The organism is Cyclobacterium sp. SOCE241 (genome assembly GCF_056867545.1).
Genome location: NZ_CP149779.1, coordinates 1,211,100 through 1,441,785, shown reverse-complemented (window position 1 = coordinate 1,441,785; position 230,686 = coordinate 1,211,100). Strand labels below are relative to the sequence as shown.

Annotated in this window: 225 protein-coding genes and 24 pseudogenes (2 of these 249 only partly in view); 210 read left to right on the top strand and 39 right to left on the bottom strand. The window is 39.2% G+C overall.

The annotated features are described in order from the left end of the window. The 57 genes and pseudogenes from WG932_RS07075 to WG932_RS06795 form a co-directional block, all read left to right on the top strand. Nucleotides 1–84: the 3' end of a DUF4221 family protein gene (locus WG932_RS07075; RefSeq protein WP_482893843.1), read on the top strand. It extends 150 nt beyond the left edge of the window; the window shows 84 of its 234 coding nt (coding positions 151–234); the start codon falls outside the window, past its left edge; it ends in the stop codon at nt 82–84. A 35-nt stretch (nt 85–119) separates the two neighbouring features. Continuing rightward, nucleotides 120–419 (top strand): hypothetical protein, encoded by a 300-nt coding sequence (locus WG932_RS07070; protein ID WP_483087455.1) that lies wholly within the window; start codon nt 120–122, stop codon nt 417–419. Between the two features lie 1,045 nt (nt 420–1,464). Beyond that, complete coding sequence (locus tag WG932_RS07065) at nt 1,465–1,839, top strand: ArsR/SmtB family transcription factor (protein ID WP_482893846.1); 375 nt, start codon at nt 1,465–1,467, stop codon at nt 1,837–1,839. Next, a complete protein-coding gene (gene merTP, locus WG932_RS07060; protein ID WP_482893847.1) occupies nt 1,836–2,750 on the top strand; it encodes a mercuric transport protein MerTP in 915 nt (304 codons plus the stop codon). The genes WG932_RS07065 and merTP (WG932_RS07060) overlap by 4 nt, the downstream gene beginning before the upstream one ends. A 1-nt stretch (nt 2,751) precedes the next feature. Further along, nucleotides 2,752–2,973 carry a GDCCVxC domain-containing (seleno)protein gene (locus WG932_RS07055; RefSeq protein WP_482893848.1) on the top strand — a complete coding sequence of 74 codons (222 nt, stop codon included), beginning with the start codon at nt 2,752–2,754 and terminating at the stop codon, nt 2,971–2,973. Continuing rightward, nucleotides 2,970–4,031 (top strand): dihydrolipoyl dehydrogenase family protein, encoded by a 1,062-nt coding sequence (locus WG932_RS07050; RefSeq protein ID WP_483087454.1) that lies wholly within the window; start codon nt 2,970–2,972, stop codon nt 4,029–4,031. The genes WG932_RS07055 and WG932_RS07050 overlap by 4 nt, the downstream gene beginning before the upstream one ends. Beyond that, complete coding sequence (locus WG932_RS07045; protein WP_483087453.1) at nt 3,983–4,312, top strand: hypothetical protein; 330 nt, start codon at nt 3,983–3,985, stop codon at nt 4,310–4,312. The genes WG932_RS07050 and WG932_RS07045 overlap by 49 nt, the downstream gene beginning before the upstream one ends. A 76-nt stretch (nt 4,313–4,388) precedes the next feature. Next, complete coding sequence (locus tag WG932_RS07040; RefSeq protein WP_482893850.1) at nt 4,389–4,760, top strand: metal-sensitive transcriptional regulator; 372 nt, start codon at nt 4,389–4,391, stop codon at nt 4,758–4,760. Between the two features lie 216 nt (nt 4,761–4,976). After that, a complete protein-coding gene (locus tag WG932_RS07035) occupies nt 4,977–5,246 on the top strand; it encodes a thioredoxin family protein (protein ID WP_482893851.1) in 270 nt (89 codons plus the stop codon). An 84-nt stretch (nt 5,247–5,330) separates the two neighbouring features. After that, a complete protein-coding gene (locus WG932_RS07030) occupies nt 5,331–5,657 on the top strand; it encodes a four-helix bundle copper-binding protein (protein ID WP_482893852.1) in 327 nt (108 codons plus the stop codon). Nucleotides 5,658–5,751: 94 nt separating this feature from the next. Next, a complete protein-coding gene (locus tag WG932_RS07025; protein WP_482893853.1) occupies nt 5,752–6,063 on the top strand; it encodes a hypothetical protein in 312 nt (103 codons plus the stop codon). Nucleotides 6,064–6,072: 9 nt separating this feature from the next. Continuing rightward, nucleotides 6,073–6,852 carry a hypothetical protein gene (locus WG932_RS07020; protein ID WP_483087452.1) on the top strand — a complete coding sequence of 260 codons (780 nt, stop codon included), beginning with the start codon at nt 6,073–6,075 and terminating at the stop codon, nt 6,850–6,852. Between the two features lie 74 nt (nt 6,853–6,926). Continuing rightward, nucleotides 6,927–7,409, top strand: a complete 483-nt coding sequence (locus tag WG932_RS07015; protein ID WP_482893855.1) for a heavy-metal-associated domain-containing protein — start codon at nt 6,927–6,929, stop codon at nt 7,407–7,409. 16 nt (nt 7,410–7,425) lie between these two features. After that, nucleotides 7,426–7,764, top strand: a complete 339-nt coding sequence (locus tag WG932_RS07010; protein WP_482893856.1) for a mercuric transporter MerT family protein — start codon at nt 7,426–7,428, stop codon at nt 7,762–7,764. 327 nt (nt 7,765–8,091) lie between these two features. Further along, complete coding sequence (locus WG932_RS07005; protein ID WP_482893857.1) at nt 8,092–8,634, top strand: YceI family protein; 543 nt, start codon at nt 8,092–8,094, stop codon at nt 8,632–8,634. Between the two features lie 13 nt (nt 8,635–8,647). After that, nucleotides 8,648–9,915 (top strand): annotated as a pseudogene (locus WG932_RS07000) (hypothetical protein). A 14-nt stretch (nt 9,916–9,929) separates the two neighbouring features. Then, the gene (locus WG932_RS06995; RefSeq protein WP_483087451.1) at nt 9,930–10,163 is read left to right on the top strand and encodes a hypothetical protein; all 234 of its coding nucleotides are present in this window, start codon (nt 9,930–9,932) and stop codon (nt 10,161–10,163) included. Between the two features lie 6 nt (nt 10,164–10,169). Further along, nucleotides 10,170–10,703: a hypothetical protein gene (locus WG932_RS06990; protein WP_483087450.1), complete on the top strand. Its 534-nt coding sequence runs from the start codon at nt 10,170–10,172 to the stop codon at nt 10,701–10,703. Between the two features lie 211 nt (nt 10,704–10,914). Then, nucleotides 10,915–11,333: pseudogene (locus WG932_RS06985) on the top strand (HYC_CC_PP family protein). Between the two features lie 102 nt (nt 11,334–11,435). Next, nucleotides 11,436–15,259, top strand: a pseudogene (locus WG932_RS06980) (efflux RND transporter permease subunit). Beyond that, nucleotides 15,256–16,503: a TolC family protein gene (locus WG932_RS06975; protein WP_014022567.1), complete on the top strand. Its 1,248-nt coding sequence runs from the start codon at nt 15,256–15,258 to the stop codon at nt 16,501–16,503. Before WG932_RS06980 ends, WG932_RS06975 begins: the two are co-directional and overlap by 4 nt. A 1-nt stretch (nt 16,504) precedes the next feature. Continuing rightward, nucleotides 16,505–18,303, top strand: a pseudogene (locus WG932_RS06970) (efflux RND transporter periplasmic adaptor subunit). Between the two features lie 140 nt (nt 18,304–18,443). Next, a complete protein-coding gene (locus tag WG932_RS06965; protein ID WP_483087449.1) occupies nt 18,444–19,022 on the top strand; it encodes a DUF3347 domain-containing protein in 579 nt (192 codons plus the stop codon). Between the two features lie 3 nt (nt 19,023–19,025). After that, complete coding sequence (locus WG932_RS06960) at nt 19,026–19,436, top strand: heme-binding domain-containing protein (protein WP_483087448.1); 411 nt, start codon at nt 19,026–19,028, stop codon at nt 19,434–19,436. A 236-nt stretch (nt 19,437–19,672) separates the two neighbouring features. Beyond that, complete coding sequence (locus WG932_RS06955) at nt 19,673–20,200, top strand: DUF3347 domain-containing protein (protein WP_483087447.1); 528 nt, start codon at nt 19,673–19,675, stop codon at nt 20,198–20,200. An 89-nt stretch (nt 20,201–20,289) separates the two neighbouring features. Next, nucleotides 20,290–20,958, top strand: coding sequence for a hypothetical protein (locus WG932_RS06950; protein WP_483087446.1), 669 nt, complete (start codon nt 20,290–20,292; stop codon nt 20,956–20,958). Between the two features lie 56 nt (nt 20,959–21,014). Then, nucleotides 21,015–21,275 carry a helix-turn-helix domain-containing protein gene (locus tag WG932_RS06945; RefSeq protein ID WP_483087445.1) on the top strand — a complete coding sequence of 87 codons (261 nt, stop codon included), beginning with the start codon at nt 21,015–21,017 and terminating at the stop codon, nt 21,273–21,275. Nucleotides 21,276–21,415: 140 nt separating this feature from the next. Further along, nucleotides 21,416–23,743 (top strand): multicopper oxidase domain-containing protein, encoded by a 2,328-nt coding sequence (locus tag WG932_RS06940; RefSeq protein ID WP_483087444.1) that lies wholly within the window; start codon nt 21,416–21,418, stop codon nt 23,741–23,743. 47 nt (nt 23,744–23,790) lie between these two features. Beyond that, nucleotides 23,791–24,354, top strand: coding sequence for a DUF305 domain-containing protein (locus WG932_RS06935; protein ID WP_339674976.1), 564 nt, complete (start codon nt 23,791–23,793; stop codon nt 24,352–24,354). Nucleotides 24,355–24,510: 156 nt separating this feature from the next. Beyond that, the gene (locus WG932_RS06930; RefSeq protein WP_014022560.1) at nt 24,511–24,879 is read left to right on the top strand and encodes a DUF302 domain-containing protein; all 369 of its coding nucleotides are present in this window, start codon (nt 24,511–24,513) and stop codon (nt 24,877–24,879) included. A 27-nt stretch (nt 24,880–24,906) separates the two neighbouring features. Next, on the top strand, nt 24,907–25,371 hold the full coding sequence (locus WG932_RS06925; protein WP_339674973.1) for a DUF302 domain-containing protein: 465 nt from the start codon (nt 24,907–24,909) through the stop codon (nt 25,369–25,371). A gap of 45 nt (nt 25,372–25,416) precedes the next feature. Then, on the top strand, nt 25,417–25,653 hold the full coding sequence (locus WG932_RS06920; RefSeq protein ID WP_014022558.1) for a hypothetical protein: 237 nt from the start codon (nt 25,417–25,419) through the stop codon (nt 25,651–25,653). A gap of 20 nt (nt 25,654–25,673) precedes the next feature. Continuing rightward, a complete protein-coding gene (locus tag WG932_RS06915) occupies nt 25,674–26,267 on the top strand; it encodes a hypothetical protein (protein WP_014022557.1) in 594 nt (197 codons plus the stop codon). Between the two features lie 80 nt (nt 26,268–26,347). Further along, entirely contained in the window at nt 26,348–26,557 is a 210-nt protein-coding gene (locus WG932_RS06910) for an SHOCT domain-containing protein (RefSeq protein ID WP_014022556.1), read from the top strand. A gap of 82 nt (nt 26,558–26,639) precedes the next feature. Next, a complete protein-coding gene (locus tag WG932_RS06905) occupies nt 26,640–26,993 on the top strand; it encodes a rhodanese-like domain-containing protein (RefSeq protein ID WP_483087443.1) in 354 nt (117 codons plus the stop codon). Between the two features lie 141 nt (nt 26,994–27,134). Next, the gene (locus tag WG932_RS06900) at nt 27,135–28,409 is read left to right on the top strand and encodes an APC family permease (protein ID WP_014022554.1); all 1,275 of its coding nucleotides are present in this window, start codon (nt 27,135–27,137) and stop codon (nt 28,407–28,409) included. Nucleotides 28,410–28,779: 370 nt separating this feature from the next. Further along, nucleotides 28,780–29,937: pseudogene (locus WG932_RS06895) on the top strand (glutamate synthase-related protein). A 220-nt stretch (nt 29,938–30,157) separates the two neighbouring features. Then, a complete protein-coding gene (locus WG932_RS06890; protein ID WP_483087442.1) occupies nt 30,158–30,916 on the top strand; it encodes an ion channel in 759 nt (252 codons plus the stop codon). 250 nt (nt 30,917–31,166) lie between these two features. After that, the gene (locus tag WG932_RS06885) at nt 31,167–31,349 is read left to right on the top strand and encodes a hypothetical protein (protein ID WP_483087441.1); all 183 of its coding nucleotides are present in this window, start codon (nt 31,167–31,169) and stop codon (nt 31,347–31,349) included. A gap of 120 nt (nt 31,350–31,469) precedes the next feature. Next, nucleotides 31,470–31,763 (top strand): hypothetical protein, encoded by a 294-nt coding sequence (locus WG932_RS06880; RefSeq protein ID WP_483087440.1) that lies wholly within the window; start codon nt 31,470–31,472, stop codon nt 31,761–31,763. Nucleotides 31,764–31,949: 186 nt separating this feature from the next. Next, the gene (locus tag WG932_RS06875) at nt 31,950–32,405 is read left to right on the top strand and encodes a hypothetical protein (protein ID WP_483087439.1); all 456 of its coding nucleotides are present in this window, start codon (nt 31,950–31,952) and stop codon (nt 32,403–32,405) included. A gap of 383 nt (nt 32,406–32,788) precedes the next feature. Beyond that, nucleotides 32,789–33,652: a helix-turn-helix domain-containing protein gene (locus WG932_RS06870; RefSeq protein WP_339902986.1), complete on the top strand. Its 864-nt coding sequence runs from the start codon at nt 32,789–32,791 to the stop codon at nt 33,650–33,652. Between the two features lie 405 nt (nt 33,653–34,057). Then, nucleotides 34,058–34,366 (top strand): hypothetical protein, encoded by a 309-nt coding sequence (locus tag WG932_RS06865; RefSeq protein WP_014022548.1) that lies wholly within the window; start codon nt 34,058–34,060, stop codon nt 34,364–34,366. 16 nt (nt 34,367–34,382) lie between these two features. After that, complete coding sequence (locus tag WG932_RS06860) at nt 34,383–34,772, top strand: DUF302 domain-containing protein (RefSeq protein WP_014022547.1); 390 nt, start codon at nt 34,383–34,385, stop codon at nt 34,770–34,772. Between the two features lie 51 nt (nt 34,773–34,823). Further along, nucleotides 34,824–35,051: a YHS domain-containing protein gene (locus tag WG932_RS06855; protein ID WP_157466845.1), complete on the top strand. Its 228-nt coding sequence runs from the start codon at nt 34,824–34,826 to the stop codon at nt 35,049–35,051. Nucleotides 35,052–35,320: 269 nt separating this feature from the next. Then, nucleotides 35,321–35,488 (top strand): SHOCT domain-containing protein, encoded by a 168-nt coding sequence (locus tag WG932_RS06850; protein ID WP_483087438.1) that lies wholly within the window; start codon nt 35,321–35,323, stop codon nt 35,486–35,488. Between the two features lie 53 nt (nt 35,489–35,541). After that, complete coding sequence (locus WG932_RS06845) at nt 35,542–35,829, top strand: P-II family nitrogen regulator (RefSeq protein ID WP_244874477.1); 288 nt, start codon at nt 35,542–35,544, stop codon at nt 35,827–35,829. Then, a complete protein-coding gene (locus WG932_RS06840; protein WP_483087437.1) occupies nt 35,826–36,002 on the top strand; it encodes a universal stress protein in 177 nt (58 codons plus the stop codon). Before WG932_RS06845 ends, WG932_RS06840 begins: the two co-directional genes overlap by 4 nt. Then, nucleotides 35,948–36,658: a universal stress protein gene (locus WG932_RS06835; RefSeq protein WP_483087436.1), complete on the top strand. Its 711-nt coding sequence runs from the start codon at nt 35,948–35,950 to the stop codon at nt 36,656–36,658. Before WG932_RS06840 ends, WG932_RS06835 begins: the two co-directional genes overlap by 55 nt. A gap of 4 nt (nt 36,659–36,662) precedes the next feature. Continuing rightward, complete coding sequence (locus WG932_RS06830) at nt 36,663–37,157, top strand: hypothetical protein (protein WP_483087435.1); 495 nt, start codon at nt 36,663–36,665, stop codon at nt 37,155–37,157. A 157-nt stretch (nt 37,158–37,314) separates the two neighbouring features. After that, nucleotides 37,315–37,656: a DUF5676 family membrane protein gene (locus tag WG932_RS06825; RefSeq protein ID WP_244874476.1), complete on the top strand. Its 342-nt coding sequence runs from the start codon at nt 37,315–37,317 to the stop codon at nt 37,654–37,656. 10 nt (nt 37,657–37,666) lie between these two features. Continuing rightward, a complete protein-coding gene (locus tag WG932_RS06820; RefSeq protein ID WP_014022539.1) occupies nt 37,667–38,386 on the top strand; it encodes a lycopene cyclase domain-containing protein in 720 nt (239 codons plus the stop codon). Further along, nucleotides 38,379–39,707 (top strand): NAD(P)/FAD-dependent oxidoreductase, encoded by a 1,329-nt coding sequence (locus WG932_RS06815; RefSeq protein WP_014022538.1) that lies wholly within the window; start codon nt 38,379–38,381, stop codon nt 39,705–39,707. The genes WG932_RS06820 and WG932_RS06815 overlap by 8 nt, the downstream gene beginning before the upstream one ends. Nucleotides 39,708–39,727: 20 nt before the next feature. Then, complete coding sequence (gene nhaA / locus WG932_RS06810; RefSeq protein ID WP_483087434.1) at nt 39,728–41,017, top strand: Na+/H+ antiporter NhaA; 1,290 nt, start codon at nt 39,728–39,730, stop codon at nt 41,015–41,017. 6 nt (nt 41,018–41,023) lie between these two features. Beyond that, nucleotides 41,024–41,584 (top strand): ion channel, encoded by a 561-nt coding sequence (locus WG932_RS06805; RefSeq protein WP_339905789.1) that lies wholly within the window; start codon nt 41,024–41,026, stop codon nt 41,582–41,584. A gap of 103 nt (nt 41,585–41,687) precedes the next feature. Further along, on the top strand, nt 41,688–41,990 hold the full coding sequence (locus WG932_RS06800; RefSeq protein ID WP_483087433.1) for a hypothetical protein: 303 nt from the start codon (nt 41,688–41,690) through the stop codon (nt 41,988–41,990). A 495-nt stretch (nt 41,991–42,485) separates the two neighbouring features. Then, nucleotides 42,486–42,692 carry a hypothetical protein gene (locus WG932_RS06795; protein ID WP_483087432.1) on the top strand — a complete coding sequence of 69 codons (207 nt, stop codon included), beginning with the start codon at nt 42,486–42,488 and terminating at the stop codon, nt 42,690–42,692. Between the two features lie 575 nt (nt 42,693–43,267). Here the strand turns inward: WG932_RS06795 and WG932_RS06790 are convergent. Both WG932_RS06790 and WG932_RS06785 read right to left on the bottom strand, forming a co-directional pair. After that, nucleotides 43,268–44,302: pseudogene (locus tag WG932_RS06790) on the bottom strand (IS256 family transposase). A gap of 385 nt (nt 44,303–44,687) precedes the next feature. Next, nucleotides 44,688–44,942: a hypothetical protein gene (locus WG932_RS06785; protein ID WP_041934829.1), complete on the bottom strand. Its 255-nt coding sequence runs from the start codon at nt 44,940–44,942 to the stop codon at nt 44,688–44,690. Nucleotides 44,943–45,269: 327 nt separating this feature from the next. Between WG932_RS06785 and WG932_RS06780 the strand changes: the two genes are divergently transcribed. The 11 genes and pseudogenes from WG932_RS06780 to WG932_RS06730 all read left to right on the top strand — a co-directional run bounded on the left by WG932_RS06780 (nt 45,270) and on the right by WG932_RS06730 (nt 55,064). After that, on the top strand, nt 45,270–46,028 hold the full coding sequence (locus tag WG932_RS06780; protein WP_483087431.1) for a type II glyceraldehyde-3-phosphate dehydrogenase: 759 nt from the start codon (nt 45,270–45,272) through the stop codon (nt 46,026–46,028). Further along, entirely contained in the window at nt 46,025–46,297 is a 273-nt protein-coding gene (locus WG932_RS06775; RefSeq protein ID WP_483087430.1) for a hypothetical protein, read from the top strand. The genes WG932_RS06780 and WG932_RS06775 overlap by 4 nt, the downstream gene beginning before the upstream one ends. 128 nt (nt 46,298–46,425) lie before the next feature. Beyond that, nucleotides 46,426–46,695, top strand: a pseudogene (locus tag WG932_RS06770) (class I fructose-bisphosphate aldolase); the annotation flags it as partial. Continuing rightward, nucleotides 46,688–48,037 (top strand): dicarboxylate/amino acid:cation symporter, encoded by a 1,350-nt coding sequence (locus WG932_RS06765; protein ID WP_014022533.1) that lies wholly within the window; start codon nt 46,688–46,690, stop codon nt 48,035–48,037. The pseudogene WG932_RS06770 and the gene WG932_RS06765, both read left to right, overlap by 8 nt. 31 nt (nt 48,038–48,068) lie before the next feature. Next, nucleotides 48,069–49,682, top strand: coding sequence for an alpha-amylase family glycosyl hydrolase (locus tag WG932_RS06760; RefSeq protein ID WP_483087429.1), 1,614 nt, complete (start codon nt 48,069–48,071; stop codon nt 49,680–49,682). Nucleotides 49,683–49,766: 84 nt separating this feature from the next. Continuing rightward, nucleotides 49,767–50,486, top strand: coding sequence for a DUF3347 domain-containing protein (locus WG932_RS06755; RefSeq protein WP_014022531.1), 720 nt, complete (start codon nt 49,767–49,769; stop codon nt 50,484–50,486). A gap of 4 nt (nt 50,487–50,490) precedes the next feature. Then, a pseudogene (locus tag WG932_RS06750) lies at nt 50,491–51,410 on the top strand (alpha/beta fold hydrolase). Between the two features lie 20 nt (nt 51,411–51,430). After that, nucleotides 51,431–52,261: an alpha-glucan family phosphorylase gene (gene glgP, locus WG932_RS06745; RefSeq protein WP_483087428.1), complete on the top strand. Its 831-nt coding sequence runs from the start codon at nt 51,431–51,433 to the stop codon at nt 52,259–52,261. A 183-nt stretch (nt 52,262–52,444) separates the two neighbouring features. Then, complete coding sequence (locus tag WG932_RS06740; RefSeq protein ID WP_483087427.1) at nt 52,445–52,879, top strand: hypothetical protein; 435 nt, start codon at nt 52,445–52,447, stop codon at nt 52,877–52,879. Next, entirely contained in the window at nt 52,854–53,987 is a 1,134-nt protein-coding gene (gene glgP, locus WG932_RS06735; RefSeq protein ID WP_483087426.1) for an alpha-glucan family phosphorylase, read from the top strand. The genes WG932_RS06740 and glgP (WG932_RS06735) overlap by 26 nt, the downstream gene beginning before the upstream one ends. 66 nt (nt 53,988–54,053) lie before the next feature. Further along, complete coding sequence (locus tag WG932_RS06730; RefSeq protein ID WP_483087425.1) at nt 54,054–55,064, top strand: 6-phosphofructokinase; 1,011 nt, start codon at nt 54,054–54,056, stop codon at nt 55,062–55,064. A gap of 171 nt (nt 55,065–55,235) precedes the next feature. Here WG932_RS06730 and WG932_RS06725 read toward each other — a convergent pair whose 3' ends face one another. Then, complete coding sequence (locus WG932_RS06725) at nt 55,236–55,388, bottom strand: hypothetical protein (protein ID WP_483087424.1); 153 nt, start codon at nt 55,386–55,388, stop codon at nt 55,236–55,238. A 123-nt stretch (nt 55,389–55,511) separates the two neighbouring features. Here WG932_RS06725 and WG932_RS06720 point away from each other — a divergent pair, with 123 nt between their 5' ends. The 34 genes and pseudogenes from WG932_RS06720 to WG932_RS06555 all read left to right on the top strand — a co-directional run bounded on the left by WG932_RS06720 (nt 55,512) and on the right by WG932_RS06555 (nt 84,291). Next, on the top strand, nt 55,512–56,423 hold the full coding sequence (locus tag WG932_RS06720) for a hypothetical protein (protein WP_483087423.1): 912 nt from the start codon (nt 55,512–55,514) through the stop codon (nt 56,421–56,423). 14 nt (nt 56,424–56,437) lie between these two features. Beyond that, the gene (locus tag WG932_RS06715) at nt 56,438–57,061 is read left to right on the top strand and encodes a hypothetical protein (protein ID WP_483087422.1); all 624 of its coding nucleotides are present in this window, start codon (nt 56,438–56,440) and stop codon (nt 57,059–57,061) included. A 134-nt stretch (nt 57,062–57,195) separates the two neighbouring features. Further along, nucleotides 57,196–57,399, top strand: coding sequence for a hypothetical protein (locus WG932_RS06710; RefSeq protein ID WP_483087421.1), 204 nt, complete (start codon nt 57,196–57,198; stop codon nt 57,397–57,399). Beyond that, on the top strand, nt 57,396–58,148 hold the full coding sequence (locus tag WG932_RS06705) for a site-2 protease family protein (protein WP_483087420.1): 753 nt from the start codon (nt 57,396–57,398) through the stop codon (nt 58,146–58,148). The genes WG932_RS06710 and WG932_RS06705 overlap by 4 nt, the downstream gene beginning before the upstream one ends. After that, entirely contained in the window at nt 58,043–58,561 is a 519-nt protein-coding gene (locus WG932_RS06700; RefSeq protein ID WP_483087419.1) for a CBS domain-containing protein, read from the top strand. Before WG932_RS06705 ends, WG932_RS06700 begins: the two co-directional genes overlap by 106 nt. Continuing rightward, entirely contained in the window at nt 58,537–58,734 is a 198-nt protein-coding gene (locus WG932_RS06695; RefSeq protein WP_483087418.1) for a hypothetical protein, read from the top strand. The genes WG932_RS06700 and WG932_RS06695 overlap by 25 nt, the downstream gene beginning before the upstream one ends. Further along, entirely contained in the window at nt 58,677–59,213 is a 537-nt protein-coding gene (locus tag WG932_RS06690; protein WP_483088591.1) for an FAD-dependent oxidoreductase, read from the top strand. Before WG932_RS06695 ends, WG932_RS06690 begins: the two co-directional genes overlap by 58 nt. Nucleotides 59,214–59,223: 10 nt before the next feature. Further along, nucleotides 59,224–59,742 (top strand): FAD-dependent oxidoreductase, encoded by a 519-nt coding sequence (locus WG932_RS06685; RefSeq protein ID WP_483087417.1) that lies wholly within the window; start codon nt 59,224–59,226, stop codon nt 59,740–59,742. Beyond that, nucleotides 59,718–60,182 (top strand): 4Fe-4S dicluster domain-containing protein, encoded by a 465-nt coding sequence (locus tag WG932_RS06680; protein WP_483087416.1) that lies wholly within the window; start codon nt 59,718–59,720, stop codon nt 60,180–60,182. Before WG932_RS06685 ends, WG932_RS06680 begins: the two co-directional genes overlap by 25 nt. Beyond that, nucleotides 60,173–62,029 carry a pyruvate:ferredoxin (flavodoxin) oxidoreductase gene (gene nifJ, locus WG932_RS06675; protein WP_483087415.1) on the top strand — a complete coding sequence of 619 codons (1,857 nt, stop codon included), beginning with the start codon at nt 60,173–60,175 and terminating at the stop codon, nt 62,027–62,029. The genes WG932_RS06680 and nifJ overlap by 10 nt, the downstream gene beginning before the upstream one ends. Then, the gene (locus WG932_RS06670; protein WP_483087414.1) at nt 62,007–63,170 is read left to right on the top strand and encodes a 4Fe-4S binding protein; all 1,164 of its coding nucleotides are present in this window, start codon (nt 62,007–62,009) and stop codon (nt 63,168–63,170) included. Before nifJ ends, WG932_RS06670 begins: the two co-directional genes overlap by 23 nt. Nucleotides 63,171–63,217: 47 nt before the next feature. Continuing rightward, complete coding sequence (locus WG932_RS06665) at nt 63,218–63,577, top strand: hypothetical protein (RefSeq protein ID WP_483087413.1); 360 nt, start codon at nt 63,218–63,220, stop codon at nt 63,575–63,577. Nucleotides 63,578–63,885: 308 nt separating this feature from the next. Further along, nucleotides 63,886–64,253, top strand: a pseudogene (locus tag WG932_RS06660) (PEP/pyruvate-binding domain-containing protein); the annotation flags it as partial. Between the two features lie 150 nt (nt 64,254–64,403). After that, nucleotides 64,404–65,459, top strand: coding sequence for a putative PEP-binding protein (locus WG932_RS06655; protein ID WP_483088590.1), 1,056 nt, complete (start codon nt 64,404–64,406; stop codon nt 65,457–65,459). A 903-nt stretch (nt 65,460–66,362) separates the two neighbouring features. After that, nucleotides 66,363–66,905 carry an ATP cone domain-containing protein gene (locus WG932_RS06650; RefSeq protein ID WP_483087412.1) on the top strand — a complete coding sequence of 181 codons (543 nt, stop codon included), beginning with the start codon at nt 66,363–66,365 and terminating at the stop codon, nt 66,903–66,905. Then, entirely contained in the window at nt 66,857–67,222 is a 366-nt protein-coding gene (locus tag WG932_RS06645; protein ID WP_483087411.1) for a PDDEXK family nuclease, read from the top strand. The genes WG932_RS06650 and WG932_RS06645 overlap by 49 nt, the downstream gene beginning before the upstream one ends. A 102-nt stretch (nt 67,223–67,324) precedes the next feature. Further along, entirely contained in the window at nt 67,325–68,032 is a 708-nt protein-coding gene (locus WG932_RS06640; RefSeq protein ID WP_483087410.1) for an MBL fold metallo-hydrolase, read from the top strand. Continuing rightward, nucleotides 67,942–68,694 (top strand): MBL fold metallo-hydrolase RNA specificity domain-containing protein, encoded by a 753-nt coding sequence (locus WG932_RS06635; protein WP_483087409.1) that lies wholly within the window; start codon nt 67,942–67,944, stop codon nt 68,692–68,694. The genes WG932_RS06640 and WG932_RS06635 overlap by 91 nt, the downstream gene beginning before the upstream one ends. Further along, nucleotides 68,694–70,214, top strand: a complete 1,521-nt coding sequence (locus tag WG932_RS06630) for a thymidine phosphorylase family protein (RefSeq protein WP_483088589.1) — start codon at nt 68,694–68,696, stop codon at nt 70,212–70,214. The genes WG932_RS06635 and WG932_RS06630 overlap by 1 nt, the downstream gene beginning before the upstream one ends. Before the next feature lie 4 nt (nt 70,215–70,218). Next, nucleotides 70,219–71,022 carry a ribose-phosphate pyrophosphokinase gene (locus WG932_RS06625; protein WP_483087408.1) on the top strand — a complete coding sequence of 268 codons (804 nt, stop codon included), beginning with the start codon at nt 70,219–70,221 and terminating at the stop codon, nt 71,020–71,022. Between the two features lie 84 nt (nt 71,023–71,106). After that, on the top strand, nt 71,107–71,784 hold the full coding sequence (locus tag WG932_RS06620) for a hypothetical protein (RefSeq protein ID WP_339904637.1): 678 nt from the start codon (nt 71,107–71,109) through the stop codon (nt 71,782–71,784). A 25-nt stretch (nt 71,785–71,809) separates the two neighbouring features. Next, nucleotides 71,810–73,112: pseudogene (locus WG932_RS06615) on the top strand (APC family permease). A gap of 37 nt (nt 73,113–73,149) precedes the next feature. Next, nucleotides 73,150–73,794 carry a rhodanese-like domain-containing protein gene (locus WG932_RS06610; protein WP_483087407.1) on the top strand — a complete coding sequence of 215 codons (645 nt, stop codon included), beginning with the start codon at nt 73,150–73,152 and terminating at the stop codon, nt 73,792–73,794. 94 nt (nt 73,795–73,888) lie between these two features. Next, nucleotides 73,889–74,080: a hypothetical protein gene (locus WG932_RS06605; RefSeq protein ID WP_187770983.1), complete on the top strand. Its 192-nt coding sequence runs from the start codon at nt 73,889–73,891 to the stop codon at nt 74,078–74,080. Next, complete coding sequence (locus WG932_RS06600; RefSeq protein WP_339674915.1) at nt 74,077–74,808, top strand: PPK2 family polyphosphate kinase; 732 nt, start codon at nt 74,077–74,079, stop codon at nt 74,806–74,808. Before WG932_RS06605 ends, WG932_RS06600 begins: the two co-directional genes overlap by 4 nt. Before the next feature lie 12 nt (nt 74,809–74,820). Beyond that, nucleotides 74,821–76,917: a copper-translocating P-type ATPase gene (locus tag WG932_RS06595; protein ID WP_149394702.1), complete on the top strand. Its 2,097-nt coding sequence runs from the start codon at nt 74,821–74,823 to the stop codon at nt 76,915–76,917. Further along, a complete protein-coding gene (locus WG932_RS06590; RefSeq protein WP_483087406.1) occupies nt 76,917–78,143 on the top strand; it encodes an MFS transporter in 1,227 nt (408 codons plus the stop codon). Before WG932_RS06595 ends, WG932_RS06590 begins: the two co-directional genes overlap by 1 nt. 25 nt (nt 78,144–78,168) lie before the next feature. Continuing rightward, entirely contained in the window at nt 78,169–79,218 is a 1,050-nt protein-coding gene (locus WG932_RS06585; protein ID WP_483087405.1) for a class I fructose-bisphosphate aldolase, read from the top strand. A gap of 183 nt (nt 79,219–79,401) precedes the next feature. Continuing rightward, on the top strand, nt 79,402–79,941 hold the full coding sequence (locus tag WG932_RS06580; protein WP_483087404.1) for a helix-turn-helix domain-containing protein: 540 nt from the start codon (nt 79,402–79,404) through the stop codon (nt 79,939–79,941). Between the two features lie 138 nt (nt 79,942–80,079). Then, nucleotides 80,080–82,347 (top strand): heavy metal translocating P-type ATPase, encoded by a 2,268-nt coding sequence (locus WG932_RS06575; protein WP_483087403.1) that lies wholly within the window; start codon nt 80,080–80,082, stop codon nt 82,345–82,347. A 33-nt stretch (nt 82,348–82,380) separates the two neighbouring features. Next, nucleotides 82,381–82,590 (top strand): heavy-metal-associated domain-containing protein, encoded by a 210-nt coding sequence (locus tag WG932_RS06570; protein WP_014022508.1) that lies wholly within the window; start codon nt 82,381–82,383, stop codon nt 82,588–82,590. 1,023 nt (nt 82,591–83,613) lie between these two features. Beyond that, nucleotides 83,614–83,751 (top strand): hypothetical protein, encoded by a 138-nt coding sequence (locus WG932_RS06565; RefSeq protein WP_244874475.1) that lies wholly within the window; start codon nt 83,614–83,616, stop codon nt 83,749–83,751. Between the two features lie 35 nt (nt 83,752–83,786). After that, nucleotides 83,787–83,999, top strand: a pseudogene (locus WG932_RS06560) (hypothetical protein); the annotation flags it as partial. A 130-nt stretch (nt 84,000–84,129) separates the two neighbouring features. Beyond that, nucleotides 84,130–84,291 carry an efflux RND transporter permease subunit gene (locus tag WG932_RS06555; RefSeq protein ID WP_316928104.1) on the top strand — a complete coding sequence of 54 codons (162 nt, stop codon included), beginning with the start codon at nt 84,130–84,132 and terminating at the stop codon, nt 84,289–84,291. Nucleotides 84,292–84,477: 186 nt separating this feature from the next. Here WG932_RS06555 and WG932_RS06550 read toward each other — a convergent pair whose 3' ends face one another. From WG932_RS06550 to WG932_RS06515, 8 genes are all read right to left on the bottom strand, one after another. Continuing rightward, nucleotides 84,478–85,620 (bottom strand): dihydrolipoyl dehydrogenase family protein, encoded by a 1,143-nt coding sequence (locus WG932_RS06550; protein ID WP_483087402.1) that lies wholly within the window; start codon nt 85,618–85,620, stop codon nt 84,478–84,480. Then, nucleotides 85,578–86,129, bottom strand: coding sequence for a cation transporter (locus WG932_RS06545; protein ID WP_483087401.1), 552 nt, complete (start codon nt 86,127–86,129; stop codon nt 85,578–85,580). Before WG932_RS06545 ends, WG932_RS06550 begins: the two co-directional genes overlap by 43 nt. Before the next feature lie 33 nt (nt 86,130–86,162). Further along, entirely contained in the window at nt 86,163–86,309 is a 147-nt protein-coding gene (locus tag WG932_RS06540) for a hypothetical protein (RefSeq protein ID WP_483088588.1), read from the bottom strand. Nucleotides 86,310–86,332: 23 nt separating this feature from the next. Beyond that, nucleotides 86,333–87,355 carry a dihydrolipoyl dehydrogenase family protein gene (locus tag WG932_RS06535; protein ID WP_483087400.1) on the bottom strand — a complete coding sequence of 341 codons (1,023 nt, stop codon included), beginning with the start codon at nt 87,353–87,355 and terminating at the stop codon, nt 86,333–86,335. Then, complete coding sequence (locus tag WG932_RS06530) at nt 87,355–87,507, bottom strand: hypothetical protein (RefSeq protein ID WP_483087399.1); 153 nt, start codon at nt 87,505–87,507, stop codon at nt 87,355–87,357. The genes WG932_RS06535 and WG932_RS06530 overlap by 1 nt, the downstream gene beginning before the upstream one ends. Before the next feature lie 406 nt (nt 87,508–87,913). Further along, the gene (gene merTP, locus WG932_RS06525; protein WP_014022504.1) at nt 87,914–88,540 is read right to left on the bottom strand and encodes a mercuric transport protein MerTP; all 627 of its coding nucleotides are present in this window, start codon (nt 88,538–88,540) and stop codon (nt 87,914–87,916) included. Further along, entirely contained in the window at nt 88,524–88,913 is a 390-nt protein-coding gene (locus WG932_RS06520) for an ArsR/SmtB family transcription factor (RefSeq protein ID WP_483087398.1), read from the bottom strand. The genes merTP (WG932_RS06525) and WG932_RS06520 overlap by 17 nt, the downstream gene beginning before the upstream one ends. Before the next feature lie 86 nt (nt 88,914–88,999). Continuing rightward, entirely contained in the window at nt 89,000–89,356 is a 357-nt protein-coding gene (locus tag WG932_RS06515) for a P-type ATPase actuator domain-containing protein (RefSeq protein ID WP_483087397.1), read from the bottom strand. 305 nt (nt 89,357–89,661) lie between these two features. Here WG932_RS06515 and WG932_RS06510 point away from each other — a divergent pair, with 305 nt between their 5' ends. The 50 genes and pseudogenes from WG932_RS06510 to WG932_RS06265 all read left to right on the top strand — a co-directional run bounded on the left by WG932_RS06510 (nt 89,662) and on the right by WG932_RS06265 (nt 134,588). Next, nucleotides 89,662–90,519, top strand: coding sequence for a QcrA and Rieske domain-containing protein (locus WG932_RS06510; RefSeq protein WP_483087396.1), 858 nt, complete (start codon nt 89,662–89,664; stop codon nt 90,517–90,519). A gap of 225 nt (nt 90,520–90,744) precedes the next feature. Further along, complete coding sequence (locus tag WG932_RS06505) at nt 90,745–91,188, top strand: hypothetical protein (protein WP_483087395.1); 444 nt, start codon at nt 90,745–90,747, stop codon at nt 91,186–91,188. Nucleotides 91,189–91,304: 116 nt separating this feature from the next. After that, nucleotides 91,305–91,625 (top strand): DUF6660 family protein, encoded by a 321-nt coding sequence (locus WG932_RS06500; protein WP_483087394.1) that lies wholly within the window; start codon nt 91,305–91,307, stop codon nt 91,623–91,625. 327 nt (nt 91,626–91,952) lie between these two features. Then, on the top strand, nt 91,953–96,365 hold the full coding sequence (locus tag WG932_RS06495; RefSeq protein WP_339902256.1) for a CusA/CzcA family heavy metal efflux RND transporter: 4,413 nt from the start codon (nt 91,953–91,955) through the stop codon (nt 96,363–96,365). After that, nucleotides 96,365–97,648 (top strand): efflux RND transporter periplasmic adaptor subunit, encoded by a 1,284-nt coding sequence (locus WG932_RS06490; RefSeq protein WP_483087393.1) that lies wholly within the window; start codon nt 96,365–96,367, stop codon nt 97,646–97,648. Before WG932_RS06495 ends, WG932_RS06490 begins: the two co-directional genes overlap by 1 nt. Before the next feature lie 180 nt (nt 97,649–97,828). Further along, nucleotides 97,829–98,170, top strand: coding sequence for a P-II family nitrogen regulator (locus WG932_RS06485; RefSeq protein ID WP_343856871.1), 342 nt, complete (start codon nt 97,829–97,831; stop codon nt 98,168–98,170). Between the two features lie 2 nt (nt 98,171–98,172). Further along, on the top strand, nt 98,173–98,532 hold the full coding sequence (locus WG932_RS06480; RefSeq protein WP_483087392.1) for a zinc-ribbon domain-containing protein: 360 nt from the start codon (nt 98,173–98,175) through the stop codon (nt 98,530–98,532). Nucleotides 98,533–98,558: 26 nt separating this feature from the next. Then, nucleotides 98,559–98,777 carry an SHOCT domain-containing protein gene (locus WG932_RS06475; protein ID WP_137404429.1) on the top strand — a complete coding sequence of 73 codons (219 nt, stop codon included), beginning with the start codon at nt 98,559–98,561 and terminating at the stop codon, nt 98,775–98,777. 63 nt (nt 98,778–98,840) lie between these two features. Beyond that, nucleotides 98,841–99,371, top strand: a complete 531-nt coding sequence (locus WG932_RS06470; protein WP_483087391.1) for an AlbA family DNA-binding domain-containing protein — start codon at nt 98,841–98,843, stop codon at nt 99,369–99,371. Continuing rightward, nucleotides 99,371–99,604, top strand: coding sequence for a hypothetical protein (locus WG932_RS06465; RefSeq protein ID WP_483087390.1), 234 nt, complete (start codon nt 99,371–99,373; stop codon nt 99,602–99,604). Before WG932_RS06470 ends, WG932_RS06465 begins: the two co-directional genes overlap by 1 nt. 2 nt (nt 99,605–99,606) lie before the next feature. Further along, on the top strand, nt 99,607–100,155 hold the full coding sequence (locus WG932_RS06460; RefSeq protein ID WP_375580157.1) for a hypothetical protein: 549 nt from the start codon (nt 99,607–99,609) through the stop codon (nt 100,153–100,155). Continuing rightward, complete coding sequence (locus WG932_RS06455; RefSeq protein ID WP_375580156.1) at nt 100,152–100,574, top strand: Fur family transcriptional regulator; 423 nt, start codon at nt 100,152–100,154, stop codon at nt 100,572–100,574. Before WG932_RS06460 ends, WG932_RS06455 begins: the two co-directional genes overlap by 4 nt. Before the next feature lie 78 nt (nt 100,575–100,652). Further along, nucleotides 100,653–103,159, top strand: a pseudogene (locus WG932_RS06450) (heavy metal translocating P-type ATPase). A 51-nt stretch (nt 103,160–103,210) separates the two neighbouring features. Continuing rightward, nucleotides 103,211–103,603, top strand: a complete 393-nt coding sequence (locus WG932_RS06445) for a DUF3703 domain-containing protein (RefSeq protein ID WP_483087389.1) — start codon at nt 103,211–103,213, stop codon at nt 103,601–103,603. After that, complete coding sequence (locus WG932_RS06440; protein ID WP_483087388.1) at nt 103,596–104,387, top strand: cation efflux transmembrane domain-containing protein; 792 nt, start codon at nt 103,596–103,598, stop codon at nt 104,385–104,387. The genes WG932_RS06445 and WG932_RS06440 overlap by 8 nt, the downstream gene beginning before the upstream one ends. A 43-nt stretch (nt 104,388–104,430) precedes the next feature. Next, complete coding sequence (locus WG932_RS06435) at nt 104,431–105,135, top strand: sodium:calcium antiporter (protein ID WP_483087387.1); 705 nt, start codon at nt 104,431–104,433, stop codon at nt 105,133–105,135. Next, complete coding sequence (locus WG932_RS06430; protein ID WP_483087386.1) at nt 105,113–105,403, top strand: hypothetical protein; 291 nt, start codon at nt 105,113–105,115, stop codon at nt 105,401–105,403. The genes WG932_RS06435 and WG932_RS06430 overlap by 23 nt, the downstream gene beginning before the upstream one ends. A 3-nt stretch (nt 105,404–105,406) precedes the next feature. Further along, nucleotides 105,407–105,580, top strand: a complete 174-nt coding sequence (locus WG932_RS06425) for a hypothetical protein (protein WP_188463346.1) — start codon at nt 105,407–105,409, stop codon at nt 105,578–105,580. A gap of 18 nt (nt 105,581–105,598) precedes the next feature. Continuing rightward, complete coding sequence (locus WG932_RS06420) at nt 105,599–105,955, top strand: SpoIIAA family protein (RefSeq protein ID WP_188463344.1); 357 nt, start codon at nt 105,599–105,601, stop codon at nt 105,953–105,955. Further along, nucleotides 105,940–107,282, top strand: a pseudogene (gene nhaA, locus WG932_RS06415) (Na+/H+ antiporter NhaA). Before WG932_RS06420 ends, nhaA (WG932_RS06415) begins: the two are co-directional and overlap by 16 nt. A gap of 634 nt (nt 107,283–107,916) precedes the next feature. Beyond that, entirely contained in the window at nt 107,917–108,360 is a 444-nt protein-coding gene (locus WG932_RS06410; protein ID WP_483087385.1) for a hypothetical protein, read from the top strand. 81 nt (nt 108,361–108,441) lie between these two features. Beyond that, entirely contained in the window at nt 108,442–109,587 is a 1,146-nt protein-coding gene (locus tag WG932_RS06405; RefSeq protein WP_483087384.1) for a TolC family protein, read from the top strand. Nucleotides 109,588–109,694: 107 nt separating this feature from the next. Then, the gene (locus WG932_RS06400) at nt 109,695–109,865 is read left to right on the top strand and encodes a hypothetical protein (RefSeq protein WP_483087383.1); all 171 of its coding nucleotides are present in this window, start codon (nt 109,695–109,697) and stop codon (nt 109,863–109,865) included. Between the two features lie 21 nt (nt 109,866–109,886). Beyond that, nucleotides 109,887–110,561 carry a hypothetical protein gene (locus WG932_RS06395; protein ID WP_483087382.1) on the top strand — a complete coding sequence of 225 codons (675 nt, stop codon included), beginning with the start codon at nt 109,887–109,889 and terminating at the stop codon, nt 110,559–110,561. Further along, nucleotides 110,558–111,397 (top strand): efflux RND transporter periplasmic adaptor subunit, encoded by an 840-nt coding sequence (locus WG932_RS06390; RefSeq protein WP_483087381.1) that lies wholly within the window; start codon nt 110,558–110,560, stop codon nt 111,395–111,397. Before WG932_RS06395 ends, WG932_RS06390 begins: the two co-directional genes overlap by 4 nt. Nucleotides 111,398–111,409: 12 nt before the next feature. Continuing rightward, nucleotides 111,410–114,499: an efflux RND transporter permease subunit gene (locus tag WG932_RS06385; RefSeq protein WP_483087380.1), complete on the top strand. Its 3,090-nt coding sequence runs from the start codon at nt 111,410–111,412 to the stop codon at nt 114,497–114,499. A 231-nt stretch (nt 114,500–114,730) separates the two neighbouring features. After that, nucleotides 114,731–115,228: a transposase gene (locus WG932_RS06380; protein WP_483087379.1), complete on the top strand. Its 498-nt coding sequence runs from the start codon at nt 114,731–114,733 to the stop codon at nt 115,226–115,228. A 360-nt stretch (nt 115,229–115,588) separates the two neighbouring features. After that, nucleotides 115,589–115,966 carry a hypothetical protein gene (locus WG932_RS06375; protein WP_014022475.1) on the top strand — a complete coding sequence of 126 codons (378 nt, stop codon included), beginning with the start codon at nt 115,589–115,591 and terminating at the stop codon, nt 115,964–115,966. Between the two features lie 179 nt (nt 115,967–116,145). Next, nucleotides 116,146–116,826, top strand: a pseudogene (locus WG932_RS06370) (matrixin family metalloprotease). Between the two features lie 12 nt (nt 116,827–116,838). Next, the gene (locus WG932_RS06365) at nt 116,839–117,417 is read left to right on the top strand and encodes a T9SS type A sorting domain-containing protein (protein ID WP_483087378.1); all 579 of its coding nucleotides are present in this window, start codon (nt 116,839–116,841) and stop codon (nt 117,415–117,417) included. Between the two features lie 493 nt (nt 117,418–117,910). Continuing rightward, nucleotides 117,911–118,072: a transposase domain-containing protein gene (locus WG932_RS06360; protein WP_483087377.1), complete on the top strand. Its 162-nt coding sequence runs from the start codon at nt 117,911–117,913 to the stop codon at nt 118,070–118,072. A gap of 134 nt (nt 118,073–118,206) precedes the next feature. After that, entirely contained in the window at nt 118,207–118,470 is a 264-nt protein-coding gene (locus tag WG932_RS06355; protein ID WP_483087376.1) for a hypothetical protein, read from the top strand. Between the two features lie 130 nt (nt 118,471–118,600). Beyond that, nucleotides 118,601–118,981, top strand: coding sequence for a plasmid mobilization protein (locus WG932_RS06350; protein ID WP_483087375.1), 381 nt, complete (start codon nt 118,601–118,603; stop codon nt 118,979–118,981). Further along, on the top strand, nt 118,981–119,718 hold the full coding sequence (locus WG932_RS06345; protein WP_483087374.1) for a relaxase/mobilization nuclease domain-containing protein: 738 nt from the start codon (nt 118,981–118,983) through the stop codon (nt 119,716–119,718). Before WG932_RS06350 ends, WG932_RS06345 begins: the two co-directional genes overlap by 1 nt. A gap of 41 nt (nt 119,719–119,759) precedes the next feature. Next, complete coding sequence (locus WG932_RS06340; RefSeq protein ID WP_483087373.1) at nt 119,760–120,482, top strand: hypothetical protein; 723 nt, start codon at nt 119,760–119,762, stop codon at nt 120,480–120,482. A 12-nt stretch (nt 120,483–120,494) separates the two neighbouring features. Next, entirely contained in the window at nt 120,495–120,878 is a 384-nt protein-coding gene (locus WG932_RS06335) for a ParA family protein (protein ID WP_483087372.1), read from the top strand. A 73-nt stretch (nt 120,879–120,951) separates the two neighbouring features. Continuing rightward, nucleotides 120,952–121,143, top strand: coding sequence for a hypothetical protein (locus WG932_RS06330; protein ID WP_483087371.1), 192 nt, complete (start codon nt 120,952–120,954; stop codon nt 121,141–121,143). 381 nt (nt 121,144–121,524) lie between these two features. Continuing rightward, nucleotides 121,525–121,677, top strand: a pseudogene (locus WG932_RS06325) (type II toxin-antitoxin system HicA family toxin); the annotation flags it as partial. Then, nucleotides 121,674–122,015, top strand: a complete 342-nt coding sequence (locus tag WG932_RS06320) for a type II toxin-antitoxin system HicB family antitoxin (protein WP_149395041.1) — start codon at nt 121,674–121,676, stop codon at nt 122,013–122,015. The pseudogene WG932_RS06325 and the gene WG932_RS06320, both read left to right, overlap by 4 nt. 654 nt (nt 122,016–122,669) lie before the next feature. Next, nucleotides 122,670–123,308 carry an RHS repeat domain-containing protein gene (locus WG932_RS06315; protein ID WP_483087370.1) on the top strand — a complete coding sequence of 213 codons (639 nt, stop codon included), beginning with the start codon at nt 122,670–122,672 and terminating at the stop codon, nt 123,306–123,308. Nucleotides 123,309–123,541: 233 nt separating this feature from the next. After that, nucleotides 123,542–124,057: an Imm26 family immunity protein gene (locus tag WG932_RS06310; protein WP_483087369.1), complete on the top strand. Its 516-nt coding sequence runs from the start codon at nt 123,542–123,544 to the stop codon at nt 124,055–124,057. Between the two features lies 1 nt (nt 124,058). Further along, nucleotides 124,059–124,313, top strand: a complete 255-nt coding sequence (locus WG932_RS06305) for a hypothetical protein (protein ID WP_483087368.1) — start codon at nt 124,059–124,061, stop codon at nt 124,311–124,313. A 637-nt stretch (nt 124,314–124,950) separates the two neighbouring features. Next, nucleotides 124,951–126,315, top strand: a complete 1,365-nt coding sequence (locus tag WG932_RS06300; RefSeq protein ID WP_483087367.1) for a DNA topoisomerase — start codon at nt 124,951–124,953, stop codon at nt 126,313–126,315. Nucleotides 126,316–126,356: 41 nt separating this feature from the next. Beyond that, a complete protein-coding gene (locus WG932_RS06295) occupies nt 126,357–127,253 on the top strand; it encodes a DNA topoisomerase (protein ID WP_483087366.1) in 897 nt (298 codons plus the stop codon). Nucleotides 127,254–127,485: 232 nt separating this feature from the next. Further along, complete coding sequence (locus WG932_RS06290; protein ID WP_483087365.1) at nt 127,486–127,719, top strand: hypothetical protein; 234 nt, start codon at nt 127,486–127,488, stop codon at nt 127,717–127,719. A 1,261-nt stretch (nt 127,720–128,980) separates the two neighbouring features. Next, nucleotides 128,981–129,876, top strand: a pseudogene (locus WG932_RS06285) (IS982 family transposase). A 416-nt stretch (nt 129,877–130,292) separates the two neighbouring features. Further along, nucleotides 130,293–131,993: a carboxypeptidase regulatory-like domain-containing protein gene (locus WG932_RS06280; protein ID WP_483087364.1), complete on the top strand. Its 1,701-nt coding sequence runs from the start codon at nt 130,293–130,295 to the stop codon at nt 131,991–131,993. Next, entirely contained in the window at nt 131,966–133,105 is a 1,140-nt protein-coding gene (locus WG932_RS06275) for an outer membrane beta-barrel protein (protein ID WP_483087363.1), read from the top strand. The genes WG932_RS06280 and WG932_RS06275 overlap by 28 nt, the downstream gene beginning before the upstream one ends. Before the next feature lie 482 nt (nt 133,106–133,587). After that, entirely contained in the window at nt 133,588–134,118 is a 531-nt protein-coding gene (locus WG932_RS06270; RefSeq protein ID WP_483087362.1) for a GLPGLI family protein, read from the top strand. 272 nt (nt 134,119–134,390) lie between these two features. Continuing rightward, the gene (locus WG932_RS06265; protein ID WP_149395036.1) at nt 134,391–134,588 is read left to right on the top strand and encodes a hypothetical protein; all 198 of its coding nucleotides are present in this window, start codon (nt 134,391–134,393) and stop codon (nt 134,586–134,588) included. Nucleotides 134,589–135,195: 607 nt separating this feature from the next. Here the strand turns inward: WG932_RS06265 and WG932_RS06260 are convergent. Together WG932_RS06260 and WG932_RS06255 are read right to left on the bottom strand one after the other, a co-directional pair. Next, nucleotides 135,196–135,684 (bottom strand): two-component regulator propeller domain-containing protein, encoded by a 489-nt coding sequence (locus tag WG932_RS06260; protein ID WP_483088587.1) that lies wholly within the window; start codon nt 135,682–135,684, stop codon nt 135,196–135,198. Next, nucleotides 135,603–136,253 (bottom strand): ligand-binding sensor domain-containing protein, encoded by a 651-nt coding sequence (locus WG932_RS06255; protein WP_483087361.1) that lies wholly within the window; start codon nt 136,251–136,253, stop codon nt 135,603–135,605. Before WG932_RS06255 ends, WG932_RS06260 begins: the two co-directional genes overlap by 82 nt. Nucleotides 136,254–136,378: 125 nt before the next feature. Here WG932_RS06255 and WG932_RS06250 point away from each other — a divergent pair, with 125 nt between their 5' ends. After that, nucleotides 136,379–137,248, top strand: a complete 870-nt coding sequence (locus tag WG932_RS06250; RefSeq protein ID WP_483087360.1) for a winged helix-turn-helix domain-containing protein — start codon at nt 136,379–136,381, stop codon at nt 137,246–137,248. Here WG932_RS06250 and WG932_RS06245 read toward each other — a convergent pair. Both WG932_RS06245 and WG932_RS06240 read right to left on the bottom strand, forming a co-directional pair. Beyond that, nucleotides 137,205–137,984 carry a LytR/AlgR family response regulator transcription factor gene (locus WG932_RS06245; RefSeq protein WP_483087359.1) on the bottom strand — a complete coding sequence of 260 codons (780 nt, stop codon included), beginning with the start codon at nt 137,982–137,984 and terminating at the stop codon, nt 137,205–137,207. The genes WG932_RS06250 and WG932_RS06245 overlap by 44 nt on opposite strands. Further along, entirely contained in the window at nt 137,981–138,751 is a 771-nt protein-coding gene (locus tag WG932_RS06240; RefSeq protein ID WP_483087358.1) for a sensor histidine kinase, read from the bottom strand. Before WG932_RS06240 ends, WG932_RS06245 begins: the two co-directional genes overlap by 4 nt. Before the next feature lie 513 nt (nt 138,752–139,264). On the opposite strand from WG932_RS06240, the pseudogene WG932_RS06235 reads away from it, so the two are divergent. From WG932_RS06235 to WG932_RS06210, 6 genes and pseudogenes are all read left to right on the top strand, one after another. Continuing rightward, nucleotides 139,265–139,713 (top strand): annotated as a pseudogene (locus tag WG932_RS06235) (nuclear transport factor 2 family protein). Nucleotides 139,714–139,730: 17 nt separating this feature from the next. Next, nucleotides 139,731–140,156 carry a nuclear transport factor 2 family protein gene (locus tag WG932_RS06230; RefSeq protein ID WP_483087357.1) on the top strand — a complete coding sequence of 142 codons (426 nt, stop codon included), beginning with the start codon at nt 139,731–139,733 and terminating at the stop codon, nt 140,154–140,156. A 187-nt stretch (nt 140,157–140,343) separates the two neighbouring features. After that, complete coding sequence (locus tag WG932_RS06225) at nt 140,344–140,826, top strand: flavodoxin (protein WP_483087356.1); 483 nt, start codon at nt 140,344–140,346, stop codon at nt 140,824–140,826. An 85-nt stretch (nt 140,827–140,911) separates the two neighbouring features. Further along, nucleotides 140,912–143,151, top strand: a pseudogene (locus tag WG932_RS06220) (xanthine dehydrogenase family protein molybdopterin-binding subunit). 107 nt (nt 143,152–143,258) lie between these two features. Continuing rightward, entirely contained in the window at nt 143,259–143,717 is a 459-nt protein-coding gene (locus WG932_RS06215; protein ID WP_014022453.1) for a (2Fe-2S)-binding protein, read from the top strand. A 12-nt stretch (nt 143,718–143,729) separates the two neighbouring features. Beyond that, nucleotides 143,730–145,998 (top strand): annotated as a pseudogene (locus WG932_RS06210) (xanthine dehydrogenase family protein molybdopterin-binding subunit). A gap of 81 nt (nt 145,999–146,079) precedes the next feature. On the opposite strand, the gene WG932_RS06205 reads toward WG932_RS06210, so the two are convergent. The 3 genes from WG932_RS06205 to WG932_RS06195 all read right to left on the bottom strand — a co-directional run bounded on the left by WG932_RS06205 (nt 146,080) and on the right by WG932_RS06195 (nt 148,342). Then, nucleotides 146,080–147,147 (bottom strand): hypothetical protein, encoded by a 1,068-nt coding sequence (locus tag WG932_RS06205; protein ID WP_483087355.1) that lies wholly within the window; start codon nt 147,145–147,147, stop codon nt 146,080–146,082. Between the two features lie 62 nt (nt 147,148–147,209). Next, nucleotides 147,210–147,452 (bottom strand): hypothetical protein, encoded by a 243-nt coding sequence (locus tag WG932_RS06200; protein ID WP_483087354.1) that lies wholly within the window; start codon nt 147,450–147,452, stop codon nt 147,210–147,212. After that, nucleotides 147,449–148,342 carry a hypothetical protein gene (locus WG932_RS06195; RefSeq protein ID WP_483087353.1) on the bottom strand — a complete coding sequence of 298 codons (894 nt, stop codon included), beginning with the start codon at nt 148,340–148,342 and terminating at the stop codon, nt 147,449–147,451. Before WG932_RS06195 ends, WG932_RS06200 begins: the two co-directional genes overlap by 4 nt. Nucleotides 148,343–148,733: 391 nt before the next feature. Here WG932_RS06195 and WG932_RS06190 point away from each other — a divergent pair, with 391 nt between their 5' ends. The 7 genes from WG932_RS06190 (at nt 148,734) to WG932_RS06160 (ending at nt 155,570) form a co-directional block, all read left to right on the top strand. Further along, nucleotides 148,734–148,916, top strand: a complete 183-nt coding sequence (locus WG932_RS06190) for a hypothetical protein (protein ID WP_483087352.1) — start codon at nt 148,734–148,736, stop codon at nt 148,914–148,916. A 416-nt stretch (nt 148,917–149,332) separates the two neighbouring features. Then, nucleotides 149,333–149,515 carry a hypothetical protein gene (locus WG932_RS06185; RefSeq protein WP_483087351.1) on the top strand — a complete coding sequence of 61 codons (183 nt, stop codon included), beginning with the start codon at nt 149,333–149,335 and terminating at the stop codon, nt 149,513–149,515. A 1,404-nt stretch (nt 149,516–150,919) separates the two neighbouring features. Next, nucleotides 150,920–151,045, top strand: coding sequence for a hypothetical protein (locus WG932_RS06180; RefSeq protein ID WP_483087350.1), 126 nt, complete (start codon nt 150,920–150,922; stop codon nt 151,043–151,045). A gap of 122 nt (nt 151,046–151,167) precedes the next feature. Next, complete coding sequence (locus WG932_RS06175) at nt 151,168–152,250, top strand: restriction endonuclease subunit S (RefSeq protein WP_483087349.1); 1,083 nt, start codon at nt 151,168–151,170, stop codon at nt 152,248–152,250. Nucleotides 152,251–152,514: 264 nt separating this feature from the next. Beyond that, the gene (locus WG932_RS06170) at nt 152,515–153,177 is read left to right on the top strand and encodes a hypothetical protein (RefSeq protein WP_483087348.1); all 663 of its coding nucleotides are present in this window, start codon (nt 152,515–152,517) and stop codon (nt 153,175–153,177) included. A gap of 1,021 nt (nt 153,178–154,198) precedes the next feature. Further along, nucleotides 154,199–154,507, top strand: coding sequence for a hypothetical protein (locus WG932_RS06165; protein ID WP_483087347.1), 309 nt, complete (start codon nt 154,199–154,201; stop codon nt 154,505–154,507). Continuing rightward, a complete protein-coding gene (locus tag WG932_RS06160) occupies nt 154,491–155,570 on the top strand; it encodes a restriction endonuclease subunit S (protein ID WP_149394172.1) in 1,080 nt (359 codons plus the stop codon). The genes WG932_RS06165 and WG932_RS06160 overlap by 17 nt, the downstream gene beginning before the upstream one ends. A gap of 187 nt (nt 155,571–155,757) precedes the next feature. On the opposite strand, the gene WG932_RS06155 is transcribed toward WG932_RS06160, so the two are convergent. After that, nucleotides 155,758–156,459, bottom strand: a complete 702-nt coding sequence (locus WG932_RS06155) for a LytR/AlgR family response regulator transcription factor (protein WP_014022442.1) — start codon at nt 156,457–156,459, stop codon at nt 155,758–155,760. Continuing rightward, nucleotides 156,446–157,492: a sensor histidine kinase gene (locus WG932_RS06150; protein WP_014022441.1), complete on the bottom strand. Its 1,047-nt coding sequence runs from the start codon at nt 157,490–157,492 to the stop codon at nt 156,446–156,448. Before WG932_RS06150 ends, WG932_RS06155 begins: the two co-directional genes overlap by 14 nt. Nucleotides 157,493–157,653: 161 nt before the next feature. Between WG932_RS06150 and WG932_RS06145 the strand changes: the two genes are divergently transcribed. From WG932_RS06145 to WG932_RS06130, 4 genes are read left to right on the top strand one after another with little or no spacing between them, the layout of a single operon-like run. After that, nucleotides 157,654–159,039, top strand: a complete 1,386-nt coding sequence (locus tag WG932_RS06145) for a TolC family protein (protein WP_483087346.1) — start codon at nt 157,654–157,656, stop codon at nt 159,037–159,039. A gap of 9 nt (nt 159,040–159,048) precedes the next feature. Further along, on the top strand, nt 159,049–162,333 hold the full coding sequence (locus tag WG932_RS06140; RefSeq protein ID WP_483087345.1) for an efflux RND transporter permease subunit: 3,285 nt from the start codon (nt 159,049–159,051) through the stop codon (nt 162,331–162,333). After that, nucleotides 162,323–162,817, top strand: coding sequence for a hypothetical protein (locus tag WG932_RS06135; protein WP_483087344.1), 495 nt, complete (start codon nt 162,323–162,325; stop codon nt 162,815–162,817). The genes WG932_RS06140 and WG932_RS06135 overlap by 11 nt, the downstream gene beginning before the upstream one ends. Next, nucleotides 162,796–163,410 (top strand): efflux RND transporter periplasmic adaptor subunit, encoded by a 615-nt coding sequence (locus tag WG932_RS06130; protein WP_483087343.1) that lies wholly within the window; start codon nt 162,796–162,798, stop codon nt 163,408–163,410. The genes WG932_RS06135 and WG932_RS06130 overlap by 22 nt, the downstream gene beginning before the upstream one ends. Before the next feature lie 383 nt (nt 163,411–163,793). Here WG932_RS06130 and WG932_RS06125 read toward each other — a convergent pair whose 3' ends face one another. From WG932_RS06125 to WG932_RS06110, 4 genes are all read right to left on the bottom strand, one after another. After that, the gene (locus tag WG932_RS06125) at nt 163,794–164,537 is read right to left on the bottom strand and encodes a LytR/AlgR family response regulator transcription factor (protein ID WP_483087342.1); all 744 of its coding nucleotides are present in this window, start codon (nt 164,535–164,537) and stop codon (nt 163,794–163,796) included. Continuing rightward, nucleotides 164,534–165,199, bottom strand: a complete 666-nt coding sequence (locus tag WG932_RS06120) for a sensor histidine kinase (RefSeq protein WP_242067707.1) — start codon at nt 165,197–165,199, stop codon at nt 164,534–164,536. Before WG932_RS06120 ends, WG932_RS06125 begins: the two co-directional genes overlap by 4 nt. Before the next feature lie 377 nt (nt 165,200–165,576). Beyond that, the gene (locus tag WG932_RS06115; protein ID WP_483087341.1) at nt 165,577–166,575 is read right to left on the bottom strand and encodes a Kelch repeat-containing protein; all 999 of its coding nucleotides are present in this window, start codon (nt 166,573–166,575) and stop codon (nt 165,577–165,579) included. A 6-nt stretch (nt 166,576–166,581) separates the two neighbouring features. Next, nucleotides 166,582–167,868 (bottom strand): DUF4270 family protein, encoded by a 1,287-nt coding sequence (locus tag WG932_RS06110; RefSeq protein ID WP_483087340.1) that lies wholly within the window; start codon nt 167,866–167,868, stop codon nt 166,582–166,584. 239 nt (nt 167,869–168,107) lie between these two features. Here WG932_RS06110 and bamG point away from each other — a divergent pair, with 239 nt between their 5' ends. From bamG to WG932_RS06095, 3 genes are all read left to right on the top strand, one after another. Continuing rightward, the gene (gene bamG / locus WG932_RS06105) at nt 168,108–169,349 is read left to right on the top strand and encodes a BamG family beta-barrel-assembly machinery protein (protein WP_149394168.1); all 1,242 of its coding nucleotides are present in this window, start codon (nt 168,108–168,110) and stop codon (nt 169,347–169,349) included. 42 nt (nt 169,350–169,391) lie between these two features. Then, nucleotides 169,392–169,820 carry a DUF2141 domain-containing protein gene (locus tag WG932_RS06100; RefSeq protein ID WP_149394167.1) on the top strand — a complete coding sequence of 143 codons (429 nt, stop codon included), beginning with the start codon at nt 169,392–169,394 and terminating at the stop codon, nt 169,818–169,820. A 302-nt stretch (nt 169,821–170,122) separates the two neighbouring features. Then, nucleotides 170,123–171,262, top strand: coding sequence for a bile acid:sodium symporter family protein (locus tag WG932_RS06095; protein WP_483087339.1), 1,140 nt, complete (start codon nt 170,123–170,125; stop codon nt 171,260–171,262). Between the two features lie 340 nt (nt 171,263–171,602). Here the strand turns inward: WG932_RS06095 and WG932_RS06090 are convergent, their stop codons facing one another. Next, nucleotides 171,603–173,180, bottom strand: a complete 1,578-nt coding sequence (locus WG932_RS06090) for a M81 family metallopeptidase (RefSeq protein WP_483087338.1) — start codon at nt 173,178–173,180, stop codon at nt 171,603–171,605. Between the two features lie 507 nt (nt 173,181–173,687). On the opposite strand from WG932_RS06090, the gene WG932_RS06085 reads away from it, so the two are divergent. Beyond that, complete coding sequence (locus tag WG932_RS06085; protein ID WP_483087337.1) at nt 173,688–174,464, top strand: carbohydrate-binding family 9-like protein; 777 nt, start codon at nt 173,688–173,690, stop codon at nt 174,462–174,464. 97 nt (nt 174,465–174,561) lie between these two features. Next, the gene (locus WG932_RS06080) at nt 174,562–175,854 is read left to right on the top strand and encodes a hypothetical protein (RefSeq protein ID WP_149394164.1); all 1,293 of its coding nucleotides are present in this window, start codon (nt 174,562–174,564) and stop codon (nt 175,852–175,854) included. Between the two features lie 416 nt (nt 175,855–176,270). On the opposite strand, the pseudogene WG932_RS06075 reads toward WG932_RS06080, so the two are convergent. Then, nucleotides 176,271–177,163, bottom strand: a pseudogene (locus tag WG932_RS06075) (DUF2652 domain-containing protein). 481 nt (nt 177,164–177,644) lie between these two features. On the opposite strand from WG932_RS06075, the gene WG932_RS06070 reads away from it, so the two are divergent. Further along, on the top strand, nt 177,645–178,064 hold the full coding sequence (locus tag WG932_RS06070; RefSeq protein WP_483087336.1) for a DUF983 domain-containing protein: 420 nt from the start codon (nt 177,645–177,647) through the stop codon (nt 178,062–178,064). Between the two features lie 26 nt (nt 178,065–178,090). On the opposite strand, the gene WG932_RS06065 is transcribed toward WG932_RS06070, so the two are convergent. Continuing rightward, entirely contained in the window at nt 178,091–179,092 is a 1,002-nt protein-coding gene (locus tag WG932_RS06065) for a hypothetical protein (protein WP_483087335.1), read from the bottom strand. Nucleotides 179,093–179,520: 428 nt separating this feature from the next. On the opposite strand from WG932_RS06065, the gene WG932_RS06060 reads away from it, so the two are divergent. Further along, nucleotides 179,521–180,360, top strand: a complete 840-nt coding sequence (locus WG932_RS06060; protein WP_483087334.1) for a hypothetical protein — start codon at nt 179,521–179,523, stop codon at nt 180,358–180,360. A 23-nt stretch (nt 180,361–180,383) separates the two neighbouring features. Continuing rightward, entirely contained in the window at nt 180,384–182,384 is a 2,001-nt protein-coding gene (locus WG932_RS06055; protein ID WP_483087333.1) for an NAD-binding protein, read from the top strand. Nucleotides 182,385–182,707: 323 nt separating this feature from the next. Here WG932_RS06055 and WG932_RS06050 read toward each other — a convergent pair whose 3' ends face one another. Further along, a complete protein-coding gene (locus WG932_RS06050; protein WP_483087332.1) occupies nt 182,708–183,784 on the bottom strand; it encodes an STING domain-containing protein in 1,077 nt (358 codons plus the stop codon). 559 nt (nt 183,785–184,343) lie between these two features. Here WG932_RS06050 and WG932_RS06045 point away from each other — a divergent pair. The 13 genes from WG932_RS06045 to WG932_RS05985 all read left to right on the top strand — a co-directional run bounded on the left by WG932_RS06045 (nt 184,344) and on the right by WG932_RS05985 (nt 198,362). Beyond that, complete coding sequence (locus WG932_RS06045; protein WP_483087331.1) at nt 184,344–185,876, top strand: arylsulfatase; 1,533 nt, start codon at nt 184,344–184,346, stop codon at nt 185,874–185,876. A 186-nt stretch (nt 185,877–186,062) separates the two neighbouring features. Further along, nucleotides 186,063–186,266 (top strand): hypothetical protein, encoded by a 204-nt coding sequence (locus WG932_RS06040; protein ID WP_483087330.1) that lies wholly within the window; start codon nt 186,063–186,065, stop codon nt 186,264–186,266. A gap of 550 nt (nt 186,267–186,816) precedes the next feature. Next, a complete protein-coding gene (locus WG932_RS06035; RefSeq protein ID WP_339678067.1) occupies nt 186,817–188,361 on the top strand; it encodes an SDR family oxidoreductase in 1,545 nt (514 codons plus the stop codon). 791 nt (nt 188,362–189,152) lie between these two features. Further along, nucleotides 189,153–191,774 (top strand): SusC/RagA family TonB-linked outer membrane protein, encoded by a 2,622-nt coding sequence (locus WG932_RS06030; protein ID WP_483087329.1) that lies wholly within the window; start codon nt 189,153–189,155, stop codon nt 191,772–191,774. Next, nucleotides 191,747–192,274 (top strand): hypothetical protein, encoded by a 528-nt coding sequence (locus WG932_RS06025; protein ID WP_483087328.1) that lies wholly within the window; start codon nt 191,747–191,749, stop codon nt 192,272–192,274. The genes WG932_RS06030 and WG932_RS06025 overlap by 28 nt, the downstream gene beginning before the upstream one ends. 44 nt (nt 192,275–192,318) lie before the next feature. Next, on the top strand, nt 192,319–193,470 hold the full coding sequence (locus WG932_RS06020) for a RagB/SusD family nutrient uptake outer membrane protein (RefSeq protein ID WP_483087327.1): 1,152 nt from the start codon (nt 192,319–192,321) through the stop codon (nt 193,468–193,470). Next, nucleotides 193,368–194,036 carry a RagB/SusD family nutrient uptake outer membrane protein gene (locus WG932_RS06015; protein WP_483088586.1) on the top strand — a complete coding sequence of 223 codons (669 nt, stop codon included), beginning with the start codon at nt 193,368–193,370 and terminating at the stop codon, nt 194,034–194,036. The genes WG932_RS06020 and WG932_RS06015 overlap by 103 nt, the downstream gene beginning before the upstream one ends. A gap of 205 nt (nt 194,037–194,241) precedes the next feature. Further along, nucleotides 194,242–195,675 (top strand): hypothetical protein, encoded by a 1,434-nt coding sequence (locus tag WG932_RS06010; RefSeq protein WP_483087326.1) that lies wholly within the window; start codon nt 194,242–194,244, stop codon nt 195,673–195,675. A 392-nt stretch (nt 195,676–196,067) separates the two neighbouring features. Beyond that, nucleotides 196,068–196,454: a hypothetical protein gene (locus WG932_RS06005; RefSeq protein ID WP_483087325.1), complete on the top strand. Its 387-nt coding sequence runs from the start codon at nt 196,068–196,070 to the stop codon at nt 196,452–196,454. A gap of 11 nt (nt 196,455–196,465) precedes the next feature. Continuing rightward, nucleotides 196,466–196,843, top strand: coding sequence for a hypothetical protein (locus WG932_RS06000; protein WP_483087324.1), 378 nt, complete (start codon nt 196,466–196,468; stop codon nt 196,841–196,843). A gap of 5 nt (nt 196,844–196,848) precedes the next feature. Beyond that, nucleotides 196,849–197,403 carry a hypothetical protein gene (locus WG932_RS05995; RefSeq protein WP_483087323.1) on the top strand — a complete coding sequence of 185 codons (555 nt, stop codon included), beginning with the start codon at nt 196,849–196,851 and terminating at the stop codon, nt 197,401–197,403. 44 nt (nt 197,404–197,447) lie between these two features. Further along, a complete protein-coding gene (locus WG932_RS05990; protein ID WP_483087322.1) occupies nt 197,448–197,966 on the top strand; it encodes a S41 family peptidase in 519 nt (172 codons plus the stop codon). A 105-nt stretch (nt 197,967–198,071) separates the two neighbouring features. Further along, a complete protein-coding gene (locus WG932_RS05985; protein ID WP_339678056.1) occupies nt 198,072–198,362 on the top strand; it encodes a DUF6958 family protein in 291 nt (96 codons plus the stop codon). A gap of 4 nt (nt 198,363–198,366) precedes the next feature. Here WG932_RS05985 and ggt read toward each other — a convergent pair. From ggt to WG932_RS05965, 4 genes and pseudogenes are all read right to left on the bottom strand, one after another. Then, nucleotides 198,367–199,640 (bottom strand): annotated as a pseudogene (ggt, locus tag WG932_RS05980) (gamma-glutamyltransferase). A 5-nt stretch (nt 199,641–199,645) separates the two neighbouring features. Beyond that, on the bottom strand, nt 199,646–199,858 hold the full coding sequence (locus WG932_RS05975) for a gamma-glutamyltransferase (RefSeq protein WP_483087321.1): 213 nt from the start codon (nt 199,856–199,858) through the stop codon (nt 199,646–199,648). 20 nt (nt 199,859–199,878) lie between these two features. Next, entirely contained in the window at nt 199,879–200,067 is a 189-nt protein-coding gene (locus tag WG932_RS05970; protein ID WP_483087320.1) for a hypothetical protein, read from the bottom strand. A gap of 67 nt (nt 200,068–200,134) precedes the next feature. Further along, nucleotides 200,135–200,473, bottom strand: coding sequence for a hypothetical protein (locus tag WG932_RS05965; RefSeq protein ID WP_149394150.1), 339 nt, complete (start codon nt 200,471–200,473; stop codon nt 200,135–200,137). A 459-nt stretch (nt 200,474–200,932) separates the two neighbouring features. Here WG932_RS05965 and WG932_RS05960 point away from each other — a divergent pair, with 459 nt between their 5' ends. Beyond that, entirely contained in the window at nt 200,933–201,577 is a 645-nt protein-coding gene (locus WG932_RS05960; protein WP_014022410.1) for a DUF7255 family protein, read from the top strand. Here WG932_RS05960 and WG932_RS05955 read toward each other — a convergent pair. Further along, complete coding sequence (locus tag WG932_RS05955; RefSeq protein ID WP_014022409.1) at nt 201,574–202,191, bottom strand: deoxynucleoside kinase; 618 nt, start codon at nt 202,189–202,191, stop codon at nt 201,574–201,576. The two genes, WG932_RS05960 and WG932_RS05955, sit on opposite strands and share 4 nt — an antisense overlap. A 478-nt stretch (nt 202,192–202,669) precedes the next feature. On the opposite strand from WG932_RS05955, the gene eat reads away from it, so the two are divergent. From eat to WG932_RS05915, 8 genes and pseudogenes are all read left to right on the top strand, one after another. After that, nucleotides 202,670–204,004, top strand: a complete 1,335-nt coding sequence (eat, locus tag WG932_RS05950) for an ethanolamine permease (protein ID WP_149394149.1) — start codon at nt 202,670–202,672, stop codon at nt 204,002–204,004. Further along, nucleotides 204,001–205,364, top strand: a pseudogene (locus WG932_RS05945) (glutamine synthetase family protein). The gene eat and the pseudogene WG932_RS05945 overlap by 4 nt, the downstream one beginning before the upstream one ends. A gap of 215 nt (nt 205,365–205,579) precedes the next feature. Further along, entirely contained in the window at nt 205,580–206,557 is a 978-nt protein-coding gene (locus WG932_RS05940; RefSeq protein WP_483087319.1) for an iron-containing alcohol dehydrogenase, read from the top strand. 3 nt (nt 206,558–206,560) lie between these two features. Next, a pseudogene (locus WG932_RS05935) lies at nt 206,561–207,303 on the top strand (gamma-glutamyl-gamma-aminobutyrate hydrolase family protein). Nucleotides 207,304–207,305: 2 nt separating this feature from the next. Beyond that, complete coding sequence (locus WG932_RS05930) at nt 207,306–207,431, top strand: hypothetical protein (RefSeq protein WP_483087318.1); 126 nt, start codon at nt 207,306–207,308, stop codon at nt 207,429–207,431. Further along, complete coding sequence (locus tag WG932_RS05925) at nt 207,422–208,669, top strand: aldehyde dehydrogenase family protein (protein ID WP_483087317.1); 1,248 nt, start codon at nt 207,422–207,424, stop codon at nt 208,667–208,669. The genes WG932_RS05930 and WG932_RS05925 overlap by 10 nt, the downstream gene beginning before the upstream one ends. Before the next feature lie 323 nt (nt 208,670–208,992). Then, entirely contained in the window at nt 208,993–211,353 is a 2,361-nt protein-coding gene (locus tag WG932_RS05920; RefSeq protein WP_483087316.1) for a phosphocholine-specific phospholipase C, read from the top strand. After that, nucleotides 211,341–211,496, top strand: a complete 156-nt coding sequence (locus tag WG932_RS05915) for a hypothetical protein (protein ID WP_483087315.1) — start codon at nt 211,341–211,343, stop codon at nt 211,494–211,496. Before WG932_RS05920 ends, WG932_RS05915 begins: the two co-directional genes overlap by 13 nt. A gap of 394 nt (nt 211,497–211,890) precedes the next feature. Here the strand turns inward: WG932_RS05915 and WG932_RS05910 are convergent, their stop codons facing one another. From WG932_RS05910 to WG932_RS05885, 6 genes are read right to left on the bottom strand one after another with little or no spacing between them, the layout of a single operon-like run. Then, entirely contained in the window at nt 211,891–212,394 is a 504-nt protein-coding gene (locus WG932_RS05910) for a hypothetical protein (RefSeq protein WP_483087314.1), read from the bottom strand. A gap of 15 nt (nt 212,395–212,409) precedes the next feature. Next, nucleotides 212,410–213,564, bottom strand: a complete 1,155-nt coding sequence (locus WG932_RS05905; RefSeq protein ID WP_483088585.1) for a RagB/SusD family nutrient uptake outer membrane protein — start codon at nt 213,562–213,564, stop codon at nt 212,410–212,412. After that, nucleotides 213,555–213,890 (bottom strand): hypothetical protein, encoded by a 336-nt coding sequence (locus WG932_RS05900; RefSeq protein WP_483087313.1) that lies wholly within the window; start codon nt 213,888–213,890, stop codon nt 213,555–213,557. Before WG932_RS05900 ends, WG932_RS05905 begins: the two co-directional genes overlap by 10 nt. 13 nt (nt 213,891–213,903) lie before the next feature. After that, entirely contained in the window at nt 213,904–214,296 is a 393-nt protein-coding gene (locus WG932_RS05895; RefSeq protein ID WP_483087312.1) for a hypothetical protein, read from the bottom strand. Then, nucleotides 214,263–216,371 (bottom strand): SusC/RagA family TonB-linked outer membrane protein, encoded by a 2,109-nt coding sequence (locus WG932_RS05890; RefSeq protein WP_483087311.1) that lies wholly within the window; start codon nt 216,369–216,371, stop codon nt 214,263–214,265. The genes WG932_RS05895 and WG932_RS05890 overlap by 34 nt, the downstream gene beginning before the upstream one ends. Continuing rightward, the gene (locus tag WG932_RS05885) at nt 216,356–217,240 is read right to left on the bottom strand and encodes a TonB-dependent receptor plug domain-containing protein (RefSeq protein ID WP_483087310.1); all 885 of its coding nucleotides are present in this window, start codon (nt 217,238–217,240) and stop codon (nt 216,356–216,358) included. Before WG932_RS05885 ends, WG932_RS05890 begins: the two co-directional genes overlap by 16 nt. Before the next feature lie 761 nt (nt 217,241–218,001). Between WG932_RS05885 and WG932_RS05880 the strand changes: the two genes are divergently transcribed. The 10 genes and pseudogenes from WG932_RS05880 to WG932_RS05835 all read left to right on the top strand — a co-directional run. Then, a complete protein-coding gene (locus WG932_RS05880) occupies nt 218,002–218,796 on the top strand; it encodes a hypothetical protein (RefSeq protein WP_483087309.1) in 795 nt (264 codons plus the stop codon). A 23-nt stretch (nt 218,797–218,819) separates the two neighbouring features. Beyond that, on the top strand, nt 218,820–219,125 hold the full coding sequence (locus WG932_RS05875; protein WP_483087308.1) for a hypothetical protein: 306 nt from the start codon (nt 218,820–218,822) through the stop codon (nt 219,123–219,125). A 357-nt stretch (nt 219,126–219,482) separates the two neighbouring features. Next, the gene (locus WG932_RS05870; RefSeq protein WP_483087307.1) at nt 219,483–220,472 is read left to right on the top strand and encodes a 2-dehydro-3-deoxygalactonokinase; all 990 of its coding nucleotides are present in this window, start codon (nt 219,483–219,485) and stop codon (nt 220,470–220,472) included. Beyond that, nucleotides 220,441–221,082, top strand: a complete 642-nt coding sequence (locus WG932_RS05865; protein WP_483087306.1) for a bifunctional 4-hydroxy-2-oxoglutarate aldolase/2-dehydro-3-deoxy-phosphogluconate aldolase — start codon at nt 220,441–220,443, stop codon at nt 221,080–221,082. The genes WG932_RS05870 and WG932_RS05865 overlap by 32 nt, the downstream gene beginning before the upstream one ends. Nucleotides 221,083–221,150: 68 nt before the next feature. Further along, nucleotides 221,151–222,515, top strand: coding sequence for a GntT/GntP/DsdX family permease (locus WG932_RS05860; protein WP_483087305.1), 1,365 nt, complete (start codon nt 221,151–221,153; stop codon nt 222,513–222,515). A gap of 1,019 nt (nt 222,516–223,534) precedes the next feature. Then, nucleotides 223,535–224,744: pseudogene (locus WG932_RS05855) on the top strand (IgGFc-binding protein); the annotation flags it as partial. 51 nt (nt 224,745–224,795) lie between these two features. Beyond that, a complete protein-coding gene (locus WG932_RS05850) occupies nt 224,796–227,999 on the top strand; it encodes a T9SS type A sorting domain-containing protein (RefSeq protein ID WP_483088584.1) in 3,204 nt (1,067 codons plus the stop codon). A 636-nt stretch (nt 228,000–228,635) separates the two neighbouring features. After that, on the top strand, nt 228,636–228,956 hold the full coding sequence (locus tag WG932_RS05845) for a hypothetical protein (protein WP_483087304.1): 321 nt from the start codon (nt 228,636–228,638) through the stop codon (nt 228,954–228,956). Continuing rightward, nucleotides 228,953–229,762, top strand: a complete 810-nt coding sequence (locus WG932_RS05840; RefSeq protein ID WP_483087303.1) for an IgGFc-binding protein — start codon at nt 228,953–228,955, stop codon at nt 229,760–229,762. Before WG932_RS05845 ends, WG932_RS05840 begins: the two co-directional genes overlap by 4 nt. Further along, nucleotides 229,753–230,686, top strand: partial view of a T9SS type A sorting domain-containing protein gene (locus tag WG932_RS05835; protein WP_483087302.1) — the 5' end (the start) only. It continues 1,241 nt past the right edge of the window; 934 of the gene's 2,175 nt are visible here — the first part of the coding sequence; it begins with the start codon at nt 229,753–229,755; the stop codon falls past the right edge of the window. The genes WG932_RS05840 and WG932_RS05835 overlap by 10 nt, the downstream gene beginning before the upstream one ends.

Here is a 230,686-nt window from a genome sequence, read left to right as displayed (position 1 = left end):
TCCGTGAATGATAGCTTATTTTTCATCAAATCAAATATACGCTCTTCATTAATCGATAAAAGTGGTCAGATTGTTATAGGATAGATTGGGATGATGCTAGGGATTCCAATGGAAGTGAATTGATGCAATTCTATAGAGACAAAGAGGTGTTGTCCGGTACCGATTATTTAAAGGTGTTCGGGGAAAATTTTGACCTTAAAAATGGTAATGTGTTTTTATATGTTCTTTCTGTTAGTGATAACAAAATTAATAGGTTTGATATTGATCCTGAAAACTCTTATCATGATTTTATATTCAGGTGGGATGATAATATAGCACCTCCCGAAGTCAACCTCAGTTCGGACAAGAAATATATTCGAATAAGTCATGAGTTTTCAAATGAAATAATTCTTTTTAACAACCAAGGAGAATTTGTGTAAGTAGTCCAATACGAGCCACAAAAGACACCTAAACGGGCTAAAATCCCGAGTGGCCCTTAGATAAAATTCAGGGATCAGGCAGGAAAGGATTACCAGCGTATTTTGGAGCAAGTCCGGTTTGAATTTCCAGTGTGGGATAGTGTGAAAAAGCGCTATTTGCGTTTGTCTTCTAAAAAATATTCACGGAAACTTATATTGATAATAATTTTGTCCCAGAAATCAAGAAAACCTTAGTATTTTTGCCAATTTTTGATGCCGAGTTTAATCTGATCTCTGAGATTGAAATTGGTGAGTTGAATAATGAACGTGTAAAGTATTTTGCCAAAGAAGGAAAGCTTTGGATATGCCAGAATTTCTCAGATGAACTTGGATTTATTGTTATTGATATTTAAGCCCTGACCATAGCCCTAATTTATAAGAAGATGGTCTTGGAAGTACTTATTAAGTAGATTAAGCAAAACTTTGAGCTTAAATATTTTTTGTCGGACAGTGAGAACGGGATCAAAATCCAGATTTGGGTGGTTTTAATACTAAATCTGCTGTTTACAGTCCTCCATAAGAGGATTAAGGAGGCAGAGGATTTTCCCCAAATGGTGATGGCGGCAGCGAAAAATTTATGCTCTTATATTAGTCTTGAAAAGTTTTTGGTTTACTCCGAAGCTTACTTTAATAAAATATTTCAAAAAGCTCAATATTATCCAAACTGATTTGAAATTCTGAGGGTAGGGCACTTTTTAAAAACCATAAACTAAGCCCTCTTAAATTCAGAAGGAAGACATTATTTTAAACTTTGTAGTTTAGTCCGAGGACAGTAATTTTTTTTAACTAAAAATTTCTCACATACCTCTTTTCTCTAGCTAAATGTCGTACTTTACTACTTCTTTATTATCAATAATTTTAAATTTCTTTTTACAGCAATTTTTATTTATGTGCTGGCTTACCAAATAAGTGATGAAGAAGATTTTTAAAACATATAATTTAAGCATTTGCTTAAACTTTTGTTTCTTACCCTCGTTATTTAATTAACTGCTTAAATAATTAAAGTATGACGAAATCATGTATCCGTGTATTTGCTGATGTAGCACAAATCCAGCAATGCAAAACCGAAATAGACCGGGTAGAGCCAACCATTGGCAGCATCGCCAGGGCCTTGAGCCTGTCAGGCAATGAAGTCCGGCTCAAAATCCTTTATCTGCTTAGTAAGGAATCCCAACTGTGCCCTTGTGACCTAAGTGACATTTTGGGTATGACCGTACCAGCCATTTCGCAGCATTTGAAAAAACTGCGTGAGGGAGGACTTGTAGTGAGCGAAAAAGTAGGACAAACCATATTCTATTCACTTCAAAAAGAGAACCTGAAAGTTATCAATCCCATTTTAGAGAGCCTTGCAATTACAGAACAAAAATCTACTGTGTCATGAGTACAAGTAGCCAACATTCTAAACAGTTTACTACGTCAACAAAAAGCGTGGGTGCCGGATTGCTGGCTGCTATAGTAGCTTCGCTGTGTTGTATCACCCCGGTATTTTCGCTGTTGGCGGGAATTGGTGGTATCGCAGCTACTTTTTCATGGATGGAGCCATTTAGGCCGTACTTAATTGTGCTGACAATTGGTGTATTAGCTTTCGCCTGGTATCAGAAACTCAAGCCATCCCGAATGCTTTCGGGACAAGAAGAAATTGACTGTGCTTGTGAAACAGACGAAGAACCTTCATTCTGGCAATCAAAGAAGTTCCTGGGAATAGTTACAGTGTTTGCGGCCCTAATGCTCGCTTTTCCTACCTATTCGCATATATTCTATCCAAAAAATGATAGTACCGGTCTTATTGCCGACAATGATCAGACGCAAATCAAGTTAGCCGATTTCAAAATCAAAGGAATGACCTGCACAGGCTGTGAGGAGCATGTAAAGCATGCGGTATCCTCTTTAAATGGTGTACAAGAAGTATCTGTTTCCTATAAAGACGCCAGCGCTCAGGTAAAATACGATGCGTTAATAGTCGGTTTAGACAAAATTACGGAAGCGATCAATGGCACAGGATACACTGTGATAGATTCAAAAATAAGCGATTGGCGGGGACAGTCTGATATTTTCCAAACAGTAGAATTTCAAACCATAGAATTACCCGTCAAAGGGATGACCTGCTCGGGATGTGAGTCTCACGTGACCCATGCAGTCAGTGAACTTGCCGGAGTGAAAGAGGTAAAAACATCCTACGAGAAGGGTAATGCCATTGTCAAATATGATCCGGATAAAGTAGAAAAAGACAAAATCATAGAAACGATCAATAAGACCGGATACAAAGTAGTAGAAAAGCCTAACAATCAATAACATGGAAAAAGAAATCGTATTACAATCCACCATCACCTGCCCAAACTGTAGTCATCAGAAAGAAGAAACCATGCCTACGGACGCATGTCAGTACTTCTACGAATGTGAAAATTGCAAAGAAGTGATCAAGCCCAAAGATGGTGATTGCTGTGTGTATTGCTCTTATGGGACAGTCGCCTGTCCTCCGATTCAGGAAGGTGGAAAAAATAGCTGCTGCGTATGAAAAAATATGATGTAATCGTCATCGGATCCGGTATGGCCGGAATGACCATCGCCAAGAAATGCGCCAAGAAAGGATTAAAAACAGCCATCACTGACTCACGACCTTACGGTGGTACTTGTGCCCTTCGTGGTTGCGATCCTAAGAAAATTCTGGTTGGAGCAGCGGAGATTATTGACCGGGCCAATAAAATGAGTGGTACAGGCATCTCAGGAGATATTTTCATCAATTGGCAAGACTTAATGGCTTACAAAAATGAACTCGTCTCCAAAATGCCCAAAGGCGTTGAGAAAGGATATGAAAACGCAGGTGTGAAGATGTACCATGGAGCAGCCAGCTTTGAGTCTGAAAACACTGTCCGCATTGGGAACGATTTGCTGGAAGGTGATAAAATCGTGATTGTCACAGGTGCAAGACCGGTAATCCTGGACATTCCAGGAGGTGATTTACCCATAGATAGTACCGATTTTCTAAATCTGGAGAAGTTACCTGAACATATCACTTTTATTGGAGGTGGTTATATTGCGATGGAGTTTGCCCACATTGCAGCCAGGGCTGGTAGTAAGGTCACTATATTCCATCGGGGCAAACGTCCTTTGGAAAATTTTGATGAGGATATTGTCAAGCACCTCGTTGATGCAACCAGAGCATTGGAGATTGAATTGCATCTTGAAACTGAAGTAGTAGGCATTAAAGAAGATGACGATCAATTCAAAGTCATCACCAAATCTCCGAATAGCACAGAGACATATAAGACCAATCTTGTAGTAAATGCTGCTGGAAGAGTACCAGAATTGGATGATATGAATCTGGAAAAAGCCAATATAGCTTCCAATAAAAAAGGAATCAAGGTAAATGAATATCTGCAAAGTGAGAGTAACCCTGCAGTTTATGCAGCAGGTGATGCAGCTGATAGCAATGGGCTAAACCTCACGCCTGTAGCCGTAATGGAAGGTCATGCTGTGGCGGCCAATATCATTCGGGGCAATAGCAAAAACCAGATTACTCCGAAATGCCAAGTGCAGTATTCACCTTACCTACACTGGCTGCTGTGGGTATGACTGAAGAGCAAGCGAAAGGGTCAGGGAAAGAACATCAGGTGAAAAGTGCTTCTGCCTCCAACGGGTATAATGCCAAACGGATTAATGAATCCACTTATGCCTACAAAGTGATTTCGGATAAAGATGGCCACATTTTAGGCGCTCATATCATCGGCCCTCATGCGGAAGAAATGATCAACCTTTTTGCGATGGCTATTCGGGCTAAACTAAAAGTTGCCGATATAAGGAACATGGTCTATTCCTATCCCTCTATGGGGTCGGATATCGGGTCTATGGTTTAATTGAAATTAAAAAACATACACACTTTTTGTTCACCACCCCGGACGGAAACGTACCTTTAATAAAATCTGAAGGATTATGATACCCAAGGACCTAACAAAAGATATAAAGACACGCTTGCAGAGCATCAAAGGCCAGGTGGATGGCTTGATAAAAATGCTGGATGAAGGAAAAGATCCGGAAAAAATTTTACTACAGTTCAAAGCAGCACAAAAAGGGTTGGACAAAGCCCATTATTTATTATTGGATGAAGCTTACCGGAAAGCTCTTGCCATTAAGATTTCAGAAACCGTTGAAGCCTGCCCAGGAAATTGCGGTAATGAAGATCGTATAGAATTTATCCGCCAGCAGTTTCCCCACCTGGAGTTGGATAGCCTTACTCAAAAAATGAAGGAAATAGCAGAGCTAAAGGAACGAATAGGCAATGTAAATGAAAAAAGCGGTTCATAAACCGTTGCTCTGTATTGCAAGTGTCGGATTTCCGCTCAGTATGATCCGGTAAAATCTCCGTTTTTCATCATCACTTTTCTTATATCAAGAAAAATAAATCAAATTTTGTAGTCATCGCCTCTTGGCGACCACCCCTCCCTAAGCTTACCTTTGAATTGTTCTTATCCGGAAAGAATCTCAAAATCATTTTACAGAACAATTCAAAAGGAGGAAAATATGAAACGTCAAGTAGAAATATTTACGGCTAATTGCCCGGTTTGTGATCCGGTAGTCAGCATGGTAAAAGACTTAGCCTGTGATCAATGTGAAATAACAGTCTATGATCTGGTTAAGCAATGTGAAGACAAAACTTGTCTGAGCAAACTGAAAGAATACCAGATTAAAAAAGTGCCGGCCATAGCAGTAAACGGATCGCTTTTATCCTGCTGTAAAAGCCAGGGAGTCACCAAAGAAGAACTGATCAAAGCAGGGATAGGACAAGGATAAAAAAAGAAGTAAGGTACGGCTTACAAAATATATTTCCCCCATGCTGCCGTGCTGGCGAGGGAATTCACTTAAACCAACACAGTTATGAAACCATTGAACAACGAAATTCAACAATGTATTGACAATTGTAACGAATGCATAACCGCTACGCGAATCTGTCTGGACCAGCATATGGGTGAACCCGATATGAAAAAATGCCATCAGCTTTGTCTGGATTGCCTTGCCCTTTGTACCGCCTGTGTCCAAATGCTGGCATCTCAGTCCGATTATGCCGACAGAGTATGCGCCATTTGTGCTGATCTGTGTAAAGCTTGTGCAGAAGAGTGCGGCAAATTTGACAGTGAAGTGTGCAAGCAGTGTGCAGAAAAGTGTGAAGCTTGTGCGGAAAGTTGTGCTAAAATGGCGGCATAAAATGAGAGTCTTAAAATCTCTGAAGCAGGATTTCGTCAGCATAGCGTCCCTGTTTACTTCTGTCTCAACGCTGCTCTGCTGTGCACTGCCCTCATTGCTCGTAGCTGTTGGGATGGGAGCGGTAGTGGCTGGATTAGTTTCGGACTTCCCTGCACTGATATGGTTGAGCAAGTATAAGGAGTGGACATTTCTGGTAGCCAGTATTTTGATCGGGTTCAACTTCTGGCTGTTTTACGGTCGCAAGAGTAATCAGGCATGTGAAATAGACGAATATGGAAATGAAACGGCCTGTGATACAGCCGCTCGGTGGAGTAAGATTATCCTTTGGATATCTTTTGGGCTTTACGTGGTTGGCTTATTCTCTGCTTATTTGCTGCTTCCGCTTCAACAATTTTTAGGGATTTAAAAAGTAAAGATGAAACAAACAGTATTAATTGTAATAGTTGCCATGATGGCACTTTCAAAAACCTACGCTCAGGGACACGGCCCGCTCTTCGGACTACAAACCCCTACTTTAGCCAAGGGAGGAGTTGATTTTAATGCGGTTGCCATGAGCCTGGCTACAGAAGATGATCAGTCTTTTATGCTGCGATATATCTGGTCTTATGGTGTTACGGAAGACCTACAGTTAAACATCACTACACCTACAATGATCAACCGGCTTTCAGATCCTCCAAGGACGAGAGGAAACAGCAATATGCCCGCTAATGGCGATATTGAAGCTTCGGTCTGGTATCGTTTCTTTTCCAATGCATTTGGCGTGGGGAAAAGATTTGAATCTACTGCAATATTAAGTGTTTCAACGCCTACCGAAGAAACAAGAGGAGGCATCAACTTAAGCAACTCCATTCATGGAGCGATCTCTACCGGGTATGCTTCCCGAACCTGGTACGCCTGGGTAGGTGGCGGCTATCAGTATTATTTTGAGAAGGGTAATGATCAATTAGGTGACCTTCCATATGCCAGCTTGGTAGTTGGCTATCAGCCCAACATCTTCATGGGAGACTATCCAAAGCCAGACTGGAGAATATTTGTTGAGTCGCTGGCGGAGTTTCCTGGAAGCAACACTTTTGAAGGCCAACTGTCTCCAATGGATCAAAGAGGAAAAAAGTTATGCTCGGGCCGTCATTTCTCGGTCTCTATGGAGCCTGGGGAATATCTTTTGGGGCATTATTTCCGGTCTATCAGAATGTAGTGCAAGGCCCTCAAGAGCGATACAGACTCTCAATGAATATAAGTTATTGGTTATAAATATTAAAACAGAAGAAAATGGAAAAGTTAGGAATAATAGCATTGTTGACAATTATTAGCCTGAGCAGTGCAATGGCTCAATTGATCCAAGTAGATCAGGAAGTATTTGGAATGGATTGTGCGCCCTGTGCATATGGCCTGGAACGCGGGCTCAAGAAAATGGATGGGCTTCAAAGTGTTAAAGTAAGTCTTAACGATGGTAAAGCATATCTTGAGCTAGCTGCTGACAATGATTTGACCTTACAAAAAATTCAGAAAGAAGTTAAGAATAACGGATTTTCAGCCAGAAATGCAGTAGTAACGTTAAATGGTGAATTGGTGAAGAAGGATAATGAGTGGAGTATAAGCGTAAACGGAGAGACATTCAAAATCAGCTCAGATACTCCTGATGACATACTTGCAAAACTTAAGTCCGGAAGGATTAAGCTGAAAGGATGGGTAGAAGATAAAGAGGATGATGAGTTAAATAGTAAATGGAATATTAGGATAACCGAAATCTAATAATTTTAAAATATTTATGAAGAAAAGTGTTTTATTAGGTCTAAGTCTGACTTCTGCGGTAGCCCCCTTCTTTTGTTGCTGGGGGCCGGCTATTGTTGTTGGTATTGCCGGTTTTTCGGGCACGGTTACGTGGTTTTCGTGGCTACACCCGATGCGGCCCTATTTATACACACTGGCCTTTTTATCATTAGGTTTTTCATTTTACCAGGCGTATGGTAATAAAAAGAACAATCAAAGGTGTGAGAATTGTAAAAAGGCAAAAAATAAAAGTATGGCGAGTCAGGTGTTTTTGTGGATTACTGCTTTGGTTGTATTTTCCATGTTTGTGTTGAACTATAGTTCCAATCTATTCTGATGAAAACACACCCAATTTTTTTCCAAAATAGTAGTTTCGGAATAAAATTCCTTAGATATAATCAGTCAGTATGTAAAGTTATTGTACCTGCTCGTCCTCTTTCACGCCTACCGTTTTTTATTTGGCTAATTCGTCCGAAATAGCTTCAATAGACATTTCATTCAACAAAGTGCTCTCAAAACAAGAATTCATACATAAAAGCCATAATACTGTACAGATCACCCCAGCCTCTCTCAATACTTTTGGATTCAATATTTCAAAAAGAGAGGATATATGTATATACAGAGTCAGGTAAAACCAAAAAGTTAACTAAAGTGGGCGTTGTTATTGGCCATATTATTAATAGTTGGTGGAGAAACAGTTGCCCAAAATGCCTATACACTCATCATTAATCAAGAATTTAAAGTATCAGGCACCTCTACTCTTCACGATTGGGATATGGTATCGGATGATGCCACTGGAGAGGGGCAAATAACCATTGAAAACCAAAAAATCACTCGCATCAATTCACTTGTAGTCACCTTGCCTACTAAATCATTAAAGAGTGGAAAAGGCAGCATGGATGACAATGCCTATGAAGCACTTGTTGCAAAAAAATACCCCGAAATACAATTTGAGCTGATAGAAATTGAGACGATTACCGATCAGTCGTTACGGGCAAAGGGTAATCTGATTATTGTCGGTACTAAAAGTTTGGTTTCCCTTCAAGTGGATTATGTAATTACCGGGAATACTGTACAGTTTTCCGGATCATTCCCTATCACCTTTACACAATTTAATATAGAGCCTCCCAAAGCCTTATTAGGCACAATTAAAACGGGGGACAAACTACAAATTTCTTTTGAAACAACTTTTAAGTTAATAAACTAAAACGCTTATAAATATGAAAACAAGAAACAATGGGTATAGAATTACCATACTATCACTAATACTTCTGACATCAAGTATAGTGTATGCACAGCAACCTGCCCTGCAGTATTTTCGGCCTAATGACAAAGCCGGTCTTAACGTATTTGAACCATCCAAGCAAGACACCGTGGAGTTTGATGGAGTGAAAGTACGTATAGGAGGTGATTTTGCTATGCAATTTCAAAGTATCAATCAAACCAATTCGCTAGACAGTTTGGTAGAATTAGGAACAAACTTCAATCTTCCCACAGCTAACCTCAACATTGATGTTCAGCTGTATGATGGGTTGAGAATGCACCTGAGGACTTATCTTTCATCCCAAAATCACAGGGAAGCATGGGTGAAAGGTGGTTATCTTCAAATTGACAAATTGGACTTTATAAAACCGGGTTTTATGCAGGGCTTTATGGATGTAGCCCGTATAACTATTGGCTTAGATGAGTTTAATTATGGAGATGCCCACTTCAGAAGAAGCGATAATGCAAGGGCTATTTTTAACCCATTTGTGGGCAATTATATTATGGATGCTTTTTCAACGGAGGCTTTCGGTGAGCTTACTATAATGAAAAATGGTTTTTAGGAGTAATTGGAATTACGAATGGGAAACTTAATCAGAGCGTAGTGGTCAACGATAATTCTGACAACAAGGCATCTTTCTATGGAAAACTCGGTTATGACAATCAACTAAGTGATGACTTCAGATTACGTTTAACAGGTTCCTGGTATATCAATAAAGGTACTACGACAGGCTCCTGGATTTACGGTGGAGATCGGGCAGGATCGCGGTATTACAATGTCATGCAAACGCTGGACGGTGATGGAGGCCCCTTTGAAGGACGGTTCAACCCAAGATTCAGAGAACTAACAGCCATTCAAATCAACCCATTCATAAAATATAAAGGACTGGAGTTTTTCGGGATTTACGAAGTAGCCTCAAGCAGTGACGATCAAGGTGGAGGGGCTTTTACACAGTTAGCAGGGGAACTTCTCTATCGTTTTGGCAATACTGAACAATTTTATCTAGGTGGAAGGTATAACACTGTTTCAGGAGAGATGCTTGAAAATGCTTTAACACAAGAAATTAATCGGGTGAATATTGGTGGTGGTTGGTACATGACTAAAAATGTAATGGCCAAGCTGGAATATGTATCTCAAAAGTATGAAGGCGAAGGCTGGACAGGCACCAAATACAATGGAGGTGAATTTGATGGCATAAACATAGAAGCAGTAATAAGTTTTTAAACAAAAGTATTTTTGTGCCGGAACATTTATCCGGCACTTTTCTGAGTATTAAAGTAAAAATGGACAAACTGCAGTATTGCAAAAAAATTCTTGAAAAAGTAAGCTTTGATAAAGAGCTTTTAAGGAAGGAATATGAAAAAGCATTGAAATTGCTGTCAGGTGAGGAAGCCGATGCACTGGACCTTTGGTACAACGAAAAGTTTAGGAATAATAACGGTCAGCAATCAGACAACAGCAAGAAAAAGTAATAAACAATGGCGTTTTGCTTACTCATGGTAGTCATAAATTTCAACCCAATTCTTTCCTGTAGTGCCGAGACATGCAAAGAAACACAATGGCGGGTTACAGGTAAAAGTCGGGTGGAGATATCAGGAACAACTAATATCAATCAGTTTCACTGCCTTTCAGTGAATTATGAAGGAGAGGATACCATGATGGAAAACTATCCTCAAGGTGCTGAAAACCCTTCATTTAATGGTGAGATTTTTATGAAGGCAGCTGGCTTTGATTGCCATAACTCTATGATGACCCGGGACTTTGCCAAGACCCTCAGGGCTAATGAGTTTCCGGAGATAAGTATTAGGTTTATTGAGTTGAAGGAGAGTTCCTCCCACGAAAACGGACTATTCGGCAAAGTAGAAATCACCCTGGCAGGAAAGTCTAATGTCTACACAGTTTCATGCATAGTAAAAGAAGAAGGTGAGAATCATAAGCATTTGGAGGGCAGCCGGACTTTTCTTTTTCAGATTTTGGTCTGCAACCTCCTCAAAAGCTATTTGGAACGATAAAAGTGAGAGATGAAGTATCTGTGGATTTTCACTTGAAATTGAAAAAATGTAATACTTGATTAATTGCTTAAAATGCTTAAAACAAGGGGAATTTACCTTTGCTACCTGAAAGGAAGAGAAATTTCATACATTTAAAACAAGATATTGAACAGGAACAGGAATCATTTTGGTTTACTTTGCGTATATCAAAATTACTGAGGAAGATAATTTATTGAAAAGAATAATTTCCATATCGCTACTTTTAATTTTTCTGGTTGGCAATTCCGGCTTTGCAATGGTAACACACTATTGTGGAGGAATGGCAATGGAAACGCAAATAGTAGTTGGCCATACAGAATTACATTGTGGTATGTCCAATATGGAAAGCGGTTGTGAAACCGAAACGTCAAAAGAAAATCAATTCAAGAAAAAACCCTGCTGTGAAAATGAGTATCAATCTCTTGAGGTAGAAGATGAATTTCAAGCTCAGGTTATTGGTAGTTCGTTAAGCTTAGAATTTGTAGCCGCATTTTTTGCAACCTTTATCGGCATAACATATTCTTCTGAAGCAGACAAAACAGAATATAAAAACTATTCCCTCCTTTGATTGAACGCGATATACCTATACTCGTTCAGTCCTTCCTTATTTAAGCATTTCATTCAATTAATCGTGATCAAGGGCATAGCTCGCTAAGGCCTGGAGGCATTATTTCTATGCCTTTTAAATCAATTTAAAAATTGAATGTAAATAATATGCTTAATAAAATTATAAGATATTTTCTTGAGAACAAGTTGGTTACCGTTCTCATATTAATTGGCTTTATTGCCTGGGGCATTGTTACCGCCCCTTTCGGCTGGCAAATAGGGGCATTGCCTTCCGACCCCGTCCCCGTGGATGCCATACCAGATATTGGGGAGAATCAGCAAATTGTATTTACCCAATGGCAAGGCCGGTCTCCACAGGATATTGAGGATCAGATTTCTTATCCATTGACTACATATCTATTGGGTATACCGGGCGTAAAATCTATAAGGAGTTCTTCCATATTTGGCTTCTCCAGTATCTTCATCATTTTCAGTGAAGATGTAGAGTTTTACTGGTCTCGCTCCCGTATCCTTGAGAAACTCAGTTCCTTGCCTTCAGGCTTATTGCCGGAAGGGGTACAGCCGGCACTCGGGCCTGATGCCACTGCCCTGGGCCAGGTGTATTGGTATACCATTGAGGGCAGAGATAAAGATGGAAACCCTACTGGGGGTTGGGATTTGCACGAAATCCGTACCGTACAGGACTTCTACGTCAAATATGGACTAAATGCAACGGAAGGCGTTTCGGAAGTAGCTTCCATAGGAGGCTTTGTACAGGAATATCAGATTGATGTTAATCCCGATGCCCTAAAAGCTTATGATATCCCCTTGCATAAAGTAATGCAGGCAGTACAGAAATCAAATAAAGACGTAGGGGCTAAAACCATTGAGATCAACCAGGCAGAATACCTGGTGCGTGGTTTGGGTTACATCAAAAAAGTGGAAGACATTGAAAAGGCCGTAGTTGCTGTTCAGGAAAATGTTCCCGTCCGTATTAAAGACATTGGTGTAGTTACCCTGGGCCCATCCACCCGAAGAGGACTGCTGGATAAAGATGGTGCTGAAGTGGTAGGTGGAGTAGTGGTGGCCCGCTATGGTGCTAACCCCTTACAGGTCATTAACAACGTCAAGGATAAGATTAAAGAAATTGCCCCAGGCCTGCCTAAAAAAACGTTGGAAAATGGAAGGGAAAGCCAGTTGACTATCGTTCCATTTTATGACCGCTCCGAACTCATTTATGAAACATTGGGAACCCTGGAAGAAGCTATTTCGCTTCAAGTGCTCATTACCATTTTGGTAGTGATCGTGATGGTGTATAATCTTAGGGCTTCATTTCTCATTTCAAGTATCTTGCCTATCGCGGTCTTGATGGTGTTTATAGCAATGCGCTACTTTGGCGTGGATGCCAATATAGTGGCCTTGTCAGGAATTGCCATTGCAATTGGTACAATGGTGGACTTGGGCGTTATACTTTCCGAAAATATTATCAAGCATATAGATGAAGCTCCTCCCGGTCAAAGACTGATAGAAACCATTTACAATGGAGCTTCAGAAGTGGGTACTGCTATTCTCACTGCTGTTTCTACCACCATTGTCAGCTTCATTCCGGTCTTTACCATGCAAGCTGCCGAAGGAAAGCTCTTTGGGCCTTTGGCATTCACTAAAACCTTTGCCTTGATAGCTGCCCTGTTGGTGAGTTCATTGATCATGCCTACTTTGGCACATTGGTTCTTTGGGTTCAAAATCAATAATAAATTTGTAAAGAAATATGGCGGCTACGCTTTAGTAGTACTGGGAATTATAGGACTTGTTATCGGTCAGATATGGGGTGGCGTATTGCTGGTACTATTTGGTACAATCGGAATTTTAAAGAATATTTTTGACACTAAAAAGCAAACTTTTCTAAACCTGTATTATTTCTCTACAATTATGCCGAGCTGATCATTGTACTCATTGGTGCAACATGGCTTTTAGCCAAATATTGGCTACCACTAGGAGCCTCAAAGTCTCTATTACTCAACTTTATATTTGTGACCTTGTTGGTAGGATTTATCCTGGGGTCGTTTACGCTTTTAGAGTATTATTATAAATCTATATTAAAATGGTGCCTGGATAATAAAGTTAAGTTTCTATTAATACCTACTTTCTTGATTTTGCTTGGCGCTAATGTCTGGTTGGGTTTTAATACTGTTTTTGGGTTTATACCTAAAGCGTTTGATAAGCTCGGCTGGGATCTTCAGACTACTACAGTCTGGTCTGGCCTGACCCATACCTTCCCGGGTGTGGGCAAAGAATTTATGCCTTCTTTGGACGAAGGAAGTTTCCTACTTATGCCTACTTCCATGCCTCATTCCGGCATTGAGTATAACCGCAAAGTGGTTGGACAACTTGATATGTTACTGACTAATATTCCCGAGGTAGATCTCACGGTGGGAAAACTTGGACGTGTAGAATCTGCTTTGGATCCGGCACCCATTTCCATGTATGAAAATATTATCAACTATAAACCGGAGTACATGCTCAGTGAAAAAGGGCATCGGGTAAGGTTTAAAGTTGATAAGGAAGATCGCTTCATACTAAACAGCGGTGATAGTCTTTCTAATGAGGAAGCCATTAACCGAGGGGTTATCTTGGAGGAACTCATACCTGATGATAACGGGAATTATTTCCGCAACTGGCGGCCACAGATAAAGTCCCCGGATGATATCTGGAATGAAATCGTGAAGGTCACCAAAATACCGGGAGTAACTTCAGCACCTAAGCTGCAGCCTATTGAAACCCGACTGGTCATGCTTCAAACAGGTATGAGAGCCCCAATGGGAATCAAAGTGTACGGCCCTGACCTGAAAACCATTGAAGATTTCGGGCTACAACTGGAAGAAGTACTTAAGAATGTTCCTTCGGTAAAAGCAGAGGCCGTATTTGCCGACCGGATTGTAGGTAAACCCTACCTTCATTTGAATATTAACCGTGATGAAATATCTCGCTATGGATTGAATGTGGAAGATGTACAGCAAACCATTGAAACTGCTATCGGAGGAATGAAGATTACTTCTACCGTGGAAGGACGCGAGCGTTTTCCAGTGAGGGTACGCTACCCCCGTGAACTCAGGGACGACCCTGAGTCATTAGGTAAAATCCTGCTGCCTACACCTACAGGAGCACAAATACCGATCAGCCAGGTAGTGGACTTTGAGTATGTGAGGGGGCCACAGGCGATCAAAAGTGAGGAAACCTTTTTGGTAGGCTATGTACTGTTTGATAAAAGGGATGGATACTCTGAAGTTGGGGTAGTCAATGACGCGCAAGCGGCTATCCAGGCCAAGATAGATTCAGGGGAATTAATTGTTCCTGCCGGGATCAGCTATAAGTTCTCTGGGAGCTATGAAAATCAGGTGCGGGCAGAGAAAAGGCTGACTATTATAGTACCGCTCGTTCTAGGTATTGTGTTCCTTATTCTCTACTTCCAATTCAAATCTGTAGCCACTTCATTGATGGTATTTACTGGTATTGCCATGGCATTTAGCGGGGGCTTTATCATGTTATGGCTGTATGGCCAGACCTGGTTTGCGGACTTCTCCATATTCGGCACCAATTTCCGTGACCTGTTCCAGATACACACTATCAATTTGAGCGTGGCTGTTTGGGTAGGCTTTATTGCCTTGTTTGGCATTGCTACAGATGATGGTGTGTTAATGGCAACTTATTTAGATCAAAGTTTTGATAGAAATAAAACAGATAATCTGAAAGGAATAAGAGCGGCAACAGTGGAAGCTGGTCAACGAAGAATAAAACCAGCTGTGATGACGTCTGCCACAACCATCATTGCTTTGCTTCCTATACTAACCTCAACAGGACGTGGTGCGGACATCATGATCCCGATGGCTATTCCCGCATTTGGAGGTATGTTCTTCGCTGCGGTCACCTACTTTATAGTGCCGGTTTTATACTGTATGAGAGAGGAAAGAAAACTTAATAAGATACAATCATGAAGATCATTGTAAATATCATAATACTTGTTTTTTTCGGAACCAGCGTGAGTGAAGCGCAGACCCTGGATGACTATTTAAAAATAGCAGCAGAAAACAATCCCGGTCTACAAGCGAAATACCGGGAATTTGAAGCGGCTATTCAGAAAGTGGAACAGGTAAATACTTTGCCGGATCCTAATTTCTCTTTTGGCTATTTCATTTCACCGGTAGAAACGAGGGTGGGACCGCAACGGGCCAGGTTTTCTTTAACACAGATGTTTCCCTGGTTTGGTACCTTGAAAGCACAGGGTGATGCTGCGGCTTTGATGGCTGAAGCTAAATACCAGTCTTTTCTGGATGCCAGGAACCGCTTGTATTATCAGGTCGCAGCAGCATACTATCCGCTTTATGAGCTCAATCAATGGAAAGAGATTGAGCGGGAGAATATTGAAATACTGGAGTCTTATAAAACCATTACCAATAAGAAGTTTGAAAATGGAGCGGGTACTATGGTTGACTTCTTGCGTGTTGATATTATGTTGAAAGATGCCAAAACCAACCTTTCCATTCTGAACGATAAGGAAGTTCCTCTGCTGACCCGGTTTAATAAACTGCTCAACAGAGAGGAAGACGCATTGGTAATTGTAGAGGACTCTCTCTTTGCTCAAGCCTTGCCTGATAATTTTAGAAAGGACTCTTTGCTTACGAACAACCCTATGTTGGAAGAATTGGACTTAAAAATAGCCTCCAGTGAGGCAAGTGAGGAGGTAGCCTATAAGCAAGGGCTTCCAAAGTTTGGAGTAGGGCTGGATTATGTAATGGTCGGAGAACGTACAGATCTGGCTTCTGATATGGCAGCTCCCCAAGACAATGGTAAAAATGCCTTGATGCCGATGGTTTCTGTCAGCATTCCCATTTTCCGAAGCAAATATAAAGCGGCTGTAAAAGAAGCACAGCTCATGCAGGAAAGCTTTGCGCTCCAAAAAGAGGATTTTGCCAATACCCTTACGTCAAACTATGAAATGTCTTGGTTTGAAATTCAACAACAGCAAGAGTTGCTTGAGCTGTATGATCAGCAAATTCAGGAATCCAATCAAGCACTTAACCTGCTTTTTACTGCATATGGCAATTCGGGAAAGGAGTTTGAAGAAGTGCTGCGTATGCAGCAACAGTTACTAAAATATGAAAAGATGAAGGCAACGGCCGAAACACAGTATCAAATTGCCCTGGCCAGACTCAATTACTTAACTGCAAAAACATATTAAGATGAATACGAATAAAAAAATAATAATCATAGCACTGTCAACACTGGCAATAGGGTTATTGCTGGGTTGGTTGATTTTTGGTGGTTCATCATCTGAGAGTAAAATGGATGATGAGCACCAGCACACGACAGAAATAGCCGGAGAGACCGTATGGACCTGCTCTATGCACCCACAGATCCGTCAGAGTGAACCCGGAGACTGTCCTATTTGTGGAATGGACCTCATTCCTTTGGAGGATGATCAGGATGAAGTACTTGACCCAATGGCAGTAAGTATGTCGCCTACCGCCATGCAACTAGCTGATATTAGAACTGCCACTGTGGGTACCATGGATCCAGTGAAAACAGTTAGATTAAACGGGAAGGTACAGGAAGATGAGCGGCTTGTTTCCTCTCAATCCAGTCACATTCCAGGTAGAATTGAACGACTGAATGTTAACTTCACAGGTGAATATGTGCGCAGGGGACAGGTAATTGCCTATATCTATTCGCCTGATTTAGTTACTGCTCAGGAGGAATTGTTTGAAGCGCAAAAAATCAAAGATACACAACCACAATTATTTAAATCAGCCCGGGCAAAACTCAAAAACTGGAAGCTTTCAGACGGTCAGATAGATAAAATATTAGAAAGTGGTACCCCTTCCGATGAATTTCCAATTACGGCAGACATTTCAGGCTATGTGTTGAGCAAAAATGTTAATGTGGGTGACTACATCAAGCGAGGGGAACCTATTTATGAGATTGCAAATTTATCACGCGTATGGGTGCTGTTTGATGTGTATGAGTCGGATATGCCCTGGATAAATAAGGGAGACCAGGTGCGGTTTACAGTTCAATCACTCCCGGGCCAAACGTTTGAAAGCAAGATAAGCTTTTAGATCCGGTAATTAATCCAAAAACCCGGGTAGCCAAGGCCCGGGTGGAAGTACCCAATAAAGACAATCAGCTAAAACCTGAAATGTTTGCATCCGGTACGGTAGAAGCTACATTGCCGAAAAAGTCCAACAATGTTATCGTTCCGAAAACAGCCGTAATGTGGACGGGTAAACGCTCTGTAGTCTATGTGAAAAATACCTCCGGCAGTGGAGTAAGTTTCATGATGCGTGATGTAACGCTTGGGCCGGGTTTAGGTGACAGCTTTATTGTGGAGAGTGGCCTGGAGGAAGGTGAGGAAATAGCCGTGAATGGTACCTTCAGTATAGACGCAGCGGCTCAACTGGCAGGGAAACCGAGCATGATGAACCCTGAAGGTGGCCCGGCCATGACAGGCCATAATCATGGGGGTATGGAGATGTCGGCTTCTTCTTCAACCTCCACACCTGGAAAAAAAGCGGAAGTAAAATCTGTTTCAATCAACCAAAAAGCTAAAGATGCATTAAAGCCTCTTTATGAGGAATACCTGAATTTCAAGGATGCACTAGTGGCTGATAATTTAGCTGAGGCTCAGAGTGCGGCTAATGAGTTGAAAGCAAAACTGGATGCAGTGAATATGTCAATTTTTACCGGAGCATCACATAATGCGTGGATGGACCATAGCAGTGATTTGAAAAATGCCTTGCAACACGTACAGCATTTGAAAGATATTGAGGCTGTGCGTAAAGCATTCCAACAGGTGTCTGAAGGGATGATTGATTTGACCAAAGCTTTCAACCCATTGGACCAAACCCTATATGTCCAGTTTTGTCCTATGGCGGATAATAATAAAGGAGCTAACTGGCTAAGCACCGAAGAGGAGATTCGCAATCCGTATTTCGGAGAGGCCATGCTTACTTGTGGTGAAGTGAAATCAACAATTAAATGAAAGAATGTTGTAAAACGGAGGATGAAAAGCCCCCATCAAAATTAAAAATATGGTTTTCTCGGATCATCTGGGGGATTGTGATTCTCCTGGTAATCGGTGTGGCCATCATTCAAATGTTTAATCTTTAAAAATCAATTATTATGAAAAATGTAATCTTAACACTTGGTATCGCAGCAGTTCTTGCAAGCTGTGGATCATCCAACAAATCAGAAGAAAAAGCCGAGCAAACAACCACTGCAAAATCTGAACAGACAGCGATGGAGGAAGAAGCATCTTCGGCAGACAAAAACGCAGATGTAAGCGCGGTAATTGAGGCTTACCTCTCCATCAAAGACGCACTGGTCAATGACGATCAGGAAACAGCCGCTTCCGCAGGTAAAACACTTGCCAATGCTTTGGGCGAAATGAACATGAGCCAGGTGGCAGAAGATCAAACGGCAGAAGCCAAGGAGATCATAGACGTGGCAAAAAATCATGGTGAGCACATAGCTGAAAGCGAAATTGATCACCAGCGAGAGCATTTAGAAGCACTTGGTAAAGACATGAAAGATCTCATCGCCTTTACCGGAACCGATCGCAAGCTTTACCAGCAATATTGCCCAATGTACAATGACCACAAAGGAGGAATGTGGCTGAGCGCATCGGAAGAAATCAGAAATCCATTGTTTGGCTCAAAGATGCTCAAGTGTGGTAAGGTAGAAGAGGTCATCAACCTTTAAACCATGCTGAAAAAAGTATTAATAGCCATTTTGATAGTGGGTGTGGGAATGCAGTTTATTCCCGTGCCCAAAAATCAAAGTGATGAACTACCAGAAACGGACTTTTGCCAGTCAGTAGGAGCTCCTGTTGACATCCGAAATATGATAAGGGCTTCTTGCTATGACTGTCATAGCAAGAATACCGATTATCCTTGGTATGGCAGGGTTCGTCCTTTGGCTTGGTTCCTTCAAAAGCACATAGATGAAGGTAAGGAAGAGCTCAACTTTTCCACCTTTCAGGAGTATTCTGACCGGATGAAAAGAGAAAAGATCCGCTCTATGATTTCGCAAATACGAGATGGAGAGATGCCTCTGAAGGAATACCTTTGGATGCACCCTGAGGCATACCTGAATGAACAAGAAAAAAGCAATTGACAGAATTTTTGACTCAGATCAACAATGATGGAAACGACTAATAACCTAAAAATCATACTCTGGAAACTACTGCTCGCCACTAGTTCTATACATATCAACAAAACCAGACGAAAAAATCAAATGAATGTTGCAAAACGGAAAGAAAATTAGGGTTTTCGGATCATCTGGGGAATCGTCATTCTTATAGTGGTCGGGATAGCCATTCTACAAATGTTTAACCTTTAAAAATTAATAATATGAAAAATGTAATGAGAAAAAAGGCAGTTCTAATGATGGTTCTGGCTTTCGCAACCTTCGGGGCCTTGGCACAACACGATCATGCAGGGCATGGTAAACAATCCGGTGGACAACAGATGGATCCAATGTTCAAAGATGAAGCGATGAGCAAAGCTTACGGCCATTATATTCACCTCAAAGAAGCATTGGTAGCATCTCATCCGGATGAAGCTAAAGGGGCTGCTGATAAGCTTCAAAAGTCTTTGGCTTCCTTAGGGAATACTAAATCTGCACAGGCCGAAGCAGGTAAGGTAGCTTCAGCTTCTATCCTGGATGAGCAGCGAAAAGCCTTTGCCGTGTTAAGTAATGAAATGACAACATTGGTTAAAGCCAGTACACTCTCAATGGGTGAAATATACCTGGAGTATTGCCCGATGGCCAATGGAAACACCGGTGCTTTTTGGTTATCAAATGAGAAGGAGATCAAAAATCCTTATTTCGGTGACAAAATGTTGAAATGTGGAAGTGTGAAGGAAACGATCAATTAAATCTCAAACCCTGTGGGAAAGGTTGCAGTTATTTCATCAATCAGATGATGGTCATTGCATTCCCACAGATACCATAAATCTTTTCAATTATGGACAGACAATCAATAATAATACTTTCTGGATTTGGCCTTTTAATCATGGGAGGCCTTTTCTGGCAATTTTCAAATGCGTTTAATCAAATTCCGGTGGGTGTGAATGAAAATGAGCAAATACCTAGGGAACTGGTTTGCATGGTGAATGATGCCTTTATGGGAGTAGAACAAATTCCTGTTGAAGCAGAAGGTAAAACTTACTATGGCTGCTGCCAAATGTGTATAAGTAAAATCCAAGAGAACTCCGATAATGTTCGGTACGCTACAGATCCTTTTTCGGGTGAAAAAGTAAATAAAGCAAATGCATTTATAACACTAAGGCCTGGTCAGGATAAAGGGGTTTACTATTTCATTTCTGAAAAAACATGCGGTCTTATTTTAAATAATATGATAACCAAGCTCCATATAAAAAATATGGTTTCTCCAAGCTGCATTTTGGTTGTCGAAAATGAATTGAAGGTTTGTGGTGTTGATATACAGTCTGTTAGGTTGGGTTGTGCCGAAGTGATAATATCGGCTACCATCTCACTGGAAGAAATCGATTTAAGAATAAAAAAGTTCGGATTTGAACTTATTTATGACAAAAAGACAATTTTAATAGAGCAGATCAAAATCGCAGTATTGGATTACCTGAAGTTCGTGCAAAAAAACCTAAAAATAATATAAAATTATCAGCATACATTTCATCAAGAATTGATAAGAATTACAATTACCTCAGCAAAGTGTTCTCTAAAGAAACAGGAGAAACCCTAGAGAAATATTACATCCATATTCGCATTGAAAAAGTAAAAGAGTTTCTGGAATATGGTCAGCTTAATGTTTCCGAAATTGCCATAAAATTGGGGTACAGCAGCGTTCATTATTTATCTAACCAATTCAAAAAGGTTACTGGTTTTTCCATTAGTGCGTATAAAAAAGAGGAGGAACTGATTCTAATTCTCAGGAAGGTTTGCCAAAAATCTAATTTTTTTAAAAAAAGTTAAAATTTTATACATTTTAATCAAAATATCATAAACAATATAAGGATAGATTGATTGTTTTACATCCTTAAAATTGAATAAAGGAATGATTATTGATTTACTGAAAACCTTATTGTATAACTAAAAGAATTAAAAATTAACTTATGCCATTACAACGCAGCCTTGCTTTAACAATTTTACTCTTACTATTAGGGGTAGCAGTAACAGCACAATCAGATACTTCAGTTTATAACCTGACTATTAAACAGGAGCTAGTGAATAAGGCTGGAAAGGAAACCATGGGAATGACTGTCAATGGCAGCATTCCAGGACCCACTATTCGGTTTAAAGAAGGTGATTATGCCGTAATATATGTAAAAAATGAGATGGATGTGGAAACCTCTGTTCATTGGCATGGATTACTACTACCCAACTTTTATGACGGTGTGCCCTATTTAACTACTCCGCCTATAGAACCTGGTCAAACTCAAAAATACGAGTTCCCACTGATACAATCCGGTACTTACTGGTACCACTCCCATACCATGTTGCAAGAGCAAAGTGGAGTGTATGGTTCTATCATAATAGACCCGAAAGAAGGGGAAACTCTGGAATATGATAAGGAGTTAGTGATGGTGCTTTCTGACTGGACTAATCAAAAACCAAGAAATGTGCTGCGCAATTTAAAGCGGGGTAACGAGTGGTATAACATCAAGAAAGGTACGGCAACTCCGCTCAATCAGGTCATTGCCCGTGGGGCCTTTGGTGCACAGTTAAATTTCTGGAGACAAAGGATGGAAAGTGCTGACATTGCCGACATCTATTACCCTGCCTTTCTTAACAACGGGGAGGAAGTGCAGGAATACCCACAATTTGAGCCGGGAGAGAAGGTGCGTCTACGCATTATCAACGGAGCAGCCTCTTCGCAATTCTGGATGACCTTTGGTGGGGAAGCCCCCTTATTGGTAGCTGCCGATGGACTAAATGTAGTACCAGTGAGGCGTAATAAGACTTTTATTGGCATAGCTGAAACATATGATTTTATCGTCACTATTCCGAACGAGGGTAAGATTGAATTTAGAGCAATGGCCCAGGATGGGTCTGGTCATTCCCAGGCTTATCTCGGCAAAGGAAAAATTTTAGCTGCTCCCGTGGTAGAAAGGCCGGATAAGATCAAGATGATGCAACAAATGGCCAAAATGAATATGCGAATGGGAGCACCCGCTATGAAATTCAACCCCAGTAATGAAGAACCCGATGAGATGATGAACAACTGGGGTATGCAGATGGATAGTGACATGAAAATGGAGGGTATGGATCATTCCAAAATGAATCATGGCATGAACAATCAGCAGGAAACCCAAATGGAGGGCATTAAGCAAAACATGGATCATTCACAAATGGGCCATGAACAAGACATGGAAATGAAAGTATCAAAATCGGAAGACCAAATGGCTGGTATGAATATGTTCTCCGAATACAATTATGATTATTTGAAAGCTCCTGCCAACACTGTAATTGATGACAATCAGCCCGTAAGAGACATATTGCTCAACCTGACAGGTAACATGTGGCGGTACATTTGGAGCATGAACGGTGTCCCTCTGTCTGAGGCGGACATGATCAAGATTTCAAAAGGGGAAAAAGTGCGAATCACTTTCAATAACCTGACGATGATGCATCACCCTATGCACTTTCATGGTCATTTTTTTAGGGTTATCAACAAGCATGGTGAATACTCGCCCTTAAAACACACTGTAAATGTGCCTCCCATGCAGAAAACGGTAATTGAATTTGACGCTATTGAAGATAGTGATTGGTTTTTGCACTGCCATGTGCTTTATCACATGATTGGTGGTATGGCCAGGGCAGTGAGCTACGATACAGAGCGCGATCCACGTTTGGCAAAATACCCGGCCAAAATCTTATTTAAAGAAGGCAACCGCTTTTATAACTGGGGGATGGCTGATGTCGCTTCACACATGACTGAGCTGAACCTCGTATCCTCCAATATAAGAAACCAATTCAACCTGAATGCCGAGGTTGGTTACAATGAAAACATGGAGGCTGAATTTACCTATGAACGATATTTATATGATTACTTCCGGGTATTTGCCGGGGTGAACCTGGAAAATGAAACAAAGAATAGCCTGGATGAAATTTCAGCAACCGCTATTGCGGGTATTCGGTTCTTTACACCTTATATGTTCAACCTGGATGTAAGGATGGATAATAAATTAAGGCCTGAAATCCGAGTAAGCCGGGAGATCATGATTTTTCCACGTACAGCCATTTTTGGTAATTATGAATATCAGGCCGATTTCGGCTGGGTAAATACTTTGACGGAAGAAGGTACCAATGAGCCGATTGACTACAAAGGAGAAACAACATGGTCTGCCGGCGTGGAATATTTTCTATCCAGAAATTTCTCACTTATGGGTAGTTATGACAATCGCTTTGGTGCTGGTGGAGGCTTATCTATGAGATTTTGATCAATCTATTTAATTTTAAACCAATTAAACTATATAAACTTAAAAAGATGGAAAATAACCAAAAACACAGCAACAATTATATTAAATTTTTTGCGATGATTGCCACATCAATGTTGGCGATGTTCTTTTTAATGTACACCCATTCTTACCAAATTATTGATCATTTCTGGTTTAGCGAAACAAGGCTTTTTATGACCCTGATAATGGCTGGAGCTATGATCATCATAATGCTCCTGTATATGTTGAATATGTATCAAAACCGAGGGGCAAACATCGCAATAATCGGGTTGGGTATTGTATTTATTGTCGGTGGTATAGGATTGGTAAGAAGTCAGGTCACCGTCACTGGGGTAGACTATATGGAAGGTATGATTCCACATCATTCAATTGCAATTTTGACAAGTGAGCGCGCGCAAATAAAGGATGTACGGGTAAGGAAACTCGCTAACGAAATTATTAAAGCCCAACGTAGGGAAATTATGGAAATGCAATGGTTGATCAACGACATCAGAGAAAATGGTGTGGTGGAGACAGAAGAGGAAAAGAAAAACAGACCCTTACCTGAGTTTGAAGGTAAGTTAGATGAAGAAACACGAAACATTAATGACTAGCTAGCTGATCTAAAGGTTGGAAGGTAGCAATTGATCGTCTCAAAGCGATAGACAACGTTTTAAGGGAGTAGCTAAACAGTTATGTAACAATTGTTACATCATTTTACGATTTAAATCACTACAATCCCATTGGATAGAAAACTAAAAAATTGAAAGATGAAATACTATCACGAAAAAACATTGAAAGACGCAAGCTTCGAGGAAGCGATCCAAAAAGTAACGGACGCCCTGAAAGAAGAAGGGTTCGGAATCCTTACCGAGATCGATGTAAAAGAAACCCTGAAGAAAAAGCTGGATAAAGATTTTCGGCCTTACAAGATTCTGGGTGCATGCAATCCGCCTTTCGCTCATATAGCATTATTAGCTGAAGATAAAATTGGAGCGATGCTGCCCTGCAATGTAATTGTACAGCAAGTTAATAATGGCGTTGAAGTCGCGGCAGTGGACCCGGTAGCCTCCATGCAGGCGGTAGAAAACGAGGGTCTCTCTGAAATAGCCAAGGAAATTCAAGCCAGGTTGAAGTAAGTCATTGAAAGTCTATAACCCCCTGTCATGAGCGATAAAAATAAAATAGCTGAGGAAAATTATAAGGAAAGCATGCATACGCCCTACGCTTTAAGCAGAAGGTACGGCTCGCTAACCTTTGAAGTTGCCGTGCAAAATGTAAGAGATGCATTGAATCAGATGGAGCTTAAGGTTGTCAATCACTTTAATCTTCATGATCATATTCAGGAAAATCTAGGAAAAGAAATAAATCGATACACAATATTGGGTGCTTGCAATGCCGAACTCGCCTTGGAAGCATTATCTACCGAAAATAAGGCTGGAATAATGCTACCGTGCAATGTTATTGTGCAGGAAATGGACAATGAAGGAATTATAGAGGTGTCAGTGGCAGATCCAACCGTGACTTTTTCATTGGCTAAAAATGAAAAGCTTACCACGATGGGTACCAAGGCCAAGGAAAGGCTGCATCAAATATTAGATCACATAGAAAAATCAAATGTCAAATTATGAAAAAGCCAAACATAATAATCATCAATTATTTTTACTCTTTTAATAATGGTAGCTCTTAGCAGTTCCTGTAGAAATCATAGTCAAAATGCGGATCAGAATCATGGCGACATGATGAATGATGAACAAACTGAAACGATGGAAGCTGATAATGATCACATGCATGAGGATGGGCAGTCTGACGAACACATGATGAGCGATACCACTTCGATGGACATGAACGAAGAAATGGGACAATATTGCAGGCTCAGGTACAATCCATCCCAGATTAAAAATAAATTATAGACCATTAAACAATAAAAATTATGAATACTAAAATATTAGCCATTGCTACCCTGCTCTTATTTTCATTAAGCTCCGCTTTGCAAGCGCAAAACGTAGAGAAAATGATGAAAAAGGAAAACAAGCAGGAAGAGGTCTTTGCTGCCATCATGAATGATGAGCAGATGATGAACAAATTTATGCATAAACTCTCCGGCAACCCTGAAGCGATGAAGGCCATGCATCAGCAAATGATGCAAAATCAGGAGCACCGAAAGATGATGATGAAAGATATGATGGGCAATAAGGAGGAAGGCCGGATGATGATGCAACAGATGATGGCTGACAAAGAAAAGAAGCAGATGATGATGGAAAAAATGATGGGTGACAAGGAGGCTAAAAAGCAAATGATGGAACAGATGATGGAAGACCAGTCCATGAAAAAGATGATGATGAAGGAAATGATGGAAAAGCATCACGACCAGATGATGGAGAAAATGACGGATAACCCGGACATGATGAAGAAGATGATGCAAAAGATGCACGACAAAGGTATTATGGATAAGAATTCAATGATGAAAGGGCATGAAATGATGGATAAAAAGAAAAAAGGAAAATCTGATAATCCTAATCAATAGGGTTTTATATCTATTTCAATCGGGAAGCCTGTCATTCACTCAGGTTTCCCTGTATTACTTACACTTAAAACACACAAATTATGATGTACGGATGGATCATCGGGACAATACTCGTGGTAGTTTTAATTGTGGCGCTGGGCAAAGGTGGCATATTTCAAAGGAATACTGGCACTACTGATGACGGTAACACTAATAATAATTCAGCGATGGAGACACTCAAAAACCGCTATGCCAAAGGAGAAATTGACAAAGCGGAGTTTGAAGAAAGAAAAACAGAACTGGAAAAATAAGTGCCTGGCATGAAATGATGAACAGCAATAAACCATAGTCATGTTCTGAATAGAATTAATTAATAAAAGCATTAAGAGAAAAATGGACATAACAGAAATAAGAACTCCTAAAAGGTCAAAAAATCATATGATTCCCAATAAGATAGGTACGGAACCTGATTTAGTAGAAGTTGATACTACATGGTGCAGTATTCAGCCAATGCAGGTTGCCCAGGGTGTGCTTACCGTTGGGGAACTGGAAGTACATCATCACCAAAAAAAGGATCTGCCCGTTATTGATGTCCGAAAACCGGATACTACCGGTGCGGTGAGCATTTCGGGTTCAAAATACATTCCTTATGACGAGTTAGTGGAAAGAATGGATGAGTTAGATGAAAATAATCCCACTATATTTTTTGTAATGGTCCGCAATGCCCACAATCATCGACAGCCATAAAGAACCTTTTAAGCGCAGGTTATCCAGCTAACAAGATTTTGTACTACAGAGGAGGAATGCATGACTGGATTACTTTAGGGTTGCCTGTACAAGGAAGCCTTCAAGGAAAGTGATACTCATGAAAAGATTTTTATTTCTATAATGGGTAAATATAAGAATAACAGCCTATCACTCACAGGCGCTATCTCGCTTGGAACTGGGGTTATGATTGGAGCAGCCATTTTTGCCTTATTGGGGCAGGTGGCGGAACTCTCCGGTGCATTGTTCCCCTTCATATTTTTGGTAGGCGCAATTATTTCGGGTTTAAGTGCTTATGGGTATATTAAATTGTCAAACGCCTATCCCTCAGCTGGTGGAATCGCCATGTACCTCAATAAAGCCTATGGGAAAGGATTAACAACTGCATTTGCTGCTCTTTTAATGGCATTTGCAATGATTATCAACCAAAGCTTGGTAGCTAGAACTTTCGGTTCTTACACACTTCAGTTATTTGATGTGGGTAAAAATAGCCTATGGATCCCTACCTTAGGGGTTTCCTTGTTAGTGATTGTATTTATTATCAATATATTAGGTAATAAAGTAGTCGATAGGGTCTCCTTCATTCTGGCCATTGTTAAAATTGGTGGTATCGTTATTTTTGCTGTTGGGGGATTATGGGTAGCAGGCTTTTCACTCTCAGAAGCTGTACCAAAAGGTGTTTCAAACGATTATTCAACGATTAACTACTTGGGTGCATTGGCCTTAGCCATTCTTGCCTATGCAGGTTTTACCACCATTACCAATAGTGGAGAAGAAATTGTAAAACCCCACAAAAATGTAGGTAGGGCCATAGTGATTTCACTCATAATTTGCACAGTGGTTTATTTGTTGGTAGCCTTTGCAGTATCCATAAACCTTTCGGTTCCTAAAATAATTGAGGCGAAAGATTACTCTTTGGCGGAAGCATCAAAACCTGCATTTGGAAAGTATGGCTTGTGGTTTACCGTGGGGATTGCCATTATCGCTATTTCCAGGATGACAGCAATGTTAACAAGCATGAAACTGATTCCTCATCGTCACTTTGGGATGCCTGGTAACGTCCAGCAACACATGTTGGTTTATACTGTGGTAATAGCTATCGTGCTCACTATCTTTTTTGATCTGAGTCGTATTGCCTCTTTAGGGGCAATTTTGTACCTGATTATGGATGTAATTATTCAATGGGGCGTATTTAAACACTTAAGGAAAGAAATTAAAGCAAATGGAGCCATTCTTTTAACAACAATAGTCTTGGACTTTGTGGTGTTAAGTGCTTTTTTATGGAACAAAGGTAATACCGATTTATTTTTAATTGCTGTAGCTGTGATTTTCCTACTTTTAGTTTTCTTTTATGAGAAATGGCTTTTAAAAACGAATAGCAATAATAGAGAAAATTGATAATTTGACCCATGAGAAAATATTTTATTCCTACAACTATTATCTTCCTGCTGATTATCGTCCTGTTAATCATTTGGAAGCCCTATCATTGGTGGCTCGCACTTTTAATTGTTCCCCTTATTATTTTGGGTACTATTGATTTTTTCAAAGGGGCGATACCATTCGAAGAACTTATCCATTGTTCGGAAGACTATCTAATTTCCTCGAAAAACAAAGACATGTATTGCAGGAAGTACTGCTTCTAAATAGAACTGAAGGAAAACCCTTTAATTGGATTCAGAAGGAAATAGTTTACAAGCGTGCATCCAATGAATTGATAAGTCAACCTTTTGGTACACAAAGTTCATATAAGAGATTTGGGCGAGAGTGGATGCTTCATGCACAATATCCAGAACAAAATGTTGAAGAGAATTTTAGAATAAATGTAGGCAGTTCACTGTGTAAAAAACCTTATCTATGCAGTATTCTAAACATAGGAGGGATGAGCTTTGGCTCCATAAGCAAGAACGCAACGCTTGCCTTAAATGGTGGGGCAAAGATTGGTGGTTTCGCTCAAAACACTGGAGAGGGAGGCCTAACAGCCTATCATAACGAATATGGGGCAGACCTCATCTTCCAGTTTGGTACTGGTTATTTTGGCTGCCGGGGTGAAAATGGAGATTTTGAAGATTTAAAGTTTGAACAGATTTGTCAAAATGAATTTGTTAAAATGATTGAAGTAAAAATCTCACAGGGTGCTAAGCCCGGTTTCGGTGCAATTTTACCAGCAAAAAGAATACTGATGAGATAGCTAAATACCGGGGAATTAAAGCACATACAGAAATTCATTCTCCTGCCTACCATAGTTCTTTTTCAACAAACGATGAGTTAATTAGCTTTTTGGATAAACTCCGCCAATTATCTAAGGGAAAACCTGTAGGAATTAAGCTCTGCATAGGAAGAGAATCTGATTTCAATTCTATGATAGAAGCCTTTTCTTATCAAAATAAATTTCCTGATTTTATTTCTATAGATGGAGGGAGGGGGATCAGGAGCAGCAAATGTGGACTCATTACATTGGGTTGGTTCCCCGTTAGATGGAGCCCTTCATTTGGCGAACCAAACATTGATTAGGTATGGTCTAAGAAAAGAAATAAAATTATTTGCCAGTGGGAAGATTATTTCATCATTTGATATATTTAAAGTTTTGGCACTAGGTGCGGATGCTTGCTACAGTGCAAGAGGAATGATGTTCGCCCTTGGATGTGTACAGTCATTGAAGTGTAATCTCAATACCTGCCCTACGGGTATCACTACAATGAAGGCTGATCGTGTTGCTTCACTCGTAATCAGTGATAAAAAGCAAAAAGTGGCAAATTATCATAAAAATACAATTAATGGATTGAAGGAATTATTGGGAGCCTCAGGAATCAAAAATATAAAACAAATTTCCAAAGCTATGATTGCTAGGAAGGTGAATGAGCGAGAAACGGTTTTGTTAAGCAAATTATATCCTTTTGATAGTGATATTTTACATAAAAAGTTATAAACGCAACTTTTGAAACTAATGGGAACATTCCTTAACTATTTGTTTAACTAAAATTTAGAATTAAACGAAGATGAATATAATTATACTGTTTTTTGCAATATTGCTTCTATTAATAATTATATGGGATTTTTTCATTACAGTTCTATCCATAAGTGGAGCAGGTTTTGTTTCATCGATGATATCAGCCCTAATATCGACAGTATTTCTAAAATTAAGCCGTTTGCTGAAGAATAGGGAAGTGCTTAATTATTCTGGGGTTTCGGTAATTCTCTCTCTTATTATATGGTGGATTGGTGGGTTGTGGCTTGGTTTTTTACTTCTTGTAAGCGATAGCGATTCAGTTGTAAACACTTCTACTCATGAAATGGCTTCTATTTCAGATAAATTTTACTACAGTGGGTACGTACTTTCTACTATGGGCAATGGAGACTTTAAGCCTGGTTCGTCTACTTGGCAAATAGTTATTGCATTCTTTCCTTTTTCCGGATTTATTTTTATCACCACTGCTATGACCTATCTTATCTCTGTGTCTTCTGCTGTTATTTTTAAAAGGTCACTTGCACATTCTATTACCGACATAATGGGGCTTGATAATTATGATGAAAGGATAAACTGCTTATATGAAAACACAGATAACATAAGAAATAGGATCAACCAACATAATCAGAATCATTTGGCCTACCCTGTGGTGCATTACTTTTATAGTTTAGATAAAAAAGCTTCTTTTTCGGTTGGCTTGTGGGAGCTAAATGCAATGCTTACCTCCCTTCAAAATGATCCTACTCAACCATTAAATAAACTGAAACCTCTCAATCAGGCTATTGATAATTATTTAAGTTCAATGGGGGAGGCATTTATTCCTAAAGTTCAAAGCAATAGTGAAAATGAAGGAGAAGATTCGGTAAAGAAACGTAGAAAACAACTTCAGAATTTATTAAAAAGTGATGGTTGGCATCTTAATCAAATAGAAATGTATTGAAAATTACAGCTTTCTTCTCAAATTGTCCTTTTAAAGGGGCCTAGACCAGTAGTATAAAAGAGGGTAATTTAAATGGATTGAGAGTGGATCAAGGAGCTTATATTGAAGAAATTTTAAGATGGGCAAGTGAATCCAAATAAATGCCAGGTAGTCGTAGATAGGTAGTAATATTATACATTTTAAATGGGATTTTGTAAAGGGCTTACTTATAAAAAAGGGTATATTTATAAGTAAATAAAATACAACAGATATGAAGAAGTTTTGGACCATAATATTTTTAACTTTTACGCTTTTTACAGTTTTGGCCCATGATGGCGAGCAGCATGAGGAAAATGCTCATCAAGACACCATCAACGCTGAAAGGCTAGTAAACGATTCACATTCTATAGATACACCAGAGGAGAGGACTATCCTAAATGAGGAAAAAAACTAACTGCGAGTTTGAATGATTTCCCAAATCTGCATCCGCTCATGGTTCATTTTCCTATAGTATTATTATTAATTGGTGCTATTTTGGCCTTTGTGAATGTTTTTTTCTAAAAATAGAAATAGATTGGGTAATCACCGGGCTTGTTTTTTTGGTGCACTGGGAGCCTATCTTTCGGGAAGAACTTTTCACCCACATACCCATGATTTAACCTTGCATGCCAAGCAAGTGCTCGCACAGCATGATTTATGGGCCGATTGGACCATATACTTAAGTATAATTGGTTTTGTGACACAAATCATCAGTCAGTTTATCTTCAAACAAAAACGCTGGGCCGTTGTAGTGGTTGCCTTTTTCTTATTGTATCTGGCTATTCTGTGTCACGTGCAGGTCATTATGGGGCTCAATTGGTACATATAGAAGCGGTAGGACCCCAAGGCAATTTCCTTGATTTAGAAGAAAGTCATAGTCATTGAAGGATAATGCTTCGAAACAGTGACAATAATCATGTTTTTACATAATTTTCATCTTTTGATTTATACCTGATTTTCACGATCTTTATGCTATAATTATTTAATGCCCAACGGTTTTGTTTTGATAAAGAAATTGCATAATATAAAACAAATTGTGATAACCCTGCTTCTTGCTGGGTTTATAAGTGTGTTTGTTTGCGATGCCCTTTGTGATTTTGGATTAATTTCTTGGGGAAATTACCCTACTTTTGTTAAAGAAGCGGATCATCATTCTATAAAAGACCAGGAGCATGAGCAATATGATGTGGCTAATGATCATCATCACGAAGATAGTCAGCCAGATGATGGTAGCGAGGAAGACGAGTGCTGTGACGAAGAAGTGAAAAACCTATATGCTTCGTTGATCAAATATGAGATAAGAGAACTGCCTGTGGAGACTCCTGTCTTTCACATGTTTTATCAGGTTTTTGCAATAAATTTTAAAGAAAAAACCTTTAATCAACAATTACTTCCATTTTTATTTACGAATCTGCCCCCACCTTTAAGTGGTATCCATATTCGTATTTTTATTCAATCCTTCCTCAATTAGCATTCATCTGTTAAGTAGGTGGTGAAGTCTGCGTTATCCTGTTTCGGAAACTTTGCCGTCATTTTTAAATTTATTCAATTATTCTTAACCGTTTTTTCTATGCAGAGCAAAGTATTTTCGGCCTTAAGTTATCGTTAAAAACATTCATTTGTGAATGAAAAATATAATTTTGACCGGTTATAGACTTTCGCGATCACTGGATTCTATTCAGAATTAGAAAAAGATTAACTCGAATTATGCAATCGTATTCGTAATAGCCTTCCTAGTATTGAATGGAGCGGCATTGCAATCACAGGAAAACAGCAAGGAATTTGTTGATTTAATGTGATTTAAGCACGAGTAATATTGGCGATTGCATATTTTCAGTTTAACCCATTGAACAGATGAAAACATTAATTCTTAATATAAAAAATATGGTATGCCCAAGATGTATTTTGGTTGTACAAAATGAATTAGAGGAACTTGGAGCATTAATTTCAACGATACGGCTTGGGTATGTTGCTATCCAAGTGCCAGATAATCTTAGCAAGGAAAAAATAGCCAGCAGATTAAATTCGTATGGATTTGAACTAATTGAAGACAAAGAAGAAGTCCTGATGGAACAGATTAAGCTTGGAATTCAACACTATATAGAAATCCTTGAAAAATCTACCAAAGAGGTGATGTTGTCTGATTTTCTGGCACACGAAATAGGTAAAAACTACAATTTTCTTAGCAAGCTTTTTTCAAAAATTGAGGGGCTTACGATAGAGACCTACTACATAAACAAAAGAGTGGACAGGGTGAAAGAACTGATAAAGTATGATGAACTGAACTTAAGTGAGATTGCTGTTAAGCTCGGATACAGTTCCGTCCATTACCTATCCAGTCAATTTAAGCGTGTTACCGGTCTTTCTGTATCTGATTATAAAGAAGTAATGAAAAACGAGAACCGGTACTACAAGAACTTATCTGAAGCACTGGGCGACTTAAGAGAAAAAGGCTACACCTATAATTTCAACAGGAAGGAAGATTGCCTGGAATGTAAGGATCTGTGTGCCAGCTTTCAAATTGAGGAATTGAATATTTCAGAGTTCTACCGGTTTGATGAAAATGAAGATGCAGCAGGTAAGTCTGTTATTTATGGGATCGAAACAAAAGATGGTTTGAAAGGACTACTCATTGACAAAAGCAACCTTCAAAACAGGGCCTTGTTCAGGAGACTTTCTGACAAGTTGAGAGATGGGTCTGGCGAAAAAATGGGTTGAAAATGATAACCTTAATCTCATACAATAAAGACAAGATTTCGAAAAAGGATCCTGCATTAATCCACTTATTTTTGATAAAGACTGAATAAAAAGAAAAGCTATGAATCAAACCAATTTTAACATTTCGGTCATAAAGGGGAAATGACTCTTTTACAAGGAATATACTTTACACATTGGCTATTATATGTATGATTTTCTTTAGCGTAAATATGGCAAAAGCTCAGGATTTATATCATACAGCTAATGGCCGTGTGTTGCTGATTGTTCCAGTTGGTGACTCTGTAATCAACCTGCATTCTCAAGAACTATTGCAGAACTGGGTTACAAAGAGGCTTGTTTTAAAATGACCCTTCCCGCCAATTCTTTGTATTCCGGTGTAGATTCTCTGGACGCGTCATTTCCTCTATGGAGGATGCTAAAATTATATTGGCGGGGCAGCTGAACATCACAAAAAGTGGTGAAGGTGAAGATAAGATAGATACAGGCAAGCATTCACCTAAAACTTTTGAGTTTAGGGCAACCCTTAACTATAAAACGTCAGATCTGCCAATAAGTGGAATAGGTTCCCTGGAACATATTGAAGGAGGGTCACACCTCAAATGTGTGCTTGGGTTAACATTTGAGGTTAGTGCAGAATTTCTTCAAAACAGGCTTTCGGAAAGCAAAAATATTAAAGTACATATTCACCAGTTGGTATTAGATCTAACACTATAATTTATTAAAATTTTTCATGGAGTATTATCACAGTAAACTTGTTAAAAACAGTTCTTTTCAGGATGTAGTAGATCATGTGGTTAAAGAATTGGGCAGAGAGGGTTTTGGAGTATTAACCGAGATCGATGTTCAGGAAACTATGAAACACAAACTTAACATTGATTTTAATACCTACAAGATATTAGGGACATGTAATCCCGAGTACGCATTTAAAGCATTAAAGGCCGAAGATAAAATAGGCACCATGTTACCCTGTAATGTGTTTGTGCAGGATCTTATGGATGGTCATATCGAGGTGTCAGTTGTAGACCCGATAAGCTCTATGCAGGCAATTGCCAATGAAGAACTTGAAATAGTGGCTTTGAATACTCGCCAGAAATTACTCGATGTCTTACAAAATGTATAGGTCATGTTAACCTTAAGAAAAGCAATATTATATACTTTGGCGTGGTTTACAATGATCATAAATACCTCCTGCTCGGTGGGTCATCATCACCAGACATCTAAGAAACATGCTGATCCTGTTTGTGAGAATAGCGTTGACGTAAATGCAGCACTTCTGTATTCAAATAATGATGAGATGTATTACTTCAACAGTGAAGAATGTCTCCAGGTATTTAAGAAGAATCCTGAAAAATTCAGTATGGCTCTAGGGGGCAGACCCGGACTTTTTCGTGGTAAATGAAGGGTTCCTGTAATGGCCGGATTGAGGGTAGTAGGTATGGGTACAGTTATGATCCTGGGTGATTATAACCACTAAGCTATTGATGTTTTGATAGCAGAATATCATACATCAAAGTCAAGATTTCAAAAAAGAGAGCGGGGCAATATGCTAAATTTGAATAAGTGCAAGTCCTTAGTGGCTTGATACTGTAATTTTAAAAGTTAATAAAATTTAAAAATAAATATTATGCATTGGTTTGAAGGACATTATGGCGGTATGCACATCATCTGGTGGGTGATTTGGGTGATTTTTATCGTTTGGATTTTGCAACGCCCTGGGAAATACCAGGGCAAAAAACGAAAAAGGAAACTCCATTGGATCTTTTGAAAAAGAGGTACGCTAAAGGAGAAATCAGTAAAGAAGAATATGAAGACATAAAAAAGACCTTGTTAAAATGAAGGAAATAAAAGCTTTCGTCAGGCCGAATCGATTACCTGATATTGTAAATCATTTGCGTCAAGAAGGAATTTGTTGCCTAACCGTCTTTGAAGGAGAGGGAACAGGGCACTACACGGATGAGCGCAAGGATTTTCCGTCTTTGAGGCACCCATTTTCACATGCTAAAATAGCAAAACTGGAAGTTGTTTTACCAGATAAGGAAGTGAAGACAGCACTAGAGATTATACATCAAAATGGAAAAACAGCCCACTCAGGGGACGGCATTATTTATATCACAGAGGTTAGTGAGATGGTCAAAGTAAAATCATTAGAACCCGACTTGGAGAACAGAGACTTATGAAAAATATTTTAGTACCTACCGACTTTTCAGAAACAGCTAATCGAGCGGCAGATATTGCCATTGCCATAGCAGAAAAATCAGGTGCGGAAATTATTTTTTGCACCTACAAATCACGCCTGTGCCGTGGGTTAAACTTGATAAGGAGAAGGAGCAGCGATTTCCCGAAACATTAAAGGAAATCGGGCATGCGAAGAGCGAGCTTAATAAGCTGGTAAATAAAGTGGAAACCAAAGGTTTGAAGGGCAAACAGTTTCTCGTATTTGATGTGGGTAGAGAGGAAATTCTCAAACATATCCCATTCCACCATCATGATTTTGTCGTCATGGGTTCGCATGGTGCATCGGGTGCAAAAGAAATGTTTATCGGATCGAATGCGCAAAAGGTACTAAGAGATGCTACTGTACCCGTTTTGATCATCAAAGAAAAGTCTAAGTGGCCCGTTAACAATGTGGTTTTTGCATCCAATTTTGAAGAAGATGTCAAAGAACCTTTCAAGACAGTGGTGAAGTTCGCTGATCTCAACGAATCCAATATGCATCTTCTTTATGTCAATGTGCCGTTTTCATTTGAGGAGACGGACAGGAGCCTTGAGAAAATGCATGCTTTTCATGAAACCTGTCCTCGCGGAGGAACCTGCACCACCAACATCTACAATTCGCTAAATGAAGAACGCGGCATTCTAAAGTTTTCCGAATCTGTAAATGCTGACCTTATTGCATTAACTACACATGGGAGGACCGGCTTTTTTAACCTGATAGGAAAGAGCATTACCGAAAACCTGGCAAACCATGCCGATATACCTATACTAAGTATTAACCTTAACCGATAACGATATGAAAAATATGTTAAAAACAGTGGTGACACTCACTTTACTGATAGCGGCTTTATCTGCCTGTCAGCAACAGAAGGATGTAAGCACAATGTTAGAGAATGATGACACCCGAAATGAAATATTTAATACCATCATTTCCGATCATGAATACGCTGAACAATTGATGACCAAAATGATGGAGGATGATCATACCCAAATGATGATGAAAGGCAATGAGCAGATGATGAATGCGATGATGTCGGACAATGATCAAATGACGACTATGATGAAAGATAAGCCTGATATGATGCATAGTATGATGACCAAAATGATGAACATGGCTGACTCGGATTCGTCCATGTGTGCCCACATGATGACCACGATGAAAGGTAAACCCAATATGATGGGACAGATGATGGACATGATGCACAAAGAAGGCATGATGGACAAAGAAACAATGATGAGAAATAAAAAATATGGGAGTAGATATTCATCCTGGTCACCACTAAAATACTAAACTATGAGAAATAATCATATGATATGGATGCTGGTTGGATGCCTGGGCATCTTCCTGCTGCTCTTCTTATTGCCGGTTTTCGGCTTTAATGGAACTAACTCGCTATTTATTTTCATCATTGTATTTTTTGTGGGCCACCTATTTATGTTGGGAAGTCATGGAGACCATTCTGGACATGACGGAAGCCAGCAAAATCAATCCAAAAACGAAAACGATCATGCAACACATCAACATTAAAAAATTCGCATTGGCTTGGGGGGTAGCAGGTGTGGTATTCTACCTGGGCTGTATTATACTGATGGCCACTGTAGGCCGTGAAGGTACCATCCTGTTTTTTAACAGTTTGCTCCACGGACTTGACACCAGCCCCATCATCAGAATGGACGTACCCTGGACCGAAGCACTCATCGGACTGGTAGAAATGTTCATACTGGGCTGGTTATTTGGCGCACTCATAGCTACGGTCTACAATATATCTTTTAATAAAAAATACCGATGATTTAGTAAGGATGATAGACTATGTATGGCTGATTTGGTCTTTGATCATTCTTGCAGTATGGGGAATGATCTTTTTATTTAGAAAAGATTATAGAAAGGTGATGCTCAAAATGAGCCTCATCACTATGCCTTTTGGCCTGACAGAACCATTATTTGTTCCTCAATATTGGAATCCTCCTTCACTTTTTGATTTAGCTAAAAGCACAGGTTTTGATATTGAAAGCCTGATCTTTTCGTTTGCGATTGGGGGCATAGGGTCAGTGCTATATCAGTTGGTTTTTAAAAAAGTAACCGTTGAAATGCACCCATCAGAACGCACGCATAGACGCCATCGGATGCATCGGTATATCTTGTTTGTTCCTCCGGTAGTATTTCTCATCCTGGCTTATTTCACCAGCTTAAACCATATTTATTGTGGCATTATAGCCATGTTTACCGGTGCAATTGCCACCTTATACTGTCGCCCTGATCTTAAAGGCAAGATATGGATCGGTGGTTTTCTATTTACCCTGTTGTACTTTATTTATTTCGGTAGTATCTTACCATTTTTCCCCGAGTATGTGAACCTCTACTGGAACCTGGATGCTTTGACGCATATACTCATATTGGGAGTACCCCTGGAAGAACTTCTATTTGCTTTCACCTTTGGCATGTATTTGTCAAGCCTGTTTGAGCATCTGTACTGGCAAAAATTGCAAGAACACCCTTTAAAAATGCATGTTTATGAATGAATATTGTAATACAGATGAGATGGTTTGCTTACCGGAAACCAATATGCCCCGGCTTGTCATTATTGGAGGAGGCTTTGCGGGACTTGCTCTTGCTAAGGCATTAAAGAGAAGTAGGATACAGGTTGTGCTGGTTGATAGACATAACTTTCATCAATTCCAGCCACTATTTTATCAGGTGGCTACCAGTGGCCTGGAGCCGGATAGCATCGTATTCCCATTTCGCAAACAAATCAGTGGTAATAAAAATACAATATTCAGGTACGCCACAGTTCAGCAAATAGAAGCAAAACAAAACCGGGTATTAACCAATAAAGGTATCATTGACTATGATTTCCTGGTTATAGCCACTGGGACTAAAACCAATTTTTTTGGCTTGACCGATATTGAAAAGTGGAGCTTGGGCATGAAAAGCATTCAGGATTCCCTGAATATTCGCCATACCATGATCCAGAACCTGGAGCAGGCAGCTATCACCTGTGATGAACATGAAAAAGACATTCTCACCAATTTTATTATAGTGGGTGGAGGCCCTGCCGGGGTTGAAATGGCAGGTGCCCTTGCAGAATTCAAGAAATATATATTACCGGGAGATTATCCGGAATACTCCTCCGAAATAATGGATATCTATCTGCTGGAGGCAGGTGATCAATTGCTGGCATCCATGTCTGACAAAGCTTCAGAAAAGGCACTGAAATATTTGACCCGGCTGGGCGTACAGGTTATGCTTGAGGAAGCAGTAGAACATTATGATGGATCGGCTGTCTCAACAAATTCAGGAAAGAAACTCTACGCTAGGAATCTGATCTGGACTGCCGGGGTAACAGGAGATTTTCCTGAAGGTATTGGAGAAGAAAGTATTGTTCGGGGAAACAGGCTTCAAGTGAATAACACCCTGCTGGTAAAAGGATACACCAATATTTTTGCCATTGGCGATATAGCTGCAGTAGTCAGCCAAAGAACACCCAAAGGCCATCCTCAGGTGGCACAGGTGGCCATCCAACAGGGTAAGTATCTGGGTGAAGTGATTAAGTACAGAATTGCGGGTAGAGAATATTCAAAACCATTTCGTTATCTGGATAAAGGGTCACTGGCCACTGTCGGTAAAAGAAGGGCGGTAGCCGATCTGGGTAAATTTCGGTTTGGTGGGTATATCGCCTGGTTGTTATGGTCGGTAGTACATCTTTTTTCCATTAGCGGTTTCCGAAATAAGCTGATGGTAGCACTGAACTGGGTGTGGAATTATTTCACCTATGACAAAGGCAATCGGCTAATCATCCAGGAGTACAAAAACAAGGACTTAGAAAAGGAGGAGTCCAAATGATTACCCGCCTAAACAACTCTTTGAATAATCTGGTAAAGAACCAATCAGCTTCAGGGATTGCCATTTTTCTGGCTGTACTGGTAGCCATGATCTGGGCTAATTCCCCATTCGGGGAAGTATATCAAAACTTTATTCACACTGAAATCTCGCTCTTGGTTGGGGAATTTGCTTTGTCAGAGTCACTATTACTTTGGGTAAATGATGGCTTAATGGCGATCTTCTTCTTACAGGTAGGCCTGGAGTTGAAAAGGGAAATTATAGGAGGAAAACTGTCTTCTTTCAGAAAAGCTATTTTGCCTATCGGAGCAGCTATTGGCGGCATGGTCGTTCCGGCACTCATTTACCTCATCTTCAATTTAAATACCCCTACAGAGCACGGCTGGGGTATCCCCATGGCTACAGACATTGCTTTTGCCATTGGAGTGCTTTCATTATTGGGAGATCGTGTACCGGCAGGGCTCAAAGTTTTTTTGGTAGCACTAGCCATAGTTGATGACCTTGGTGCCGTACTCATCATTGCTATTTTCTATACTTCCGGTATTTCTTATGTGGATTTACTTCACGGTGTACTGTTCATACTGCTATTGGTTGGCGGTAATTATATTGGAGTTCGTAAAGCCTGGTTTTATGCACTTATCGGGATTGGAGGTGTTTGGCTGGCATTTTTCTTCTCAGGAGTACATCCTACGATTGCAGGTATTCTCACTGCTTTTACGATTCCCGGCAGGGTCAAAATCAAGGAAGAGGATTACCTGAAAAACCTTCAAAAGCTTCATCTAAAATTTTTAGAAACAAAAGCCATCAAGGGCAATTTCATCTCGGAAGAACAACTTGGGATTTTGGAAGAAATCAAACAAAAATCAGATGACGCGGAAACTCCTTTGCAAAAGATAGAGCATCACCTGGCGCCCATAGTAGGGTTTTTCATTCTACCAATATTTGCCCTGGTCAATACCGGTATTCATATCCATGGGGATATAATTGAAATTTTGAGTCACCCGGTAAGCATGGGTATTACGTTTGGCCTTTTGGTAGGGAAATTTACCGGGATTTTAGGAGCCGGTTGGCTTTTAGTCAAGCTTGGGCTGGCAGAGTTGCAGCAAGAGGTTTCCTGGAGACACATTTCCGGAGTAGCCATGATAGCAGGCATTGGCTTTACCATGTCACTGTTTATCACGGAATTGGCCTTTCAAAAAGAGGAATATACATTCATTGCCAAACTGACCATTTTATTTGCTTCAGTACTTGCCGGTGTGATAGGTGTAATTATTCTTCGACAATCAGGAAAAGCAGCTCAGGTGATTAACTGACGATACATGATGACTTATAAAATAAACACGGGTAATTTCTTAAAACAACTGCTTAAACGAATGCGTCCGGCTCTTTTGTTGGTTGCGATAGTAGCGCTTGTGTACGTGTATCTTATGCAGTTTGTAGATCATGCACTAAGTTGGGTGCCTTATATTGTTATCTTTCTCACTTTTATTAAGAGCGGTTACTTTACATTTTTCACCTTCAGGCAGGTCAATAAGTCCATTAAACAATGTCATTCTTTCGGGCAACTTCTCTGGATTTTCGGGCTGCTGGTTATGCTCATTATTTTCTCCTATGCTGCAGACTTTACCTGTCTGGTCGCTGCCAATCCATCTTCTTTTAAGGGCTTTAAACCTTTTGAAAGCTTCAATTACTTCGAGTATTTATTCGAGACGTTTTATTTCAGCGTGGTAACATTTGCGGCCATCGGTTATGGTGACATTGTGCCAATAACTACCCCTGCCAAAATTTTAGTGATGATGGAGATAGGTCAAAGTTTTGTAGTGGTGGTATTCGGTTTTTCAAATCTGAAAAATATTCAAAACTCAAATAAATCTCAATAGTGATGAAATTCACCTTGGGAATTCGGAACCCATTTTATCACCAATCAAGTGAGCGTTTCTAACCCAAAATAACAAGTGATAAATTAAAATTTATTATAGACCCATGAAAAAAATAGCACTTTTAGGATATGGTGTAATAGGCAAAAGAGTAGCGGATGCCACTGCACTTCAAGATGACATGGAATTGATTGGGGTTTGTGATGTGATTAGCGATTGGCGTATTAAAGCCGCGGTAAACAAAGGATTTGCTATTTATGCGGCCACAAATGAAGCTAAATCTTACATGGAACATGCAGGAATTCCGCTATCTGGTAACAGGGAAGACCTTTTAAATGAAGCTGATTTAGTTGTTGATTGTACACCTAAAAAACAGCAACTAAAAATGCGAAAATCTATAAAGCCATGAAAGTCAAATTTATTCTTCAGGGGGAGAGAAGCATGAGACTACAGACCATTCTTTTAACGCTGAAAGCAATTACAGTTCTGCTTTAAACCGAGAAAGTACTAGGATTGTGTCCTGCAACGCAACCTCTATAATCAGAACACTTTCTGCTTTAAAAAAAGTGAAACTATTGAAAAATGCAAGCGGAATTTTACTTCGTAGATCTACTGATCGATGGGATAGTCATTTAGGAGGAGTCATGAATACACTTATACCTGAAAAAAATTCCAAGCCTTCAGGGACATGATGCCCAAACCGTAGATCCCGAATTGAATGTAGTAACGATGGCAGTGAGAGTACCAAAAAATCACAGCCACATGCATTATTGGAATATACGCCTTACCAAAAAAGTTGAAAAAAAGAGATAATAGAAACGTTTCAATCCTCATCAAGGATCACATTTATAAACTATAATGATGGGTTGGTTTCCAATAATACGATCAAAAAAAGTATCTCGATATGGGCAGACCATGGGGAGATATGTATGAAGTGGCTATTTGGAAGGATTTACTAAAGGTAGAAGGTAAAGGACTTTATTGTGCTTACATGGTAAATAACCAAGCCATTGTTATCCCTGAGACCATAGATGCTATCAGGGCCTTAACTGGAATCGAAGAAAATGCTGAAAAATCAATAAAAAACAAACCAGAGCTTGGGAATCAATAATGACATAATGAACTGATGAAATAACAAATTGTGACAATATTAAATTTATCCTTACAATATCAATAATTCACAAGTATTCAAAGCACCTGGTTTTTTTGATTAACAAATTTCAGGTAGTTTTCGAGCTGATACGTTGAATTTTAATGGGTGATTCTGACAAGCTTTTTTGGATAATAAGCTTTAGAAACTGTCAAATTAAAGGCTATGCGTTTTAACTCAAGGAATAGGAATGTATAAACGAATAATTTGGACGATTTTGAATTCTGGTTACATATATTCAAGCTTCTTGCGAGCAAGGCAGAATGCCGTTTTAGAGACTGCGTTTATAGGTGTTTCTTTATTTAAAAGGACTTTAAACATGCTATCCAATACTGTCTGAAGGGATTTAGTCAAAAAATTATAGAGTAGTAGGAACACTTAGTGGAAGGGGAGGCTTCTTTCTCTGTTGGTATAGGGAGTGTTAGCAACTCAAGTCTGGCTTCCCTTCGGGGGGCTAGCCCCCCGAAGGGGAAGATTCACTATTTTTTAGGTCTCTGTGTTCAGATCCAGTTCTAATCGTCCCTCAAATCTAATAGCTAATTGCTGGACTGGCTAAGCCCCAATTCTGCAAAGGTGATGTCCACTTTTTTCTCAATCCGCCTAGTGACCAGATATACAAGCTTCATTAAGGCCATATCAGTGAAACCTTTGGTCTTGGTTACCTTCCGTACTTGTCTGTGGCCTTCTACGGTATTTGTGGTATAGATCAGTCGTCTTATGGGCTGACTATACTCAAAGTAGGTACTCAATCGGTCCCAGTTATCATTCCAGGAACGAATCACCACTGGATATTTCTTTCCCATTTTCCTCCAAGTCCAATAGAGAGCTGTTTCTGCCTGATCTTTAGTATCAGCCTGGTAGGCATAGGCTGAATCCCTTCCGCAAGACCTTTGCTCTTTACTGGCCACATACCCAGGGCTATTACGGATCTGGTGGACCACACAGAGTTGGATGTCGGCTTTGGGAAAATTGAATGAATGGCCTGAGTAAAGCCGGTCAAGTTGTCGGTACAGGCTATTAAGATGTCTTTGACACCACGATTATTTAGGTCTGTAAGTACCTGTAGCCAGAAATTGGCTCCTTCGCTTTCAAAATATACATTCCCTAAGATCTCCTTCCTGCTTCTTGGTGATACCCAACACATTGTACAGCGCCTTGTGTTGGACCTTTCCCTCTTCCCGGACCGCCGTACATCGCGTCAAGCCAAACAATACAATATACCGAATCAGAGGACGGCTCTGCCACTGCTTTACCTTTGGTACAACCCGGTCAGTGATCTCGCTGAGAACATGGGTGAGATCCGTATCGTACATCTCAGAAATATGATCCTGAATATCCCGTAGGCTGTTACCTAAACCATTTTGTAGCAATGATTTGCTTCTCAGGTTGTCTGCCAGGATACGTTGTCGCTTTTCAATAATCTGGGGCTGGAAGCTTTGCTAACATAGCCGATCTTGAGGTGTCTCGATATCAACTTCACCATGACTGCTCTTGACAGTCTTCCTACCGCTACCATTACGCTTATTTCCAGCCTCACGGCCAGATTCATCGCTGCTAAGATGACCTTCCATCTCCGCTTCAAGAGCTGCTTCGAAAACTCTTTCAGCATGGGAGCAAACGCTCCATCTTTACCAAAATAGGAGCTCTCCGTTTTTAAATTGTCTTAATGCTTTTCTTTTAGGCTTTCTTTTTCTTGTGTACTCATGTCTTATACTTATAAAATTTAAAACTAAATTCCAAGCTTTAGAACTTGGAGTTTGAGATTACAGTCTCTTGGTATATGTTTTGTACTGGTCTTATTTAAACTTTTTAACCTTAATAATATTCATACCTCAATTATAAAGCGGTAAAACCCTGTCAGTTACTTAAAAAAATAGTACCAACAGGGCTTTTTTTAAAAGATGGATTCTCTAGAATATTGGTTTACTAGCCGTGAAAGGCTTAAATCATTGGCAACTACATGCTTTTGCAGCAGCTCCCATGGCCATTTTCTTTAGGTCTTCTTTCTCTTTCCAATTGTCTTGATAAATACGAAGTTTCGAAAATTTTGTCAAGAACTTTTTCCCTAAAAACAAGATCTCGATCACTTACGTCAAGTATTGTTTCCAGTATTTCAAGCATCAATTCATCATTGTCTTCCAATAACTCTAATAACTGATCTTTTGCAAATGCATTATCCTTTATCTCTTTAATTAACACATCTTTTTCCATAATGAAAATGTTTAGTTTTTTAAATTAATTCCTTTGTTATAGTATACGGAAGTGAGCCTAAGAGGTAGGTATAAGATATTGTTTAAAATGTATGAAATAATTTCCAAAATAATTGATATATAAGTTGAAATTTTTGGATTGCAGCACTTATGTCTTAAAGCAACTATATAATCTAAAGCGATGGATTATCCATAGAATAGATTATAACTAATCTATTCATCTTCAATATTTAGATCAACTCTACAATTTCATACATCTTAGACATAATTCCATAACGAAAGCCAAAGCTGTATTTTTAACTTTGGATATGAAATAAAATAATAGACAATGGATAAGATGAAAAAGAAAATAGCACTTATAGGATATGGCGTAATCGGCAAAAGAGTGGCGGATGCCATCGCACTGCAAAATGACATGGAATTAGTCGGAGTATGTGATGTAATTAGTGATTGGAGGATACAAACTGCTGTAAAGAAGGGGTATCTGGTTTATGCTGCTTCTGATGAGGCAAAAGTTAGTATGGAGCAGGTGGGAATTCCTCTGGCAGGTGGCATGGGCGAGCTATTGGATATTAGTGATCTGGTAGTTGATTGCACACCAAAGAAGGTTGCAGCTAAAAACGTGGAGACATATAAAGCACGTAAAATCAAATTTATTCTTCAAGGAGGTGAAAAGCATGAAACCACAGGCCATTCATTTAGTGCAGAAAATAATTATGCTTCAGGTTTAAATCGAGAGAGCACACGGGTAGTTTCTTGCAATACAACCTCCATTTTACGTTCACTCACTGCTCTCAAAAAAGCAGATTTGTTAGAAAATGCTCGCGGAACTTTGCTACGCAGAGCTACCGACCCTTGGGAAAGCCACCTCGGCGGTATTATGAATACGATGGTACCGGAAAAAGACATTCCCAGTCATCAGGGACCGGATGCTCAAAGTGTAGATCCAGAGCTGGACGTAATTACCATGGCGGTAAAGGTACCGGAAACGCTTAGCCATATGCATTATTGGACCGTTAAGTTAAAGAAAAAGCGTCTAAGGAAGAAGTGCTCAAGGCCTTTAAAACTTCGAGCCGAATCAAATTGATACACTATGACCAAGGCTTGGTATCTAACAACACCATCAAGGAAATGTTCATGGATATGGGCAGACCTTGGGGTGATATGTACGAGGTAGCCCTTTGGGAAGATATGCTAAAGGTTGTGGGCGATGAACTTTTTTACGCCTATGTGGTCGATAACCAAGCGATTGTAATCCCCGAGACCATAGATGCCATTCGCGCACTTACAGGAATCGAGACTGATGGTAATAAATCCATCTCAATGACCAATAAAAGTCTAGGTATTAATCAATAGCAACATAATTTTGATCCGGTAAATATTATAAAACTGGCCTCGGTGCAGGATGTAACGGGTTGGCCTTAACTTTTGGATTAATGGAAAGTAATCGACAGATAAGAGGGGTTTTGTGAGTTTTTGCCGAAGCCCATGGCCTCGGTATGGGCACGATTTTGTGGTGCTACACCCATAACGATGCTTTCAAAACGGATAAGGAAGACTATCACACCGCTGCGGATTTAACGGGACAGGCCAATCACTTTGGGGTCACAATTCAGGCGGATATCATCAAACAGAAATTACCAGCCACAAATTATGGGTTCAAAGCCCTAAAATTTGGTGAATATGACGATGCAATGTATGAAAGTCTGGCGACAGAGCACCCTATAGATTTATGCAGATATAAGAATGCTTGATACGGAAATAAAATCATTAAAATCCCTAAACCACTACCTGCGAAAACTAGTAGAAAATAGGCTGTGGCTCAAGGTTATCATTGCTTTGTTTCTAGGAGTTGGTGTTGGCTTATTGTTAAGCCCTCAAAATGGTTGGGTCAATAAAAGCACTGCCGATGTTTTAGGGAACTGGTTGGCCCTACCCGGTATGCTCTTTCTTAAATTGGTGCAGATGATCATGATTCCTTTGATCGTGGCCTCGATCATTACGGGCATCGCCAGTAACGATAAAGAAAATCTGAAAAGATTGGGCGGCGGGGTACTCTTATATTTTATTTCAACAACAATTATTTCAGTTACAATAGGCACCCTACTGGCGTTACTTTTTAGACCGGGAAAGTTTCTGCACCAACAGGCGGAGGTCGATCATGCAAATGCATTGGCCGATACCGCCAAAAGTACTGAACTTTCCTTTGGAATAAACGATATTCCGAATGCGATAACGGATTTACTACCCGAAAACCCATTGGCATCAATGGTAAGCGGTGATATGTTGAGTATCGTTATTTTCACCATTATAATAGGTGTTGCCGTGTTATCGCTTACCGACGACCTGCTCAAACCGGTAAAGTTACTCTTAGGGGCCATTCAGGAAATCTGTATGACGGTGGTCAAATGGGCCATGTTATTGGTTCCGATCGCCGTATTCGGTTTAATGGCACAGCTAACTTCGAGCATTGGGCTAAACTCCCTTTCAAGTTTGGGCTTTTATGTACTTGTGGTGCTTATAGGTTTGTTAATGTTGATCGGTTTTTACCTTGCAGTGGTAAGCATACTTGGCCGGAGCAACCCTCTTAAATTTTTACGTAAAATCACTGATGTCCAGCTATTGGCATTCTCTACAACAAGCTCGGCGGCAGTTATGCCCTTGTCGCTAAAAACAGCAGAGGAAGAACTCAAAGTGGATGCCACTATAAGTAATTTTATAATTCCAATTGGGGCTACTGTGAATATGGATGGGACGGCACTCTATCAGACCATAACGACTTTGTTCATAGCACAGGCTTATGGACTTGAAATGGGCCTCCTAAATATTGTTTTGGTCATTGTTACCATAGTTGCGGCTTCCATTGGAACCCCTGCCATACCGGGAGGTGGCGTTGTAATTTTGGCTTCGGTGCTATCCAGCGCAGGAATTCCCGCCGAAGGAGTTATCATAATAATAGGAGTTGAGCGCTTGCTTGGGATGTTCCGAACAGCAGTCAATGTTACCGGTGACCTAACAGCCTGTATGGTTTTCAATCGTTTTTATGGGAATGAAATGGAAGGAACTAAAGAGAGTGGTATAAAAGCAAATACGTAATATTTCACTGTTTAAATGTATAAAGAACTGGATGATGATAAAATCGATCAACGAAATAGATCTTTCCCCGAAACCGGGTAAGGCCTACTGGGTAAACTGTCACAGGGAATGGCGAGAGGAAATCATTTATTTTCTGATGGTCGACCGGTTTCATGATAGCGAGGCGCGACATTCGAAGAATTTCGATATCCGTCATCCAGGTTTCGGTAATGAAGATCAACTGCAAAAGCCCTTTGGGGGCACCATTAAGGGCATCATAAACAACATCGATTATATAAAAAATTTGGGTTGTACTGCCCTTTGGCTGAGTCCTGTGTTTGAAAATAATCCTGGATCCTACCATGGCTACGCCATACAGAATTATATGGATGTTGACAAACGCTGGGGTACCAAGGAAGAACTGGAACAACTGGTGGACAAAGCCCACGCGCTGGATATACGGGTGTTTTTGGATATCGTTCTGCACCATTCGGGAGATAATTGGTCCTATCCCTTTGATTACGACTATTTCTATGCGGAAGGGCAACGGTTTCCACTGGGAAGTTGGCGCGAGAAAGACAGGCCGCTTCCAGTCGAACTCAAAGATCAGGAGGTTTATAACCGAAAAGGGCAGATCAGGAATTTCGATGCGTATCCCGAGACCCAAGAAGGAGACTTCTGTACCTTAAAAACATTTAGGAACGATGGTTCCCCTGCTAGTGAAGATTTACAGGCGATATTGGCAAAGATACATTGTTACTGGATACGTGAGACGGATGTGGACGGTTTTCGTTTGGATGCCGTCAAACATATGAAAGGTGGCGATATCAGCCGTTTTTGTTCTAATATAAGGGAATATGCCTATTCGCTGGGAAAGAGAAACTTCTTTTTGTTTGGCGAAATTATCGGTAATGATGAGATGGGCAATCCGTATATAGGCCCCAAAATGCTGCCGGAGGATCGGAATGTATATTATGGGCTCGATTCCATTTTAGATCATCCGTTGCACAGTGTTCTTGCAGAAGTGATAAAGGGAAATTCTTCCCCGAATAAATTGATACAGCGGTATTCGGACTTACAAAGGAATGCCCTAAGCCGCGGTGAGTATGGGGATTTCCTGGTCACCTATATCGATGATCATGATCAAGTAGGAATGGACTTTAAACACCGCTTTGGCCATAATGCTACTCCTGAACAAATTGTTGCGGGCATGGGCTTTCTTATTTGTGCCCTAGGCGCTCCATGTATTTATTACGGTACTGAACAAGGTTTTGAAGGCAACGGCATGGATGACCGATATATTAGGGAAGGAATGTTCGATCCTGATGATAAGGAGACAAACGTATTGAACCAAGAATCATGGATATACAAGAACATTGCGGTCTTGGCGCATCTTAGACAAAAGGAAGCCATTTTAAAGTTCGGCAGGATGTATTTCAGGGAAACTTCAGAAAACGGACTTGATTTTCAATTTCCCAATTGTGAGGAATGTCTTTTGGCATTTTCAAGGATCCTGTATCAGGGAGAAATTCTTATAGTCTATAATTCTTCCCCAAAGGATACCAAAGAGGAATATATAGTGGTCGATAGCATTATCAATAAAGAGGTTATTCGTATGGAATGCATCTATGGCAACACGAAAAAATCCCGATCGAAAAAAATATAGATCAACAAGATGGCCGCCTTTTTATCAAGGTAAAGTTAAAACCCATGGAGTTTTTGATATTCAAAAACAGTTAAACAAGAATAAATGAAAACGAAAAAAACAATTTTTAGCCTATTGGCATTGCTGCTTTTTTTAATACTCGTGGCGTGCAAAAATGAAAATAAGACAAATAGGAATTCAACCCCTGAGATGCAAAGCCATGAAGAAATGGATGTTGAAAGCAATACGGGCCAATCATCGAAGGAAGTTTTAAACGGCGACACGGATACCGGCAGTGGAATGCATGCCCAACATAAATCATTAAAGGACAATTTTGCCCATCAGGACATTATCATCCTAGAAAATCCATTTCAGCCGGAGAAAAGCACCAAGGACGATTTGCAAGAAGTCGTACAGGCCTATCTCCTTCTTAAAGATGCCTTTGTCAAGGGCGATCTTAAAAGAATTGACGATGCCTCGGCCACTATGGAACAAAAGGTAGCTGACGTGGTGGCAAATAGCCTAAAGGAAGACGGATTGGTAGCGTGGGATCAACATAGCAAGCTGTACACCGGAAAACTAAAGGAACTACGGCATGTTACAAGCCTAGAAGAAAAACGCTCTTACTTCAGCCATATTTCCGAAGTGGTCTACTGTACTGTCAAAAGTTTTGATCTGAAAGACAAGATGGCGCTTTATGCGGCTTTTTGTCCCATGGCATTTGATGGCAAGGGAGCTTATTGGATTTCCGAAAATAAAGAAATTCGCAATCCCTATAATGGGGATAAAATGTTGAAGTGCGGTAAAATAGAAGAAGTTCTATAAAGATATGAATACACAAAAACGGGGATATAAAATTTTTAAAATGACATTGGGCATCTTAATATTAGTAGTGCTTCCGATAGCTATAATTGCCGGTTATCAATATCTCCAGGTAGTACTGGCACCACCCTATACTTTTGAGGCCATGCCCTCGAATTTTGAAATATTAGGGTCGGGGGAAAAGAACCTCGTCTTTATCCATGGCCTAACAGGCTCTAAAAACTATTGGAAAAGGGATTTGGATGCCATTACGAACACGCATAAAATTTTATTGGTCGACTTGCTTGGTTTTGGCGACTCCCCAAGCCCAATAGCGATTATAGACTGGAGATGCAGGTGGGCGCTTTGGAGGCAACTATTTCAAGGGAAGGTTTTGATCGCAGCAAAACAGTGCTTGTCGCACACTCCATGGGTACTGTGATAGCATTAGCGCTTCTTGCAAAGCACCCCGATTGGTTTAAAGGTGCAATAACGATAGGCACCCCTGTGTACAAAAATATGGACGAGTTCAAGAAAATAATGTCAAAACATTCACTTTTCGACAGACTTGCGACAAACAAATATTCCAAATACCTCTGTTTGCTGCATCCCATTTTTATGACCCGACCATTCAAGCCAGATAACCTGTCAGATGAAGTATTTGCAGACGCTAAAAAACATAATTGGCAGAGTTATAATAATTCGTTGAACGAAATAATCCTAGAAACGGACCTATATGCCATTGTCAGAAAAATCGGAGACAAAAAAGTTGTTTTTATCCACGGGAATCAAGATACGACTGCGCCCATGGATAATGCGATTAAATTGGCCGATACCATTTTAAATTCGAAGTTTCTGACCATCAACGGTGGCGACCACCAACTTTTTTTAAAGGACCCAAACATTGTCTGGAAAGCTGTAGGGATTTTTTTTGATAAAAAATCATAATACCAAGGACTGAATAAAAATTGAAAAACAACAGAAAAATGAAAGAACAAAAAATCAACGCAAATCAACTCTACGGGTTGATGCACACGGACATCGAGGGAATCGATGGCCTTATAGAACTGGCCCTGAACATCCGTTGGTCATGGAACCATGCCTCTGATGAATTATGGCGACAACTAGATTCAGAGCTATGGGAATTCACACGCAATCCATGGGTCATTTTGCAAATGATTTCACGGGATCGACTTGAAGGGCATTTGGCAGATCCGGCTTTTCGGATAAAGCTCGATGGCCTGTTAAAGAAAAACGATCAGGCGATTTCCATGCCTTCGTGGTTTCAGCACAACCACCCGAAGGCAGCACTTACGACCATTGCCTATTTCAGTATGGAATATATGCTCAACGAGGCCCTGCCTATTTATGCAGGTGGTCTGGGCAATGTGGCGGGCGACCAATTGAAATCGGCCAGCGATCTGGGTGTACCGGTTGTTGCCGTTGGGATACTTTATGCCAAAGGATATTTCCGTCAGGAAATCGATAAATACGGCACTCAAAATGCCTTGTTCCCCTATAATGACCCGGGGCAATTGCCCGTTACGCCCTTGCGTCTACCGAATGGGGAATGGTTGCGAATAAAAGTGTCGATGCCCGGTCATCCGGTATGGCTCCGTGCATGGCAGGTACAGGTAGGTAGGTCTAAGCTCTATCTCTTGGATAGCAACGACGCCGCCAACTTGCCCACACATCGTGGAATAACGGATGAGTTGTATGGCGGAGGGACTGATCTGCGTATAAAACAGGAAATCATATTGGGAGTGGGGGTTATAAATTGCTCCGGGCCTTGGATATAATGCCCGAAGTATGTCACTTGAACGAAGGACATGCTGCGTTTCTGGTTCTGGAACGCGCCAACGATTTTATGAAGGAGAACGGAACTTCATTTGCCGAGGCGCTTGCTGTTACACGGGCGGGCAACTTATTTACGACACACGCAGGTGCAGCCGGCCGGTTTTGACCATTTTAGCCCCTCGTCCATGGAATACCATTTAGGTACTTATGCAAAAGAACAACTGGGCCTGGACTTTAATGAACTCATGGCCCTGGGGCGGGCAAACACAAATAACCATTCAGAGAGTTTTAACATGGCCTATCTGGCCATCCGTGGTAGTGGGGCGGTAAATGGAGTTAGCCAATTGCACGGAGAGGTAAGTAGAAATCTTTTTAACAATCTTTTCCCGCGCTGGCCGGTAGCGGAAGTCCCGGTAGGCCATGTGACCAATGGAGTGCACATGCCATGTTGGGATTCCAAATATGCCGATGAAATCTGGACTGAATCCTGTGGAAAAGATCGCTGGAGGGGTGAACTAGATGACCATTCGGCACATATTTCTAAGCTATCCGACGAAAAACTCTGGGAATTTAGGGACCGATCTAGAAATCGTCTTGTCGATTTTAAAGGGAAGGTTTGAGAGGCAGGCCCTAGTCTCTGGCCTACCAGCAGAAGTGGTCGAGATCGCAAACCAAGTTTTTGACCCGGGCACCTTGACATTGGGATTTGCTCGTCGATTTGTGCCTTACAAAAGACCGGACCTCTTATTGTACGATCCCGAACGGCTTGTCCGAATTCTTACCCATCCGGAACATCCTGTACAATTGGTATTGGCAGGTAAAGCTCCCCCAGTTGATGAAGCAGGAAAAGGATTGATACGAAAATGGGTACGGTTTATTCAACAACATAATTTGTACAAACATGTCCTATTTCTAAGTGATTATGACATGATGTTGGCAGAAAATTTGGTTCAAGGCGTTGATGTGTGGCTAAATACACCGAGAAGACCATGGGAAGCCAGCGGGACCAGTGGTATGAAAGTACTTGTAAATGGTGGCCTCAACTTGTCGGAATTGGACGGTTGGTGGGCCGAGGCATATACTCCGGAGGTGGGTTGGGCATTGGGTGATGGCCAAGAACATGGCAATGATCCCGCATGGGACGCGCAGGAGGCAGCAACACTATATGAAATACTGGAGCAGCAGGTCGTCCCCGAATTCTATGCACGTAACAAAAAAGGAGTGTCGGAAATTTGGGTGGGACGCATGCGAAAAAGTATGGCAACCCTAACGCCTCGTTTTTCCGCCAACCGAACGGTTCGCGAATATACAGAGGACTATTATCTGCCCGCAGCAATCAACTATAAAAAATCCGCAGCTAGAAAAGGAGCTAAAGGGAAAAGAATTGTTAGCGCAGGACATGAGCTCAAAAATAAATGGGATGCCATAAAATTCGATCAAGTTGAAATTGAAAGTGTACGCCAAAAACACCACCTTAAAGTACCGATTTGGTTGAATGGAATAAACCCCAAACATATTCAGGTAGAACTATTCGCCGAAGGTATCAACGGTGAAACGTCTGAAAACCTCAAGATGAAATTTGATTGGATAGGAGAGGATGGGGCACATAACTTTTATGTACAGGTAAATTCTTCCCGACCTATCGATCACTATACAGTACGTATTGTACCCAGCTACGAAGGAGTTTCTGTGCCGTTGGAGGATAACTTGATAGTATGGCAGCGTTAAAAATCGAAATTAGAAACTGGAAATGAAAAAACTGAGAATTTTTTCTAAGAGGTTCAATAGTTAAAAATGCAAGAAGATGAAGAACATAAAACAGCAACATATAGCAGTATTTACCTCGGGAGGCGATTCCCCAGGGATGAATGCCGCATTATTCGGAATTGCAAAAAAGCAGAACAAAGTGGCATGAGGTTAAGCGGCATCCGAAAAGGATATGAGGGTTTAATAGATGGCGATTTGGTTCCTCTGGACACCCATAAATTGCAAAAGATGGCACATCGCGGAGGAACAATACTAAAAACGGCTCGAAGCAAACGTTTTTTAATGCTAGAAGGAAGACAGCGGGCTTTGGAAAATCTTAAAAAAAATGACGTTGATGCGCTGATCGCTATAGGTGGCGATGGCACTTTTAAAGGTTTGTTGGCTTTTTCGGAAATATGTGACCTCCCTTTTATAGGTATCCCCGGCACCATCGACAACGATATTTCCGGCACCGATTATACCCTCGGCTTTGATTCCGCAGTAAATACAGCTATTGAAAACATCGATAAAATACAAGATACCGCTGAATCGCATAACCGGGTGTTCATAGTGGAAGTAATGGGTAGGGATTCAGGGTACATCGCCATTCACTCAGGATTGATGGTAGGTGCCGATGCCATACTTATTCCTGAGAGTGGTGCAGATTTTATTTACCTATTGGATAAGATTAAAAATTACGATAGTGAAGATGCCTTTCTTATCGTGATTTCCGAAGGTGATGAAATAGGAGCTGAACTTGTTGCATCCAAAATAAAAGAAATCAATGCAAATATCGATTTACGGATTACGAGGATGGGCCACGTACAGCGAGGTGGCAATCCTTCTGCTTTGGATAGAATGTTGGGCATTCGGCTTGGAGTGGCAGCTGTAGATGCACTTTTAAAAGGTAGAAAGAACATAATGGTTGGTGTTTTAAACAATCGATTACATTCTACCCCCTTTGAAGAAGTGGTTAAACAACATCAAATAAATGATGAATTACAGGGACTTTTGGAACTATTTGGGAATGAAAAATACAATGAAAGGATCGGCAACTAACATAGCGATTATTTTCTTGCTGACTGCGGCGACCATAATCTTCGAGATAAGTCTGTCCCGACTGTTCTCGTACCTTCTTAGTTTTCATTTCGTGCTCCTTATCATTGCTTTTTCCATACTGGGTCTTGGCGTTGGGCAGATAACATATGCCAAGTATTCAGAGAAGATAGATCATTCATTGCTTTGGTGGATAGCACTACCGTCGATTTCGATGTTTCTGAGTTTTGCCCTTTTGCTTGGCCTTTCACAAATAGGCGTTTCATCATCCACAGATTTTGGCCTGCCCATTATTATACTCTTGTCAACTGTTCCATTTATAGCCATCGGAATTGTTTATGCCCACATATTTGAGGTAGATAAACGAAATGTGTCAACCCTATACGCCATAGATCTCATAGGGGCGGCACGGGCGCACTCGCCTCCGTTTTTTTGCTCAATACATTTGGTTTGGTACAGGTGGTGGTGATTGCCATAGGGTTACTGCTGCTGGCCCTCGTAATAGGGCTGATAGCTGTTAAGAACCGTTTTTTAAAAATACTGGTCCCCTTAGTGCTGGTAATTATTTTTCTGATGGGCTTTGCCAAAGATGCCCTGAACTTTGATATTCCCGTTGCTAAAGACCCTTCAAAGGATATGTACCGGTTAATAGCCAACCCTTCTTTTAAAAGCGAAAAACTGGAAAGCCGTTGGAGCGCTTTTGGGAAGACTGATCTGATCAAGTTTACATATCCTGACGGTACAGTGTCCAAATCAATGTTTATCGATGCCGCTGCGGGCACCAATGTCGTCAATATCGACGAGCTTGCCAAGGATACTGTTGAAATGGGAAAGGTGTTATCCGGATTTCCGGGCGTATTTGCTTTGAGCTTTTTAAGCGAAAAGGAGAAGGATTCCGTGCTGATAATAGGTCCTGGTGGTGGAATAGATATTGCTGCAACATACTTCATGGGCTTTAAATATATTGAAGCGGCAGAGGTCAATCCTTCCTTTGTAGCATTAATGAAAAAGCACAATCCCTCTACCTTCTTTGATAAGGAGAACATAAAAGTACATGTGAACGAGGGAAGAAATTTTGTGGTTGAAAACAAGGGGAAATACGATGCCATTATGTTGACCATCCCTGTAACCAAAAGTTCAAGGGGCACAGATTTTTACGGACTTACCGAAAACTATCTGTTTACCATGGAGGCACTTGCAGATTATCTAGATGGTTTAACGAAAGAAGGGGCTATCTATTTTACGATGCATGCAAGGCAGGAAGTCTATAAAATGCTCGCCAACTTTTTGGAGCTCCAGGATCAGATGGGGGTCAGTCAAATAGAGGCGTTAAAAAAGTTTATATCTACTCCAATGTTATGAACCCCGTATTGGTCATGAAAAAGCACCCTTTTGAGCAGAAAATGATGGAGAAGGTCCATGCTACGGCACACTATGAGGAATTGGATCGAGACCTGATTTATTTTCCATATATCCAACAAGAAGGTTTGGACACCACCGTACAAAACGTAAATTATAAGTGGTATATGTTCGACGATCTGTTGTATGATATCTCCAAAGGCTCCTATGCCTATGACAAGCTATGGAAAGCAGCATCCATAAATTTGAGCCCGGTTTCCGATGATTCCCCCTATTTTTTTAATTATAACAACGGCATACCCGATGCCATGACAACCCCCTTATTGCTTGGTCTGTTCATCGTCGGATGGTTCATATTCAACCATTTCAAAGGATGGAAATCGGTTTCTTTTTCAGAAAACACCACTATGGACATGCAAAGAAAATTTAAAGCCTGGGCACTCATGTCCTTTTTGTTGGGATTCTCGTACATACTCATACAGGGGTATCTTTTTCAGGTACTCAACTTAAAGCTCTCCAATCCTTCCCAGTCTTTTTCATTGTTGCTTTTTACATTTTTATTGGGCAATGGGGTGGGTAGCCTTTTGACGGGAACTTTCAAAAAAATCTTTCCCGCAAGCTCATCATATACACGGCCTTGATCATTTTGGTTTCTTTATTGACCGTATATGTACTGCTCCCAATATGGTATAAACAACTATCCGAATTCTGGATTGCCCTATTTTTGCTGCTTCCGTCTTTCTTTATAGGAATCCCTTTTCCAGTACTGCTAAAAATGGCTTCCTCCCTGAAAGAAAAGAAAAGCATCCCCTATTTATTAGGAATATCAAGCGTGGCGGGCGTGGCGGCCTCGATCTTTGCCATTGTCATCTCCATCCTTTATGGGTATAGGTTTGTATTCCTTCTCGGCTTGTTCGGATACGGTGTAGTGATAGTACTGGCCAACAGATTAAAAACCCTTAAAATCGTACAATCATGAAAAAATGGTCATTATATATGGGAAGCTACTCTGGTATCAAGGTATTTATCCATTGGACCTTCTGGATCATTATTGGATGGATATTCATGATGCACTTTCAAATGGGACACGGATGGGCCGAAGGCTTGGCAGGTGCCCTCTTTATCCTAGCTTTGTTTGGCTGTGTGGTACTGCATGAGTTTGGCCATGCACTAATGGCCAAAAAATACGGCATCCCAACACGTGATATTACCCTTTACCCGATCGGGGGCGTGGCCAGTCTCAATAGAATGCCCGAAAAACCTTCCCAAGAACTGGCCGTAGCACTGGCCGGCCCAGCGGTAAATGTCGTAATTGCCGGAATCCTCTATATTTTTCTGTTGTCAAACGATCAATTATTGCCCATCTCGGAAATAGACCACGTAGCTGGGGAAAATTTCTGGTTCAACCTCATGACTGCCAATGTGATCCTAGCGGTTTTTAATCTGATACCGGCATTCCCTATGGATGGCGGAAGGGTGCTAAGGGCAGTATTGGCGTTCAACTTGGACAAGCTTCGGGCCACCACAATCGCCGTACAGGTAGGGCAATTGCTGGCCATCGTATTTGTTTTCCTGGGGTTCTTTACAAATTTTTGGCTGGTGTTCATCGGTCTGTTTATTTTTTGGGGGCTGGGGCTGAGGCGGTACATGAAAGTGCCAAATCTGCACTTGTCGGATACACGGCAAGTGACGTTTTGGTCCAACAGTATACCCGCCTATCGCCCTTAGAAACCTTTGAAAAAGCAGTACAAATGTTGCGGAATACTCAGGAACAAGGATTTGTGGTGGTAGAGAACGATCAGGCAAAAGGTGTCCTGACACGAAAGGAACTAATTAAGGGTTTGTCCGAATATGGAAATACTTCTCCGGTATACAAAGTGATGCGAAAGGATCCTATCATAATCGCCCTCGATATGCCCTTGCAGGAGGTTTATCAAAATCTTGCGGCCAACAACCTTTCACTTGCTCTGGTAGTGGAGGACGGACAGCTTTTGGGCATTGTGGACATTAAGGGTATCAACGAACTGATTGCAGTAAAAAAGGACTCAAATTACCAAAATTCTCATAGTCAAAATGTACATTCAAAAATTTCAGCAAATTCAAAAACCTTAAAATTATGGAACGGAAATATAAGGATTTGACCTCGCCTGCGGACCTTAAAAGCCATGATACCGGCACCGGACCGGATAGGCAGCAGCGCCCGGACTATGTAGATTTACTTCCCCTTGTAACCATGCCTGCCCTGCCGGAGAAAACATACAGGCATGGCTGGCACTGGCACAGGACAAAAAGTTTGAAGAAGCCTGGCAGGTAATTATAGAGGATAACCCTATGCCTGCCGTGATGGGGCGTGCATGTTACCACCCTTGTGAAGATGGCTGTAACCGCACCTTTATAGACAGTCCGGTAAGCATTCATGCTATTGAACGTTTTCTGGGCGATGAGGCCATCAGGAAAAATTGGAAAGTAGAATTTGATAAAAAACCTGGGGGCAAACGGGTGCTGGTGGTTGGAGCGGGACCAAGCGGACTGTCCACAGCCTACCATCTTACCCGATTGGGGCATAGCGTTGAAATCCATGAGGCTGGGCCCATAGCAGGTGGTATGATGCACTTTGGGATCCCTGCCTACCGGCTTCCGCGAAGTATTTTGGACCATGAGGTAGAGCGTATTTTGGCCATGGGGGTAAAGATTGTACTGGACCATAAAGTTGAAAATGTACTGAAAGAAAAAAAGGCTGGTGGTTTTGATGCCGTCTTCATCGCCGTTGGTGCCCATCTCTCAAAAAATTGATATCCCTGGCATGGATACTGGAAAATTTTTGGATGCTATTGCCTTTTTAAAACAGGTGGAAGAGGGCGAAAAGCCTAAAATAGGTAGAAGGGTGGCCATTTATGGTGGGGGCAATACAGCCATGGATGCCGCGCGAACGGCAAAACGGATGGGGGCAACCGAGGCGACCATCATCTACAGGCGAGACCAAAAACATATGCCAGCCCATGAATTTGAAGCGGAAGAAGCCCTGGAAGAAGGTGTAAAGATCAACTGGCTACGCACTATAAAAGCGATGGACGAAGAAGCATTCACCGTTGAGGTGATGCGCTTAGAAGAAGGAAGACCCGTACCCACCGGGCAGTTTGAAACTCTGGAAGCCGATACGCTCATATTGGCCGTGGGACAGGATACCGATACAGGGTTTTTAAAAAACGTGCCCGGCATTGGTTTCAACAAAGATGGGACCGTAATTGTTGGGCCCGATATGATGACCGGCCATGAAGGAATTTTTGCGGGGGCGATATGGTACCCAGCCAGCGCAGCGTAACAGTAGCAATAGGACATGGTAAAAAAGCAGCACGCCATATAGATGGATTTTTGCGGAGTGCCTCCTATAATAAACCGCCTAAACATCCAATCGTAGGCCATGAACGACTGCAACTTTGGTATAATACAACTGCCCCACAAAAGGAGCAGGCTTCCCTTTCCGTTCAAAAGCGTATCGAAAGCTTTGATGAAATAAAGGCTGGATTAAGCGAAGAAGAAGCACTTTTTGAATCACAACGCTGCCTCTCCTGTGGCAATTGCTTTGAATGTGATGGTTGCTATGCTGCCTGCCCGGAAGACGCCATAATAAAGCTGGGGGCAGGCAATAGATATGAGTATGACTTTGATCGCTGTACAGGTTGTGCGATATGTTATGAACAATGCCCCTGCCATGCCATAGAAATGATTCCAGAACCTAAAAACTTAAGGCTATGCCCCTAAAGGATCAATCAAAAAAAGTAACCATTGACGGCAATGAAGCCGTTGCATTCGTCGCTTACCGAGTTAATGAAGTATGTGGGATCTATCCCATCACACCTGCCTCCCCAATGGCCGAGCATGCCGATGAATGGTCCGTAAAAGGAGTGAAAAACATTTGGGGCAATATTCCGGACGTCATAGAAATGCAAAGTGAAGGTGGCGCTGCAGGTGTTATTCATGGTGCGCTTCAAACCGGGGCGTTGGCCACAACCTTTACCGCTTCGCAGGGTTTGATGCTTATGTTGCCCAATATGTACAAGATCGCGGGGGAACTCACGGCAACGGTCTTTCATGTGGCGGCACGGTCGCTTGCTGCACAGGCACTGTCTATTTTTGGCGACCACAGCGACGTGATGGCAGCCAGGACCACAGGTTTTGCCATGATCGCTTCGGCATCTGTGCAGGAAGCCCATGACATGGCCCTTATCTGCCAGGCGGCAACATTGAGATCAAGGGTACCCTTTATTCATTTTTTCGATGGGTTCCGTACTTCTCATGAAGTGAACAAGATCAGCCTTTTAACAGACGGGCAAATCAGGGCTATGATAGATGATGATCTGGTTTACGCCCATCGCCAGCGCAGCTTAAACCCCGATAATCCCTTTATCAGGGGAACAGCCCAAAATCCCGATGTGTACTTTCAGGCAAGGGAAACTGTTAACCCTTACTATTCGGATATTCCGGGAATTGTTCAAAAAGCGATGGATGATTTTGGCAAGCTCACCGGCCGGCATTATACCCTATATGAATACTTTGGTGATATGGATGCCGAAAGAATGATCGTAATCATGGCTTCCGGTGCTGAAGTGGTCCGCGAAACGGTCAAAACTATGGCCCTGTCCGGGGAAAAAGTGGGAGTGCTGCAAGTAAGGCTTTTCCGTCCTTTTTCCCTAAAACATTTTCTGGAGGCCCTCCCACCTTCGGTAAAAAAAATAGCGGTACTGGACCGGACAAAGGAGCCTGGTGCTGCCGGGGAACCCCTTTACCAGGATGTAGTTACAGTTTTGGCGGAAGCTTACCGCTTGGGGCAGATTACTTCTTTCCCGAATATTGTAGGTGGGCGGTACGGGCTTTCTTCCAAAGAATTTACCCCGGCTATGGCCAAAGGCATCTTTGATGAACTGAAAAAGCCCCTTCCCAAAAATGGTTTTACGGTAGGCATCAAGGACAATGTTTCACATACCAGTATTGAATATGATCCTGCTTTCGATATTATTCCCAAAGGTACCATAAGCGCGCTCTTCTTCGGGCTGGGGTCCGACGGGACGGTAGGCGCCAATAAAAACAGTATTAAGATCATCGGGGAGGGAACAAATCTAAATACCCAGGGCTATTTTGTGTACGACTCCAAAAAATCCGGAACGCAGACGGTTTCCCATTTGCGTTTTGGCAAAGAGCCTGTCAACGCCCCTTACCTGATTCGGGAGGCCGGTTTTATTGCCTGCCATAAATTCAACTATATCGAAAAAGTCCAGATGCTCCGTTTTGCGGCGCAGGGAGCCACTTTTTTATTGAACAGCCCCTATAGTGCTGACGAAGTTTGGGACCGCCTTCCCCGCCCTGTTCAGGAACAGATCGTAGAAAGGGAACTCAAATTTTATGTAATCAATGGGTCTGGGGTGGCAGAATCCGCCGGACTGGGAGAGAAAATAAATACCGTTATGCAGGCTTGCTTTTTCGCGCTTTCGGGTGTACTGCCGAAGGAGGAAGCCATAGACAGGATCAAAGAATCCATAAAAAAACCTACTCCAAAAAGGAAAAGCCGTAATCGAGCAGAATTTCCGTGTGGTAGATGCGGCCCTGGATAATTTGGTTGAGGTAAAGGTGCCGACGAAAGCCTCGGGCCATCTTCCACTCCCTCCGACCGTACTGCCCGAAGCACCTGAATTTGTGCAGCAGGTTACCGCCATGATGATGCGTGGCGACGGCGATGAACTTACTGTTGGCCAACTGCCTGTTGATGGCACCTATCCGAGTGCGACCACCCGTTGGGAAAAGCGCAATCTATCCGATATGGTGGCCCAATGGGATAAAGATTTATGTATTCAATGTGGCAATTGTAGTTTTGTATGCCCGCATAGCGTTATACGATCTAAATTCTATAACGAGGCCTATCTGGAACCGGCCCATGAGGAATTTCCTTCCGCGCCTATCAATGCACGCGGATTTCCCGAGACACGCTATACCCTGCAGGTATATGTGGAAGATTGTACCGGCTGCAACCTCTGTGTGGAAGTCTGCCCGGTTACCGACCCTGATGATGAAAACATCAAGGCCATCAACCTGAGGCCCAGGGTACCTGTTCTGGAAAAGGAAAGAGAAAATATTAGTTTCTTTGAAAGCCTTCCCATAAACAATCGGGCAAAAATGGATTTTTCCTCGGTACGGGGCGCGCAATTCCTTGAGCCTTTATTCGAGTTTTCGGGAGCATGTGCCGGCTGTGGCGAAACACCCTATATCAAAGTGCTTACCCAGTTGTTTGGGGAGCAGCTCATTGTGGCCAATGCTACCGGTTGCTCCTCTATTTATGGAGGCAACCAGCCTACAACGCCCTGGGCTGTAAATAAAGAAGGCCGGGGGCCGGCCTGGTCGAACTCGTTGTTCGAGGACAATGCCGAATTTGGCCTGGGCATGCGGATTGCGGCCGATAACCATCTGGCTATGGCGAGGGGGTTGTTGCAGCATTTAAGCCCTGAGATAGGCGAAGAATTGACAAGCAGCCTGCTTGACAATGATCAGCTTTACGAATCGGAAATAAGCAGGCAAAGGGAAGCGGTAGCCAAACTGAAGAAAAAATTGGCCCAAATGGATCGGGACGAAGCTGAAAAACTGCTGTCGGTGGCAGACCACCTCGTCAGGCGAAGTGTGTGGGCGGTGGGCGGTGACGGCTGGGCCTATGACATAGGCTCGGGGGGCTGGATCATGTACTTTCCACAGGTAGGAATGTAAACATACTTGTTCTGGATACCGAAGTATATTCCAATACGGGAGGGCAAATGTCTAAAGCTACCCCGACCGCAGCTACAGCGAAATTTGCGGCAGGAGGGAAAAAAGTTGGCAAAAAGGACCTTGCTCTTCAGGCTATTTCCTATGGGAATGTTTATGTGGCGCAGGTGGCCATGGGTGCCAACGCACAACAAACTCTGCTCGCCATGCGTGAGGCAGAGGCCTATCCCGGTCCATCTATTATATTAGCCTACAGTCAATGTATAGCACATGGAATTGATATGCGAAAAGGGATGACCCAGCAAAAACTGGCCGTAGATTGTGGGCATTGGCCCCTGATCCGTTACAACCCAACCTTGCGGCAAATGGGCAAAAGCCCGTTTGTGCTTGACTCCCAAGGCCCACTATAAAATTAAAGGACTATGCTTACAATGAACTGCGCTATAGCATTTTGGCACGTACCAACCCTCTAGAGGCGGAACGCCTGCTTGACGGGGCACAGGAACTGATTAATTTACGATGGAAAACCTACGAAGATATGTCGGGATGGGAGGCAAATAAATTTTGCCCAGTGGTTTGATCAAGTCTCATAAAAAAAGATCTTGATAGAAAACATCTATTAATTATAAAACAAAACGAAAACATACATCAAATATTTTAATGAAATAGGGATCAAAAACATCCCACAGGTAGGGGTAAAAATGCTTCCCTTGGCGAAATGTACCATAACTTGTCAGATAAAGGTATTGGCGAAAATGTAGTGCAGGGAAGCGTGAACACCGGTGAGTTTTTAGTGTTCAAGCCATTTCTTGGCAAAGTGAACCAGGCCATTATTTCACGAAATTTTGGCACAAAGATAAAAACCATGATCTATTCGGAGAAATCGGTACTTGATATCGTAAGACCGGAAGATGCGATTATTAACATTAACACCCCTTTAGATCGGCAACAGGTCTTTAAATTGAGCGATGAGGAAGTGGCCAAATTGGCACAATGGATAATATTATAGAGCAACATCAAAAGGGGCACATGGATATAGAATGGGCAAAAGATGGTGAGAGTGGCGAACTCTTCATTGTCCAGGCAAGGCCTGAAACGGTCCATAGCCAAAAGGTAAAAACGGCATCCTTTAAGGAATATAAGATCAAAGAGAAAGGTAAACTGATCTGGGAGGGGATCGGCCTTGGCAATAGTATTCTCTCGGGGAAGGCTCGATTGCTGAAGTCACCTTCTCAAATGGACAAACTGGCCAAAGGGGAGATACTGGTAACGGGCTGGACCGATCCCGACTGGGAACCGGCATTTAAAAAAGCGGGCGCTATTATAACGGACCAGGGTGGAAGGACTTCGCATGCGGCCATCAAGGCCCGGGAAGTGGGCGCAACCGCTACCGTTGGCACCGGCGATGCCACCCTTACGATAAGGGACGGGCAGCTTATCACGGTTTCCACCGCTGAAGGCAATACCGGCTTTATCTATGACGGGGAAGCCAGATGGGATGAAAAGGAAATTGACCTTTCCCAAATAGAAATACCAAAAACCGATGTGATGCTCATTCTCAACCACCCCGATAAAGCTTTCAAATACTCTGCTCTCCCCAACAAGGGTATAGGACTGATGCGTATGGAGTTCATTATCAATAATACGATTCGGGTTCACCCAATGGCACTGCGCCATTCTGAAAAAATTTCGTATAAAAAGGTACGGCGGGAAATAGAAGAACTGACGCAGCATTGCCCCAACAAGCAGGATTATTTCATCCTCCGGCTGGAAGAGGCTACGGCCACTATAGCCGCAGCGTTCCACCCAAAGGATGTGATCGTGAGAATGAGCGATTTCAAATCCAACGAATATGCCAATCTTAATGGGGGCTGCGCTTTTAAACCAAAGGAAGAAAACCCTATGATCGGTTTTCGGGGAGCCTCCCTCTACTACTATCCCTTGTACCAAAAGGCTTTTGAAATGGAATGTGAGGCCATGAAGTTGGTTAGGGAAGATATGGGCTTAACTAATGTAAAATTGATGCTTCCTTTTGTCAGGAATGTGGCAGAAGCACAGAAAGTCATCCAATTAATGGGCAATAAAGGATTTAAAAGAGGCATTGACGGACTGCAACTGTACATGATGCTCGAAATTCCAAGTAACGCCCTATTGGAAGAGGAGTTTGCCAAGTATTTTGACGGTTTTTCAATCGGATCCAATGACCTTACACAACTCACCTTGGGTGCTGACCGAGACTCCGAATTGTTGCGCGAGGTATTCGCCCCTTCGATCAGGCTGTTAAACTATTAATTATAATGGCCATTGAAAAGGCAAATGCACTAGGGGTAAAATTGGACTTTGCAAGCAGGCTCCCAGTGATTATCCGGGATATGCCAAATTTTTGGTGGAGTGCGGGATAGATGGCATTTCTTATAACCCAGATGCGCTTATAAAGGGAATTGAAAACATTATTAATGCCGAAAAGAACTAAAAAAAATAAATCACTAGTGGCTAAAAACAAATGGGTAATTTTATATCTAATGATTAAACTATCAGGATGTTATAACCAGATGATACAATGGTGTACTCAGGGATTTGGGAACCTGTTTTTAGCCAGTATCGAATAACTATCAATTTTAGTTTATTTCTGCTTTTGTTTAGACTAAATTAACTTATTAACCTATCATATAACTAAACGGTTAATTTTCTGATAATCAGACAGTAGATTTTTGTTCTTCTATTTTTCTCTTTCAAATTGGTTATCAAAATCGCCAATAGGAGCATCACTCATTGATGAACTGGGTTCGATCCAATTTCATAACAAGAATGTCATCGGGAGGATTAGAGAGGGGTTTAAGTGTAGAAAGCCGTGGGAATCCCCAGTAAGGGAGGGACTCCCACACCCTTCCCTAGCCCAATCCCTCCCAAAAGGGTTCAAAGCTACAATTTAGTTGCTTTTTAACGCGATCTTATCCCTAACTCAGGTTATTAAACAAGAAGATATAAAAAGAGACTTCAGTATTCCGTACCAAGCTTATGAAAATCTGAGACTAGTCTGCATTTGATGCCTTTTTAATAATGGGATTAGAGTGATTTATGTCCTAAATCAAAAGATTCAAATAGAGGCACAATTTCATACATTGAAAGTGGGATATCATAAATAACTCCTAGGTTAAAATTCTAACTTTAACATTGGATCATAAAGAAATTTGAATGTCAGAAAAGATCGTTTTTATAACCAAAGCCTCAGGAGAAGAAGCACCGTTTTCTGTAATAAAACTCCAGCAATCTCTTGAAAGAGCTGGAGCTAGTTTGGATATGATAGACAAAATCGTTTTCAAGATAAAAGGGCAACTCTTTGATGGTATGTCGACAAAGAAAATCTATAACGAGGCATATTCATTACTGCGAAAGCACTCAAAACCTATAGCAGGAAGGTATAAAATTAAACAAGCCATTTTAGAACTGGGGCCTTCAGGTTATCCCTTTGAAAAGTTTGTAGGTGCAATTCTCAAACATCAGGGATACCGCACTAAAGTCGGAGTAATCATTCTGGGCCATTGTGTGTCTCACGAAATAGATGTGGAAGCAGAGAAAGATGATAAGCATTTTATGGTGGAGTGCAAGTTTCATAATCGGCAGGGTTACAAATGCAACGTGAAAATACCACTCTATATCAAATCTCGGTTTGAGGATGTGAAAAAGCAATGGGAGAAACGTACAGAGCATTCAAAAAGTTTCATCAGGGCTGGGTAGTAACCAATACTCGATTTACTAAAGATGCCATTCAGTATGGTGAATGTTCTGGTTTGGTACTTATAAGCTGGGATTATCCCAAAAACGAAAGTTTAAATGATAGGATCAATTTATATGGTTTGCACCCTGTTACTTGCCTTACAAGTCTCACAAAGGCTGAGAAGCAAAAACTGATTGATAAGATGATTGTGCTTTGTAAGGAACTATGTGAGAAACCCCAATTGCTTGAAGAAATAGGAATTTCTCAGACCCGGGTCAAAAAGATCATTAAAGAAGGGAAGGAGATTTGTTCAAGAAATACTTCACTCCATAAATGATTTGTATTTAGTACCTAAGACAGGCAAGATTAATAAACCCAGACCTTTGATATTTTATAACCCATGTGAATTCCATAGGAAGATAAAAATTAGACTTTACCCATGAAAGGAAAAATAAGCATAAAATTTTTAGGCGCAGCTGGTACGGTTACGGGCTCCAAATATTTACTTGATAACGGAGATAAAAAGCTGATGGTGGATTGTGGTATGTTCCAAGGATTAAAGGAATTGCGTTTACTCAATTGGGAACCACCTGAATATGATCCACAATCTATTGGTGCTGTTCTACTTACTCACGGGCATCTTGACCATACAGGGTATTTAGCTCGATTAGTTAAACTTGGTTTTAAAGGCAAAATATATGGTAGTATGCCTACTTTAAAAATTGCTGAAATTATTCTTAAAGACAGCGCAAAAATCCAGGAAGAAGAGGCAGCAAGGGCAAATAAAGAAGGGTATAGTAAGCATAGTCCGGCAGAAGCTTTTTATGACTTAAAAGACGTAGAAAATACCATTCCGCTATTCAATCCTGTTTCTGAAGGTAACTGGCATTTAATTGAAGAGGATTTTAAGGTAAGGTGGCAATACAATGGCCACATCATTGGATCCACTTTTATAGAAGTTGAGAGCAGCGGCAAACGTGTGGTTTTTTCCGGGGATCTTGGTAGAAAAAAGGATTTGCTTTTGTATACGCCAAAAAGCCTGAAAAAGCGGATGTATTGCTTATTGAATCCACCTATGGAGGAAGGGTTCATCCAGAAGAAGAGACTATTATTCCTGATTTGGAGCGGGTTGTCAATGAAACGATAGCTCGAGGTGGAAGTCTTTTCATCCCGAGCTTTGCGGTCGAACGCACCCAACTAATGATGCTCATGCTGTGGAGGCTATTAAAAGAAAAAAGAATTCCTAACCTACCAATGATCATGGATAGCCCTATGGGTGCTAATGTACTCCAACTGTTTCATATGTCCAGGGATTGGCACAAACTAAAACCCAATGAATGCGATGAGATGTGTGCCCACTTTCAGGTAGTGAGTAATTACCGGGAAACCCTGGCACTGCGGGCCGACAATAAATCTAAGATCGTCATTGCGGGAAGTGGTATGATGACGGGCGGACGAATATTGAACTACATGGAAACAAGGTCAGATAATAGTAACGATACCCTGCTTTTTGTTGGTTATCAGGCAGAAGGAACCAGGGGAAGAAAGTTGTTGGAAGGTGCGAAAGAAATCAAAGTCTATGGTAAATGGCTGCCGTTCAAAATGCACATGGAACACATTGAAGGACTGAGTGCGCATGGTGACCAAAACGATTTGATTGACTGGCTCTCTGAAATTAAAAAACAACCCGAAAAGGTGTTTATTATTCATGGGGAAGCAGAGCAGGCAGAAGCTTTGTCAAAAGCCCTGGAAGATAATAAAGGATGGCAAACAGATATCCCACAACTTAATCAAAAGGTAGAATTGTGATGGAAGCAAAGGATACCCGGCATAACGTATTAAAACTAGTAAGATTAGGCATAGATGCTCGAAACGAATATATGGTATTTATGCGTAAGGACTGCCCGGTTTGTATATCGGAAGGGTTTGAGGCTTTAAATCGTATAAAAGTTACAAAAGGAGAAAAAACTATCGTAGCATCTCTTATCGTTTGGGATGATGAGTCACAATTAAGTCACGATCAATTGGGCCTTTCTGATGCCGCCATTGAAGCCCTGGATACTAAAGAAGGTGACTTGCTTAGGCTGAGCCATTTAGATGCTATGAGTTCTATGAGTTATGTTCGAAAGAAAATTTATGGACACCGGTTGAATCTGGGAGAGTTTGATACAATTGTAAAAGACATTGTCAATCGGAACCTTTCAAACCTTCAACTTTCAGCATTCCTTGCCTCCTGTACTGGTGATTCGCTTGATAAAGAGGAAGTAATTGCGCTCACAAAATCAATGATCAATATTGGATACAAATTGGAATGGGATGAATTGAATATATATGACAAACATTGCATTGGAGGGCTTCCTGGTAATAGAACAACGCCAATAGTAGTCGCCATCGTAGCGGCTGCGGGACTCATTATCCCTAAAACCTCATCCAGGGCCATAACATCACCAGCAGGTACGGCAGATACCATGGAAGTGATGACCAATGTAAACCTTACCATAGCGCAAATGAAAAAAGTGGTAAAGCAGGAAGGTGGTTGCCTGGCCTGGGGCGGATCAGTACAGCTTAGTCCAGCTGATGATATACTTATCCGTGTAGAAAAAGCATTAGATATTGATAGCGAAGGGCAGATGATCGCTTCTGTGCTTTCTAAAAAGGCAGCAGCTGGTTCTACCGATGTAGTCATTGATATTCCCGTTGGGCCTACTGCCAAAGTTCGTTCTCAGTTAGCTGCTGAGCATTTATCAGAAAAAATGATTGCAGTAGGTAAAGCCATAGGGCTGAATATAGAAATTGTGTTGTCTGATGGTTTTCAGCCCGTAGGACGAGGTATCGGCCCTTCACTTGAGGCCAAAGATGTTTTGGCCGTATTGAGGAATGAGAAGAATGCTCCAGCTGATCTTAGGGAAAGAGCTGTAATCCTAGCTGGCGAATTATTGGAAATGGCCGGTATGGCCGTGGTAGGCACTGGGGAATTTAAAGCCTTGAAAATAATAAGAAACGGAACTGCTTACGACAAATTTCTGGCAATATGTAAGGCACAAGGGCATTTTAAGGAGCCCGGAATTGCTACTCTTAAACATCCTGTTTATTCCAATCAGAAAGGGAGGGTTTTTGAAATTGATAACCGCAGACTGGCTAAAGTTGCCAAGCTAGCAGGAGCACCGAGTGTTAAGACCGCCGGAGTTCTACTCTATATCTCTTTAGGTAGTGCTGTTAAAAAGAATGACATTATATTTGAAATTCACGCAGAGTCAAAGGGGGAGCTTGAGTACGCTCTTTCTTACCTAAACACCCAAAAGGAAATTATTAAAATCAAAGAATCATGATATTATGGATATGATAGTTTTTGCTTTGCCGGGCAACGAAAGCCTTACAGATAAAATAGCCAAAAATCTCAAGGCTGAAAAAGGAGAAGCTACCATCCGGAAATTCCCAGATGGAGAAAGCTATATTCAGATACATTCGGATGTTAAAGATAAATGTGTAGTGATGGTCTGTACCTTATACATGCCGGATGCAAAATTACTATCCTTGTATTTTTTTAGTAAGACGGCCAAAGAGCTCGGTGCTTCATGTACGTGTCTTGTAGCGCCTTATTTAGCCTATATGCGTCAGGATAAACAGTTCAATCCGGGAGAAGGAGTTACATCTACTTATTTTGCTCAATTGATATCAGGCTTTGCCGATACATTGACCACCGTTGATCCCCACCTGCACCGTAGAAGTGCTTTGAGTGAAATTTACAGTATACCTAATAAACTGATTCATGCTGCATCCCATATTTCAAAATGGATCAGCTCCAATATTGAAAACCCTGTTTTGATTGGACCAGATAGCGAAAGTGAGCAGTGGGTTTCTCAGGTAGCAAAAGAAGCCGACGCACCTTTTACAGTGTTAGAGAAGGTAAGACATGGTGACCGGGATGTTGAAGTGTCCGTCCCAGATGTAACAAAATACAAAGATCACACTCCTGTACTTGTGGATGATATCATTTCTACGGCCAGAACAATGATAGAGACAGTAGGTCATTTAAAAACAGCAGGCATGCGTCCACCGGTTTGTGTTGGAGTCCATGCCGTATTTGCAGGCTCAGCCTATGTTGACCTAAAAATGCAGGGGTGCGCCAGGTCGTAACATGCAACACCATACCGCATGAAAGTAACCAAATAGATCTTTCAGATATTCTGGCAAAAAATATTCACAAACTAATGAAAAATCATGCGTAGTGTTTTGCTCACCTTAATTGCATTTCTACAACTTTCCCCTGTAATATTGTTTGGACAGGAGAAAGAAATGTTCATCGAGCAAATAGCAAATAAAAGAATAGTTCGTGAAAACTTTGATCAAAATGGTGGCCTGTTAGGTAAGCAGGTGTTTTTTACAGGAGAGTTAGAGCAGGAGGGCAAAAATTATCTGATAAAGGTAATAACCGAGCTTTATGACGCAAGCAGCCAGCTTACAGAAAAGTACACGACCACCTATCAGTGTAAACGCAATGAGTTTGAGGTGTTGTTAAATGTATTTCCCTTTACTGATCCTAATGACGAAAAGATAAGAGTGGATGTCACTTCAGAAGATTTTCAGCGACTGTATGAATTGGGTAAAGGAGTAGCATTAATAGATATTCAATTGAAGATGAGTGTTGAATCCGGGATGTTAAGTTTTTTCGGATCTAAAAGCCTGGTCACCATAAAAAACAGGAAAAAGGAGGTAGAGGACCAATCGATAAAAATAAGTAGTGAAGCTGTTATTGAAGCATACATAATGGGAATCCGTATTAAAACGATAATCTATGTCGTGGAAGAATACCTGACTGAAAATTTTGTATTGCAACGTCAGAAATTCACTGAGGACAATGGAGCTTACTTTACTATGAAATATTACGATAACTATTGATATCTAAATCGGCTCAATGACAGATATGAATAACTACAAAAAGAATAGCCTAAGTTTAACCGGAGCAGTGGCGCTAGGCACGGGAGTGATGATAGGTGCCGGTATATTTGCTTTACTTGGTCAGGTGGCGGATCTTTCAGGGACTTTGTTTCCCTTAGCTTTTTTGGTAGGAGCCGTCATCTCTTATTTCAGTGCTTATACCTACATAAAGTTGTCCAATGCTTACCCATCAGCAGGTGGTATCGCCATGTATCTCAAAAAAGCCTATGGACCAGGTACGATCACTGCTGCGGGATCACTTTTAATGGCATTTTCAATGGTGATTGGTCAAAGCTTGGTTGCCCGGACATTTGGAGCATATACCTTACAACTTTTTGATGTGCAGAAAAATAGTATTTGGGTGCCTATTTTGGGCGTTTTATTGTTGGTAGTTGCCTTTTTAATCAATATTTCTGGTAATAAGGTAATTGGCCGGTCTTCCTTGATGATGGCAGTTATCAAAATAGGAGGTCTTGCTATATTCGCCATTGGGGGTCTGTGGGCAGCAGGCTTCTCATTTGCTGAAGCCTTACCTTCCTCTGTTTCTGGTGACTATACGGCAACCAGTTATATAGCAGCTTTGGCTTTTACCATTCTGGCTTATAAAGGCTTTACAACTATTACAAACAGCGGTGGTGAGATTGTAAACCCTAATAAGAATGTAGGGCGCGCCATTATGATTTCGCTCTTTATTTGCACGTTGGTGTATTTACTCGTGGCTTTGGCAGTTTCAGCCAATTTGTCAATCCCAGAGATTTTAGCCGCAAAAGATTTTTCGTTAGCAGAAGCTTCTAAACCTGCATTTGGAAAGTACGGTTTATGGTTTACTGTGGGTATTGCTATTGTAGCTACTATTTCAGGGGTCATTGCCAGCATGTTTGCCGTTTCAAGGATGACCGCCATGCTTACGGAAATAAATCTAATCCCACACAAACATTTCGGAATGCCGGGGCGATTGCAAAAGCACATGCTGATTTATACGATGATTATTGCCATTACCCTCACGGCATTCTTCGATCTAACCCGTATTGCCTCTCTGGGAGCTATTTTTTACCTAACAATGGATGTAATACTCCAATGGGGTGTATTAAAAAATCTTAGAAAAAATAAATGTCAATGTTGCCATTGTTATTGCCGCCATTTTACTTGACCTTATTGTATTAGGCGCATTCCTCTGGATAAAGGTATCCAATGATTTTTTGGTAATTATGGTTTCCATAGTACTGATGTTTTTAGTATTTGTTGGAGAAAGGAGGTTTTTACAATGGAAAACGGATGAACCAGAATAATTTATATAACACTAAATAACTAAAAAATAAAATTGTTATGGAAATTTTAATTGTAGCAACAAAAGATTGTCAACACAGGCCAATACTTGAAAAAGAATTGCAAAATGCAGACTTACCCTATACGGTCAAATATTTTGAAGAACATCCAGATCTAGTTGAAAAATATCAATTCAAGCATTCACCGTTGCTAATTGTGAACGAAAGGGTAGCGTCAATTGGCATGCCTGATTTGGATATGATAAATAAATTGAAAATGAAAAACGTGAACATTTCGGAAATAAGGACAGGGAAGAGGGACCATAACCATATGATAGCCAAAAATATTGAGGAAGGACTGGTGGAAGTGGACACGACCTGGGGCCGTATTCAGCCAATACAGGCTGCCGTGGGGGTAAGAACAGTCGGGGAATTGGAGGTGTACCAACACCAAAAAGAGGGGAGGCCCATTGTTGATGCCAGAAAACCTGATTCTACCAATGGGGTAACCATTCTTGGCGCTGAAAACATCCCATACGATGAATTAGTGACCAGAAAAGAGGAGTTAGATGAAAAAAGCATACTATCTTCTTTTGCAATGGCCCGCAATGCCCCCAATCTGCTACAGGCATCAAGAACCTCGTGGAAGCGGGGTATCCGGCCGATAGGATTTTATATTATCGAGGCGGAATGCATGACTGGATAACATTGGGGTTGATAGTGGGAAAAATATGAGAAAATGCATAATTTATATCTGTTAAAAAATTTGACATATAATTCATACAAAAGAGGAACTACAATTGCATCCGGAAGATTTTGAAGTGGATGCTTTTTATTGGTTTGAAGGCATGAGAAACCCTGACGATAATAGTATTGTGTATGCCACTAGTGGCAAGGATGGTATTAAAGGTGTATTGGTTAATGCTTATGAGGTATACAGTAGCAGCATCAGGGGAGCAATTGTTCAAAAACTTAAAACGAACGACATATGATTGAGTTAGATAACATATCCACGTTACCACCTAAAGAAGCGATCAAAATGGAAACTAAAAATGCACTGAAAAAAATCCGAAAAGAGCTTTTTCACCTGCAAAATAAGTTTTATGCCGATGGAAGGTACAGCATGCTAATTGTTCTTCAGGGGCTTGATACCTCGGGAAAGGATGGGGTCATCCGTCATGCTTTTAGTGGAATGAACCCACAAGGTGTGCAGGTTACTTCTTTTAAAAAGCCTTCGGCTGACGAGCTTAAACATGATTTTTTGTGGCGCATTTATCCTCATTTTCCTGAGAAAGGAAAGATCAGGGTCTTTAATCGATCCTACTATGAAGATGTTTTGGTGCCTTCCGTCAATAAAAGTCTATCAGGCGATGTATTGGATCACCGCATCAATTTGATCAATGAATTGGAACATCACCTGCTAGCCAATAATACTTTGATCTTGAAATACTACTTACATATATCTGCTGATGAGCAGGTAGAGCGTATTGAAGAGCGTAAAACGAAACCACACAAACGCTGGAAGTATACGAAAGAAGATGAACTGGTACCCAACCAATGGGATGATTTCCGGGATGCTTACGATACCCTACTTAATGCATGTGATCACTTGCCTTGGCACATCATCCCTGCAGATAAGCGTTGGTTTCGCAACTATACTGCTGCTAAAATATTAGCCGAACAGCTTGAAAAACTTAATTTGGATTACCCAAACAAATAAAAAATAGACATTATGGAAAATCATAAAGAGCATAATCACACCCACCATAGGCACGAAGAAAGTAAAAAGCATGAAGATCATTCGGGGCATGAAGGTCATCAACATGGTGGACAAAGCAGTCATTCAGGTCATAGCCCTGGACATGGTGAAATGGGACATGATCACCATAAAATGATGATTGAGGATTTTAAAAAGCGCTTTTGGATCGCCCTGATTCTCACCATCCCAATTCTTGTATTCTCTCCAATGATACAGAGATTCTTGGGCTATGAATGGTTATTGCCCGGAAATGCTTACATCCTTTTTGGCCTTTCAACCATCGTTTATTTTTACGGAGGATGGCCTTTCTTGAAAGGACTAAAGAATGAGCTGAAAGAAGGTGCCCCAGGCATGATGACTTTAATTTCAATGGCCATTAGTGTGGCCTATTTTTATAGCTCTGCGACTGTATTTGGCCTTGTAGGTGAGGATTTCTTCTGGGAGTTGGCTACCCTAATTGACATCATGCTTTTAGGCCATTGGCTGGAAATGAAGTCAGTTCTTGGAGCTTCAAAAGCTTTGCAACTTTTGGTAAGTATGATGCCTTCGGAAGCACATAGAGTAAAAGGGGATAGTGTGGAAGATGTAAAATTGGAAGACTTACAGAAAGATGATATTATCCTCATCAAGCCTGGTGAAAAAGTCCCTGCTGATGGAATTATTGTAGAAGGGGAAAGCTATCTGAACGAATCCATGCTTACGGGTGAATCCAAACCTGTAAAAAAGGGAATGGAAAATAAAGTGATTGGCGGGTCACTCAATGGAAACGGTTCTCTAAAAGTAAAAGTAGAGCATACGGGCAAAGACAGCTACCTCAATAAGGTGATTACGCTGGTTCAAGAAGCACAAAAATCCAAATCCAAGATGCAGAATCTCTCTGACCGTGCGGCTAAGTGGCTTACTTATATCGCATTGGCGATAGGCTTTGGTACACTGGCCATCTGGTTATTTTTAGGATTTCCTTTTGTGTATGCCCTAGAGAGAATGGTTACCGTAATGGTGATTGCCTGCCCACATGCTTTAGGACTGGCAATTCCATTAGTGGTAGCTATATCTACCGCTGTGTCTGCGCAGAACGGTTTATTAATTCGAAACCGAACTGCTTTTGAAGAATCGCGTAAAATCTCAGTCTTACTCTTTGATAAAACAGGAACATTGACCAAAGGGGACTTTGGAGTTACCCGGATTGAATCCGTAGATAAGAACTATGACTCAAACGAAGTGTTAAGACTTGCGAGTGCCTTAGAGCAAAGTTCCGAGCATCCGATTGCTGTAGGAATTATTAAAAAGGTTAAGGAAGAAAATGTCACAATACCTAAGCTTGAAAATTTCAATGCGATTACGGGCAAAGGAGTTGAGGCCAATGTGGATGGCAAAAAAGTCAAGGTGGTAAGTCCTGGGTATTTAAGAGATGAAAAAATTTCTATTCCTGAAGATGCTTATAGTGATGCCGCTGAAACAGTTGTTTTTGTTTTAATTGAGGGAAAATTGGCAGGGTACATTGCCCTTGCGGATGAAATTAGACCTGAATCAGCAGAGGCTATTAAAGTATTTAAAAAGAACAACATTAAAGTGTTGATGGCAACCGGAGACAATGAAAAGACCGCCAAAGCAGTAAGTGATAAACTGGGATTAGACGGTTACTATTCAGAAGTGCTACCCCATCAGAAAGTAGAGATTGTAAAGGAGTTACAAGCCAAGGGAGAGTTTGTCGCAATGACAGGTGACGGAGTAAATGATGCACCGGCACTTGCGCAAGCCAACGTTGGAATCGCGGTGGGTTCAGGTACCGATGTGGCGGCCGAAACGGCTGATATTATTCTTGTCAACAGCAATCCACATGATATTGCCAGTCTGATTTTATTTGGTAAAGCCACTTATAACAAAATGATCCAAAACCTGATATGGGCTACTGGCTACAATGTCATTGCCATTCCTCTCGCGGCAGGGGTGCTCTATTCTTCGGGCTTTGTATTGGGGCCAGCAGTGGGAGCTGTATTTATGAGTTTGAGTACCATCATCGTAGCTATCAATGCACAGCTGCTCAAAAAGAAAATAGGTAACAAGTAATGGGTAATCGGGAAATGCTTGGCAGGATAATAATTGTCCTGTTGAGTATTTTTGTGGTTATGAGCGGGTATGGCGTACTGCTGCCCGTTTTACCCTACTATACGGAAAGACTTGCTTTAAAGTCCGGTGTAGTGGCGGATGAGGATATCAACTATCACATTGGTATCCTTACCAGCATATACCCATTTTTTCAACTATTATTTGCGGTAGTTTGGGGTAAGTTATCCGACCGTTTCGGTCGCAAAGGACTGATCATTATGGGGTTGTCAGGCTTTGTCATTATGCAGGTTATGACGGGGCTATCAACTTCATTAGCCATGCTATATGTAGCCCGTATTTTAGGTGGTATATTTTCATCGTCTGTTATACCGGTGAGCAATGCTTACCTGAGTGACCTTACCAGTAGTAAGCAACGAAGAAAAATACTTGCATGGTCAGGAGTGGCTGTCAGTGCAGGTGTCATTGCTGGGCCTATGATTGGTGGTTATTTGGCTCAAACCAATCTACATTTTAATAACAGATTGGGGCACTTGTTATTGGATAAATTTAGTGTGCCTTTCCTTGCAGTTGCATTGTTAGGAATCGTTGCTTTAGTGGGGGTTGTGCTGTGGCTCAAAAAACCAAAGAAGCAATATACCAATAACCCTCAAGGAAAACCCATAATGATGGGGATGCTGGCGAATCCTGTTTTTCTAAGGCTCTTACTATTATCGTTGGTGATACAATTGGCCGTCACGCTATTTGAAACTGTTTTTTCCGTGTATGCCAAAGATATCCTTGTCTTTGATACCGCACAAGTTGGTCTTGGGTTTATGCTCTGTGGTTTGATCATGGCTGTTTTACAACCCATCTTTGCCAGTTTCAATGAAAATATCCTGCCTATGAGGCTGCAACTGATTATAGGGTTTTTACTGGCTGCCGCATCAATGGGTATTTTCACCCTAATGACTACTGACTTCTATGTATTCACGATGATCATAATTTTTGCCACAGGCGGGGCGATGGTGACACCAAACCTGATCGCCTCGATCTCGTTTATTGATGAAAACAATACCGGGACTTATTTGTCCACTCAAACCTCTACCAATAGTATCGGTCAGGTATTGGGGCCGTTGTTAGGTATGTGGATTTATTCTTTTGGCAGCTCATGGCCATTTCTGATTATCGGGATAATCCTGCTGCTAGTAACTCTTTTTACCATGCCGGGATTAAAATTTATTAAATGATAGCTCAACATTAAATATAACTGAAATGAAAAAAATAGCGGAATACTTAGGCGATCAGACAGAACACTTGCTGCTACATACTTGTGACACGATTGATAAAACAAGGCTTACCCTACCAGGGCCAAACTATCTGGATCAGGTTTTTCTGAATTCCAATAGAAGCCCACAGGTACTCAATGCACTAGCCCGGTTATATAACAGTGGCAACCTTGCCGGAACAGGTTATTTATCCATTCTTCCGGTTGATCAGGGTATTGAGCATACGGCAGGGAGTGCCTTTGGGCCTAATCCCGACTATTTTAATCCGGAGAACATTGTACAACTGGCCTTAGAGGCGGGTTGCAATGGAGTAGCCTCAACATTTGGCGTACTTGGATTGACTTCTCGGAAATATGCCCATAAGATTCCCTACATCGTCAAGATTAACCACAATGAGTTACTTACATATCCAAACAAGCATGACCAGATCTTATTTGGGTCTGTAAAAGATGCCTGGAATATGGGTGCATGCGCTATTGGAGCCACTGTCTATTTTGGGTCAGCCGAATCAAATAAGCAGATTCGTGAAATTTCAGAAGCATTTGCTTATGCCCATGAACTGGGATTGGCCACTATCCTATGGTGCTACACCCGAAATGAGGCTTTTAAAACGAATGATAAGGACTACCATGCTGCTGCTGATCTGACAGGTCAGGCCAATCATCTAGGAGTAACCATTCAGGCAGATATCATCAAACAAAAACTACCTGATACAAACGGAGGTTTTAGAGATTTAAAGTTCGGCAAAACGTCTGAAGAAATGTATGCCAAATACACTTCAGATCATCCCATTGATATGTGCCGTTATCAAGTAGCAAATTGCTACATGGGTAAGATAGGATTGATTAACTCTGGTGGAGCATCCGGAGAATCCGACTATGAAGATGCAGTAAAGACAGCCGTGATCAATAAAAGAGCAGGTGGCATGGGCTTGATTTCAGGAAGAAAGGCATTCCAGCGACCGCGAAAAGAAGGTGTTGAACTGCTCAACCTGATCCAACAAGTGTACCTGGATCGAGAAATTACGATTGCTTAAAGCAATGTTTCAAGTTTTGTTGAAATGGTCGTTTATATATTGGGTCCATACATCCAAAGAAGCCTATAATTTCATACATCAAATACTGGATTTTTAAATCATAATGCAGGGAATAGCGTTTATTTACTGAAGTGTTAATACAATTTTAAGATGGCGGAGAGTATAAAATTACATGTTAAAAATATGGTATGCCCACGGTGTCTAACAGCAGTTGAGCAAATAGTGGAAAGGCTTGAAATACCATACGCGAATGTAGCGTTGGGAGAGATTGATCTTAAGCATGCTATAGATGATGAATCGAAAAAACGGCTAAGTGAAGCCTTGGAAAAAATCGGTTTTTCGCTCATAGATGATCGTAAAAGCCGATTGATCGGGCAGATGAAAAATTTGATTGTTCAAAAAATCCATCATTCTCAGGACGTTTTGGAGGTAAAGTGGGCTGATTTTATTGCAGATCAACTCAACTATGACTATAAATACCTGGGTATGCTTTTTTCTTCCGTAGAAAGCATTACCCTAGAGCAGTATATCATTCGCCAGAAAATCGAGCGCATTAAAGAATTGCTGATATATGATGAACTTTCACTAAGCCAAATTGCCTATCAGTTAGGATACAGTAGTGTGGCACATTTGAGTAGCCAGTTTAAAAAGGTAAACGGCATGACACCTTCTAATTTTAAAGGTACTATTGATAAAAAAAGAAACACATTAGATAATATCTAATTATTCAAGATTTTGATTTGTTCACCCCTGCTACTGAAAATTTTATAAAAACTTCAGTAAATCCTATAGTACTTATTTCTCCTTAACTTCCGAATTTTGTAATGTTCTATTACGAACAATTAGATTTAAAAAGGATATATGGAAGCCATAAATAATACAAAACCCAAAGAAAAACCATCTCAGAAGATGGGCAAGACACAAAAACAATCCTTTCCGGTAACGGGTATGACTTGTGCATCCTGTGCTTCCAGCGTGGAATCCATTCTTACCCATACTGAAGGAGTGGCCAAGGCAAGTGTTAATTTTGCCAATAGTTCAGTTTTGGTAGAATATAAGGATTCACTCAGCTCAGAGAAACTTCGTAAAGCCTTACAGTCAGTAGGATACGATTTGATTATCGATGCTGAGAACCCAGCCGAAGCACAGCAGGAACTTCAAGAAAAGCATTATCAGGAAGTAAAAAGTCGTACCATCTGGGCTGCGAATTTTACACTACCGGTATTTACTTTGGGCATGTTTTACATGGACTGGGTGCCGGGCAAATGGATTTCTCTGGCTTTCACCTTTCCAGTCTTATTCTGGTTTGGTCGAAGCTTTTTCATCAACGCCTTCAAACAAGCTAAATATGGAAAGGCCAATATGGATACCCTTGTTGCCCTGAGTACAGGGATTGCCTTCATTTTTAGTTTGTTCAACACCTTATACCCTGAATTCTGGTACAATCGTGGCGTTCATCCACATGTATATTATGAAGCGGCTACTGTAATTATCACGTTTATTTCATTGGGAAAAGTTTTGGAAGAAAAAGCAAAATCCAATACTTCCTCCGCCATTAAAAAACTAATGGGCCTTCAACCCAAGACTTTGAAGGTGATTATGGATGGTGAAGAAGTGGAGATGCCTATCTCATCTGTGCAAAAAGGTTATACCATATTGGTTCGTCCTGGGGAAAAAATCCCTGTAGATGGTGAAGTGGCTGAGGGAAGTTCTTTTGTAGATGAAAGCATGATCACAGGAGAACCCATACCGGTAGAGAAAACGAAGGGTGAAAAAGTATTTGCCGGAACGGTGAATCAAAAAGGTAGCATTCGCTTTAAGGCTGAGAAGGTGGCCGGAGAAACCCTATTGGCTCAAATCATCAAAATGGTGCAGGAGGCCCAGGGCAGTAAGGCCCCTGTTCAAAAGCTGGTTGATAAAATAGCTGGAATATTTGTCCCTGTAGTCATGGGCATTTCCATCGTCACATTTATCACCTGGATGTTGGTAGGCGGGGACAATGCCTTTACCCAAGCTTTGCTTACTTCAGTGGCCGTGCTCGTTATTGCCTGTCCCTGTGCTTTAGGATTGGCCACCCCTACTGCCATTATGGTAGGTGTTGGAAAAGGGGCTGAGAACAATATCCTGATCAAAGATGCGGAAAGTCTGGAATTAGGACATAAGGTCAATGCGGTCGTATTGGATAAAACAGGTACCATCACAGAAGGTAAACCCGTAGTGACGGATATTTTATGGGAGGAGGATCATCAATCTGAAAAACTCAAATCTATACTGATGGCCATGGAGTCACAATCCGAACACCCTTTGGCAGAGGCTGTGGTTCAAAAACTGAAAGAAGAAGGTGTTAAATCAGCTTCCGTTTCTCAGTTCAATAGCATTACGGGGCGTGGAGTTGAAGCAATGGATGCTGATAGTATCATCATGTACTACGTTGGTAATCAAAAATTGATAAAAGAGAACAATATAACCATCAGCGATGATTTGAATGAAAAGGCAAAATTTCTGCGGGAAGAAGCCAAAACGGTTATCTTTTTTGCCAATCAGGATCAGGCTTTGGCTGTGTTGGCGATTGCCGATAAGATAAAAGAAACGTCTAAAAAAGCGATTGAAACGCTTCAGAGTCGAAACATTGATGTGTATATGCTTACTGGAGATAATAAGCAGACGGCTGCTGCGGTAGCAAAACAGGTAGGACTTCAGCACTTCAAAGCAGAAGTTTTGCCTTCGGACAAAGCTGATTTTGTAAAGGAGTTACAAGCCAAAGGAATGATTGTGGCAATGGTTGGAGATGGTATCAATGACTCACACGCCCTGGCTCAAGCCGATGTGAGTATCGCAATGGGCCATGGATCTGATATTGCAATGGATGTGGCTAAAATAACCTTAATCACTTCAGACCTGCAGTCCATACCTAAAGCGTTGAACCTCTCTAGAAAGACGGTTTTGGGAATACGTCAAAACCTTTTTTGGGCGTTTATCTACAACATCATTGGCATCCCAATTGCTGCCGGTCTTTTATACCCTATCAACGGCTTTTTACTTGACCCTATGATTGCCGGTATGGCCATGGCCTTCAGTTCGGTATCGGTAGTAGCCAATAGCCTACGACTGAAAACAACTAAAATTTAAAATTTAAATTTTCAAACTTTAAATAGACAAATCATGAATACTTTAAAATTTAAAACTAATATCAATTGCGGTGGGTGTTTGTCAAAAGTGACCCCATTTCTGAATGAGGAAAAGGACATTGAAAAATGGGACGTTAACCTTAAGAGTGAAAACCGTGTGCTTACAGTGGAGACGTCAAAATTGAATGCCGAAGAAGTAAAGAAAACAGTGCAGAAAGCGGGTTTTAATGCTGAGGCTATATAGGGCAACTTAAAGACTCATCTGCCACTAATTCTCAATATCCTCCCAGAAAGGCTTTTAGGCGGGCATCGATAATTCATTAAGTTTATATTCATTATGTTTTAATTTATAAACGTGTATAGCAGCTCGATTTCCATACTGAAAAATCAGACAAAGTTGTGTTATCGCGGCTAATTTTAATAGGACGATCTAGGCCAACCATTACTGGCTGGTGTTTCTGAGTTTTGCCTTGATTCTTGATGTAGAATTATTAGCTTGCCAAAAGTGACTTCTTTTGGATTTTTTTCCGAAAATCTAACATCCCTCCATTGAAAGAGCTATTCATATAATTTTTCAAAATGACTAGTCCTGAATAGATGTTACAGATTTTAAGAATAAATTTAGATAGCATCGGGTTACGACTCGGTGCTATTTTTGTTTCTAATGAAGAAACTAGAAAAATAGAGAGTGCTTTAATATTGCTGTATTGAAAATACTGATGTTGACTCCTCCAACGGTGATATTGCCCCCACTTATATTTTTGTAACGAAAAAAGGCCAGTTTGACAAAATTCCTTTAATTTTTTAAGACTTTCACTTTTGAGTTCAATTCTTTGAGAGAAATGTATCAACCGATACAAAATTGCATCAGCAATAGTGGCTTCACTTTATGTGAATCAAACAAACTTCCTAATGGTAATTGACTCACTATATATTGTAGGATTTTGTATATGCCTTTCTTCTATTATTTCCTTCAGATCCATTTGGTGTTGTTCATCCATATGGGTCAACCCAGAATTTTATAGGACAAGCAAATAGGTTTAGGGTATTTTGTTTAGAAGCTGGTATATGGTTTCTTTCAAGCGTGCCATTTTTGTATGTTAAATAAGTTTCTGACCATTAAAGAAGATGACTTTATTCCCCTATCACAAGCCTGATGTCCCAATTCTGAAGCAATAAAGCTTTTCCACAACCAGTGGCTTCATTTATCAATACAGACTCTTCGTTGTTAATATAACTGTCGATAGCTAAAGAATCTATTAGCCCTTTGTCAAGAAGCCAAGAAAACGTTCACTGTGAAATTGTAATTGCCGCAAATGTACAAGGTAGAGACCTTAGAAGTGTTGTCAATGATATTCAACAAATCATAGGAGATCAAATCCAGTTCCTGATAGGTATCGTGTAGAATATGACGGACAATTTAAGAGTGAGCATAAAGCTTCTCAATTACTATTAACCAATGCAGGTATGGCCGTTTTAATAATTGTCCTGTTGCTGTATTACGAGTTTCAAGAGATCAAGCTTCTCTTGGTGGTGTTGCTTAGTTTACCTTTAGCACTCATTGGTGGAATTCTGATTGTCTACTTTACTTTAGGTGTCATCAGTATTGCTACTACCATTAGTTTTATCAGCGTATTTGATATTGCAACTTGAAATGGAAAACTTCTCGTATCTAGATATGAAGACCTGAAAGGATGGGGAAGAGGGTTCTGAACCCTTGCTTAAAGGGGCAATGGATCGTCTCAATCCTATTCTAACGAGAGCATTAACTATCTAGCAGGCATTGATTCCCTTGGCACTAAAAGATGGAGAGGCTGGAAATGAGATTCAGAGCCCAATGGCTATTGTTATATTAGGAGGCTTACTTGCAAAAACCTTGCTAAATCTGATCGTAATTCTATGTCTGTATGAGTTGGTAAACAAGCGAAAATCTATTGTTCAATAATTCAATAATTTCTTTAATCAAAATACCTCAGGGAAATTCGCTGGAGTTTATTTTATAAATCATCTAGTAATTAATTTTCCATAAAATACTGGTGAGATGTTGTTTTTAGAAAAGACAGATTTTCTGATAAGATTGGTTAAGCAGTTAGCTTTCGCTGCTTTTTTAAATCAGGTTCTTCGGGTCGGACTAACTGGTACAGCAACTTAATTTAGATACGTCTTTTCCAAAAGTTATTGCTGCTAATTTGATACCTTCTCCCAAAGTCAGGTAAGGGTAAAAACTGTCTGCCAAATCTTTCACGGTAATTCCGTATTTGATTGCCATACTCAATTGTTGAATCAATTCTCCGCCTTCGGGAGCGACTATTCTTGCCCCAATCAATTTATCAGTTTCGCTGTTGCGAATGAGTTTGATAAATCCCCTAGTGTCATTCGCTGCTATTGCTCTTGGTACGTCTTTGAGTTCCAATTTAGAAACTTCAAATGGAATACCGTTCGCTTTGGCCTGAGCTTCGTCCATACCCGCACCTGCCACCTGTGGATCGGTAAATACCACCCATGGCAAGGAAGAATAATCTGCTTTATTCTCTGTTCCTGTGAAAGCGTTTTCAACGGCAATTTTTCCTTCAAAGGCAGCGGTATAAACAAATGTGGGCGTATTGGCTACGTCTCCTGCTGCATAGATGTTGGATAGATTGGTTTCCATTTTTTCATTTACTGCGATATGTCCATGTTTGGTGAGGTCCAAACCAATATTGTCTAACCCTAATTGGCTTGAATGGGGGTTGGTTCCTGTTGCAATTACTACCTTTCCTTTTTCAACAAATTTAGTGAATGAACCGTCAGGACATTTGCAATGTATTGTGGTTACGTTGCCTTGTTTTTCAAACTTTACCGCTCTGAAATTGGGTAACATTTCAATGCCTTCTTTTCGCATTTGGCTTTCCAATGCTTCGCTGATGTCTGGTGTTTGTGTTCGCAATACTCTGTCGGTGAATTCTATGACACGAACTTTTACCCCTAATCGATTGTAAGCCATTGCAATTTCCAAACCGATATAACCTGCTCCCATGATGGTCAGACTTACTGGTTTCTCTTCCAAGTCAAAAAGGGAAACATTGGTCAAATAGTCGATTTTGTCCAATCCTTCAATATTAGGAATGTTGGTAGTAGCGCCTGTGGCAATTAAAAATTTGATTGCTTTGTACCTTTCCCCATCCACTTCAATTGTTTGGTTGTCTATGAACCTTGCCCAACCTTTTAACATGGTCAGGTTTTTAAAATCGCTCACCACATCCAAATATTTTTTCTCTTGCAGTGTAGCAACCATTTTTTCTTGTCCTTGATGACTTGAGCAAAATCAATATTCACTCCTTTCGGCCGAATGCCTTCAAAGTTAGAATGAGTAGCATGATAAGCCGTTTCGCCTGCACGAATTAGATTTTTGGAAGGCACACAGCCCACATTTACGCAAGTACCTCCAAAGTCCAAACCGTCATTTACCATTAAGGTTGAAAGTCCTAAACTTTCAGCTTTTATAGCAGCTGAAAAGGCTGCCGAGCCACCACCGATTATTATGAGGTCAAATTGGGTGTAACTACTATTTTCATTTTCTAGTATTTCAACTTTTACTCCGTAGTTTTTAGTACTGTTGATGATATTGATTATTTTTTCCTTAGTCGTTTTTGAAGGATCAAAAGAGCATTCACAAGTAGCTTTAGAATAGCTTACTTTGGCTTCTTGTACCCCTTTGTTTTCAGCAAGTAGCTTTTCAATGCTTGTGGCACATTGGTCGCAGGTCATGCCTGTGATATCCAGTTTTATGTTTTCTTCGTTCATAATTATTACCTAAGCTTTTGAAATTTTTAATGGCTAAACCATATAAACGATATCAGAACTTGCTGACGGATAAGTAAATATCATCGTTTTAATATCTCTGGAAGTTAATCCTGTTTTTATGGCTATGGCAAAAAGATTAATCACCTCTTCAGAGTGCGGTCCAATGATATGTGCCCCCAGGATTTTTCCGGTTTCCTTTTCTATTAAGGTTTTATACGCATAGGTTTTCTCATTAATTCTTTTGCCTGTAAACCAATCCGGAACTGCTTTTTCTTCACCGTAAAGTTGATGCCTTGTTCCGTTGCTCTTTCCTCAGACAACCCCACAGATGCCATCGTGGGTAAGGTAAATACCACAGTGGGAATACCTGTATAATTTGGCTTTTTGGTGTTACCCTTTATTATGTTAGAAGCAATTATATGACCTTCCATGACAGCTACAGGGGTAAGAGGAATTCCCTCGGTATTGGCAGCATCACCGGCAGCGTATATCTTAGGATTGGTATTGCTTTGCAAATACTCATTTACTTCAATCCCTTTTCTACTGAAAGCGATATTTGCTTTTTCCAGATCCAGATCAAAAATTGCCGGTGGTCGTCCGGCTGAATTGATCACTGCTTCCGCCTCCCAGTTTTGTTCTCCGTTTTCATTCTTGCCTGTTACCAAATAAGAATTTCCCGATTTTTCAACGGCTGTTACATTGGTATTCAACACCACCCTAATGTTTAATTTTTTGGTGGCCTCCGTCAATTGCTCCACAATAAATGGATCAAAGTTTTCTAAAGGACGTTCACTACGATGCAGGATGATGACTTCGCTACCAAAGCGGGCCGCCATATGCGCAAATTCAAAGGCGATATAGCCACCACCTATAAAAACTATCGATTTGGGAAGTTTATCAAAATCCAGAAAGTCGGTACTGGTCAGCGTGTGCTCCTCGCCCGGGATTCCCAATACCTTTGGCTTTGCGCCTGTAGCTATCACGATTTTTTCTGCCTCTATTGTTTCATCACCTACTTGCAGTTGATTTTCTGAAATAAATTTAGCCGATTTGTGAAAGGTTTCAATTCCATTGTGTTTATAGCCTTTTTCAATTTTAGGGGGCATTGCATCTACAAACTCCTGTTTAGATTTCATCGCTGCTTCCCAATGTTTAGCGGGCACTTCAGCAATTTGTTTTTCGTGAAGGCGTTGTGCAAAATCCTTAGCTTCAGTAGCACCAAGCATTATTTTTTTGGGTCACAACCTCGGAGAGCACAAGTTCCTCCATAAGGCAGTTCATCCGTGATACCAACTTTCAGTCCTTTTCCGGCACAAATGTTGGCAATGTTCATGCCTGCCATTCCCGACCCTAATACAAATACATCAAACTTCTTCATAGCTGTTTCTCCTGTTTTTGATTTTTCCTCATGATTTAGACCTTATATCCAGTTTTCTCTATCACTTTAATGATAGCATCAGAGCTGGTTTTTCCGAGTCGTATTGGAAAGTCGCCAAATCGCTTGGGTATTCCGACTTATGTTCCAAAATACCCTCAACTTCTTAGATGGCATTTGAAATGTGGCTGGATAAACCCGCACAGGTCATTTCCGTGATCTTGATTTTCACTGTTTTACCTTCTTGTTGTGTTGCATTTTCGGTTTGTGCTTTACTGGCAGTTGATTGGCAACATTAAGCTTTGATCTGAGCAATTCCAATGAGGAACAAAACGCTCCATAAAATCAAATTCATTGTTCATTATGTAATTATTTAATTAAATTCTTAAATACAGTGCACAAAAAAACACTATTTCTTGCCGACCACTTTATAACCTGTGCCATTGATGACTTCTTCAATTTGAACCAAACTTACTTTTGATTTATCAAATTCTACTTTGGCAGTTGCTTCTTCATAAACTACATCTACATTTAAAATACCTGGTAGCCTGTTAACATCATTTTCTACGTGCGAAGCACATCCGTTGCAAGTCATTCCTTTTACCTCCAAAGTCACCGTTTGAATGTCTGAAGCATTGACCATTACAACTTCCTTGTTGTCATTTAAAGGATAGAAAATATGTGCATAGCTTGGAAAAGTGAGCATTAAAGCTGCAAACACCGTTACAATTCCTAAAAATGTTTTGGTCTGCATAAAAGGTTTTTTCTCCTCTTTGTCGCCTGCGGAACGGGTAGTTTCGCAATCGCATTGAATTCCTTCGGCGGTTCGCGGTTTGAGTTTCTGATACCAAGCAAAACCCAATACCAAAACGGTAATGCCAATAAGATAAGGTCTTGCTGGTTCCATCCACGAAAATGTAGACGCTACACCTGATGCTCCTGAAATCAGAGCCAAAACAGGTGTTATGCAGCAAAGTGATGCTGCTACTGCCGAAAGCACTCCAGCTCCAACAAGTCCGTTATTTTTCTTTTTCATACTGTTTCTTTTTTGAGTTATTGATAATATGTTTAAAAAATGGTTGTAGTAAAGGCAGTTGCTCTTGTCTTAAAGAATAGAAAATAGTTTGTCCATCTCTTCTTCCTTCAATTACATTTTTGTCTTTTAGTTTTCTGAGATGTTGAGAAACGGCGGGGATACTCATTCCGAGAATGTCTGAAAGGTCGCAAGGGCAAAGTTCTTTTTCTTCTTCCAAAAGAAATAAGATTTTCAACCTCACTTCGTTTCCTGCCAAGGCCAATAGCCCACTCAATTGACTGAATACTTTGTCGTTTGTTTGAAGCATTTCCCGACAATTGTCTATTTGCACCTTGTCGGCAAACACTCTGATACACGATTGGTTGTTTTCCATAGTTTTCCTGTTTTCGGATTAATAACGCATTACAATTAAGAATAGTTTTCTTATTTAAGCAAATACTTAAATTTATTAATGAATTTTTAGAATACAGCGGGCCCGAAATTGTTCATTAGCTTATCGGCCAGTAATTCAACAGGTGGTTTCTTCTCGGCAATACGGCTCATTAAACTAACTACCTGGTTCATGAAACTATCTTCCCCGATTTTGGAAACTTTAATTTGCAATGCACCGTCAAGATTTAAAGTACCACCACTTACAGTTGCACCAACTTCTTTATTTGCAGGTGTGCTTTCACCTGTAAAACTTGCTTCATCAACACTTCCAGCACCATCCAAAACCTCACCATCCAAAGGTATCCTTTTACCTGGCCTAACTTCTACAACTTCACCAACCAATATGTCTTTGGTCAATACATCAACAAATTGTTCGCCTCTCATAACCCTTTCATTTTGTCAATGCATACTTTAGAGTCACATTGCTCAATGGTATTATATACTGTTATTTCGCAAGACTCGCAAGACATTTCTTTTACCATTTTTACTACTGGTTCACATATTGGACATCCAGCTGTAAATACTTCAATTTGTCGGTTCATCTTTTTAAGATTTTAATGATTAAAATTGATTACTCTACAAAGATGGGGTCGGTATAGGGGTGGTCTCCAAATTTATTTTCAATTATTTTTGTTTTCGCTTGACCATAGGAGTTTTCAGGCTGCACTTCCATTTGTAAAGTGAGTGCCGTGATAAGTGATAATAAGTTAAGGTTTTCAATGAATGAATTTACCAGTGATCGGGGAATACCTCTGGAAGTGGTGCTTGTAACGGCAGCATCATTGGCCTTTCCCATAGCCTTGTACAAAATCAACCCGGATGAATATATCGCACTCTGGATGGAATGTACCCACAAGGGGTGTGAAGTCAATGCGCAACCTAATTACTTGGTATGCCCATGCCATGGTAGTGAGTATGATGCAAAAGGAAATGTAGTAGAAGGCCCGGCAGAAACTAATCTTAAAACATTTAACATAACCACAGATCATGAATACATCTACGCCATTTATAAAAATCTCAATCCACTATTACTTCTTATTCTCATGGGAATAGGAGCTTCCGTTATGGCACAGCGGGTAAATAATGATACTACTGCCATCCAAATGAACATGGATGCGGTCTATAATCGTCCGTTTTTGCAGGCTGGCAGCTTTCCGGTTGCCTTGGGTGGCTATATTGAAGCACACGCCCAGTATTTTGTGACAGATGGTATTACGGAAGGTGTCTCTTTCAAAATTCCAAGAATAACCCTGTTTATATCCTCCACCATCAAAGAACGGATCAAATTCCTTTCTGAAATTGAGTTTGAAGAAGGTACCAAGGAGATCAACATTGAGTTTGCCGCCCTGGATTTTGAACTCCATCCTGTGCTGAACCTAAGAGGCGGAATTATCATTAACCCAATAGGCGCATTTAACCAAAACCATGACGGGCCGAAGTGGGAATTTGTAGATCGGCCTATAATGGCTACTACCATCATCCCGGCTACTTTCAGCAATGTAGGCTTTGGTTTGCACGGTAAGCCCCATCAGAAACAATGGGTTTAGGCTTATGAGGCTTATGTTACCAATGGTTTCAATGCTCAAATAATTGCCAACAGTGTAGGCCGTACCTGGCTTCCCGCTGCCAAGGAAAATGTAGATCGTTTTGAAGAAAACTTCAATGCTGTTCCCCTAATTACACTAAAAACCGCAATTCGTCATCGGAAAATCGGGGAAATAGGTCTGTCATGGATGGGTGATGTATATAATAAATAGGAAGAAGACGGACTTGTGCTAGATGAAAAGAGGCGATTGGATGTGGTAGCTGTAGATTTCAATACTTCCGCTATCAAAAGAGTCAATATCACAGGGGAATGGGTATGGGCATTCATCGAAGTTCCCGAATCCTATTCACAGCAGTTTGGCACTCAGCAGCAAGGCGGGTTTGTCGACTTTGTTTACACCATTTTAAAGCGGAAAATACTTGGATGGGACCATGCGATACTCAACCTGGCTTTGCGGCTGGAGCATGTGGATTATAATGTCGGCTCATTTGTGGAAACCGGAGGAAATATACATGATGATGTACAGGCCATAGTGCCTGCCATTACCTTCAGACCCTCATCTCAAACTGTAATCCGTGCCAATTATCGGTATAAGTGGGAGACAGACTTGTTGGGCAATCCGGCAGCCAAAACAGCAGGCTTACTGATAGGAATATCCAGCTATTTTTAGTCGGTCTGCTATCGTATTAACTATTTAAGTACTAACAATCCTGAGAAAACATGCGTTAATATGAAGATACAACTTTGCAATACCCTTGCATTGCATTAATCCGTATATTTGCAATAGTGAAAATTGCGTGCTACATATTAAGCTTTTACTTTATCGTCCTTTCAGGGATGGCCTGTGCGGATACAGTGCCACTTAAGGATAGCGAGAATAGTATTACAGTAGTCAAAGCTGCGGATAATAATCATGACCATGACCACAATCAGGGTTGGGACGGTTGTTCTCCATTTTGCGTATGCCATTGTTGCCATGTGCATTTTTTATCAACAGCAGGGGTTGATTTCACACACCTCGTGAAACTTTCTGCGGTTTACACTTCTTATTTTCAGGATTTCAGAAGCATTGAAATCTCTGGATTTATCAAGCCCCCCAAATCATAATTCTTCTTGTCTTGCAGGATAAGTATGCCCTGACGATAAGTCCTTTTAACAGGACTGAGTAAGCATTTTATTGATCCGTCAGGCATTTTCTTTTAATGGGCCTTTAGTACTCAAAGGCAAAAATTAATTGTATTCAACCCTATTCAGAAAGTTGAAAAAATTGAATAAAAACAAAACGAAAAAAAGGAAAAAGAGAACGAAGAAAATCACTGTCAAAATTCTACTGAAATGGTTTTTTATTGTGCTGATTAGTGCCATTCTCATTATAGCAACCATTGCCAGGCTTCTTCACTTCTTTGTTTTCCATGTAAAATAATTTAAAATCATATGATCAATAAAATCATTTCTTTTTCAATAAAGAATAAATTCATCGTGGGCCTGCTTACATTGGCGCTCATCGGGGTGGGGATCTACTCCATGTCCACAATCAATCTGGGTTCAGTACCTGATATAACAAATAACCAGGTACAGGTAATGACTGTGTCTCAAAACCTGGCCACAGAAGATATAGAACAATTCGTCACCTACCCTGTGGAATTAGCCATGGGGAATCTGCCGGGCGTTACAGAAATTCGTTCCGTATCCCGTTTTGGGTTATCTGTAGTTACCATCGTATTTGAAGACGAGATGGGGATATACAAACCCCGGCAATTGGTACAGGAAAAGCTTAATGAGGTTAGGGATAAAATCCCCGAGAAATTTGGTAGTCCATCTATGGGGCCTATAACCACCGGACTGGGTGAAATATACCAATATACTATCAAGCCTAAGCCTGGTTATGAAGACAAATACTCTCCTACTGAGCTTAGAACAATCCAGGATTGGATTGTAAAACGCCAGATGACACTGGTAGATGGTGTGGTGGATGTCAATGCCTTCGGGGGTAAAATAAAGCAATATGAAATCGCTATCAATCCTGAAAAACTTAACGCACTGAATGTATCCATCTCAGAAGTTTTTGAAGCCCTTCAGCGCAATAATGTAAATACAGGAGGTGCATATATAGAGAAGAACAACATGGCCAATTTCATCCGTGGAGAAGGTCTTGTGCGTTCGCTTGACGACATCCGGGAAATAGTAGTACGGAATGAAAACAACATTCCTGTCACGATTGGTGATGTAGCAGAGAAAGTACATTTCGGAAGTCAGGTTCGTTATGGAGCATTCACCCAGGATGGGCAGGAAGCTGTAGGCGGCATGATACTTATGCTCAAAGGCTCTAACCCCAATTCTGTCATTCAGAATGTGCAGGAGCGCATGAAAAAAGTGCAGAAGTCTTTACCGGAAGGCTTGGAAATAAAACCATTTCTTGATCGTAGTTCCCTGATTGAAAGAACTACCAGCACCGTAAAAACAAATCTTTTGGAAGGAGCCCTCATTGTGATATTCGCCCTGGTAATATTGTTGGGAAGTGTTCGTGGGGGTATTATTACTGCTACCACTATTCCACTTTCCCTATTATTTGCCTTCATACTCATGAAGCAATTCAATGTATGGGCCAACCTGATGAGCCTTGGTGCTATAGACTTTGGAATTATTATAGATGGTGCGGTGATCATCATAGAAGGAACGGTCTATGAAATACAGAAACGGATCCGATCAGGGAAAATTAAGTTTAACCAGGGTGTGATGGATGAGGTGGCTTATGATGCCGGCAGTACAATGATGGGCTCTGCATTTTTCGGACAGATTATAATTCTTATTGTATTTGCCCCAATTCTTTTCCTCACTGGGGTTGAAGGCAAGATGTTCCAGCCCATGGCCTACACCTTTGGCTTTGCCATGATTGGTGCCATTTTCTTATGTCTGACTTATGTTCCGATGATGTCGGCATTATTCATGAAACCTATCCAAAACAAGAAAAACTGGTTTGGGAAGTTTGAACGCTGGCTGGAAAAGGTAAGTGACAAAATTATAGATGGCATTCAATGGGCTTATGTACCATTACTTAAAGGTGCTTTAAGGTTCAAAACCATTGTCATCATTGTGGCGATCGTATTACTCGGACTGTCAGGGTTCATTTTTTCACGTATGGGAGGAGAATTTGTCCCGCAGTTGGATGAAGGGGATTTAGCTATGCAGGCATTGATTCGGCCGGGAAGCGGATTGAGTGAAGCAATTGATGTATCTACCAAGATTGAAAATATTTTACTTGACAATTTCCCTGAGATCAAAACAGCTGTGGCCCGAATAGGTGTAGCTGATATTCCTACTGACCCTATGCCCATGGACATAGCCGATATGTTCATTATTCTTGAAAAGGATATGGATAAATGGACAACAGTAGAAACTAAAGAAGAGCTCATTGCAGAGATAAAGGAAATACTGGATGAAAAACTGACGGGTGTCAACCTTGTTTTCAGCCAACCGGTAGAGTTACGGTTCAATGAGCTGTTGACCGGTGTAAGAGAAGATGTGGCCGTGAAACTCTATGGTGAAGATCTGGATGTGCTGGCGCAAAAAGCTGAGGAAATGGGTGAGATCATTCAAACTATTCCGGGAGTAGGTGATGTAAACCCTGAACGTACTTCCGGCTTGCCACAGATGACTGTGCGCTACAATCGCAAAAAGATTGCACAATACGGGTTGGATATTGAAAAGCTGAATGAATATGTGAGTGCAGCTTTTGCCGGAGGTGTTGCAGGTGTCATTTTTGAAGGGGAAAAACGGTTCGATATGGTGATCCGGTTTGATGAAAATCACCGGAGAAGCATAGAAGATTTGCGCACCTTGTACATTGACCTGCCGGACGGTACACAAGTGCCCATCAAAGAAGTAGCGGATATCAACTATGTGCCGGGACCGATGCAGATTTCCCGCGACAATACTTTCCGCAGGACCTACGTGGGTGTTAATACCAGGGGCCGTGATGTAGAGTCTGTTGTAACGGATATACAGGAAAAACTGGATGCGGAATTGGATTTACCACCGGGCTACTACATTACTTATGGTGGTGAATTTGAAAACCTGCAAAGGGCGAAGGGACGATTAATGATCGTAGTGCCAATAGCCTTATTTCTGATTTTTGTGTTGCTTTATTTTGCCCTGCAGTCATTCTCTCAGTCTATTATGATCTACATGGCGATTCCCCTGGCAGCTATTGGGGGCGTAATTGCGCTTTGGATGCGAGACATGCCCTTTAGCATATCAGCTGGTGTGGGCTTTATTGTGCTTTTCGGGGTGGCTGTATTGAACGGGCTGGTCTTGATCAATCGCTTTAATTCATTGAAAGAAGAAGGCGTAACCAGCATTCGCGAAAGAATTCTAACAGGAACTAAAGAACGAATCAGACCTATTATGTTGACTGCAACTACAGACATTTTCGGATTTCTACCCATGGCATTTTCAGCATCTGCAGGAGCAGAAGTGCAGCGGCCTTTGGCTACTGTGGTAATTGGTGGTATGCTTACAGCCACATTGCTTACTCTGGTAGTGCTCCCAGTGCTATACACTCTTGTAGAAGGAAGAAATGATAGAAGAAAAAGCCTGAAAGCACCGAATGCCAATGTGATCATCATATTGATTATTTGTGGTGGATTGTTTGGTTTACCGGCTGTGGCAAATGCACAACAGCAAGAACAAGAGAAAGACAGCCTTTCAACGATTACATTAGAACAAGCAAGAAAGCGTGCAGTAGAAAATTATCCTAAAATTCAATCGGCACGTTTGGAAATTGAAAGCCAACAGGCCTTAAAGAAAACAGCATGGGACTTTGGTAATACCCAGGTATTTACCGGAAAAGAGGAAGTGGGTAACGGCTCGGATGGAGTTTACACCCAGTTTGGTATTCAACAGCAAAATATTGATGTTTTTGGTATAGCATCCCGTTTGAAATTGCAAAAAGAACGAGTGGCACTGGCCGAATCTGCCCTTGACCTTTCCGTGATAGAACTGGAAAGGGAAGTGAGCCAGGCCTGGGCGATGGTGTATGCCACCAAAAACAACTACCAGGTGTATGAGCAGTTGGATTCGATTTTTACCGATATTGAAAGAGCCGCACGAATTCGTTTGGAAACTGAAGCTACTTCTAAACTGGAATACCTGGCTACCTCCAATCAGGCCAATCAGGTACAGATACAAAAAGAGCAGGCTTATCGGGATTACCTCAGTGCCTTGCAGCGGCTCAACTTGTGGTTTGCCAATGATACCCTCTTTACGGTACCGGATGTTCCAGCTACCCAACTGGATGAACCGCTGAATTATGTGGCTGATTCTTTGATGAACCACCCGTTGCTGAATGTGTCAAAACAGCGTGTAGATGTAGCGGACGCCACCATAAAAGAGAGGCGTTCACAGTTTTTACCTCAATTGCAAGGGCAGTATGGTCGGCAGCAGATAGCCGGACAATCCGGTTTTTATCAATACCAGGTAGGGATAAGGATTCCTCTGTTTTTCGGGCCAGAACTCGGGCGGACACAGTCGGCCAAAATCCAGCGGGATATAGCCGGACAAAACCTTCGACAAAACCAGTTGGAATTGAACGCGGCCTATCAGGGAATGAAGGAACAGTACCTGAAATGGCTCAATTCATGGAATTACTACCGCGATGAAGCGCTACCCCTGGCTCGGGAACAACGAACAGGAGCTGTAACGGCCTATAGAGAAGGTGCTATTGATTATGTGACCTTCCTGCAAAACATCAGGGATGCCATTCGCATAGAGGTAGACTCCTGGAATGCCTTTGGCAGTTACCTGGACAGTCGCTACCAACTGGAGTACTACTTAAAAACAACAAACTAATGATGGAATTGAAAGTCAATAATAAAGTCAGACAAATAATAGAAGAAATGAAAAAGCAAATTATATATATAGTAGCACTGGTACTGATGGTATCAGTATTTACGGGTTGCGGCAACAAGTCGGCTGATAACTCAGGTGAAGCTTCTCACGAAGAACACAGTGAGGGCGAGGCTGGGCACGAAGGTGAAGAAGAAGGTCATAGTGAAGAAGGAATGGCCGAGCTCCATCTTTCTGATATGAAATTTGCAAGTTTGGGTATTAAGGTAGATACTCTGCCCACCCGGGCACTCTCCGGAGTGGTTGAGGCCAACGGACAGTTAGAAGTTCCTCCTCAGCATGAGGCCACTGTTACCGCTATTCTGGGAGCCAATGTTACTTCCATCAAAGTGATAGAAGGAGATCAGGTGAGTAAGGGGCAGGTATTGGCCTATCTCTCTCACCCCAACCTGACCCGGTTACAGACGGACTATGTAAGGGCTTATAGCCAATTACAGTTTCTGGAAAAAGAAAATCAACGGCAGAAAAGGTTATACGAAGAGGAAGTAGGTTCCGGAAAAACTTATCAGCAAATACAGGCAGACTACCAGGCCATGAAAGGAGAGGTGAAAGGCTATGAAGCCCAATTGAAGCAGCTCAGTCTGAATGTGAAAAAAGTACAGGACGGTGATATTTACCAGTACGTACCTGTGGTAAGCCCTATAGATGGATACATTGAAAAAGTAGAGGTTCAGGTTGGCCAATATGTAGATCCTCAGACCGAGATGTTTATGATCGTCAATACCGACCACATCCATGCCGATCTGATGGTATTTGAAAAGGATGTTCACAAAGTGAAGAAAGGACAAAAGTTGTCTTTTACTGTGGAATCTGTTCCGGGAAATACGCTAACAGCCAAAATTTATTCGGTAGGCAAACAGTTTGAGCAAAATCCGAAAGCGGTACATGTGCACGCAGAGATAGATCAAAAGGAAGATTTTCTGATCCCGGGCATGTATATCAATGGTAAAATACGTACCGGAAATAATCAGGTAAAAGCCTTACCTGAAAGTGCCATTATAGAAGAAGAAGGCAAGCCTTATATTTTTATGGCAGAAGCGCATGAAGAAGATGGAAAGACCGAATGGGCATTTAAAGCAGTGGAAGTGCGAACAGGCATGACAGAAGATGGATGGGTAGAGATCAAATTATTGGAGCCACTTCCTGACGGTGCTCAGGTGGCATGGAATAACGCCTACTATCTGATCTCTGAAATGAAGAAAAGCCAGACTTCTCATAGTCATTGATTTAGTTGATTAGGCAAGGGCAGTTGGTAAATGTCATTTGCTAACTGCCAACTCTCAAATATTAAATTATAAAAAACAAACACATGAAATGAGCATAAACTTAGAGTCCTTAACATACCAACCAAGTATGAATAAGTTTATCGCGAATTCCATGTGACCGTTGGAATTAAACACATACACATGAAAGAAATAAAAGCATTTATAAAACCTAAAAAAGTACAGATAGTAGTTAAATCGCTGCGAGATGCAGGATTTGAAAGTGTAACCCTATCCAAAGGAGAAGGTACCGGAGCTCATAAAGATTCTGGTGCATCTCCATCATTGGATTTTCATTTTACCGATAGCCCGATTGTTAAGCTGGAACTGGTCTGCCAAAATGAGGAAACGGATAAAGCCATTCAACTGATCTGTGGCAAGGCTCAAACACCTGAACCGGGCGATGGCATTATTTACGTTTCAGAAATAGATGATGCTTATCGGATCAAGACTGGAAAATCTATTAAAAGATTTGATATGAAGTAGATATGTCAAGTCCAATTGAAGAAATGCAATATCTGGCCCGAAAAAGAGGAGGGCTTTGTCTATCCGATTTGTACATAAACAGCAAATCAAAACTGTGGTGGCAATGTGCTGAAGGCCATCGCTGGCAGGCTACTCCCTTCAGTGTAAGAATAAGAAAAAGCTGGTGCCCATTCTGTGCTAACAATAGGCCTCACGGGATAGAAAGGGTGAAAGCACTGGCTGCTACAAAGGGCGGTACTTGTCTTTCTGAAGAATATATAAATTCCAAAACGCCACTCAGATGGCAATGTAAAAACGGCCATCGTTTTCTGGCTACTGCAAACAGTGTGGTACAGGGGAAGTGGTGTAAAAAGTGTAAATAAATGTTAAACCTTAAACCCTCATAGTTATGATGCATGATTGGTATTTCGGAGGAATGCACTGGATTTGGTGGATCCTATGGCTGATCCTCATATTTTGGATATTTCTGATTCCATACCCTACACCCGGGCAAAGAAGAAGCAAGGATAAAGCCATGGAGGCGCTAAGAGAGCGCTATGCCCGAGGGGAGCTCAGCGATGAAGAATTTGAGCAAAAGAAGAAAGTTCTTCAAAACAGGATGAAATAGGTATAGGGTCGCAGGTGTCTTCACATCAAATGTGGCACCTGTGGCTCCAAAACTGACAAGAAGATGAAAAGCAAGTTACTTCTATACATCGCTATTGGGTTTACCCTCGGTATTTTCTTACTACAGCCTTTGGTTATTTCACTGCACATGTACGATATGCAGGGAGACCAGGGAAATTGGTGGGCCTGGCTACTTACTTCCTACCAGCAGGTTGTTGGATCGTGGGATGTGGATCAGGCGGTTACCAAATTGCTCTTTGGATTGTTAGGTGTTACCCTCGCACTTCTTTTTATGGTCAGGCAAAAAATATTTCAGCTTACCACGAAAAGGAATAAGCTAGAGGAGATCAGGGAGCTGATTGCGGCAGGAGAAAACCAGCAAGTAGAATTCAAATCTACCTTAAGGTGGGATTTGAGGCAGTTTAAGCCGAATAAGACTTTGGAAGACGTAGTAGCAAAAACCATTGCCGGATTTATGAATACCCAAGGTGGGCACCTATTCATAGGTATTGATGATGATGGTGAACCACTGGGTCTGATCGAGGACTACCGTTGTTTAAAAAACCGGGAAGAGATGGTTTTGAGCAGTATATAATGCAACTGGTCTCCACCAAATTAGGGACAAATTATTGCGCTCTGGTCCATGTGTCTTTTTACCAAATAGAAAGGCTTGATGTTTGTCATCTTGAAATTAAAGTTGCAGGTACTCCAGTATATATGCATAAAGATGACCGGTCTCATTTTTACATTCGCACAGGAAATGGCACTCGTGAGCTTGATATACCCGAAGCGCTAAATTATATCGAAGAAAACTTAAATAGCCGTTAACCATGAAAATTATATTTATTACACTGCTATTTTTTGCGCAAACATGGGTGGCTGTTGGGCAATCCCTTTACCGGACTACCGAGGGGCATATCGTGATGGTGGCCGAAATAATAGATGAACAAGTAATTGCAGAAAGCCATAAGCTGTTTCTTTTTTTGGATTACAATACCAAAGAGATTTCAGGAAAGCTAGATCTAAAAACCATAGATACCGGTATTGATTATTTAAATGAGGAAATTAGCAAAGCAGAAGATGAGGAAATGACGGTCTCTTTTTCAGGTTTTATCCCTGTAGATGATTTTATAAGTAAGCCACATGCTCCGATTTCGTTTAACTGGCCTTTAAAAGTAACGGCAGGTGAAAGAACATTTCAGATTATTCTTTCTGGCAACTTGAAACACTTTAACGGAGGTGAAGCCATAGCCTGTATGCTAAGCGCTACCGGAGATGTTGACACAAACGAAGTCGGCCTGAAATCAATTTTGCCGGAAATAGGTAAAACACTAAAGATTCATTTTACACAAGTAATACTTAGAAAAAATAAGTTATGAGCGTTATAAAAGAACTAGAAGAAAACCTATTGCAACACAAAATAAAACCTACAGCCATGCGGCTGCTTGTGCTAGAGTACTTGTTGGGCCACGAGATAGCAGTAAGTCTTACTGATCTATACAGGGACTTTGTGAAATCGGATCGAACTACCATCTACAGAACGCTAAAAGCATTTGAAGATAATGGACTGGTACACAGTATTGATGATGGAACAGGCGTGCCTAAATATGCACTTTGTTCAGATGCCTGTGATGTAGGTAAGCATGATGATGCCCATATTCATTTTCATTGTGACAAATGTGGAAAGACCTACTGTCTTCCAAAGTTCAGGATACCCGGCTTTGAGCTACCTGAAAAATTTAACAAGAGGGAAGTAAACCTAATGGTAAAAGGAAATTGTGCTGATTGTGCGAATTGAAAAATGCAATTCCTATGCATTAGTAATTGACATAACTTCACGAGAGCATTATGTAAAATAGAATTAAAAAAAAATAATGTGAAAAAACTACAAATAAAAATTCCTCTTCTCCTGCCTGAAGTACCGGACGAAAAAGATCAGTGTGTACATAAACTGATCAGTCGTCTTCAAGATACTGAAGGTTTGGAAAAAGTGCATGTGGCTGATGAAAAAGACAATGGTGTACCACAGCTCTGCTTCCATTACAACCCTGAGAAGATTTCTCTTGATCGTATTCAAACACTTGCAAAGCGTGCAGGTGCCTCTATTCTTGATAAATATGGGCACAAGCTAATAGAAGTGGAAGGACTTCGCCATACCAGGCATGCACGTAAAGTGGAAAATTCACTTATCAGACTTAAAGGAGTTTTACAAGGAGCCGTTTCAGCCTCAGGTATGATCGGTCTGGAGTATGAAACAGCAAAAATTGATGAGGCAGAGATTCTGACATTTCTTCGTAAAGAAGGACTTGATATTCTCAATACGGAAGTTAATGTGGAACGCTATATTAGAGCGACCTCTGAAGATAGCACGTCTCCTACTGATGTCAATCAACACGACCATGACCATAAGGAAAGTGGAGATCACGACCACTCACACGGTGGTATTTTTGGCAAAAATACAGAGATGATCTTTTCCATCATCTGCGGAGTGTTGTTGGGAATAGGTTTTGGACTTTCATTTATAGAAACAGTCCCTTCATGGGTAAGCTTGGCACTCTACATCGGGGCGTACTTCTTTGGTGGTTTTTATACCGCGAAAGAAGCTATAGAAACGGTTTCTAAAGGAGGTTTTGAGATTGACTTCCTTATGTTAGTAGCAGCTATTGGCGCAGCTATTTTGGGCGAATGGGCAGAAGGTGCACTGTTGCTGTTCCTGTTCAGTATGGGCCATGCCCTGGAGCATTATGCCATGAACAAGGCCCGTAAATCTATTGCTGCTTTGGCAGAACTGGCCCCCAAAACGGCCTTGCTCAAGAGAAATGGAAAAACAGAAGAAGTAGGTATAGAAGAACTGAGCATTGGAGACATCATCGTAGTGAAGCCTAATAGCAAAATTTCAGCCGATGGTGTGGTAGTAGATGGTCGGAGTAGCGTAAATCAAGCACCTATTACTGGGGAAAGTGTGCCCGTAGATAAAGAACCTGTGGATGATCCCAAAAAGACTGGTCACAGGAAAAAGACATCAAAGACGAGAACCGCGCTTTTTCCGGTACAATCAATGGTAACAATACATTGGAAATCAAAGTGATCAAAGTAGCGAAGGACTCTACACTCTCTCGCCTGGTGAAACTGGTCAATGAAGCCCAGACCCAGAAATCGCCTACACAGCGGCTCACCGACAAATTTGAGAAGTATTTTGTGCCTGCTGTATTGGTATTGGTGGTGTTGCTCCATTTCGCTTTTTTAGTTATTGACGAAACTTTTAGCGAAAGCTTCTACCGCGCCATGGCCGTGCTGGTAGCGGCCAGCCCTTGCGCTTTGGCTATCGCCACCCCGAGTGCGGTGCTCAGTGGAGTAGCCCGGGCTGCCAAAAGTGGGGTGCTTATCAAAGGTGGCCGTCCACTGGAAGATTTAGGCGTACTTACTGCCCTTGCTTTTGACAAGACCGGAACACTAACAGAAGGTAAGCCTATGTTAACGGAGGTGGTAGCCCTGGGTGATGTGAAAGAAGAAGAACTACTGAAAATAGCAATTGCAGTAGAGGGTCTTAGTGATCACCCACTGGCAAAGGCCGTAGTGCGTGACGGGAAAGAACGACTGAAGGGTGCTGATATACCAGAGGCGAAAGACCTGGAGGCAGTGCTTGGGAAAGGGATCAAAGCCACATTGGGAAGTGACAAAGTCTACATTGGCAACCTGGACCTGTTTGAGTCGCTGGATGATAAGAAGCCATCAAAGGAAACAGAAGAAAAAGTAAAGTCCTTGGAGTCTGATGGCAATACCACCATGCTCATCCGGCAGAATGACGATTACATAGGCATCATCGCCCTGATGGATACGCCAAGAGAAGAAGCGAAAAATACCCTGGAGCGGTTGAAAAAGATCGGTATCAAACGCATGATCATGCTTACCGGAGACAATCAGAAAGTGGCCGATGCTGTAGCAAAAGAAATCGGTCTCACGGATGCCTGGGGCAGTTTGCTGCCGGAAGAAAAAGTAGAAGCCATTAAAGAGCTTAGACAAAAAGAAGACAAAGTAGCCATGGTTGGCGATGGTGTGAATGATGCCCCGGCCATGGCCAACAGCACCGTAGGCATTGCCATGGGAGCCGCTGGCAGTGATGTAGCCCTGGAAACTGCCGATATTGCATTAATGGCCGACAAGCTGGAAACCTTGCCTTTTGCTATCGGTTTAAGTAGAAAGGCCAAAGGCATAATTAGGCAAAACCTATGGATGAGTTTAGGAATAGTGGCTTTACTGATACCAGCCACCGTTTTTGGGTTTGCAAATATTGGTATTGCAGTGCTCATTCATGAAGGTTCTACTTTGGTAGTAGTGTTTAATGCATTGAGGTTGTTGGCTTATAAGAGAGATAATAATTAAGCCTTTGATTCTTATGATAAAAAGCCTTTTGAAATACCTAATCGGATTGATATGAAATTAAACACCATCATGCCTAAAAAGCTTCAGCCTTATTTTAAACGAGAACTGAATGAATATGATCAGCAATTTAAAGCAGGTAATCTTCAGGGAGCCTGGCACCATCTTGAGCGAGCTCATATAATAGGTCAGGCATATCCCTGGCATCACAGCTATGTTCACTGGAAAATGCTGCTGTTTGGGGTTCATATAAAAAGTGCGAAAGAAATACTTGGTCAAATTCCCAGATTACTTCTTGGGGGTGTTAAGTCTTTTGTTGGGAAGATTCCGGTTGGAAACACCGGAGGAGCCAACGTGCCGCCCCTCAAGCCAATGAAAATAGAGAGTGGTCTTATGACCATATTCAAAAGTGCTGGTATTCATCCAAACACACAATTTCATGAATAAAAGCACATTCAAAATAACCAAAATGGACTGCCCCTCGGAGGAGCAAATGATCCGCATGAAGCTGGAACCTCTCAGCCAGGTAAAGCACCTGGAGTTTGACATTGCGGCACGTAAGCTGGAAGTATTTCATCAGGATGAAGTACTGCCTATACAAAATGCCATCAGTGAACTAAACCTCAACGATCAACTCCAAGGTACTTCTGAGGCAGAAATGCCCATTGCCGAAGACGAGACCAAGCACAGGAAAATACTGTGGTGGGTGCTGGGCATCAATTTTGGATTTTTTGTAGTTGAAATGACCACCGGATGGATTTCCAGATCCATGGGTTTGGTAGCCGACTCGCTGGATATGCTGGCAGATTCCATTGTTTATGGTCTTAGCCTTTTTGCCGTGGGGGCAGCTATTTCCCGTAAGAAAAAAGTAGCAAAGATCAGTGGTTATTTTCAGATGGGGCTGGCACTGCTTGGCTTTTCGGAAGTATTACGCAGGTTTTTCACCCAAAGCGAAACGCCCCTTTTCCAGTGGATGATTATCGTTTCCCTGCTGGCTTTAGTGGGTAACCTCGTCTCATTATGGCTGATCAACAAGGCAAAAAGCAAAGAGGCCCACATGCAGGCCAGTGCAATTTTCACTTCTAATGACATCATCGTCAACGGAGGGGTAATACTGGCTGGTGTACTGGTTTATTTTCTGGAAAGTAAGTGGCCCGACCTGGCGATTGGGGGCATTGTTTTCGCCTTTGTAATGCGAGGAGCAGTAAGGATTTTAAAGTTGGCAAAATGATACCCAAACAACTGAATATATGAATGCATGGTTATGGGCAGGCGTGTTAGTACTGGCCGCATGGGCGGCTCATTGGGGGGCAGATCAACTGCTGACCCCTTTAAAATTGCTTCGTAAACAATGGGGGCTTACCGCCTCGGCAGGAGCGGCATTTCTGGCCATTGTCACGGCCAGCCCGGAGGTGGCCATCAATATTACCAGTGCGGCAAGGGAAGTATCCGATATTGGTCTGGGTAACCTGCTGGGGTCTAATATTATTTCTATTCCTTTGATGATTACCATAGCCTATTTCGCCTCACGTAAGCAATTCAAAAACAATCCTAAGCATCAGGAACATTTGGATGCCAATATGCTGGCACTCAATAAGCGCTCTGTACCCGTTCTGTCATTGCCCTATTTAGGGATAATCGCTTTAGTAGCCATTTTGACTATACCCAAAGCGTGGCGCGGGTTACAACCGGTGGATGGCTGGATTATGCTGGGGGCTTATGCCGCTTTTTTGGCGCATGCCATTATCAGGGGGAGAAAAGAAGGAGAAAAAGTAAAGTGGACTCAAAAGAAAATATGGCTTTCCATAGCAGGTGCAATTGCTATAGCAGCCGGGGCTTTTTTCATTGTAAAAGCGACAGAAAACATCGTTTCGGCTTTGGGTATATCCCAGATTGTGGGAGGGCTGTTCATTACAGGTATCATGACCACCGCACCGGAAGTGTTTAAGACCTGGAGTGTGGTCAAAGGGGAGAGGTGACCGCAGGTACCACCAGCGTGATAGCCGACAATGCCATTACCATGACGGTTGCATTCTTCCCCTGGCACTGGTCAGCACTCCGGTACAGGATTTTCAATTGTATTGGGTTAACCTGGCCTTTGTTGGCTTGATGCCACTGCTTTACAGCCTGTTTGTTCATCAAAGCAAAGACCTGCATGGTTTCAGTAGATGGCAGGTATTCGTTTTTGATGGAGCTTATTTGGCCTATTTGTTTGTTATGGCATTTTTTGTCTTAAAACTTTTTTAACCGATGAAGGAAGAACTATTCAAAGACTACCAAAAACGCCTCAATGCCCTGGAAGAAGGCATCAGGGATGCAGTCCTGAAATATGCCGAAGAGCTCTACCTGAATCAAAAATGCTCTAAAGATGAAGCCATTGATCGGGCCATTGCTAAGGTTGAAATGGAAAGAAGAAAATTGTAACTAATAATATAAACCAACATGCTAACAATATTAGAATTTACCAAAAACAATGTAATAGCTACGAAAGCTCAGGAAAACCTGACTGAAGCTGACATTCAAAAAATTCACCCGCTGATTCATAACATCGTGAACCGTGGACAGAAAGTACGGTGGTACTTTGAGATGGAAAATTTTTCCGGATGGAAATTCAATGCCTTCTGGAAAGATTTAAAAATGGATATGTCTCACGCTGACGATTATGAAAAGATTGCTATGGTGGGCGACAAAAAATGGCAGGATTGGATCACTCAGTTCATGAAGCCATTCACCAATGCTGAAATCCGATACTTTGATAGTGAACAAAAAGAAGAAGCAAAGGAATGGATCAATCAGTAGATAGGAATAATACCGGGTTAGCATACATCAGAGAGACTGCCCGCAAGTTTCTGGATAGGGAAACCTCAGGTGGTTTGCTTTTAATTGCAGCTACTATTTTCGCTTTGGTTTTGGGCAATTCCCAATGGGCCGATGCATATCACCACTACCTCACTGACGAATTTATTTTTGAGTTTTCAGAGCATTTCAGTTTTGGACTGACCATAGAAGAATGGATCAATGACGGGCTGATGGCCATATTCTTTTTAGTAGCCGGTATGGAGCTGAAGCGGGAAATTATGGTGGGTGAATTGTCTTCCTTCAAAAAGCTTCAATGCCACTTTTGGCTGCCTTAGGTGGTATGACCATACCGGCTTTGATTTTTGTCAGTCTCAATACTGGAACAGAGAATATTAGCGGTTGGGGAATACCTATGGCTACCGATATTGCCTATTCCTTGGGTATCATCGGTTTATTGGGCAAAAGAGTGCCGTCACAGCTTAAAATCTTTCTGGTTGCTCTCGCTATAGCTGATGACTTGGGAGCCATATTGGTCATAGCCCTGTTTTACAGCAATGAGCTGAGTTGGTTATTCCTTGGTACTGGGGTCGGCATATTTATATTATTAATGCTGTGCAATCGGTTTGGTGTAAAAAGCTTAATCTGGTATATTTTAGGAGGCTTGGCCTTGTGGTACTGCTTTCTCAATTCCGGGGTGCATCCTACAATAGCAGGGGTACTCTTCGCCATCACCATTCCAGTAAAACCCAAACTGGACAGCAAAATCCTGAAAGAGCGTACCGCTAAGAATGTGGCCGCACTTGAAGAAACGGACATTGAGAACCGCGACCCCATGCAAGACACTCGTCAAAGCAAAATCCTTAAAGCCATGAAAAAGGACACGCAAAACTCAAGGCCACCTTTGCTTAAATTGGAAAACGCTTTGATTGACTTTAATGCTTTTTTCATTATTCCGATCTTCGCCATTGCCAATGCCGGAGTAAAGCTGAATGTGGGAATTTTAGAGGTGGTTTCCAGTTCTTTAGGCTTGGGTATTGTATTAGGCTTGGTTATCGGTAAAGTGCTCGGTATTAGTCTTTTTACTTTTGTTGGTGAAAAGCTCGGCATCTCAGAACTACATACCTCCCTACGTTGGAAACATATTATCGGCATGGGTATGATAGCTGGCATAGGCTTTACCATGTCACTGTTTATTACAAATCTTGCGTTTATTGATCCTGAGTTTATCAAGATCTCCAAGATCAGTATTTTAATAGCCTCACTAGTTGCTGCATTGGGTGGGATCATTACATTGTTATTTACCAAACCCAAAATTGAAAATATATGATACATCTGAGAATATTACTTTTGATGTTTTTCTGCTTTGGCCGATAACAAATAAGACTTCATCATTTCTGAATAAAAACAATAGGGATTTTAATGTATAACTAACGAGTTGGTTAATTGTTTTTCATTCTGAATTTGGTAGTCCCAGAGCCTGATTTTCTAAAAATAGGGCATATTACTCAGAAAAATCCAAAAATGATAGGGGTTTGGTAAGCTAACAGGTTATTGAATTATGCTAGAGCAGATATAAAGATATTACGACTAATGGACTAAATATTAATACCACCGGGTTAGTCCATATTCCAGTATAAACTAAAAAATAGGTGATAGTACACTACAACAATCTATAGCAGTCTCAAAAAAGGATCAGGAAATCACCTTACTAGAATATTCCGAAATTTTACTAGTAGTAAATACGATTTGTTGAAACTCCGTTTATAGATTAATATCTAGAACTTCTGATACAATGCCCTTTATCTATGAACCTATTTGGTTTAAATCGGCTTTTCCCATTCCAGTTTAACTGGATTTCACCAAAATTAAAAAATCAACATAATAATTTTCCAAAACTAGTACTTTCCGTAAAATTCTGAAAAATATGAATTGCCATTCGAAATTCATACTTTTGATTATTGATGAAAAAACTAAGAAAAATAGGGGGTGCTTTTATGTTGCTCATTATGCTAGTCATGATGATGCACAACTCATTCCCACATTTTCATCATCATCATGAGTCTCATAGTCATGATTTGAATAAAGGCAAGCATCATTCACATCAAGAAGAAGGTCAACACCATAACAACCAAAATCCCTCCAAACACAATCCTTTCGATTTTATTTCTTTTTTATTAACCAACCACGCCCACGCACATCAATTGGTTGACAATAATTTGGTAGTTGAGAAATGTGTAAAGGAGCAAAATCAAAGCAAGAAAACTAACTTTTTTATTGCAAAACAGGACGGGCAGAAAATTCCGCTTGATATTATACTCACAAAAAAACGGGTATTCCTTTTTTACCTGATTTCAATAACTTTTATTACTATACTTCCTCACCGCTTCGAGGGCCTCCAACTTTAGGATAAATCAATCTTTGATAACCTATCAAAGTCAATGAACTGATTTCATTGAGAACTATTGATTCATTCTAAATTCAACTTCATGTTAAAAAATAATGTACTCGCTTTTTGCGTGTGCTTATTTTCGTTTGTTGCTGCAGCTCAGTCTCCCAGTACAATGGATGCTTTACAGCAAATTGAACAGAATAATGCCACGCTTAAGGCTTTTTCTTCCTTTTTGGAAAGTAAAAAGCTATCGCAAAAAGCTTCAAATAACCTCCCTGATCCACAGGCGGATGCATATTACCTTCCATTTGGTAATCACACCTCAGGAGATTACACGGAGTTTCAAGTTACCCAGTCCTTTGAATTCCCAACGGTATACAGCTCCCGTGGTAACCTCATTGAGATGCAAGAGGCGCAGAACGCTATGGAATACCAATTGAAAAGGCAAGAGGTATTGCTTCCAGCTGTCAAACTATTGAATGAACTGATATTCTTTGCCAAAAAACAGAAGGTTGAGCAAGTCAGAGTCATGCAGTCTAAGAAGTTGTTTGAACAGATTAATCAGCTATTTGAGATCGAACAAGCCGGTGTTCTTGAACTCAATAAGGCTAAGATCTCCTGGATTCAAGAACAGTTTAAGCTGGATATTTTGAATGCAGATCGAAATAAAATCATGCTTCAACTTCAAAACCTGAATGGTGGAAACGAGTTGAAATTTACTCAAAATGATTACTTAAGCTCTCTGACTATTGATGATCCAGAAAATTTATGGCTGGAAAAAATACAAAGAGATCCTGAATTAAAAATCCTCAGAGAGCAAGAAAAAGTGGCTAATCAGCAAATCAAACTTTCCAAGAACAAGTCGCTTCCTAATCTAACTGCAGGGTATAACTATCAAGGGGTTGCAAAGGCTAATTATTCAGGGGTTTATGGTGGAGTTTCTATTCCCTTGTGGAGTAGTCGAAATACTGTCAAGGCCGCTGAGGCAAACTATGATTACCAAAAGTCTTTTACCCAAGTCAAAACAGATGTTATGCATAGTGAATTTCTGGGTGAATATGAAGTGTATCAAGTGATGCTGAAAAATATCAGGAATACCATTCCACGCTACAGTCCTTGGAAAGTGAAGCATTATTGCTTCAGGCATTTAAATTGGGTGAACTTTCCTTTATGCAGTATTACCTCGAATTACAATTCTATCAGCAGGCATTCGACTCCATGTTGGAAATGGAAAAACAGTTAAATCAATCCAAAGCTGAGCTATTAAAACATCAATTATAACATTCAAACTACAAAAATTATGAAAATCTCAAATATTCTATTCGCACTACTTTTGATCGTTTCTGTCTCATGTGGCAACAAAAAAACAACGATGATCATGGTCACATGCATACTACAGAAGAAGAACACGGCCATGCACATGATGCAGAGGATGCCGATCATCATCAAGAAGAATTCAAGGTAGAAAAAGACTCTACCGAGCATACCCATGACGACGGGACTACTCACAGCGATCATTAATCTATTCAAAGGATATTGATTATGCGATATGTAATTCTAATGATTACACTCCTCCTTGCCTCATGTCAGGCAAAGGAAGAGGAGGATCATGCCCATGATGCAAATGGTGGGCATGCGGTGGAAATAGAAGAATTCCCATCTGTAGATGCTACAGTGTGGACGGATAAAACGGAATTGTTCGTGGAATTTCCTGCCTTGGTTGTAGGTGGGACCAGTCGATTTGCCGCTCATTTTACAATTATGGATAGGCATCAGCCAGTCCGCGAGGGTTCATTGACGGTCAGTCTGATCAAGGGGGAAAACGGTATAAGAAATTCGGTTGATGCCCCCGATTCCCCTGGAATATTCAAACCTTCTTTACAACCAAGGGAAGCTGGGATCTATCAACTGGTATTTGAGCTCGAGACTCCTTCAATTACAGATAAAATAGTGATTCAGGGTGTGACAGTCTACGCTTCCATGGAAGATGCTGCAAACGATTTGAACACGGCAGAAACAGATGATGGTTCTATCACCTTTCTTAAAGAACAGGCTTGGAAAATAGATTTTCAGACTGCGAAAGTTGTAGAAAAGGAGATCTACCAAACCATCCCTACTTCAGGAAGATGGAAGGTTTCCCTTCGGATTACCAGACCCTTATTGCGCCCAACTCAGGGAAAATCAACTTCAGTAGCAATAATCTTAACGAAGGGATGAAAGTACAAAAAGGCCAAGTACTCATGTCTGTCAGCAGTGCGGAATTGACCTCAAATAACCTTTCTGCAGAGATCCAGAAAGCCAGAGCGGCCTATGAGCAGGCAAGCCAGGAATATGAGCGAAAGAAGCAATTGTTTGAATCCAAGATTGTACCCAAGGCAGAATTTGAGCTGGTGGAGCAGAAGTATTTAGTGGCCAAGTCAACATATGAAACCCTTAACGCAGGATATTCCTCAGGAGGCAAGCAAATCCTGGCTCCATTTGAAGGCTATGTAAAATCAATAGCTGTGGATAATGGATCGTTTGTTTCTGAGGGTGCGAGTCTGGTGACAATTACCAGCCATAAAACCAGCCTTCTGGAAGTCCAGATAAGTCCATCCTATGCTACTCAGCTCCAGAATATCCATGACATCTACTATCAAACCAGATCTGACCATTGGTCTGGTCTGAAAGCCACTACCGGAAAGGTCTTGTCTGTAGGAAAAGAGGTGGAAAGTGATCAGCCCCTGCTGTCAGTATTTGCGGAAATCAACGATGTAGTAGAAATGCCTGAAGGTAGTTTCACAGAGGTTCAACTAGCTTTTGGACACCCCAAACTGGCAGCAGTTATTCCTCAATCAGCTTTACTGGAAGATTATGGTAATTATTCTGTGATCGTGGAACTGTCAGGAGAAAGTTTTGAAAGGAGACCAGTAGGCATTGGGAGAAGAAATGGAGAGGAAGTGGAGATTTTAGAAGGCGTGCAGCTGGGTGAAGTAGTTGTTACGCGTGGTGCTTATCAGGTGAAGATGTCTTCTATGTCAGGACAGGCACCAGCGCATGGCCATGAACATTAATGTACTTAAGCTATGCTAAATAAAATATTATCGATTTCACTTCACAATAGATTGTTAGTGCTTTTTGGTGCAGTGATACTCACTATTACAGGACTGTTTTTGGCACGGACGATGAATGTGGATGTGTTTCCTGATCTGACGGCCCCGACTGTTACGATCTTGACAGAAGCACATGGGATGGAATCAGAAGAAGTGGAAAAACTGGTCACTTACCAGTTGGAGACAGCAATGAACGGTTCTCCAAATGTCAGAAGAATTCGTTCTTCGTCTGCTGCGGGAATATCGATTGTGTGGATAGAATTTGATTGGGGTACAGATATCTATCGTGCTCGGCAAATTGTGAGTGAGAGAATTCCAATGGTTCAGGAAAATTTACCCGAGGGAGTAAGTACACCAACAATGGCACCGATCTCATCTATCATGGGCGAAATCATGCTTTTGGGAGTGACCTCGGATAGCCTTTCTCCCATGGAGTTACGGACCCTAGCTGATTGGACCATCCGCCCACGGATTAAATCCATTGGAGGGATAGCAAATGTGGTAGTGATAGGCGGTGATTATAAGCAATATCAAGTTTTCGCCAACCCTGAAAAGCTAAAATATTACGATGTAACGCTGGGGGAATTATTGGAAAAAGTAAGGGCTTCCAATATGAATGCTCCGGGAGGCGTAATGAATGAATTTGGAAATCAATACATCATCAAAGGAAGTGGCAGAGCCTATGCAGTGGAAGATTTGCAAGAGGCAGTTTTGAAGCAGGTAAATGGACAATCCATTAAAATAAAAGATGTGGCCACCGTGCAGATTGGAGCAGCAGACAAAATCGGAGATGGATCTCTGAATGCATCACCAGCTGTGATTCTCACTGTTTCTAAGCAACCTGATGTCAACACATTGGAACTGACTGAGAGTCTTGATCTGGCAATAGCAGATTTGCAAAATACGCTGCCAGCTAGTGTGGAAATCAAAAGCCAAATCTTCAGACAGTCTGATTTCATCGAGGCTTCTATTTCGAATCTGAATCAAACTTTACTTGAGGGAGCATTTTTCGTAGTGCTTGTCCTGTTCATCTTCTTGATGAATTGGCGAACTACGGTAATCTCTTTAGTCGCAATTCCAATTTCGTTATTGGTATCGGTAATCGTATTAAACCTTTTGGGATATACGATAAATACCATGAGTCTTGGGGGGATGGCCATTGCGATAGGTGCATTGGTGGATGATGCGATTATAGATGTTGAGAATGTATTCAAAAGATTGAGAGAGAACGTTCGCAAGCCTATTGAACAGCGTCAGTCAGTTCTAAAAGTAGTTCGGGATGCTTCAGTTGAGATCCGTAGTTCGATCATAATTGCCACGCTGATCATCATTGTTTCTTTTATTCCACTTTTCTTTTTAAGTGGCATGGAAGGACGATTATTACAGCCTTTGGGAATTGCATTTATCACCTCAGTTTTGACATCATTGATTGTAGCAGTTACGGTGACGCCAGTTCTTTGTTCCTATTTGTTGAAAAATGAAAAGGTACTTGAAAAACAAGCGGAAGGAACCAAAGTTGAACGTTGGTTGCAAAAGCACTATTCCGCAGTCTTACGCAGAGCCCTGGAAATCCCCAAATGGATCATCGGTCTAACAGCTGGGGCATTTATACTAAGCTTAATCCTTTTCGCACAGCTTGGGCGAAGCTTCCTTCCAGAGTTTAACGAGGGCTCGTTAGTGATCAGTGTCGTAGGTATTCCCGGAATGTCCTTGGTGGAAAGTAACAAGACAGGATTGCTGGTAGAGCAGTTGCTTTTGGACATGCCCGAGGTAGACGTTGTTACCAGAAGAACGGGTCGGGCAGAGCTGGATGAGCATGCTCAGGGTGTAAATGCCGCTGAAATCGACGTTCCGTTTGTACTTTCTGATAAATCCAAAGAGGAGTTTTTCGAAGAGGTGCGAACCAAACTGAGTGTAGTTCCAGGCGCAAGTATAACACTTGGCCAACCCATTGCGCACCGGATTGATCACATGCTCTCTGGTACAAGGGCCAACATTGCTGTCAAAGTCTTTGGGTCTGACCTACAGCGATTGTTTGAACTAGGCAAAAATATCGAAACGAGCATCAAACCAATTGAAGGGATAGCTGATGTTGCTGTAGATCAGCAAGTAGAGGTTCCTCAACTGAGGATCACTCCGAATCGTCAATTACTGGCAGCCAACGGGATGACAGTGTATCAATTGATGGAGCAGGTTGATATTGCCTTTGCAGGTGAAAAAGCAGGTGAAATTTATGAAGGACAACAGTATTTTGACCTAGTTGTAAGGTTCAGAGCTGAATCCAGAAGTACAAGAGCAAGCATCGAACAGGCATTGATTTCTCTTCCCGGCGGAGGCCAGATACCGCTCGATCAGCTCGCAAATATAAGCTCTGTAAGTAGCCCAAATACCATAAGTAGAGAAAACGTGCAACGAAAAATTGTAATTGCAGCAAATGTTCAAGGAAGGGATCTTCGAAGTGTTGTCAATGATATCCAGCAAATCATCGGAGATGAGATTCAGCTCCCTGATGGATATCGGGTAGAATATGACGGACAGTTTGAGAGTGAGGCCAAAGCATCTCAGCTACTGTTAATCACAGCAGGTATGGCTATTCTGATTATTTTCCTTTTGCTGTATTACGAGTTTCAGGACATCAAGCTTTCCTTTGTGGTATTACTTAATTTACCTTTGGCTCTGATTGGAGGAATTCTGATCGTCTATTTTACCTCCGGAGTAATTAGCATCGCAGCTACAATTGGTTTTATCAGTTTATTCGGAATCGCAACAAGAAACGGAATTCTACTTGTTTCACGTTATGAAGATCTTAGGAAAGAAGGGAAAGGCGGAGACGAACTCCTGCTTGAAGGTGCCATGGATCGGCTTAACCCAATTCTAATGACAGCATTAACTACAGGGCTGGCCTTGATTCCCTTGGCGCTAAAAGGAGGAGAGGCCGGAAATGAGATTCAGAGCCCTATGGCGGTCGTAATTTTGGGAGGATTGCTTTCTGCCACTTTACTTAATCTATTTGTCATACCATGTGTGTATGAGTTAGTAAACAAGCGAAAATCTATTGTTTAATAATTCATTAATTTCTTTAATCATAACACCTCAGGGAAATTCCCTGGGGTTTATTTTATTTAAATTTCTAAGGAAGAAGGAGATGATCTGACAAGTTATCCTGTTCAATTTGACGTATTGGTCTTCAGTTTTCAGCCTATGAATTATAGACTGAAGATCGTGGGATGTTTTCTGAATAAGAGCCGATGAAATGCACTATTTTTTCACATCCCAGGTGCGGGATGGGTAGCTATGTTTTCAAGAAAAGTCTATCGAGATTTTATCTTGGAAAATCTGGCTTATTGTAGAAAGGAAAAGGGACTTTTCCTCTTTGGTTATGTCATCATGACCAATCACCTTCACTTGGTTGTTCAACAAAAAGATGCGAAATTATCAGGATGGGTGCGTGATTTTAAGAAATTTACAAGCAAGAAATTGCTAAAAATGATAATTGAAAACCCTCAGGAAAGCAGAAAGGAATGGTTGAAGATAATTTTTGCCTATCATGCGAAATTTAATAAAAGAACTGGGGAGATGCAATTTTGGACACATGAAAACCATGCTATCGAACTTTATCGAACTGAAATGATTGAAAGTAGAATGAATTATATACATGAGAATCCGGTAAGGGCAGGAATCGTGGAAAAACCAGAGGACTACATGTGTTCGAGTGCAAGAAATTATGCTGGATTAGAAGGTTTGATAGCCGTGGATCATTGGCAATTCCGTCCAATTCCAATTGCAAATTAAAAATAATAGAAGGGTGTTTTGCAAACCTACACCCAGCTCACGAAGGCATAAACTACACCTAGCCGGGGTCATTTTGGATCCTTGAAATAAAATTTCCCTCCCCGATGTACCGTTTGTCAATAATTCACTTTATTTTTTAAGAAAATGTGGGAAAATTAAGTATTAGGAATATAAATTGTTAACATTTAGTCTTAAAGGAAAGTGTGGCTCAATAATTTTTTCAAATATGAAAATAGGATGGTGTTCAATCAAAATTTGGTATTTCTCACGAGGTCAACTTAAATAATTCCGGGACTTAGATCAGCATTTTCTAATTTTCTAATCCAAAAATTATTACCAATTCTTAAAATTTAGAATAATATGAAAAAATTCAAAATACTCTTATTTCTAGGTGGACTATTAAGCCTCTTGGGGTTTGGTTGCGAAGAAGAAGAGCCTACAAATTGTGAACTGGCCGCATGTGACCCCGGAAGAAAAACCATCAAACAGTGGGTAGACAAAGAGGGAATGGTATTGTTGGACAACAGGAACCAAATGTATTATATAAGTACTGGTGAATCACCTGATATGCATATACTTGGATATATTTGCAATTTACCTGAAGAATTTAAAAGTGAAGGAATGCTAGTTGTGGTAAGTGGTGATTTAAAAGAAGATTGTGATGAGCTTAACCTTATCACTGTAGCTCAGGAAAATTATTATTTACATATTGATAGTATTGAAATCATTAAGGATTAAATTATGGAAAAGTTTTACTTTATTCTCATCATGCTTTTATGCTCGGTTAGTGTATTCAGCCAAACCATTCAGAATTCTGATTCTGATATGGTCTTTCTTGATGGGAAGCCGGATAAAAAGAAATCCAACGAAAACGTCATAAATCCTAAATATGTTATTATTGGAAATGGGAATAATGTATGGGAAGACCGAATTATTACGTATTTTTTGATAATGGGACCCCAGATATTAGCGGGGATCTTGAAGAAGATGGGGTAAGAGATGCATTTGATATATGGCAAGCAGAAACTGATATAGCTTTTTTAGAGGTATGTAATGCTAACAATGCAGACATAGTTATTTCTTGGAGATCGTGGAACCATGGAGATGGGGCTCCATTTGATGGACCTAATGGGGTGTATGCTCACGCACTTATTGGTGAAACCACTAACCCCCTTGCTGGAGATATACATTTTGATTAAAGCGAAGATTGGACCATAGCTGAAACAAGTAATGATAACCAACCTATGGATTTGGTTACTTTTGCTGCCCATGAAATCGGCCATGCCATAGGTTTGGATCATTCTAATGTAAATACTGCATTGATGGCAGGTGGTCATGCTCTTTGGATACAAAATGGGTCTCATCGGTTTTTGACACAAGATGATATAGCTGGGATACAAAATCTTTATGGTTTACCTAATAGTGGGGAATTGGTTGATGGCCCTGATGCTCTTTGTTCCAGCGGGTCATATACGATTCAGGATGTACCAGCTGGTATATCAGTTGCATGGACGGTCAGCCCATCCCATATTTTCACAAATAGTTCCGGCACAGGAACAACAGCAAACCTAAATCTTGTAAATCCTATGACTGTTTAAGGGACGGCTACCTTGACCTATACCTTACAGGGAACGGGATGTGCTAATACGGAAATTACCAGGGAAATCCAAGTAGGACCGGAATATCCAGACTTTGATTTCTATCAATATCCTACTTGTGTTAGCCCAAACCAAGTAGTTACCGTTGTTGCCAATATCACTCAAGTGGATTATGACTGGACGGTCAATGGCGGCACCATTCTAAGTGGACAGGGCACACAGTCCATAGATATTAATGTGGGCAGCAGCGGTTACATTTCCGTGCATTGCAATGTTTCCAATGGTCCTGATGCCTGCGAGGGACCAAGGGGCACCGTCTCCCTCTATCCTATGGCCTGTTTTGGGATTGAGGACAACAGTGTGACTGCCTATCCCAATCCTGTCAATGATATACTTCATCTCAGGAGTGAAACTGAAGAAAATATCAAAGGGGAAATTCTAGTTATGGATTCCCAAAATACTCTGCGAAAGAGCATTTCAGTAGACAGCTGTGAAGTTACCATAGATGTTTCCGATCTTCAGCCCGGTATTTATCATGTGACTTATTCCATCGGTGACAGGTATCAAGTGAAAAAAATTAAAATAGAATAGAAAATAACAGTAAAAACCTTTGATTGGCCGGCCTCCAGAATTTGATCCCAGACACCACTCGCCAAGAGTTATCCAATGATAGCTTGACTCTCTTGGAAAACGAATAAGTAACCACCGAGGAAAGGTTGATATTAGCCTCCTCCGGGTTGTTTTGTGGTTTGTTTTTGACACGGATCCGCTGGTTGATGAATTTTTGCGGTGCCTGGAGGGTATGCATCGAGAAAAACCGTAAGCAAACGGCCAACCTCCTATTAATAATTAGCTTGGGTTCACGTGGTGATGTTTCCACCTGTGGGGCAGCAGGTCGGAGAATCTACCTTCATAGTTGAGGTCGTTGAGTTTTCGATGCACTTCGAGCAGCCGATCATGGGGATTTACACCGTGCTTTTGGCAGATTGTGAACAGGTAGTTTTTCCGCCCCAGGTTATGAAAAGCCTTACATAAGACAGGACGAAAAGCTTACCTGTTTTCAGGATCGCATAAGGCAGCAGAAATGGCTGCAGGCATGTATTCTTTCATGGCCAGCTGCAAGAATAACTATGTCAATGAGTTTGAGTGGCTGAAAGATGTCTTTGAAAGGATCCAGTCCCACAAACAAAAAGTTCTCTACCAGCTCCTTCCCTTGGACTGGGAGGAATATAGAATTAAGGCCTGACTATAAACATTCCCTACACTAATTCCTAGCTTGGGTTCCTCGGACGGATACTTTTAAACCATGAAAATAGTAAAGCACTATTCGGACGATTTTAAAAAAAGGTTGTTCGGCATTATCTGAACTCTGATGACAGCATGAGAACCACCGCTGTTAAATTTAATTTAGCGGTTTCTGCTTCCGTTAGCCAGTGGCTCCCTAAATTTGGACCAGAATCCAAATCACCCATTATGGACCAATCCCCTAAAAAGCACCAAAATCCACTAATTGATACACCAGAAATTATGGCCCGTAGGTTAAAGAAACTGGAAGAAGTTTTGGAAAGAGAGCGTTTAAATACCCTGGCAGCTAACATGGTAATTGACAGGAACCAAGCAGTCAATGTACATATACCTACATAAACCTCCACTCTTATATACGCATACCTACGTATCCGCGTAAAATAGCCCTTTTTACGTATTTCCTTCCTTATATTTTTTCCTTCTCTTTGGGTCTGTCAGTAATTAGCAAGAACCAGATAACCTGAAAAATATGAAAGATACCCAAGAAAATAAAACACACAAAATCACCTTTAGGCTTAAAGCGCAGGAGGCAAAATTCCTGGATGATTTTGCTGGGAGTGCAGGGATTTCCAGAAGCGATACGCTCAGGAACCTGATCCGGAAAATCCAGGGAGATGCATCCATTATCAAGACAGATAAATTGCTTAATACCCTGTCTGATCTTGCAGCTGAGCAGGGTAGGGTAAACAACAATATCAATCAACTGGCCAGGCATGCCAATCAATATTCCAAAGTAAGTGACCTGGACCCTAAGGTATTTGTAAGGTTTAATACACTACTAACCCGATACCTTGACTTTCAGGGTGACATGAACAGTACTTTTCGGAAAATCTATAAATCCATCAGCTGATGACCGTCAAAATTCTATCATCTACCAGTACTTTCAAAGGAGTGTCCTACAACACCAATAAAATGCAGTCCGGTAAAGGTGAGCTGATGAAATTCAAAAATTTCGGTTACCTGCAATCGGTCCAAAAAGTAAGCCCTGCTGAAATGAAAACCTTTCTAAAAGTCCATTCTAACCGGAATACCAGGGTGCAAAACAAACAATTCCATGCCATTATTTCTTGCAAGGAACGGGAATACAACAAGAAGGAACTCACCAAAATGGCGGAGAAGTGGCTGGAAAAAATGGGCTATGGCGATAATCCTTACCTGATCGTATTCCACGGCGACACCAAAAACAACCATGTCCATATGGTCTCTACCAGAATCGGCAACGACGGCAAAAAGATTAACGACAGCATGGAAAGGATCAGGGCACAAAAATGCATGTTGGAGATCATGGAAAGAAATCCGGCACAGGAATGCAGGAAGGTTCTTGATCAGTTAAAATCATTTACCTTTTCCACCCTCAACCAAGCCAAGTTATACCTGGAAATTCGGGGATATAACCTTCAGGAAAAAGAAGATAAATTGTTCCTTTATAAATTTGGTTTGCTACAAGGCGAACTTTCCCTAAAGGAAATAATGCATAAGACCAATGCCTATACCATCGATAAGGCAAGAAAAAGCAGCTACATGCCTTGTTTGAAAAGTACAGGAAGGTTTACTGCAGCACCCCTGTTCCAATATTTGAACCGCTGAAAGGCAATCGCCTTGGTAAACCAAAGGGCTACCGGTCAGAAATGGCCGACTTTCTGAAAGAAAAATTTGGGATAGAACTGGTGTTTCATGGCAGGAATGGCAAGACACCTTATGGCTATACGGTTATCGACCATAGCAGGAGAATCATTTTTAAGGGAGGTGAAATCTATCCGCTTAAAAACCTGAATCAGGAAGAAACCAGGGATAAAGTCAAAGTGATCAATTTCCTTTTTCCATCAGATATTTCTGCTTATAAAAGCATTACAGGCGCTTCAGATACCCTTTCCCGAATCAAACGTTTTCCAGAGAATGTGGCTTACCGGTTGAAATTACTGTCTGTTTTGGAAGATTATCCCAACCTCCAAATGGGCCTTGAGGAATTCAAATTACACCTACTGGTAAACGAAAAGCGCTTGTTTTTACTGGACACCCAAGAGCGGTTTTTTATTCGACTGGAAGCCATTCTGCAAAATAAAGAATACAACAGATTTGCCAGACTTTGGGAAGTCCCTCTCCGAAATGGGGCAGAACAAACTGCTTATATCGAATCAGGTTCTAATTCAAAAGTTCAATTACCAATACAAGCGGACAGCGAAAAGGTCTTATTCCACACTTTGGGCAATGAATACGCCGAACCAGACTGGGAGACAGTGTCCCCACTTCCCACTTTTAACCTGGATATCCATCAGGATGTGGACGACGAAGCAATGCATGGCAGGAGAAGAAACAAAGATAAAGGCAACAAAAAGAGAAGCATCAGATAAAAACCAATGCATATGATAATCCTATTCGCAAACCAAAAAGGAGGAGTCGGTAAAAGTACCCTTTCGGTGCTATTTTCCAACTACCTAACCCTGGCCAAAAACAAAGCGGTAAAGGTCTATGACATGGACTTTCAACGGTCGCTATACAACAAAGCCCAGGCGGCAGAAGTGATTGAAAACACGCCATTGTACCCCGTAGAGGCCGCCGAATTGTCTCAATTTAATGCCATACAAAAAAAGGACACCAAAAAGAAAATCAGGTCAGCATCATTGACCTGGCGGGTAAAATGGATGATGATGAACTTGTTCCGGTATTCCAAAAATCGGACCTCATCCTATGTCCCTTCAGTTATGACGAATACTCCGTGTCCTCTACCATCGAGTTTTCCTTTGTAATCAAAAAATTAATCCGAATGCTAAAATCATATTTATTCCCAATAGGGTGCGGAGCAGTGTGAAATACGAAACCATGAAATCAGTTCAGGACGCGCTGAAAAATTTCGGAGCAGTCACCAGCAGCATCACTGAAAGAATAGATTTCCAGCGGATCACTACCTATGACATTCCTTCGAATATCATAGAGGTAATCGAACCTGTTTTTGAATCCATTTATAACGAATACATAGACCCGGCATGGCACAAGATGATTACATGTGTTTGAGTATGTGGAATTATGCTGGACTAGAAGGTTTGATAACCGTGGATCATTGGTAATTACGTCCAATTCCAATTGCAAATTGGAAAGAATAGAAGGGTGTTTTGCAAACCTACACCCTGCTCACTAAGGCATAAACTACATCTAGGGGGACAATATATGGCTGGTCATTATTACGTAAGCAAAACAGAAGCGTATTTAGATAACAGTTTAGACGATTTACAAGAAGACGTAAAAAAGTATTTACCGTTCTAAAAAAATCTTTGAAATAGCAACTAAATACAGTTACTTCGTGTTATGTCTAAGAAAGAAAAACTACTGGAACGATTTCTTACACAGCCTAAAGATTTTCATTACGATGAAATGGTATAGCTTTTAGGTTACTTTGGTTTTGAGGAGATAAAAAAGGGTAAAACCAGTGGTTCAAGGGTTAAGTTTGAAAACGAATCGGGTGTACCGATTATGTTGCACAAACCGCACCCAAGTGGCATAATGAAAGCGTACCAATTAAAACAAGTAAAGGAGGTTTTAGACTTATGAAGTATTTAGATTACAAAGGATACACAGGGAGTATTGAGTATAACCATGATGATAATTTACTTTATGGAAAGGTACTCGGTATTCAAGGTTTAATTTCTTATGAAGGCTTAACAGGTCAAGAGTTAGAAAACGATTTTAAAGAAGCAATAAATGTTTATTTAGCTGATTGTAAAGAAGCAGGTAAAACACCGGAGAAACCCTATAAAGGGAGCTTTAATGTTCGTATTTCAGCTTCATTACATCAAAAGGCAGCTTTATTAGCAAAAGAAGCTAAAATGTCTTTAAACAACTTTGTTGCAGAATCCATACGTTCGCGAGTAACAAAAGAAAAAGTTTAGTAAAACACAAGTTGCAAGCCTCTGAGAAATCAGGGGTTTTTGTTTTATCCAACACACATTTACTCACCGTACACGCTCCGGATGGGTGTAGAATCCTCTACACCCTGTTATCCCTAGCTAGGTTGAGAATGACTAGTGGAAACTAGGTGTAGATTAATCTACACCTTCCTATCAATGGGAATTTGCAATTCCCTTACCTATGTTCATTCCACCACAATTAAAAAATATTTACAGATCGCGAATAAGGAATGAATTCTTAACACCTTCATTCTTACGGGATTTGAAGACCGATCTTTTCTATTTTTAAATTGAAACCTTTGCGATTGAAAGAAAAAAATTATCTTTAGGATCGTCAATAAGGGCAAAAAAGTTCTTTCAAATTTGAATTGAAGGCAGTTCCCGACTAGGTCTGATCAATTACGCATCCAAAGCAGGCTACCGAACCCTGGGAGGTAAACAGTACGAACTGTCCAATCACCTTGGAAATGTCCTGGCTGTAGTAACCGATAATATCCATCTCGACCAGGATTCCACCTGGGCCACTGTGGTCAATGTTACGGATTACTACCCTTTTGGATTGGCTATGGATGCGGGCCGAACGTTAAGAAACAGTCCGGTGGACTGTTTTAGAGAGGAGCCAGGAAGTGTGGGGCAGTGCAGGACAGTAGTTATCGTTATGGGTTTAATGGGAAGCAAGAAGATTCCAATGGTGAGTGGGGCGGACAGAGTCATTACGACTATGGGTTCAGGATCTACAACCCCTCCATAGCGAAATTTTTGAGTGTGGATCCGTTGGCTCCGGATTACCCTTGGTATACGCCATATCAGTTTGCGGGGCTAAGCCCAATAGCGGCCATAGACGTTGATGGCTTGGAGGAGGAAGTAATTGTGGATAAGTTCGGCAAGACTACGACGGCCGCGGCAACCGTGGTCACATCGGGGGAAGTGGCTGGAAGGGCTTTGCATAAGAGTAGAATGTTCGTCAATAGTGCCGGAAAGCTTATGAGGATGGGGCCACCTGTAGCAACGATGGTTGGCGGTGCGGTTTCGACCTTTTTGATGGTTATTATACCAGGGGACAACGGTTCTTCGGCAATTTATGCCAGCCTTCTAACCTATGAGGAACATAGATTCAAAGAATTAGCCGGAAAGCCTTACACTACTTTAAGCGAGATAGAGAAGCAAGGGTTAAACAATTATTACGGAAAGTATGAATTCGGAAAAGACGGTTCAATCAACGTTCGCCCGATGGCTTCCGATGATGCAGACAATAACATAGAACCCCCGGTATAATATATCTCAAGATTGATAATGAGAGGATACTCAAGCCGTATGTAGGCCAGACAAAACGAGCATGATAGAAAATATAAAGACTCGGATTTTGAGTATTTTATTATAGATAGGGGTCACTCTGGAACGGACTTGGACCTAAGAGAGCAGAGGGCGCTAGACGACCTTAAGGGTCCGACAAATAAATCTAATCCAGATGGCGGTACATCAAAGCAAAGAAATGTTATACGAAAAAAATGAGTTTGGCAATGAAATTAAAGGAAGGTGATGTATTCACGATACCGGTAAATGAGACTTTAACTGGTTTTGGACAGATAGTTAGGATTCCAAGCAAAAATAGTTTTGTAATGACCGTATTTAAAGATTTAACGGAAAGAAATAAAATACCTGAAATAACACAGGTCGTTAATACTCCATACTTTTTATTAGGATTTGCCACAGATGCCAAGCTGTACCACGGTGACTGGGAGATCATAGCAAACCATCCCTCAAATGTAGAAGGCATAAGAATGCCCTATTTTAAATTGGGGACTCCGCCTGGGGACTGTTACATAACAAATTATAAGGGGCAAAAGGTAAGGCCAATATCTCAGGAGGAATATTCCAAGCTGGACTTCAAATGGAGCAGATCCCCGATTGGGTTTGAGAAGGCTTTAAAGGCTTTCCATAATTTTGGTGAATGGAGAGAAGACTATGACCGACTTTTGTATGAGAAAACACTTAAAAGTATTGAGGTTGTTGAAGGGAAATAACATGAAATCTCTAACGATCAGGATCGAGTTGGACGGGCCTTATTCTTCGAATAACTCAAAGATACGCCATACTTTGGCCGAAACCATTGAAGAAAGAGGTATTGGTGAGGTATGGAATCAGGGGATGAGTGAGGATTATACGGATATCTCCTTGGATATTGTGCCGAGTGAAGAAAAGGAAAGGGAAATCAAATCGATACTTCAGGCATTGAACTTATGGGAGAAAGCAGTGTTTATAAACGAACAGAAAGAATAGCTTAAAGAGTCTCATATTATTCATGGGTTGACGCTAAAAATGTTTTACAATAAAATAGCAAGGCCAGGATAATCCTGGCTTCTGACTTTTATAATGTTCTAAACTTGGCGGCTTTTATGAGATTGTCCAAAGTATAGAAAATATTCTGTTTATCCTGCTATGGCGGTTAATCTATATCCTCCAACTGCTGGAGGGTTTTTTATCCAAGATTTTAAGGTCACTGTAGCCAACCAGATAATCCAAGGTAACTTCTAGGGCATCCTATTTTTCATTCACTTGAAAAAATCAGATGAAATCGAGCATGACGAAGGCGACGCACGGAGGGATGAATATAATTGCGAGATTCCATGTGGCAACTGAAAACAATTATAACCAGATGAAATTATGCTGGATTAGAAGGTTTGGTAACCGTGGATCAATGGTGAATCCGTCCATTTACAATTGCAGCTCGCTGGGATAGAAAAACAAAGAAATATTCCTTTCCTTGGATCCCTTCAAATTTCAGATATCCAGAAATAACTAAATTTCTGATAAGTAATTTTTATCAGGTTGATCCACAGGGGTTACTTCATTTTGAACAACCTAAAAGCGCCTGCACTCCGTTGAGCTTAGGCTATTTTATCTATTTTTGTTTCAGATGAAAGTTTGTATTGCAGAAAAGCCAAGTGTCGCCCGTGAAATAGCGGCTGTTCTAGGAGCTAATCATAGGCATGAGGGGTACTATGAAGGCAACGGATATATCGTTACCTATACTTTTGGGCACTTTTGCACCTTATTGGAGCCGAACGATTACGAACCTCATTGGAAGGTTTGGCACCTCAGTCACCTTCCTATGCTTCCTGAAAAATTCAAAACTAAAATTGTTGATAATCTGGGAGTCAAGAAGCAATTTGACGTTGTAAAAAAGATATTTGATTCAGCTACACTGGTGATCAACTGTGGTGATGCCGGCCAAGAAGGAGAGTTGATTCAACGATGGGTAATTGAACAAGCGGGGTATAAAGGAGAAGTCAAACGCTTATGGATTTCATCTTTGACCACAGAGGCTATCAAAGAAGGCTTTGACAAATTGCAACCCTCGGCGAAATACGATAATTTGTATTATGCTGGTTATTCTCGAGCAATCGGAGATTGGTTGTTAGGAATGAATGCCACCCGGTTATATACGGTTAAACATGGTGGGTACAAACAAGTGCTGTCCATTGGCAGAGTTCAAACGCCTACACTGGCCATGATCGTTAATCGGTTTAAAGAAATTCAAAATTTCCAGCCACAACCCTACTGGGAACTACAAACCCTGTATAGAGAGACTGTATTTAACTGTGAAGAAGGGAAATTTTTAAAGAAAGAAGACGGGGAGACTTTTGCCAACCAGGTCAAAGAAAATGACTTTGAAGTCGTCTCAGTTGCTAAGAAAAAAGGAAAGGAATATGCACCTAAGCTTTTTGACTTAACAGGATTACAGGTGCATTGTAATAATAAGTTTGGCCTTTCTGCCGATGAAACGCTCAAAATCGCACAGAAACTATACGAACAAAAATTAATCACCTACCCAAGAGTTGACACCACTTTTCTACCGAACGATATTTACCCCAAAGCACCAGGAATATTAGTGAAGCTAACCAAATATAGGTCGTTGACTCAACCCATTTTGGGGAAGAAATTAAAAAAGTCTATTAAGGTTTTCAATGACAAAAAAGTAACCGATCACCATGCCATGATTCCTACAGGTATGCAGGATAGTTTACACGACAATCAGCTAAAAGTCTATGATATCATTACCAAGCGTTTCATCGCAGTGTTTTATGACGACTGTACAGTGGACAATACCACCGTATTTGGAAAAGTAGGTACGGTCCCGTTTAAAGCAAGAGGAAAGGTGATTTTAGAAAAAGGCTGGAGGGTTGTTTTTGAAACTGCAGATGGCAAAGAAAAAAGGAGAAAGACGAGCTCCCGCTTTTTAAAAAAGGGGAAAAAGGGCCACATGAACCTTCTTTCCTAGAGAAAGAAACCAAAGCTCCAAAACAGTATACAGAAGCAACTTTGCTAAGAGGCATGGAGACTGCCGGTAAACAAGTTGACGATGAAGAGATGCGAGACTTAATGAAAGAGAATGGCATAGGTCGCCCTTCTACTCGGGCAAATATCATTGAAACACTGTTTAGACGACAATACATTGAACGTAATAAGAAGCAAATTTTGCCCACCGAAACTGGATTGCAATTGATCGATATTATTAAGAATAACTTGCTGACCTCTGCAGAACTTACAGGACAGTGGGAGAAGCAATTGAAAGAAATAGAAAAAGGGAAATTTCATGCGGGTTCTTTTGTGGTGAACATGAAAAAAATGGTGGCGAATTTGGTCTATGATGTTATACGGGAACAAAGTCATACTAAAATAGCGCATACCACTGAAAACAAGCTTCCTGAGAAAGAAAAATCAGCAACAACACTTGTGGGACAGCCCTGTCCAAAATGCAAGAATGGGTCCTTGCTAAAAGGAAATTCGAGTTACGGATGCAGCGCTTATAAAAAGGGATGTGACTTTTTACTTCCTTTTTCTTTCGAAGGAAAAACTATATCAGAGAATCAATATTTGAGGTTAATTAAGAAAGGATCTACGGTCAATTTAAAGGGATTTAAAACGGCGACTGGAGATAAAGAAGGATTGATACGTTTCAATGGGAAATTTCAACTCGTTTTGGTAGAAAAGAAAGTAGCCAACTCGGCGGCTTCTAAGAAAACTCCTCCTGTCATTTCATGCCCTCTTTGCAATAAAGGAACCATAATAAGAGGAAAAACAGCCTATGGATGCAGCGCCTATAAAGAAGGGTGTGACTTTAGATACTCTTTTGATACCCTCCGGGAAAAAGCGAACAAGAAACCGTTGACTGTTGAGCTGGTGACATCTCTATTGAAGGAGAGTGTAGTTGGTTAAACTATTGAAATAGTATCGATAAAAAACTGCTGCCCAGGTGGAATATCTATCCTATGCCTAAAACCAAAAGCAAAGCTTAAAACACTGCCAAATATCCATAATTCTCCCAAACTCTTCTTACCCGGATTATGTAATAGGATTTCACGTGTTTACGGGAAGTGTTGCAATCGCAAGAAAATTAGGCTGTTTGGATAGCATAGTACCGCTATGGTGGAATTGAAAACACCAACGATTGGGTATTTTGAAGCGATTTCAGCACGTAATAGATTGTCTATTGCATATTTCGGGGTTAAAGTACGCCGAAGAAAAAGGTGCCAAAATGCAAGCAGCTTCTGATTTGACCCAATCAGCTAAAAACAAGATGGTAGATGGTTTAAGTGAGCTGGGAGAAAGTCTTCAAAGATCCGGTAGTGGCAACCCTATTAACCTGAGTTCGATTAATAAATCTACGAAATCCGATGAATGAGAGGTGTTTCTGGTTTCATCCTGTTTACCCTGTCTTATTCAGGGCCTGTCCCGATGCGTAGCAAGTAAGGGGAAAAGAAATGAACGGATAAATATTCAATATGCCTTTACCTTTGCTAAAAACTGTAATAATAAGCCCAGCATCTCAATTTCCTATATCTATGCCAAAATATTTACTATTGCATTTGTTACTTTTTTGCTGCAGGTCAAAAAAGTAACCAAAAAACCCCGCCGCTGAGTATCTTTTTTGCTAAAATTTAAGGCCTCCCGCACACAGGCAAACTCCTTAGTTTTTGGTTTTAATATTGGCCTTGTTTATTTAATGTTTACTAAACCAAAAACTTCGTCAAACAGTGCCTGTGCCCTTGCCAATGCCTGCTTAAATTTCTTAACGCCAAAAATCTACAAGGCGGAAATTTATCTATCACTTATAGTGTATAAGGTACACTTTGCTAAATCTAGACCAGATATGGAAATTTAATGTATTCGCTAAACTAAGAGCGCGGTGGCCGGGCCAAAACTACGAGGGTGCGAGGGCCTTGTGGGTGGAAGTTTAGTTTTGGCTAGATTTTTCTTTGGTTCGTTTCTTTTCATCAATGGAAAAGAAATGAACGGAAAACCTTTGTTTTCAAGGATGAAATCACTTTAGTAAGCCAAACTCACCAGACAACGTTGAACCAGTAACAGTTCTATTAGTTCTTTTACTTTCCTATTAGTAAAGATTTAAAATTTGCCTGGGATTATTTTTTATATGGCAAACCAGTTTTTTACTAAACTAAGTTATATAAAATAACCATTTTTACTTTTTTCTACAGGTCAAAAAAGTAACCAAAAACCCCGCCGCTGAGTATCTTTTTGGCTAAAATTTAAGGCTACCCTCACACAGGCAACCCCCTGATTTTTAGGTTTGTACTTGTCCACTTGCTTCCCCAGTACTCATTCTATAAACCTTGGTCAAACATGCCTGTGTCCTTGCCAATCCCTGCTTAAATTTCTTAACGCCAAAAATCTACAAGGCGGAAATTTATCTATCAACCTGAGTTTGATTAATAATTTCACGAAATCCGCTGGTTCAAAGGTGCTTAAGAATTAATATCTTTTAATTCATTTATTTAATATGAATAATTATTAAATATTTATTTATTAATAAATTAACTATACTTAATCTTTATAATATTTAAATAAACACTGTAAAAAATAGAAAAAGTCATGTTCTTTTGTTAAATTAAAGGTGTGAATATCAACAATTTAACTACTCAAACATGACTTTGACTGACAGCAAAATCACCGAAATTTTCTATCTTATTGATGAATTCTGCATTGAATTTGACAAATCCATCGAAAAACATCTCCTAGGAAATAAACCTAAGAGAACTGCGAAAATGAGCCCCAGCGAGGTCATTACAATCATGGTGATGTTTCATACAGGAGGCTATCGGAATATGAAACACTTTTATCTCAATTATGTGCAGGTCCATATGTAACATTTATTCCCAAATACGGTCTCATACAACAGGTTTGTGGAATTGATGCAATCCGCTTCGTTGCCAATGACTATACTCTTGAAAACCTGTTGTTTAGGAGATGGGACAGGAATAGCCTTTATTGATTCTACCCCTATTAGAGTTTCTAAAAACAAGAGGATTAAGCGAAATAGGGTATTCAAAGACATTGCTCAGGTGGGTAAATCTACCATGGGGTACTTCTTTGGCTTTAAGCTTCATCTGGTAATCAATGACAAAGGGGAGATACTGAATTTTGTAATCACACAGGGTAATGTTGATGACAGAGAACCCTGAAGAATAAAAAGTTTGTAAATAAATTAAAGGGAAAACTTTATGCTGACAAAGGGTATATTTCAAAAGGATTGACCGAAATCTTGTTTATGGATGGCCTTCACCTGATTACCAATATCAGAAACAACATGAAAAATACCCTGATGGAGCTAAAGGATAAGATCTTGCTCCGAAAAAGAGCGGTTATTGAAACGGTAAATGACGAACTGAAAAACATGTGCCAGATTGAGCATTCTAGGCATCGTTCTTTCAATAATTTCATTACAAACTTGATAACAGGATTGATTGCATATACTTTTTTTCCGAATAAGCCCCGAATCAAATATGAAACCGTTCAAACTAACCAAATTGCCATATGCTAAAATCGAACTCAGGTTATTAACATTTTTTAATAAATTAGTATTATGTTTTTAGTTGAATTATTACTATTATTGTAATAGTTTGGAAGTCATCGATATATTGTTTCAGAATTGCCTTGTTTGAAAGAAGCAATTTTTGATTTGTTTTAATAGATGACTACGCGAAGGAGAGAAGTGAAGGGGGCATATTATAAGAATTTGAAGCTCAAGAGTATTTATTAAAAAGTCTGATAAGGGTTGCGAAAAGTAAAATTCGCTCTAATTCCACTTTTTTATTTAGATTCATAAATAGCACATTGAACATTAAGCTAGTCTTCTCACGCTACCAATTCAACTTGTAAAGGTGAACTGATAATGATAAATGGGATGATGGTTTTTAGTCATACAAATTATTGTTAAAAACATAAACCCGAAATAAAATGAAATTACTTATTTCATGCCTTCTTCTGGCCTTCATCACCTTTGGCTCCCATGCCCAATCCAAACTTACTATTCGTGGAGTGGTGAAAGATACAACGAATATGCCACTCGACTATACCTCTGTGCTACTCCTTAGCCCAAAAGACTCGGCCTTGGTGGCCTACACCCTGACCAAAGAAAATGGAGCGTACCAATTCAAAAATGTAGAGAGACAACCGCTACTCATCAAAGCCACCTATATGGGCTACCTTCCCGTTCAAATGGAACTGGTTCTTCCTGAAACAGGTGATTTGGAAGTCGATGAGATTCAGTTGATGCCAATCTTACAGGAACTCTACGAGGTAGTTGTAAAAGCTGCCAAAGCGCCGTTGATGATGCGTGGAGACACCCTTGAGTATGATGCAAGTAAATTTAAAGTGCCCCCTGGGGCGACTTTGGAAGAATTGCTCCGCAAGCTGCCCGGGATACAAATCGACAAGGATGGAAATATAGTTGCACAAGGGGAACAAGTACAGAAAGTAACTGTGGATGGAAGGCGCTTTTTTGGAGGTAATACAAAAATGGCTACACAAAACTTAAATGCTGAGTCAGTAAGCAAGCTTCAGTTATTCGATGACAAGTCAGAACAGTCCAAGTTAACAGGTGTTGAAGATGGAGTGAAGGAAAAAACCTTAAATGTTGAGTTGAAGGAGGAAGCCAGAAAAGGAGGTTTTGGTAAGCTTTCAGCAGCACTTGGTACAGACGGAAGATGGTCTGGAAATGCTTCATTCAATAAATTTGACAAAGTAAACCAATTTTCGGTGATCGGCTATGGCAACAATGTGAACCAATCCGGTCTGAGCTGGGATGACCTGCAGGAGTTTAAAGGGAGTGGTGCTTTCCAATTTGGCGACACCGGGGACTTTGGTTTTAATGGAGGTGGTTCGAATTATTTTTCGTTTTCAGGTGGGGACAATGAAGAATCCTTTGAAATCCCATTCAATAACCTCAACTCTGGTTACTCTAATAACCAAGCCATAGGTGTCAATTATAATTACCTGAAGGATAAAAAGGATTTTAATAGTAACTACTTCTATAGCCGTAGTGATCAAGCGCTGGAGAGTTTCAATAGCAGGACAAATTTTTTGCAGGACAATACTTCCTTTACCTCAACTGACCAAAACTCACAAAATAACATGGCAGGTCACCATCGGGTAAATCTTCGTTTTCAAAACGAATTAGACAGCGCCAATACTATCACCATTAACGTAAAAGGAAGGCTAAGTTCACTTACGACTTACTTGGCCAGCCATCAAGAGCTGATTCGCAGCAGTACGGAGCAAAGCCAAATGGATAGGAACAACCAATCGGATAAATGGTCAGGGGCCTTTCAGGGCACAGCAATATATAGGCATAAATTCAAGAAAAACGGACGAAACTTTGCAGCCAGTATCAGTGATACCTATAGTAAGGCAGACCAAAATGGTATACAAAAATCAGTTGTAGATCTCATGAACTCCACAGATCCAAATACCTATTTCCGAAACTTGGATCAATTGAACCAGGCACTGAATGGCTCCAACTTGATCAAGTCAAGCTTACTCTTTGTGGAACCAATCAAAAAAATATTTTTTGGGAGACTTTCTACAATTTCAGCCAGTCACAGAGCGAAACCAACCGGCAAGTATACGATGTGGAGTCAAGCGACACCCAAGAGCTAAATCCGGACCTCAGTCGATTTTTTGAAAATACAATTACCTACAACAGGTTTGGTTCTAGTATCCGATATGCCAACAAAGGCTCCAACTTAAGCGTTGGGTTAGCCGCTTCCAACTATCGGCTAAATGGACAATTTTCAGTCTTAAAGGATAGTGAAATATTGGGCCGAGTGAACAAGAGTTACCTCAATTTAACACCTAATGTAACTTTCTATAAAACAATGAAAGGGAACAAGCGCATCAGCGCAGGTTATAACATGGGCGTCAATCCCCCAAATATCGCCGACTTGCAGCCATACAAGGACATTTCTAACCCATTGTATATACGGGAAGGAAATCCTGATTTAGAGCCTCAAGTATCCCATTCATTCAATACTGGGTATAGCATGTATGATCCTGTTTCGTTTATAAATTTGCGGGTTTCTTTCAATTCAACATTCTATCAGAATCAAGTAGTTCAAAATCAAACCATAGACCCGGAAACCTTTGTCACTACCTACAAGGCTGGCAATGTTTCAGGGGGGCAGCGTTTTAATCCTTATTTAGGTTTTGGTTTTCCCATTGTAAAAACCAAGGCTTCCGCATACTTATATGCAAATCCCTCCTATACTAAAAGCCTTGCCCTCATCAACTCAGTGGAGACAGAGACCCAAACTTCCGGCAATAACTTTGGGGTTAATTTCAATCTGACACCTTTAGAATGGTTTAGCTTATATACCGGGTCATCCTTTAGGCTAAGCAAAACAAAATACGAACAGAATCCTTCCCAAAACCAAGACATAATAAATTGGAGTGCTTATAGTAATATGAACTTAAAATTCCCCAAAGATTTTTATTTAGATGTAAAATTCAACTATAACCGATATAAGAACGAAAGTTTTGGATTTGATCAAGAAGTACCTATTCTTAATGCATTCGTCTATAAACTACTCGGCAAGGCTAAAAAATGGGAAGTCAGGCTATCCGCTTATGACGTCTTCAAGCAAAATCAAACCATCAGCCAATATGCAGGTCAAAATTACGTTTCCACCGGTAGGATTGAAACACTATCAAGGTATTTCTTACTCGGAGTAACGTACAATATGCGGGGAATAGAAGTGAAAAAACGTAGATAGTGGAGTAATTGGGAAGATTCTATAGTCGCTAAATAAATAAGGTCAGCTTCTTAAATGGAAAATTAAGTTTACCGTTTGAGCAAGATCAATAGTAGTTGTGATTTAATTTATATTTGCTTTTTAAGCTTTATAAATCCTCTGGCTTTTGAGTGAAAAAGTTGATTCTTTCTAATTAACCATGATATATAGTTAAATAGGTTTGAATGCTGGTGTATTTTGCAAATCTATTTCACATATTCTGATTCAGCCAATTCTTAAAACATTAAAACAATGAAATTAAAATGCCTAAAGATCCTTATCCTATTATTAATTTCTACAGGTCTAAAAGCCCAAAATATAGTAGGAGAGGTAGAATATCGCTACCGGATATTCTATGATAAAATATACTCCAATTTGCCTCACATTACTGAGCAAGAAAAGGATAGGATCCTACTCACTTGGAGTAATCCTGAAGGCTATAGTACTCGGATGAAACTTCAGTTTTGGCCGGAAAAAGTCTTTATACATTTGGGGAACCCTATCAAGTCCAAAGCTATTCTTGGCAGGTAAAAGACTATTTCATTGAAAACAATTTTGAAGACCAGACCTATTTGAAGTACATGGATCAAATGGGCAAAACTTACATCGTCCGTGACAGCTTAAATACTCCAAAATGGAGAGTAATGAACGAAATACGTGATATACTGGGTCACATGTGCATGAAAGCTGTGTCTGAAGACAGCATTAAAGGCCAAAGGATCACTGCTTGGTTTGCCTCAGATATCCCAGTTCCAACGGGTCCGGAGGAGCAATTTGGGCTTCCAGGTTTGATTTTGGCTTATGATATTAATGATGGTATGCTCATCGTAGAAGCCGAGAAAATCACTTTTGGAGAACCTGAAGAAATCATCTCCCTGCCAAAGAGAATGAGAGGGAGAGAAGTATCAGGTACTGAATATCTAGACATAGCTCGAGAGTTTATCCAAACTTCCATCGAAAGCAGGAGAGCTTGGATGTGGGAAATAAGGTATTGAGAAGGCAGTAGGAAAATAACCCTAAATTAGAAATTGACCTTCTATTAAGTGGTGAAATGGAAAATAAGTTACTTCGTTTTTATTTTCCATTTCACCGAAGCGATACTATGCCAAATTCTCAATAGAATGATTTTCTTGTGATTACATCCATCCATCAGTCAAAACCGAATACCTAAAATAAGCGATTGAAAGATATCGTGCGTTAATAAGCGATTGAATCTAAAAATGATAATAAATGTTATATTTACTATGGGTTATTAATTACCAGTACCATGAACATAGAGACTAGGAAATACAAAATCATACAAAAAGTAATGCAATCTTCTGATGAGCAATTAGCAAAAATAGAAGAAATGCTAAAGGAAGAGTCAGAGCTTGAAGTGAAGTTGGAAAAAGCCATGCAACAAGTTAGGGAAGGCAAGGTGAAACCTCATAGTGAGGTGCGAAAAAGATATGAAAAATGGCTTTAGAAATAGTTTGGTCAGAAGAAGCCGAGAACCAGTTGGACAGAATTGTTGACTATCTGGAAGAAAACTGGACCTAAAAAGAAATAGAAAAATTCTTCAAACGTTTAGAAGAAGCACTAAAACAATTAAGTCAACACCCTCAAAGTTTTAAGTAATCTGAAAGGAAAGAAGGAGCAGGAGAGTTCCAATTAAGTCCTCACAATACACTTTTTTATAGCTATAATGCTGAAAGGTTAGAAGTATTGCTACTGTGGCCAAATAATGATGACCCATCTAAACTTGATCAATAAACCGTCTCCAAACGCTTTACCCATACCATAATGGCCAACTCGCCTACATACTACCAGATTAAAAGCTGCGATTTTTATCACTATTAAGGAAAAATTTATACTAATAAAACGGTCGCTTACTATTATTCTTTTATAGGTGTGTCGTGAAGTCGTTGATGTGAATCAAAGACATGTAGTATAAAAGATGGTCCTGGGTTTACTGCAATTGCTGAGTAGGCGGAGGTTGCAAATCACCTCTTTGTTTTGATAATTTCATTTATCCTTCAATTGCCACTTGCAAAGAATAGAAGGGGGTATACTAAACGCTTGTGGGGTGCATCTTATTTGCTTCTAAAATCGGTTATGGTTTTTCCATTGTATCGATACACCCCATCAGAGCCGAACCAAATACTTCCGTCCTTTGCTTCTAAAATCCCAAATAGCATCTTTCTTTCATTGTTGTTTATTTCGGTTGCTGCGGGTGTTTTATTTAAAAAGGTATGGGAATAATAATGTGTAAGTACCCAAGATCCTTCTTTAGTTTCTGAACTTGTCCAGATATTTCCTTTCTTATCCTCATGAATGTATCCAATAAAATTCTTGCTGATGTTGGTGAATTTACCCTCACCAGCCTTGAGCGAAGTCGATGGGTCATAGCGCCATAAGCCATCATTTCCACCTAGCCAGATAGTGCCTTTTTTATCTTCGATTATAGATCGAACATTGGTAAACGGCTTGTCCTTTTGGCTTACAATGGTAAATGTTTTTCCGTCATAAAGATAGGTGTTGCCCCTTGTGGCAAACCAAAAAATACCCGTATTGTCTTCAATGATGGAATTGACCTCGTTAGGGGGCGGGTGAAATCCGGAACTGTTTTCCCAGTTTTATCATCAACAATAGAATCTTCGGTCAACATAAAATTCTGAAAAGTTTTTCCATCGTACCGGCTAAATCCCCCATTTGTGCCCAACCAGATATTATTTGCTTGGTCCTCATAAATGCTGGTAATCTCATTATTCGGAAGCCCTTCCTTGGTTGTGAAATTTTGAAAGTCTTTTCCATCAAAATAATATACACCTGATCCAATACTTCCAAACCACATATTGCCTTTGCTGTCTTCCAAAACTGAAAAGAAGCGAGCTGAACTTACTTGCTTTGTTACATTGGTAAAAGACTTTCCATCATACCGAAACACCCCTTCCCAGGTAGCCATCCAAATGTTGCCTTTGCCATCTTGCACTATATTACGTACGATTGAATTAGGAGCGTTGGAAGTGTTTGAATTATTGCTTTGGAAATTGGATTGGTTTTTTACTTGGTCATTTTTGACTTGATCTTTACATGAAGTGTTAAAAACCAACAGCATTAGCCAAGAAAATAATCTTAAGTGTTTTTTCATTTTTTATTTGTTAAGCAGGTCCAAACCTAAAGCTATCCAAAGTCAAGATGGTAAATAGAATGTAAAAAGATTGTAAATCAAGGTAAAATTGAAAGATGACTTCTATTTAACCTTATATTTGAGTAATGAAAAAACTGATACAACCTGCCGGAATCGGAATATTCACCATGATTTTTACCATGATCCTTCTGTGGCCATGGAAGTCAGATGATTTTGCAGAAAACAGAGAAATCAGGTTGAGGAATGTGGGACACCAAATCTTGCTTGCCTCAGGAGATAGCACTTCTAGGGTTTTGCCAATCAAGAGAATCAGCGAGAGTGAATATAGTATTGTATTTGAAAACCCCTTCCAATTTGACCCGGACAGTTTGGTTAAAGTTATTCATAAGGGTTTGGGGGAAGGCTTGGTGGGCAAAAAAGCTGAAGGTAAATACCAAGTTAATGTTGTGGAATGCATAAAGAATCAGGTTGTTTACAGTTATCAAATGTCCAGTCACAAAGACAAAACCCTAATTCCATGTCAGGGACGTTTGCAGCCAAAAGATTGCTATAGCATCAAAATCCGGTTTGATAACAATACAATGAGGGTATCCAACTTTTCTGTACCGATTATCATTGGGATTTTGGCCTTTGGCTTTTTGTTGATATACAATAAAAATGCACTTAAGCCCAGCAAGAGTAAGCACATGGGCAATAGTCAATCCGTGGGTATCGGGAAGTTTGAACTGTATCACAGTAAACAGCTTTTGAAAATTGGAACAGAGGAAATCCAACTTTCCCAAAAAGAAAATAAGTTGCTAACCCTATTTGCCTTGCACCCAAACGAAATGCTTGAGAGAGACCACCTGCTCAAAGAAATATGGGAAGATGAGGGGGTATTTGTGGGCAGAAGCCTGGATATGTTTGTCTCCAAACTTCGCAAAAAGCTATTGCAAGATCCGAATATTCAACTCAAAAATATTCGAGGTAGGGGGTATGTACTTCAGGTAAAATGAAAAGCGGCGGAAAACAAATTGATACTTTATGATTACAACCTTCTTTCTTCCAGTTTTTGAAAAATGCTTCTCGGTAATTCCTGCTAATGGGATAATAGGATTTTCCTATCAAAATTTCATTGGATTGAACTTCATCAATTTGGCTCATATTGATAATAAATGAACGGTGGATGCGAACAAAATCCTCCGGTAAACCATGGGCTACATTTGTAAGGGAAATCAAAGACATAACTTTCCTGTTTGGGGTGATGATTTTGATGTATTCTCTTTGGGCTTCTATGGCTTGAACTTCCTCATACCTAATTTTGACAATGCGGGTATCTGTTTTTATGAAAAAATAGTCTGTGGTTTCTTTGGCTGGCTTGGTTGAAATTTGTACTGACAGGTATTCAATGGCCTTTTCAATGGCTTTTTTAAAACGCTCGAACGAAACTGGCTTCATCAGGTAATCAATCACATCCAATTCATAGCCTTTTACTGCATATTCCTCATAGGCTGTTACAAAAATTGTTAATGGCTTGTTACTAATTTCATTCAATAAATCCATACCTGTCATCAATGGCATGCGGATGTCGAGCAATAGAATATCTACAGGATACTTCTTTAATACCCCTAAGGCCTCTTCGCCGTTGCTGCAAAGACCCACCAATTCTAAATCAGCAAGTTTGGAAACATAGTCCATAAGTAATTTTCTGGCAGGAGGCTCGTCGTCTACGATAAGAATATGGTATTTCATTTTAGATCCAGGGTTAATTTTACTTCAAAGGAGGTGTTATTTTGATTTAATATCAACTCGTGTTGGCTCGGGTAAATTAGGTTTAGCCTTTTTTCTACATTCAGGAGGCCAACCCCACTTTCTTCCTCAGCTGTCTTACGGGCAAGAATTACATCATTGCTAATGTAAAAATGAAGGATGTCTTCTGCATCTATACTAAGCTTAATGGCTATCCTCCCGTCAATGGTGTTGCCATGCTTAAAGGCGTTCTCAAGGAAAACCAAAAAAATCAAGTGGGCAACCCTATGCCTTTCCCATACCCCTTCATAATTAAACGTTATCCGTGGCTTTTCATCGAGCTTTAATTTCCATAATTCAATGAAATTTTCCATGAATTGGATTTCTCTGGAAAGTGAAACATACCGCCCTTGGTCTTCATAAAGCATATGTCGCATCATTTCAGAGAGTTTCATAATCGCAGGGGCGGTGTTGTTTTCCTTGAAATACGCCATAGAATAAATATTATTCAAGGTGTTGAAAAGAAAATGTGGACTTAATTGAAGTTTCAGGAACTTCAACTCTGTTGCTAATTGACTGTTTCTAAGTTCAATTTCATTTCGCTGCGCTGATATCATATTGGCAAAAAACCAAATGACGGTGGTGATAAGGTAAAAGCCAAAGGCAGGTACTGATCGAATAAAGTAGGTATAGGTTACAGACCTGTGGGTCATTCCTAACAGGTTTACCCTCAGTAAGACTATGGTTACGACCACTGCAATGGAAGCCAAAATGTATCCAGTATATTTCCCTTTTTTATAAAGTTTTGGAAGTAGAAGGTAATAATTCAAATAGGCAATGGCCGAGGAAGTTAAGACATCAGAAACTACCGCTCTCGAAATTTCCCGAGAAGAATTGATCCAATTGCCTAAGGAGGCGTACAGAATCGTCCCATAGCATAGCCAAAAAAGACATACAGCACATAGAAGGCTGGTCGAGAAATAAAATTATTTTTCATTGTGGAAATATAGCTTTTTAAATAACACAATTTTATAGCAATCATCCAAAGGACAGTACTGATCTACAGCAGGTGGTTTTGATTCAATAAGTGGTAAAAGCCGTGCCTTTTGGCAATCATTTATAAGAGGTCATTTTCATTCATAGATCAAATTTGACATTCGGATGAGAGAACCATGCATTCTATTGATTTGGGTTAAATATTTAGAAATTTTTTTGTCTATTCGTAATGAATGGCTTTTATTATTTCCAGGAATAAAAAATTAATTATCAAAACCCAGATTTAAATGAAAAAGTACTTATGCCTGTTTGGTCTTATTTTTATATGCAATTCCATCACTTTTGCTCAATCTGCCATAGAGCAGGAAATAAAAAACTCTCTATGGACAAGTGGCAATGGATGGCTGAAAAGGATGTATCGAAACTGGATGATCTCTTTGACGATAAGGCTAGGTTTGTCCATATGAGTGGAAGCTGGAAAAAAGATCGTGAATTGGAGATTATTGAAACGGGAAGCATCTGGTATAAAAATGCTGAAGTTCATGATTCAGTGGTAGAGCTTTCAGGCAATATTGCAGTAGTATGGAACAGAATCACTTTGACCGCTTTTGTTCGAGGAAATGATGTAGAAAATGAATTTACAGTAACAGAAGTGTATGAAAAGCAGGGAGAGGACTGGAAAATGCTGGTTTTTACCTTTAGCAGTGTTAGAGATACCCACGAAATTGAACATTAACTCTACTTATTATACCTATGAAAAGGACGATTTTTGGATTAATAATCCTATTGCTGACCTCACCATTTGCCTTTGGTCAAGAGGAAGAAACGGAACAAGAAATCATCGAACTTTCTAAAAACAAATGGCAGTGGATGGCAGAGAAGGAGGGTGATAAATTGGCTGAACTCTTTGATGATAAAGCGGTGTTCGTTCATATGGGAGGTTCTTGGGGGAAGGAGCGTGAAGTGGATATTATTCGTAGTGGTGGCATTTGGTATAAAAATGCCGAAATACATAAGGTTTCTGTAGAATTAATAAACGATACGGCCATTTTACTGAATCGAATCACCCTGACTGCAGAGGTGGGTGGGAATGAAGTTACCAACCCATTTGAAGTCACTGAGGTATATATAAAAAAGCAGATGGCTGGAAGTTGGCTGCCCTCTCTTTTACCAAATTGATTGGAGCAGGCAACCACTAACTTACTAAACTAATGAGATTAAATCTGTTGCTTATTTTCACCTTTTATTCTCTGAGTTGCTTGGGCCAAACTCAATCTGAATTCATGAATTATGTTGATGAAGTGCATGCTAACAAAATCCTGATTGTCTTTTTTCACGGACCAATAATACCAAAGCTGTAGCCGAAATGATTCATGAAAAAGTTGGTGGAAAACTTGTAAGTTTAAAACTTGAAACCCCTTATCCGAAAGGGTATGATGCTGTTGTTGCTCAGGTGGCAAAGGAAAATGAAGAAAATATTTTGCCACATCTGAAAACAAAAATTAGTCTTAAAGAATATGAGATCATCTATGTAGGTTTTCCTACTTGGGGGATGCAACTTCCACCACCTATGAAAACTTTTCTTAGTGAAAATGACTTTGAAGCTAAAACAGTGATTCCATTTAATACCAATGCAGGTTTTGGCATTGGAAGTAGTTTCGAAACTGTAAAAAAGTTTTGCCCTAAAAGCCATGTATTGAAAGGTTTCTCCACTCAAGGAGGCATAGAGCGCGATGGTATTTTATATGTTATGGAAGGTGAAAAAGAAACGGAAGTAAGACAAGCAGTAAATAAATGGTTGGAAAGCCTACAAATATTCACTTCTGTTTCTTCATTTCATGAACAATAGTCCCATGGGAAAATGATCGAATGTTAGTTTTTAGGACTGAAAATGAGTAACTTAATTATTTATATTACCTATAAAATAAAAAGACATGCCTAGGCCTGCTAGCATCTTCAACAGAAGGTCATTTCTGAAAATTTCGGCTTTAGCCGGAGGAGGGATGGCTTTGAGTTTCAGCTGGATTGTCAGCTGTAAACCTAAAGAGGAAGAAAGCCTAGTTATGCCAAAAAACTGGTTCAGGTTGAATGGTTACATTCGAATCGGAGAAAATGGAAGTATCACTTTGATGTCTCCCAATCCCGAAGGTGGACAAAATGTAAAAACCTCTATGCCGATGATTATAGCCGAGGAGCTTGATGTCGATTGGAACAAAGTTATTGTAGAACAAGCCCCTTTAGATACGGACAATTTTACACGGCAATTTATTGGGGGAAGCCAGGCTATTCGTACCGGTTGGAAAGCATTGCGAACGGCAGGAGCCACTGCACGCCGGATGTTAATCTTAGCAGCTGCAAAAACCTGGGATATTCCTGATAGTGAAATTAAAACAGCTTCCGGTTTTGTGTTGGATATTTCAGGAAAAAGAAAAGCAGACTATGGGAGTTTAGCCGCATTGGCAGCCACTTTACCCATACCGGAAGATGTTAAATTAAAGGAAGTCCAGGATTTTAGAATTATTGGAACTTCTAAAAAGAACGTTGATCTACATAAAATTATAACAGGAAAACCGCTTTTCGGCATAGATTTCAAAAACCGGGAATGCTATATGCGATGATTATTCATCCGCCGGCCATTGGCAAGAAATTGAAATCTTTTGACGCCAATCGAGCGCGTGCAATGCCGGGAATAAAGGACGTATTTGCCATTAAATCCCTTCAGGATGATTATAAAAGAACTTTCTTTGACACCGTTCAATTTACAGATCTTATTGCTGTGGTTGGAGTTAGTACTTGGCAAGTTCAACAGGCCAAAAAAGCTGTTACAGTTTCATGGGAAATTCAGAAAGGTTTTGAAGAAAAACGTGCCATGTTTGGTAGAGCCGGAGTAAGAGTGGTTCCTGAAGGATTGGAGAATAGTGCCGAGCAGGAACATAAAATGAGGCATGCCGCCATGAGCCCTCAGAAACAAAGGATGGATGGTGATCCTATAAAAGAATTCGAAAAAGCTACTAGGGTAATTGAACGAAGTTTTTCAGGGCCATTTCTGGCTCACAACTGTATGGAACCTATGAATTTTTTTGCCCATGTTCAAGGTGATAAGGTGTTTTGTGCAGGGCCTTTACAGAAGCCTGAATTAACGGAACAGGCACTTGCTGACAGGCTAGGGATCCCTATTGAAAATATTGAAATATCCATGACAAGACTTGGAGGGGGCTATGGGCGCAGATCTTATGCCCATTGGTTAATTGAAGCAGCAGTGATTTCCCAAAAAACAGGCATGCCTATAAAACTTCTTTACAATAGGGAAGACGAAATGACTGCAGGAGTATACCGGTCCCGCTACCAAGCTACCTATCGTGCAGGATTTAACATCAAAAATGAATTAGTAGCTTTTCATGTCAATGCTGGCGGCTTACCTGAAAATCCATTGTACGCCAATAGATTTCCCGCAGGAGCTGTGCCCAACTATTTAGCTGAAGGTTGGGAAGTAGCTTCAAATATTACCACCGGTTCCTTTCGTGCACCCAGATCAAATTTTATGGCTTGCGTGGAGCAATCATTTTTAGATGAAATCGCGGAAGTATCGGGGCAGGACCCTATAGCGTTTCGATTGAAATTGTTACAAAGGGCAAAGGAAAACCCTGTGGGTGATAATAACGATTACAATCCGGAACGTTATGCCAAGGTTTTAGAAATGGTGAAGAAAAAGGCAAACTGGGGAAATGCTCCTGAAGGAGTGCATCAAGGTGTTTCAGCTTATTATTGCCACAATAGTTATGCTGCTCAGGTAGTTGATTTGAAGATAATAAATGGTGAAGTTCACTTTGAGAAGGTGACAAATGTGATAGATTGTGGAATTGTTGTAAACCCGGATGCAGCAAGAAATCTTTGTGAAGGGGCAGTAATTGATGGAATTGGGACAGCCATGTTTGGGGAACTAAGAATTGAGGATGGGGTAATAAATAAATCCAATTTTGATACATACCGGATGATTCGAATGAAAGAAGCTCCCAAATCCATAGCCACCTATTTTGTAGAAAATGGCGAAGATCCTACAGGTTTAGGAGAGCCTGCCTATCCACCTATTTTCGCAGCAGTGGCCAATGCCTTGTATAAGGCTACAGGAAAGAGGTTTTATGATCAACCATTTATAAATCAATTGAATGGCTGAAACCAGCTTTTATAATGTGAAGGAACTCAGGTATAAGTTGATAAAAAAATATATCCATTTGATTTCAATGCTGTAAAGCATTAATTTAGAACCAAATACAAAGACTAATGGCACAATTCAAGCTTAAAATTAACGGGAAATTGCATCAGGTAGACGTAGACCCAAATACACCAATGCTTTGGGTTTTGAGAGATCATTTGGATCTGGTAGGAACTAAATTTGGCTGTGGTATTGCCCAATGTGGTGCTTGTACCATTCATATGGATGGAAATGCTGTAAGGGCTTGTCAATTACCAGTATCTTCCGTGGAAGAGGCTGAGATTACAACCATTGAAGGGCTTTCTGAGAAAGGAGACCATCCCGTTCAAAAAGCATGGATGGAACATGATGTACCACAATGCGGATATTGTCAAGCAGGGCAAATCATGTCAGCTTCAGCCCTTTTGAAGAAGAACCCTAGTCCAAATGATGAAGAGATTAACCAGGCCATGAATGGTAATATATGCCGATGTGGAACCTATACGAGAATTAGAGCTGCAATTAAAACTGCCTCCCAAAACGCTTAAACTATTAGAATTATGGCTTTTACAGATAATAAATTAGATAGAAGATCATTCCTGAAAGTTTCTGCCTTGGCCGGAGGAGGTATGATGCTTAGTTTTAGTTGGCTAGCGGGTTGTCAACCAAAGTCGGAAGATGTGCTGACCATGCCGGATGAATGGTTTGAATTGAATAGTTATATTAAAATTGGAGACAATGGGGTGGTTACTCTATTTAACCCCAACCCTGAATTTGGCTCCAATGTAAAAACTTCTTTACCTATGTTGTTGGCTGAAGAGTTGGATGTAGATTGGAAAATGGTCACCGTTGAACAGGCAGATTTTTATCCTGAAAGGTTTGACAGGCAGTTTACAGGGGGAGTCAGGGGATAAGGCAGGGTTGGATTCCTTTACGTACAGCGGGAGCTACTGCAAGGAAACTGATTGTGCAGGCTGCAGCCCAAAGTTGGAATGTGGCGGAAGGTGAAATAACTACCAATCAAGGAATTGTTAAACACATAACCTCTGGGAAGAGAGCGGGGTATGGAGAAATGGCCTCATTGGCTGGAACACTGGATACACCGGATCCTGAAACCGTTAAATTAAAGGAAATTTCTGATTTCAAAATCATCGGGAAATCCAAAAAGAATGTTGATGGAGATAAAATTGTAACCGGTAAATCAATTTTTTCGATTGACCATAAAGTTTCCGGTATGAAGTATGCAGCCATTGTGCATCCTCCTGCATTTGGGATGAAGCTAGTGGATTTTGACAGGAGTTCTGTGGTCTCATTGCCGGGGATTCAGGATGCTTTTAAGATCAATGTTTTTAAAGATGATTATGCAAGAAATTTTTCGATACCACGACCTTTCCAGAGCTTATAGCCATTGTTGGCAACTCAACTTGGGAAGTCATGCAAGCCAAAAAAAGTATTAAAGCAGAATGGGAACCCGCTTCTACAGGTACTTTCCCTATGGCAGGTAGAGGTGGAGAAAATATTGAGGTGAAGGTTCCGGCAGGATTGGAAAGCTCCAGTATTCATAAAAAAAATATGGCCGATTATCACGCTAAGCCGGGACAGGTTCGAAGAAAAGATGGGGATCCCGAAAGTGCATTCAAGCGGGCGACTAAAGTGATTGAACGTACTTATACCGCTCCTTTTTTGGCACACAATACCATGGAACCAATGAATGCCTTTGCAGATGTGAAAGGTGACAAGGCTGTCATTTACGGGCCTACACAAGCGCCGGATTTTATTATGGGAACGCTTTCCAGTAGCTTGGGGATTCCTCGGGAAAATATACAAATAAAGCTGGCCAGAATGGGTGGAGGTTTTGGCCGTAGGGCATATAGTCATCATTTTGTGGAGGCGGCATTGATTTCTCAAAAAATTCAGGCTCCTGTAAAAATGACCTATACCCGTGAAGACGACATGAGTGCAGGGGTATACCGGCCCACCTATTCAGCGACCTATAAGGCTGCATTGGATAACGAAAACAACCTTTTGGCATTTCATGTAAAGGCAGGAGGAATTCCTGAATCTCCATTGCATGCAAATAGATTTCCTGCCGGAGCTGTAGAAAACTACCTTGCCGAAAGTTGGCAAATTGAATCAAATATAACTATAGGAGCTTTTCGAGCACCGAGGTCCAACTTTATTGCAGGTGCTGAGCAAAGTTTCCTAGATGAACTTGCGGAAGTGATGGACAAAGATCCCATCGATTTTCGTCTTGAACTGCTTGAAAAAGCAGCGACCAACCCTGTGGGTGATAATAATGATTATGATCCAAAACGGTATGCAGGAGTCTTGAAACTTGTTCGGGATAAATCTAATTGGGAGAAACCTTCACCCGGAATTCACCGTGGTGTATCTGCCTATTTCTGTCATAATTCGTATGTGGCCGAGGTGATTGATATTTCTATTGTTGACAATCAGCCCGTCGTTGAAAATGTCTTTGCTGCTGTTGACTGTGGGGTAGTAGTTAACCCGGACGCTGCGGCCAATATGGGAGAAGGAGCAATTGTTGATGGAATAGGGAATGCATTTTATGGTGAAATGGCCTTTGAAAATGGTGCACCAACAAAAAGGAATTTTGATAAATACCGAATGATCCGCCATAGCGAAGCACCCAAAAATATTGAAGTGTACTTTGTAGAAAATAATGAGAACCCTACCGGTTTGGGTGAGCCTTTATTTCCACCGGTATTTGCTGCATTGGGAAATTCTCTTTACAAAGCGACAGGGAAAAGGCTTTATGAGCAACCTTTTTATCCACAAATCACACAAATACAAAATTTTAAAATGTAATTAATTGCAATGGGAAGGAATTAAGTTTAATTCGTAAAAGATATTTCTTGGGTTCTTTTCTGAAAGGTGAATAATTAGCCTCTATTTCTTTTCCAGTTGTAGTTTATAAAAAGTAATAAAATCCTGTTCCTCTCCGATAAATTCATCATTTCTGAGTGCGTAGAAGGGCTTATCTAACTTTTCAATGTTTAAAATGCTACCAATATTGTAGGGGACAATGATTTCATTGGAAAGGATAGAATCTTGAATTATGATTTTAAGTACTTGATTTTGAAAGTCTTTGTATTTGGGGTAGTTTTCTCTAAGTTTTAATTCATTTTGGATAAAAATGTCTTCCTCAATACCCTCGCGATATAAAACAATTGTTTCTTTATCTGTCACAAAAAGCTGATGTATCCTTCCATCAAGCATTTTAAAGTAAGAGATGTATTGATTTTTTTCTGGGTGTTCACCGTTGTCTAAAAATTTAGAAGGTTTAAAATCAATTGTATTTAAGTAGGTTTCCCCATTGTTCAAGTCATAAATATGAATCATTGGCTCATTGCTTAGTGCCAGGTGAAGTTTATTCCCCGATATTCCAAATTGGATTGTGGGTCTTTCAAAGTATTTGTCTGAGGAGTACCTTGAAGTACTTGGTATCCTAATTAATGGCACTGATCCTCCTGTTTTAGGATCAATTTTTTCTAAAAGAAAGTTGTCCCGGATGAAATGTGGCTCATAAGGATTTGCTCCATCTCTGCCCGGATAAAAACTGATCAATGAATCATTATAATATTCCAGATTTTTAATAAAGCCACCTCCATCCTGTGATTGGCTCAGAAATGAAAGCTTTATTTCTTGCTTCAAAGTTAAATTCGTATTTAACTCATACAGCCAGCCCATATAACTAGCTGCAAAAAGCCTTCCATCCTCCGTATGTTTTAGTTGAGTTGGGTATTGAACTTTTTCCGGACCTTCCTTTGGATAAGAAATTTCATAGCTGATTTTACCACTAGAGTCAAACGCAACCAGTTTATTTTCTTCAAAATTATAAAAAACGCCTTTGCCTTGTCTAAAATCTCCACCATCAACAGTTCCTAAATAGTCTACTTGAATTGAATCCAAGATGATGAGTTCCCATTCTGTGGAAAAAGGCTCTAAATCTGACATCTTTTTTTCAGAACATGCAATTTGTGATATAGAAAGAATAAAAATGGCTAAATACTTAAATCTCATTTTCTTACCAGTTGAAGTTTATAAAATGTAAGGTAATCTTGTTCCTCTCCAATATATTCATCATTTCTAAGCGCAAAGAAGGGTTTATCTGCGGACTCGATATTTAGAATTATTTTGATTTTTGAAGGGATAATCAACTCATTGGACCAGCCTTGTCCTTGCCTGTAGATTTTGAGGTAATTTTTTAGAAATTCAGGGTAGCGAGGATAATTCTCTCTTTCCTTTAATTCATTATTCACAAAAGTATCTCCATCAATTCCACCATGATAGCTAACAATGACATGATCCGGATCAGAATAAACGGCCTTAATTTCAGCTTCATACATTTTATTTTTTCTAGATAGGTAACAGGTGTTTTCTGTCCTGGAATCAATTTAAAATCGCTTGGGTTCATAGGAATACTTCTTTTCCAAAGGATACTATCCCCCATGGCATACACATGTATGAGGGGTTCATTGGAAAAGGTAAGGTACAAACTGTCTTTTTCTATAATGAAATTAATGTCAGGCCGATCAAAAAAATCATCACTACTATATTGTGATGTCTTGGGGGTTCTTACTACCGGTATTGAAGTTTTTGTTTTAAGGTCATAGAGTTCCAAAAAAGGGTAGTCTCTATAAAAGTGGTCAATGTATGGACTGATACCGTTTCGTCCCGGATACCAAAGCAGTATTTTCTCATTCCAGACAGCAATATTTCTTCGGTTATAGGCACCTCCTCTGGCTTCACCCATAAAAGGCATTTTCAAACGTTCCTTTATGTTAAGATTGGCATCGAAATGATACAAGTCACTAAATGAAGTTGTCCCAAAATATTCTCCGTTGTGTTCAATTAAAGTTTCTAAAAACATAACAGATTCGGGACCTTCTTGCGGGAATTCTTTATTCACCAAAATGGTTCCTAATGAGTCAAATTTTATCAAGTTATTGTTTGACATTGTTTTAATGATGCCTATTCCATTTGAAAAAATCCCTTCTCTTACATCAGCTAAGTAGTCTACCTGGATAGAGTCCAAAATTACGAGTTCCCATTCATTGGAATCAGCACTACTGTTGGAGGTTTTATTTCCATCAGTGCAAGCATAGACCGACACCAATAGCAAAATTAGGAGATTACGTACTTTGATCATTTGAGATTAAGTTTAATTTTATAAAGGATTAATGTTTTTTCCTCCCCTTTGCATCAGGTAATCTTTTGGTCAATACCCTGAAACCCTTTTCTTATTCTACTGTGAACTATGAAGTTAAGAAAAATAAAATTCATGGACGAATTTTATAAGATTTTTTAAATTGAGGCTTCTACCTATTTTAAGGTAACTCAGGACTATTTTTTTAGGTTAATGTTGTGATATAATGAATTTTTATATTAAATTCATTATATTATTTGGATTCAATTAACCGAGTTGGAATTATCAGATAAGCAGCAATCTTTACATAGCACCCTTTTATTGAACATGCTTCTACTATCTTTTTCTAAATTATTATAGAATTTTATGTTGGTTAATAAATGATCACTTCAAAATGGGGGAATTGAGAAAGCGGTTTATCATTGCTAGTATGGGTATGGCAATTTTATTGATGACTTTCGGTTCTTTTGGATCTTTTTATCCTTTTGATGTCGGTTTTTATACCTCAATTGGGGCTGCCATAGTATGGTTTTATTTGAGCTATTATGGGTTTAAAAGGTTTCAAACAAAAAAGTAGATTCAATCCTAAAATTTTTATTTGCAAAAAATACATCAATTTTGAGACCACCAGAACGAGAACCTTTTTATACCAACTGTGGTAGGATAGAACCTCAAAAATGTTCAGATTTTACTCCATTAGAATATCCTCTTAAAGCCATTTCTAGTAAATAGGATTGTTTAGGTATATGTTATTAGTGAATGCTACTGATTACTCTTTTTTGAACCCAATATTTATAGTAGTTTTACGATAAATAACACTATGGATGCGCTACCCATGATGCTGTGATTGTTTAGGTCAGGGCTAAACTAATGGACTATCAGCAGCAATTTGTTTTACAAAAACATGGATTAAATGTTCTTCTAATTGAAGGAAAAGAAACAATTGGTGGTGGTATGCGGACCATGGAGACTTACGCTTCCCGGTTTTAAACCTTGATGTTTGTTCTGCAATTCACCCCATGGCAGCTGCAGCAATTTTTCAAGACTTTGCCTTTGGAAGAATACGGACTGGAATATATCCACCCCGTTAACCCCTGCAGGACATCCATTACCGGATGGAACGGGGGCATCCTTACATCGGTCATTGAAACGGCAGATCAATTAGGGAAGGGATAGGGAAACCTATATTAACTTATTGAAGCCTCTTTTGTTGAGCATTGGGAGGCTTGCTCTTCCGATTTTTGTCACCACTTAAAATTCCTAGCAATCCAATTAAGCTTGCCCGTTTTGGCCTCAGTGCCTTGCTGGCCGGCTACAGTCTTGCCAAAAGATTGAAACAAAACCCGTGCACTTACCACTGGAGCCGGGATGGCAGCTCATGGAATCCCGGCCCTTGACCAATATTACTACCTCTGCCATCGGTATGAGTCATTAATGGCTGCAGATCATCATGTTCGTTGTACCCATGTTAAAAGGTGGCTCACAATCCTTGGCAAATGCTTTATCGATTATTTTGAGTTCTTGAGGAGGTAAAATTGAAAAAGGAAGATGATTACTGATTTTTGGTCAAATCATTGCCAAATGGTAATGTTTGACTTGGATCAAAAAATCCTATTGAAAATGGCGGAGGAAATTTTCAAGTTTACTCTGGTGGCAATTGAATCGCTACCATGATATGGGATTGGAGTATTTAAGATGGACTGCACTTTCTCAGCCCATACCTGGCAGTCAAAAGAGCTAAAAGGAGCGGGTACCGTTCACTTGGGGAGGACGCCTTGAAAGTCCCTTATCAAATTCAGCTGACTTGGGAAGAGTATACAGATAACCCATACGTGCTTTTGGCGCAACAAAAGCCTATTTGATACGACCCGCTCTCCGGAGGAGTTTCATACGGGTTGGAAACTGTTGTCGCGCTACCCTCTGATTTACAAATTGATATGTCAACAGTGATTGAGAACCAAATTGAGAAATATGCCCCGGAGCTTTAAGGAAACCATCATAAGGTAAGCATACTTTTAATACCAGGAGACGAGGACTACAACCCCAATTATATTGGTGACATCGATTAGGTGTTCAGGATTGGTCCCAATTGTTTACCAGACCGGCTGTAAGGATATCTCCCTACAGAACATCCGAACAAAAACATTTACATTTGTTCTGCTTCAACTCCTCCGGGAGGGTACATGGGAGGGAGATAGGTGGGCTATGCAGCCAAACACATTCAGATTTGTTTTAAGTTTTATTGATTTTTATATATAAAATTATATTAAAAAACATAAAGAAATGTATAATCTATTGAAGGAATATAGAATCGCCATTGTTTTATATAACAATTTTATTACTTTTTATTTCAATGGTGTTTGCACGATTAGTTAGTGACCTTATCTAGTTTGAATATGGCAACGTTTACAAGAAGTGGTATTAATGAAGGCATTTTGCTGCTAGATTATTTTGATGATTTATTTGAATAATGAGGAAGAGGTTTGGAAAGGAGATTTAAAGAAATTTTTAATCCCGTCAATTTAGTCAAGAGTATAGAAACAACATGCACTTCGTTTTTTTTAATCAGGAGGTACAAACTTGGAAGAATCCAAAAAGCAAAAGCGAAGGATAATATCCCTTATCCCTGGAGGTCAGATGATGCATGAAACTTTGAAGGATTGGACGACGAATGAGATGATCGGCACCCCAGAAAAGTTGATGTAGAAAAAAGCCATTTGAATCAGAAGAGGTGACCGGGTTTATTGTCAATGAATACAAAGAATATTACCATCTTGTAGATGGTTTTCAGTACAGGGAAATTGTTAAACACAAAGAATTTAAATTTAATGATGATTCTAAAATTCAGTAAGAAAATAATAGAATGGCTAGAAAATACTTGGAAACCTACTTTTTTCCAGTTAGGGTTAACTAGAATTTTATTTTGTCTCGGTTTTATTGTTGTTGGCCTTCCCCATTTTAATCAAATTTCAGGCTACGACCTTGAATTTTTTGACCCACCTGTTGGTGTTTCTTTGTTATTGGGGCCAATTACATCAGAAAATTTTTGGTGGAATTTTGATTTAATTATCAGGATAGTATTTGTACTTGTTTTGGCAGGCTTCCGAACCAAAGAATCATCCATTGCTTTTGGATTATTATTGATTTTTGGTTTTTCCTATGAATACAGTTATGGGAAAATTAATCACAATATTTTTCCGGTGATATTTCCTATTATCATGGCGTTTACCAATTGGGGAGGGGCCTTGTCGATTGATTCAATAAGGAAGGGTGGCTTACAATTGGAGCCAAAAGGCTGGCCATTGACCTTTCTTTCTTTTTTGTTAGGCTGGGGTTATTTTACAGCGGGACTACCGAAACTGATAGGAGGATGGCTTGACCCATCTTATTCTAGTACTGCCGGTTTTATATTGAGAAGGTATTATTCAAGCTCAGGCCCTTTATACTTAAATGAAATGTTTGTTAAAATTAACAGCTTGTTCATCAATAAAGTGTTTGATTACAGCACCTTAGCTTTTGAATTAGGGTTTATACTCACAATATTTTGGGCAGCGGTTTATTTAAGAGCAGTAGGTGTTGCAGTAATGTTTCATCTAGGAGTACTTTTAACTGTTAATATACCTTTCACACTTCACGTATTGGTGTTTCTACCTTATATAATTTATTTTTATTTTGATAGAAACTCTCGAACTTCTGAAAAATTTGAGAAATTTTTACTTGAAAAAAGGAAGTATTTTATAATTGTCTTAGTGGTATTATCTCTTGGGATAATTACTGACTACAATCCACAGTTATTTAAATTTCATAGACATATGATTTTGTTTTTGGTAGGTATTCCTTCCTTTTTTATGCTATTACCAGACTTTGTACATGTGTATTTGCGAAAAGTAACAAGTCGATTATTTACTTAGGGCATTGGCAGGTTTTGTATGGAGATTTTGTTGGAGGTAATCGGTTCTTTTTTGTAAATTATATTCTAATTAATTTAGGATAAAACCTCAAAAATGGCAGATTTCTCCATTAAGAAGGGTATTCTCTTAAAGCCATTCTAGTAAAATAGGATTGTTTAGGTATATGTTATTGAATACTGCTGATTACTCTTTTTTTGAACTAATATTTATAGTAGTTTTACGATAAATAACTACCTATGGATGCTACTTATGATGCTGTAGTTGTTGGGGCAGGGCCTAATGGACTATCAGCAGCAATTGTTTTACAAAAAACATGGATTAAATGTTCTTCTAATTGAAGGAAAAGAAACAATTGGTGGTGGCATGCGGACCATGGAACTTACGATTCCCGGTTTTAAACATGATGTTTGTTCTTGCAAATTAATTCCCATGGCAGCTGCAGCACCATTTTTCAAGACTTTGCCTTTGGAAGAATACGGACTGGAATATATCCACCTGATAACCCCTGCAGGACATCCATTACCGGATGGAACGGTGGCATCCTTGCATCGGTCCTTAAGTGAAACGGCAGATCAATTGGGAAGGGATAGGGAAACCTATATTAACTTATTGAAGCCTCTTGTTGAGCATTGGGAGGGCTTGTCTTCTGATTTTTTGTCACCACTTAAAATTCCTAGCAATCCAATTAAGCTGCTCCGTTTTGGCCTCATAGTGCTTACAGCCGGCTACGATGCTTGCCAAAAAAATTTAAAGAAGCAAAACCCGTGCACTATGGGCCGGGATGGCAGCTCATGGAATCCAGCCCTTGACCAATATTACTACCTCTGCCATCGGTATGGTGTTAATGGCTGCGGGTCATCATGTTGGTTGGCCCATGTTAAAAGGTGGCTCACAATCCTTGGCAAATGCTTTAGCCGATTATTTTGAGTCCTTGGGAGGTAAAATTGAAAAGGGAAGATGATTACTGATTTTGGTCAAATCCCCAATGCTCAAATGGTAATGTTTGACTTGAGTCCAAAAATCTATTGAAAATAGCCGGAGGAAAATTTTCGTTTATACCGTTGGCAACTGAATCGTTATCGGTATGGGATGGAGCATTTAAGATGGACTTTGCACTTTCTCAGCCCATACTCCTGGCAGTCAAAAGAGCTAAAAGGAGCGGGTACCGTTCACTTGGGAGGGACATTCTTCGAAGATATCAACCTGCGCTGACTTCGGGAAGGGAAGTATACAGATAACCGGCCGATGCGCGGCGCAATAAAGCTCATCGATATGACCAAGCCCGGAGGGATTTCAATATTGAAGGGCTTATTGCTCGCACCGCGGTTCCAAAGGTCGATATGTCAACAGTGATAGAGAACCAAATTGAGAATATGCCCCGGCTCTTAAGGAAACCATCACAGGCAGGTTAATACTTTCAATACTAAGGAGATACAGAAGACTACAACCCCACGAAGCCGTGGTGGAGACACGAATTCATGCCTTGTGGATTGGTCCAATTGCTTGGCCAGAATTGCCAAGATATGTCCTTTGTAACATCTACCCAAAACATTTACATTTTTGTCTGTTCACCGAGGAGGGGTACAATGGAATGGGTGGTTATTATGCGGCCAAAAGAGCCATTCAAGATTTGTTTTAAGTTTTGTTTATTCTCTAAACTTTTTGATAATTTAAATAATGTCCGAATTAATAAAGAAATATAAAATCACTTTAGTGTTTTACCTAACGGTTATTCTACTTTGTGTCAATGGCTTATGCTAAATTAGTGAGAGAGAACCTTATCCAAGTTCCCGAATATGCCGGCTTTTTCCGGAAGCGGCATAAAGGGCGGAAATTTATCGGTAAGCTACTTTTGAAATTGTTTATTTAAATACGAAGAAGAAGTGGCTGGAAAGGAGATTTGAAAGTGCTTTTTAAACCGAATAATCTAATTAGGTATAAAAGCAACATGAAATTTATTTTTTTCAACCAAGCAAATGTAAAGCGCGACCCTCCTAAAGGAAGATTAATATCTTCTATTCCGGGAGGAGCCAAAATCCGTGAAGTAATAAAAAAATGGACTACCAATGATGTAGTTGGAGGAGCTGATGAAATAATTCCTAAACTGATGTATGAAAAAAAACCGTTTGAGTCTGATAAGGTCACAGGTTTTAAAATAAAAGAATACAAGGATTATTATGACATGGTTGAAGGCTTTCAGAAAAGGGAATTTGTAAGAGAAAAAGAATTTACATTTGATAATGATATCATCAATTAACGAGAAAATTAACAACTGGCTTATCAATACCTGGGCTCCCAATTTTTTTCAATTGGGTTTATCAAGGATTTTATTTTGCCTAGGATACCTTGTTTATGGTTTGCCTGAATTTAAAGAAATAGCTAATATTCCACTGGTGTTTTTTGACCCGCCTTTAGGCCTATCTTTGTTTCTAGGACTGATTACTTCATATGATTTTTGGTGGGCATTTGATTTACTTGTAAGGATATTCTTTGTTTGCCTATTGGTTGGTTTTAGAACCAAATTGGCATCAATTATATTTAGTTTACTATTACTTTTTGGGTATTCCTATCTATATAGTTATGGGAAAATTGACCATAATATTTTTGCAGTTATCTTCCCTTTGTTTATGGCTTTTACCAATTGGGGAGGGGCTTTGTCTATTGATTCCTTAAGTTTTAATACTACCGAATTAAAACCAAAAGGATGGCCATTGTCCTTTTTCTCATTTTTATTGGGTTGGGGCTATTTTACCGCCGGTTGGCCTAAGTTGATGGGTGACTGGTTAGATCCTTCGTATTCAATTACAGCAGGTTATATATTAAGGAAATTTCACTCAGGGCAAGAACTATTGTACTTAAATGAATTGTTTGTTCAAATAAACAATTTGTTTATTTATAAAGTTTTAGATTATAGTACTTTAATCTTTGAACTTGGATTTATATTAACCATTTTTTGGTCTGCTTTATTTTTGAGATCTATCGGTATTGCTGCTATGTTTCATTTAGGAGTATTATTGACTTTAAACATAGCTTTTACCACACACGTTTTAGTCTTTCTGCCTTATATCATGTATTTCTATTTCAGCAACAGTTCAGAGGTTTCAGAAAAATATCAACAAATATTTAGCAAAAACAAAAATGTATTTATTACTGTCTTTTTAATTTTTTCTGGATTTATCTTAATTGATTATTACCCGTTGCCATTTCAAATACATTCACATATTGTTTTATTTATAATTTGTACGCTATCTATGCTTATGTTATTGCCCAAACCTATTCATCTGTATTTCATAAAAACGAAAATTAAATCATCTGAATAATTTTTATCAAAATTACTTAAATATTTTCAGGTTGTGTTTTGTTGATGGGAGCTTTAAAAAGTGATGTACTTCTGCTTGAATTGTGGTATTTGTAATGTAATCAGGTTCTTTTTCAGTGTAGATTATAATTTTAAAATCGATTTTGGAAATGACAATTGTCTCCATTTTATGGGATATATTCAAACTTTTAATTTATCCTCAAGCGATCAAAAAGTTGCCTTTTATAGGTGATGCCAATAGGTAGTTTCTCTTCCTCAATTTCCACAAAATCTTTGTCTACATTTTTTATTTTATCAATGGCTACAATGTAAGATTTATGGATGCGGATAAAACTTTCCTCAGGCAATAATTTTTCAAATTCCGTGGTGGAAATGGAGGCCAGGCAAATTTTCTGATTTTTATGGATTTTCACATAATTACCAAAGCTTTGTATATAGTTTAGCTTGTGTAACTTTATGTCTTTAAATTCTCCATCAACTTTCACTGTAATGGATTGTGGCCAATTTTTTTCCATTAATGGAAGTGTAGTTTCCGACGCAAAAAAGCGTTCTGTAGCTTTTAAGAAACGCGGCAAATCAATCGGTTTTAACAAATAATCAAGAACCCCATACTCATAACTTTCTAAGGCAAATTCTGAATAGGCTGTTGTAAGGATAGTTTGGGGAGGGGAGGAAAGGATTTTTAACATATCAATGCCTGAGATTTCCGGCATATTGATATCCAAAAACATCAAATCAATATTATTTTCTCGGATATAATTCATCGCTTCAATGGCATTGAAAGCCTGAAAAACCAGATTTAATCGAGGATTTTGATTGATATAATTAATTAGTACGTAGTGGGCAGCAGGTTCATCGTCGACGATGATACACTTTTTAACTCCCTTCATTTTTACCCATTTTAAGTTGTATTTTTAAATCAACATTATAGGTTTTTGGGTCATTTTTAATGTTCAACGTATAATCCTCTCCATAAGTTAACTTAAGCCTTGCTATGGTGTTCTTTAGTCCAATATTGGTAGAGACAACTTTTGATTCTTTTGGAACGGAATTCACTACATTTAGGTGCAATAAACCACTTTTTACCGAAATATTTATGTGTACAAAACATTTTTCGATGGCGCAAGTTCCATGTTTGAATGCATTTTCAATAAAAGCAATCAATAGCATGGGGGAAATTTTATAGGCATTCGCCTTGTCTATTTCACAATTATAAGCAATGTCACAGCGCATAGCTACCCTTTCCTTTTCCAGCTGTACATAGCTATTAATAAAATCCAATTCATTTTCCAAACATACAAATTGCTTGTTGGTACTTTCCGTTTGATACCGCATCAAATGTGAAACTTTCATGATTAAATCTGAAGTCCTTTCAGGAAATTGGAGGCTGATACCATATAAGGTATTGAAGGTGTTGAATAAAAAGTGTGGGTTAAGCTGGGTACGTAAGGAGTTAACCTGCATCTGGTTGTATAAAATAATCTTATCTGTCTGCTCCTTATAAATTCTATAAAACTTAAATACAATTATAGGACTTAAAATGCATACTAAAGTTCCTGATACACTGGCAAATTGAAAGGAAAAGCTCCTTTGATGGGAATTTTGGTACAACTGGCATTGGCTAAACATGTTCAAGGTCATTAGCTTGTTTAGCAATACCGAAAAAATAAATATCCCAATGATGGTTAGAAAGATATAAATGAGCGGTTTGTGCTTTTTAAAGAGTATCGGTAGGAAAATAAATCGATTGAATTGGGCGTGAACATAAAGGATAATATAAAATAACACTCCCAACATGATGGAGCCCAATGAGCTGATAAACATCCAGTCATTTTTGAGAGTATAGATGGTAAAAGAAAAAGCAACGACTGCGAACTCTTGCCACCACTTATTGTCCATGAGATCATTGATGATTTTATTCATAGGTTTGGGTTTAATAGGGCACAAAGAACAAAAAAATTAAACTTACTTTTTTGATTAAATGACGAATTGAATTAGTCATTTATGATTTTACTACAGCACTTTAACCGGGAATCATAAGCGGATTAGCTATAGTTTTGATACAGAATTTCATATTTGATTTTATGTGTATTAAAAAAATTACCTCATTAATTCTATTCCTTTCCGGCTCTATTGGTTGTTTTGCGCAAGACCTATCTCTGGTAGATGCTATTGATATAGGCATTCAGAATTATGGTGCAATCAAATCAAAAGTAAAGTATGCAAGTGCTTCAGAGGAAACGTTGAAACAAGCAAGGCTTGACTACTTACCGGATATCAATATTTCAGCCCAACAAACTTATGGTACAGTCAATGGACAGTATGGATCATTTTATGGGATGATAGGTAATGCAGCTGCATCAGGTCCCTCCTTAACAGAGCAAAACTGGAATGCAGCATTTGGTGCCCAATACTTGAGCAATGTTAATTGGGATTTTTACACATTCGGTAAAGTAAAGCAAAAGATAAATCTAGAAAAAATTAATGTTGGACTTAAAGAACAAGATCTGGAGCAAGAAAAATTTGAATTAAAAATTAAAATTACTTCTGCTTATTTAAACTTGTTAGCGAGTCAACGCATGGTGATCTCTCAGCAGAAAAATCTTGAGCGGGCTAAAGTTTTCCTAACCACTGCTACAGCTCGGGTAAAAAACGGATTGCAGGCAGGTGTAGACTCCACAATGGCCACTGCTGAAGTATCTAAAGCCAAGATAGCTTTAAACCAAGCTAGGTTTCAAGTGAAGGAATTTAACAATCGGTTGATTGATTTAATGGGAGTATCATCTTTAGATTTTACAGCTGACACCTTATTTGTAAGCCAAATTCCAAAACAGTTGTTAATCGATATAGATGGTGTACATGAAACCCATCCATCGCTTAAGTTTTTGCAGACCAAGGTAGATTTCAGCAATCAACAAGTGAAATTATCGAAGCGGTTCTATTATCCAAGTATGAGTATTTTTGGAGTTTTTCAATCCCGTGCTTCAGGGTTTAATTCCAATTATTCCCAAGACCAAAATGCCTTTACAAAAAACTATTGGGATGGTGTCCAGCCCAGCAGAAGCAATTATCTTTTTGGCGCAAGTATTTCTTGGAACCTGTCAACACCATTTAGAATAAAGAAGCAAGTAAAAGCGCAAGAGTTTATTGCTGAAGGGGTTCAGGAAGAATACAATCAATTGGAAAGAGAAATTCAATCACAGTTAAAATTGGCCGATGAACAAATTAAAATTGCCATGGAAAATTATTCCGAGGCTCCGGTGCAAGTCAAAGCAGCAGCTCAGGCTTATAGGCAGAAAATGACCTTGTACCAAAACGGGTTGACCACTTTAACTGATTTGACACAAGCTTTGTACTTGTTAAATCGTGCTGAAATTGACCGTGATATAGTCAACACTAATGTATGGCAATCTTACTTGGTAAAAGTTGCCGCCATTGGTGATTTCGAATTATTTATAAAAGAATTTTAATTAAATCAAATGAATTTAATACGTTTTGCTCTTCGCAAACCCATTTCAATTTTGGTTCTGGTTGCCGGGGTGTTTTTCTTTGGCATAGGTGCCGTTAAAGATATCAAGATAGATATTTTACCTAAAATGAATTTGCCGGTAATCTATATTGCCCATCCATTTGGAGGGTATACTCCTGATCAAATGGAGTCTTATTTTGCCAAGGGCTATATCAATATTTTATCATTTGCTAATGGAGTAAAATCTATTGAAACGAAAAATATTCAGGGTCTGATGATCATGAAGTTGACCTATTATGAAAACACCAATATGGCTCAGGCAGCTGCAGAGCTTACCGCTCTTGCCAATAGGATTCAGGTGATTTTCCCTCCGGGGACTCAACCTCCATTTATTATCCGATTTGATGCTTCTTCATTGCCTGTAGGTCAATTGGTTTTGGGAAGTAAAATCAGATCAAATAATGAACTGCAAGATTTTGCCAATTATTATGTGAGGGCGAATTTTACGTCTATACCGGGACTCCTTTCCCCGGCTCCTTTTGGAGGTAGTCCCCGAACCATTGAGGTAAATGTCAACCCTGACCTATTAAGGTCCCATAATTTAACACCCGATCAAATTGTAGAAGCCATTCGTTTAAACAACCAAACAGCTCCATCAGGAAACGTGAGGATTGGAAATTTAAATTACATAACCCCTACGAATACGAGTATTAAGGATATTAAAGATTTTGAAAAAATACCTCTGTTCAAAGGCGCTGTTCAAAACCTTACATTAGGTGATGTGGCCACTGTAAAGGATGGGGCAGATGTAACCAGTGGTTATGTTTTGGTCAATGGAAAAAGATCGGTTTATATCAATATTGCCAAAGCTGCCGATGCCTCTACTTGGGAGGTGGTAAATAAATTAAAAGCGGAACTACCTAAGATCCAGAGTACATTGCCGGAAGACATAACTCTATCTTATGAATTTGACCAATCCGTTTATGTGATTAATTCAGTCAAAAGCTTAGTGACAGAAGGGGTTATTGGTGCAGTGCTTACCGGTTTGATGGTGCTTTTATTTTTGGGTGATAAAAGGGCCGCATTTATAGTGATCATGACCATCCCAATTTCTATAATCGCAGGGGTTTTATTTCTAAAATTGTTTGGTCAGACCATTAATTTAATGACTTTAAGTGGTTTGGCTTTGGCCATAGGTATTTTGGTAGATGAAAGTACTGTAACCATTGAAAATATACACCAACACCTTGATATGGGCAAACCTAAAGCGCTTGCCATTTGGGATGCCTGTAAAGAAATTGCACTGCCCAAATTGCTTATCTTATTAAGTATCCTAGCTGTATTTGCCCCAGCCTTTACGATGGCCGGTATACCTGGAGCCTTGTTTCTGCCTTTAGCCATGGCCATAGGGTTTTCTATGATTGTTTCTTTTTTACTTTCTCAAACATTTGTACCTGTATTGGCCAACTGGTTGATGAAAGAGCATCCCAAGATCGCTCATTCTGCGGGTTTCTCAGATGATGAAACAATTATTAATGCCAAAGGAATAGACCTCGGGTCTGAAAGAAATACCATCGATCAGAAAAAAGAAATGGCTGAGCGGGAAGATTTAAATAGTGATGGGAAAATTAGTTTTTTTGAACGCTTTCGCATAAAATTTATCCATTTCTTAGATAGGTTGTTTCCTTTCAGGAAAGCCACAACCCTCATTTATCTTTTAGGGATTTCCTTGCTTGCAGGTTTGCTACTCATAACTATAGGGAAAGATGTTTTTCCTAAGGTGAATTCTAGCCAATTTCAACTTAGATTGCGGGCACCTGATGGGACGCGCATTGAGCGGACAGAAGAGATGGCAATTCTTTTGTTGGATGAACTGAATGAAATGGTTGGTGAAGAACACATTGGGATTTCCTCAGTATATGTAGGACAGCATCCTTCGCAATTTTCAATCAATCCAATTTACCTTTTTACTGCCGGGTCCCATGAAGCTGTCTTTCAAGTCAGTTTAAAAGACTATGAAGTAGACATGGATGATTTTAAAGATGAATTGCGAAAAAGAGCACATGTCATACTTCCTGAAGTAAAATTATCTTTCGAACCCATAGAATTGACGGATAAAGTTCTGAGTCAAGGATCTCCTACACCAATTGAGGTGAGGGTGGCAGGAAAAGATAAAAAACGGAATGAAGTTTATGCCAAAAAGTTGATTGAAAGGCTAGAAAAAATACCTTATTTGCGAGACGTACAGATTGGGCAACCCATTCATTACCCCGCAATGGACATTGAAATCGATCGTACCAGAGCGGCGGAATTGGGTGTGGATATGGATGATGTTTCTCGTTCATTGATTGCTTCCACTTCATCTTCAAGGTATACGGAAAAAAACAGTTGGATTGATGAAAAGTCCGGGATTTCTGTTTCTGTTCAAGTGCAGGTACCTTTAAATCAAATGAAAAGCAAGTCGGATATTGGTGAAATTCCATTGATGAAAAATGCTATTCGACCGGTACTAAGCGATGTTGCCACAATTACTCCTACTACTGTTAATGGAGAAAATGATAATGTAGGGGCAATGCCTTATATTACCGTAACAGCTAATATCCATCAAACAGATTTGGGAACAGCATCCAATGATGTTTCTGCAGCAATTGGGTCTATTGGAGAGTTGCCACGTGGCTTATTTATGGAAACCATAGGAATGAGCAAAGTATTAACTGACACCCTGAGTAGCTTGCAGGTAGGTTTGTTTGTAGCGATTGTTTTAATATTCTTAATGCTAGCCGCAAATTTTCAATCCTTCAGAATTTCTTTTGTGATTTTGACAACTGTTCCTGCGGTAGTATTGGGTGCTTTATTAATGTTAACCCTTACAGGGTCCACACTTAATCTCCAGTCTTACATGGGAATAATCATGTCAGTTGGTGTTTCTATTGCCAATGCCATTCTTTTGGTTACCAATGCAGAACAGCTGAGGCTTGTAAACGGAAACGCCTTGGATTCGGCCAAAGAAGCAGCTGCTTTGCGACTTCGCCCCATCATCATGACGAGTGTGGCAATGATCGCAGGGATGTTACCCATGGCCATTGGGCATGGAGAAGGAGGAGATCAGGTTTCACCTTTAGGTAGGGCAGTTATTGGAGGGTTACTTTTTTCAACCTTTACGGTTTTACTCATATTACCTTTAATATTTGCTTGGGCACAAGAAAAAGCAAGTACAAACTCCGTTTCCTTAGACCCAGAAGACCAGGAAAGCATACATTATATACCGGTAATAAAATCAAAAAATGAAAACTAAAACAACTCAATCACTTATTTCGCTTTTTGTAGGCTTCCTTTTCATTAGCAGTTGTACTTCAAACAAGGCAGAGGTTTTTGTTGAGGAAACACCTAGAATTGAAACCTTTTCTCTGGAAAAAGGGAAGTTGACTACAAAATTACGCTTGCCTGCAGAATTGACCGGTTTTCAACAGGTGGATATTTATGCAAAAGTAAGCAGTTATGTTAAAGACTTAAAAGTAGATATTGGGACGAAGGTGATCAAAGGGTCTTCACTAGTGGTATTGGAGGCCCCGGAAATCAACTCTCAATTAGCAGCTGCAGAATCCAAGTTGAAAGCTATGGAAGCCATTTATAAGACAAGTGAAAGTACTTATAATCGTCTTTTTAAAACCAGCGAGGTGGAAGGAACCGTTTCCACCAATGACCTGGAAATGGCAATGGGAAAAAAGAATCGGATTTTGCCCAATATCAAGCGGCAGTGGCAGCCCATAAGGAAGTAAAGGTGATGCAAAGTTACCTTCACATTATTGCTCCTTTTGATGGTGTTGTTGCCACTCGGAATGTTAATCTAGGTGCATATGTAGGCCCTGCAGGAAAAGGTTCAGATATGCCTTTGCTAACCATACAGCAACAAGATAAATTGAGGTTAGCTGTAGCCATTCCCGAACTATTTACCGGATATTTAAAGGAAGGAGATGAAGTCAGCTTTCAGGTGAAGTCTCTACCGGACACATTTCAAGGTACCGTAGCAAGGATGTCTGGAGCATTGGATCTTAAGCTACGGTCTGAGCGTGTGGAAATGGATATTGACAATTTGGACGGAAAACTACTGCCGGGTATGGTGGCTGAAGTGAATCTATCTCTGAATGCCAAAGACAGTACATTTGTAGTTCCTAGCTCTGCTTTAATGGATTCCGCCGAAGGTCAATTTGTGATAAAGGTAGATGAAAACCAAAAAGCCTTACGTATTCCGGTAAGTGTAGGAAGAGACTCAGATGGATTCTTTGAGGTTTTTGGAGATTTGAAATTGAAGGAAAAGCTAGTTTTGGAAGCAAGTGAGGAGATAAAGGATGGAGACTTTATCAATGAATAAGAATTATTGACCAACTATGTTTATTACCTGTAAAAGGGCATAGCTGTAAAAAGTTATGCCCTTTTTTTAATTAACAATAAGATGAGCAAACTTATTGCAACTTTCAGGCTTGAATCAGAGGCTTAAACCCGGATTATGTAATAGGATTTCTCCGCCCTGACTGTCAGGGGTGATAGCCTGTCCCGTGTTTACGGGAAGTGTTGCAATCGCAGGACATCAGGCTGTTTGGAGATTTTAGCATAGCACCCCTATGGTGAAATTGAAAAAGCAAGGAAGTAGCTGATTTTGAGGCGATTTCAGCACGTAATAGATTGTCTATTGCATATTTCGTGTTAATTTTTGTAATGTTAGTCCCCCTTAAAGGAAGCATAAAAAGCACTGATTTAAATATTTTTGTTAACCACAAGTTCGTAGAAAAAGTCCTTGTAATTCCCTCCAATGGTGATGTGCAGATCCTTGTCAATAAGTTTAACTTTGTTGCGACTTATAATCTCAATCTGATTGACTGAAACAATATAGGATTTATGGATTCGAATAAAGCCTTTGGAAAAGAGGCTCATTTCATAATGCTTGATGGAGTTTAGGGTTAGTATGGGCTGTTCTTTACCAATTAGATATATTTTCACATAATCCTTGTACCCTTGCAAGTAGGCAATGTCTTTTAATTCCACTTTAATGGTGAAATGCTCTACTTTAACAAAAATAAACTTGGAAGATTCATCATTTAGTTGATCTTGAAAACTTGGTTGGAGGCTAGTGGTAGGCTTGACTTCAGGAATATGGATTACCTTACTTACTGACTGAAAAAATCTACTGAAACTGATGGGCTTTAATAAATAGTCAATGGCATTGATTTCAAATCCTTTTACCGCATATTCACTATAGGCAGTAGTAAATATTACTTTGGGTTTGTTGGAAAGGCTTTCATAAAATTTAATGCCATTGATATCCGGCATGTTGATATCTAAAAAAATTAATTGGATGTCATCATGTACGATGCAATCTAATGCCTTTAAAGGAGAGTCAAACCTACCTTTTAATTCTAACATGGGCATTCTAGAGATATAATCTTCTAAAATATCCAAAGCCAATACCTCATCGTCAATGATTATACAATTTATTTTCATTTCTTTATTTTTAGAAAAGACTTAAATGTACTGTTTTCATAAATCTGCCTAAAGCTGTGTTTACCAGGGTACAGTAATTCCAATCTTTTCTTTAAATTCTCAAGCCCTACACCGGTTTTGTTGGTATTAATATTTTCATCATCCCTTTTACCCACGCTATTGATAACGGAAAGCGCTATTTCATCGTTGTTTTCTGTAAAGGAAATTAAGATAAAGGATGGGGTGACATAACTGATCCCATGTTTAAATGCATTTTCAATTAAAGTGATGAAAAGAAGGGGTTCTACAGCATAATTTTCATTCAATAAGGAAAAATAACATTTAATTTGAGGTGCATTACTATCCGAAAATTTGAGTTTCTCGAGGTTTATGTAATTTTTTATAAAATCTATTTCTTGGTGAATAGGTACTTTTTCTTTTCCGGACTCGTACAATACATACCTTAACATGTTTGACAGTAACATGATGGACGGGGTAGTGTTCTCTGATTTCTTACTTGCCAACGAATAAATATTATTTAGGGCATTGAACAGAAAATGAGGATTAAATTGATTCTTTAAAAAGCTAAGTTCCTTGATGATTTTTTGTCTTTCTAATTCATCATATCTTTTGTGCTCCTGTTCAAATTTGGCAATCAGTTCTATGGCAGTTCCCAACGCCATAATTAAAACGAATCTGAAAATAGAAGGAAATAAAAAACATTTGGTTTCTTCTCATCTGAAACCTTGGAGGAGGACGATCGCCTTCTATGGGAATAAAATCGAAAAAGGTATATTGAAAAAATAAGAATAAGGCTAAAAAAAGGAGGATAAATAGGGCGTATTTTAAATATTTCCTTTCGAAAATTAATTTTGGGATCAACCAAATTATATTGATCAGATAGAAAATTACAATGCTACTATTGGGAATACTTAGGTGAAAGTTTGGCCTGATTACCTCGCTTTTATTGGAAATAACAAAAAATACTGGGAATAATATTATTCCCAGTATTAAGACATGAACCAATGTCTTTAAAATTATTTTTTTCAATTTGAAGCATTTATATGGCTTTGATAAATTTAATCCTCTTCATCATAATAAACAAAAGGCTGAAATTCATAGATGTCATCAAACCTAAGACTAGAACTTCTTCCCAATAAAACGTAAGCCCTACTGTTGACTGAGAAGGCTGAAGCACCCGCTCTATAAACGGCTTCAATTGGTGTTTTTCTTCCCAAGTGTCGTCACTAGGGTGATACTCCCAAGTGCTACCCATCACCGAACCAATAGACCCGGCCACAATATAGCCATAAGAATCAATAGAAAAGGCACTGGCTTCACTTCTTACGATTGCATAGTCGTCACTGTAATCAAGGTCATTTTTCCTCGTCCACTCTAAGGTGTTGCCATCCAAAGCCCAGAAATCATATTCATAAGACCCATTATTAATACCTGTTCCGATATATGCAACATCATCGATTACAAAAACAGATGCTCCTTGACGTTTGGCACCTCCCATAGAGATTATTTGTGTCCAAGAATCGGTAGCAGGATCATACTGCCAAAAATCTTTTTGTTCACTTCCATCATATCCGGTTCCAATATACCCCTTATCAACAAGCGAAAATCCAATGGCATTGTATCGGGCTGTTCCTCCAAAAGAAGCTACTTCCATCCATGTATCAGTTTCAGGATCGTATTCCCAAAAATCATTGAGCTTATTTGTGCCATCATAGCCGGTGCCTACGTAGCCTTTTCCATCGATAGAGAAAGCAACGGCATTGCTCCGTGCTTGTCCGGGAAAATCTGCTTTCTTGATCCAGTAGTCTCCTGTGGCATTGTATTCCCAGAAATCACTCAAATACTCATCTCCGGTATAACCTCCCATAATAAAGGCTCTACTATCTATGGAAAAAGCGGCAGCATTGGAGCGGTTGCTACCTTCGAAATAGGATCTTTGGACCCAGTTGCCTTCCGAAGTTGTTTCATCATCGCTGATGCAACCTCCAAGGAGAAAAACTCCAACAATAGCTCCTATTAACAAACGTGTTTTATTCATAATAATTTAATTTAAAGGAAGAAATACAATATCTAGTTTAATTTTTTGTTGTGTTGAATGAGATGAAAAGGCCAAGTAATTTGTTGTAAAGGAAGTGCTCTGAGGGATGGTTATCCATAATGCATTTCCATTGTCGTAATTTGTGGTTAACTGGCTGTCAATAAAATCCTTTACAGGAATTTCAAAATAGGTGTTTTCCTGAAATTGATCATCAAAAGCAGTCATGCCTATAGTACCTAAAGAACCAATGATTTCGTTGTCTTTATCCACGACATATACACTGATTGAATAGGATGGGGTATTGAAATAATTATTATAAGTTCCCGGCCTCACCGGTAGGTGAAGTATGGCCGAAGAAATAAAGAAACTCTCGGAAATCTCTTTAAGACTTTGGGTTTCCGGGAACTCGATTCTGATTCCTGAATTATAGAGTGGATCCACCATCAAAGTCCCTGAAGTTTCTTCTGAACTTATGTTTGTATAGGCTTCAAAACCTTGAAAAATACCATAGGATTTATCTACTGTCAGGTTAGTGAATTGCTCTGTGCCACTTTGCGCTGTGATTTTAAAGTAGGAATTGGTTTGAGAAATGTCTGTTGAGGCTTTATAATAAAAACCAATATAAGACGTCTCTGCAAATGTCAGTAAAGGCCCCATACCAACCGGCTCAATTCTAAATCCTTTGAAATATTCTTCCAAATCATCATTTGAATCGAAGATAGTGCTACTGGATTTTGATTGCTCAAATAGTTCAAGACCAAACTCGTAGGGGAGTTTGATAGTAAGTGAATCTTTATGAGGTAAAGCCTGAATTGATTTGCTTACCAATGGATTTGAATCGTAGCTAAATGTTTGAAAGTTATAAATATCCCCATCATCATCAGGTTCAGGGCTTTCTAAAAGTTCATAAATATTGAGATCAAAAACAGGGATGGTATCATAGTGGAAGCTTTCGTAGAATAGTACGAGTACTACGGAATCCATTTGCGCTTCATCATTCATCCTGATACTACTTTCTGCCCCGAATTGTACATAAGGTATGGCATCAATCTTTCCCCTAATGGTGTCTTCGTATGAGCCCAATAAAAAACTGCTTCTATCATTGGTTACCAAACTATCCTTGAAATAACTATACAATAGTATATCAGTGCTTTCGATCAAACTGACATCCAGCTGATCATCGTCCTTAATAACCTCAGGCTGGACAAGGATGTCATTTTCAAAACACCCTGTCATTAAAAAAGCCAAAGCAGAAATGCAGAAGTATTTGATTGATCTGAAAATTGATTGCATAGAGTTAATTTTTGCCTCAAACCAAATCAATCTTCTTCGATTAATAAGTTAAAATAGACATAAGTGACAATCTTCTCGACGAAAGGCCCTTTGTTATCTATGATCCTTCAAAAATGGCTTATAGTCTAGTTTTTGCTTTTTGGGCGGTAAAAAAGGGAATTTCGTCTATACAAATTGCCCTTAGGGCTATTATAGAAGCATGTTACATTTTGTAGTCCTAGCTTTCCGAAAAAATCAAAATGACTTTTCCTATTCGATCGCTGTGTTTATGTCTTATGTCCTTGCTGCTAACAGGAAATTTGTTGGCGCAAAGGGGAGATGGTTCCTTATATTCTTCCTACGGAATAGGCTTGATAAATAATGACAATGTAGGACATGCTGCAAGGCTTGGAGGCACAGGTGTGGCAGTACAATCTCCATATTTCTTAAACCTTGTTAACCCCGCCTCCAGTATTGGGATATTTGGAGGGTATAATTTTATGGTCGATGCAGATGTAAAATATCAGATGATGAACATTGCAACCACTGATGAAAATGTTGATGTGAATAGGACTAATCTGTCTCATGTTGCCTTTTGGTTGAAGATTTCCAATAAATCTGCTTTAAACTTTGGAATTACTCCCATAAGTAGTGTAGATAACAGTTTTATGGAAACCACTTATTTTGTGGGGTCTGATGATCCTTATTCTAAGTTGACTAAGAATTACGGCGACATAAGTAAAGTTTATATTAATTATGCTTATGCATTACATCCACGCCTCTCATTAGGGATTAGGCCATATTATGCCTTTGGTGTAATTAATAATAATAATTCATATGCCATAGAAGGTGATGGTGACGGCTCCATAGATGACTTTCAATTGAACATAAAAAATAGCTATAGTGGTGCAGGAGTGGATGTGGGTTTACAATATGTAGCCTATCAAAATAAAGATAAAAAGTTATTGATGGGCTTGGTATATCAAGCTCCTGCTTATATGGTGGAAACCATTTCTGAAGAAATTCAACTTTCCGGCTCAGACACCTTGTTGTTTGAATCTACAGGTGACAAGGAAAAAATAGATTTCTATCAAACATTTAAAGCAGGATTATCTTATCAAAATAAAAGTTGGATTTTTGCCGCAGATTATACCTACAAACTATTTCCTGATTCTTGGGAGGATTATATACCAGCTCATCAAGTTAACTTAGGAATTGAGTATGTGCCTATTTCAAGTGGCTATCGATATCCTCAAAAATTGAGTTATGCAGCAGGTGCTTACTATGATACCGGTAACTATCAATTTCAAAATCAAGCAGTAGATCGTTGGGGACTTACTGCCGGAATTGGGATTCCTATCCAAGGGTTCACAAGGTTGAATTTATCTTACCAGTTTGAAAAACAAGGAAGCACTTCGTTACTTTCAAGAGAGACAACCCATGGTATTGTATTGAATATTAACCTAGCAGATATTTGGTTTCAAAAGGTTGGTTACAAATAAAATTATTTAACAAAATGTGCCTTAAATTCTAATTGATTAAAAATGAAAATTGCCTTAACACTCCTTTATTCTATTCTTATAAGTTCATTTACCTTTTATGATTATAATCAAACTACCCTTAATTTAAGTAATTTGAATTTTGACCTTGGAGGAGATGTGCGGGTTCAGGTGTTTAAAAAACAACCAATAAATTTGATGGTGGAATTGGAGCCTGTTGAAAAAATTCAGGTACCGTTGGAAATAGCCTCACATATTAAACTTCCGGCCTTGGAACCTGGAGAATACATGATTACTGTTTTTCATGATAGCAATAAAAATGGCAAAATGGATTACTCTCTTTTGGGAAAACCAAAGGAAGGATATGGGCTATCGGGAGAATTTTATTGTGGAAACAAGAATGCTAAACCTGAGTCCTATTACGTTTATTTAAATTCCGGAAATCAACAACTCTCCATTAACGTCTGTTATTAGGCCATCTTTTAACGAAATACGGAAAGAAAAAAACCACCAACCACCACCCACTCACTTCCTAACAGATCACGCAATCGCCCCCTCAGCAATCACTCCTTCACCTCATCAATCTTTTTGATATCCTTCCAGTAGACCCTATTTTTTTACATATTACCATTTTTTTAAAGTAAAAGGTTTTGCATTTGCCCCTAATTATTAAAAACCCTTCTATATTTACAGAAAAGGCAATTTACCTTGAACTTAAGTATAATCTAAGTTGATGTGCAAATTGACACCATTTCAAATCCACTTAAAAAACAACCATGAATAGTAAGCATAAGCTATGGAGTACATCTCTTGTACTGGCAGGAATATCATTATTAGGAATTATTTTTATGCTTGTATTGGCCAACAATGAATTGGCAGGATTACTTGTGTTGGTTTTTTTTACTTTTCTGTTGATTGGGATGCAAGGCTTTTCACGATTAAAAGGCTTTTCCTTTACGGTATGGGTTATTGCAGCTGTAGCCATAAGCATGGTTTATCCTGGTTATATAACTGAAGTAGGAGGGTACCATACAGAGGGATTTATAGTGCCTTTAATACAACTGATCATGTTTGGTATGGGGACTACCATGGGCATAAAGGATTTTCAAGGGGTCCTTAAAATGCCTAGAGGGGTAATTGTAGGGTTGATTTCTCAATTTACCATTATGCCAATTTTGGCTATTAGCTTGGCTCTACTTATGGGCTTCCCGCCAGAAATAGCTGCAGGAATTGTTCTTATAGGTTCATCACCAAGTGGTGTTTCTTCTAATATTATCACTTTTTTGGCCAAAGGAAACCTTGCCTTATCCATAACTTTAACTGCTTTTACCACAATATTAGCTCCTTTTTTAACTCCAATGTTAATGAAACTTTTGGCTGGACAGTTTATTCCAATTGACTCTTTTCAGATGATGATTAGTATTATCAAAATGATATTTGTTCCCATAGTGGCGGGTATGGTTTTCAACAAAATTTTTAAAAACAAGGCCGGGTGGGTGCATACTTCTATGCCTTTTGTGGCCATGGCTGCCAATGTTATAATAATCGCTGTAATTGTTGCAGCAGGTCGCGACAGCCTTTTGGAAATTGGTCTATTGCTTTTGCTTGCAGCCATAATTCATAATGCAAGTGGATATGTATTAGGATATTGGGGTTGTAGATTATTCAAGATGAATAAAGTTGACAGCAGAACCATAGCTATTGAAGTAGGGATGCAGAATGGAGGGATGGCGGCAGGAATAGCTTCTGAGTTAGGGAAAGCGGCTACTTTAGGTCTTTTTCCTGCTATTTTTGGCACTTGGATGGATATATCAGGATCGTTCCTCGCCAACTGGTGGCGCACAGCTCCAACTGGTGAAAATGATGTTTCAAAACTTACAGAAACCCCTCAACCATTAAAAGAAATTGAAAAATAATGCCTGATTTTTGAGTAACTAGTAGGATCAAAATGAATATTAATTAACAGAACGGAGGCAAAGATCATACTTCAATTGACTAAACTTTGTTTATAATAGAAGCTTTTTGATCGGTCCCAATGTGCTAAAATGCTTTTAAATGAAATCGCCCTCTTGGTATTACCAAAAGGGCGATTATCTTTAATCTGAATATGTTGTAGGATTTATATTGATTGTACTGAACTTTTTCAGCTAGGGTTTAAAATCCTGTAAAATCAGCCTGTTCAGAAATTTTAGCAAAGCATCACAATGATTAAATTGTAAGCGACTGGTTTGGTATTTATCCTTTAAAAGTGAGCAACTAATAATCTCCCATGCCAAACATTCCTTTACGTGCTCTTTTGAAGGTAAACCAAGTAGGGTTAACAGCGGTTGAACCTGGACTGTCTACTTGTATTAATTTTGAAGCAAATGGTTTATAAGCAGCATGTGGGGCAATATTACCTTTTGCTACGATTATTTTTTGGCGCTTTACATATACTCCATTAGATATTAATTGATGGGCACTGTTTGGGCTAGAGGCCAAAGTGGTTAATAACACCAAGTTAGGTTCATCCAAAGTTGATCCTTCCAATTGAATAACGGCAGTGTGTCCCATGTTCCAATATCGTCCGCCTCCATGACGTACCTCAGTTTCCAAATATCGACCTACATTAAGCGAGCGAACATGGCCTTTTATGCGAACAGGTTTACCATGCATGTCATCAGTTTTTCCGCCTACTTCAAAATCAAAATCATTTCCAACTCCGGCTTTTTCAGCAACGGCATAAGCCTCCGGATCAGCTATAACCATCACCCATCCTTGAGCGCCTTGTTTGATTAATTCTTCCAATAAAAATGAACTATCACCGGTGGATCCACCTCCAATATTGTCTCCCATATCTATCAAGACAACAGGTCGTCCATCATGCTCCATGGCCATTTTCACAGCCTCTGCAGGTTGAGGGCTTTTGAGTACAGTTTCATGGCGGGTATCCCACAATTTATCAGAAAGTCTTTGGGCTTCCTTTTGTGCGAGCTCAGCATCATTGTCTGTGACAACAATGACTGATGGACCCATCCAAGGTACATCAGCGTATTGGTAGCCTCCGGCAACGCTCACAGAAAGGATTTTATCATTTTTCTCCATTTCCTTACTCTCTGTTGTTATAGGCAATAAAGGATTAGAAAAAGTACTTTGATATACAATGTTGTATACCATTGGCGCTTTTACAATTGCTTGCGTTGGTTTGAGTCCTTCTTTAACCATTTCGGACATTATCTTTGCAGCTTGTAAACCTCGGTCAAATGTGTCTAGATGTGGATTTTCTTTGAAGGTGATCAATACATTTGAATATTGCACCAACTCAGGAGTGACATTGGCATGGAAATCATGAGTAACAATTATGGGCATTTCAGGGCCAAAAGTTTCCCGAACTCTTTTGACAATTTCTTCATCACCACTCGGGTAGCTTTCCACCACCATTGCCCCATGTAAGTTAAGCAGTATGCCATCCAATTTTGGTCCGGCCTTTAATTGCTTTAAAATCTCATCCATCATTGTATTGAAGGCGTCGTCAGTAACAGGCCCCATAGGTCTTGCTCTGGTGACCACGGTAGGATAAAGTTCTAAGCCAAATTGTTTAGCTCCTTCTATATAACCTGAACTTATGGTTTGAGAATTGGCAAAGGAGAAGAATTTTTTAGACAGTTCTTCTTGAGACTCTCCCTGTTTGAAATCAAATAAATCAAGCGTCGTTAATTGACTGCTGAAAGAATTTGATTCGTGGGCAATTCCAGCTACCCCTATTATTGGTTTTTTTTGTGCATTGGCTGTCAATAAGAAAAGCAGCGCGAGTGGTAAAACTAATGTAATTCTTAAGAAAGTGGATTTTTTCATTTTGGTTTTTTATAAGCTTTAAACCATTTATTAAATGATTTAAAAAGGTGGTTGTTTAAAGTAAATTCACCAATAATACCGTTTATTTCCTTAAAATTCAATGTTTTTAAGGGATATGTTTCAGATGTTCATTGTTACCAATTTCTTATAAATTTAGTAATTGGAGTCAGAACATTGCGAATCTATAATTTAGGTTTTGGTGATTATATTTATTTTTTTGAATAAAGAAAAGGCCTTTCGGTTTCCCTTTCATCTTCAATCTATTTTGGTAAGGAGGATATTTCCAATCTTTACAAATTTTTTTACCCCATAATTACCGTAGAAATAATAAAACATTAAAAAGATACTTTCATTGTAGCCAACTTTTTGAAGTTTTACATATATTCAGGCAATAAAACCTATTTTGACAACTATTTTCTTTGAAGTCTAGAGAGGTTGGCTTGCAAAATTTTATTTTTTGTATAAGCCAAAGTTACTAACCAAAATTTAGCTCAAACCATTAATTTCATGAAAGCAATAATTTTCTATTTATCATTGTTAACCTTACCGTTATTCTACAGTCACCTAAATAAGGTAACGACAAATCCTGAAAAGAGCGAAATCACCTCCAAGAACGAAGAAGCAGAGTATGTGGTGAAAAAGCTAAAGAAGGATTCAAATCCAATTGATGCTAATTGGGACAAGGCACAGTGGAAAGGAATTAAGGCGATCAGCCTTGATTACAATATGGGGAAGCAACCTAAGTTCCTTCCCAAAGTATGGGCAAAATTGATGTACGATGAGGAGAATATTTATGGGATTTTCAAAGTAGAAGATCGATATGTACGCTCAATAGTACAAGAATACAATGGAAATGTGTCGGGAGACTCTTGTGTGGAATTTTTCTTTTCACCGGATTCTGAGAAACCTCTTAGTTACTTTAATCTTGAAATCAACGCAGGAGGGACACCTTTGATTTTTTATATAGCTAAACCTTGGGATGATTTTACAAAATTAGGAAAAGAAGATATTGACCAAATTGAAATCGCACACTCTTTGCCGGAGGTGGTAGACCCTGAAATATCTGAGCCAACTACATGGACTATTGAGTATAGAATTCCAATTTCCATGCTGAAAAAACATTCCAATGTTACACAACCTAAAAAAGGCACAGTATGGAAAGCAAATTTTTACAAAACAGGGAGTAGGACCAGCAACCCAAATTTTCTGACTTGGTCATTTGTAGACAACCCAAAACCAAATTTTCATCTGCCTCAGTTTTTTGGCACTTTAAAATTTCAATAAATCCTGATCAACTTTATCTTTTACTTATTAAAAAAATAAAGGTCAGAAAACTATTTAAGCAATTTAATTAATTCACTAATTTAACCACAATCACCAAATGAAACGTCGGGAACTTCTAAGATACCTAGCCATTACGCCCTTACTTCCAGGGCAATTGCTTTCTATCTCCCCAGCCAATGGAGAGCCTTTAATTAAGCAGAATTCTGAAAGAATTCTTCCCAATAAACCCAAAAGAATTGCAGCTATTCTCACTGAATACCGGCCCAATTCTCATGCAGATGTTATCGTTGGGAAATATTTGGAAGGATACAATCAAGATGAAATGGATCCTTATCCTCGATCCAAGATAGTTTCTATTTTTACTGAACAAGTTCCCGAAAATGACATGAGTAGACCTATGGCTAAAAAGCATGGGGTGCCAATATTTGGGACAGTAGCTGATGCACTTACGCTTGGAGGAGATAAACTAGAAGTAGATGCTGTTTTGCTAATAGGAGAGCATGGAGTTTATCCTTCCAACGAAAAGGCACAAAAGCTTTATCCACGTTTTGAAATGTTTTTGAAAATTACGGATGTCTTTAGAGAGATGAAAAAATCTGTACCTGTTTTCAATGACAAGCATTTATCCTATAGTTGGAGGCAAGCCAAACGGATGGTGGACATTTCCAAAGAACTGGATTTCCCTATGTTGGCAGGTTCTTCAGTACCGGTAGCTTGGCGGATTCCTGCAGTTGATACACCGTATGGAGAAGCACAAAAATATGCGGTGGGTATTTCCTATAGCGGGTTGGATATTTATGGTTTTCATTTGTTAGATTCCCTTCAGGCAGTGGTAGAGCGAAGAAAAGGTGGGGAAACAGGGGTGAAAGCTGTGCAGTGTTTGGAAGGAGAAGACTGTTGGGCGTTTTTGGAAAAGAACAAATGGGCCAGTAAGTTGTTTAACGAAGCCATTGCACATAGCCTCACCAAAGTTGAAGGAGATATGAAGGATTTGGTTAAATCGCCTGCAGTTTTTGTTGTGGATTATAATGATGGGCTGAAAGTAGCAGCTTTCCTTTTGACAGGCTTGGTTCAGGATTTTACTATAGCAGTAGAATTGGAAGATAACCCGAAGCCATTTTCTACTTTGATGCGTTTACAAGGTAAACCTCACCATCATTTTGGTTGTCTTGTAAAGAACATTGAAATATTGTTTGAATCAGGAGAGGCCCCATATCCGGTAGAGCGGACCATGCTAAGTAGTGGTATTTTAGATTTTTCTTTAGAGTCTAGGATTCAAGGTCACAAAAAGCTTAAAACACCGCAACTTGCACAGGTCAGTTATCAAACTCCTAATGAGTCTCACTTTTGCTCCACAGGTTGGGACGAAGAAGGTAAAAGATTAGATTGAGCAAAGATTTTAAAATAAAAAAAATATAGAAATAAGGCTTTAATTGAATATCCACGGGTTACCCTCGTGGATTTTTTTACGAATAGCCATTAAAATGAAGGTTAAAAGTTCCTTTACTGAAGCCCCGAATCCTGCAATAAGATTCCTGACCTTTCTCTAGGAGTGTTGTAAACTGATTTTGAAATTTGTAATGGATAGTCTATAGAATATTTCGGTATTCTTTTTCAGTATATTCTTTGAGTCGTCGTAAATTGATTTGATTTAAAAATCTAAATACTAGGGGTAAAATTGGGAGTAAAATTCTATTTATTATCCAGTATTTTGATTTAAAAAAATGATTGCCAATACCTACTTGAGTAATTTTACTGTCTTTTTTTCCATTTGGTAAAACACCATAAAATCTAACAAGGGACGCTTCATTTGAGCTCTTTCAAAAATTTAATTCCTACATCGTTGGTTACAACATCCTCTATAGAAACTTCAAGGTGATTACCTCCAAGCACACATTCATGGTAGGATAGAACCCGGTTGATTTTTTGATCTTTTAGGGTGATTCTGTTTAAACTTTTCATCCATTTAATCCGATATTTGGGCTCTGTTAACATTTGTAGCAGCTCTTTTGGTTGGGCGCTTATATCCACCATTTTCCCTGTCTTTATTGTAGGGAAATTTAGCGATTTCCTAGCAGGAGGTTCTTCTATTTCTTTCTTAAATGGACCAAGGGAGCGGTAATAATACATCTTATTGTCCAAGCCTTCCAAATTTTCCTCACCAATAATAAGTGAATTCAAATGATGAGAGGATGGTTTCGAGTCGTGAATAAAATCACCACTAAAAAGGATGTACTCTGATTGGTCAATTCTATTCTTTAAAAACCTATGTGCCACAATCACATCTTCTCCTAATAGCTTTTGGTGTCCACCTACTTCAAATTGCGTGATTGTTCCAGAATGTAAAATAAATTTAAGCGATAATTTTTCCGTAGAATTACACGCACCACAATGGCAAATTCTATCTCTCGCATAATATTTTAGATGTTGATGAAATTTTTGAAAATTGTTATGCAAAGGGAAGTGAGTTTTTCAAAATCAGGGAGTGAGTTGTTATTGAAAAACAACACTGCATCTCCTTCAATTTCTGAGACGGAAAATTCATCACCAGTTTCCTTTATTATTAACTCAATTAATTCAGTAATAATGTGTTGGCTGTGAATGATTTCAGTTTTTTTGATGAATTGTGTAAATCCACTTATATCAGGTATGAAAATAATCCCTTTGCTTGAATTAGTGACAGGTGAAAAAGCATACATGCGATTTGAAGTTTGCCAAATATATCAATAATTTCTAGGATCAGAAGATGATGCTTAGAAAACAAACTTTATTAAAATTTGAAAAGAATAAGCTTCTTCTCAAATTAAGTTAGTTTTTATTGATATGAAATGATTGTCTATGAGGTGAATTGTTTTTAAGACTTTAAAAAAAAACGAAGGGAAGAAATTGGTTTCTTGCAGGATAATACTTCCCTAAAAATATTCTTTAACTACCGGATTGATTGTACAATTTTAACAAGCCTTTGGTAGTTTAATTGTTAATGAGTTAGGTTAAAATTTACGCGTTAATAGTTAATTCATTATAACCAGAAAGGTTGTAATATTTTGTGAAAAATCCATTTTGAGGGAACTTTGAAGTCAAATTACAAATTATTAATACCAATGAGGTAAAATGAGTGGCTTTATTAAGTTTTTCTTTTTACCTAGAAGAAGGCATAGTTTTAAATCACAATAGATCCCAATGAAGAATTTAAGCCAGGAGATTAAGCATGGTAACACCCATGAGTCCATTGAAAAAAACAACAAGAAATTGGATGCCATGCTACAATGTAAATGTCCTGTTTGTAAAGAAGGGGATATGTTTAAGACCTCAGCATTAAACATGAGCCAATTTAATGAGTTGAATAAAAATTGCGAAAAATGTGGTTTTGGCTTTATGCCGGAACCCGGTTTCTATCAGATATCTATGTTTTTCACCTATATGGTAGGCGTAGCTATATTTATGGTCTTTGGATTTCTTGCCTATTTGGTCTTTAATGATCCTCCACTTTGGGTCTATTATGTTTCTATATTTATCCCTACCCTTATAACTACACCTTGGAACCTGAGGTACTCAAAAGTGATCATGTTATATTATTTTGGAGATATAGGAGAAAATTAATAAAACTTAGAATTAAATACTTGGATTTATTCCTTTTCGAAGGTGAAGAAATCATATTCATTTTTCCAGTTAATGGTTTCACCGGGGTCTAATTCAAGTCTGATATAGGGCTCAGCGCAATAGGTTCTTGCGTTGGCCCAATAAACAATCTTTTCCAGTGCTTTGTCACCTGTAACTTTTACTCCTGCGCCGGTTTTTGTGTTCATTACCGAGAATTGGTAATCTTCTGGTAAATCCCTAAATCCCATCAAGGCATCAGTGTATACATTTTCTCCCTTTTCAAAATACCTGCTAAAACTAATGGTATGATCGGAAACCATTCCTAAGCCGTTAAAGTTAACTTTTTTCTTTTCTTCACTGTTGTCGAGGTAAACTTTATAAGGAAAAGTGGTTTTAATATTTGGGCCTGTCATTTCTTGGTCGATCACAAAGAAGTTATGATTGTAGACACTTGTTTTGATTGGTTGAATACCTATGTTTTCCAAGGTGTGTTTCAATACAAGTATAGGTTTATCATCCACTAACTCCACAACTTTAGTATACAAATAGCCATAGCCATCTGCATCAATTAATTCATGCCTGAATTCCACTCGTTTCTGATAGGTTTTAACTTTCCATTCACCGCCATTTACCAAATTATATGTATGGGAGAAGCGGTATTTTTCTTCTTTGATTTTTTCCAAGGCTCCAACTCCAATTTTAACAAAAACACCCCCTACTTTAGCCTCTTCATATCCTAGTGGAGAGAAATCTTCGACAGGTCCCATTATGGCATCATTGATCAGAGGGTCGTAGTTGTCATACCATTGCCCAAAATATTGATGACCTTTGTACGCTAAGCTGGAAATCACTCCTGACCAATCAAATCGAGTAGCCCGATAATAGCCATTTTCATGGTCCGGTAGGTAGAGTTTTGCCGTAATCAGCCCATTGCTGATTTCCGCTTGAGGTGGATTTGCTACTCTACTGAAACCTGTAATTAAAACTATGACAATTGATAAAGCGACGATAAAATATGATCTAGGCATGGTGTTTTGAATCGGGTAGGAGACATGATGTTATACCGGAAATATACAATGTCTTTTTTATTTTGCAGTGGAAAAATGAGTGAAATTGCCTGAATAAATAGATGTGATTGTGAGTTTGTGATGGGTGAGGTGTGTTATTTTTAATTTTATTTTATAAAGCATTCATTTTTGAGTTCCAAACAAGGTAAATAAAAAGATTAATGAGGTTTGGCTTTTTCAATTACCTGTATTTTTAAAGTTATATATACAAAATTAAATTTTATTGATTACTTTGAAAGTAGAATAAAACATTTGCCAATCGATGTTTGCTTTTGTTCTTAATGCCAACAAACTTACTTAATAAAAAAACACCAATGGCTTCCTATATGGCTAATTACATTTTCAATAACTGTTATTACAAATTCATTCATAACTTAGTGTCATAACAAATGCATTCAATATCATCTCAGGAATTTAAGCGTTTACTTAAAATCAAAACAGTAATTGGTCACTCCGGTCATCAAGACATCTTGATAAATGATATTCCTGCGATTAGAGAAAAGGTTCATTTGAAATTGGAAGAAATTGTAAATGGAAAACCTGAAAATTTCATTCTTATTACCGGTTTTGCGAAGGGTGCAGATGAACTTGTTGCAAATCAGGCTGCTAGCTTAGGAGTTGTTGTAATCCTTCTGATTATTGACGAAAAGATTTTCCCTTCTTATGGACAAGGTGATTTAGAACGTGTAGATAAATTAGAAAGTAAGGAAAATTACACTACTTTAAAAATAAAACCTTTAAAATCAGATCGTGATCAAACGCCTTACGAAATTCTAAATGAAATATTGACATTTAAGTCGAGTCACCTAATAACTTTATGGGATGGTATTGACACCGGAAAACTGGGAGGAACCTGGCACGCCGTAAAAAAATTCAAAAATAAATCATCAGCTAAGTCTTTCTTTTGGGACAGAAAAGTACAATATACCCTTCACCATTTATATACTGCCCGTGAAAAGAATGCTATCCCTTCTGCTCAATCTTACCTTAATCACCCAATTATACCTAGAAGTAAACACGATTGGGAGACAACAATAATAACTGCTTATTATAAAAATCTTATAACTAAAACATGCAAAAGGATACCCGGATTTGGACGAAATGTCTTCCCGATTTCTACAGGCATTTTCTTGCGGTTTTTACTCCCTTTATTTCTAGTATGCTGTGTTCTGGTCCTAGGTGTTACCGGCCATTATGGTATTGAGGAAAAACCTGGACAGAATTTCTAAACAGTGTATTTTTTTCCGCCAACTTGATCACCTTAGACCAATCCGTCTTTGAAAATTCTTATAACTGGAAAGTGGAAGCAGCTAGGATATTGGGCGGTAGTTTTACTGTTGTTGTTTTTTTTATAGCCCTATATTTTGCTTCAGGAAAAGAAGTATTTTACCGGTTTTTGTTTTATAAATTTAGGCTATGGAACCGCTTTAAAGGAGTTGTTTCACAATTCCTTTCTTGGATTTCTTTCCGGAAGTTCCGTCCAAAATGGGCGAATAATTTTGCAGTCGTGGTGGGACTGAATGAAATTGCATTCGATATTTTAAAAGACCTTAGAAATCCCTCAACGAAATCTATAAAAGGTGTTAAAGTGGTGGTTTTAAATCCGGATCCAACATCAGCACTTGTGGAACTTGCCAGAAATGAAGGTGCTTGGGTTATTACCGGTGTTCCTACAAGTTCCACCTCGCTTAATAAAACCTATTTTCAAGAAGCGGCACAAGTATTTGTGGTGACCGAATCCGAAGAGGAAAACGTCCGATGTGTAATGGAAATGGATCAGGTGATATCAAAAATCAAGCAGTATAAAAACGAGGATTGGTTTGTCCATATCCAGGACAGAAAACTAAAGCAATTGCTGCAACAGTCAATAAGTGCACGCACCAACTACGCTCTGACAGTATTCAGTCATGCCGATAATACTGCCCGCCGGATGTTGGCAGGGTTTCCCGAGTTACGCGGAACACCACTCAGCTGCTCAATATCAATTGTAGGATTTGGTTCGGTTGGCAGGTCTCTTGCCCTTAAATCCATACAGCAACTCGTTTTTACAGATAACCCCATGCCCAGAATTTTGGTTTTTTATCCTGATTCAGATGCCAAGGCAGTTGAGGATTTTAAACAAGAATACCCGTATTTGTTTAGAGAAAATGACCAGCAACCGGATGCTATTTTTAGTAGAGTAACGGATTGGACATTTTATAAGGAAAGGGATAAATATAATACAAAAGACCGAATCCAATTTTACCCCCTTCCACCGATTCCTCAACAGCTAACACATCCCCAAAGCCCACTGCTTCAATACTTAAATATTTATAAGAAATTAAAGGTATTTGCCTGCCTCAATTCTGGTTTGGAGAGTGCTTCCATTTTGACCTCTATACTACCCGGTTTGGAACGAATAAAACTTGAAAATCCCAATTATGATTTACAGGCTTATTGTTTTTATAATTTTCCGGATGAGAAAGAAGAGGTCTATTTAGAACAAAAAATCAATGCCTTGGCTCCACATATCCCTGTAAAATGCTTTGGTAATTATCTTTATGAATTTTCCTGTAAGGCGATCCAAAATAAGGAAGCAGACCACTTGGCCAAACAAATAGCCCTATGGTACTACCTCTTATATGATTACGGGAACAGATCTGTTAGGACCTCTCTCGAGGTAGAAAAATGGTTTACAAAATTGATTTCAAAGGTAAAGGCATTGAAGTTAGGGTATGTTTCCAATAATGAAGCTCTCACATATGACGAAGAATTAAAACATAAAATCGATGGGTTAAAAAACCTGTGGTTTCAAGCTTTATCCGACAGTTATGTCTTGGAGGGAATGGAAATGATGATGCGATACTGTTGGAAAAGCCTGTCTGAAACAGATCGGGAGGGGAATAGACAGGCAGCCGATCACCTTTGGATAAAGGTAACAGCTTACGGTAAGAAATGGGTAGTATCGGATCAAGTTCCGGAGAAAGCTAGTTTTGAAAAATTTTGGAGCAAAAAAGAAGTTGAAGATTTAGGTTTGATAGAACACAGAAGGTGGAACGCCATGAAGATTCTGGATGGTTGGAGACCATTTGTAGGAAAAGATTGGAAAATCTATAAAGAGACCTATAAAGCACAGAAACTTCATAATCTATTGGTTACTTTTAATGATTTGCCCGCCAATGAACAGTTTAAGGATTACCATCAGATAGAGGGGATACCTTACTTTATTTCATTAATGTATTTAGATCAATACGGAAATCAAATCCTAATTTAAGAGCGTTCAGGGTTAAAGTTTAACCTGAAATATACTATCTATTATGTGCTGGAATCGCTCAAAATCAGCCACATCGTGGCTTTTTTAATTTCACCATTACAATGCTATGTTAAAATCTCCAAAAGATTTTCTTGCGATTGCAACACCTCTCGTATACATAGGACATGCTTCACCCCTGACTATTGTCAGGTCGGAAAAATGCTGCTACACAATCAAGGTCTATGAATTGGATTTTATAGCAAAATACTTCAACCCTGTCAAAGTTGATAAAGAAATAATAGGTGTAGCCCGAAAGGAAGCGGTCTGTTTATGAGGATAATTTGTTATACCTGCTTTATTCGGTCCACTAGTTCATCAACCGACAAAAATTCCAATAAGCTTTCCCTGACCCGTTCCGAATCATTTCGTATATGATATTTAATTATGGATTCAATTTTATCTACTAACTTTTCTGCAGCTTCGTTGAGTAGGGAAACTCTAAGTTGGCTATCCTGTTGGTGATAGGCTTGATCCATTCGTTTCCGCAGACTAAGCAATCTTGGAGAACGTTTTAATGGATAAATGGTTCGTGGAATGTCGATCACTGTTCCATTAATATGTTCAAACCAAATCCCACCGTCTTTATCGGAAAGGATAGGTGCTAACTTTTCGAGAATCAATTCATAACCTGCAGCTATAAGTTTATCCTTCATAGCGCTTACATCTTCTTCATAAGTGTTAAAAACGCTTATAGGTCTGACCACGATCAGTCGTTTTATTTTGTCGGGGTAATGGGAGATAAATCCCCCATCCTTTAAAATTCTTCTTACAAAATTCATATAATACCCGGTGGCCAAACCTACCGCAGCTGAAATATCCACCACCGGCAAGCCTTCGTAAAACCGGGTAATAATGTTTTCGGTAAATGAAAAAGGAGAATTGTCTGAGAGAAAGTTTTCAATAGGTGGATGCAGGGTTTCAATAAGTTCTTCTTTCTCAAAATCTTTGACAGTATAGCATCGAATGCCCCTTAAATAGAAAGGGATTTCTATTTCATCTTGAACCAAAACCAAGTAAGGTAATCCCAAAGAATGTACTAGCCCAAGCTCATAAAATACATTGGGTGAAGGGTTGGTCTCTCCTGCTCGGGGTGTAATATTGAATACCACTAGATCAGCCGTATCAAGTTTAGAAAAAACATCTCGCTCTATGCTGGATCCTTTCCATTCCTCCGGGAAAGTTATGGATACATTTGCCTCTGTAACTCCATATTTATCTAAGTATCCTCTACAATTTTCATCTTGGAGAATTTCTTTTAAAGCATTTCTTATCTGAATACTGCTGTCATTTTCCTCACCCCTCATAGGGCCTAAAATGACAATCTCCAGCCTTTGGTCAGCAAAATAGGAGGTCTTAAACATAAATTATATTTTTAAAGATTCATTCTGTAGGGTAAATATTTATTATTCTCTTTTTCTCCACTCTTAAAATATATATTATTTTTTTTGAAGAAAAGTATCTCCTATTATTAATTGTTAAATTTTAATTTAAAAGTCATTAAATCCCTGTATTGATTCCTAATTATGTTAAATAATTAGGACCTTACTTCAAGATATATAGGGAGATTGGTGATGTAGTTATGTAGGGATCTGTGATTTAGGATTTGTGATGGGATGAGCGGGTTAAGTTTAGGGGAGAGAACTTTGGATTCAATGAACTATAATTTCGAAGGGTCCAGTTGTCTTTTCGGGGCTTTAGGAGATTCTAGAACCTTTAACTTCGAAGAGTCCAAGTTTAGCAATGAGATAATTGTAATGAATAGGCTTCAAAATTTTAACAGTTAGCCTAGCCTCATTAACCATTAATAAATTCTAAATTAACGATCACAATACTACGGTTCTTAAAAGGTATTGTGGAAGAAGGCTCCTGTTTTCCCATCTTATTGTTATTATTGTAAGCAAATCACTAATTGAAATCACAATGGAAAACACTTCTCGACTACATTCACTTTTATTCTTTGGTCTTGTTCTATTATTTTTTGGATGTAAACAGGAAATTGAGGAAAAAGCTATTCCACCCAATATCATATTGGTAATGACAGATGACCAAGGATATGGAGACATTTCAGCCCATGGTAGTCCTGATGTATTTACCCCAAATATGGACAAGTTAAAGTCTCAGAGTATAAGTTTGGAAGATTTTCAGGTCAGCCCTACCTGTGCACCTACCAGGTCTGCCATTATGAGTGGACGTCACCCTTTTAAGAATGGGATTACCCATACTATTTTAGAGCGGGAAAGAATGGCGCTGGGATTAACCACTTTGCCTCAGGTTTTAAAAAGGGGAGGTTATACCAGTGGGATTTTCGGGAAATGGCATTTAGGTGATGAGCAAGAATACCAACCAGATAGTCGTGGATTCGACGAAGTGTTTATTCATGGTGCAGGTGGAATTGGCCAAGCATATGCAGGTTCTTGTGCTGATGTACCTGACAATGGTTACTTTAATCCGGTAATAAAGCACAATGGCGTTTTTGTGAAAACCGAAGGCTTTTGTACCGATGTGTTTTTCACTCAAGCTTTGTCTTGGATCAAGCAAAAATCCTCAGCAGAGGAACCATTTTTTGCCTATATCACCACTAATGCGCCACATGGACCTTTTATTGCTCCTGAAAAATACAAGCAAAAATTCATTGATCAAAGCTACCCGGAAGATGCTCAGGGATTTTATGGAATGATAGAAAATGTAGATGATAATTTGGGGGTATTGATGGATAAGTTGGATGCCTGGGGCATTGCTGACAATACCATTCTAATTTTCATGACCGACAATGGCAAAACTTATGGAGGATACAATACGGTTCATGGAGACACCTACAATGCTGGAATGAGAGGGTTTAAAGGGAGTGTTTATGAAGGCGGCACTAGAGTGCCTTTCTTTATAAGGTGGCCTAAAGTCTTTAAGCAGGGTCAGGAAATTGATGTGATGCTTAATCATTATGACATATTGCCAACTTTCGCAGAGATTGCCAACATAGATATTTCAGATATTCCTGACATAGATGGCAAAAGCTTCTATCCTTTCCTAATGAATGACAGCACCCATTCGGAAGACAGGTTTCGGTTTTTTCATGGAGGTAGATGGCCTTTAAATCCAGAAAATATTTCAGGACAAGATGGAACTGATCGGTGGGTAGGAACAGAAGAAACCTCTAATCCTGATAATTCTAAATACAAAAAGTTTGCCGTTAGAAATGAACGCTATCGATTTGTAAATAACAGTGAATTGTATGACTTGTCTCATGACCCGGGAGAAACTTCGAATATAGCAGAAGAACATCCTGAACTGATAGCTGAAATGCGTGCAGCCTATGATGCATGGTGGATGGAAGTTCGGCCTTTAATGGTCAATGAAAATGCTCCATTGGCAGATGAAAAACCCTTTTGGGTGGAATACCAAAAACAAGAGGATTCATCCGGAATAGAAGATTGGGTAAAACCTGAATTGGAATAGACAACAAGTAATGCAAAAAAATTAAGGCTACAATAGTGGGCTATCCTACAATTGTAGTCTTATTTTAGTGTGGAAGTTTTAAAAAAAATATCTTTAGAATTGGGTTTGACCACCTAAAATTAGTTATATATCAATTTATTTTTTTAAATTTTTCCTTTTCTATTATTTAAATTCTTTAATCATAAAATGAAAATCGGTAAGCAATTCAACCAACTTAGCAAAGGGGAATATCTTTTCTATATTGACAATTACTCAAATTATTCGGACTTTAATACTTTGGGATTGTACCGTTCCATTTGTGAAAACGAAGGACTTGAATTAAATGAGCGGATAGAGGTTCGAGATTATGCCAATTCTATTTTTGAAAAGACATTTAATTTTTTCAGTTAAAGGATCCTAAAACCTTTTTTGATTTAATTACACTAGGACTTGATCTTACTATTGCAGATGAAAGACAAATTTGGTCTGAAATACGATTCAATCAAAAGAAAATTTTAGCAGATAAAAAAATAAAGCATAGAAATTTTGGCACATATTCCAAGCATGATTGCGGCTATGACCACTGTCCTTATAATGGCTTGATGATTAAGCAGGGTTCAAGTTTGTCAGAAGCCAGTATGCATTTTAAAACCGATAATAATAAAGTTTCTGCCCAAAAGAAATCCCTAAGGAATAAGAAACAAAGAAAAAACAAGCATCAAATTCTTAAAGATGAATTTGAAAAATAGGGTAGGTAATATTGGTCTTTAATAATGATTGGACCGGTTTATTTAAAGATAAGCATTGTTTATCACCATTATTTAGAGAAAATCCCAGGTTGTAGTTGGATTAAGGACAGTAAAATGATATTTCAAATATAATGATAGAAAAGGGTGTACCTTTACAGTTTGGAATAAACATGCAAGATGCAAACTTTTCCTCATAAGCACCAAGCGGATAAATGGAGATTAATAAAGACAATGGTCAGTTAAGCAAAGATCAGATTGATCAATGTATTGCTATTTTAGAAATATTAAACAATGATACAGGCCAGATATTTAATATACCATTGGACCGTAGAATTGAGCTGATTACCCAAGCAGGTAGACTTTCAAGGCCTCAAAAAGAGGAGCTGATTAAGCGAAAGAAAAACGCAAAGAAAAAGGTCAGGAAAGAAAAGGCTTTTCAAGACAAACTTGCACGCAATCAGACAGGTATCCGTAGTGCAAGAGAATCTCTAGTTTTTGTAGCGCCAAAAATGATAACTTCAATAGAAGAAGATAGAGAGAGCAATACCACATCAGTAGCTCCGCGTGAATGTTATGTTTGTAAGGAGGTTTTTACCACACTTCATCATTTCTATGATACCATGTGTAAAACTTGTGGAGATTTTAATTATGCCAAGCGTTTTCAATCGGCAGACCTTACCGATCAGGTGGCCTTGGTTACCGGAGCGAGGCTTAAAATCGGTTATCAAATATGCCTGATGATGTTACGTGCCGGGGCTACTGTCATTGCCACTACAAGATTTCCTGTAGATGCTGCCATTCGTTTTTCTAAGGAAGATGATTTTTTAATTTGGGAATCTCGGCTTAAGATTCATGGATTGGATTTGAGACATATTCCAAGTGTAGAACTTTTTTGTAATTTCTTAACTAACCAATACGATAGACTGGATGTATTGATTAATAATGCAGCACAGACGGTTAGACGTCCCGCTGGCTTTTATAAACATTTATTGAAAAATGAGGAATTAGATAAGGCATATTTGTCTCCAATAGTAAACAATATGCTGTCAGATCATAGGGACTGTTTAAAGGAGCTAAGGGCTTTTAGTAATAATGAGGAGGCGAATAGAAATTTACCGGTCGCTTGGCATGTGGATCAATTGGGTATCGGCTTAAGCGCTTCTGCTAAATTATCTCAAATTCCTTATACAATAGACCATGCTTTGGAGCCGGAAACAGTTTTTCCCACGGGGAGGATGGATGCAGACTTGCAACAAGTGGACTTAAGAAAAACAAACAGTTGGCGATTAAAACTTGGTGAGGTTCCTACCAATGAAATGTTGGAGGTTCAACTTGTCAATTCCATTGCTCCATTTGTACTTTGTAACCGCTTGGTTCATTTGATGAAAAAAGACCATACCGGTCAAAAGCATATTATCAATGTTTCTGCCATGGAAGGTAAATTCCATAAATACCATAAAGAAGCCCGTCATCCACATACCAATATGGCCAAAGCTGCATTAAACATGTTAACACTTACCTCGGCGAGTGATTTTGCTAAAGCAGGTATATATACCAATGCAGTGGATACAGGATGGGTAACTGATGAAGATCCTATCGAATTGGCTCGGTCAAAAGAAGAAACCCATGATTTTCAACCTCCTCTTGATATTGTGGATGGAGCAGCGAGGGTATTGGATCCATTGTTCGATGGAATTAATATGGGGAAACATTGGTGTGGAAAATTTTTGAAAGATTATCGACCAACCAGCTGGTAATGGCTTTGGTTATTTTCTTCTACATTTTACTTAGATTTTATTCTTTCATTTTAAAAAAAGGGGAGTTTTGCTTTTAACCCGAGACCGACTTTTAGGTTATAAGAAAATCGCTCTTCCGAGAATTAACCTTATAAAAACGCAACAATCCGGATGACAGAATTCAATGAAGGACTCTAGAGAGCAATCATTGAAACCCATGTTTTTAGTCATTTATGGTATTAATAAAGATGGCCTTTTATTGAAAATTTGTGGATTGGCTTGATGGTAAAAGATTTGAATTGGAAGTTCAAATAATTACTCACATCTCAAAAACTTTGGTTATAAGTTTACTTTAAAAATGATTTAAAACCCTTGAAAAGTATAATGTCCTATTGTTGTAGGGTTTTTCTTGAGATTTTTAATTGGTTTTAAGTAATTAAAATAGGGTAATACGCTATTTATAAATTCTGATAAAATACCATTTATGTAAAAATAATATTGAAATATATGGATTTCACATTTTATAAAAATGAAAAAAGTGTATTGTAAATTATTTTTTTGAGATTGACTTTTTCAAATAGTTGCTAGAATCCTTGAATTTTGAGATGTTTACTCAAAAAACGTTGATATTTTTTAATAAGAATACTTAAAGGAATACGTAAATGACCTTTATTTGGTACCATTTATCATATAAAAAATATAAGTTGCTTGCTATTGAAGTTTAGAATTAATAATTTTCATAACCTTAATGATTAAAGTATTAAATATATTTCAAATGATTTATGAGAATTGTTATACTAAAACCCTAAAAAATGAATAGACCAATACAAGAGACTGTGATCGCGAAAGTTGGGATTTTAATCCTCACTTTTTCCATTCATTTGATGTCTTCTGCCTATGGTATAGGAAAAATGCCAGCGCCGGAGATAGAGAATGAAATTTCTAAAGAGGTTGAAAATAATCGTTTTTCAACTAGAGAAAACGTTTTTGCGGACATTACCGTTAGCGGTACCGTTACGGATAATAATGGTGAATCCATTCCGGGAGTTACTGTTTTTGTTCCCGGGACAACCACAGGGACAGCGACTGATTTAATGGGGAAATACTCTCTTACTGTTCCTGAGGGATCAACTTTGTCTTTTTCCTATATTGGGTACGTTACCCAAAATATAGAAGTAGGAAATAAGACAGTTTTGGATGTTGTGTTGGAAGAGGATGTAACCTCTATGGATGAGGTTTTGGTCATCGGTTATGGCACAGCTAAAAAGAGTGATTTGACTGGTTCTGTAGCTAGAATTAATATGGAAGATAAATCCAATCAAGCCAATGTAAACTTGTTTCAAGCTTTAATCGGTGCTTCAGCAGGTGTAAATCTTGAAGGAAGAGGAGGGGCATCTAGTGAGCCTGAAATTTCCATTAGAGGTAAAACTTCCCTTTCAGCTTCAGACGGACCATTGATCGTATTAGATGGTGTGATTTACAATGGTAGTATATCAAACATTAATGTAAATGACGTAGAAACAATAGACATACTTAAAGATGCCAGTGCTGCTGCTGTTTATGGATCCAGGTCTGCCAATGGCGTATTATTGATTACAACCAAAAAAGGAAAAACTGAAAAACCTATCATTTCATTTGGTATGTATACTGGCTTCCAGGACATGACGAACAATCCAATGAGAGTAATGAATGGGGAAGAATTTGCCAATCGTTTGGTAGATTGGGATCATCAAAGCAAGGTATATGCCTGGTACAAAACCAATCCAACTAGTGCTGAAGGGAGACCCCAAAGGCCTGATTTAAGCAACCCGGAAATTGTTGGGTCTTACTTGAAAACGTATGAAGAGCAACAAAACTACTTGGCAGGGAATGAAATAAATTGGGTGGATCAGGTTTTGCAAAAGGCTCCAATGCAAAATTACAATTTGAGTATTCAAGGGATGACAGATCGTTCGACCTATTATATCTCAGGCTCGTTTACAGATGTAGAAGGTATACAGATCAATGACAAGTTCAAAAGAATTACTTTGCGCAGTAATGTAGAAAGTGAAATAACCGACTGGCTAACCTTTGGCTTAAATACTAGTTATAGTACTAGAGATAATTCAGGGATCCCTACCAGTCTTGGGAATGCTAGGGTAGCAAGCCCTTTGGTTAACAATTATATTGGTGAACCTAATTATGATATTTATTTGGGAGGCGAGCTGTTTCAACCTTATCCTTTAGTGAATCAGTACATTGACAATTCAGATATTACCAACGAAATATTTGCTGTTGGAAGGTTGAAGGTTTCGGTTCCATGGATAGAAGGACTTAATTATGAATTCAATTATTCCAATGTATACACCAATAGAAATAACAATACCTTCCATTCTAGCTTAACCCCATCAGGAGTCTCCAATAGAGGACTGGCCATTAAAAACCCTTCAGAATCTAGGGATTGGAACCTTAACAATATTATTAACTACTCCAGAACCTTTGGAGATCATCAAGTAAATGGTACATTTTTATTCAGTAGGGAAGGAAGGACAGGTAATGCTTCCACACTTTCTGCTTCCGGGTTTGAAAATGAAATTCTTGGCTATAATAATATAGGATTGGCAGAAGTAGTCACTGGTAGTTCATCTGCTTATGAGGAAAATAGCCTTTCTTATATGGGGCGAGTCAATTATAGTTTCCTATCCAAATACATGTTTACAGCAACTGTCCGGCGCGATGGGTTTTCAGGATTTGGTGCTGGAAATAAATGGGCAACCTTTCCATCAGCATCTTTGGCTTGGGTGCTTACTGATGAGCCATTCCTTAATGGTACTGATGTTTACCTTAAGTTGAGAACTTCATATGGTAAAAATGGTAACCAAGGCATTGGTAGGTATTCAAGTTTATCCAGAATGGGTACACGTTATTACGTTTATGGACAATCTACGGCGATTGGACTTTACCCAAGTAATCTCGGAAATGTAAACTTAGCATGGGAAACCACTTCTTCCTATAACTTGGGCTTGGATTTTGGTTTTTGGCAAAACAGAATCACCGGTACAATCAATGCTTATACAGCAAATACTACGGATGTTTTGGTATTAAGACAACTTCCTAGAGCGGCAGGTTATGCCAATATCTGGACAAATATTGGGGGCTTAAAAAACAAAGGAATTGAATTTGATTTGAGATCAATCAATATGGATGGACCCATAAGGTGGGAGACCAATTTTACCTTCGCCCTCAATAGAGATGAGATCACCAAATTGTATGGAGAAGAAGACGACAATGATATAGGAAATGGATGGTTTGTAGGTGAATCACTCAGTGCAATTTATGATTATGAAATGGCAGGAGGAGTATGGACCGAAGAAGAGTTTTTAGTGGGAATATTTTGGAAGATTGGTACCCTGGCCAATTTAGGTATGTGGATCAAAATGGTGATGGAGAAATAGATCCTACGAATGATAGGATGGTTATTGGTTATGAATCACCAAGTTATAGATTTAGCCTTAACAATAGCTTCACCTACAATAACTTTACACTCTCTGTTTTTATCAACTCAATTCAAGGAGGAAAAAATTATTACCAATCTGACAATGCTGATATCATAAACCCTCTCTTTTATTTCCCTGATAGAAGAAATAACTCGGCTGTAAATCCCTACTGGACTCCGGAAAACCCCACGACCAACACCACAGGGATATACAATGTTCCCCTTCGTCAAAGTGGAATTTACCAAAGCAGAAGTTTTGTAAGGTTACAGGATATCTCCCTAGGCTATACTTTCAAACAAAGCTTTTTGAATAAATTGAAATTTCAGTCTGCACAGGTATATGTATCCAGTAAAAATCCTTATGTGTGGACAAACTGGCAAGGTTGGGATCCTGAAACAGGTGTTAGTGATACGCCACTAATGAGGAATTTCATTCTAGGTTTGAACCTTAGCTTATAAGCGTTCAACTTATTTCATTAAGTAAAACCTGAAAAATATAAAAAATGATGAAGATAAATATAAAAAATCTTGCAGTTAAATCTTTATTGATGGCTGCGATTGTGCTGTTTATATTTCCGTCCTGTAATGATGATATTTTGGACGAGAAACCTCTCGATTTTCTTTCTCCGGATAATGCCTATTTAACTGAGGCAGGAGCTTTGCAGGGGATCACTGCCTTACACGACCGTGTCCGTTCTGCCTACTATTCATTTGGTGAATTTGGTGTAATGAACTGGGCCACTCATGGTTCGGATTTGGGATACAATGGTGAAACCCCGGGTCCCGGAGGTTCTTATTTAAATTCTTATGCGGACATGACACCGGTATGGAGAAATGTGATCGCTACATGGAATGTTGGTTTTGAAATTATTCAATGGGCTAATGTTTTGATCGATAGGGTAGAAAGTGCCGATCCGGAAGCTTTTTCGGATGGAGAAGCCGGTAAAAGTAAATACATAGCAGAAGCCCGCTTTTTTAGAGGATTTGCTTATAGGTATTTGGTTTCCACTTATGGGGATATTCCTTTATTGACGGAACCGATAAATTCAGCCAAAGCAGATTTTATTAGAAATCCGGTAGCAGACATCCACGACCTGATGGTTGAAGATTTTCAATTTGCAGCAAATAATTTACCAAAACCGGGTGAAGAAGATGCCCCCGGAAGAATTACACAAGGGCCTGCATGGCACTATTTGGCAGAGACCTACCTCGAACAAGATGATTTCCAAAATGCCGTAGATGCAGCTTCGAAAGTTATTGAAGATTATGATTACGATTTGATGCAAGAGCGTTTTGGAACAAAACTTGGAAATGATGTATGGGGCTCTGGAGATGTGTATTTTGACCTTTTTGGTTTTGGAAACCATAACCTTCCGGAAAATACTGAAGCCATGTGGGTAATTCAAGTGGAGCCTTTTATCATTGGTGGAGGTCAGATTGCAAGTGCCTATATTTTTGGACCACGTTACTTTGATATTGGGCTTACTCCTGATGGAAAAAAGGATTTCAAGGTGAATTGTATAATGGTCTTTATACAGGGTATTCCGATAGCCTGGGACGGCCAACTGCAAATGGCAGAGGAACCAGTCTGGTTTATTATGATATATGGAAAGACAATTGGGACATTGATGTTAGGAATGCTGAACATAACTTAAAACGTAATTTTTATTTTGACAATCCTGAGTCCGCTTTCGACAAACAAAAAATTGACTTCAGTCTTTACGATCCTCCAAGGCCTGATCCAATTGCAGATACCTGTAAAATTATTTTCCCTATTCATACTAAATTTACTGATCCATTAAATTATTTCTTACAGCCTAACCGCTCAGGAGGCGGTATTACGCACAAGGATTGGTATGCATTGCGTTTTGCTGAAACCTTGTTAATTCGAGCTGAGGCAAATTTAGAATTGGGTAACAATGGCTTGGCAGCAGCAGATGTTAATAGGATAAGAGAACGTGCCAATGCAACGCCTGTCTCTGCTGCAGAAATTGACATGGATTTCTTGTTGGATGAACGTGTCAGAGAATTGTATGGAGAAGAGTGGAGGCTTATTATCTTACGACGCACAGGAAAACTTCTGGAAAGGGTTAGGAAATACAATGACAACCCACTTGTTCCCGGAGCAGACATTGAAGAACATAACTTTAGATGGCCTATACCCCAGGAACAAATTGATTTAAATGTGGATGCTGATTTTCCTCAAAATACTGGCTATTAAGTAGGCAACAATAGAAATATGAATGGTTTTGATTGGAGCTAATGGTTTCAATCCCCGAAAATATCAGGTTTAGCTGAGAAATAATTTGGGTTTTATATTTCAAAGGAGAAGCCTCAGGTTTCTCCTTTGTTCATCACAATAGTTTCCCTTAAATTGAGGGAATTAGAAATATTTGTTTTGCATTGAATGAAAAATATTGAAAATTATGAGCGGTTTTAATAAAAGGTTGTGTGGCTTACTTTGTATGTTTTCCCTACTGTTTTTTATCCAACTATCCATAGCAGTAGGTAGTACCGGCAAAGAAAGCAGGCAGCTTCCCAAACATAACATTCAAGAGGGGCTTCGACTTTCTACGTTTGATATTGATGTTACTCCACCAATAGGAATGCCATTGGCTTACGATGTTTCCATTAATAAATGGGATCTAGGGTTGCGTGCCAAAGGTGTGGTATTGCAAGGTGCAGGTTTACCCATTGTATTGTGTGCTATAGATTGGCTAGCTATAGGAAATGAAGGAATGGATGATTTTAAAAGAGCCTTAGCTGCAGCTGTAGGGTCTATTCCAGAACGGATTGCTGTAAATGCTTTGCACCAGCATGATGCCCCAAGGTTTGATTCAGGAGCTGAACAGATCCTTTTAGAAGCAGGACTAGATCCTGCAAAGATTAACCCAAGCCAATATGATGGAACATTTCCTCGTGAAGCTCTCCGTAATTTAACTGTCGCCGTAAAAAGTTCTCTTAATGAAACCCAGCCGGTGACTCATTTAGGGCTAGGAAAAGGTACTGTTGACAAGGTTGCTTCAAATAGAAACATTTATGGCCCAGATGGAAAGGTTCGGGTGACAAGGATGTCTACAACTAGAGATGCAAAAATCCGTGCTGAACCTGAAGGAGTAATTGATCCGGAATTATCTTTGGTTAGTTTTTGGAATGAAGACCAACCGATAGCTATTTTCAGCTATTACGCCACCCATCCTCAAAGTTATTACCGTACAGGAATCCCAAATCCTGATTTTGTGGGTGTTGCCCGTTTCTTTCGGCAGTTGGCCGTGCTGGATGCTCTTCATGTTCATTTCAATGGTGCAGGAGGAAATATTGCTGCAGGAAAATACAACGATGGGTCCCATGAAAATCGACTCATTTTTGCACAGCGATTAGCTGCGGGAATGGAAGAAGCTTGGGAAGCAACAAAAAAAGAACCGATTACTTCTGCCAATGTTTCATGGACTGTAGAAAAGGTGGCTTTGCCTCCGGCTCCATACTTGTTTGATATGCAAGAAAAGTTAAAAGAAAGCAATGAGTTGTTAATACAAAATAGTGGAATCGCGAGAAAAATGGCTTGGTTGCGTAGAACACAGGAAGGTAAAACCATTGATTTGAAGTGTTTAAGTTTAAATAACGCTAGACTTTTACATATGCCCGGAGAACTTTTTGTTGAATACCAGCTTGCCGCGAAAGCAGCACGACCGGATTTGTATGTAGCCATGGCGGCTTATGGCGATCTTGGAATGGGGTATATTGGAACCACTTTGGCCTATGAAAAAGGAGGGTATGAGGTAAGCCAACGAGTATCAAATGTAGCACCTGAAGTGGAAGGGGTACTGATGAAGGCAATTGAAAATTTGTTAAAGAAATAATGCCTGAAAAGTTTAGGCTTTAGTGACATTAAATACAATTTCTTCACCTGTAATTATGGATCAATTGCTGTAAAATTGATCCATAATTACAACTTTTTGAGTTGAAATCAATTTGATGGTTCTTCAATTTTTAAAAGAGAACTATTTCCCTTTTAAATGACCTTTTAATTCAATACAAGCTATTATGACTCCATGAATATAATAGAAACAATAATTATTCAATGTAGTCTGTACTTTTTGATTTAAAGGAAATTATAAATGGTATAAGCTACCTTTATTACTTTTACAGATCTTTTTAAATAAAACCAACATTGCAAGCAAGGGTAAAACCAACCTAGGTTGTCATTGTATTACCAACCGAAATTATTTAGGGAAAATCATTCCTTCTTAAAATGAAAAAAACGATAATCTATTTTTTGCTTTTTGGACTTTCAGCTAATTATTTACATGCGGAGGAAAGTGATAGTCTCAGCTTTAATGAGATTACGCTACATGTGGGGTATCAAAATAATTACTTTAAAGATGAGGTCTTTTCTCCTTTGAATCAACAAGGCAATGGAATGCAATTTGGTTTGGGGTATAAGAGAACGCTACAGAATATTTTTGGGGTTTCCTTACAATATGGGTCCGGATCCTTGAATGTATATGAAAACAATAGCTATTCTGATTCTTACCTGAATATAAACCTAGCATTGGAGTATTTGGCCAAATTACCCCTTGGAAACACCACCACGGTTTTTTATTTAGGGGTACTTATGAAACTAAAGCATTTTTCTTAGAGTGGAATGACTTGGATACTTTTAGCTATACTTCCTCCCAAGGCTTTTCTATTAAAGGCCTAATAGCTAAAGAAATTAATTCAAAACACGGTATAGAAACTGCTATTGGAATTCCCATTTTTCAATGGTTAGGGAGACCTCCTTACAATGGTATTGATGAATTCATTATTGAAAACCAAGATAACCCCGTAAGCATTATGCTAAAAGGAAAGCCTTCCTCCTTTGGTAAATATTTAGGTCTAGATTGGGATTTGAGCTACAGGTACCGAATCAATTCACGATTGGTTTGGTACGTCAATTATTCTTTAAATCTTCAAAAAGTAAAAGATGTCCACCAATTCATACATTTGTCAATGGTTCCATCTACCGGTATAGCCTTTAAATTTTAATTGGTATGGTGACAAATCAACAAGTTTTGAGAAACGAGAAAGGTCAATTATTAATAACCCATTCAGCCATTTCCATGGTGAAGAATTTTCTTTATTTAATTGTTATTTCTTTCCTAAGCTTTGGCTGTGAAGAAACATTTTTAGGAGAAGCAGAACCCAATAGTCCAACAAATAATTTTGAAATCTTATGGAATGATTTTGACCAGCATTATAGCCTATTTGAGGTAAGGGGAATAAATTGGAAACAGTTGTACCAAAATTATCGCCCACAGGTCACCGATAAGCTTTCCAATGAGGAACTCTGGGAAATAGTGACGGAAATGGTGGAACATTTAGACGACAGTCACACTACCCTTTATAATGGCAATACGAGGTATAAGTCAGGTTATGCGCTTAATGAACAGTCAACTGCGGAATTTAGTGCTGACTTGCTGATATCAAAATACATAGATAGCAAGATTGAGGAAACATCAGAAGACGAACTCTTGTTTGGGCAAGTCAAAGACAAGAATGTAGGTTACATCTATTTGGGGTCGATGGGGGCAGTAACCCTTCGGTAATTGATGAAATAGTTAAAAAATTTGATAATACTGAGGCCATTATTTTGGACATAAGACAAAACAGTGGCGGAGAAGACAGGTATTCAGCAAGAATTGCACAAGCCTTTTCGGATGGAGTACATGAAATATATAGTGTACAGACGCGAAATGGGAGAGGATATAATGATTTTGATGAGAAGAATTTATACCATACTCAATTTGATAGCAATCATTCTTATACCAAGCCTGTAATTGTGCTTACAGATAGAAAAACCATCAGTGCAGGAGAAGTTTTCTTGTTACACATGAAGGCTTTTGAGCATGTTACACAAATAGGAGACACCACTGCCGGCGATTTTTCTACTGTAAGTAATATGCGCTTTCTTCCCAATGGGTGGAGGTATGTTTATTCCATTCAGCAATTTTTGTTGCCTAACGGAGAAAGCTTGGATGGTATCGGTCATGTGCCTGATGTTTATGCGAAAAATACAGTCGCTTCGATTAACGGTCAATCAGACTTGGTATTTGAGGAAGCTTTGCGCTATTTGACCGCAGAGGATGGACAGAGTAATTGTAATCAATAGCGTACATTAGTCTATTACGTTTGATAAATACTGTGTAACCCTTGATATTTTTTTGTAGCTTAAAGAATGTTAGGATTGAAAGGCTAGTAAATCTATTTAATCATCATGGAAGATAGGCTATTGACATTGCATCCGGAAGGTAAAAAAGGGGTAAATATAATGGTGTCTAAATACACCATTATGAAAGAATTTATCCTTAAAACCTTGAGCGAAAGGGAAAAAATTTCCTATAAAGAATTAAATAAACTTGCGATTGCATCATTGAAGGACAGTTTTGAGGGCTCAGTTGCTTGGTACTTGGTTTCGGTTAAACTAGACCTTGAGGCAAGAAAAATCATTGAGCGAATTCCCGGAACTAGCCCACATTTATTGCGGCTTTGTAAGAAAATAGGATAGGTAACTAAAAGCCGGAAGCAGTATCCATTCCTCTTTTATCAGCCCCTGCTTCCAAGGTGCCATCTTGTCGGACCAATATGGCGTCCACTCTTCCGATTGAATTTCTTTCAGAAAGCTTATGGCCCTTTTTTCTTAAATTTTCAAATAACTGCCTGTCTGTGAAGCTTTTCTCAAAGCTGATTAAATCAGGTTTCCATTGACTATGAAATCGAGGTTGGTCAACTGCTTGTTGCATTCCCATGCCAAATTCGACCACATTAATAATGGTTTGAAAAACAGATGTTGGGATTGTGGACCCACCGGGTGTACCTACAACCATAAATAACCTTCCATTCTTTTCTAAAATGGTGGGACTCATGGAGCTAAGCATTCTTTTTCAGGTTCTATTTTATTGGCTTCTCCTCCCAGCACACCAAACATGTTGGGAAATCCCGGCTTTATTGAAAAATCATCCATTTCATTGTTCAGGATAAAACCTGCACCTGCTACCAACACTTTTGATCCCATATTACCGTTGAGGGTGGTAGTACTTGAAACGGCATTTCCAGCAGGGTCGATAATTGAAAAATGAGTGGTCTCTTCACTTTCATTTATGATGTTTCCCTCCTTAATTTCTGATGATGGTGTAGCTTTCTCAGGGTCGAAATTATCAAATCTTTCCAATAAGTATTCCTTGGAAATTAATTGATTCATGGGCACAGGGTAAAAATCTGAATCTGCCATATAAGCGGCTCGATCTGCAAATATTCGCCTCTCTGTTTCCGTTTTTAAGTGGAGGTATTCACCGTATTTACTTTTGGTATTGGACACCTTGTAATCTTCTATAGTGCCTAACATCTGGAGCAAAATAATGCCTCCGCCACTAGGGGGACCCATCGTTATAATTCCAAAGTCTTTATAAGTCCCTCTTAAGGGCGCTCTCCATTTGCTTTTGTATTGTTTTAAATCTTGGTGAGTGATAATTCCTTCACCTCTTTTCATCTCTTCTACTATCAGATCGGCTACTTCCCCTGCATAAAAACCATCTCTGCCTTTGTCTCGAATCAAAGTAAGGGTTTGGGCAAGGTCTTTCTGAATTAAGAGGTCTCCTTTTTTAAAGGTTTTACCGGTAAAATGCGTAGGCTCTACTGAGGAATAATTTTTAAGTTTGATAGCGAAATCTGAGAAAAAATCGGCCTCTTTTTCGGTTAATTCAAAACCTTTCTCTGCAAGTAGAATAGCAGGATTAATCAATTGATTCCAAGGAAGTGAACCAAATTTTTCATAAGCCCTGACCATACCATCTACCGATCCCGGAACTCCGGAAGCCAAATGGCCATTTTGACTTTTTCAGGTAGGGCATTTCCTTGGGCGTCAAGATACATGTCTCTGCTCGCATGTATGGGGGCTTTTTCCCGATAATCTAAAGAATGGACGGTCCCATCATTTTCTCTTATGACCATAAATCCACCTCCGCCGATATTCCCGGCTTGTGGGTACACAACAGCAAGGGCCATATGGACAGCAATGGCGGCATCTACTGCATTTCCCCCTTCAATAAAATGGTTTTCCCTACTTCGGATGCCAAGGGGTGTGCACTGACCACCATGGCCTTATTTCCTATTAATCCGGTTTGGTGTTTTTGTGGCTTACAGGAAAATCCGATTGCCAATAATAAAATTAATATAAAAGGTCGATAGCCTGAAGAAAAAGAATATTTTGCCATAAATCCCTGTAAACCTGTTGAGTTAAATCGTTTCTTAAAATATACTAGTTAAGAATAATTATAAAAATTAATGAGGAGTACTTTTTAGGAAAAAATGCAAATCTTGTTCTAATTCATCTAGCGTCTTTAAAAAATCTGGATAAATATCCGGGAAATTATTCGTTATTTCTTTTTCAAGCGCATTAATTTTTTTATTTACCAAGTTGGCTCCTAAGAGACTGAATATAGGTTTAGACCTATGAAATTTCTTTTTGATGGCACTTAGCTGTCCCGTCTCGTAAAGAGGTAATAAGGTTTTTAAATCTTGTACATTCAATTCCAGAACCAACTCTATGATTTCATGGATAAGTTCTATATCCTCATCGAAATAATGATAGATCATATCGGGTTTGATCTGTTTGTACATAAAATTGGTTTTATTGTAAGTGGTGGTTGTCGAAACTATGCAATGAATAATATAGGTAAATTATTCCAAATGCAAAAATAGGACTGGAATGGTACATTTTCACATATTATTAGAAATTATTTATTTGATCTTAAAATTTTAAATTCCTTGGCTTTCAATTTAAACTGTAATATTCATTCGGTAAACGAATATAAATGCCAAAAAAGTATGTGTTTGGAGGGAACTATTTTGTCAAATACTTGATTAGTTTTGCAAATAAAATTCAGAGAAAAAATGAATAGAAACAAATTGATTTTTCTCATTTTTGGGATCGTTTTTTTGGCTATAATGCTGTGGATTGGTTACGATATGTCCACTAAAACCACATTCCCGGGTTCTAAACCTAATTTAAAAGAAAGAATAGAAAAGGAGTAGTCTTTCCATATTTTCTGGTTTACCCTTAAAAAATAGAGTCAGCTGATGCACCAACAAAAAATTGATCAATTAGTTAATGCCTTGGAAGAAATTGAGATTCGCTGTGAAACAGCTATCAATATTCCATTTAAAAGAAATTTGATTGAAGGGAAGGGAGAGGAGTTACTTTCTGAAGGGTACAATGATTTAAAAGGAACCGGAGATTTTCCTTTGCTGAATCAATTAAAGTTAGACTTTAAATTTGGGAAGTTTTTATTTCTTTTTGATGATGCTAATCATTTCAACAGGTACCGGCTTAAAACATTAAAAGCTGATGTTTATGAGACCTTCAGTTTTTCTTGGCATGGGAGCTATTTGCGGATGTGTAGGACTTTTGAAAGAGAATGTCTTTTGTCAGGGGCTCAGGATCGGGTTTGGAATGGCCCACCAATTGCCTCAAAATGTTTTGGTAAATCAGAAATTCCACCGGATCTTTCTGGAAATGGTGCTGCGGGTTGGAAACTAAATGCCTACAATGATTTACAATATGATTTGGTTAGTAGGTTATTAGGGTACAAACTAATTAGAATTCCTGCCTATGAAAATCTTATGATAGGAGGAAAGCTGCAGCGCATTGATAAGTTATTATTACGACCAAATAAAGAAACCTTGAAATCAGTAGGTACTTGGCTAGCCAGAAAAATGGACTAGTTGAACAAGCCAAATATTTCCCGATCTATTTTACCCACAATGGTAGAAAAATCTTCCGGGTTGTGGACGAAATCCATATTATTTACGTCTATAACTAAAAGCTTTCCCAGTCTATATCCTGATATCCAATCTTCGTAGAGGTCATTTAGATTTTTTAAATAGGCAATTTGAATGCTACGTTCATATTCCCTACCTCTTTTCTCAATTTGATCTACTAATTTAGGAATGTCAGCCTTTAAAAAAATCAGTAATTCCGGAGGATTGATATAATCTATCATGGAATGGTAGAGCATCTTGTAATTTTCATAATCTCTTTTGTTGATCAATTTTGATTCGTATAAGTTGGCCGCAAATATGTGTGAATCTTCATAGATGGTTCTATCCTGAATAGTGGAATTTGGGCTGGCCTGGATTCGTTTTACCTGATTGAACCTGCTGTGAAGAAAGTAAACTTGTAAATGGAAAGCCCATTTTGGCATGTCTCCATAAAAGTCTGACAAATAAGGGTTTTCTTCAACTGATTCAAATTCTATTTGCCAACCATAATGTGTGGCAAGTTTTGAAGCCAATGTAGTTTTACCACTTCCAATATTTCCTGAAATTGCAATATGCATTTTTTGCTTGTTTTAGGTTTTAGAATTTAAATACCTTACCATCACCAAACCTATCACTCATAAATCAAGTTTCCTTTAGTTTCAAAAGAAAAGCCGATTAATCATTTGGCATGAGCTTCATTTTTACTTGAGCCAGATAAAAATGACATTTTGGCTTTCTAATTTGGTTAATGAGTTTAATCGAATGCAATATTAATACCTGATTTAGAGAAAGAAAAAAGTTAAAAACCCTTTAATACTAGTCTTGTCTTAATAAGTAGGTTAATTCTTCGGAAAATACTTAAAATCCCCTCTAATTTTTTTCTAAAGGCATATTTTTCATTAATTAATTTTGATCAATCCCATGTTATTTCAAATTAATTTTTAATTTTAGGAGGCCTTTTTTTTAAAAAATCAAACTATTGTTAGCTGACTGGTTTTTTTCAAATTAGGAATAGTTTGATCGTGGCCCATTTTCTCATCCAAAAGTAAACTTTATATGAATCAAGAATCCAAAGGAAATGAACAACAATTAAAGAAGACATTAGGCCCATTTATGTTGTGGGGTTTGGGTGTTGGATATGTTATATCAGGAAATTATTTTGGATGGAATTTAGGACTTGCAGAAGGGGGGACACTAGGCGCTGGAATCGCCATTTTTTTCATTATCATAATGTATATCACCTTTACTTTTAGTTACACGGAGATGGCCTGTGCGATTCCCAAAGCCGGAGGTGCCTTCTCCTATGCTGAACGGGGGTTGGGAAAACACCTTGGGTTTTTGGCGGGTATGTCCCAGAACATTGAATTTATTTTTGCCCCACCTGCAATCGCTTCTGCTATAGGAGCTTATTTCGGAATATTTTTCCCTGAGTTGGACGCATTATTGATAGGGATAGTTGCTTATTTGATTTTTACCGGTCTAAATATAGTAGGTCTACAAGTGGCAGCTACTTTTGAATTATTTATCACAATAATAGCCGTTTTGGGATTGTTGTTTTTTGCAGGTGTTACATTGCCAGCCTTCAGGGTAGAAAACCTTCAAATCAATGCCTTGCCCAATGGCTACATGGGTATAGTTGCCGCCATTCCTTTTGCTATTTGGTTTTTTCTGGCCATCGAAGGTGTGGCCAATGTAGCTGAAGAGACCATTAATCCACAAAAAAATATTTTGAAAGGATTTGGCTTTGCCTTACTGACTTTGGTTATTTTATGTGTGCTTACTTTTATGGCGGCCGTTGGTGTTGGTGGCTGGGAAGCCATTGTATATCCTGATGATTCAGGCGTTGCTTCTGATTCTCCTTTGCCTTTGGCTATGGGACTAGTCACGGGTGACAACCAAATCTATTACCATCTGTTGGCCTTTATTGCTCTTTTTGGGCTTGTAGCTTCTTTTAATGGGATCATCCTGGCCGCGGGACGTACCACCTTTGAATTTGGGCGAGTAGGATATGCTCCCAAAGCCATAGGAGCGGTGAATAAAAAATTTAAAACTCCTGTCAATGCCCTGATTTTTAATATGATCATCGGTATCATTGCTTTATTCACGGGTAAAACCGGGGAGATAATTACTATTGCTGTATTTGGTGCCTTAAGTTTATACATATTGTCTATGCTTGCTTTTCTCAAGCTTAGAAAAAATGAACCAGAATTGGATAGGCCATTTAAAGTACCTTATTATCCTTTGTTTCCTATGGTTGCTTTGATCATCGCAAGCCTTTCATTGATTGCCATGATTATTTATAACTTTAATCTGGCCTTGTTGTTTTTCGCGATGCTATTGGGGGCTTATTTATTCTTTGTATTATTCCTTAACAAGACAAAAACTTCATGAAATTAAGTAAAGAAGAAGTCAAATCAAGTTTAAAAAACAGTTCATTTAATAAGGTTAAATTAGCCATAGTTGATATTGATGGAGTCCTACGTGGCAAGGTTGTTTCTTTGGAAAAATTCTTTTCTATATTGGATGGAGGATTAGGATTCTGTGCTGTAGTATTTGGTTGGGACATGCAAGATAAATCTTACGATAACGTATCTGTAACCGGCTGGCATACCGGATATCCCGATTTCCAAGCAAATATTGATTCATCTACCTACAGAAAAATACCTTGGGAAAATGACCTTCCATTTTTTTGGCAGATTTTAGTAATGACAAAGATAATGGGGCATTGGTTTGTCCGAGAACCTTGCTAAAAAATGTGCAAAAAGAAGCACTTGATGCCGGTTTTATCCCACAATTTTCGCAGGAATTTGAATGGTTTAACTTTGAAGTTACACCGGATGGTTTTGGAAGCAATAATTGCGCCGACACCAAACCCATGACACCGGGAATGTTTGGCTACTCCATTTTAAGATCATCATTAAAAAGTGATTTTTTTAATGATTTATTTGATCTCTGTCACAAGTTTGACATACCATTGGAAGGTTTGCATACCGAGACTGGTCCCGGAGTATATGAAGCTGCAATACAATACAGTGATATTTTATTGGCAGCAGATCGTGCGGTTTTATTCAAAAGTAGCGTTAAAGAAATTGCCTACAAACACGGCGTTATGGCCACTTTTATGGCCAAGTGGTCTGAGGAATTGCCTGGGAATGGGGGGCATGTACACCAAAGTATTTGGGACAAGGACTTGAAAAATAATTTGTTTTATGACGGCAATGCAGAGTGGGGAATGAGTAGTACCATGCGTCATTATGTGGCAGGGCAACTGAAATGTTTACCTTATATTTTACCTATGTTTGCTCCTACCATTAATAGCTACAAGAGGTTGGTAGAAGGAGCTTGGGCACCTACCACATTGACATGGGCAAAGGACAACAGAACAACAGCCTTAAGGATTTTATCCGGAGGAGCCAAATCTACTCGATTAGAAACAAGAGTTATTGGATCTGATGTAAACCCATACCTAGCCATGGCCGCTTGCTTGGCTTCAGGATTATATGGGATTCGGAATAAGCTGACGATGGACAAACCTGCTACCGTCGGTAATGGTTATGAAGATTATTCCAATGGTTCGATTCCTTCCTCACTAAAAGAAGCTACGGAAGCCATGAAAAATTCAAGCATTGCTAAGTCATTGTTTGGTGAGTCCTTTGTCGATCATTTTTGCAAAACTCGGGAATGGGAATGTCGGGAATTTGCCTCTAATGTTACTGATTGGGAAAGGAAACGTTATTTTGAAATAATTTAATTTCGACTTCAATACATTTAATAACTCTAGTTTTCATTTATTATAATGGATATTCTTCAAAAATATAATTTCAGTTTTCCTACGGCCATAAGATTTGGTGTAGGTGTTATCAGTGAATTACCTGATTATTTAAAACAAAATCAATTGAATCGGCCACTTTTGGTAACTGATCCTATTGTTAAAGAGCTTGATTTTTTTAAAAAATAGTAGGACAATTGAGCCAATCAGGATTGTCTGTAGAGGTTTTTTCTGATGTTCACAAAAACCCTGTAAAGACAGATGTACTCAAAGGTAAGGCATCGTATCAGTCTACTGACAGAGATGTTATCGTAGGCATTGGAGGTGGAGTGGCTTTAGATGTGGCTAGAGCTATCGCCTTAAGCATAAATCATCATAGAGATTTATTTGATTATGACGACTTAATTGGTGGAGATAAATACGTAACGGAGCCTATTCCACCTTTTGTTACTGTACCCACCACATCAGGTACAGGAAGTGAGGTAGGAAGAAGTGCCATTATATCTGAAGACGAAAGTAAAAAGAAAAGAATACTATTTGCTCCCACACTTATGGCGAAGATAGTATTTGCAGATCCTGAACTTACCATGGATTTGCCTGCCTTTGTCACGGCAGCTACGGGTATGGATGCTTTGACACACAATATTGAAGCCTATTTGTCTAAAAATTGGAATCCTATGTGTAGTGGGATAGCCTTAGAAGGTATTAAGCTGATTGGGGAATCCATAGAGACCGCTACATTAAAACCTGATTTGGAAGCTAGAAGTAAAATGCTAATGGCGTCCATGATGGGGGCCATAGCTTTTCAAAAAGGTTTGGGAATTGTACACAGCTTGGCTCATCCCTTGTCAAGTCTACTAGATACCCATCATGGTTTGGCCAATGCCATTAATTTACCGTATGGACTTGAATTTAACTATGAAGGATTTGAAGATAGGTATGAGCAAATGGGACTAATGGTAGGCTTAAAACAAGGTGATGGTAAAAAAATTATCCAGTACATAAGTGATTTAAATGAAACTTTGGGATTGCCTTCAAAACTTTCCGCTATAGGGGTAAAAGAAGATCATATTGATACCTTGGCATCGCTTGCAATTGCGGACTTTTGTCATCCTAATAATCCTAAACCGGTTACTGAGCTTGATTTTAGAACCATTTATAAAGGGGCCTTATAACATATGCTTAAAATTGGAATAAGTGCTTGCTTCATGTATAAGGAGCCTTCTAGAATTGTTTTCGGCCCTAAAAATTTGGCTTATGTTGAATGTGATATGTTCAGTTATGTGTCTCAAAAAGGCATACTTCCGGTGTTAATTCCGGACTTGCCCATGCAGCAACTAGAGGAAATCTTGGCAGAATTGGACGGGTTTGTTTTCCAAGGAGGAACAGACTTGGCTCCGGAGACTTATAATGAAACTCCCATAGTGCCCGGCAAATGGTTGGGTGATGCTTATAGAGATGCATACGAACTTAGAATCATGGAATATGCTGTAAAGCATAACAAACCTGTATTGGCAATCTGTAGGGGATTTCAATTGATGAATGTATTTTTGGAGGAAGCCTATATCAAGATATCATTACACAAAATCCTGATGCTATGCAGCACAGAGATGCGGAAAAATACGATGCTTTGGTTCATGAGATCGTTTTTGAAGCAGGTAAAACTTTGGATTTGGTATATGATGGAATTGATCAGCCAATAGTAAATTCTGTTCATCATCAGGGTGTTAAGACCGTAGGGAAAGGTTTAGAGGTATTGGCCGTTAGTAAAAATGATGGGATCATAGAAGCTCTGCAAAATAAAGCTGGAAATGTCCTAGGAGTGCAGTGGCATCCCGAGTTTTCTGTAGGCAAAGGAGCTCCCTTGCTTGACCCGTTAAAACTGTATGAATATTTTATAGAAAAAGTTAAAAATCAATAGGAATGGATATAATCAACCCTGCTACCGAAGAAGTTTTAAAGACTTTAAAAGAAGATACTGCCGCTGAAGTTAGTAGCAAAATTGCTTCTTTAAGAGAAGGGCAAGTTTTTGGGCACGTGTGCCTATAGAAGAGAGAATTGCCATAATAAAAAAGTACGGTGATTTAGTAATGGACAATTTGGAGGAATTGGCATTTATTTTAACCTCTGAAACAGGTAAACCCATTCAGCAAGCTAAAAATGAAATTAAGGGTGCGCAGAATAGAATAACGCATATCCAGAAAGATGCTGTCAAATACCTTAAGAAAGAAGTCATCACTGCAGAAGGAGATACGCGAGAAGAAATTTCTTTTGAGCCTTTGGGTGTGATTGCCAATATTTCTGCCTGGAATTTCCCATACAATGTTGGATACAATGTGTTTTTATATGCTTTGTTAGCAGGTAATGCGGTGGCCTATAAGCCATCAGAATATGCAACCCTTACAGGTCTAAAATTTCAAGAATTGCTTTGGGAAGCCGGAATTCCTAAGAATGTTTTTGAATGCTTTTTAGGGGACGCTGAAGTAGGGGAGTTATTGCTAGAGGCAGACCTAGATGGCTACTTTTTTACCGGGTCCTATAAAACCGGAAAGTACATTGCCCAAAAAGTGGCCTCAAAACTTGTTCCAGTTCAACTGGAACTGGGAGGAAAAGATCCTTTGTATGTAATGGATGATGTGGCAGATGTGAAACAAGCTGCCATCAATGCAGCAGAAGGAGCTTTTTATAATAATGGTCAAAGTTGCTGTGCAGTGGAAAGAATTTATGTTCATGAAGCTATTTATGATGAGTTTGTAGATGCATTCGTCAATGAGGTTTCTTCTTATAAAATCGGTGATCCTATGGCTGAAGATACTTTTATAGGAGCCCTCACTAGGAAAGATCAGTTGAATTTTATCCAATCTCAAATAGCTGAAGCCAAAGAAAAAGGTGCCAGGTTACTTATTGGAGGGAAAGAATGGGGAGAAAAAGGCTATTACCTGGAACCGGCAGTACTGACCGAAGTTAATCACAGTATGGACCTTATGAAGGAAGAGTCGTTTGGGCCTGTTATAGGCATTCAAAAAGTGAAAAATGACGAAGAAGCCTTGAATTTGATGAAAGATACCTCCTTTGGACTTACAGCAGCAGTATTCTCAGGTGATGAATCACGGGCCAAGCAGTTGTTAGAAGGTTTGCCCACGGGAACTGTTTATGTCAACTGTTGTGATAGGGTTAGCCCAAATCTTCCATGGACAGGAAGAAAAAATTCAGGTCTTGGAGTGACTTTATCTTATATGGGAATTAGGGCTTTTACCCAGCCTAAAGCTTACCAATTGAGAGGTTAGTTTTCTTACTTTTAAGGCCAAATAAGCTGTAGTTTAGGTGAAAATGTTTTTGATTTTCATTTAAGTTCGCTTATTGAAAAACCATTGGCTAAGTGGAGAATTAACCATTTGACAATAATCTATCTTTAAGGTTTTCACAGTAAAATTATAATTTTACCCATAAGTGGAAAAATATTTGGATACTTAAGCTTATTGATTTTCCCTTAGTTAGTACGACAACCTGAATCCGGTTTGAGATTTAATTAATGTGTTTAATATCGTATTTCAATTATGAATGAGAACAGAAGAGATTTTCTAAAAAAGCAGCGCTTTTTTCCGGTGGAATGGGTTTATGGGGAGTTTTACCTGCTTCCATAGAAAAAGCCATGGCCATTAATCCGGAACCGGGCACTACATTTCTTGATGCAGAGCATGTAGTTTTATTGATGCAAGAAAATCGTTCCTTTGACCATTGTTTTGGTAAACTAAAAGGAGTTCGGGGATACAATGACCCAAGAACCATTTCATTGCCCAACAAAGACAAAGTTTGGATCCAACGTGACAAGAACGGAAATGCTTTTACCCCTTTTAGGTTTAATATAAATGAGACCAAAGCGACATGGATGAGTGATATTCCTCATTCATGGGAAAATCAAGTAGACGCCCGAAATAACGGAAAGTATGACGGTTGGATTGAGGCCAAAAGACCTGGAAGAAAAGAATACAAACATGTTCCCATGACCATGGGCTATTATGAAAGGCAGGATATCCCCTTTTACTATGCCTTTGCAGATGCATTTACCGTTTGTGACCAGCATTTTTGTGGAGCACTTACCGGAACTACCACCAACCGAAATTATCACTGGGCAGGGAAAACTGTTGGGAATGTTGGTGAAAAACCTTTGGTTAGGAATGGGGAGCATACTTATGGTAAGGAAGTTGACTGGAAAACATTTCCTGATCGGCTACAAGACAATGGTATTTCGTGGAAGGTTTACCAAAATGAGGTAAGCTTACCAACCATGTTGAAGGGAGATGACAGTTCTTGGCTTGCAAACTTTACGGACAATAACCTAGAATGGTTCAAGCAATTTGAAGTTCGCTATACTCCGGGCCATTATGAATTTTTAAAGCACAAACAGAAAAACCTTCCTATAGAGATTGCAAAGTTAGAGGCTTCACTTCAGGATGCAGTTGAAACAGATAAAGAGGATATTAAAAAAGAAATTGCCTCCAAAAAAGAAGCTCTTATCTTCGTCAATGAATCCATAGAGAAATTTGGACCTGAAGCATTTGATAAGCTTTCACCAAAGGAGAAGGAAATGCATCAGCGTGCTTTCACTACCAATATCGCTGATCCCGACTATCACAAGACAGAGATTTTGGAATATGAAGAAGACGGTGAAAAAAGAGCAACCAAAATACCCAAAGGGGATATTTTTCATGAATTCAGAAAGGATGTAAACTCCGGAAATCTTCCTACCGTTTCGTATTTAGTTGCACCCAAAAACTTCTCTGATCACCCTAGTGCACCTTGGTACGGGGCTTGGTATGTTTCAGAAGCTTTGGAGATTCTGACAAAAAATCCTGAGGTTTGGAAGAAAACAATTTTCATTCTTAATTATGATGAAAATGACGGATACTTTGATCATGTTCCTCCTTTCGTTCCACCAAAACCGAATGATCCCAATGCAGGTAAGGTTTCCAAAGGAGTAGATGCGAGAACGGAATTTGTATTCAAAGAACAAGAGGAAAATTATCCGGGAATGGATCCGGAAGATGTTCGTGAAAGTCCGGTTGGTTTGGGATATAGAGTGCCTTTAATTGTGGCATCGCCATGGAGTAGAGGGGGATGGGTCAACTCGGAAGTCTGTGATATTTCTTCTACCATTATGTTTATGGAGAAATTTTTATCCCACAAAACCGGGAAAAAAATAAGAGAGGAAAATATCAGTTCTTGGAGGAGGACGATAAGTGGGGATCTAACCTCAGTATTCAGGCCTTTCAACGGAGAAAAGATTGAACTTCCCAATTTCCTAACCATGGAAAGCCATGTGAAGAAAATTCTTAATGCAAGTTATAAGGACATTCCTGACAATTTTAAAATTTTAACTGAAAGTGAAGTGAGTCAGGTTAATAACAGTCATTTACAGTCTCCTATTCTCCCAAAACAAGAACCTGGCACGAAACCCTCTAATGCACTTGCTTATGAATTGTATGTAGATGGGGAGATTAATCCCTCCAGGAAAGCTATCGTTCTAAATTTAGAGGCTTCAAATAAGAAATTTGGAGACAAAGCGCTAGGAGCGCCGTTTCTAATCTATGCTCCAGGTGCATTTAAGAACCCTACAACCAATGCATTTGAAACAGCTTCGAATTGGTCATTTGCAGTCAAACCCGGAGATAAACTGGGTTATGAATGGCCTTTGGATGCTTTCGAAGGTGGGTTGTATCATTTGCAGGTATATGGTCCAAATGGGTATTATAGAGAGTTTAAGGGTAATAAAAATGATCCCCAATTGTCTTTGGTATCTTCTTATACTGCGGATGGGGGTGATAATAAGACCGGAATATATAAGCTAGATATTGAAAACCTTTCTAATACAATGTTATCAATCAAGGTGACAGACAATGCCTATCAGCACGGTAAAAAAACCATTGATTTAAAGCCCGGAGAAAAAAGCCAGTTCGTGTGCCAACCGTAAAAAGTCAAGGTTGGTATGATTTTACCCTGATTGCAGATGGAAATGATGCATTCAGTCGCCGGTACTGTGGACGCCTAGAGTTAGGTAAGGACAGTATTTCCGATCCACTGATGGGTGGAGAGATGTCCATTAATCTGAGTTAGTTTATTGCTAAATTAGGGTTAAGTATCCAAGCCGGATTTTTCAAGTATTATAAAAATGATTCAATTGGTTTAATTTTAAGCCTGAATTAAATAAGTAAATATTTGGATAACTAGCCTAAAAAAAGACCTTTTCCTTATATGGAAATGGTCTTTTTTTATTAGGTCATCTTTAAACCCGAAATAATCAATAGACAATTTAATACGTGCTGAAATCCCTTCAAAATCAGCCATATCGTTGCTGCTTTCAAGTTCACCATAATAGTGCTATGCTAAAACCTCCAAACAGATTGTTTTCTTTCGATTGCAGCCTTCCCATAAACAAGAGACAGGCTTAACCCCTGACTATTATCAGAGTGGAGAAATCCTATTTCATAATTCGGGTTAAATAAATCATTTATTCTTCTACTACAGTTACTTTTCCTGCTTCGTAAACCACTTGTTTGTAATCTGCACTATTGTAACCATGGTTGGTTACTAGTATGGTGACATCAAATTCTCCGATTTCTTTATAAGTATAGCTGGTATACCAACCGGTCTCCCCCAAGGCAGTCTTAAAACCTCTTGCTTTAACGAGTCCATAATCTGAGTAATAATCGCTAACAATAAGCACAGGATTACCGAACATATCCAAAGAATCGGTTTCAGTATTCACTTTCTTTACTATTCTTCGTTCCCCTCCCGGCCATACTGTAGCGATGTCCGCATCAGTTTTCACCACAAAGCGAAAAGATTTGTTTACTGTAGGTTGGGTTATCAATGAATCATTTCCTTCGATATCCTCCATATACATTTCTACACTTTGTACTGTTGGGTTAGGTACAATGTCTTCTTGTAAACAAGAAATAAGAGTAAATGGGACTAGGAAACCCAATAAAATTAAATTATATATCTTTTTCATTTTCTTAATTATTTATTAGTACCCGGGATTTTGATTGAGTGAAGCATCCTTTTGGATCTCAGCCACCGGTATTGGTAGCAGGAGCTGGTATTCTTCAATGGGTTCTGTTGTAAATATTCTGGCATCAAAACCAACGACATTCATTAAAGCCCAAGATATCTTTTCTACAGCTTTACCTGTTCTCACCAAATCAAAAAACCGATGGCCTTCAAAAGCCAATTCAACTCTTCTTTCGTGTAAAATTTGTTCGATATCGAGTTGGTCCACAGTTAAACCTTTTAGACCGGCTCTTTCCCTCACCATATTAAAGTAGGGCAGGGCTTCACTTGCTTTATTATTTGCTACCAATGCTTCACCATACATCAACAATGCATCTGCATATCTTGTGACCATGTAGTTGAAATCTGTTCCTGTGATGTTATATTGTGCTAGGGTGCTTGTTTCTGGAGTGAACTTTTTAGGCCAGGGTTGTAATTCCGGACTGCCACCTTCCAGCTTTCCTGAATCCAAGGTAGCATTGTATCTGGACCAATCCGGTTCATCAATCCAGTCATTGTCTTCAACAAATTCTTTCATAAAGTTGAACATAACAATCGGCCCACCACCCGAAGCAATTCCATACAAGTATCCATTTTCATTGGTCATCCATTTAAAGAGAAAGTTTGGTTGACCTAAGGCAGCATTGTAATTGATCTCAAATATAGATTCTTCATTGAATTTGTTGTCCGGTTGATGAATTTCTTCAAAATTACTTAGCAAAGAATAATTACCGGCCTCTTTGTCTACAATCAGTCTTTTCAATATAGCTTCTGCCATTGTAGGGTTATTGATAGTTAAATAAACCTTTCCCAAGATTGTCAAAGCAGCTCCTTTGGTAGCCCTAGCTTCTTCTCCTTGTAAACCACCATCGTCTTTCTTCAAACAACCTTCAATGGCTGCTTCCAAGTCAGGTATGATTACAGAAGAATAAATCTCGTCTTTTGAAGTTCTTCCAATGCCTATGGCTTGGTTGGGATCATCTAACCTGTCAACCACCTTCGGAACATCCCCATAAAGCCTTACAAGGTTAAAATAAGCCAAGGCTCTAAGGAATTTGGCTTCTGCTTGATAAACTTTTACTAGGTTTTCCTCTTCAGCATTCAAAGGCGTATAATCCTCAATTATATCAATAATATTATTGGAATTGACGATGACTTTATAATGGTCTCTCCAAAAATTAGGACGAGAATTTCCAGTGTTTTTTTCAATAAATAGTCATTGCTTTGCCATAATACATCTTTGCCATCATCAGAAGAGATTTCTAAATATTGAGGCACCTGATTTCGGGAATAAATATTCTGAAAAGGGGCATAACAGGCCGCCAATCCGGCTTTTATTTCTGAGGGGTTGTTATAAACCCCCGTTGAAAGTGCATCCTCCGGTTGTCTGTCAAGAAAATCTTCTGAGCAAGAAAAGAGGAGACTAACTATAATAATTAAATTTATTGTTTTTTTCATGATTTAGAGCTGTTTACAATGCTAAGTTGATTCCTAAACTGATTGTCCTGGCTAAAGGATATGCTCCTCTGTCTATACCTTGAGACAAAGCAGAATTTCCTTGAAAGTTTACCTCAGGATTATAACCCGGATATTTTGTAAAGAAGAAAGCATTCTGTACACTCATATAAACTCGTAAATTATTAATGTTTGCTCTACGTGCAATTTCGTTGGGTAAAGTATACCCTAAAACTACATTTTGAATATTTATATATGTTCCTTTAAAAACAAGACTACCTGATACACTTGAGCCATCTGCACTTTTTCTTGTAGGAGAAGCATAGGCTGCGTCAGTTCTGGTTGGAGTCCAGTAATTATTGAAATATTCAGTGGTCATACTCCTTCTTCCTCCACCTCTTCCAAGCATACTTTCAAATTCAACCATAGAAAGGTCTCCCCTTGAACACCATTGACGTGCACGGAAAAATCAAAATTCTTATAGCCAAAGTTATTGGTCATTCCCCAGACAAAAGAGGGGTTGTTTTGTCCGATCACGGTTTGGTCATTGCTGTCCAAGATACCATCTCCATTGACATCTGCAGCTTTTGGCGTGCCAGGATTGGAACGTTTGCTCCACAAAGCTTGCTGTGGGTTAAAAATTGGAGAGGTTTTTACATCCTCCCAATCATCAAATGCACCAAGGTTCGAATAACCCCATATCCCTGCCAAAGGTCTGTTTTCAGCAGTATATCCGTTGTTATTGATAATCGGTCGTTTGTCTTTGCCAATATCAAGAACCCTGTTTCGGTAATAGGAGAGGTTGGCAGAGGTACTCCAAGTAAAGACTCCATCAATATTTCTTGTAGAAATAGCATATTCATAACCTCGGTTTCTCATAGAACCTGCATTGGCCATAAAGGAGCTAAAACCGGTAACCACAGGGAGTGGTAGATTAAATAGCATGTTTTCTGTGAGTCTATGGAAATAGTCTACACTTAACATCACTCTACTGTCAAAAAGCTCTACATCTGTACCCAAACTGAAATCTGTGGTCTCCTCCCATCCTAAAGATGAGTTGGCTACTTTTCCGTCTACATAAGAAGGAGCAAGGGTAGATCCGGAACCAAAGACATAGGCTCCTGAATTCAAGGTGCTAAGTGCGAGGTAATTACTTATGCCTGCATTTCCGATTACTCCCCAACCTCCTCTAATTTTAAGATCATTTATTACAGATCTAAAAGGTTCAAAGAAATTTTCATCAGAAGCTCTCCAAGCGACAGACATGGAAGGGAAAATGCCCCACCTGTTGTCTTTACCAAATTTGGAAGAACCATCTCTTCTGATACTTCCAGTAAAATAATATTTGCTGTCATAGTTATATATAATTCGAGCAAAACTACCAATCATGGATTCGCTTGATCGATTAGTTCGGGCATCATTCTGAGCATTTACAATGGTGGTCCCTTGGTTCAATGTAGGGATCAAATCTGTAGGGTAATCGTACTTATTGATATAAGTACTTCTATAACTGGCTTCGTCTACAGAGTACCCCACCATAGCGTTCAATGAATGGGCATCAAAACTCTTGGTGTAAGTCAGGAAGTTTTGAGAATTCCAGTTAAAGCTTGAGGTGACCTGATTAATTCCCCTAGACCTTGAAAACGGCTGTGTGACTGTAGGCATGGAGTTTGGAAGGAAATAGTTTCTTTCCCAAAACCTAAATTGGGTATGAAATTCTGACCGAAAGGTTAAACCTTCTATTAAATTGATTTCTGTATATAAAGTAGCCAGATTTTTTACTGTTCTTCGTTTGTCTTCAATTTGGAAATTGGCCAAAGGGTTGACGGCAAAATCTAAATTCCAAAACCATGGGTTTTCATAAGTAGCTTCTGTTCCATAATAGTGAGGGACGCCATTCTCATCTGTAGGGGCCCAAATAGGAGGTAATCCTAATGCGTTATAAAATGGATTTCTAGTGCTGCCACCTTCAGTATTGGCCAATACTTGTGTGTTTTCCAAGGAAGGAGCCAACATCAAACCTAATTTTAGGTAGTTATTCACTTTCATGTCTACATTGGCCCTAAAGGAAAAACGATCATATCCTGAAGATTTTACAATGCCTTCTTGATTAAAATAACCACCTGAAACTCGATAAGTAATATCTTCTGTTCCCCCGGATGCGGAAAGTTGGATGTCATTTGTTTTACCCATTTGAGTTATTACATCCTGCCAATCGGTATTATATGGACTGTTTTTTGTGGTGTCGGTGACGGTAATCCAACGGTAAAACATTTGATAAGGGTCTTGCATGCCTGCCGAATATTGGGAGTAATTGGTCCAATTACTGATTCTTGTTTCATCAGAGTCTGTCCATTGCCAAAGCGGGGCCTCCGGATCGTTGGTGCCGAAATTTGGATCTTCTATTACATAGGCTGCCGCCCTCGATTCATCCATCATTTGCAAAAATTGATCTCTATTCAATACTTCTACTTTATTAAGCATGGATTGAATCCCTGATGTTGCATTGATTGAAATGCTGGGCTTTCCTGATTTCCCTTTTTAGTGGTAACTAAAATAACACCATTGGCAGCTTGCGTACCATAAATCGCACTCGATGAGGCATCTTTTAAAACTTCTATGGATTCGATATCTGCAGGGTTGATTGAATTTAAGGGGTTTTCAGTTTTATTATAACCATCCTTAATCGGAAACCCATCAATTACTATCAGTGGACTGTTGCTCGCATTAATTGAACTAACCCCTCTGATCACAATGTTTGAACCTCCTCCAGGTGCAGAATTATTATTTGAAATTCTTACTCCTGGCATTTTCCCTTGTAAGGACTGTACAAAATTAGAGGAGGGCCTGTCCTTAAGATCTTCTGCCGAAGCGGAAGAAATTGCAGTAGAAATGTCTTTTCTTTCCTGAGTACCATAACCGATTACCACTACTTCTTCTAGTGCCGAAATGTTTTCCTTTAATGTAACATTCAGTATAGTACGACTTCCTACAGCTATACTTTGTTTCTCAAAACCGATGAATGAGAAAACCAATGTGGCATTTTCAGGTACAGACATTGAATAACTTCCATCAATATCTGTAACTGTTCCAACGGAAGTACCCGGTATTGATACTGTTACTCCCGGCAGTGGTTCTCCATCAATATCTGTAACAACTCCTTTGATAGTAATATCGGCAATGAGGAATTTTTCAGATGATTCATGTTCGCTTCTGAGGATGGCAGATGAACTGAAATCCGGGTTTGCCAAGGCCGGGTTAATTGACATGGTACTACCGGTCAAGGTGGCAAGTAGGATACCTGTGAATAAATTTCTACGTACAATCTGCCGTAGAAGTATACTTTTTTTCATAGCATTTGGGTTTAAAGTTAAATTAGATAATAAAATAATTATATAGTATTCATTTTCGTCTATGTTTAAATGGTGTCTGTTTTAATAATCTCTGATTTGTGAAGTCTTTAATTTTACATTATTCGAATAATTTTCTAAAATAGATTTATGGTAACGTTTACATTTAGACTGATTTTATATATTTCGTAGATTAATAATAGTGTTTAAATACAAGGATTGATAAGAAAAATAATAATATTATAATTGGTAATTATAAAAAAATAATTTATAATAAAAAAGATATAATGGAATTGGTGAAATTAATGGGTTGAAATTAGTAGGTTTTAAAGAATTGTATATTTATTGATTTTCTAAAATTTCCCCATTCTACACCCTAATAATATAGAAAAAAGCTTTTAATAGGTTATATGTGTTAATAATGTGTTAATATTTTTGAAAAAGCATAAATTACGATAAATGAAATTTAAATTTAATTTATTTACAAAATATGTTCTAGGCGGTTAATGTGTATTTCAGAATAGATTAATTTGACATTCGGCATGGTATTTGAAAAATCATTCAAGTATTGATGTAGCGAAGTGAAAAAAATGTTCCTAATTTCCTAGGTAATTTGGATAGAGGAACCTGTTTCATTTATGATCCAAAAGAGAAGGGATTTTTTTGTTGCTTTGGATGAATTCAAATGAAGTTCAACCAATATACCTTTTTAGTTTCACTAAGCATCATAGTACCATTTTAATTTATTTAGATCGAACAATCAGATGCGTAAAAAGACCATAATTAGTTTAGGGATAGTTGTATTTTTATTGCTCTTATTAAGATTATTTCTACCAAGTATTGTACTTCATTTCGTGAATAAGGAGTTAAAGGACATGGAAGAATATACAGGTCATGTGGAGGACATAGATATCGCTTTGATTAGAGGTGCATATGTAATTGATGGAATTGAGATTTTAAAAAGGGATACAAATAAAACTGCTGCTATAGATACTGTTCCTTTTTTCTCATGCCCTAAGATTGACTTATCTGTTCATTGGAAGGCATTGTTTCAGGGGAAAGTTGTAGGTGAGCTTTTGGTAGATCAACCTAAGTTGAATTTTGTTCATACACCAAGTGTTGAGCCGGAAGTTAAGCAAGATACTTCCGATCTTAGAGGGTTAATTCGAGATTTAATGCCTTTGGACATCAATAGGTTTGAGATCAACCAAGCTGAAGTCCATTACATCGATAATTTATCGAGCCCTAAAGTGGATGTTTTTATTAAGGATTTAAATATTTTGGCAACTCATTTGACCAATGATCCTGTGGAAGGGGATTCTTTACCATCTTCCCTTAACGCTAATGGTAGAGCATATGATGGAGTATTCAATTTAGATGTGAAGTTAAATGCATTAGCCGACCAGCCTACTTTTGATATGAGTGCTGCATTTGAAAATGTGAACTTGGTAGGGTTAAATGATTTTTTAGGGCTTACGGAAATTTTGATGTTAAAAAAGGAGAATTTAATGTCTTTACAGAGTTTGCTGCAAAGGAAGGTGTCTTCAAGGGATATGTAAAACCATTAATCAAAGATTTAGATGTGGTACAGTGGAACAAAGAAGAAGGCAATGTGCTCCAAATTTTGTGGGAAACTCTTGTTGCAGGAGCTGCGGAGTTGTTTGAAAACCAAAAAGAAGACCAATTAGGTTCAAAAATTACCATAGAGAATACTTTCGAAAACCCCAATATACATACCGGTCAAGCAATTATGATAATATTGAGAAATGCTTTTGTTCAAGCTTTAAGGCCCTCGATTGAGCAATCCATCGATTTAGGAAATATAGAGGAAGAGGAGGCTAAGTCGGGCTTTTTCGAAGGGATTTTTAAAGGAGATAGTGAGAAGTAAAGGTTGGATTTCTGGAAATCGGTGGTAATAATATCATTTTAGTTATAGTATTAATTTTTCATATTTAAGCTTTTTACTCCAAAAAATGTAATAAAAAAGCTTATTCAAATAAACGGCTATTGAATTACTCATAGGTGCCAAATAGCTCTATTACAAATATTTTTCCCTCCAAATCAATATTGAATTTGGTATTTATTCATTTCGGTAGGTTAAATCATTATACTTTTCAAGTATTAAATAATATTTTTAGCTAATTTTAAAAGTCAATCAACCTAATTTTCATTGATATTACCTATTCGGGGTAGCAGAGTGAAGGTGTTTTTGGTAAATCGGGGCTTTGATAAAATTTGAGAAAACATGATGAAATTTTTAAGTTGTGATTGGGGGACAAGTTCCTTTAGATTACGGATTGTCAATTTAAATGATGCAAGAATAGAAGGTGAGCATGTAAATGAATCCGGAATACAAACTACATTTAATAAGTACATAGAAGCAGGAAATGAGGCAAACAGAGTAAAATTTTATTTTGACCAATTAAAGAAGGAGATTAGGCAAATGAGTGAGAACCTTCAAGTCAATTTGGAAGGGATGTTGATCGTTTGCTCAGGGATGGCATCCTCCAGCATAGGAATAAAGGAACTGCCTTATTCTGATCTGCCTATAGATGTAAATGGAAATTCGGTGGGATTAGAATATTTCCCTATGTCTGAAGATTTTGATTATTCTTTGCTTTTGGTGTCCGGACTAAGGAGTTCTGACAATGTTATGAGGGGAGAGGAGACACAGCTCATAGGTGTGGTGAGACAATTGGAGAATTTTTCTGGCAATGGGATTTTCATTCTTCCAGGCACTCATTCTAAGCACATTAAAGTAGAAGGATATAAGGTTAGCAACTTCAAAACTTACATGACAGGTGAGGTTTTCCAGTTAATGGCGTATCAGAGTATATTATCAAAAAGTGTAAAATCCAACTCCAATGAAAAGTACAAAGAGATATTTGAAGTTGGAGTTAAGGAAGGGGCGTCAAGTGCTTTATTATCGGTGCTTTTTAAGGCAAGAACAAACGAATTATTTGGTCGATATTCTAAAGAAGAAAACTTTCATTATTTAAGCGGTTTGTTGATTGGAAATGAACTGAGTAATTTGGTGGAAGAAAAGGATTCTTGCATTTACCTATGTTCTGAAGGAAAATTGCATCCAAATTATGTGATAGGAATGGAAACATTGGGGCTTCATGCTGAGGTTTTACCCGAAGAATGGGTCCGAAAATCTGTCATTCATGGTCAAATTCAAATATTGAATCAAAATATAAACAATGAAAAAAACATTTTCCTGGGAAGCTTTTGATAAAGCTCCCATAGTAGCCATTTTTAGAAATTTAGATAGTAATGATTTGCTTCAAATCGCCCACTGTTTTAAAGTTACAGGGCTTTCCACCATGGAAATCACCTTGAATTCAAAGAATGCCACTGAAGATATTGCTCGCTTGGTCAAAGAATTTGGAGAGGAACTGAATATTGGTGCAGGTACTGTTTGTGACATGGATGACTTACATGCCGCGTTGGCTGCAGGAGCACAGTTTATTGTTACTCCAATATTAGATGAAGAGGTAATTCAATATTGCGTGACCAACCAAATCCCGGTATTCCCGGGAGCTTTTACCCCAACAGAAATTTATAAAGCTTGGAAATTAGGGGCCAATATAATCAAGGTATTTCCATCTTCGGCCTTGGGCCCCGGTTATATTAAAGATTTATTAGGCCCTTTGGATAGTATTAAATTGTTACCTACCGGAGGTGTCTCCAAGGACAATGTTTCTACTTATTTTAAAGCAGGTGCAACTGGTGTTGGTGTAGGAAGTGCAGTGGTTCCAAAAACTTTCTTACAGAACAAAGATTGGGAAGGTCTTCAAGAACACCTAAGTCAATTTTTAAAAGCCTACCAAGATACTGATTAATATACCGTCTTAATTCTGCTATTTCGGCTATTTTATATTTCCCCAATTGTATTTTATTTAATAAACCCATGGATCAAACGCTCTATCTTTTTATTATTACCTCTTTGTCTATATTGTTGTTGTTGGTATTGGTGATGAAATTAAAGGTGCATGCCTTTATTTCCTTATTATTGGCCAGTTGTTTTGTAGGTTTAGCATCGGGCATGCCTTTTATGGAACTTATAGGTAGTCTTCAAAAAGGCATGGGTGATATTTTAGGCTTTATTACCATTGTTGTTGGTCTTGGAGCTATTTTAGGAAAATTGTTAGAGGTCTCCGGGGGTGCACAAACCATGGCTCATTTTTTAATTAAGGGGTTTGGGGAAAAAAGGACTTCTTGGGCATTGATGCTAACGGGTTTTATTGTTTCTATACCGGTGTTTTTGGATGTAGGATTTATTATCTTAATTCCATTGGTTTATGCTTTAGCTAATAAATCCGGCAATTCATTGTTACATTATGCAATCCCTTTATTAGCAGGCATGGCGGTTACACATGCCTTTATACCTCCAACACCGGGACCGGTGGCAGTAGCAGAAATACTGAATGCACCCTTGGGCTGGATGATAATTTTTGGAGTGATAGTAGGATTGCCTTGTGCGATATTGGCAGGACCTATATTTGGTCAGTATATTTCTAATAAAATAATTGTGCCGGTACCCTCGCATATAGAATTTAAGGATGAAGCTACCGGTAATGCCTCTAAAAGAGACTTTTATTTAATAGCTTTTATAATTATTCTTCCATTATTATTAATACTCATTGCTACTACATCCAATTTATTGGTAGAAACCGGCCATATCAATGGAGATAATTATTTATTAGAAGTAGCGCAGTTTTTAGGACACCCTTTTATTGCTTTGACCATAGCTACACTAGTGGCCCTATATTTCTTAGGGTATAGAAAAGGATACAAAGCCAAGCAATTGCTTGAGTTTTCCGACAAGGCTTTAGCTCCAGCAGGACTTATTATTGTGATTACAGGTGCCGGTGGGATGTTTAAAGAAATCCTGGTACAAAGTGGTGCAGGGGAAGCACTTGCAGAAGTTTTTATTGCCTACAATGTGGCCCCTATAGTGATGGCTTATTTAATTGCAGTCATTATTCGGATAATTCAAGGTTCTGCAACTGTATCCATGGTGACCGCTGCAGGTATGATTTCTCCAATAATTATAGATATGGATATGTCTGATCCACACAAAGCCTTAATTGGAATTGCCATAGCAGCAGGCGCATGTATCTTATCTCATGTCAATGATTCAGGTTTTTGGTTGGTTAAGAAATACCTGGATATAAGTGAGAAAGAAACTTTACAAACATGGACTACATTAGAAACAATAATCTCCGTAACCGGGTTTCTTATAGTGTTATCCCTTTCGTTTCTTATCCCCTAAGTACCCTTTAAATTATAGGTGTTGTTTTGTGCTTTTGAATTGGCCTTTTATAAAAAGGAGAGCCCATTCTTATTTGTTCAATTTTCCAATTCATTATTCTTAGTAATAAGGAGGAGTGGGGGGCTTAATTTCTGGTAAATATGACTGCATGAAAATTGATTCATAAATAGGATTAGTTACTTGATTAATGCGTTTGCCCAAACGGATCACTAGGTAAAGGAAAGCCAATTGCTTAATTCAGGTCAATTTATTTTTTTATTGTAGGTGCCTAAATTAATTCTAAATAGGTAAAGGCGGTTTTTGCATGTACCTCAAATGATCTAATCCCGAGTAAATTAGTCTGATTGGTAATTGCCTTAAACCAGTTATTGTGTCAAGGTATTCTCTAATTGCTAGGGTGAAAATATCAATAAAATGACTGGGATTGTTCTAAGTGGAGCTTAAACACCCGATAGAAGGCCATATTGGTTATTTGCAAGTGTAAGCTGATACATGATAGTTCTACTTTACTTATTATATAGGTTTAAAGAAAGAACTGATTTATTCTCATTTTAAAAGTTTAAATTTCCTACTTATTCGCTCAGACTTTTTGAATAATAAAAATGAGATATTTTAGAGATTTATTAATAACTGGATTTTAAGTATTTCTATTGGAAGTAGAATTGAGAATTGGAGCTCAGGTAAAATAATGATTTTTACTTTAGATAAAAAAAATGGAAAATAGAATGAATTTAGGATATTTGTTAACTTGTTCTATTTTTATAAATCATAATTATTAATTTAAAATATTATTAAATTTTAAATAAATGATAAATAATTTATGATTTAATAAATAGGGGTACCCATCTATTAATTTATAGCTATTTCATGCCTTTTTTTTAGTTAGTTGTTAGCTCCATAATATGCAATTTTTTTGATTATATAAAAGGTGTTTTTTTGTGTAAATATTTAAAAACTATGTTGTTGTGTTTGTTGTATTAATTTTTAAATATATATTTATTTATATATAACCCATAAATATGTATGTTATGAAACAATCCTACAGTGTTTTAAGCTTTATTTTTCTGCTATTTATACTGCCAATGGGCTTAGTATATTCTCAGAATGGGATTCCCGATAATAAGGGAAAGGAATTTTGGTTAATGTTTAACCGGAATTTAGATAATATAGGGATTAATCCCGATTTATTTATAACAGGTGATATCGGAACTAAAGGATGGGTGTATTTGCCAAATGATGTTGAGATTGCTTTCTCTGTTGTTCCTGGAGAAATTACTAAAATAGATCTACCTGTTTCAATATTAGCAACAGATGAAGAAGAAATTTCACAAAAAGGTGTTCATATTATTGCAGAAAATGAGATCACTGTATATGGGCTTAATCAAAGGATTTATTCAACCGATGCATTTTTAGGGCTTCCTACTGATGTATTAGGGAAAGAATATGTAGTTATGTCGAACACTACATTGATTACTGATAGGACAGTTTCCTATTCTTTATTAGGAATTGTTGCTCCACTGGACAAAACAGAAATAACTATCATTCCTGCCAGCGATACTAGAAACAGAAAAAAGGTATACCTTTCAAAATAAATCTTAATAAGGGAGAGATTTTTCAATTGTCTTCTGCAGTTTCTAATGGGGATCTAACAGGGACTTTTATATCTTCCAATAATCCAATAGCCGTTTTCAGTGGACATACCTGTTCCTATGTAGGCATAGAAGCCCGAACCTGTGACTTTATTATTGAGCAAATGCCTCCAGCACTTTCCTTGGGTCAGTTTTTTGGTACGGTTCCTTTAGCTACGAGAAAGGGTGGAGATATTTTAAGAATAGTTGCTTTTAAAGATGGTACGGTTATTTCTATTGACGGAACGAACAATTTTGAAGAGAAATTTTCACTTAATCGAGGAGAATTTAAAGAAGTTAATATTCCAAATGGTGTTTTTGCCAATATCATGGCCAATCAAGCCATTTTAGTTGCACAGTTTTCTAAAAGTCAAGCTGTCGATAATGTGACTTCAGATCCATTTATGATGTTGATACCCCCTTTGAGCAATTTCAAAATAATTATACGGTAAGTACACCCGTCTCCGGTTTTAGCAAACATTATATAAATCTGGTAGTACCTATTTCCCAAAAGGGTAATATTACCTTGAATGGAAGTTTATTGAGCCCGGATATTTTTACAGATATACCCGGATCTACCTTTGCCGGAGCACAGGTAGAAGTTTCTCAAGGAACACATAATATTTCTGGAAACTTGGCTTTTGGGGCTTTTATGTATGGCTTTGGTAGCTATGATTCTTATGGATACCCGGGTGGTCAGGCACTGGCTAGCGTGGAACAAGTTCGCAATATTAATTTGGATATTGAACAAGAAATTCAACAGGGAACTACTTATTGTTTCAATTCTTCAGTGACAGATGATGAGGGCGTACCAATTTTTGGTGTTAGGGTGGATTTTGAAGTGGAAGGTGTCAATGAAAAAATAGGCTTTGCAGTAACAGATGAACAGGGTATAGCCAATTTCTGTTTTGATGCTATTAATGAGGGAACTGATAAAATAATAGCATCTGTAGGAAGTACAACTGCAGAAGCTACCGTTACTACAACCATTCCTAGACCGGATCAGGTGCTGCTTAACTCCCTGCCTGAATCAGTGACTTTGGGAGAGGAAATATGCCTTACCAGTCAGATTTTGGATCAATTTGATAACCCGATGGAAGGTGAGATGTTATTTATCGAATATATGGGCAATGTAATTTACAGTGGTGAATCTGATGAGAATGGGATGATAGAATATTGTTTCACACCGGAAGAAGGTGGAGACCTCTTATTTACGAGTTATTATGAGGGAGGGGATAAAACCGAAACTACCGTTATGGTCGCTGTTCCGGATCCAATGCCTACCTCAATAAGTATAGATGCCGCATCCAATGAGATCAATTTGGGACAACAGGTATGTGTGACTGCCACGATTAAAGATCAGTTTGGCAAAGTAATGGAAGGTGTTGAAGTTCAATTGGAAATCAATGGGGTGGATGCAGGATCTGAAATGACCGACGAAAATGGAGTGGCTGAATTTTGCAAAACAGCAGAGGAAGAAGATGGCGAGCTTCTAATTTTTGTTGTTAATTATGTTGGAGGCGGAAGCCCGGCTTCTACGAGTATTACTGTCCTTAATTCCGGAGGTGGCGGAGACGGAGGCGGTGGTGGTGGCCTTATAGCTAGTGCCATTTCAATAACCAATATATCTGCTGAGGTCAACCTTGGTGAGGAAGCCTGTGTAGAATCCCTAGTGTTGGATCAAAACGGTGATCCACTTCCCAATACAGAAGTAACTATAGAAGTCAATGGAGAAATTGTGGCCACCTTAATGAGTGATGAAGATGGAATAGTTGCCTATTGTATTGTTACCGAAAGCATGGGTGATCTAAGCTTTGCTGTTAATTATGATGGTGGAACTCCTGCCACAGGTACGGTAAAAGTCATTCAAGTTGTATTGGTTGCTACTACTATTTCAGTTGAACCTTCTGAGGGTGAAGTAAGTATTGGAACAGAGACTTGTTTGGAAGTAGAGGTATTGGATCAGTTAGACAATCCATTTGGTGTCATTGAAGTGTTTATTACCAAAAATGGAGAACCCGCCGGTTCTATGATGACCAATGAGGACGGAGTATTGAATTATTGCTTCAATCCGGATATGGAAGGTGAGTTTGAGTTCGGCTTTTATTATACAGTCGAGAACACTGTTACCGCCATGATCACTGTTACAGACAATGTCCCAATCCCTACCATTATTTCATTTGAAGAAAACGAAGTGGAAGTAGTTCTTGGTGAAGAAGTATGTTTGGCAGCCACTATATTGGATCAATTTGGAATGCCTCTAGCAGGGGTAGAAGTTTCTTTTGATGTGAATGGTGTATTCTATGGTAAAGGCATCACCGATGAAAATGGTAGGGTAGAACTCTGTGGAACTCCTGATGAGTTAGGTGATTTAATGGTGACTGCTTCATATGAAGGAGGAGAGGACGCAGAAGCAATCATTAAGGTAGTAACAGAATCTGATGACTTAGAAATCGAAAGCTTCTGGCTTGTAGATGCAGGAACCAATACCATTATCAGAGAAATAATGAATGGTGACATTATACCTTATTCTGAAGTCAAAGATAAAATGATCAATATGATGGTAATCACTGATCCTGAAAAAGTGGGTAGTGTGAAATTAGAATTGGAATCATTAACCCTATGTCCAACCTGTTCTCCTGACATGCGAAGTACAACTGAAAATGTGGTACCGTATGCAATATTTGGTGATATCAACGGAGATTATACAGGTAAAAACATATTGCCTGGGGTATATGGATTTGCTGCCACACCATTTGAAATGAAACATCTTTCCGGTAATCAGGGAGTGAAATCCATGGTAAACTTTGAAGTGATGTTTGAAGGAACCATTGACAGTTTCACTTTAGTCAATGCTACAGATGATACGGATATTATAAAAATAATGGATGGTGATGTGATAGATTTATCAGCATTCAAAGATAAAAAGTTTAATATCAGATCAAATGTTCCTGAAGACCAACAAGGTGGAATTGATATGATGATTGAGGGGCCAGTTAATTTCTCCATGTTTGAGAAAGTGATGCCATTTGCGCTCTTTGGTGACAATTTAGGTGACTACGCTGGAAGAGACCTCCCTGAGGGAAGTTATACCATGTCTGCTACAGCTTATCCATTCAAGTCTACTGTGAATAGAGGCATAGGTGGAGCCACTGTTACAATTAATTTTGAAGTAATTCACAATAGCAAAATTGATAAATTTACTCTGGTAAATGCGGATACGGACGAGGACATTATGGAGCTTATGGAAGGTAGTTACATCGACCTGAATCAGTACAAAGATGTAAAGTTGAATATCAGGGCTGATGGCAAAGGTGATAATATAGCTGCCATGACTTTCCAACTATCTGGTGCTAAAGATTACAATTGGACAGAGAGAAAAGCACCATATGCGATCTTCGGAGATTTACCCGCCAATGATTATGCAGGCAAGTACCTGAATGAAGGTAAGTATAAATTGATGGTTACGCCTTACAATGCTGACAATACCATGGGAGAAAGCATGACAGTCAATTTTATTGCAGGTTTTGATGGTGGCGACAATTTGAGGATTGAAAATGCATCTTTGAATCAATTTGAGGCCAATACCTCAGAAGGTGAAATCAACAATGGTAACATGGTTGAAGACTTAAAAGTCTATCCTCAACCTTCTCAAAATGTAGTGAATTTCCTATATCCTTCTTCTTTGAGCGAAGATGCTACGGTAATGATTTACAAAGGCAACGGGCAATTGATTCACGGTTCAAAAATGGGCAATACACCTAGTTTCAACTTTGGACGATTTGGTTCAGGCTTGTACTTGATTCATGTGTCCAATGGTGATAGGATAATTTCCAAAAAAGTATTTATCTATTAATTAATTATTTATTGAACTAGTTAAAGCTCCGGACCTTGGTTCGGAGCTTTTTTGTTTTATAGTGGAATAGAATTTAATCCGGTATTTCTAACAATAACCACTACAAAGTCAGGTATTTTGTTCTTAGTTTAATTTCTGCCTGTCGGTAGACAATTTCAATATAACATCCCTATCCTAAAATTCCCCTAAAAAGTGATTTTCTCCCGATTCCAAACCTCCATAAGAAAGTTCAGGACTGGGATTACGATTCCAGTAATAAACTCCCGGTATTTATTTATGAAAATAGTCTACAATTTATATTTCATGGGGCTGTCTCGTTTGAGGAGGTTTCTGACCGATTACTGAATTAAAATAAATAATAAGGATTAGCTAATTAAGTATTATTGGACATTAAAAGGAGGCTTATTCATGATGCTCTGATATGGCCTTTTCGAGAGTATTAATTATAACTTTAAAATAAATCTGTTGTATTTTTTAGTTATAAAAAGAAAGAAATTCTTTGTCTGTGTTAGAATAATCTAATGTGTTGAAATAAGCTGTTTTATAAAAAAATAACTTAACCTTAGAGGGTGATTTGTTGTGATATTTAATTATACAAGTTAATTTGTGCGTTAAATATTCAAAAAATTGCCTTTTATGAAAAAACTTTACTTTGTTTTATCCTTTATTTTTACGTTGGTTATTTTTCCTTATAAAACATCTCAGGCTCAGAATAATGTTCCGGACAATAAGGGTAAGGAATTTTGGTTAATGTTCAATCGTAACACTGACAATGTTGATGTGAAATTAGAGCTTTATATAACCGGAGAAAAAGTAACCTCAGGTTATGTAAAATTACCGGATAACCACCTGATAAATTTTCAAGTATTACCCGGACAAACAACTTCGGTTAAGATTCCTGAAATATTTATTGCTTCAGTGGAAGATGGAGTTGAAAAAAAGGAATTAATATTGTGACAGATAAAGAGGTGTCGGTTTATGGACTCAACCAAAAGTCCTCCTCAACAGATACCTTTTTAAGTCTACCAGTGGATGTTCTGGGAGAAGAATACGTTGTTATGGCAGGTAATTCTTATGCGCCAAACAGCACAGCTTCTCCTGTCTTTGGGGTGGTTGCGACCATGAACAATACAGAATTAACAATCATACCAACCACTACCACACAAAACAGGCAGTCCGGCATACCGTATCAGATTCTATTGCAAAAAGGAGAGTCCTACCAGTTGACAGCAGATGCTTATTTTTCTGATCTTACAGGTACTTCTATTACTTCAAATAACCCTGTTGCAGTGTTTGGTGGTCATACTTGTGGTAATGTTCCCCTTTTCACAAATGGTTGCGATCAAATGATTGAACAGATCCCTCCGGTAAATACTTTAGGTAAAAAATTTATAACTGTTCCCTTGGCATCTAGGGAAAAGGGAGATGTATTTAGAATTCTAGCTACAAATGATGGGACTTTTGTTAAAGTTGAAGGGAACAATGGATTTGAAGAAACTTTCACTTTTAACAAAGGATCCTATGAAATATTCGATATTCCAAGTAATGTTTCTACCAAAATTGAGTCCAATTATCCTATTTTGGTAGCTCAATTATCAAAAGGAGAAGCTTCGGACAATGTCTCCGCTGATCCTTTTCTAATGCTTGTTCCTCCTGTAGAACAATACCAAAATATATACCATGTAACTACTCCACAAACAGGCTTTGAAAAACATTTTATTAATTTGGCTGTACCAATTTCCCAAAAAGTAAAGTGCGGATAGATGGAAACCTTATAGGTTCTTCCTTATTTGTGGATATTCCAAATAGCAATTACGCCGGTGCTCAGGTACAAGTAGCAGAAGGAAGCCATGCGATTACTGCTGAACTGCCATTGGCTGTTTTTATATATGGTTTTGATAGTTATAACGCATATGGGAACCCTGGAGGTCAAGCCTTAGGTAAAGTCGCATTGGTTCAAAATTTAAAAGTTATGATGGATGATGAAGAGCAGCAAGAAGCCACTTATTGCGCAAAAGCCCTCGTGACTGATTCAGAGAATAGTCCCTTAAACGGTGTTAAAGTAGATTTTCAAATTCAAGGTGTCAATAATCACCTAGGCTTTGGTATCACCAATGAAGATGGTGAGGCACAGTATTGCTTTGAGGCCATCTCCAAAGGTACAGATGAATTAATTGCTAGTGTAGGGACTTCAATTAGAGATACAGTAACTGTTGAGAGTAATAAGCCGGTTCCTGCAACCATTACTTTTCTCGATTATGTTGTGAATGGAATAGTTGGTGAGGAAATATGTTTAAATGCAACTGTATTAGATCAGTTTGGCATTCCCATTGAAAATGCTAATGTATCTTTTGATGTCAATGGAATCTTCTATAAGGAGAAAACCTCAGATGAAAACGGTAAGATCGCTTTTTGCAAATTGTCGGACCAAGAAGGAGACTTAGATGTCAAGGCATATATTGATGATAATACTGAAACTGAAGCTACCATTTCGGTTGTTTCTGTTTTAGAAAACTTAACAGTGGATAAGTTTTTATTAGTAGATGCTAAAAGAAATACAATTATCCGTGAAATTAAGGATAATGATAAAATTGCTTACTCTTCCATCAAAAATATGGAATTGTCTTTGGTAGTTATTTCGGAATCTGAAATGGTAGGAAGTATTAAAATGGAATTGGAGTCATTTA

Excerpts from the sequence above, each read along its gene's own strand:
- WG932_RS07065 (WP_482893846.1), top strand. The coding sequence starts at position 1,465 with ATGACGAAATCATGTATCCGTGTATTTGCTGATGTAGCACAAATCCAG.
- merTP (WP_482893847.1), top strand. The coding sequence starts at position 1,836 with ATGAGTACAAGTAGCCAACATTCTAAACAGTTTACTACGTCAACAAAA.
- WG932_RS07055 (WP_482893848.1), top strand. The coding sequence starts at position 2,752 with ATGGAAAAAGAAATCGTATTACAATCCACCATCACCTGCCCAAACTGT.
- WG932_RS07050 (WP_483087454.1), top strand. The coding sequence starts at position 2,970 with ATGAAAAAATATGATGTAATCGTCATCGGATCCGGTATGGCCGGAATG.
- WG932_RS07045 (WP_483087453.1), top strand. The coding sequence starts at position 3,983 with ATGCCAAGTGCAGTATTCACCTTACCTACACTGGCTGCTGTGGGTATG.
- WG932_RS07040 (WP_482893850.1), top strand. The coding sequence starts at position 4,389 with ATGATACCCAAGGACCTAACAAAAGATATAAAGACACGCTTGCAGAGC.
- WG932_RS07035 (WP_482893851.1), top strand. The coding sequence starts at position 4,977 with ATGAAACGTCAAGTAGAAATATTTACGGCTAATTGCCCGGTTTGTGAT.
- WG932_RS07030 (WP_482893852.1), top strand. The coding sequence starts at position 5,331 with ATGAAACCATTGAACAACGAAATTCAACAATGTATTGACAATTGTAAC.
- WG932_RS07020 (WP_483087452.1), top strand. The coding sequence starts at position 6,073 with ATGAAACAAACAGTATTAATTGTAATAGTTGCCATGATGGCACTTTCA.
- WG932_RS07015 (WP_482893855.1), top strand. The coding sequence starts at position 6,927 with ATGGAAAAGTTAGGAATAATAGCATTGTTGACAATTATTAGCCTGAGC.
- WG932_RS07010 (WP_482893856.1), top strand. The coding sequence starts at position 7,426 with ATGAAGAAAAGTGTTTTATTAGGTCTAAGTCTGACTTCTGCGGTAGCC.
- WG932_RS06990 (WP_483087450.1), top strand. The coding sequence starts at position 10,170 with ATGGCGTTTTGCTTACTCATGGTAGTCATAAATTTCAACCCAATTCTT.
- WG932_RS06975 (WP_014022567.1), top strand. The coding sequence starts at position 15,256 with ATGAAGATCATTGTAAATATCATAATACTTGTTTTTTTCGGAACCAGC.
- WG932_RS06965 (WP_483087449.1), top strand. The coding sequence starts at position 18,444 with ATGAAAAATGTAATCTTAACACTTGGTATCGCAGCAGTTCTTGCAAGC.
- WG932_RS06960 (WP_483087448.1), top strand. The coding sequence starts at position 19,026 with ATGCTGAAAAAAGTATTAATAGCCATTTTGATAGTGGGTGTGGGAATG.
- WG932_RS06955 (WP_483087447.1), top strand. The coding sequence starts at position 19,673 with ATGAAAAATGTAATGAGAAAAAAGGCAGTTCTAATGATGGTTCTGGCT.
- WG932_RS06950 (WP_483087446.1), top strand. The coding sequence starts at position 20,290 with ATGGACAGACAATCAATAATAATACTTTCTGGATTTGGCCTTTTAATC.
- WG932_RS06940 (WP_483087444.1), top strand. The coding sequence starts at position 21,416 with ATGCCATTACAACGCAGCCTTGCTTTAACAATTTTACTCTTACTATTA.
- WG932_RS06935 (WP_339674976.1), top strand. The coding sequence starts at position 23,791 with ATGGAAAATAACCAAAAACACAGCAACAATTATATTAAATTTTTTGCG.
- WG932_RS06930 (WP_014022560.1), top strand. The coding sequence starts at position 24,511 with ATGAAATACTATCACGAAAAAACATTGAAAGACGCAAGCTTCGAGGAA.
- WG932_RS06925 (WP_339674973.1), top strand. The coding sequence starts at position 24,907 with ATGAGCGATAAAAATAAAATAGCTGAGGAAAATTATAAGGAAAGCATG.
- WG932_RS06920 (WP_014022558.1), top strand. The coding sequence starts at position 25,417 with ATGGTAGCTCTTAGCAGTTCCTGTAGAAATCATAGTCAAAATGCGGAT.
- WG932_RS06915 (WP_014022557.1), top strand. The coding sequence starts at position 25,674 with ATGAATACTAAAATATTAGCCATTGCTACCCTGCTCTTATTTTCATTA.
- WG932_RS06910 (WP_014022556.1), top strand. The coding sequence starts at position 26,348 with ATGATGTACGGATGGATCATCGGGACAATACTCGTGGTAGTTTTAATT.
- WG932_RS06905 (WP_483087443.1), top strand. The coding sequence starts at position 26,640 with ATGGACATAACAGAAATAAGAACTCCTAAAAGGTCAAAAAATCATATG.
- WG932_RS06900 (WP_014022554.1), top strand. The coding sequence starts at position 27,135 with ATGGGTAAATATAAGAATAACAGCCTATCACTCACAGGCGCTATCTCG.
- WG932_RS06885 (WP_483087441.1), top strand. The coding sequence starts at position 31,167 with ATGAAGAAGTTTTGGACCATAATATTTTTAACTTTTACGCTTTTTACA.
- WG932_RS06870 (WP_339902986.1), top strand. The coding sequence starts at position 32,789 with ATGAAAACATTAATTCTTAATATAAAAAATATGGTATGCCCAAGATGT.
- WG932_RS06865 (WP_014022548.1), top strand. The coding sequence starts at position 34,058 with ATGGAGGATGCTAAAATTATATTGGCGGGGCAGCTGAACATCACAAAA.
- WG932_RS06860 (WP_014022547.1), top strand. The coding sequence starts at position 34,383 with ATGGAGTATTATCACAGTAAACTTGTTAAAAACAGTTCTTTTCAGGAT.
- WG932_RS06855 (WP_157466845.1), top strand. The coding sequence starts at position 34,824 with ATGATCATAAATACCTCCTGCTCGGTGGGTCATCATCACCAGACATCT.
- WG932_RS06840 (WP_483087437.1), top strand. The coding sequence starts at position 35,826 with ATGAAAAATATTTTAGTACCTACCGACTTTTCAGAAACAGCTAATCGA.
- WG932_RS06830 (WP_483087435.1), top strand. The coding sequence starts at position 36,663 with ATGAAAAATATGTTAAAAACAGTGGTGACACTCACTTTACTGATAGCG.
- WG932_RS06825 (WP_244874476.1), top strand. The coding sequence starts at position 37,315 with ATGGAGACCATTCTGGACATGACGGAAGCCAGCAAAATCAATCCAAAA.
- WG932_RS06820 (WP_014022539.1), top strand. The coding sequence starts at position 37,667 with ATGATAGACTATGTATGGCTGATTTGGTCTTTGATCATTCTTGCAGTA.
- WG932_RS06815 (WP_014022538.1), top strand. The coding sequence starts at position 38,379 with ATGAATGAATATTGTAATACAGATGAGATGGTTTGCTTACCGGAAACC.
- WG932_RS06805 (WP_339905789.1), top strand. The coding sequence starts at position 41,024 with ATGATGACTTATAAAATAAACACGGGTAATTTCTTAAAACAACTGCTT.
- WG932_RS06800 (WP_483087433.1), top strand. The coding sequence starts at position 41,688 with ATGAAAAAAATAGCACTTTTAGGATATGGTGTAATAGGCAAAAGAGTA.
- WG932_RS06795 (WP_483087432.1), top strand. The coding sequence starts at position 42,486 with ATGGGCAGACCATGGGGAGATATGTATGAAGTGGCTATTTGGAAGGAT.
- WG932_RS06785 (WP_041934829.1), bottom strand. The coding sequence starts at position 44,942 with ATGGAAAAAGATGTGTTAATTAAAGAGATAAAGGATAATGCATTTGCA.
- WG932_RS06780 (WP_483087431.1), top strand. The coding sequence starts at position 45,270 with ATGGATAAGATGAAAAAGAAAATAGCACTTATAGGATATGGCGTAATC.
- WG932_RS06765 (WP_014022533.1), top strand. The coding sequence starts at position 46,688 with ATGCTTGATACGGAAATAAAATCATTAAAATCCCTAAACCACTACCTG.
- WG932_RS06760 (WP_483087429.1), top strand. The coding sequence starts at position 48,069 with ATGATGATAAAATCGATCAACGAAATAGATCTTTCCCCGAAACCGGGT.
- WG932_RS06755 (WP_014022531.1), top strand. The coding sequence starts at position 49,767 with ATGAAAACGAAAAAAACAATTTTTAGCCTATTGGCATTGCTGCTTTTT.
- WG932_RS06740 (WP_483087427.1), top strand. The coding sequence starts at position 52,445 with ATGGAATACCATTTAGGTACTTATGCAAAAGAACAACTGGGCCTGGAC.
- WG932_RS06730 (WP_483087425.1), top strand. The coding sequence starts at position 54,054 with ATGCAAGAAGATGAAGAACATAAAACAGCAACATATAGCAGTATTTAC.
- WG932_RS06725 (WP_483087424.1), bottom strand. The coding sequence starts at position 55,388 with ATGGCTATAAATGGAACAGTTGACAAGAGTATAATAATGGGCAGGCCA.
- WG932_RS06715 (WP_483087422.1), top strand. The coding sequence starts at position 56,438 with ATGAAAAAGCACCCTTTTGAGCAGAAAATGATGGAGAAGGTCCATGCT.
- WG932_RS06710 (WP_483087421.1), top strand. The coding sequence starts at position 57,196 with ATGGCTTCCTCCCTGAAAGAAAAGAAAAGCATCCCCTATTTATTAGGA.
- WG932_RS06705 (WP_483087420.1), top strand. The coding sequence starts at position 57,396 with ATGAAAAAATGGTCATTATATATGGGAAGCTACTCTGGTATCAAGGTA.
- WG932_RS06695 (WP_483087418.1), top strand. The coding sequence starts at position 58,537 with ATGGAACGGAAATATAAGGATTTGACCTCGCCTGCGGACCTTAAAAGC.
- WG932_RS06685 (WP_483087417.1), top strand. The coding sequence starts at position 59,224 with ATGGATACTGGAAAATTTTTGGATGCTATTGCCTTTTTAAAACAGGTG.
- WG932_RS06680 (WP_483087416.1), top strand. The coding sequence starts at position 59,718 with ATGGTACCCAGCCAGCGCAGCGTAACAGTAGCAATAGGACATGGTAAA.
- nifJ (WP_483087415.1), top strand. The coding sequence starts at position 60,173 with ATGCCCCTAAAGGATCAATCAAAAAAAGTAACCATTGACGGCAATGAA.
- WG932_RS06665 (WP_483087413.1), top strand. The coding sequence starts at position 63,218 with ATGTCTAAAGCTACCCCGACCGCAGCTACAGCGAAATTTGCGGCAGGA.
- WG932_RS06655 (WP_483088590.1), top strand. The coding sequence starts at position 64,404 with ATGGACAAACTGGCCAAAGGGGAGATACTGGTAACGGGCTGGACCGAT.
- WG932_RS06650 (WP_483087412.1), top strand. The coding sequence starts at position 66,363 with ATGTCAGAAAAGATCGTTTTTATAACCAAAGCCTCAGGAGAAGAAGCA.
- WG932_RS06645 (WP_483087411.1), top strand. The coding sequence starts at position 66,857 with ATGGGAGAAACGTACAGAGCATTCAAAAAGTTTCATCAGGGCTGGGTA.
- WG932_RS06640 (WP_483087410.1), top strand. The coding sequence starts at position 67,325 with ATGAAAGGAAAAATAAGCATAAAATTTTTAGGCGCAGCTGGTACGGTT.
- WG932_RS06630 (WP_483088589.1), top strand. The coding sequence starts at position 68,694 with ATGGAAGCAAAGGATACCCGGCATAACGTATTAAAACTAGTAAGATTA.
- WG932_RS06625 (WP_483087408.1), top strand. The coding sequence starts at position 70,219 with ATGGATATGATAGTTTTTGCTTTGCCGGGCAACGAAAGCCTTACAGAT.
- WG932_RS06620 (WP_339904637.1), top strand. The coding sequence starts at position 71,107 with ATGCGTAGTGTTTTGCTCACCTTAATTGCATTTCTACAACTTTCCCCT.
- WG932_RS06610 (WP_483087407.1), top strand. The coding sequence starts at position 73,150 with ATGGAAATTTTAATTGTAGCAACAAAAGATTGTCAACACAGGCCAATA.
- WG932_RS06600 (WP_339674915.1), top strand. The coding sequence starts at position 74,077 with ATGATTGAGTTAGATAACATATCCACGTTACCACCTAAAGAAGCGATC.
- WG932_RS06595 (WP_149394702.1), top strand. The coding sequence starts at position 74,821 with ATGGAAAATCATAAAGAGCATAATCACACCCACCATAGGCACGAAGAA.
- WG932_RS06590 (WP_483087406.1), top strand. The coding sequence starts at position 76,917 with ATGGGTAATCGGGAAATGCTTGGCAGGATAATAATTGTCCTGTTGAGT.
- WG932_RS06585 (WP_483087405.1), top strand. The coding sequence starts at position 78,169 with ATGAAAAAAATAGCGGAATACTTAGGCGATCAGACAGAACACTTGCTG.
- WG932_RS06580 (WP_483087404.1), top strand. The coding sequence starts at position 79,402 with ATGGTATGCCCACGGTGTCTAACAGCAGTTGAGCAAATAGTGGAAAGG.
- WG932_RS06575 (WP_483087403.1), top strand. The coding sequence starts at position 80,080 with ATGGAAGCCATAAATAATACAAAACCCAAAGAAAAACCATCTCAGAAG.
- WG932_RS06570 (WP_014022508.1), top strand. The coding sequence starts at position 82,381 with ATGAATACTTTAAAATTTAAAACTAATATCAATTGCGGTGGGTGTTTG.
- WG932_RS06550 (WP_483087402.1), bottom strand. The coding sequence starts at position 85,620 with ATGGTTGCTACACTGCAAGAGAAAAAATATTTGGATGTGGTGAGCGAT.
- WG932_RS06545 (WP_483087401.1), bottom strand. The coding sequence starts at position 86,129 with ATGAACGAAGAAAACATAAAACTGGATATCACAGGCATGACCTGCGAC.
- WG932_RS06535 (WP_483087400.1), bottom strand. The coding sequence starts at position 87,355 with ATGCTTGGTGCTACTGAAGCTAAGGATTTTGCACAACGCCTTCACGAA.
- WG932_RS06530 (WP_483087399.1), bottom strand. The coding sequence starts at position 87,507 with ATGAAGAAGTTTGATGTATTTGTATTAGGGTCGGGAATGGCAGGCATG.
- merTP (WP_014022504.1), bottom strand. The coding sequence starts at position 88,540 with ATGAAAAAGAAAAATAACGGACTTGTTGGAGCTGGAGTGCTTTCGGCA.
- WG932_RS06520 (WP_483087398.1), bottom strand. The coding sequence starts at position 88,913 with ATGGAAAACAACCAATCGTGTATCAGAGTGTTTGCCGACAAGGTGCAA.
- WG932_RS06515 (WP_483087397.1), bottom strand. The coding sequence starts at position 89,356 with ATGAGAGGCGAACAATTTGTTGATGTATTGACCAAAGACATATTGGTT.
- WG932_RS06495 (WP_339902256.1), top strand. The coding sequence starts at position 91,953 with ATGATCAATAAAATCATTTCTTTTTCAATAAAGAATAAATTCATCGTG.
- WG932_RS06490 (WP_483087393.1), top strand. The coding sequence starts at position 96,365 with ATGATGGAATTGAAAGTCAATAATAAAGTCAGACAAATAATAGAAGAA.
- WG932_RS06485 (WP_343856871.1), top strand. The coding sequence starts at position 97,829 with ATGAAAGAAATAAAAGCATTTATAAAACCTAAAAAAGTACAGATAGTA.
- WG932_RS06480 (WP_483087392.1), top strand. The coding sequence starts at position 98,173 with ATGTCAAGTCCAATTGAAGAAATGCAATATCTGGCCCGAAAAAGAGGA.
- WG932_RS06475 (WP_137404429.1), top strand. The coding sequence starts at position 98,559 with ATGATGCATGATTGGTATTTCGGAGGAATGCACTGGATTTGGTGGATC.
- WG932_RS06470 (WP_483087391.1), top strand. The coding sequence starts at position 98,841 with ATGAAAAGCAAGTTACTTCTATACATCGCTATTGGGTTTACCCTCGGT.
- WG932_RS06465 (WP_483087390.1), top strand. The coding sequence starts at position 99,371 with ATGCAACTGGTCTCCACCAAATTAGGGACAAATTATTGCGCTCTGGTC.
- WG932_RS06460 (WP_375580157.1), top strand. The coding sequence starts at position 99,607 with ATGAAAATTATATTTATTACACTGCTATTTTTTGCGCAAACATGGGTG.
- WG932_RS06455 (WP_375580156.1), top strand. The coding sequence starts at position 100,152 with ATGAGCGTTATAAAAGAACTAGAAGAAAACCTATTGCAACACAAAATA.
- WG932_RS06445 (WP_483087389.1), top strand. The coding sequence starts at position 103,211 with ATGAAATTAAACACCATCATGCCTAAAAAGCTTCAGCCTTATTTTAAA.
- WG932_RS06440 (WP_483087388.1), top strand. The coding sequence starts at position 103,596 with ATGAATAAAAGCACATTCAAAATAACCAAAATGGACTGCCCCTCGGAG.
- WG932_RS06425 (WP_188463346.1), top strand. The coding sequence starts at position 105,407 with ATGAAGGAAGAACTATTCAAAGACTACCAAAAACGCCTCAATGCCCTG.
- WG932_RS06420 (WP_188463344.1), top strand. The coding sequence starts at position 105,599 with ATGCTAACAATATTAGAATTTACCAAAAACAATGTAATAGCTACGAAA.
- WG932_RS06410 (WP_483087385.1), top strand. The coding sequence starts at position 107,917 with ATGAAAAAACTAAGAAAAATAGGGGGTGCTTTTATGTTGCTCATTATG.
- WG932_RS06405 (WP_483087384.1), top strand. The coding sequence starts at position 108,442 with ATGTTAAAAAATAATGTACTCGCTTTTTGCGTGTGCTTATTTTCGTTT.
- WG932_RS06400 (WP_483087383.1), top strand. The coding sequence starts at position 109,695 with ATGTGGCAACAAAAAAACAACGATGATCATGGTCACATGCATACTACA.
- WG932_RS06395 (WP_483087382.1), top strand. The coding sequence starts at position 109,887 with ATGCGATATGTAATTCTAATGATTACACTCCTCCTTGCCTCATGTCAG.
- WG932_RS06390 (WP_483087381.1), top strand. The coding sequence starts at position 110,558 with ATGAAAGTACAAAAAGGCCAAGTACTCATGTCTGTCAGCAGTGCGGAA.
- WG932_RS06385 (WP_483087380.1), top strand. The coding sequence starts at position 111,410 with ATGCTAAATAAAATATTATCGATTTCACTTCACAATAGATTGTTAGTG.
- WG932_RS06380 (WP_483087379.1), top strand. The coding sequence starts at position 114,731 with ATGTTTTCAAGAAAAGTCTATCGAGATTTTATCTTGGAAAATCTGGCT.
- WG932_RS06375 (WP_014022475.1), top strand. The coding sequence starts at position 115,589 with ATGAAAAAATTCAAAATACTCTTATTTCTAGGTGGACTATTAAGCCTC.
- WG932_RS06360 (WP_483087377.1), top strand. The coding sequence starts at position 117,911 with ATGGCTGCAGGCATGTATTCTTTCATGGCCAGCTGCAAGAATAACTAT.
- WG932_RS06355 (WP_483087376.1), top strand. The coding sequence starts at position 118,207 with ATGAGAACCACCGCTGTTAAATTTAATTTAGCGGTTTCTGCTTCCGTT.
- WG932_RS06350 (WP_483087375.1), top strand. The coding sequence starts at position 118,601 with ATGAAAGATACCCAAGAAAATAAAACACACAAAATCACCTTTAGGCTT.
- WG932_RS06345 (WP_483087374.1), top strand. The coding sequence starts at position 118,981 with ATGACCGTCAAAATTCTATCATCTACCAGTACTTTCAAAGGAGTGTCC.
- WG932_RS06340 (WP_483087373.1), top strand. The coding sequence starts at position 119,760 with ATGGCCGACTTTCTGAAAGAAAAATTTGGGATAGAACTGGTGTTTCAT.
- WG932_RS06335 (WP_483087372.1), top strand. The coding sequence starts at position 120,495 with ATGATAATCCTATTCGCAAACCAAAAAGGAGGAGTCGGTAAAAGTACC.
- WG932_RS06330 (WP_483087371.1), top strand. The coding sequence starts at position 120,952 with ATGAAATCAGTTCAGGACGCGCTGAAAAATTTCGGAGCAGTCACCAGC.
- WG932_RS06320 (WP_149395041.1), top strand. The coding sequence starts at position 121,674 with ATGAAGTATTTAGATTACAAAGGATACACAGGGAGTATTGAGTATAAC.
- WG932_RS06310 (WP_483087369.1), top strand. The coding sequence starts at position 123,542 with ATGAGTTTGGCAATGAAATTAAAGGAAGGTGATGTATTCACGATACCG.
- WG932_RS06305 (WP_483087368.1), top strand. The coding sequence starts at position 124,059 with ATGAAATCTCTAACGATCAGGATCGAGTTGGACGGGCCTTATTCTTCG.
- WG932_RS06300 (WP_483087367.1), top strand. The coding sequence starts at position 124,951 with ATGAAAGTTTGTATTGCAGAAAAGCCAAGTGTCGCCCGTGAAATAGCG.
- WG932_RS06280 (WP_483087364.1), top strand. The coding sequence starts at position 130,293 with ATGAAATTACTTATTTCATGCCTTCTTCTGGCCTTCATCACCTTTGGC.
- WG932_RS06265 (WP_149395036.1), top strand. The coding sequence starts at position 134,391 with ATGAACATAGAGACTAGGAAATACAAAATCATACAAAAAGTAATGCAA.
- WG932_RS06255 (WP_483087361.1), bottom strand. The coding sequence starts at position 136,253 with ATGAAAAAACACTTAAGATTATTTTCTTGGCTAATGCTGTTGGTTTTT.
- WG932_RS06250 (WP_483087360.1), top strand. The coding sequence starts at position 136,379 with ATGAAAAAACTGATACAACCTGCCGGAATCGGAATATTCACCATGATT.
- WG932_RS06245 (WP_483087359.1), bottom strand. The coding sequence starts at position 137,984 with ATGAAATACCATATTCTTATCGTAGACGACGAGCCTCCTGCCAGAAAA.
- WG932_RS06230 (WP_483087357.1), top strand. The coding sequence starts at position 139,731 with ATGAAAAGGACGATTTTTGGATTAATAATCCTATTGCTGACCTCACCA.
- WG932_RS06225 (WP_483087356.1), top strand. The coding sequence starts at position 140,344 with ATGATTCATGAAAAAGTTGGTGGAAAACTTGTAAGTTTAAAACTTGAA.
- WG932_RS06215 (WP_014022453.1), top strand. The coding sequence starts at position 143,259 with ATGGCACAATTCAAGCTTAAAATTAACGGGAAATTGCATCAGGTAGAC.
- WG932_RS06205 (WP_483087355.1), bottom strand. The coding sequence starts at position 147,147 with ATGTCAGATTTAGAGCCTTTTTCCACAGAATGGGAACTCATCATCTTG.
- WG932_RS06195 (WP_483087353.1), bottom strand. The coding sequence starts at position 148,342 with ATGATCAAAGTACGTAATCTCCTAATTTTGCTATTGGTGTCGGTCTAT.
- WG932_RS06190 (WP_483087352.1), top strand. The coding sequence starts at position 148,734 with ATGGGGGAATTGAGAAAGCGGTTTATCATTGCTAGTATGGGTATGGCA.
- WG932_RS06175 (WP_483087349.1), top strand. The coding sequence starts at position 151,168 with ATGATGATTCTAAAATTCAGTAAGAAAATAATAGAATGGCTAGAAAAT.
- WG932_RS06165 (WP_483087347.1), top strand. The coding sequence starts at position 154,199 with ATGAAATTTATTTTTTTCAACCAAGCAAATGTAAAGCGCGACCCTCCT.
- WG932_RS06160 (WP_149394172.1), top strand. The coding sequence starts at position 154,491 with ATGATATCATCAATTAACGAGAAAATTAACAACTGGCTTATCAATACC.
- WG932_RS06155 (WP_014022442.1), bottom strand. The coding sequence starts at position 156,459 with ATGAAGGGAGTTAAAAAGTGTATCATCGTCGACGATGAACCTGCTGCC.
- WG932_RS06150 (WP_014022441.1), bottom strand. The coding sequence starts at position 157,492 with ATGAATAAAATCATCAATGATCTCATGGACAATAAGTGGTGGCAAGAG.
- WG932_RS06145 (WP_483087346.1), top strand. The coding sequence starts at position 157,654 with ATGTGTATTAAAAAAATTACCTCATTAATTCTATTCCTTTCCGGCTCT.
- WG932_RS06140 (WP_483087345.1), top strand. The coding sequence starts at position 159,049 with ATGAATTTAATACGTTTTGCTCTTCGCAAACCCATTTCAATTTTGGTT.
- WG932_RS06135 (WP_483087344.1), top strand. The coding sequence starts at position 162,323 with ATGAAAACTAAAACAACTCAATCACTTATTTCGCTTTTTGTAGGCTTC.
- WG932_RS06125 (WP_483087342.1), bottom strand. The coding sequence starts at position 164,537 with ATGAAAATAAATTGTATAATCATTGACGATGAGGTATTGGCTTTGGAT.
- WG932_RS06120 (WP_242067707.1), bottom strand. The coding sequence starts at position 165,199 with ATGGCGTTGGGAACTGCCATAGAACTGATTGCCAAATTTGAACAGGAG.
- WG932_RS06115 (WP_483087341.1), bottom strand. The coding sequence starts at position 166,575 with ATGAATAAAACACGTTTGTTAATAGGAGCTATTGTTGGAGTTTTTCTC.
- WG932_RS06110 (WP_483087340.1), bottom strand. The coding sequence starts at position 167,868 with ATGCAATCAATTTTCAGATCAATCAAATACTTCTGCATTTCTGCTTTG.
- bamG (WP_149394168.1), top strand. The coding sequence starts at position 168,108 with ATGACTTTTCCTATTCGATCGCTGTGTTTATGTCTTATGTCCTTGCTG.
- WG932_RS06100 (WP_149394167.1), top strand. The coding sequence starts at position 169,392 with ATGAAAATTGCCTTAACACTCCTTTATTCTATTCTTATAAGTTCATTT.
- WG932_RS06095 (WP_483087339.1), top strand. The coding sequence starts at position 170,123 with ATGAATAGTAAGCATAAGCTATGGAGTACATCTCTTGTACTGGCAGGA.
- WG932_RS06090 (WP_483087338.1), bottom strand. The coding sequence starts at position 173,180 with ATGAAAAAATCCACTTTCTTAAGAATTACATTAGTTTTACCACTCGCG.
- WG932_RS06085 (WP_483087337.1), top strand. The coding sequence starts at position 173,688 with ATGAAAGCAATAATTTTCTATTTATCATTGTTAACCTTACCGTTATTC.
- WG932_RS06080 (WP_149394164.1), top strand. The coding sequence starts at position 174,562 with ATGAAACGTCGGGAACTTCTAAGATACCTAGCCATTACGCCCTTACTT.
- WG932_RS06070 (WP_483087336.1), top strand. The coding sequence starts at position 177,645 with ATGAAGAATTTAAGCCAGGAGATTAAGCATGGTAACACCCATGAGTCC.
- WG932_RS06065 (WP_483087335.1), bottom strand. The coding sequence starts at position 179,092 with ATGCCTAGATCATATTTTATCGTCGCTTTATCAATTGTCATAGTTTTA.
- WG932_RS06060 (WP_483087334.1), top strand. The coding sequence starts at position 179,521 with ATGCATTCAATATCATCTCAGGAATTTAAGCGTTTACTTAAAATCAAA.
- WG932_RS06050 (WP_483087332.1), bottom strand. The coding sequence starts at position 183,784 with ATGTTTAAGACCTCCTATTTTGCTGACCAAAGGCTGGAGATTGTCATT.
- WG932_RS06045 (WP_483087331.1), top strand. The coding sequence starts at position 184,344 with ATGGAAAACACTTCTCGACTACATTCACTTTTATTCTTTGGTCTTGTT.
- WG932_RS06040 (WP_483087330.1), top strand. The coding sequence starts at position 186,063 with ATGAAAATCGGTAAGCAATTCAACCAACTTAGCAAAGGGGAATATCTT.
- WG932_RS06035 (WP_339678067.1), top strand. The coding sequence starts at position 186,817 with ATGGAGATTAATAAAGACAATGGTCAGTTAAGCAAAGATCAGATTGAT.
- WG932_RS06030 (WP_483087329.1), top strand. The coding sequence starts at position 189,153 with ATGAATAGACCAATACAAGAGACTGTGATCGCGAAAGTTGGGATTTTA.
- WG932_RS06020 (WP_483087327.1), top strand. The coding sequence starts at position 192,319 with ATGATGAAGATAAATATAAAAAATCTTGCAGTTAAATCTTTATTGATG.
- WG932_RS06010 (WP_483087326.1), top strand. The coding sequence starts at position 194,242 with ATGAGCGGTTTTAATAAAAGGTTGTGTGGCTTACTTTGTATGTTTTCC.
- WG932_RS06005 (WP_483087325.1), top strand. The coding sequence starts at position 196,068 with ATGAAAAAAACGATAATCTATTTTTTGCTTTTTGGACTTTCAGCTAAT.
- WG932_RS05995 (WP_483087323.1), top strand. The coding sequence starts at position 196,849 with ATGGTGACAAATCAACAAGTTTTGAGAAACGAGAAAGGTCAATTATTA.
- WG932_RS05985 (WP_339678056.1), top strand. The coding sequence starts at position 198,072 with ATGGAAGATAGGCTATTGACATTGCATCCGGAAGGTAAAAAAGGGGTA.
- WG932_RS05975 (WP_483087321.1), bottom strand. The coding sequence starts at position 199,858 with ATGGCCCTTGCTGTTGTGTACCCACAAGCCGGGAATATCGGCGGAGGT.
- WG932_RS05970 (WP_483087320.1), bottom strand. The coding sequence starts at position 200,067 with ATGGCAAAATATTCTTTTTCTTCAGGCTATCGACCTTTTATATTAATT.
- WG932_RS05965 (WP_149394150.1), bottom strand. The coding sequence starts at position 200,473 with ATGTACAAACAGATCAAACCCGATATGATCTATCATTATTTCGATGAG.
- WG932_RS05960 (WP_014022410.1), top strand. The coding sequence starts at position 200,933 with ATGCACCAACAAAAAATTGATCAATTAGTTAATGCCTTGGAAGAAATT.
- WG932_RS05955 (WP_014022409.1), bottom strand. The coding sequence starts at position 202,191 with ATGCATATTGCAATTTCAGGAAATATTGGAAGTGGTAAAACTACATTG.
- eat (WP_149394149.1), top strand. The coding sequence starts at position 202,670 with ATGAATCAAGAATCCAAAGGAAATGAACAACAATTAAAGAAGACATTA.
- WG932_RS05930 (WP_483087318.1), top strand. The coding sequence starts at position 207,306 with ATGGATATAATCAACCCTGCTACCGAAGAAGTTTTAAAGACTTTAAAA.
- WG932_RS05920 (WP_483087316.1), top strand. The coding sequence starts at position 208,993 with ATGGGTTTATGGGGAGTTTTACCTGCTTCCATAGAAAAAGCCATGGCC.
- WG932_RS05910 (WP_483087314.1), bottom strand. The coding sequence starts at position 212,394 with ATGAAAAAGATATATAATTTAATTTTATTGGGTTTCCTAGTCCCATTT.
- WG932_RS05900 (WP_483087313.1), bottom strand. The coding sequence starts at position 213,890 with ATGAAAAAAACAATAAATTTAATTATTATAGTTAGTCTCCTCTTTTCT.
- WG932_RS05895 (WP_483087312.1), bottom strand. The coding sequence starts at position 214,296 with ATGCTTGGAAGAGGTGGAGGAAGAAGGAGTATGACCACTGAATATTTC.
- WG932_RS05890 (WP_483087311.1), bottom strand. The coding sequence starts at position 216,371 with ATGCTTAATAAAGTAGAAGTATTGAATAGAGATCAATTTTTGCAAATG.
- WG932_RS05885 (WP_483087310.1), bottom strand. The coding sequence starts at position 217,240 with ATGAAAAAAAGTATACTTCTACGGCAGATTGTACGTAGAAATTTATTC.
- WG932_RS05880 (WP_483087309.1), top strand. The coding sequence starts at position 218,002 with ATGCGTAAAAAGACCATAATTAGTTTAGGGATAGTTGTATTTTTATTG.
- WG932_RS05870 (WP_483087307.1), top strand. The coding sequence starts at position 219,483 with ATGATGAAATTTTTAAGTTGTGATTGGGGGACAAGTTCCTTTAGATTA.
- WG932_RS05865 (WP_483087306.1), top strand. The coding sequence starts at position 220,441 with ATGAAAAAAACATTTTCCTGGGAAGCTTTTGATAAAGCTCCCATAGTA.
- WG932_RS05860 (WP_483087305.1), top strand. The coding sequence starts at position 221,151 with ATGGATCAAACGCTCTATCTTTTTATTATTACCTCTTTGTCTATATTG.
- WG932_RS05850 (WP_483088584.1), top strand. The coding sequence starts at position 224,796 with ATGTATGGCTTTGGTAGCTATGATTCTTATGGATACCCGGGTGGTCAG.
- WG932_RS05845 (WP_483087304.1), top strand. The coding sequence starts at position 228,636 with ATGAAAAAACTTTACTTTGTTTTATCCTTTATTTTTACGTTGGTTATT.